The sequence below is a fragment of the Methylobacterium sp. WL119 genome, assembly GCF_008039875.1.
Lineage (GTDB): Bacteria > Pseudomonadota > Alphaproteobacteria > Rhizobiales > Beijerinckiaceae > Methylobacterium.
In genome coordinates, this window is the sequence record NZ_VRUU01000001.1 from 1 (window position 1) to 226,063 (window position 226,063).

Consider the following 226,063-nt stretch of genomic DNA (forward strand, 5'->3'; position numbering starts at 1 on the left):
CCATCGCCGCTGCTGTGGAGGAACAGTCCGCCGTGACCCGGGAGATGTCGGGAAGCATGCATACGGCCGCCCACGGGGTGACGACGATCGCCGGAAGCATGGAGGACATCGCCCGGGCAAGCGAGCAAGTCGATCAAGCCACCCGAAAGGTTCGTCAGGCATCACGAGCGGCTGTCTAGAGACGTCGTCCCAGGCGCGGACGAGATGAGCGCTGAGTTCGCTTCTCTTGTCCGATGGTCCAAGCCGACGCGGTCGGTCGTCGGCTCAAGCGCACGTGATACGATCGTGGATGCCGATCAGGAAAACGGATCCACCAACGCAGTGCCGGTTCGCTTGCTGCACAAGGCCTACGCGCTCGACGGGAGATATTACGATCGGGCATCGAAAGATTTTGGACGTCTTCGTTGCAGATGCACGCGAGCTTTGGTCCCTCCACCGACGACCTGAAAGACATCTCCGTGCGAGCCCTAGCGGAAGTCGAGCTCCTGATCCCACACGGCAAAACTCTGCTCGGTCCACACCCAAAGGCGCAACCATAAAAAGGCGCGAGTAAAGCCACCGCAGCCAGGTGCGATGGCCACCTCTGATCACCGGACACTTCCGACTCTGATATCACCAGTGAAGTCGACATGCATTCGATTGTGACTTGCGTTCGAGACTTCCACGACGAGCAGCTGTTGCTGTTGGCCGCAGTCGTATGCAGCGTCGGCATCTACGCCTCATCCGCCATCGCCGCTCATGCGGCGCGTTCGGAAGGCGTAGCTCGGCGCAAATGGGGCATCGTCAGTATCGTCGCCGCCGGCTGTACCGCGTGGGCGACCCACATGATCGCCCTGCTGGCCTATCGACCCGGCATGGCAGCCGGCTTTGAACCGATCCTGACGGCAGTTTCGCTGTTCCTCGTGATCGGGGGGATCGGCACCGGCGTCGGCCTCTCCATCGGCCAGCGCGCGCGTGCGCCCCGCTTCGTGGCAGGCGTCATTTTAGGTTCGGGCGTCACAGCCCTTCACTACGTCGGACAGGCGTCATATCGTGTGACGGGGCACGTCACCTGGGACTGGGGCTTCATCGCTCCATCTGTGCTCCTGAGCCTCGGTCTTTCCGGCCTCGCCCTGATCATGGCGGGTGAGCGCGATCGCTCCCGCCGACGTTTCGCCGGCCCCCTGCTGTTCGGTTCGATCGTGGTCCTGCATCTCGCCGGTATGACCGCGGTCACCATCGCCTACGACCCTCAGGTGGCATTGCCCGCCTCCGCCATCGCCCCGGAGATGATCGCCCCGATCATCGCGCTCGTCTCGTTCGGCCTGCTCAGCCTCGCCTTCTTCGGCTTGCGGTCCGCCTTGAATGCCCGGGCGCAGCTGCGCAGGGACAGCGCGCGTCTGCGGGAGCTGGCAAGCCTTTCGCTCGAAGGCCTCGCCGTATGCGACGGCGAAGTCGTGACGACGGCCAATCGTAGCCTTGAAGAGATGTCCGGCCTGACTCAGGCACAGTTGGTCGGGTGCAACGTGAAACGCCTGCTCCCCGGACTGGTGCTGGGCGACCTCCCGGAACACGAGGAACGCGAAGTCGAGCTCGTCGACGCCGCGGGTGGGCATGTCCCGGTCCGCGTCGTACGGAAAGACATCTCACTCGGCCACAAGCGCCAGACCGTGATCGCCTTCCGGGACCAACGGGAGCGCCTGCAATCGGAAGCACGGCTCCGGACGCTCGCCTTCACGGACACCGTGACTGGGTTGCCCAACCGGGCTCGCTTCGGCGACCTGCTGACCCACCATTCCGCGACCTTGCGGAACGGGGAAGGCGGCTTCGCCGTGCTGATGCTCGATCTCGATCGGTTCAAGTTTGTCAACGATACGCTCGGTCACGGTATGGGCGACGACCTCCTGCGCAAGGTCGCCGCACGGCTGCAAGCCGTCGTCGGCGAAACCAACATCGTGGCACGTCTCGGCGGGGACGAGTTCGCCATCCTGCTTCTGGGCTCCGTCGGCGTCGCGTCTGCGGAATCTCTGGCGGTTGCCCTCGTGGAGGCGATCGATCGACCCTTCCTGCTCGACGGGCAGCTAGTTCATGTCGGCGTCAGCATCGGTATCGCGATGGCTCCGCTGAACGGCAGCCAACCCGAGGAACTGCTCCGCAATGCCGATTTCGCCCTCTACAAGGTCAAGGGTGAGGGCAAGGGGTCTTTTTGCCTGTTCGAGCCGGCGCTTGCCGAACGCATGCAGGCGCGCATCCGTTTGGAAGCCGACATGCGCCGCGCCCTCGAGGTCGGCGAGTTCGAGGTCCACTACCAGCCGCTCGTCGATGCCGAGACGGGGGTAGTGACCGCAGCGGAAGCCCTGGTCCGCTGGCGTCACCCTGTACGCGGCCTCATTCCGCCGATCGAGTTCATCCCCCTGGCCGAGGAGACCGGCCTCATCCTGCACCTGGGTGCCTGGGTGCTGCGAACGGCTTGTACGCAGGCGTCGACGTGGTCCAGCTCGATCAAGGTGGCGGTCAATCTCTCGCCCGTTCAGTTCCGCGACGACCGTCTCGCGGAAACGGTCGCTGCGACCCTCGAGGCGACCGGGCTTGAGGCGGGCCGTCTCGAACTCGAAATCACGGAAGGCGTCATGCTCGACGACGAGGAACGGACCCTTTCGATGCTCACGAAGCTCAAGGCGCTTGGTGTCAGCCTCGCGATGGACGACTTCGGGACCGGGTATTCCTCATTCAGCTATCTGCGCCGCTTCCCGTTCTCGAAGATCAAGATCGATCGTTCCTTCGTTCGTCTCCTGCCTGAGGATACGGAGAGTGCGGCGATCGTCCGGGCCATCATCACCATGGGCGCGTGCCTGGGTATGACGACCACCGTCGAAGGTGTGGAGACGGCGGAACAGTACGCGTTCGTCGCCGAGGCCCAATGCAGCCAGGTTCAAGGCTATCACGTCAGCCGTCCGCTGCCCCATCTCGAGTTCCTGAGTTTCCTGACGGGCATGAAGGCCGCGGCTTGAGCAATCGCTGACGTTCGTCGCGCTGCTTACAGGATGAACCCGACATTTGCTTTTCATCGCGCATGACGTGTCCAACGCGGTGCAGACGACGCTGAACGCCCACAATCCGCGTGTCACGCCCGCACGCGTGGTGACGGGGCCGATCCTGCTCACCGGACTTGCGACGCGCACGACGTGCGGCGGCGCGATGAGGCTGCGGACCGGAACCTCGAAGTCGAAGAAAGGGCACACCTACTGCAGCTGCTCGACGCAGGTGCGTTAAGGTGCGACGGGCTGCCCCGGCCGCTCGATCCGAATGGTGACGTTCGACTCGCTCGTCACCGACCGCCTCGTAGCCGAACTGCTGCAGCCCAAGCGACTGGGGGCTACTTTGGCTTGTCTCTAGGCGCTCAGAGCTGAGCGTGCGGCGGATGTCGACGGCCGCGTGGCTGCGAAGCGAGCTCGCGATAGCGGAGAAGAAGCTGCGGCGGCTCTACCGGCTGGTTTAGATCGGTGAGGACGAGCCGGACGACCTCCTGAAGGAGCGGCTTTCGGCTGTGTGGGCGGAGCAGGAACTGACAAAAGCCGCGCTCGGCCGGATCCGTGATGCCGTTCCGGGTCCAGCAGATATCAGCCCCGAAGCGATCGAGCGCCTGATGCGCGAGCACGTGACGTCGGGCGAGATCCCGTTTCGAAAGGCGTGGATTCAGGCGATCGTCGACCGGGTGGAGGTCGGAGCGGACGTGATCCGCATCGTCGGCGACAAGGAAAGCCTAAAAACTGCCGTGACAGGAGCCGGTGGCACAGCCGTACCTGATGTTCGCAGTCCTATACGGAAGTGGCGCGCCCACGGGGAATCGAACCCCGGTCTGATCCGTGAGAGGGACCTGTCCTAACCGCTAGACGATGGGCGCGGTCGCTGCGGCTGATGAAGCTATCGGCCGGCGAGGCGTTCGTATAGCGACGGTACGGCGATGGAGCAAGACCCGGGCGGAGCCTTTTTCGCCGGGTCGTGAGGAGTGGCGTGTTGCAGGGTTTCGAGATCGAAGGCGAGCGGCAGGCGGTGATCGGGCCGGAGGCGGAGCGGGTGCGCCTCGACAGGGCGTTGGCGATCGCCTTTCCCGACGTGTCGCGGGCGCGGTTGCAGGATCTGGTCAAGGCGGGCCATGTCCGCCGCGACGGGGTGACGATCCTGGATTCGGCGGTGAAGGTCGGGCCGGGCACGGTGCTCGCGGTGGTGCTGCCCGAGGCGGTGTCGGCCGAGCCGCAGGCGGAGGCGGTCGACCTCATCATCGCCTACGAGGACGCCGACCTCATCGTGATCGACAAGCCAGCGGGATTGGTGGTCCATCCGGCGCCCGGGCACGCGGCCGGCACCCTCGTCAACGCGCTGATCGGCCATTGCGGGGCGAGCCTGTCGGGGATCGGCGGCGTGCGCCGGCCCGGCATCGTCCACCGGCTCGACAAGGGCACGAGCGGGCTGATCGTCGTCGCCAAGAACGACGCCGCCCACAAGGGCCTCACCGCGCAGTTCGCCGACCACGGCCGCAACGGGCCGCTGGAGCGGGCCTACCTCGCCCTGGTCTGGGGCCTGCCCGAGCCGCGGGTCGGCACCATCGACGCCAACCTCGACCGCAGCCGCAAGAACCGCGAGAAGATCGCGGTGGTGCGCCCGGAGGAGGGCCGGCACGCGGTGACGCACTACGCGGTCGAGGCGGCCTACCCCGAGGCCGCCCTGGTCCGCTGCCGGCTCGAGACCGGGCGCACGCACCAGATTCGCGTGCACATGACCCATCGCGGGCATCCGCTCCTGGGGGACGCGGTCTACGGCGGCGCCTTCATCACCAAGGCGGCGCGGCTGTCGGAGACCGCGCAGGCCGCGCTGAAGGCCCTCGGGCGGCAGGCGCTGCACGCGGCGCTGCTCGGCTTCGCCCATCCGCGCACCGGCGAGCACCTCCGCTTCGAGAGCCCGCTCCCGCCGGAGATGACGCGGCTGGTGGCGGCGCTGGCGGAGCGCTGAGCCGCGTGGCCGCCGGGCCACGGTCAAGGACCAGCGTGTGAAACCGCACCGAGGCCCGCGACCGATCGTGACAGGTTCGACCTTCCGGAGGCGTGATGCGTTGAGGTCTATGTTCGCGTCGCGGACCCGCTACCGGCTCGGAGTTTTCCCCTCTACCATGGGGATTCGGAGAGCCGGCTTGAGAAGCGGTGCTCCGCACCAGAGTGTCCGCCCGCCAGGGGGACCATCGTCAAGGAGAATGCCATGGCCGGCGCATTGCCCGTGCTCGCCAACGAAGGTGGCCTGTCGCGCTACCTCGACGAGATCCGCAAGTTCCCGATGCTGGAGCCGACGGAAGAGTTCACGCTGGCCAAGAACTGGCGCGACGGCGGCGACCGCGAGGCGGCGCACCGCCTCGTCACCTCGCACCTGCGCCTCGTCGCCAAGATTGCCATGGGCTATCGCGGCTACGGCCTGCCGATCGGCGAGGTCGTGTCCGAGGGCAATGTCGGCCTGATGCAGGCGGTCAAGCGCTTCGATCCCGACAAGGGCTTCCGCCTCGCGACCTACGCGATGTGGTGGATCAAGGCGGCGATCCAGGAATACATCCTGCGCTCGTGGTCGCTCGTGAAGATGGGCACCACCGCCAACCAGAAGAAGCTGTTCTTCAACCTGCGCAAGGCCAAGGGCAAGATCTCGGCGCTCGAGGAGGGCGACCTCAAGCCGGATCAGGTGGCGCAGATCGCGACCCGGCTCGGCGTGCCGGAGCAGGACGTGATCGACATGAACCGCCGCCTGTCCGGCGACACCTCCCTCAATGCGCCCCTGCGCGAGGAGGGCGAGGGCGAGTGGCAGGATTGGCTCGTCGACAACGCGCCGAGCCAGGAGACGGTGCTGGCCGGCGAGCAGGAAGGCCAGAACCGGCTTTCGGCGCTGCGCGACGCGCTCTCGGTGCTCAACGCCCGCGAGCGTCGCATCTTCGAGGCGCGGCGCCTCGCCGACGATCCGATCACCCTGGAGGACCTCTCGGGCGAGTTCGGCGTCTCGCGCGAGCGCGTCCGCCAGATCGAGGTGCGGGCGTTCGAGAAGGTCCAGGAAGCGGTCAAACGCAACCTCGCGACGCGGGAATTGCCGCGCATGGGTGCGTGACGCCGAGACCAGCGTCGGCGACGACATCCGGGCATGTCCCCTCCCCTCGATACGGGGAGGGCGGCACGGCCTTCCGTCGAAGCGATCAGCTCACTTCCACTGGTCGAACGCCTCCTGCACCACCTGCGTGCCGGCGCTGCCCTTCTCGAAATTGAGCACGGCGCGCTGCCCGCTGGCGTAGCGGATCGCGATGTCGAACCAGGGCTTGTGCAGCAGCAGGTCGGTATTGCGGTCGACGTCGCCGCGCAGCGACGACAGCCCGATCAGGAACAGGTTCTCCCGCACGCGGACCGGCAGGCCCGAGACCGGCGAACCGCGGGCGGCCTCGTCGTCCTTGGCCTGAAGCAGGCCGATATCCTGCACCGAGCGCTTCTCGCCGTCCGCGCCGGTGCCGGTGAAGACGAGATTGATGGTGTGCGAGGCCGGCAGGGTCTGGTCGAGGTTGCGCTGGATCGTCATCACCAGCGTCAGGCCGGCCTCCGGCACCGTCACCGTGGCGACGATCGCCGTCTCCAGGGGCTGGCCCTGCTCGCCGGGAACGGAATCGAGGCGCCAGACCACGCGGCCGGTCGTCGAGGTCGGCGCCGCGTTCTGGCCCGCGGTGTTCTCCTCGATCAGGACGGCGCGCTGCGCCACCGCGATCCCGGGTTGGCTCGGCGGGCTCGCGGGATTGCGCGACCCGGCCTGATCCGTCGCGACGGCCGGCGGCGACGCCTTCGGGGCGGGGTCGCCGCCGATCCGGTCCGAGAACTTCGTCTCGGCGCCCTCCGGCTGGGTTTCCGCCGTCTCGGCACCGCCGGAGGGCAGGTTCGCCGGCTTGTCGCGCAGCAGGAACGCCGCGACCGCGATCAGCCCGATCACCACCGTCAGGACGATGCCGACGAAGGCGTTGCGCAGCATCCGCGAGCGCCCGCCGCGCGGCGCCACCACGTCGATGCGCGGGCGCTGCCGCCCGTTCGCCGCATCGTTGGCGGCGATCGGATCGTCGACGGCCTCAGCCGGCTGGACCGCGGCAGGCTCCGGCTCGGGGATCGGATCCGCGCCCTTGGGCTTGCGCGCGGTGATCGGCACGGCGGCCTCGCGCGGCTCCTCCGGCGGCTTCGGCAGGAAGGACGGGGCCGGAGCCGGCGGGAGGAACGGCGTGGCTTCGGGCTGCGGCTCGGGCTCGAGCACGGGGGCCGGCAGCGGCGCCGGGGTCGGTTCGGGGATCGGCGGTTGCGGCGGCGGAGGCGGCACGATCGCCGGCGCGGGCGGCGGGGCGACCTCCGGTGCCGGCGCAGGTGCGCCGTAATCGACCTCCAGGCGCGCGATGGCGTTGTCGAGCGCCTGCCGCTCGAGATCGATGTCCGCCTCGGGCAGCGGCGGGTCGAGGGAGCGGAGCTGGCCGATCAGGGCGTTGCGCGCGCGCTCGTAGACCGCCTTGCGCATGGCCGGCGTCCGGTCGGGCAGGGCGTCGAGCGCCCGCGCCAGCAACGGGTAGTAATCGGCCATGTCCTCAGGGATCCGCGGGTTCGCGGTCCGCGCGTCGCGCGGACCGGACGATCAATCCTCGAAGGGATTGTGCATCAGGATGGTGTCGTCGCGCTCCGGCGACGTCGAGAGGAGCGCCACCGGGCAGCCGATCAGCTCCTCGATGCGCCGGACGTACTTGATCGCCTGCGCCGGCAGCTCGGCCCAGGAGCGGGCGCCGGCGGTCGTCTCCGACCATCCGGGGATCGTCTCGTAGATCGGCTCGACCCGGGCCTGCGCGGCCTGGCTCGCCGGCAGGTGGTCGATGACCGCGCCGTCGAGGCGGTAGCCGGTGCAGACCTCGATCGTCTCGAACCCGTCGAGGATGTCGAGCTTGGTCAGGGCGATGCCGTCGATGCCCGAGGTCCGCACGGTCTGGCGCACCAGCACCGCGTCGAACCAGCCGCAGCGCCGCTTGCGCCCGGTGTTGACGCCGAACTCGCGGCCCTTCCGGCCGATGGTCTCGCCGATCTCGTCGAACAGCTCGGTCGGGAACGGGCCCTCGCCGACGCGGGTGGTGTAGGCCTTGGCGATGCCGAGCACGTAGCCGATCACGCCCGGGCCGAGGCCCGAGCCGGTCGCCGCCTGCGCCGCGACGATGTTCGACGAGGTGACGAACGGATAGGTGCCGTGGTCGACGTCGAGCAGCGCGCCCTGCGCGCCCTCGAACAGGATGCGCTTGCCGGCGCGGCGTTCCTCGTCGAGCAGCGCCCAGACCGGGCAGGCATAGGGCAGGATCGTCGGCGCGATCGCCTTCAATTCGGACAGCAGGGCGCCCGCGTCGACCTCGGCGATGCCGAGGCCGCGGCGCAGGGCGTTGTGGTGGGTCAGCACCCGCTCGATTTTGGCCGGCAGGGTGTCGGCATCGGCGAGATCGACCACGCGGATCGCGCGGCGGCCGACCTTGTCCTCGTAGGCCGGGCCGATGCCGCGCTTGGTCGTGCCGATCTTCAGCCCGGCGTTGGCGGTCTCGCGGAAATGGTCGAGCTCGCGGTGCAGCGGCAGGATCAGCGTCGCGTTGTCGGCGATGCGGAGGGATCGCGGCGAGACCTCGACGCCCTGCGCCTGGATGCGGGCGATCTCGTCGACGAGGTGCCATGGGTCGACGACGACGCCGTTGCCGATCACCGAGAGCTTGCCGCCGCGCACCACGCCCGAGGGCAGCAGCGCCAGCTTGTAGGTCACGCCGTCGATGACGAGCGTATGCCCGGCATTGTGGCCGCCCTGGAAGCGGACCACGATGTCGGCCTGCTCGGAGAGCCAGTCGACGATCTTGCCCTTGCCCTCATCGCCCCATTGGGCGCCTACGACGACGACGTTCGCCATGCGTGCCTTCAGACCCGTGGCCCGTTCGCGGGCGCCCGGCGTTGCGCCGCGCGAGAGAAAACCCGTTGCCGTGAGGGTGTTTCCGCGATCCGGTCCGGGAAATCAAGCAAACCGCCCCCGCCGTGTCGAACCGGCAGGGGACGAGCTTCGGCGCGGAGCCTATTTGGCTTCGGTTCCGGGCTTCTGCCCCGGCAGCTCGCCCGGCTTGATCACCGGCATGGAGCCGGCGTTCGGGTTCGGCGGCTCGACCACCATGCCGGGGGCCGCGTTGCCCGGCGGCTTGATGACGCCGTCGCTCTGCCGCAGCTTGTCGCTGAGCGTGGAATCGGCCGGCGGCGCGTCGGCATTCGGGCGCACGCGATCGGGCGGCGTCTGATTCTGGGGCGGCAGCACCGGATCGCTGTCGCGACCCTTCAGCGGCGCATCGGGATTCTGGGCGAGCGCGGCCGTGGCGACCAGCGCGAAGACCAAGGCGGCGAGCCCCGTCAGGACCTTTGACAACGAAGACCTCCCTCTCGTTCGCGATCGGGAAGCAAACACCGAGGCCGGGGAACCGTTCCTATCGCGATCTTTTGGGACCGGATGTCCTGATCGAATGAGGCGCCACTTCCCTCCCCCCTCCGCGGGGGAGGGTGGGCCTCGCATGAGCGAGGGTCGGGAGAGGGGAGCGACCTTTCCGGACAGCGCGCTCCCCTCTCCCGACCCGCTTCGCGGGCCACCCTCCCCCGCGGAGGGGGGAGGGAAGACGAGTCGAGGACATTCCGTCGAATGGAATGACGAGGGATGCGCCTCAGCTCCCCCGCGCCATCGCGATGTAGAGCTCGCGCAGGCGGCGGGCGATCGGGCCGGGGACGCCCTCGCCGATCGTGCGGTCGTCGATGGCGACGACCGGCATCACGAAGGCCGAGGCGCTGGTGTAGAACGCCTCTGCCGCCGCGTAGGCCTCCTCGACGGAGAACAGGCGCTCCTCCACCGTCAGGCCGGTCTCGGCGGCGAGCCGCATCACCGCGGCGCGGGTGATGCCGGGCAGGAGCGCGGTCGAGAGCGGGCGGGTGACGAGGCGGCCGTCCCTGGTCGCGATGAAGGCGGTGGAGGACGAGCCCTCCGTGACCGCGCCGTCCTCGACCATCCAGGCTTCGGCGACGCCGGCCTCCGCGGCGGCCTGCTTGGCCAGCACCTGTGCGAGCAGGGCGACCGACTTGATGTCGCGCCGCTTCCAGCGCAGGTCCTCGACCGTGACCACCTTAGCGCCGGTCTCGGCCAGCGTGTTGGCGAGCACGGTCTTGGCTTGCGTGAACATCATCACGGTCGGCGGCGTGCCGGCGGGCGGGAAGGCGAAGTCGCGCTCGTGCACGCCGCGCGTGACCTGCATGTAGACCAGCCCCTCGACGACCCCGTTCCGGGCGACGAGCTGGGTCTGCAGGCGCTCCCAGGCGGCCGCGTCGTGCGGGTTGCGGATGCCGATCTCGCCGAGCGACCGGTCGAGGCGGGCAAGATGCGCCGCGTTGTCGACGAGGCGCCCGTCGATGATCGCCGAGACCTCATAGATCCCGTCCGCGAACAGGAACCCGCGATCCATCACCGGCACGCGGGCCTGGTCGAAGGGCAGGAATTCGCCGTTGAGGTAGACGATGCGGGGTGACGCCACGGCGGATGCCCTTTGCGATGACCGGTCGATATCGTTCCAAGCAGGATTCGTGCGGGGTTCAGCCGTCCCCGAAGACCCGCGAGAAGATCGTGTCCACGTGCTTGAAGTGGTAGCCGAGATCGAAGCATTCCTCGATCTGCTCGGGCGACAGGGCCGCCGTGACCTCGGCATCGCCCTTCAGCAGGGCGAGGAAGTCGCCCTCCCCGCGCCAGACCGGCATCGCGTTGCGCTGGACGAGGCGATACGCGTCCTCGCGACTGACGCCCGCCTGCGTCAGGGCCAACAGCACGCGCTGCGAGTGGACGAGGCCGCCGAGCCGGTCGAGATTCTTCTGCATCTGGGCCGGGTAGATCAGCAGCTTGTCGATCACCCCCGTCATGCGGGCGAGCGCGAAGTCGAGGGTGACGGTAGAATCCGGCCCGATCATCCGCTCGACGGAGGAGTGCGAGATGTCGCGCTCGTGCCAGAGCGCCACGTTCTCCATCGCCGGCAGCGCGTAGGCGCGCACCATGCGGGTGAGCCCGGTGACGTTCTCGGTCAGCACCGGATTGCGCTTGTGCGGCATCGCCGACGAGCCCTTCTGGCCTTCCGAGAAGAACTCCTCGGCCTCCAGCACCTCGGTGCGCTGCAGGTGACGCACCTCGATCGCGAGCCGCTCGAGCGACGAGGCGACGACGCCGAGCGTCGCGAAGAACATCGCGTGCCGGTCGCGCGGGATGACCTGGGTAGAGACCGGCTCGACCGTCAGCCCCATCTTCTCGGCGACGTAGGCCTCGACCCGCGGGTCGATGTTGGCGAAGGTCCCGACCGCGCCCGAGATCGCGCAGGTGGCGATCTCCTCCCGCGCCAGCACCAGCCGGGTGCGGTTGCGCGCGAACTCGGCGTAGGCCTGGGCGAGCTTGAGGCCGAAGGTAACGGGCTCGGCGTGGATGCCGTGCGAGCGGCCGATGGTCGGGGTGAGCTTGTGCTCGAGCGCGCGGCGCTTCAGGGCGGCGAGCAGCGCATCGACGTCGGCGATCAGGATGTCGGCGGCGCGGACGAGCTGGACGTTGAGGCAGGTGTCGAGCACGTCCGACGAGGTCATGCCTTGGTGGACGAAGCGCGCCTCCGGCCCGACGATCTCCGACAGATGCGTGAGGAAGGCGATGACGTCGTGCTTGGTCACCGCCTCGATCGCGTCGATGCGGGCCACGTCGAACACCGCGTCGCGGCCCTTCTCCCAGACCTTGTCCGCGGCCTCCTTCGGCACGACGCCGATCTCGCTGAGCGCCGTGGTGGCGTGCGCCTCGATCTCGAACCAGATCCGGAAGCGGGATTCGGGCGACCAGATCGCCGTCATCGCGGGGCGGCTGTAGCGGGGGATCATCGGCGTCTCGGATCTCGCGGGCGTATCGTGCCGCGCGCCTAGCACGGCTGAGCCGGGAGGTGAACGCACCGCAGGGCCGGCCGGCCCTGCTGACCGCGCTGGCGTTACGCCTTCGGCTCGACCCGCACCCAACCCTGCGGCTGCAACCGCTCCTGCGGCAGGAAGCGGGCCTTGTAGTCCATCTTGCGCGAGCCCTCGACCCAGTAACCGAGGTAGAGGTACGGCAGGCCCATCTCGTGGGCGCGCCGGATATGATCGAGGATCATGTAGGTCCCAAGCGACCGGTGGGCCTCCGCCGGGTCGTAGAACGAGTACACCATCGACAGGCCATCGGAGAGCACGTCGGTGAGGCAGAGCGCCACCAGGCCGCCGACGCCGCGGCCATGGATCGCGGTGTCGGGCCCGCGCCGGCGATAGGCGACGAGGTGCGTGTCGACGTGGCTGTCCTCGATCATCATCGCGTAGTCGAGCACCGTCATGTCGACCATGCCGCCGTCGCCGTGGCGGGCGTCGAGGTAGCGGCGAAACAGGGCGTACTGCTCGGAGGCCGGGCGGTTCGGCTCGGGCGTGCCGACGAGGTCGGCGCTGCGCGACAGGATCCGGCGTTGGCTGCCGCTGGCGACGAAGTCGGACACCACCACGCGCACCGAAATGCAGGCGCGGCAGGTCTCGCAGGCCGGGCGGTAGGCGATGGTCTGCGAGCGGCGGAAGCCGCCCTGCGTCAGGATCTCGTTGAGATCGCGGGCGCGACGGCCGACGAGGTGCGTGAACACCTTCCGCTCCTCCTGCCCCGGCAGGTAGGGGCAGTTCGACGGCGCCGTCAGGTAGAATTGCGGTGTGTCGCGCGGGTGGCTCGTCACGCTTCGCGCTGCCCTCTCGCCACGGGTTCCTGCGCCGGGCCGCCGCTGCAGTGTAACGCGGCCGTGGCCGCGCTCAATGGGTTGCCGGCCAAGGCGAGGCGACAATTTCGCCGCGCCGGTGCGCGCGGCCGAAACCGTTTGCCCGCGCGGTCGCGACGTCAGCCGGCGCGCACGACGGCGAGGCCGAGGAGCACGTCGTGGCCGAGGCGGCGATCGCTGCGGACCAGGCCGAAGGCGAGATCGACGAACCACAGCAGGAAGGTCGAGATCGCGACGTAGAACAGCAGCGCGTGGACCGCGGCGGTGATCAGGTCGACCGGCCGCCCGGTCTCCGGCGCGACGACGCGCAGGCCCATCATCCGCATCCCGAGCGTGCTCTGGCGCGAGCCGCCGACGGTGATCGCACTGTAGATCACGCCGCTCGCCGGCAGGACCGCGAACAGCGCCCAGCCGAGGCCGAAGGTGACCACGCCGAGGAAGGCGATCGCGACCCAGAGCAGGGCGCTGAAGCCGAGGATGAACAGGATGTCGAGCAGGTAGGCGACCGTGCGGCCGCCGAGGCTGGCGCGGACCGCCGGCATCGTCACGGGGGGCAGGTAGCTCGGCGCTTCGAACGGGCGGGCGTAATCGGAGCGGGGGTTCAGCATGGCCGTGATCTCGCGTGACATCGCTGGACCGTCACATGGGAATCGCCCCGATCTCCCTCAAGGCCCGCCCCCTCGGCTCAGCCGGCCGCCTGCTCGATGACGCCGCGCCAGCCGAGGCCGGCATAGGTCTCGTAGCCGGGCGTGGCGTGGTACGCGACCAGGCGCCCCTGGGGATCGCGGTAATGCCCGCTGGCGGCGGCGTCGACCTGCAGCGGGTAGCGCTCGGTGAGGATGCCGCGGCCCAGCGAGCAGGCGATGACGCGATGGCGCGCGTCGAGCAGCATCACGCGGCTCGATGCGCGCTCGTCGGGCGCGAGGCGGACGCCCTCGACGATCGCGCGGGCCTGCGGCTCCCAATCGAAATGGATCGCGAGGTAGCCCAGGGGCTTGCCGTGCGCCTCGCCGTCCGCGCGGACCGAGGCGACGTAGGTCGCGACCTGCGCACCGCCGAGCCCGGCGCAGCGCGCGATGTCGGCGACCGTGAAGTCGTCGCCCGAGGTCAGGGCGCGCGCCTTGGCGAACCACGCCTCGTTGCGGACGTCGCGGCCCTGGACGGCGAAGCGGTCCGGGCGCCCGCCGGCGATCACGCGCCCGTGCAGGTCGCACAGCCAGAGGTCGAGATAGACCGTGTAGGACGACAGGATGACGCCGAGGCGCCGGCTCGCATGGGCGGCGGCCGCCTCGGTCGGATCGGAGGCGGCGTCGACGATCGCGGCATCCGTCGCCCACCAGCGCACTTCGCAGGTGCGCTCGTAGAGATTGCGGTCGATCACCTCGACGGCGTTGAGGGCGAGATCGACGCAACGCGTGGCGCGGGCGTGGTCGGCGAGCTGGCCGACGGCGCGGGTCAGCGTGTCGACGCCGTCGCCGAGCTTCGTGCCCAGCGCCGAGGCGAGGCCGTCGATCGCGCCGGCGACTTGGCGCACCTCCTGCGCCACCACCGAGAAGCCCGCGCCCTGCGCGCCGGCATGCGCCGCCTCGATCATCGCGTTCATCGCCAGCAGATGCATGCGGCGGGTGATGGTGTTGATCGCGCCGATGCTGGCGCGGGTCGAGGTCTTCAGCTGGCCGGTGGAGCGGTCGACCAGTTCCGCGAGGCCGACATCTTCGGAGATGCGCTGGGGGACCATGGAATCTCCTGGGCGCGCCGACGCGGGCACGCCGACGCGTACCTGTGGGGGAGAAGGTTGTATGAATCCGTAGTGATATAGACTTAGGACTGTAATATTTTCGCAAATCTTAAAAGCGCGAGGCATGGGCTGCTGTTAATTTTTGCTGGCTTGAGCTGTAATTGCTGCTCTTGCAAGCAAGTCACCGTCCGTCTGCCTCAAAACACGTCACCGTATAGACTACGTGACGCTAACCTCCTTCGAGCGCCGAGCGCTCAAGGTATCTTCTGCTTGGGCTCGTCGGCGTCCGGCGTGTCGAGATAGTAGCGCTTGAGCAGGTAGAGGGAGGCCTCCGACAGCGTCGTGCGGTCGGTGGAGATGCCGTCGAGCACGGCCCCGGCGTTGAAGCGGCACAACGCATAGTGGGGATGATGACCGAGCACGTAGTCGACGCGGATGCTGTCGGGGGCCGCGCCGGTGCCGGCGCGCAGGATCCGCACCGCCGTCTCGTCCGGCACGAGCGCGGGCACCGCCTTCCGGCAGATGGACAGGCGCTGGCGCTGCACCGCGCTCTCGCAGGCGCTGAGACCGCCGAGAAATCCGAGCACGATCCCGAGGGCGACGACCCCCCTGCCCCGCCGGCGCCTCACGCCCCGGTGCGCAGCCGCTCGGCGACGCGGGGGGCGTAGTAGGTCAGCACGCCGTCGGCGCCGGCGCGCTTGAAGGCGAGCAGGCTCTCGACCATGGCGCGCTCGCCGTCGAGCCAGCCGTTGCGGCTGGCGGCCTCGATCATCGCGTACTCGCCCGACACCTGGTAGGCGAAGGTCGGCACGCCGAATTCGTCCTTCACCCGGCGGATGATGTCGAGATAGGGCAGACCGGGCTTCACCATCACCGAATCGGCGCCCTCCTCCAGGTCGAGGGCGACCTCGCGCAACGCCTCCAGGCCGTTGCCGGGGTCCATCTGGTAGGTGCGCTTGTCGCCGACGAGCGCCGCCTGCGTGCCGATCGCGTCGCGGAACGGGCCGTAGAACGCGCTGGCGTACTTCGCCGCGTAGGCCATGATCTGCACGTCGAGAAAGCCGGCCTTGTCGAGCCCGGCGCGGATCGCGCCGACGCGCCCGTCCATCATGTCGGAGGGCGCGATGATGTCGGTGCCGGCCTCGGCCTGGATCAGGCTCTGCTCGACCAGCAGCGCGACGGTCTCGTCGTTGAGGATCGCGCCGTCCGAGAGCAGGCCGTCATGGCCGTGCGAGGTGTAGGGGTCGAGGGCGACGTCGGTCATGATGCCGATCTGCGGCACCGCTTTCTTCACCGCGCGCACCGCCCGGCAGACGAGGTTGTCCGGGTTCAGGGCCTCGGAGCCTGTGGGGTCGCGCAAGCTCACTTCCGTATAGGGAAAGAACGAGATCGCCGGGATGCCGAGGCGAGCGGCGCGCTCGGCGTCGCGCACGATCTCGTCGACGCTGAGGCGCTCGACGCCGGGCATGGAGGCGATCGGCTCGCGCCGGCCCGTCCCCTCGATCACGAACATCGGCCAGATCAGGTCGTCGACCGTCAGCGTGTTCTCGCGCACCAGCCGCCGCGACCAGTCGGCCTTGCGGTTGCGGCGCGGACGCTGGGTGATCTTCAGGCCCTTGGCGCGGGTCCCCTCCCGCGCGGTCTCCACGGCGAGCGGGCGCGGCCGGGGCGTGTCGTCGGAAGCGTGTTCGAAGGGCATGGGATCGCGTTCGCTGTGATCGGTTCGCGGGTGGCGCGGCGTAGCATAAGTGGCGGGGCGGGCGAAGCCGGCGAAGCGCCGCGACGTCACGAGCCGCCGGAGGCGCCCCGCCCGCAGCGCGGCACCGTCGCCGAACGGTTCACGCCTGCGTGACGCCGTCGCCTCGGCACGTGACATCCCGCAGCGGATCGGAATTCTTTCACATCGCTCCGGCCTTCGATTCGGCGGTCGAGGTGTTGGTCGGGGGGCTCATGACGGCATCGTTCACGCTCGAGGGGATCATTCCGGCCGCGTACGGACGGAGCTATCGCGCGATGCGCGCGCTCGGGCCGGCGACGGCGATCGCGTTCGTGATCCTGCTCGCGGGCGACGGCGCGGAGGCCCTGATGCGCCACGAGAACGACGTGCCCGCCGTGACCGGATGGTGGCTGCTGCTCCATGCGGCCGTCTTCGTCCTCGTCGCGCCCTACAGGGTCCGGCTGTACGAGGTCATGTGGGACGTCGGGCCGCCGTCGATCCCGAAACCCGGCGCGCGGCGCCGCGCCATCCTCAACGTCGTCGCCCTCGATCTCCTGCTCTTCCTCGGCGGAGCGGCCTGGCTCTGGAACCTCCATGATCGGCTCGGGATCCCCGTCCTCCTTCTTCTGGGACTGCTCGTGCCGAGCTGGTGGATCTGCATCCGGCTCACGCTGGCCGGCCCCGCGCTCGCCCTCGGCGCCCTCGGCGTCTTCCCGCTCAGCCTGTCGGGCGCGGTCTCGGCGACGAAGGGACGGGTCTGGGACATCACGTTCGCCGGGCTTCTCGTCGGCGCCGTGCTCCTGCCGGTCCTCCTGGCGATCATCGCGGCGACGCTTTGGCTCCAAGCGGCCGTCGTGAAGTCGGCTCTGGTGAAGCCGGCCCTGATGAGCCCGGTGAATATCCTGTCCCTTGTCACCAGCATCGCGGTCCAGGCCGAACTCTACCGCCGCATGGGTCTGCCCTCCGCATCGCACGCGGACCGAGCGCCGGCCTGACACCCGCGCCGGTGCCCGGCGTTGACGCCCGGGCCGGTACGGCCTCTAACCCCCGCTGAGCGGACACGCGGCGAGAGGATCGAGAGACGTGAGCGGAGCCGAAGCGGCCAACGACGAGATCCGGTTCGAGCGGCGGGGCGCGCTCGGCCTCGTCACCCTCGACCGGCCGAAGGCCCTGAACGCGCTCTCCCTCGGGATGATCGGCGCGCTGCACGCGCAGCTCGACGCCTGGGCGTTAGATGCCGGCATCACCCGCGTGGCGATCCGCGGCGCCGGGGGGCGCGCCTTCTGCGCCGGCGGCGACATCCGCCACATCCACGCCTGCGGCCAGGCGGGACGCTTCGACGAGGTGTTCGCGTTCTGGCAGGCCGAGTACCGCCTCGTCGCCCGGATGCAGCGCTACGAGAAGCCGATCGTCGCGCTGATCGAGGGCGTGGTGATGGGCGGCGGCGTCGGCATCTCGCTCCACGGGGCCCACCGCGTCGCCTCGGAGACGTACGTCTTCGCCATGCCCGAGGTCGGGATCGGCCTGTTTCCCGATGTCGGGATGACCTACGCCCTGCCGCGCCTGCCCGGCCGCGTCGGCACCTATCTCGCGCTCACCGGCAGCCGGGTCGGCCCGGGCGACGCGCTCGCCCTCGGCCTGGCCACCGCCTACGCGCCCGCCCGGGATTTCGCCGCGATCCTCGACCGGCTCGCCCAGGGCGGCCCGATCGCGGCCGCGCTCGAGACCGGCGCCGCGCGCCCGCCGACCGGGCCGCTCGTCGCCGAGCGCGGCCTGATCAACGACGTGTTCGCCGCCGACGACGTCGCGGACATCCTGCGACGGCTGGACGGCGCGGCCGCATCGGGCTCGACCTTCGCCGCGGAGACCGCGGCCGTGATGCGCACCCGCTGCCCGACAAGCCTGTGCATCGCCCGCGAGCAGATGCGGCGCGGGCTGGATCTCGATTTCGCCGACGCGGTGCTGACCGAATACCGCCTCGTCACCCGCCTGATGCGCGGGCATGACTTCTTCGAGGGCGTCCGCGCCGTGCTGATCGACAAGGACGGCCGGCCGGACTGGCGGCCGGCGACGCTCGAGGCCGTCGACCACGCCGCGGTCGCCGCTGCCTTCGGGCCGTCCGAGGCGCCGGAGCCTCGGTTCGCCTGATGCGCAAGGTCGGACGCATCACCCGCGGCAGCGCAGTCGGCGAGGCCCCGAGCGACCGCATCGAGCGGCGCTCGGCCGCGCCCAAGAGCACCTGGGACACGGTGCTGGTCTGGTTCATGCGGCTGACGGCCTTGGCGTGGCTCGCCAAGAGCGTGCTCTCCTTCGCGACGATCCTCGATGTGGTGCCGGGGCACCGCCCGTTCGCACTGGAGCCGTTCGGGCGCCAGGCGGCGCTGATCTACTTCGCGGTGATTGACGCCAACGCGGCGATCGGCCTGTGGCTCACCAGCGCCTGGGGCGGCGTGGTCTGGCTGCTGGCGGTGACCTCGATGCTGACGCTCGCCGTCCTGACGCCGCAACTGTTGCAGACGCCGCTGATTCTGGTCTTGGTCGAGTCCAGTATCGTGATCTTCTACTTCGTTTTTTCTTGGCTCGCGGCACAGGAAGCGCGGTAAACGAGTAGTTATACGAATCACTTCACTTTGCATTTACCGACAGAAGTAAATCGCGAATTCATCCTGTCTCTTAGAGCGGTTTTCATCTCCGCCGCCTAGTTTCACCCCATGAGCGGTGCCGGACGGCAGAAGGCTCCGGCAGAACAATTCGGGCGAGGCACAAGATGAAGTCCCAGGCCGTCAAGATCTCGGATACCAACACCGCTCCCGAGACCGGAGCCGTCGCCGGCTCGTATCTCGAAGCCCTGCACCTCGTCGAGCGCTTGCACCGCCGCCTGCTTGACGTGATCAAGGACGAGTTCGAGCGTCGCGGCCGCGAGGACGTCAACAGCGTTCAGGCGCTGCTGCTCTACAACATCGGCGACAAGGAACTCACCGCCAGCGAGCTGCGGACCAAGGGCTACTACCTCGGCTCCAACGTCTCCTACAACGTCAAGAAGCTGGTCGAGGCCGGCTACCTGCACCACGCCCGCTCGAAGACCGACCGCCGCTCGGTGCGCATCAGCCTCACCGACAAGGGCCGGATGGTCCACGACATCATCCAGGGCCTCTACGACAAGCACGCCCGCACCATCCAGCCGATCGGCGGCATCTCCGACGACGATTTCGGCCGGCTCAACACCGCCCTCAGCCGCCTGGAGCGGTTCTGGACCGACCAGATCCGCTACCGTCTCTGAGACCTCGGTCACGCCGAACACAACGACGCCGGCCGCCCGCGAGGGACGGCCGGCTTCGTTGTTTCACGCCCGGCACCAACGCAAAACGCCGCCCCCGAGGGAGCGGCGCTCACGAGACCGGCCGCATCGGCGGCCGATCGAAAGCTCAGTTGAAGGTGTCGATCTCGGCCGACTCGTAGCTGGTGACTTCCATGCCGACACAGATCTCGGAAACGACGGGGGCGGACCAAGCCATGTGAATTCTCCTGAATGGGATGCGGGCGAAAGGGACGTCTAGCCGGCTCGCTCGCGAGCCGGTCATCGGCTCAGTTGAAGGTGTCGATCTCGGCGGACTCGTAGCTCGTCACTTCCATGCCGACGCAGACTTCCTGAACGATGGGGGCGGACCAGGCCATGGCGTTTCTCCTCGTGAACTTCGATGACCGGAAGATAGGCGATACCTTGGGCGCAATACAAGCGGGCGCTACACTTATATTTCTCATAGGATCCCCGAGAGAGCGCTCGGTCGCCCCGGCATTCATCTCCAAAACGCCGAATTCGGCTTTTAGATCAGGTAGATGGTGGCGGTGGCGCCAAATCGCCAACCCCATTCCGCCCCCTGCCGCCACGCCCTTTCCGAGGGACGCGCTTTCGGCTTGACGCGTCGCACCGCCGGGCGCACAGGCTGCCGCGCGCGGATACGGCCGTCGGCATCCGCGCACGCCATTCCCACGAAGATTCGATGCCCAGCGACACGCCAGACCGATCGTCCGAGCCGTGGCCGGCCGCACGCCGCGATCCCGCCTGAGCCCCTGAAGGGCTCGCGCCGGGCTCCGCCGCGCAGCCGGTCGCGGCCGGTGCCGTACGGCGCGCCGCCGGGCCCGCGAGGCGAGGCCCATGGTTGAACAGGTCCCCCCCCTGCCGGTCCTCGACGCGGTCGTGCCGATCGATCCGCGCGTCGACCCCTCCGTCCTGGCTGCGCGCCTCTCCGACGAGCGTGCGCCCGACATCGTCGAGGCGCTGAACGCCGAGGCGCCGGAGGTCGCCGCCGCGATCCTGCTCGGCCTGCCGCACGATCGCGCGATCGAGGTGCTCGACCAGCCCGAGCTCGACGACGCCGCCGACATCATCGAGATGCTGCCGCGCGACCGCGTCGCCACCTACCTGTCGGGCATGTCGGCCGACCGCGTCACCGACGTGTTCCGCGAGATTGAGGAGCCCGGCCGCTCGGACCTGCGCGCCCGCCTCGACGCCGAGACCCGCGGCGCGGTCGACCGCCTCAGCGCCTACGGCGAGGAGACCGTCGGCTCGCTGATGACCACCGAGTTCGTCACCGTGCCCGGCACCTGGACCGTGGCGCAGACCCTCGACCACATCCGCCGCGTCGAGAAGACCCGCGAGACGATCTATGCGATCTTCGTGCTCGACCCGCGCACCCGCGCGCTGACCAAGGCGGTGCCGCTGCGCCGGCTGATCTCGGGCAACCCCGAGGACAACGTGCTCTCGGTCGCCGCCGGCCGCCGCCCGCTCGCGGTGTCGCCGACGGCGAGCCGCGAGGAGGCCGCCCGGCTGATCTCGAAATACGACCTGCTCGCCCTGCCGGTGGTCGACGCGGTCGGCCACCTGATCGGCATCGTCACCGTCGACGACATGATCGACGCGATGGTCGAGAAGCAGACCCAGGACGTGCAGCGCTTCGGCGGCATGGAGGCGCTGCCCGAGCCCTACATGGACATCGGCTTCATGACGATGATCCGGAAGCGCGCCGGCTGGCTCTGCGCGCTGTTCCTCTCCGAGATGCTGACCGCCTCGGCGATGCAGGGATTTGAGGGCGAGCTCGAGAAGGCGATCGTCCTGACGCTGTTCATCCCGCTGATCATGAGCTCGGGCGGCAATTCCGGCAGCCAGGCGACCTCGCTGCTGATCCGCGCGCTGGCGCTGCACCAGATCCGCCTGCGCGACTGGTGGCGGGTGGCCCTGCGCGAGCTGCCCACCGGCCTCGTGCTCGGCGGCATCCTCGGGGTGATCGCCGTGGTGCGGATCGCGATCTGGCAGAAGACCGGCCTGTACGATTACGGCGAGCACTGGCCGCTGGTGGCGGCGACCGTCGGCGGCGCGCTCGTCGGCATCGTCACCTTCGGGTCGCTGTCGGGCTCGATGCTGCCGTTCCTGCTGCAACGGCTCGGCTTCGACCCGGCGACCGCCTCGGCGCCCTTCGTGGCGACGCTCGTCGACGTGACCGGCCTCGTCATCTACTTCTCGGTGGCGTTGCTGATCCTGCGCGGCACGCTGCTCTAGCGCCGCGTCCGCTGCCGTTGCCGACCGGTCAGCAACGGAAACTTCGCAGTCCGGGCCGACGTAGGGCGGACGATGCAGGCGTCGTCCACGAAGGCGCCGCCGGCAAGACGTGACTTCGGAGCGCGACCGTGACCCTGCCCCTGCTGAGCCGCCCGGTCCTCGACGACCTCGGCGGCGTGATCGGCGCCGAGAAGCTCCGGCGCCTGATCGTCCGGTTCACGGACAGCCTGCGCACCGCGTTCCCGGCCGGAAGCCGCCCGCCGGGCGAGATCGCGCGGGAGGCGCACACCCTGATCTCGATGTCGGGCATGCTCGGCTGCGAGCGGCTGTCCACGGCCTGCCGGGCTCTCGAAGCGGAGGCGAAGGACGGCGCCGACCTGGCGCCCGCGCTCGCCGAGATCCGCGACCTGCGCGACGAGACCGTGCGCGCGCTGGAAGACGTCGCGCAAACGTCCTGACGCTGCGCCGCGTATTCAGTTTCGTGACGATCGGCATGCCACGGTCGCGCGGAACGGGTTCTGGGTGAGCGGGATGATGGTGGCGACGACGCAGATGCCGGAACGACGGAGGGTCGGCCTCGTGCCGAATCGCCTCGCCGGCCGGCTGCCGCAAGCGCTCGTGGCGACGGGGGGCCTCGTCTTCCTCGCGCTCGTTTGGCTCGGCCTGCTGTTCCATCTTGAGCAGCGCCGCGAGGGCGAAATGCTGCAGGCGCGGCGCGACGTGCTGAACCTGTCGATCGCGCTGGCCGAGCAGGTCTCGCGCCTGATCGAGGGCGTCGACCAGGTGATGCGCCTGATCGAGGCCGACTACGCCGACGATCCCGAGACCTTCGATTTCGCCCGCTGGTCGAAGCGCGCCACGATGCTGGCCGAGAGCGCGCGCCAGATCGCGATCTTCGACGCGAACGGCGACCTCGTCGCCACGCGCGACGCCGTGCCCTCCGCCCTCAGCAGGACCAACGTCGCGGACAGGCCCTACTTCCGGTCGCTGGCCGACAATCCCGAAGCCGGCCTCTATATCGGGCGCACCATCCGCGGCCGCCTGATGGATACCTTCACCTTCAACCTCGCGCGCCGGCTGACGCGCCCGGACGGCAGCTTCGGCGGCGTCCTCATGGTGGCCGTCGACCCGGACTACCTCGCCCGGCGCTTCAAGGCGCTCGACGTCGGCGCCGACGCGGTCGTCGGGCTGTTCGGCCGCGACGGCTACGTCCGTATCCGCGAGCCGGCGATGCCGGGCATGTACGAGCGCGACCTGTCCCGGCGGCTCGACGGTCAGGGCCTGTTCGCGCGCCTGTCCGAGGCGCCGGCGGGAACCTACGCGGTCGAGAGCGGCCTCGACGGGCGCGCGCGCATCTTCGGATATCGCGCCACGGAGAACCTTCCGCTCGTCGTCACGGTCGGCAAGTCGGTGGAGGTCGTGCTCGCGCCGCTCGTCGCGGAGCGGCGCAACGCGCTGGCGGTCGGCGCGGTCGCGAGCGCGGTCATCCTGCTCGGATGCCTGGTGCTGCTGCGCGAGCTCGAGCGCCGGCGGCGGCGCGAGGCGCTGCTGGTCGAGACCCACCGTGCCCTCGGCGAGGCCGAGACGCTGTTCCGCGGCGTGTTCGAAAACGCCACCGACCACCTCTTCGTCCACGCCGTCGCGGCCGATGGCAGCTTCGCCCTCGAGACCCTGAACCCGAGCGCCGCCGCGCTGATCGGGCACTCGCAGCAGGCCGTCCGCGGCAAGACCCCGGAAGAGGTGATGCCGCCCGACATGGCCGCGATCGTGCGGGCCGACATCGAGGGTGTGATCCGCTCCGGCGAGCCAGCGCGGCGCCAGGAGGAGCGGGTCGGCGGCGACGGGACCCACCGCTTCGAGGTGATCTTGGTGCCCCTGCGCGAGGCCGGCGGCCGCCGCGTGGCGCGCGTCTTCATCAGCGTGCGCGACATCACCCATCTGCGCCGGGCCGAGGAGGCGATCGCGCTGAGCGAGGCGCGCTACCGCCTGCTCGCCGACAACGCCAGCGACATGATCGTCCAGGTCGGCCTCGACGGCCGGCGGATCTACGCGTCGCCGGCCTCGCACGCGCTGCTGGGCCTGGCGCCGCAGGACCTCGTCGGGACGCGGCCGGAGGACGAGGCCCATCCCGACGACGCAGGCGCGCTCTCGGCGATGATCGCCCGCCTCTCGGGAGGCGAGGCCGAGACCGCGGTGGCGACCTATCGCCTGCGCCGGGGCGACCGCTCCTACATCTGGGTCGAGGGCTCGTGGCGCCTGGTGCGGGACGCCGCCGGCCGACCCGCCGGCTTCGTCGCCTCGGTCCGCGACGTCGATGCGCGCCATCAGGCGGAGGACGCCTTGCGGTCGAGCGAGGCGCGCTACCGGGCGCTCGCCGACACGCTGCCGCAGCTCGTCTGGATCGTGCGGGCCGAGGATGGCCTCGCCGCCTACGTCAACCAGCGCTTCGAGGCCTATTACGGGCCGATCGGGACCGGCCTTGCCGAAAGGCTCGCGGCCAACCACCCGGACGATGCCGGGCGCATGGAGGCGGCCCGGGCGGCGGCCGTTCGCGACGGGCGCGGGCACGAGATCGAAGGCCGGCTGCGCCGGCACGACGGCACCTATCGCTGGCACAAGATCGTGATGATGCCGATCCGCGAGGCGGGCACCATCGTCGGCTGGCTCGGCACCGCCCTCGACATCGACGACATCATCACCGCGCGCCGGGCCCTGGAGGAGACCAGCGACCTGCTGCGCCTTGCCCAGGACGCGGCCGAGGCGGGCTCCTGGGACCTCGACCTCGTCGCCGGTTCCGTCCTGCTCTCGCCCGAGAGCGCGCGGCTGCACGGGCTGTCGAGCACCGAACCCCTGCGCATGCCGATCGAGGCTTGGAAGGCCCTGGTGATGCCCGAGGACCGGGAGCGCGCCCTGGCGGACGCCGCCGAGGCGATCGCCTCGCGCCGCAGCTTCGTGATGGAGTTCAGGATCACGGGCGGCGACGGCGTCGAGCGCTGGCTGCAGAGCATCGGCCGCGCCTACTACGATCCCGCCGGGCGGCCCGTGCGGGTGATCGGCCTGAACCTCGACGCGACCGATCGCAAGCAGGCCGAGCTCGCGCTGCAGGCGGCCAAGACCGCCGCGGAGGCCGCGCGCCTGGAAGCCGAGCGCGCGAGCCTCGCCAAGACCGACTTCCTCGCCGCGATGTCCCACGAGATCCGCACCCCGCTGAACGCGGTGATCGGCTTCACCGACCTGCTGGCGCGCTCCGAGCGGCTGGCGCCCGACCAGCAGCGCCACGCCGAGCTGGCGCGCTCGTCGGGCTCCGCCCTGCTCACCGTGGTCAACGACATCCTCGACTTCTCGAAGGTCGAGGCCGGCGCGATCGATCTCGAGCAGCGCGCCTTCGCGCCGGCGGCGCTGGCCGACAACGGCCTGTCGATCGTGCGCGGGCTCGCCTCCGCGAAGGGTCTCACCGTGATCGGCCGGATCGACCCGGACCTGCCGCCCAGCCTCGTCGGCGACGAGGCCCGGCTGCGCCAGATCCTGCTCAACCTCCTGAACAACGCGGTGAAGTTCACCCGGCGCGGCAGCGTCACCCTCGCGGTGCGCCATGCCGGCACCACGCCCGCCGGCGAGACCATCCGTTTCAGCGTCAGCGATACCGGCATCGGCATCCCGCAGGCCAAGCAGCACCGGCTGTTCGAGCGCTTCTCGCAGGTCGACAATTCGGTGAGCCGCGATTTCGGCGGGACCGGCCTCGGCCTCGCGATCTGCCGGCGCCTCGTCGAGCTGATGGGCGGGACGATCGGCGTCGCCTCCGACGACGGCGAGGGCTCGACCTTCTGGTTCACGGTGACGCTGCCGCGCGGCGTCGACGTCGACGCACCCACCGCCGTGCCGGCCGTCGTCGCGTCGCACGCCACCGGGCACATCCTCCTGGTCGAGGACGTCGAGATCAACCAAGAGCTGGCGCGACTGGTGCTGGAGGCCGCCGGCCACACCGTCGACGTGGTCGCCGACGGCGCCGCCGCCGTGATGGCGGTGGAGGACGGCGCGTTCGACCTCGTGCTGATGGATGTGCAGATGCCGGGCATGGACGGCATCACCGCGACGCGGATGATCCGCCGCCTGAAAGGCCCGGCGGCGAACGTGCCGGTGATCGCGATGACCGCCAACGTGCTGCCGGCCGAGGTGCGCCAGTTCCGCGAGGCCGGCATGGACGACCACGTCGGCAAGCCGTTCGACCGCGCGGTCCTCTACGCCGCCATCGCACGCTGGCTTCCGGGCCGCGACGCCGCGCCGGTGCGGCGGGCGGTGAACGGCTGACCCGGATCGCGGCTGCGGTGCCTGCGTCGATCGCCCTGCCCTGCCGCCCGCCCTACGACTGGCCGGCGATGCGCGACTTCCTCGCCGGCCGGGCGATCCCCGGGATCGAGGCGGTGGGCCCGGATCGTTACGCGCGCACCATCGCCGTCGCAGGGCGAACCGGATCGATCGCGATCACGCCCGGCGGCGATGGGCTCGTCGCGATCGTGACGGGCGTGGCGGAGGCCGAGCTTCCCGGAATCGCGGCCCGGCTCCGGCGCCTGTTCGATTGCGACGCCGACCCGGCGGCGATCGGCGCGCATCTCGCGACCGATCCTCGTCTCGGGCCCCTCGTCGCCGCGCGGCCCGGCTTGCGGGTGCCGGGGGCCTGGGACGGGTTCGAGCTCGGCGTCCGCGCGATCCTCGGGCAGCAGGTCTCTGTGGCGGCCGCGACCCAGCTCGCCGGGCGGCTCGTCGCCGAGCTCGGAACGCCCCTCCCGGCCCTCGCCGAACCCGGCCTGACCCATGTCTTCCCGACCGCCGAGCGGGTGGCCGCGGCGGACGTCGCGCAGATCCTGACGATGCCGCGTGCGCGCGGCGCCGCGATCCGGGCGCTCGCGGCGGCGAGCCTCGCCGAGCCCGATCCGTTCGCGCTCGACCAGGACCTCGCCACCGCCGTGGCCCGCCTGACCGCGATCCGCGGGATCGGGCCTTGGACAGCGCAGTACATCGCGATGCGGGCGTTGCGCGCGCCGGACGCGTTTCCGCCCGGGGACGTCGGCCTGCTGCAGGCCCTCGATGGCGGCGCCGGGCGCCCGAGCCCGGCGGAGCTGCTGCTGCGCGCCGAAGGCTGGCGCCCGTACCGCGCCTACGCGGCGTTGCACCTCTGGGCGGTCGATGCGGCGCGGCCAGCGGATTGAGGAGGACGCCGTGCGCGCCCAGGATGCCCGCCGGATTCGAGAGCAAGGGACGGGATGCGGCCCGTGAGCGAGCAGCGCATGACGGGGAGACCGCGCGGGCCGCATCCGGCCCCGATCATCGATGAGGCTGCGATGCCGACGACCGAGGCCACCCGTCCCGATCTCTCAGCGGATGCCATGCGGCGCGAAGCCGTGTCGGCGCGAGACGCGGCGTACGATGGCCGCTTCGTCTACTCGGTCCGCAGCACCGGCGTGTATTGCCGACCGAGCTGCCCGTCGCGCGCGGCGCGTCCCGAGAACGTCGCGTTCCACGCCACCTGCGCCGAGGCCGAGGATGCGGGCTTCCGTCCGTGCAGGCGCTGCCGGCCGAACGAGGCGTCGCCCGATGCGAGGCGTGCCGCGGCGATCGCCGGCGCCTGCCGCCTGATCGACGAGGCCGAATCGCTGCCCGCGCTCGCTGTTCTCGCCCGCGCGGCCGGGATGAGCCCGTTCCACTTCCATCGGGTGTTCAAAGCGACGACCGGCGTGACGCCGAAGGCCTACGGCGAGGCCCGCCGGGCCGAACGGATGGCGAAGACCCTGCCGAGCGCCGGCAGCGTCACGCACGCGGTCTACGAGGCGGGCTACGGGGCGGCGAGCCGCTTCTACGCCGGGGCCGGCGAGCGGCTCGGCATGGCGCCCGCCGCCTACCGCAAGGGTGGGACCGGCGAGACCATCCGCTTCGCGGTCGGCCCGTGCAGCCTCGGCGCGATCCTCGTCGCGGCTACCGCCCGCGGCGTCTGCGCGATCCTGCTCGGCGACGATCCGGACGCGCTGCTGCGCGACCTGGAGGACCGCTTTCCGAACGCGACGCTCGCCGGCGGCGACGCCGCATTCGAGGCGCTGGTCGCGCAGGTCGTCGGCCTGGTCGAAGCGCCGGGGCGCCCGGCGGACCTCCCCCTCGACATCGGCGGCACGGCCTTCCAGCAGCGCGTCTGGGACGCCCTGCGCAGGATCCCGGCGGGGACGACCGCGAGCTACGCCGAGATCGCCCGGAGCCTCGGCACGCCGGCGGCGGTGCGGGCCGTCGCCCGCGCTTGCGGCGCCAACGCCCTCGCCGTCGCGATCCCCTGCCACCGGGTGGTGCGGACGGACGGAGCCCTGTCCGGCTACCGTTGGGGCATCGAGCGCAAGCGGGCACTGCTGAAGCGCGAGGGGGTGGTACGGTGAGCGGATAAGCCTCGCAATCGCGTTCGAGCTCTTCCCTCCCCCTTTCGAGGGAAGGGGTGGCCCGCGAAGCAAGTCGGGAGAGGGAGCGCCGGATTCGGAGAAGCCGCTCCCCCTCTTCCGGCGATCCAGAACCAAGCCCTCTCTACCGACCGAACCGCTCGAACTTCGGGAAGCTCCGGGTCATCAGCGTGCCCGCATCGGTGCGGTGGCCCATCCACTTCTCCAGCACGCCGGCGTTGGCGAGGCGCGGCTGGGGGGAGCCGTCGCGCCAGGGCAGGCCCTCGGCCAGGGCGAAGACGCAGGCGTCGACGAGGGTCGATTGCCGGCAGCGCTGGAGGCGCACGCCCTTGCCGCGCACGAGCTCGGTCAGCTCGGTGATCGGGAAGACCAGCAGCAGCTTGTCGGAACTCGTCACCGCGACGTGGTCGCCCTCAGCCGGCACCAGCAGCACCGCCTTGGCGTCCCCGTCGAGGCCCAGGATGCCCTTGCCCTTGCGGGTGTTGGCAACCAGCCCGTCGGACGGCGCGAGGAAGCCGCGCCCGTCAGAGCCGGCGATCAGCAGGCGGGTCTCGGGGCGATAGGGCAGCGCCGCGACGATCTCGGTGCCGTCGTCGAGGTCGACCATCAGCCGGATCGGATCGCCGAAGCCGCGGCCGCCCGGCAGCTTCGAGGCGTCGAGCGTGAACACCTTGCCGTTCGAGGCCAGCACCAGGATCTTGGCGGTGGTCTCGCTCGGGAAGGCGATCTTGATCTGGTCGTCGCCCTTGAAGGCGACGCCCGACAGGTCGGCGACGTGGCCCTTCAGCGCGCGGATCCAGCCCTTCTCCGAGACGATGACGGTGATCGGCTCGCGCTCGACCATCGCGGCCGTGAAGTCGATGCCCGCAGTGTCGGGCGGGTTCTGCAGCGTCGTGCGGCGGGCGCCGAGCTTGGTGTCGGGCCCGAACGCCTTCTTCACCTGGCGGACCTGCTGGGTGATCGCCTTCCACTGCGCGGCATCCGAGCCGAGCAGCGCCTCGAGCCCGTCCTTCTCGCGCGTCAGGGTCTCCAGCTCGCGCTTCAGCTCCATCTCCTCGAGCTTGCGCAGGGAGCGCAGCCGCGTGTCGAGGATCGCGTTGGCCTGGACCTCGGTCAGCCCGAAATGCGCCATCAGCGCCGGCTTTGGCTCGTCCTCCTCGCGGATGATGCGGATCACCGCGTCGAGGTCGAGGTAGACGATGAGCAGGCCGTTCAAGATCTCGAGCCGGCGCTCGATCTGCCCGAGCCGGTTGCGCGAGCGCCGCTGCAGCACGACGCGGCGATGGTCGAGCCATTCGCGCAAAGCCTCGGCGAGCCCGATGACGCGGGGCACGAGGCCGCCGACCAGCACGTTCATGTTGAGCGGGATCCGGGCTTCCAGCTCGGTCAGCCGGAACAGCGATTCCATCAGGATCACCGGGTCGACGCTGCGCGAGCGCGGCTCCAGCACGACGCGCACGTCCTCGGCCGATTCGTCGCGCACGTCGGCGAGCAGCGGCAGCTTCCTCTCCTGCAGCAGCTCGGCGAGCTTCTCGATCAGCCGCGCCTTCGGGATGCCGTAGGGGATCTCGGTGACCACGATGTTCCAGGTGCCGCGGCCGAGGTCCTCCTTGGTCCAGCGGGCGCGCACGCGAAAGGCGCCGCGGCCGGTGCGGTAGGCTTCGGCGATCGATTCGGCCGAGTCGATCAGGATGCCGCCGGTGGGGAAGTCCGGCCCCTGCACGAAGCTGACGAGCTGCGCCGAGGTCGCCTGCGGGTTGGCGATCAGGTAGAGCGCCGCGTCGCAGAGCTCGGCCGCGTTGTGCGGCGGGATCGAGGTCGCCATGCCGACCGCGATGCCCTGGCTGCCGTTGGCGAGGAGGTTCGGAAACGCCGCCGGCAGGACGGAGGGCTCGTCCTTCTCGCCGTTGTAGGACGGGCGGAAATCGACCGTGTCCTCGTCGAACCCGTCGAGGATCAGCCGCGCGACCTCGGTGAGCCGCGCCTCGGTGTAGCGGTAGGCGGCCGGGCCGTCGCCATCGATGTTGCCGAAGTTGCCCTGGCCGTCGACCAGCGGATAGCGCTGCGCGAAGTCCTGGCTCAGCCGAACCAGCGCGTCGTAGATCGCCTGATCGCCGTGCGGGTGGAAGTCGCCCATCACGTCGCCGACGATCTTGGCGCACTTCTTGTGCGCGGTGTTCGGATCGAGCCGAAGCAGCCGCATGCCGTAGAGGATGCGGCGGTGCACCGGCTTGAGCCCGTCGCGGGCATCGGGCAGCGCCCGGTGCATGATCGTGGAAAGCGCATAGGCGAGGTAGCGCTCTTCCAGCGCGGACTTCAGCTCGACGCTCTCGATGCCGTCCCCGGTCGGCGGCTCGAAGGGCTGGCCCATCACGGCTCCGTTCTCAGATGTTTCATGTGGAACATAACACGAACATCACGGCGCGGCATCCAGGCCGGCCGCGACGAATCGTGAGCGTTCCTCGGGGACGGGCAGCGCCCGCGGACCCCAGATGTGCTGGGTGAGGAAGTAGCCGGTCAAGGTAAACCCATTCCGCACGTCGTCCGGGCCCTCCAACCGCCCGCCGTCGCGCAGGAAGGCCGGCAGCGCCAGCAGGCGGTCGCGGTAGGGCTCCCCGGCCGAGGCGCTGACGGCGCGCCCGCTCTTCGGCGAGACGTAGATCAGGGCGTCGTTCCCGCCTGTGGCGGCGCAGGCGCCGAGATCGAGGCCGAAGCCGAGCTCGGCCAGGATCGCCAGCTCGAACCGCACCATCAGCACCGGGGCGATCGTGCGGTCGTCCAGGTGGCCGATCAGGACCCGGGCCGCCTCGAACATCTCGGGATGCGGATCGCGCTCGGGCAGCAGGCGCAGGAGGGCGGCGAGGTGGCCGACGCCGTAGAGCGCCAGGCCGGAGCCGATCAGCCGCGACAGGGCCGATTCGAGCGGCTCGACCGCGAAGGCGCCGAGGCCGTCGTCGAGCCGCGCGCGCCAGGTCGCGCGGACCAGGTTCCCGGGCTGCAGCACCGGCTGCAACCGGCGCGAACGCCCGCCATGGACGAGGCCGAGATGACGCCCGTGCGCGCGGGTCATCGCCTCGAGGACGACGCCGGTCTCGCCCTGCCTGCGCACGCCGAGCACGAGCGCGTCATCCGTCCACTGCATCCGCCGTACATAGGCGTTCTTGGTGTGCGGCGTGAGGGTGCGTGTTTCCTAGGACTGAAAGCCGCGGTAGCTTCGGGCATTGGGAGAGGTTGCGGGGATTGGATGCTGGTGCGGAATTCGATCTCGGGACCCGCTGCGCGTCCCACTCGGCGGGCATTTCGACGGTCCGCGCCCATCCTCGCCATCACCGTGATCCTCACCGGTTGCATAGGGCGCGGCGAGGCGCCCTCCCCCGCCGCCCAGGCGTCGTCAAAACCCGTCCGCGAGCGCATCGCCGCCCTCGCCCTGCGGCAGGTCGCGTTCGGGTCGGTCTCGCTGCTGCCGGTGCGGTTCGAATCGAGCCGGATCGCCGGGCCGTTCGAGGATGGCGGGCGCACGCTCTACTGCGTCTCGAGCCACATGAAGGGTCGCACCTTCGGCAAGGGCGAGCGACCCAAGGTCGTGATCCGCGAGGACAAGGCGGCGAACGCGCTCACGGCGATCGACGACGACGAGGTCTGCCAGGGCCACCGCACAGAGCCGTTCCCGGAGCTGGAGACCGTGGGCAACGCGAAGGCCGGCACCATCGGGGGCTGATCCGGGTTGTTCCGGCTCCGTCCTTGCTCCCCCGGACCGATGCGAAGCACGCCGCTCGCCCTCTCCCTCGACCTGATCGCCCGCGCCCACGCCGTTCCCGTCGCCGACGACGAGAGCGCGCTGCAGGTGATGACCGACGAGGAGCTGAAGCCCGGCCTCGACGCGATCATCGAGCAGCGCGGCGGCGCCGGCGACCTCTGGGTGTTCGCCTACGGCTCGCTGATGTGGCGGCCGGAATTCGCCTTCGCCGAGAGCCGGATCGGCACGGTGCGCGGCTTCCACCGGCGCTTCTGCCTGCTGCAACGGCGCTTTCGCGGCACGCCGGAGCGGCCCGGCTTCGTGCTCGCGCTGGACCGCGGCGGCTCGTGCCGGGGCGTCGCGTTCCGCTTGGCCGGAACCAACCTGCGCGAGACGCTGATGCCAGTCTGGCGCCGCGAGATGCGCGGGCGCGGCTACGTCGCGCGCTGGCTGCCGGTCGCGACGGAGGCCGGAACGGTCTCGGCGCTGACCTTTCTCGTGAACCGCGCGAGCGACCGCTATTCCGGTCGCCTGACGGAGGCCGAGATCGCTGACCGGATCGCGGTCGCGTCCGGGCATCTCGGGCCGAGCGCCGAGTACCTGTTTCGCACGGTCGAGGCCTGCGAGGCGCTCGGCATCCGCGACCGGCACCTCTGGAACCTGCAGGCCCTGGTCGCCGCCCGCCTGGATCTCGGCCATCCAATCTCGGGCGGCGCACCGGGATAGGCTCGCGGCGGCGAGAGCGGACGCCTCCATCGATGCGGCCTCAGACCCAGGCGCGCTTCAGCGCCGTCACGACGCGGCCGCCGCCATGCTCCGCATCCGGGTTGCGCAACTCGCGCAAGCCCGGCGCCCGGCCCGTCGTCAGGTAGACGACCACCGTCAGCGCCAGCACCACCTTCGTCCGCATCGACCCCGTCCCGCTTGGTTAAGCAAGGCTGTGTAGGATCGGTCGGTTTTGAGGAGGTTGCGCCGGCGCACATCGACCGGACCGAATGCCTGTTTCCCCTTGGCATGGTAAAGAGGACGTTACGAGGTCCCTATCGAATCATCTTCGTGCAGTTGTATTGCGATCACGTTGCTACAATGGCAGGTATACTGTTTATAAATTTAAATCAGGATTTATATTCAGTCGCATGAGATGAAGGTCTTTCATGGAGTGATCCAGTCGATGCTTACGAGATCGATCCGGTCGGCCTTGGTCGTGTTGCTCACGTCCGTTGCAAGCGCTTCGGCGTGCGATGTCCCGATACCGACGCGCGGTTCTTTCGTTGAATGGCCGACCCGATTTCTCGTTGGCAAGGTGGAGGTACTTCAGGTCCGGACGATATCCATGATGGAACGGTATGCGCGAGTTCGTCTCATCGAACCGGTCAGAGGCGAACTCCCGCGCGAATTCGGCGTTCTTTATGATGTTACGAGTTGCGGTGGGTATTTCGCAAAAGGTAAAATCAAAATCGCTGGCTTCATCCTTCTTCCACCGGAGGAGCAGACGAAACACTATCGCTACATGACGAATTCGCTAGTCGGGAGCTGGACGCAAGCGATATTCATCGACCGCGGAGCTCATCTAATTGAATAAACCATTTCTTGTTTGCTCAAAGATGCAAAGTGATCGTCTCAAGGCTCTCCTTGCGAGGTCCTGATACGAATTTTCTGGGATCCAGATTCTATAGGTGCTCGCCACACTGGGCCGGTGGCGGGCTCAGGCTCCTCACGATCAGTTCACCTCCACCTGGATCACGCCCGGCACGGCGCGCAGCATCCCGGCGATCTGCGGGGTGGCTTGGTACTTGTCGCGCAGCTTGATCTCGACCTCGCGCTCGCCGCCGTCCAGCAGCAGGATCAACGAGACCTCGCCCTCGCCGCGCATGGCGAGGCGCTGCTGCACGGCGCCGATCGGGCCCTCGTCGCGCAGGTAGATCCGCATGCCCTTCTGGTAACGCGCCACCGCCGCGTCGAGCGGCTCGGCGGCGAGGATCCGGGCGCGCACGTCCTCGCCCTCGAGGTTGGCCTGGAGCTGGAGAACCAGCGGCTGGCCGGGTTCCAGGATCTCGCGGTAATGCCCGAGGCCTTCGGAGAAGATGATCGCCTCGAAATGCCCGGTCTGGTCCGAGAGCGTGACGATGCCGAGCTTGTTGCCGGTCTTGGTGCGGCGCTCGGAACGGTCGAGCACCGAGGCCGCGACCTTGCCGACGCTCGAGGTGCCGGCGCGAACCGAGCGGCAGAACTCGGCCCAGCTCTGCACCCGGAGCTTGCCCAGCAGATCCTGATACTCGTCGAGCGGGTGCCCCGAGACGAAGAAGCCGATCGCGTCGTACTCGCGCTTGAGCTTCTCGGCCATCGGCCAGCCCTCGTAGGCCGGGATGCGCAAGCTCACGTCGGTGGAGGTGACGCCGCCGAACATGTCGGCGATGCCGGCGCTCTCGGCTTCGGCCGCGCCCTGCGCCAGCTTCATCATCGGCTCGACCGCGGCGCAGGCCTTGGCGCGGTCCGGCTCGATGTCGTCCATCGCGCCGGCGGCGACCAGGCTCTCGAGCGTGCGCTTGTTGACGTGGCGCGGGTTGAGCCGGCGGGCGAGGCAGGCGAGATCCTTGAACGGGCGCTCGCCGCGCGCCTCGACGATCGACTTCACCGCCTCGCGACCGACGCCCTTGATCGCGGCGAGCGCGTAGCGGATGCGCCCGACGCCATTATCGTCGACATGGACCTCGAAGGTGACGCCGGAGGTGTTGATCGAGGGCGGTTCGACGACGATCTTGAGCCGCTGCGCGTCCTGCCGGAATTCGGCGAGCTTGTCGGTGTTGTCCATGTCGAGGTTCATCGCGGCGGCGAGGAACTCGACCGGATGGTTCGCCTTCAGGTAGGCGGTCTGGTAGGTCAGCAGGGCGTAGGCCGCCGCGTGGCTCTTGTTGAAGCCGTAATCAGCGAACTTGGCCAACAGGTCGAAGATCTCGTTGGCCTTCGGCTTGGTCAGCCCGCGCTCGACGCAGCCCTTCACGAAGCGGTCGCGCTGGGCGTCCATCTCGGCGCGGATCTTCTTGCCCATGGCGCGCCGGAGCATGTCGGCCTCGCCGAGCGAGTAGCCGGCCAGGAGCTTGGCGATCTCCATCACCTGCTCCTGGTAGACGATGATGCCGAAGGTCTCCTTCAGCGCCGGCTCCAGCTTGGGATGCGGGTACCACGCCGCCTCGTTGCCGGCGTCGCGACCGAGCTTGCGCTCGCAATAGACCGGGATGTTGGCCATCGGGCCCGGCCGGTAGAGGGCGACGAGCGCGATGATGTCCTCGAAGCGGTCGGCCTGCATCTCGCAGAGCGCCTTGCGCATGCCGGCCGATTCCACCTGGAACACTCCGACCGTCTCGCCCCGGCCCATCGGCTGGTAGGTCTCGGGCTGATCGAGCGGCAGCGCCGCGAGGTCGATCTCGATGCCGCGTTGCTTGAGCAGGTCCGTGCAGCACCTGAGCATCGTCAGCGTCTTGAGGCCGAGGAAGTCGAACTTCACCAGGCCCGCGGCCTCGACCCACTTCATGTTGAACTGGGTCACCCGCATCCCGGTCTTCGGGTCGCGGTAGAGCGGCACCAGCTGCTCCAGCGGCCGGTCGCCGATGACCACGCCGGCCGCGTGGGTCGAGGCGTGGCGGTGCAGGCCCTCGAGCTTCTTGGCGATCTCCATGAGGCGAGCCACGATCGGCTCCTCCTCGATCGCCTGCTGCAGCTTCGGCTCGCCCTCGATCGCCTGGACCAGGGTCACGGGATTGGCCGGGTTCTGCGGCACCAGCTTGGTCAGCTTGTCGACCTGCCCGTAGGGCATCTCGAGCACGCGGCCGACGTCGCGCAGCACCCCGCGCGCCTGCAGCGTGCCGAAGGTGATGATCTGCGCCACCTGCTCTTGGCCGTAGCGCTCCTGCACGTACTGGATCACGCGCTCGCGCCCCTCGACGCAGAAGTCGATGTCGAAGTCCGGCATCGAGACGCGCTCGGGGTTGAGGAAGCGCTCGAACAGCAGGCCGAAGCGCAGCGGGTCGAGGTCGGTGATCAGCAGCGCGTAGGCGACGAGCGAGCCCGCACCCGAGCCGCGGCCCGGGCCGACGGGGATGTCGTGGTCCTTGGCCCACTTGATGAAGTCGGAGACGATCAGGAAGTAGCCCGGGAACTTCATCCCGACGATCACGTCGAGCTCGAAGGCCAGGCGGTCGCGGTAGGCCTGCTCGGTAAAGCCCTCGCACGGCCCGTGCTGCCTCAGGCGCAGGGCGAGGCCGGCCTCGGCCTGGCGGCGCAGCTCGGTCGGCTCGTCGGCGGCGACCTCCACCGGCACCGAGGGCGCTGCCTCGGCGAGCGCGTCCTGCATCGGCGCGGTCCCGCCCGCCGCCACCCGCGAAAAGTTCGGCAGAATCGGCTTGCGGGTGCGGACGCGGACCGCGCAGCGCATCGCGATCTCGACCGTCGCCTGCAGGGCGTCCGGCAGGTCGGCGAACAGCTCGGCCATCTCGGCCCGGGTCTTGAAGCCGTGGCGCGCGGTGAGCTTGCGGCGGCGGTCGTCGGAGACGACGCGCCCGTCGGCGATCGCGAGCAGCGCGTCGTGGGCGTCGTAATCGCCCGCCTTGCCGAAGAACGGCTCGTTGGCGGCGGCGATCGACAGGCCGTCGCGGTCGGCCATGCGCAGCAGCTCGGCCTCGATCCGACCCTCGTCGTCGAGGCCGTGGCGCTGGAGCTCGACGTAGAGCCGGCTCTCGCCGAAGGTGGTGCGCAGGGCGGCGAGCCGCGCCTCGGCGAGGTCTGGGCGGCCGGCGCGCAGCGCCGCGTCGAGCGGGCCGGTGAAGCCGCCGGTGAGCGCGATCAGGCCCGCCGACGATTCGGCGAGCGCCGCGGCGCTCACGCAGGGCGCCTCGCCGAGCCCGGTGTCGAAGTAGGCGCGGCTCGCCAGCCGCAGCAGGTTGCCGTAGCCGGTCTCGTTCTGCGCCAGCACGACGAGGCTGCCGGCGGGCCGCGCCACCCGTGCCATCGGGTCGACGGCCTCGAACGCCACCGAGAGCTGCATCCCGGCGATCGGCTGGATGCCGCTGCCGGCGGCCTTCTCGGAAAACTCGAGCGCGCCGAACAGATTGTTGGTGTCGGTCAGCGCCAGCGCCGGCTGGTGGTCGGCCAGAGCCGACTTGACGATGTCGCCCACCTTGAGGGCGCCCTCGAGCAGGGAATAGGACGAGTGGACGTGGAGGTGGACGAATCCGACCTCCTTGAGCTGGCGCGCCATGACGGTCCTTGTGCGGGTGCCCCAGAGATCCGTCCTTCGGCCGCAGGAGTCGATGGCCGGCAGGCCGCGATTGCCGATATCCACCGCCGATGTGGCGTTTCGGACGCGCGGCCTGCGACCGATTATCCTGTGCACGGGCAGTCCGGCCGCCCGCGCCGAAGGCATCCCTCAACGGATCGGGGCCAAGGCTACCGCCCAACCCGCCACCGCGACCGCGAGCAGCCCGAAGGCCATGAACTCCGCGACGCCGACCAGAACCATCCGCTTGAGCATGTCGGGCACTCCGTTTCGATGACCCTACTTTGTTCCTGTTTTGTTCCATGTAAAGCGCGAGCGTCGGCGACCTGGCGATAGGGTTGACGAAACGTGAAGCCCGAAGCGCTTCCTCGCGGCCGGACCCCTCGGGCGGGATCGCCGACCTCGGGCATGGTCCTGCGAACGCCGGGCGGGGGATGGCGTCCGTCGCCCCGCTCCGCCCGCGGCGCCCTACAGGTAAAGGAGGCAGGCGAGCAGGAAGACGCTCTCGACGAGGAGCACCAGGAAGATGATCGTCGTCACGGCGGGATCCCGACCGACGAGGGAGCGCGCTGTGATCGGCTCGGACACGACGGGCACTCCGCTTTCTGGGGGCGCGGCGGCTCCTCGCGGCATGGAAGCCTGACGCGCGGCCGCGACGAAAAGCACCTTCGCCGGGAGGTCGGGGGACGTTGACCGGCGAAGGTGCCGCCGGAGGAGAAACGCTGTCCCGGCCCGCCGTGAATGCCATCGATCGGACGGGCGAGCCTTCACGCACGTTAAGACTTCTATAGATTTTCCAAACGTCAATCTGCAACAGTTCCGGCGCCACAGCGAGCGAATGCTTGCCTCTGTACCAAGCGGAGCCTTCGTTCGACGGCACGGAGCGGCCGCGCCGTCGAAGCGCCGATCGCCGTGGGAACGTCGGTTCAAGGTTTCGGTACGCCGGGCGTTCAGAGACGGGGGCGCCGATCTGTCAGGGCCGGCCGGGTTGGGGCTTGTGGCCCGATTCGAAGCGGGAGTACGCTCGGACCGCCCAGCCACGCGACGACGTCGGCGGGCTTAGGGAGTGGAACATTGGATTTTTCCCCGTCCTCGACGCAGGAGCTCTGGCTCAAGCGCGTGCGCGACTTCATGGCCGCCGAGGTCTATCCGGCGCTCGACGCCGTGAAGGCCGAGACGGCACAGTCCGTGCCCGACCGCTGGGCGCCCTCCGCGGCGATCGAGGGCCTGAAGGCGAAGGCGCGCGCGGCGGGCCTGTGGAACCTGTTCCTGCCGCCCTCGCCCGAGCACGACACCGATGCGTTCCACGGCGCCGGGCTGACGAATCTCGACTACGCGCGCTGCGCCGAGGAGATGGGCCGGGTGGCCTGGGCCTCGGAAGTGTTCAACTGCTCGGCCCCCGACACCGGCAACATGGAGGTGCTGCACCGCTACGGCAGCCCGATGCACAAGGAGCGCTGGCTCAAGCCGCTGATGGCGGGCGAAATCCGCTCCGCCTTCCTGATGACCGAGCCCGAGGTCGCCTCGTCGGACGCGACCAACATCGCGACCTCGATCCGCCGCGACGGCGACCATTACGTGATCAACGGCCGCAAGTGGTGGTCGACCGGCGTCGGCGACCGGCGCTGCAAGGTCGCGATCGTGATGGGCAAGACCGACCCCGACGCCCCGCGCCACCAACAGCAATCGCAGATCTTCGTGCCCCTCGACGCGCCCGGCGTCGAGATCAAGCGCCTGCTCTCGGTGTTCGGTTACGACGAGGCCCCGCACGGCCACGCCGAGGTCACCTTACGCGACGTGCGCGTGCCGGCCGAGAACCTGATCCTCGGCGAGGGCCGCGGCTTCGAGATCGCGCAGGGGCGCCTCGGCCCGGGCCGAATCCACCACTGCATGCGCACTATCGGCGCGGCCGAGGCCGCCCTCGAGGCGATGGTGCGGCGCCTGCTCGCGCGCACCGCCTTCGGCAAGCGGCTGGCCGACCAGTCGGTGTGGGAGCAGCGCGTCGCCGAGGCCCGCATCGACATCGAGATGACGCGCCTGCTCTGCCTGAAGGCGGCGGACATGATGGACAAGGTCGGAGCCAAGGCGGCCAAGCTCGAGATCGCGATGATCAAGGTCGCCGCCCCGCGCATCGCGCTGAAGGTGCTCGACGACGCGATCCAGGCCCATGGCGGCGCCGGCGTCTCCGACGACTTCGACCTCGCCCGCACCTACGCCCACATCCGCACCCTGCGGCTCGCCGACGGGCCGGACGAGGTCCACAACCGCTCGATCGCCCGCCTCGAATTCGCCCGCCACAGCAACGCGGGTCCCGCCGCGTGAGCGGGACGGGGGATTCTGCCTTCGCCGGCACCAAGGCGGTCGACCCACGCCACCGGATCGACGAGGGCGCCCTGGCGGCCTGGATGGCGGAGCACGTCGCCGGGTTCGACGGCCCGCTGACGCTGCGCCAGTTCAAGGGCGGCCAGTCGAACCCGACCTACCGGGTCGAGACCCCGGGGGGCGCCTACGTGCTGCGGCGCAAGCCCTTCGGCCCGCTGCTGCCCTCGGCCCACGCGGTCGAGCGCGAGTACCGCCTGATCCGGGCGCTGCACGGCACCGGCTTCCCGGTGCCGCGGGCGGACGCCCTGTGCGAGGATGCCGGCATGATCGGTGCGGCCTTCTACGTGATGGAGGCGGTCGAGGGCACGGTGCACTGGAATGCGGCCCTGCCCGAGCTGCCGCCGGCCGAGCGGCGCGACGTCTACGCGGGCATGATCACGACCCTCGCCCGCCTGCACCGGGCCGACCCCACCGCGATCGGGCTCGGCGATTACGGCCGGCCGGGCAACTACTTCGGCCGCCAGGTCGACCGCTGGACCAAGCAGTACCGCGCCGCCGAAGGCGACCGGCTCGAGGCGGCCGAGCGGCTGATCGCCTGGCTGCCGCGGACCGTGCCGGAGCAGGACCGGGTCTCGATCGTCCACGGCGACTTCCGCCTCGACAACATGATCTTCGCCCATGGCCGGGTCGCCGCGGTGCTGGACTGGGAGCTGTCGACGCTGGGCGATCCGCTCGCCGACTTCAGCTACCTTCTGATGCACTGGGTGCTGCCGGCGGACGGCCGCAGCGCGCTCGGCGGGCTCGATCTCCACGCACTCGGCATCCCGACGCAGGACGAGGCGGTGGCGCTCTACTGCCGCGAGACCGGTCGCGACGGCCTGCCCGACCTGAACTGGTACTTCGCCTACAACCTGTTCCGCCTCGTCGGCATCCTCCAGGGCATCGCCGGGCGGATGAAGGCCGGCACCGCCGCGAGCGAGCACGCCGCCGACATGGCCGCCCGCGTGCCGAAGCTCGCCGACGCGGCCTGGTCGTTCGCCGTGAAAGCCGGGGCCTGACCGCGATGGCGCGCGTCGTCGTGGTGACGGGCGCAGCCCAGGGCATCGGCCGGGCGCTGTGCGAGCGCTTCGCCGCCGACGGCGCCACGGTGATCGCCGCCGACGTCGACGCGGCCGGCGCCGCCGAGACCGCGGCGCGCATCGGCGGCGTCGCCGCGACCTGCGACGTCGGCGTGGCCGAGAGCGTCGCCGACCTCGTCGCGCGGACGATCCGGGAGCACGGGCCGGTCGAGGTCTATTGCTCGAATGCCGGCATCCTGCTGCGCGACCCCGATCCCGAGAATGCGGCCTCCGCGCCCGATGCCGACTGGGCGCGCGCCTGGGCGGTCAACGTGATGGCCCACGTCCACGCGGCATGCGCGCTGCTGCCGGATTGGATCGCCGGACGCGCGGGGACCTTCCTCGCCACGGTCTCGGCGGCCGGCCTGCTCAGCCAGATCGGCAGCGCGACCTATTCCACCACCAAGCACGCCGCCCTCGGCTTCTGCGAGCACCTCGCGATCACCCATCGCGACCATGGCATCCGCGTCGCCGCGCTCTGCCCGCAGGGGGTCGACACCGCGATGGTGCGCGGCGCCTCGGCGCGCGAGCCGGCGCTCCTCGACGGGCTGCTCAGCCCCGAAGCGGTGGCGGAGGCGGCGTTCGCCGGCCTCGCCGAGGGCCGCTTCCTGATCCTGCCGCACCCGCAGATCGCCGGTTACGTGCGCCGCAAGGCCGACGACCACGACCGCTGGATCGGCGGCATGGCCAAGCTCAGACGCGCGAGAGGATGATCCGATGTCGCTGTTCGATCTCACCGGCAAGGTCGCCGTCATCACCGGCTCGTCCCGCGGGATCGGGCGCGCCATCGCGCTCCGCATGGCCGAGCAGGGCGCGCGGGTGGTGGTGTCGTCGCGCAAGCGCGAGGCCTGCGACGCGGTCGTCGCCGAGATCGAGGCGGCGCACGGCGCCGGCCGCGCCATCGCGGTGCCGGCCAGCATCTCGGTGAAGGAGGACCTCGTCCGTTTGATCGGCGAGACCAACGACCGTTTCGGCGCGGTCGACACGCTGGTCTGCAACGCCGCGAGCAACCCGTATTACGGGCCGCTGGCCGACATCAAGGACGAGCAGTTCACCAAGATCCTGTCGAACAACATCGTCTCGAACCACTGGCTGATCCAGCTGGTGGCGCCGGCGATGATCGCCCGGCGCGACGGCGCGATCGTCATCGTCTCCTCGATCGGCGGCCTCAAGGGCTCGCCGGTGATCGGCGCCTACAACGTCTCGAAGGCGGCCGACATGCAGCTCGCGCGGAACTACGCGGTCGAGTACGGCCCGCACAACGTCCGGGTGAACTGCATCTGCCCCGGCCTCGTCCGCACCGACTTCGCCCGCGCCCTGTGGGAGGATCCGAAGGTCCTGGAATCCGCGACCTCGCTCGCGCCTTTGCGCCGCATCGGCGAGCCCGACGAGATCGCCGGTGCGGCGATCTTCCTCGCCTCCGCCGCGGGGCGGTTCACGACGGGCCAGGCCATCGTGGTGGACGGCGGCGTGACGATCGCCAGCGGGGCGATCGGGTAGACGCCGCGCATTGCCCTCCCCCCTCGGCGGGGGAGGGAGACGCGGGTTCTACGCCGCCGTCCGTGCCGCTCTATCGTACCCGGCGAAGCTCCCGCCCTCGGCGACCAGCTTCTCCAGCAGGGAAGAGGGCGCGAATTCCGGCCCGTGTTCCGCCTCGAAGGCCTTCATCCGGTCGAGGATCTTGCCGAGGCCGATGCCGTCGGCCCAGTGCATCGGGCCGCCGGTGTAGACCGGCCAGCCGTAGCCGTTGATCCAGACCGTATCGATGTCGGAGGCGCGCAAAGCCTTGCCCTCCTCGAGGATCTTCGCGCCCTCGTTCACCATCGGATAGAGGCAGCGCTCCAGGATCTCCTGGTCGGTGACGGTGCGGCGGGCGATGCCCTTGCGCTCGGAGACGTCGCGGATCACCGCCTCGACCGCATCCGAGGGCGAGCGCTTCCGGTTCTCGTCGTAATCGTAGAAGCCGCGGCCGGTCTTCTGCCCCCGGCGGTCCTGCTCGCACAGGATGTCGCGCACGCTCTCGCCCTTCGAGGTTTCCGCCGACCAGCCGATGTCGAGGCCGGCCAGATCGCTCATCGCGAACGGTCCCATCGGCAGGCCGACGCCCTCCACCACCCGGTCGACGTCCTGCGGCAGGGCGCCTTCGAGGATCAGCTTGTTCGCCTCGCGCTGGCGCTGCTCCAGCATGCGGTTGCCGACGAAGCCGTGGCAGACGCCGACCAGCACCGCGACCTTGCCGATGCGGCGCCCGAGCGCCATCGCGGTGGCGATCACGTCGGGCGCGGTCTCGGCGCCGCGCACCACCTCGAGCAGGCGCATGACGTTGGCCGGCGAGAAGAAGTGCATCCCGATCACGTCCTGCGGGCGCCGGGTCATGCCGGCGATCACGTCGATGTCGAGGTAGGAGGTGTTGGAGGCGAGGATCGCGCCGGGCTTGGCGATGGCATCGAGCGTCCGGAAGATCGTGCGCTTGAGATCCATGTCCTCGAACGCCGCCTCGATGATCAGGTCGCAGCCGGCTAGGTCCGCGAAGTCGAGGCTGTCGGTGAGCAGCGCCATGCGGGTCTCGACGTCGGCGGCGGTGATGCGGCCTTTCTTCGCCGAGCCGTCGTAGTTCCGGCGGATCGTCTTCAGCCCGCGCTCCAACGCCTCGGCCTTGGCCTCGACGATCGTCACCGGGATGCCGGCGTTGAGGAAGTTCATGCTGATGCCGCCGCCCATGGTCCCGGCGCCGATGATGCCGACGCGGGCGACCGGGCGGGTCGGGACGTCCTTGCCGAGGCCCGGGATCTTGGCGGCCTGGCGCTCGGCGAAGAAGACGTGGCGCTGGGCGATCGACTGCGCGCCGTGCATCAGCCGCTCGAAGGTCTCGCGCTCGAAGACGATGCCCTCCGCGAACGGCCTGTTGCAGGCCGCCTCGACGCAGCGGATGCAGGCCTCGGGCGCCTCGAAGCCGCGGAACTTCTTGGCGTTCGCCTTGCGGAAGGCGTCGAACAGGGCGGGGTCGTCGCGCCCTTCCGCGATGCGGTCGTCGCGGTCGCGGATGCGGGGCGAGGCCTGTCCCTCGGCGAGGATGCGCTCGGCGAAGGCGGTCGCGTCGGCGACCAGCGTGTCCGCGCCGGTCAGCGCATCGAGCAAGCCCATCGCGTGCGCGGCCTTCGCGCCGACGGGCTGGCCCGAGGTGATGATCTCCAGGGCCTTCTGCGGGCCGACCACGCGGGGCAGGCGCTGCGTGCCGCCGGCGCCGGGGAGGAGGCCGAGCTTCACCTCCGGCAGGCCGAGCTTCGCCGAGGGCGTCGCCACGCGGTGGTGGCAGGCCAGCGCCAGCTCGAGCCCGCCGCCGAGCGCCTGCCCGTGGATCGCCGCGACCACCGGCTTGAATGAGGTCTCGACGATGTCGAGCAGCTCGCCGAGCCCCATGCCGCGGGGCGGCTTGCCGAACTCGGTGATGTCGGCGCCGCCGGAGAACAGCTTGCCCGAGCCGGTGAGCACGATCGCCCCGACCTCCGCATCCGCCCCGGCTTCCGCGATCCGGTCGCGCAGGCCCTCGCGGACGGCCGCGCCGAGCGCGTTCACCGGCGGCGAGGCGAGCGTGATGACGGCGACGCGGCCGTCGCGGCGGAGGGTGGTCGGGGTGTCGGTCATGCTGGCTTCCTCATCGTGCGCCGCGTCCGGCCGGGTCCGGGCGTCGGCGGTTTTCGAGATCGGGGTTCGGTCGCACGGGCCGGCGTCAGCCCGCGACGATGCCGCGCGTCCGCAGGTCGGCGATATGCTCCGAATCGAGGCCGAGTTCCGCGAGCAGCGCGCGCGTGTGCTCGCCGAGGCCCGGCGGCGGCCGGCGCACCGGGGGACGGGCTCCGTCGAGGCGGTAGGGCGGCGCGAGGACGGGCGATCGTCCCGCATGCAGCATGTGCGCTTCGGCCGTCCGATCGGAACGGAACGCCTCGTGCAGGCCGGCGACCTCGCCGCAGGGAATGCCCGCGTCCCGGAGCGCTGCGATCAGCGTCGCCCGCGGGATGCGCGCGAGCTCGCGGTCGATCTCGGGCGCGAGCCGGTCGCGGTGGCGCGAGCGGCCGAGGTTGGTCGCGTAGTCCGGATCGGCCGCGAGGTCCTCCCGGCCGATCACCGTGCAGAAGCGGCGGTACTGTCCGTTGTTGCCGACGGTGATGACCAGGGGGCCGTCGGCCGCCTCGAACACGCCGTAGGGCACGATCGCCGGGTGCGCGTTGCCGACCCGCTCGGGATCGCGCCCGAGCGCGAGCGCCGCGAGGCCGACATAGGAGGTCAGGCTGAGACCGGAATCGTAGAGCGCCATCTCGACGTGGCGGCCGCGCCCGGTGCGGTGGCGCTGAAGGAGCGCCGCGAGCACCGCCTGGGCCGCATACTGGCCGGTGAACAGATCGACGGCCGCGACGCCGAACTTCAGCGGAGGCTCGTCCGGGCGGCCGTTCAGCGCCATAAGGCCCGCCTCGCCCTGCACCACGAGGTCGTAGCCCGGGCGTTCCGCCTCCGGCCCGTCGCCGACGTAGCCGGCGACCGAGCAGTAGATCAGCCCCGGGTTCTCCGCCGACAGGCGGTCGTAGCCGAGCCCGAGCCTGTCGGCGCCGCCCCGCTTGAAGTTCTGGATCAGCACGTCGCAGCCGGCCGCGATCCTTCGTGCCAGCGCCGCACCCTCCTCGGACGCCAGGTCGAGGCCGAGCGAGCGCTTGTTGCGGTTCACGCTGTCGAAATACGTCGTGTTGCCGGGGCTCGTGGCGACGCCCCAGTCGCGGGTGTCGTCGCCGCGGGTCGGATGCTCGACCTTGATCACGTCGGCGCCGAGATCGCCCAGCACCTGCCCGCACCAGGGCCCGGCGAGCACCCGCGACAGGTCGAGGACGCGGATGCCCGCCAGCGGCAGGTCCGGTTCCGTCGTCCGCTCCATCGGCTCCTCCTGGCCCCGTGTCCGGCAAGTCTGCGGCGCCGCTCGACAGCGGCCCGCCCGTTCAAGTTTCGAAAAACCGGTATGTTCGGTTGACAGCGCCCGGCATCGGCATAGATCGAATTTCGCAATCATGGAACAGCGGCCCGCACGAGGCCGCGTCTGGGAGGTTGGCGTGTCGCATCAGGCGATCCGGGAGACCGAGCCGACGGCGGAGCCGCGGGCACAGGCCTGGGCGCGCCATTTCCCGAATGCCTGCGACTGGGACGGCCCGGTCGAGATCGGCACCATCCCGGACCTGCTGGCGGCGGGCGTCGCCGCGGCGAAGGGCCCGGCCTTCGATTTCCGCGGACGCGCGATCGGCTTTCCCGAATTCGCCGACCACGTCGAGGCGGTCGCCGCCGGCCTGATTGATCGCGGGCTGACGCCCGACGCCACGATCGGCCTCCACCTGCCGAACACCCCGTTCCACCCGGTCGCCTTCCTCGCGGCGGCTCGGGCCGGCCTGCGGGTGGTGCACCTGTCCGGTCTCGATGCGCCGCGCGAGCTCGCGCACAAGCTCGGCACCACCCGCGCGCGCGTCCTCGTCACCACCAACCTCCCGGGCTTCCTGCCGGTGGCGCTGAAGCTCCTCGACGAGGGCGCCGTCGACACCCTGCTCGTCGGCGACGACGCGGAATGGGGCGCCTCGACGGTGTCCGAGCCGCTGCCGATCCCCGAGCGCCCGGGCGTCGTGACCCTGTCGGCCCTGCGCCGGGCTCCGCGTCCGGCGGCCTGGCCGCAGCGCAAGCCCTCCGACGTGATGCTGCTGCAGTTCACCGGCGGCACCACCGGGCTGCCGAAGGCGGCGATGCTGACCCACGGCAACCTGACGGCTTCCGTCTCGATGTACCGGCTCTGGACCGACGACGGGGACGAGGGCGAGGCCTCGGCCCGCACCGTCTGCGTGCTGCCGCTCTTCCACATCTACGCGCTGACGACGGTGCTGCTGCGCGGCATCCGCGGCGGCACCCAGATCCTGCTGCGCCAGCGCTTCGACCTGGACGAGATCATCGCCGACATCGAGGTCCGCCGCGCCACGGCGCTGCCGGGCGTGCCGACGATGTGGTTCGCGCTGCTGAACCGCCCCGGCATCGAGGCGGTGGACTTCTCGTCGCTGCGCTCGTGCATGAGTGGCGGCGCGCCCCTGCCCTTCGACGTGATGAGCCGCCTCAGCCGGCTGATGGGCGTGAACCTCGCCGTCGGCTGGGGCATGACCGAGACCGCGCCGGCGGGCACCCGCCTGCCGCGGGCGGGGGAGCGCCGCCCCGGCGTGATCGGCATTCCGCTGAAGGGCGTCGAGATGCGCGTCGTCTCCCTCGACGACCCGTCGGTGGAGGTGCCGACGGGCGAGACCGGCGAGATCGCGATCCGCGGGCCGAACGTCTTCGTCGGCTACTTCGAGCAACCCGACGCCACCGCGGACGCGTTCCGCGACGGCTGGTTCCTCACCGGGGACATCGGGCGGGTGGACGAGAACGGCCTGTTCGACCTGGTCGACCGGCGCAAGAACATGATCATCTCCGGCGGCTACAACGTCTATCCGGTGCAGATCGAGAGCGCGATCTACGAGCACCCGGCCGTCGCCGAGACGATCGTCATCGGCGTGCCCTGCGCGTACCGCGGGCAGGCGGCCAAGGCCTTCGTCACCCTGAAGCCCGGCGCCGAGCGCTTTAGCCTCGACGCGCTCAACGACTTCCTCGGCAGCCGCATCGGCCGCCACGAGATCCCCCGGGCGCTCGAGTTCCGGGACGCCCTGCCCCGCAGCCCGGCGGGCAAGCTGCTCGCCAGCGTGCTCGTCGCCGAAGAGCGCGCGAAGACCGGAGTCGACCCCGCATGACCGACGCCGTCATCGTCTCGACCGCCCGCACGCCGATCGGCAAGGCGTTCCGCGGCGCGCTGAACCTCACCGACGGCGCCGATCTCGGCGCGCACGCGATCCGCGCCGCCGTCGAGCGCGCGCGCGTCGAGCCGGGCGAGGTCGAGGAGGTGGTCCTCGGCTGCGGCTACCCGGAGAACGCCACGGGCGGCAACGTCGCGCGGCACGCGAGCCTCGTCGCTGGCATCCCGGTTTGGTCGGCCGGCATGACCGTGTCGCGGTTCTGCGCCTCGGGCCTGGAGGCGATCGCCAGCGCCGCCCGCCGCGTCATCCTCGACGGCGTCCCTGTGGCGGTGGCCGGGGGCCTCGAATCGATCAGCCTCGTGCAGCCGAAGGTGCAGAAGGAGCTGACCCGGAACGATTGGCTGCTGGCGCACCTACCGGCGATCTACATGCCGATGATCGAGACCGCCGACATCGTCGCTGGGCGCTACGGCATCTCGCGCGAGGCGCAGGATGCGTTCGCGCTCGAAAGCCAGCGCCGCACCGCGGCGGCGCAGGAGCGCGGCCTGTTCGACGACGAGATCGTGCCGATCTCCGCGATGATGTCGGTCACCGACAAGGCCACGGGCGAGACCCGCACCGTCGAGACCCGGCTCGCCAAGGACGAGGGCAACCGCCCCGACACGACGCTGGAAGGCTTGGCCAAGCTCAAGCCCGTGCGCGGCGAGCACGCGTTCGTCACCGCCGGCAACGCCAGCCAGCTCTCGGACGGCGCGTCCGCCTGTGTGGTGATGTCGGGGGCGGAGGCGGCGCGGCGCGGTTTGGCCCCGCTCGGCAGCTTCCGCGGGTTCGCCTCGGCCGGCTGCGGCCCCGACGAGATGGGCATCGGTCCGGTCTTCGCCGTCCCGCGCCTGCTCGAACGCCACGGGCTCAAGGTCGCCGACATCGACCTGTGGGAGCTGAACGAGGCCTTCGCCAGCCAGTCGCTCTATTGCCGCGACACGCTCGGGATCGATCCCGAGCGGGTCAACGTCAACGGCGGCGCGATCAGCGTCGGCCACCCCTTCGGCATGAGCGGCGCCCGCCTCGTCGGCCACGCCCTGCTCGAGGGCCGGCGGCGCAAGGCGCGCTACGCCGTCGTCACCATGTGCGTGGCCGGCGGCATGGGCTGCGCCGGCCTTTTCGAGATCGCCGCCTAGCGATCCGCGACGATCAGGAGACACCGATGGATCTGCGCTACACCGCCGACGAGATCGCGTTCCGCGACGAGGTCCGCAGCTTCTGCCGCGAGAAGATCCCGGCCGAGATCCGGCGCAAGGTCTCGGAAGGCCGCGGCCTCGGCAAGGACGACGTCGTCACGTCCCAGCGCATCCTGAACGCGCGCGGCTGGGCCGTGCCGCACTGGCCCAAGGAATGGGGCGGCCAGGATTGGACGCCGATCCAGCGCTACATCTACACCGAGGAGCTGCTGCAGGCGGCGGTGCCGCTGCCGCAGCAGTTCAACTGCTACATGTTCGGCCCGGTGCTCGCGACCTTCGGCAACCAGGAGCAGAAGCAGCGCTTCCTCGCGCGGGCGGCCAATCTCGACGATTGGTGGTGCCAGGGCTTCTCCGAGCCCGGCGCCGGCTCCGACCTCGCCTCGCTCAAGACCAAGGCGGTGCGGGACGGCGACCACTACGTCGTCGACGGCCAGAAGACCTGGACGACGCTGGGCCAGCATGCCGACTGGATCTTCTGCCTCGTGCGCACCGACATGGAGGCGAAGAAACAGCGCGGCATCTCCTTCCTCGTGATGGACATGACGTCGCCCGGCATCACCGTGCGCCCGATCATCACCCTGGAGGGGCGCCACGAGGTCAACGAGGTGTTCTTCGATTCCGTGCGCGTGCCGGTCGAGAACCTGATCGGCGAAGAGAACAGGGGCTGGGACTACGCGAAATTCCTGCTTGCCAACGAGCGCACCGGCATCGCCCGCATCGGCCTGACCAAGGAGCGCATCCAGCGCATCAAGCGCCTCGCCAAGGAGATGCCCTCCGGCGCCGGCTCGATGTGGGACGACGGCGATTTCCGCGGACGGGTCGCCGAGGTCGAGATCGAGCTGAAGGCGCTCGAGATCACGCAGATGCGGGTCGCGGCCAAGCAGGGCCGCGCCGATTCGGTGCAGCCCGACCCGGCCTCCTCGCTCCTGAAGATCCGCGGCTCGCAGCTGCAGCAGGCGGCGACCGAGCTGCTGGTGGAGCTCGCAGGACCGTTCTCGCTCGCCGCGCCCCAGCGCGGCGCCGGCGCCAACAACCCGCCCGGCGGCTTCGACTGGGTCGACGCGGCCGCGCCGAGCTACTTCAACAACCGCAAGGTCTCGATCTACGGCGGCTCGAACGAGATCCAGCACAACGTCATCGCCAAGGGCATCTTGGGCTTGTGAGACCTCCCGCAGGACGCACTGCGCCGCCCTCTCCCGTTCGGGAGAGGGTTGGGGAGAGGGATGCGACGTCGCAGGAAAGACCTGGAGCCCTCACCCTGTCCCTCTCCCGCACGGGAGAGGGGACCCGCGTTTCTCTCGGAAGCCTCTTCGCGGCTTCGAACGGATGACACCATGGACTTCGATTTCAGCGGCGAGCAGAACCTGTTGCGCGACAGCGTCGAGCGCTTCTGCGCCGACGGCTACCCGTCGCTGGAGGCGCGCCAGGCCCGGGCCCGCGAGCCTCTGGGGTTCTCCGAGCCGAGCTGGGGCAAGCTCGCCGAACTCGGCGTCTGCGGCCTGCTCTTCTCCGAGGAGGATGGCGGGTTCGGCGGCGGCGCCGTCGAGACGATGATCGTGATGGAGGCGATCGGCCGGAACCTCGCGGTCGAGCCGTTCTTCGCCAGCGGCGTGCTCGGCTCCACCGCGATCCGGCTCGGCGCCGATTCGGCCCAGAAGGCGCGCTGGCTCCCCGGGATCGTGGAGGGTTCGACCCGCCTCGCCCTCGCCCAGACCGAGCGGCAGTCCCGCTACGACCTTCACGATGTCGCGACCAGGGCCCGCCGCGACGGCTCGGGCTTCGTGCTCGACGGGCAGAAGAGCGTCGTGCTGAACGCCGATTCCGCCGGCTTGATCGTCGTCAGCGCCCGAGTCTCGGGCGAGCGCCGCGACCCGCACGGGATCGGCCTGTTCGTGGTGCCGGCCGATGCGCCGGGCGTCACCATCGAGCCCTATCCGACCCAGGATGGCGGCCGGGCCGCGGAGGTGACCTTCGCCGGCGTGGCCGTCGATGGCGGCGACGTGCTCGGCGATTCCGAGGGCGGCCTGCCGCTGCTGGTGCGCGTCGCCGAGCATGGGATCGCGGCGCTGGCGGCCGAGGCCCTCGGCTCGATGTCGGCGCTGCATGCGCTGACCGTCGATTACCTCAAGACGCGCAAGCAGTTCGGCGTCACGGTCGGCAGCTTTCAGGCGCTGCAGCACCGGGCGGTCGACATGCTGATCGCCCTCGAGCAAGCGCGCTCCATGGCGATCTACGGGGCGATGATGGTCGAGGCCGGCGATGCCGCCGAGCGTGCCGCCGCCCTGTCGGCGGTGAAGGTGCAGGTCAACAAGGCGTGCCGCTTCCTCGGCCAGGAAGCGGTCCAGCTCCACGGCGGCATCGGCATGACCATGGAGTACATCGGCGCGCACCACTTCAAGCGCCTGGCGATGATCGAGTACCAGCTCGGCGACACGCCCTACCACCTGCGCCGCGTCGCCGACGACGGCGGCCTGATCGCGGCCTGACGCGATCCGAGAACCCCGGGGACGCGTTAGTCGGCGGCCGCGTGGATCCCCATGAACAGCGGGCGCACGAAGATCTCGGCCGCATCGGCGCCGGCGACGTCGCACCAGCGGTCGAGGTCGGAGGCGGCGTCGATCATGCTGCTCACCACCTGCGCGGCGATCGACGGGTCGACGGCGCGGATCGAGCCGTCGGCGATGCCGTCGCCGATCGGGAAGGCCAGGCGCTCCCACAGGCGGCGCATGGTCAGCGGGATCTCGGCGCGCAGGGTGTCCGGCAGGGCGCCGACGGCGGTGCAGCGCAGGAGCGGGCCGCCCTCGGAGACCTGATGGCGCATCAGCGCACGGGCGCAGGCGGTGATCCGCGTCCAGCCGGTGCCGCCGGCCGCCTCGGCCGCCTCCTGCTCCCGGCGCAGGATGGCGAAGGTGCGCGCGAAGCACTGGGCGATCAGGTCGTCCTTGTTGTCGTTGTGATGGTAGAACGAGCCCTTGGTGACGCTGAGCCGCGCCGAGATCTTCTCAACCGAGGCGCCGCGATAGCCTTCCTCGTTGATCAGCGCCGTCGCCGCCCGCAGGAACGGCTCGGTCGGGTCGCCCTGGGCCGTGATCGGGTCCGGTGCGTCGCCGCTCCAGCGGCTCTCCGGGCTCGCCAAGCCGTGCAGCAGGAGATCGGCGATCCGCGCCCCGACGCGGGGGTAATCCGCCGCCTCGTAGCGGTCGATCCAGGCGCGGACCGTGTGCACCACCGAAACGACGAGGTGCGTCCGTGCCCGCAACGCGTCGCGGTCGAGGCCGGGGAAGGCGGCCTCGGGGAAGAACGCGGCGCGCGCCTGCCGGAAGAAGGCGTTGTAGGCGGCGTAGACCGCCGCGCTCTGCGGCTCGGGCAGCGCGCGCATGTCGGTCAGCCGGACCTGAGGCGCCCGCGCCCCGGTCTCGATCGCCGCGAGGTCGCGGAAGTAGGCGGCCAGGAATGCGGAGAGGCGCTCTGCCGGGTCGGCGAGCGCCGCCGTCTCGGCGAGCAGCGCCTCGTGCCACGCGATCGTGCTGACGTAGCAGGCGGCCGCGAGGTCCTCCTTGCGGCGGTAATAGTAGGTGATGCTGTTGGGCATCAGCCCGACGCTGCCGCCGACGTCGTTCAGCGCCGTGCCGCGGATGCCGCGGGCATTGAAGTGCCGTGCCGCCGCATCGAGGATCGCCCCACGCTTGAGGGCATAGCGTTTGGTCTGCCCGGCCGCGGGCCTGCCTCCGTCGATCATCCCAGCGGTTGAGCATGGCGGCGCACGAACTGACAAGCGCCGCGCCGTCAAACGTGGTACTGCGAAGACACAGGCCGACGGCTTCGTACTTTTAGACGGTTGCGGTGGGTGCGCGGCCGTCTGATCCTCACCGCATGATGATGCAGCACGAAGCGGCGTATCAGCCCCATCCCGAAGCCGCGACCGCCCGCCTGTCGGGCCGGTCGCGCACGAGTGCCCGCCCCATGCTGTACGACGCGTTCGAGATGCAGTGCGACCTGGCCCAGCAGACGCGGGCCTGGGGGCGCGTGCTGCACGATGCCGTCTCGCCCTGGACCGCCTTCGGCGATCCGGTGAACTGGATGTCGGCCGGCGCCCGCATGATGATGCGCGCCGGACTGACCTTCGCGCGCCCGTCCTTCGGCATCGAGGCGGTGACGGTCGGCAACCGCGAGGTTTCGGTGGTCGAGGAGCCGGTCCTCGTCACGCCGTTCGGCACCCTGCTGCGCTTTCGCAAGGACATCGATTCCGAGCAGCCGAAGGTGCTGGTCGTGGCCCCGCTCTCGGGCCACTTCGCGACGCTGCTGCGCAGCACGGTGAAGACCCTGCTGCCCGACCACGACGTCTACATCACCGATTGGCACAACGCCCGCGACGTGCCGCTCTCCGACGGCGCGTTCGGGTTCGACGACTATGTCGGGCACCTCGTGCAGTTCCTCGGGGCGATGGACGGCCCCGCGCACGTGCTTGCGGTCTGCCAGCCGACCGTCCAGGCGCTCGCCGCCGCCGCCGTGATGGCGGAATCGAAGGATGCGGCCACGCCCCGCAGCATGACGCTGATGGCCGGCCCGGTGGATTGCCGCATCAGCCCGACCTCGGTGAACGCGCTCGCCACCTCGAAGCCGATCGAGTGGTTCGAGAAGAACCTGATCGCCACCGTGCCGCGGCGCCACAAGGGCGCCGGCCGCCGGGTCTATCCCGGCTTCGTCCAGGTCTCGGCCTTCGTCTCGATGAACACCAAGCGCCACGTCCAGGGCCATGCGGACCTGTTCTGGCACATGGCCAACGGCGAGGTCGAGAAGGCCGACGCGATCGCCGGGTTCTACGACGAGTACTTCGCCGTGCTCGACCTCGCGGCGGAGTTCTACATCGAGACCGTCAAGACGGTGTTCCAGGATTACACCCTGGCCAAGAACGAGCTGACCTATCGCGGCAACCGGATCGACATGCGCGCGATCCGCAAGACCGCGCTGATGACGGTCGAGGGCGAGCGCGACGACATCTGCGCCGTCGGCCAGACCATGGCGGCGCACGACCTCTGTACCGGCCTGCTGCCGCACATGCGCAGCCACCACCTCCAGGCCGGCGTCGGCCATTACGGGGTGTTCTCGGGCCGCAAGTGGGAGGGGCAGACCTACCCGCTGGTGCGCAACTTCATCCAGTCGCACAACTGAGGACGGCCGCCCCGCCCTGAGCGGATTTGACCCGCACGTGCACGATGCGCACCATGCTAGCTTGCCTGCACGAACGTGCTGGTTCGAGGGCGGCGAGGCGATTGCGGGCGTGAGCAGTAACGATCCGAAGCGATCCGGCAACGCCGCACGGCTCGACCGGCTGGTGGCGCGCTCCAACGCCGCCGGCCTGTGGGAGCGGGCCTGGCCGGTGCTGTGGCGCGGCCTCGGCGTCGTGCTGGCATTCCTCGCCGTCTCCTGGCTCGGCCTCTGGCTCGATCTCTCCGCCACCTGGCGCATCGTCGGCCTCGTCGCCTTCGGTGCCGCGCTGGTCGCCGTGCTCGCCCCGCTCGCTCGGCTGCGCCGGACGGACCGGCGCGCCGCGCTCGCCCGCATCGACCGCGAGGCGGCGGCGCGCGACGCGACGCTGGTTCACGCCCCGGCCTCGACGATCGAGGACACGCTCGCCGTTGGCACCACCGATCCCGACACGCGGGCGCTCTGGGCCTTGCATCAGGCGCGGGCGGCACGCGCCGTCGCAACGCTGCGCGTCGGCCGGCCGCGGCCCGGCATGCCGCGCCACGACCCGTTCGCGCTGCGCGCCGGCCTCGTGGTCGCGGCGGTGGCGAGCCTGTTCGTCGCTGGCCCGGAATGGCGCGAGCGCCTCGGCAGCGCCTTCGACTGGCGCGAAGCCGCTTCGGCCGGCCCGAACTACCGCATCGACGGCTGGATCGACCCGCCGCTCTACACCCGGCTTCCGCCGCTCGCGGTCGCGATGTCTGGCGGCGAGCAGCGCCTGCGCGTGCCGGTGAATTCGCAGCTGATCGTGCGCATCGCCGGCGAGAGCCCGGCGCAGACCGTGCTGACGCCGAATGCCGGGCTCAAGGCCGTGCCCGGCAAGGAGCCGCGACCCGACCTGCGCGAGGACCGGTTCCAGATCGTCGGGCCGACGGCCGAGCTCACCATCGCCGCGCCCGGGCAGACCCAGCGCCTGATCGTCGAGGCGATCCCCGACACCCCGCCCGAGATCCACGCGGTCGGCGGCCCGGAGGTGAACGGGCGTGGCACCTTCAACCTGAGCTACCGCGCCAAGGACGATTACGGCATCGCCTCGGCCGAGGGGATCGTCGAGCCGCTGGAGGGGACGCGCTCGCTTGTGCCGCCGCCGCGCATCGCCCTGGCGCTGCCGGGCGAGGCGAGCGGCGAGACCGACACCAAGACGCTCGTGGACCTGACCGACAACCCCTGGTCGGGCGCGAAGGTGCGCTTCACCTATCTCGTCAAGGACGAGGCCGGCCAGGAGGGCCGCACGCCGACGATCGAGATGGTGCTGCCCGCCCGCCCCTTCCGCGATCCGCTGGCGCGGGCGCTGGCCGAGGAGCGCCGTCGCCTCGTGGTGACGCCGGACGAGGGTCGCGCCCGCGTGCAGATGGCGCTCGACGGACTGCTCGTCGCGCCCGAGATGTTCACGCCGCAGCCGGGGGTGTTCCTCGGCCTGAAGACCGCGGCGCGGCGCCTGCGGGCGGCCGGCAACGATGCCGCGCTCACCGAGGTCGCGGACCTGCTCTGGGAGATGGCCCTCAAGATCGAGGACGGCGACCTTTCCGACGCCGAGAAGAAGCTCCGGCAGGCGCAGGACCGGCTCAAGGAGGCGATCGAGAAGAACGCGCCCGACGACGAGATCCAGCGCCTGACCCAGGATCTCAAGCAGGCCCTCGACAAGTTCATGAAGCAGCTGGCCGAGAAGCAGAGCAAGCAGCCGCGCGAGCAGGGCTCGCGCGACAAGCAGGGCCAGCCATCGAAGAGCGTGACGCCGGACGACCTCGACAAGATGCTCAAGGACATGGCCGAGGCAATGAAGCGCGGCGACACGGCCGAGGCGCAGCGCCTGATGGAGCAGCTGCGCAACATCCTGGAGAACCTGCAGAGCGCCGAGCAGGGCGGCAAGTCCGACCCGACCGCCCGCGAGATGCAGAAGCAGATGAAGGAGCTCGACCAGATGGCCCGCGAGCAGCAGGGCCTGCGCGACGAGACCTTCAAGGAAGGCCAGGAGAAGCCCGGCGGCGAGCAGGGCCAGCGTCCGCCGAGCCGCGGTCAGCCGGGGCAGAAACCCGGGCAGAAGGGGCAGCAGAGCCCCGGCCAGCAGGGCCAGGGCCAGCAAGGTCAAGGCGAGCAGGGGCAGCAGGGCCAGGGCCAGCAAGGCAAGGGGCAGCCGGGCCAGCAGGGCGGGGTCGGCGAGCGCCAGCAGGCCCTGCGACAGCGCCTGCAGGACCTGCAGAACCGCATGAAGGAGAACGGCATGAAGGGCGAGGAGGGCCTTTCGGATGCCGAGGATGCGATGCGCGAGGCCGAGAACGCGCTGAAGGACGGCCAGGACGGCGACGCGGTCGACGCGCAGGGCCGCGCCCTCGACGGGCTCAAGCGCGGTGCCGACGGCATGCAGCAGCAGATGCAGGAATCGGCCGAAGCCGAGGGCGAGGGCCAGGGCGACAAGCCCGACGGCGAGCAGCCCGGCCAGCAGGGACAGGCCGGTGCCAAGGACGACGACCCGCTCGGCCGCTCGACCCGCGGGCGCGACATGAGCGACGGCCGCGTGCGCGTGCCGACCGCCGACGAATCGGCGGTGCAACGGGCGCGCCGGATCATGGAGGAGCTGCGGCGCAAGCTCGGCGACCCGACCCGCTCGCAGGAGGAGCTCGACTACTTCGAGCGCCTGCTGCGCCGGAACTGAGCCGGGGCACGGCCCGCGTCGCATCGCCCCTGCCGTTCGTCCGGCGAAGCGCCTACAAGGGCGGAATCGCTCGCAGTCGAGATCGTCCGTCCATGTCCGGCAACTCCGTCGTCCTCGTCGCCTGCCTCGCGGTCGCGGTCATCCTCCTCCTCGGCCTCGCCAACATGATGCGCGGGGGCGACGCCAACCTGTCCCAGCGCCTGATGCGCCTGCGCGTGCTGCTGCAGTTCGTGGCGATCCTGGTGATCATGGGCGTGGCCTGGTGGCGCTCGGCCTGATGGATCGGGGCCGCCCGGGACTGTGACCGCCGGGCCGCACCGGGGCGCATTCGAGCGCGGGCCGGATGAAACGGCGCCCCCGGCGGGTCGGCCCATGCTAGGAATTCCGGGTTCAACCGGATCCGCCCCGCATGAAGTCCTCCTCGCATCGTCTCGTCGCCGGCGCTCTTGCCCTCGCGATCGCCTCGCCCGTCGCGGCAGCCGATCTCGGGTACGCGCCGCGGCCCGCGGCCTACGCGCCGCCGGTGCAGCCCCTCAGCATCGTCTCCGAAGTCCGGATCGGCGGCGCCGTGCAGGATCCCGGCAGCGCCGAGGGCAAGCTCCCGGGCTTCGAGAAGCAGAACGTCAACGGCGAGATCCTGTTCTCGAAGCCGCTGGTGAGCGCCGATCCGTTCTGGCAGGCCTTCGTGCCGCGCCCGACGGTGGGCGGCAGCTACAACACCGGCGGCCGGACCAGCTACGCCTATCTCGGCGCGACCTGGTCGGTCGACCTCTTCCCCGAGACCTTCGACCGCCGCGTCTTCATCGACGGCTTCTTCGGTGGCGCCGCGCATAACGGCTATACCGGCCCGAAGGCGCTCGCCCCGTACGGCTTCAACTCGCTCGGCTGCTCGCCGCTGTTCCGCGAGGCCGCGGCGCTCGGCTTCCGCATCACCGAGCATTGGAGCATCATGGCGACCGTCGAGCACATGTCGAATGCAGGCCTGTGCGGCGAGAACCGCGGCCTGACCAACTTCGGCGGCAAGCTCGGCTACACCTTCTGATCTGCAAGCTCGGCTACATCTTCTGATCTGAAAGCGTCGGCGCACCCGTGGTCACCCTCAACCGCATCTACACCCGCACCGGCGACAAGGGCACCACCGCCCTGGCCGACGGCCAGCGCCGGTCGAAGGCGGACCTGCGGGTCGAGACCTACGGCACCGTCGACGAGACCAACGCCTGCGTCGGCCTCGCCCGCCAGCACGCCGAGCCGCGCATCGACGCGATGCTCGGCGCGATCCAGAACGACCTGTTCGATCTCGGGGCCGACCTCGCGACGCCCCCGAGCGACGCGCCGCCGGCCTACGAGCCCCTGCGGATCGTCGCCTCGCAGGTGGCGCGGCTCGAAGCCGACATCGACGCGCTCAATGCCAACATCGCGCCGCTGAAGTCCTTCGTGCTGCCCGGCGGCTCGCCGGCCGCCGCTGCGCTTCACCTCGCCCGCACCGTCAGCCGCCGGGCCGAGCGGCTCGCCGTCGCGCTTGCGGCGACCGAGGGCGAGATCGTCTCGCCCGAGGCGCTGAAGTACCTCAACCGCCTGTCGGACTTCCTGTTCGTGGCGAGCCGCGCGGCCAACGCCGACGGCGCCGACGACGTGCTCTGGGTGCCCGGCAAGAACCGCTAGGGCGGGCCCGGGCCGATCCGCGCCCGCCGCCGTACCGCAGATCCGAATTCCCTTCGCCGACCGTCCGCGGCTTTTCGAAAGCGCGTGCGCGCGCCGCGTTGACAAGGCGGAAATGTGGCCGTTACGGTCCGCGCCCTGTGCGAGCCGCCTGCGAAGGCGCTCCGAAATTCGCCGATCACAACAATCCGGCCGCGGAGGAAGTAGACCGCCATGAAGGTTCTGGTGCCCGTCAAGCGGGTCGTCGATTACAACGTTAAGATCCGCGTCAAGGCCGACGGCTCCGGGGTCGAGCTCGCCAACGTCAAGATGTCGATGAACCCCTTCGACGAGATCGCCGTCGAGGAGGCGATCCGCCTGAAGGAGAAGGGCAAGGTCACCGAGATCGTGGCGGTGTCGATCGGCCCGCAGCAGGCCCAGGAGACGCTCCGCACCGCGCTCGCCATGGGCGCCGACCGCGCGATCCTGGTGAAGACCGACACGGTCTGCGAGCCGCTGGCGGTGGCCAAGATCCTGAAGGCGGTCGTCGAGAAGGAGAACCCGGAGCTGGTGATCCTCGGCAAGCAAGCGATCGACGATGATTCGAACCAGACCGGCCAAATGCTCGCGGCGCTGCTCGGCTGGCCGCAGGGCACCTTCGCCTTCAAGATCGAGGCCGGCGAGGGCAGCCTCGACGTGACCCGCGAGGTCGACGGCGGCCTGCAGACGGTGTCGCTCAAGCTCCCGGCGATCGTCACGACCGACCTGCGCCTCAACGAGCCGCGCTACGCCTCGCTGCCCAACATCATGAAGGCGAAGAAGAAGCCGCTCGAGGAGATGGCGCCCGACGCCCTGGGCGTCGACGTCACCCCGAAGCTCAAGGTCCTCAAGACCGCCGAGCCGCCGGGCCGCTCGGCCGGCATCAAGGTCGGCTCGGCCGCCGAGCTCGTGCAGAAGCTGAAGACCGAGGCCAACGTCATCTAGTCCCGCAGCGCGCGCTCCCGCATCCGGTCGAGCGCGCGCCTCATCCGAGATCCGAGGTTTGAACCGATGACCACCCTCCTCCTCGTCGAGCACGGCCAGTCCGAGATCAAGGACGGCACCCTGAAGGCGCTCACCGCCGCCAAGCAGCTCGGCGCCCCCATCCACGCCCTCGTGGTCGGCGCCGGCAGCCGGGCCGCCGCCGACGCGGCGGCCAAGCTCGACGGCGTCGACAAGGTGCTGCTGGCCGAGGACGCGGCCTACGACCACGACCTCGCCGAGCCGGTCGCCGCGCTGATCGTCGCGATCGCGGAGCCCTACGACGCGATCGTGTGCTCGGCGACCACCACCGGCAAGAACATCCTGCCGCGCGTCGCCGCCCTGCTCGACGTCGCGCAGATCTCCGACATCATGGCGGTCGTGTCGCCCGACACGTTCGAGCGCCCGATCTATGCCGGAAACGCGATTCAGACCGTGCAGGCCGGCGCCGGCAAGAAGGTGATCACCGTCCGCACCGCCGCCTTCAAGGCCACCGGCGAGGGCGGAGCGGCGGCCCCCGTCGAGGCGGTGACGGCGGCGGCGCCCCCTGCCGGCGGCTCGACCTTCAAGGGCGAGGAGATCGCCAAGTCCGACCGGCCGGAGCTGGCGGCGGCCAAGAGCATCGTCTCCGGCGGTCGCTCGCTCGGCTCGGCCGACAAGTTCAAGGAGCTGATCGAGCCGCTGGCCGACTCGCTCGGCGCCGCCGTCGGCGCCTCCCGCGCCGCGGTCGATGCCGGCTACGCCCCCAACGACTGGCAGGTCGGCCAGACCGGCAAGGTGGTCGCGCCCGACCTCTACGTCGCCGTCGGCATCTCCGGCGCGATCCAGCACCTGGCCGGCATGAAGGATTCGAAGGTCATCGTCGCGATCAACAAGGACGAGGACGCGCCGATCTTCCAGGTGGCGGATTACGGGCTCGTCGGCGACCTGTTCCAGATCGTGCCGGAACTGCAGGCCGAGATCGGCAAGGCCAAGGGCAACTGAAGTCGTTCGTCGCGATCCGAAGGTCGTCGGATCGGGTCACCCGGTCGAACCCGTCGCGCGATCGCGTGCTCGACGGGTTCCACTTGGGCCGACGAAGGGTCTAAAAGAAACGCCGCACAGCCCTTCCAGCTTTCGCGTCGGATGGTGGGCCGTGCGGCGTAGGGCAGCTCGACAACCGCTTCGGTCGTCGGCGTCGGGGGCATGGATCGACAGATGGGCATCGATATCAAGCGGGTCGGCATCATCGGTGCCGGGCAGATGGGGAGCGGCATCGCTCACGTCTGCGCAGCGGCCGGCCTCGACGTTCTGCTGAACGACCGCGATCCCGACCGCCTGAACGCCGGCCTCGCCAACATCGACGGCAACCTCGCCCGCCAGGTCTCGAAGGGCACGATGGACGAGGGACAGCGCCGCGACGTCCGCGAGCGCATCGTCGCCGCCCGCAGCTACGACGACCTCGGCCCCTGCGACCTCGTCATCGAGGCCGCGACCGAGAACGAGGCGACCAAGCGGCAGATCTTCTCGACGCTGTGCACGTCGCTGCGGCCCGATGCGCTGATCGCCACCAACACGTCCTCGATCTCGATCACCCGGCTCGCCGCCTCGACCGACCGGCCGGAGCGCTTCATCGGCATCCACTTCATGAACCCGGTGCCGGTGATGCAGCTCGTCGAGCTGATCCGCGGCATCGCCACGGAGGACCCGACCTACGAGTCGGCCAAGGCGTTCATCGCAAAGCTCGGCAAGACCTCGACGATGTCGGAGGATTTTCCGGCCTTCATCGTCAACCGCATCCTGCTGCCGATGATCAACGAGGCGATCTACACGCTCTACGAGGGCGTCGGCTCGGTCGAATCGATCGACACCGCGATGCGGCTCGGCGCGAACCACCCGATGGGCCCGCTGCAGCTCGCCGACTTCATCGGCCTCGATACCTGCCTGTCGGTAATGCAGGTGCTCTACGAGGGTCTGGCGGATTCGAAGTACCGGCCGTGCCCGCTGCTGGTGAAGTACGTCGAGGCCGGCTGGCTCGGCCGCAAGGTCAAGCGCGGCTTCTACGATTATCGCGGCGAGACGCCGGTCCCGACCCGCTGAGCGCGGGCCGGGTCGCTTTCATCGCCTACTTGGGCTGATTGCCGTTGGCGTTCGGCTGGGCCGGCTGCAGGTAGGTCGGGTTGCCGGCCGGAACGGCACCGCTGTTGCTCGACGCCGGCGCATTGCTCGAGCCCGTCACCGACCCGGTGATCTCCTTGCGCGACGCGTCCTGGCTCTGGCTGGCATAGTCCTTCGGCGCGTTGGCTCCGTTCCACGTGAGCAGGCCGATCGTGGCGACCGCGAGCAGCACGAGGCTGCCGACCAGCACCCACAGCACCGACTTGCCGCGCTCGCCCTGGCGCGCGTTCTGATTGGGAAGCTTCTCGACCATTCCAAGGACCTCACCGATACGCCGTCAGGGCGTCGCCGCGTGCCGAAGGGCGGCACGCGTTCTCGACCCGGCAAACGCCGGTCCGTCGCCGGGGGTTCCTCCCGATACGGCCGCGCTCGGCCTCAGCGGCCGGTGACGAGCAGGATCTTGCCGAGGTGGGCGCTCGACTCCATCAGAGCATGCGCCTTCTGCGCCTCTTCCAGGGGGAAGGTCGCGTGGATCACCGGGCGGATGCGGCCGGCATCGAGCTCCGGCCACACGTCGCGGCGGAGCCCGTCGGCGATTTCCGCCTTCTCGGCGTTCGGACGCGGCCGCAGCGTGGCGCCGGTGAAGGTGAGCCGCTTGATCATGATCGGCGTGATGTTGAGCGCCTCGACCTTGTTGCCGCCCATCAGGGCGATCAGCACGAGGCGACCCTCGATCGCGAGCGAGGCGAGGTTCTTGGCGAGGTAGCTCGCACCGATCATGTCGAGGATGACGTCGACGCCCTTGCCGTCGGTCAGCCGCTGGACCTCCTCGGCGAAGTCGGCCTCGCGGTAGTTGATCGCGGCGTCCGCGCCGAGCGACTCGCAGAACGCGCACTTCTCGGCCGAGCCGGCCGTCGTCAGCACGCGGGCGCCGAGGTGTTTGGCGATCTGGATCGCCGTGGAGCCGATGCCGCTCGATCCGCCATGGACGAGGAAGGTCTCGCCCGCGGCGAGCCGCCCGCGCTGCACCACGTTGGAATAGACCGTGAAGAACGTCTCGGGGATGCCGCCGGCATCGACGAGCGACAGCACCTCGGGCTTCGGCAGGCAATGCCCGGCCTCCGCCACCGCGAACTCGGCGTAGCCGCCGCTGATCACCAGCGCGCAGACCTCGTCGCCGAGGGACAGGCCGGATACACCCTCGCCGAGCGCCGCGATGCGGCCCGCGACCTCGAGGCCCGGCACCGCGGTGGCGCCCTTCGGCGGCGGATACTTGCCGCCGCGCTGCATCACGTCCGGACGGTTGACGCCGGCCGACACCACCTCGATCAGCACCTGGCCCGGCCCGGCCTTCGGCAGCGGCACCGTCTCGATGCCGATCACCTCGGGGCCGCCGGCTCCGTTGAAGCAGACCTGGCGCATGGTCTCGGGCAGCGTCGTCGTCATCGGGCGGTCTCCTCGCGAGGGTTCGCCCCTAGTTGCTGCCGGACGCTCCGTTGGCAAGCCCGGGTCCAAGGCCCGCGCGTCTCAGCGGGTGCCGTACATCCGGTCGCCGGCATCGCCCAGGCCCGGCACGATGTAGCTGTGGTCGTTGAGGTGGCTGTCGATCGCCGCGGTCCAGATCGGCACGTCGGGGTGAGCGGCCTGAAGCCGGGCGACGCCCTCCGGCGCGGCGAGCAGGCAAACGAAGCGCAGGTCCTGCGCGCCGCGAGCCTTCAGCCGCGTCAGCGCGGCGATGGCGGAATTCGCGGTGGCGAGCATCGGGTCGAGCACCAGCACCGTGCGATCGGCGAGGTCCGACGGCGCCTTGAAGTAGTACTCGACCGCCTCGAGCGTCTCCGGGTCGCGGTAGAGCCCGACATGCGCGACGCGAGCCGAGGGCAGCAGCGACAGCATCCCATCGAGGAAGCCGACGCCAGCCCGCAGGATCGGGGCGAGGACCAGCTTCTTGCCCTGGATCTGGCGCCCCTCCATCGTCTGGATCGGCGTCTCGATCGTCACCGGCTCCAGCGGCAGGTCGCGCGTCACTTCATAAGCGAGCAGCATCCCGATCTCGTTGAGCAGGTTGCGGAAACCCTGCGTCGAGCGGTTCTTATCGCGCAGGAGCGTCAACTTGTGCTGGACGAGGGGGTGGTCGACCACCGTGACCGTTGCCTGGCTCATCCTGTCCTCCCGACGCGTGCCCTTCCGCTTTGCCGAACGGCGATCCCGGGCGCAACGCGAACCCCACGAAAAAGGGCCTTCCGCTCGCACGGAAGGCCCTCGATCTCGTCGGTCGCGCGTCGGGATCAGGCGGTGAAGGACTTGTCGGTCCCGTCGGCGCGGCGCTTGGCCATGAAGGCGTCGAACTGGTCGCGATCCTTGGCGCGCTTCAGCTCCTCGACGAACTCGGCGAAGGCGCGGCTTTCCTCCTGCAGGGCGCGGCGCTGGGCGTCGAGCCGGTCGAGCTCGGCCTTGCGATACTCCTCGAAGGCCCAGTTGCCGGTGGTTCCGCGGCGGTTCGAGGCCTCGAATGCGCGGGCGAAGCGCGAGGCTCGGGCGGTGCCGCCCTCCCAGCCCGCGGCGCCGCGCTTGGCGTAGTCGCGCAGTTCCCCGAGGGCCGGATACCCGGCGATCTTCCACGCCACCAGGGCGAGGCCGACGGGCCACCAGTAGATGAAGGTCACTACGATCGCGCCGATCTCGATCGAGCGGCGCGGAAACGGGCCGCAGCGGCTGACCTTGCCGCTCGCCCAGGGGGAGGAAGTGGAAGTGCTCACGGTAAGGCTCCGCTGTTCATGTGAACAGCGTTAACATGCGGGCGGCCCGCAGGCCTTTCAAGGGGTGCGACGCGCGATGCGCATCACCCCGGCTTGCCCGCCCCGGCGCCGTGGACGAGGGCGAGCACGCCGGCGCGCAGAAGCTCGTACTTGTCGGGAATGCCCGGCCCCTTCGGTAGGTGTCCCGCCGCCGCGAGGGTCGCCAGCCCGTGCGAGAGCGCCCAGACCTCCAGCGCGATGAAGCGCGGGGCGACGCCGCCGAACCCGTCGGGGAAGGTCGCCTGCAACGCCTCGACCAGGAGGTCGAACGGGCTCGGGCGCGGCCCGGCCTCGTTCGGGGCGTGGACGCCGCGGGTCTCGAAGATTGCCGCGTAGTAGCCCGGCTCCTCCTCCGCGAAGGCGAGGTAGGCCTCCCCCATCCGGGTGAAGCGCTCCAGCGGGGTGCCGCGGGCGGTGAGCGCGCGCGCCAGCCGCTCGGCCAGATCCGCGAAGCCGCGCCCGGCGAGTTCCTCGAGCAACGCCTCGCGGCCGCGGAAATGCCGGTAGAGCGCGGCCGGGGTGACGCCGACGAGGCGGGCGGCGTCGACCAGGGTGAAGCCGCCGATGCCGCGCTCGGCGATGAAGCGGCGCGCGGCCTCGATCAGCGCCTCCTTCAGGTTGCCGTGGTGGTAGCCACGTCGATCAGCGGGTCCGTCTCGCCAGGGTCGCACCGGGTACTCCTCACCTGCACCCCGGACGCGGGCGCGCGACGTTTACGAGCGAGCGTCGCGTTTGTTTCGGCGATCGTGCGAGCTTACCAGAAATCCGGCTTTCCCCGACATCGTTGCGTCTACCAGTCGACGATGGACGCGGGCGTGAGGCTTGACAGCCACGCCCGATGCAACAGTGTTTCATCCGGTGATCGGCAGGGCCTAGGATGCCGTGCGGCCCCCTTCGGCGCGGAACGGAGAATCGAGAGCATGGCCTTCGTCAGCCTGATGGCGTGGCGGGCGCGCTCGGCCGAGCAGGCTCAGCGCGCCAAGCTTTTGAAAGTCGCATGCTCGGATGCCCTCGGGCTCGGCTCGGAGGATGCGATCACCGTCAACGAGATCGCCTGTGCCGACCCCGGCTGCCCGGACATCGAGACCGTGGTGCTGGTGATGCGCGCCGGCGAGCCGACGCGGGCGATCCGCATCCCCGCGCCGATGGATGCGGTCGGCGAGGCCGAGCTCGAGCGGCTCGTCGCGGACGAGCGGGTGCTCCGCAAGCCGAACGCATCTTAGACGCAACCGTGCCGGCGGCTCGGCACGACGCGCGGCGCACTATGTTTTGACCGAGGAAATTCGGCAATCTCCTCTATTAAGTCTATCGTGACGGCGGTGCCATCAAGAGCACCGATGCAACGAACGAAGAGATTACGAGGAAACGCCATGCGCCACATCATCCGAAAGACCGTCGTCGGCCTCGCCGTCGCGTTGCCCGTGCTGGCCTCGGCCGGCGTCGCCTTCGCGGCGGCCGGCGACGGCGACGCCGAGCGCGCGGCACGCTGGCAGGAGCTGCAGAAGCAGGTGTTCGGCGACCGAAAGGTCGAGCCCGGCAAGCTTGTATCGATCGACATGCCGGTGCGCGCCGAGGACGCCGCCCTGGTCCCGGTGACGCTCACCGTCGCCGACAAGGACGAGGTGAAGGGGCTGTACCTCATCATCGACGACAACCCGGCACCGCTCGCCGCCCATGTCGACTTCGGGCCGGCCGGCGACCCGGCGCAGCTGAAGATGCGGGTGCGGGTCAACACCTATTCCAACGTCCACGCCGTGGCCGAGACCAAGGACGGGCGTCTCGTCGCGTCCGAGATCTTCGTGAAGGCATCGGGCGGCTGCTCGGCGCCGATGGGGATGACCGACGCGGACGCGATGAAGGGCATGGGCGACATGCGGATGAAGTTCTCTGACCTCACCGCCGACAAGGCGATGCCGGCGACGCTGATGATCCGCCACCCGAACTTTTCCGGCATGCAGATGAACCAGGTTTCGCGCGAGTACACGCCCGCCCGCTACCTCGACCGGATCAGCGTCAGCCAGGGCGCGCGCAACGTCTTCACGCTGGAAGGCGACATCTCGATCTCGTCGAACCCGGTGATCGGCTTCGAGATGCGCCCCGAGGGCAGCGCGCCGATCACGGTCGCGGCCACCGACAGCCAGGGCGGCACGTTCGACCACACCTTCCCGGTGCCGGCCGTCAGCAACTGAACGACGACGACGCGCCCGGCCCGAGCGGGCCGGGCTTTCGCCAACCGGGGATCCGACGCTCATGACACGCCGCCGTACGCTCATCGCCCTCCTCGCCCTCGCGCCGCTGGCCTTCGCCCAGGCGCAGGCCGGGGAGATGAAGCCCTATTCGCAGGAGGCGTTCGACGCCGCGCAGAAGGCCGGCAAGCCGATCCTCGTCGAGGTCAGCGCGCCGTGGTGCCCGATCTGCAAGACGCAGAAGCCGATCCTGGCCAAGCTCAGCGCCGACCCGCGCTTCAAGGACCTGCAGATCTTCGACATCGACTTCGACAGCCAGAAGGACCTGCTGCGCAAGCTCGACGTCCGCATGCAGAGTACGCTGATCGCCTACAAGGGCGCCGTCGAGACCGGCCGCTCGGTCGGCGAGACGCAGCCCGAATGGATCGAGGGGCTGGTCGAGAAGACCCTCTAGGCCGAACGCGATGCTCGTCAGCCTCGGCCTCGCGCTGCTCGCCGGACTGCTCTCGACGCTCTCGCCCTGCGTGCTGCCGCTGCTGCCGCTGGTGCTCGGGGCGGCGGCGTCCGAGCATCGCTACGGGCCGGCGGCGCTGGCGGGCGGGCTGGCCCTGTCGTTCGTGGCGATCGGCCTCTTCGTCGCCACGATCGGCTTCGGCCTCGGGCTCGACGGCGACGTGTTCCGCCGCGTCGCCGCGATCCTGCTGATCCTCGTCGGGATCGTCCTGCTGATGCCGTCGGCGCAGACGCGCCTCGCGGTCGCCGCCGGGCCGGTCGCGAACTGGACCGAGGCGCGCTTCGGCGGGTTCTCCGCCACCGGCCTGTGGGGCCAGCTCGGCGTCGGGCTGCTGCTCGGCGCCGTCTGGAGCCCCTGCGTCGGCCCGACGCTCGGCGCCGCCTCGATCCTGGCCGCGCAGGGACGCGACCTTGGGGCGGTGGGCTTGACGATGCTGGTCTTCGGCCTCGGCGCGGCCCTGCCGCTCCTGATCCTCGGCGCCCTCTCGCGATCCGTCCTGATGCGCTGGCGCGACCGGCTGATGCGGGCCGGCAAGGGAATGAAGGCGGCGCTTGGGCTCATCCTCGTCGCCACCGGGCTGGTGATCGTGCTCGGCGCCGACAAGCGGATCGAGGCGGTGCTGGTCGACGCCTCGCCGGATTGGCTGAACGCGCTGGCGACGCGCTACTGAACGCGCCGCCTCAGCGCTTGAAGAACGCGTCCGCGGCGCCGAGCGCCACCTGCTTGGCCGTCCGGGCTGCCTCGAGCCGCCGGATCTCGTCCTGCAGCAACGCGATCCGGTGATTGATCTCGTCCACCGACAGGGTGTCGAGCCCCTGCCCGATCTCGTGGTGCACCGGGCGCTTCACCCGCTCGTCGTCGTCCCGCATCGCAAAACTCCTCACAAGGCCGGCGTCCCGGCGCCGGGCGGCAGGCCGAGATGGCGGGCGACGGTGGCGCCGATGTCGGAGAACGTCGCGCGCCGCCCGAGCGGGCCCGGCGCGATCCCCGGCCCGAAGGCCAGGGCCGGCACCTGCTCGCGGGTGTGCTCGGTGCCGTGCCAGGTCGGGTCGTTGCCGTGGTCGGCGGTGACGAGGCAGAGGTCGCCCGGGCGAAGCGTCGCCAGGATGTCGGGAACGCGGGCGTCGAACGCTTCCAGCTCGGCGGCGTAGCCCGGCACGTCGCGGCGGTGGCCGTGCTCGCTGTCGAAGTCGACGAGGTTGGCGAAGACCAGTCCGCCATCGGCGAGGCTTCCGAGCGCATCGAGCGCGGCGTCGAGGCACGCCATGTTGGCGCCCGGCTTGATCTCACGGCCGGTGGCCCGGTGGGCGAAGATGTCGCCGATCTTGCCGACGCTGACCAGGTCGCGGCCCGCGGCCTGGAGGCGGTCGAGCAGGGTGTCGGCCGGCGGCGCGACGGAGAAGTCGCGGCGGTGGCTCGTCCGCCGAAAGCCTGCCTCGGCCGTCCCGGCGAAGGGCCGGGCGATCACCCGGCCGATCCAGTAGGCGTCGCAGAGCTCGCGCGCGATCCGGCACAGGTCGTAGAGGCGCTCCAGGCCGAAGGCGTCCTCGTGGGCCGCGATCTGGAAAACGCTGTCGGCGGACGTGTAGCAGATCGGCCTGCCGGTCCGGACGTGCTCGGCGCCGAGCGCATCGATGATCGCGATGCCGGAGGCGTGGCGGTCGCCGAGGATGCCCGGCAGGTCCCCCAGCCGGATCAGGTCGCGCGTCAGCGCCTCGGGAAAGGCCGGCCGCGTATCCGGGAAGTATCCCCACGGTTCGCGCATGGCGAGGCCGGCGATCTCCCAATGCCCGGACGGCGTGTCCTTGCCGGCCGCGGTCTCGACGGCGTGGCCCCAGGCGCCCGCGAGCGCGCCGGGCGGCGCGAGCCCCGGCGGCATCCGCCCCGTCGCGGCCTCGCAGGCGAGGCCGAGGCCGAGGGCGGCCAGATGCGGCAGGCGCAACGGGCCGGAACGTAGGCCGGTGCGGTCGCCCCGCCCCGCGGCGCAGGCCTCGGCGATGTGGCCGACCGTGTCGGAGCCGGCGTCGCCGTAGCGTTCGGCGTCCGGCGCGCCGCCGATGCCGACGGAATCGAGGACGATGAGCAGTGCCCGCGCCATCGTCCTAGACCGGCTCGACGTCGGCGACGGTGTCGCTCTTCAGCGCGAAGGCCGCCGAGAACAGGGTGCGGGTGTACGCGGTCTTCGGCCGGGAGAAGATCTCGTCGGCCGGTCCCTCTTCCACTACCACGCCGTTCTGCATCACCAGCACGTAGTTCGCGAGCGCGCGCACCACCTTGAGGTCGTGGCTGATGAAGAGGTAGGCGAGGCCGCGGGTGCGCTGCAGGTCGCGCAGCAAGGTCACGATCTGCGACTGCACCGAGCGGTCGAGCGCGGAGGTCGGCTCGTCGAGGACGACGAAGCGGGGGTCGAGCACCATCGCCCGGGCGATGGCGATGCGCTGGCGCTGGCCGCCGGAGAACTCGTGCGGGTAGCGGTCCATCGCCGCCGGATCGAGCCCGACATCGGTGAGCGCCTGCGCGACGATGGCGCGATGCTCGCGCTTCGGCACGCCCTGCACCACCAGCCCCTCGGCGACGATGTCGGCCACCGACATCCGCGGCGAGAGCGAGCCGTAGGGGTCCTGGAAGACCACCTGCATGTCCTTGCGCAGGGGCCGCATCGCCGCGATGCCGTAGGTCTCGATGTCGCGGCCGAGGAAGACGATCGGCCCCTCCGACGCCGTCAGCCGCAGCAGCGCGAGGCCCAACGTGGTCTTGCCCGAGCCGGATTCGCCGACGACGCCGACGGTCTCGCCGGCACGGACCCGCAGGGCGACGCCGTCGACCGCCTTGACGTAGCCGGCGGTGCGCCGGAGCCAGCCCTCCTTGAGCGGAAACCACACCTTCAGCGGGCCGGCCTCGACCAGCGCCTCGGCATCCGCCGCGACCGGGTTGCCCCGGCCCTTCGGCTCGGAGGCGATCAGGCGCTGCGTGTACGCGTGCTGCGGGTCGGCGAACACCGCGGCGACCGGGCCGGCCTCGACGATCCGACCGTTCAGCATCACGCAGACCCGCGCGGCGATGCGCTCGACGATGCCGAGGTCGTGGGTGATGAACAGCATCGCCATGCCGAGCCGCTTCTGCAGGTCGGCCAGCAGCGAGAGGATCTGCGCCTGCACCGTCACGTCGAGCGCCGTGGTCGGCTCGTCGGCGACGAGCAGATCCGGCTCGCAGGCGAGCGCCATCGCGATCATCACCCGCTGGCGCTGGCCGCCGGACAATTCGTGCGGATAGGCGCCCATGCGGCGCGCGGCATCGCGCAGGCCGACCAGCTCCAGCAATTCGAGGATGCGCGCCCGCGCCGCCTTGCCGGACAGGCCGCGGTGCAATCCCAGAACCTCGCCGATCTGCCGCTCGATGGTGTGGAGCGGGTTCAGCGAGGTCATCGGCTCCTGGAACACCATGGTGATGTCGGCGCCGCGGACCTTGCGCATCGCGCGCTCCGGCAGGGCGAGCAGGTCGCGCCCCTTGAACACGATCCGCCCGCCCGGATGGTGGGCGGCGCCGTCGAGGAGCCGCAGGATCGAGAGCGCGGTGACCGACTTGCCCGATCCCGACTCGCCGACCAGCGCCACGGTCTCGCCCGGCAGGATCGTGAACGACACGCCATCGACGGCGCGGCTCTCGCCTTCTTGCGATCGGAAGGCGACCGAGAGATCCTCGACGGAAAGCAGCGGCTCGGGCATCAATCGCGTTCGTTCCGGGGCAGGTGCGGTCTCTATAGCGCGGCGGCGGCCCGACGGCGAACCACCCGGGGGCCAACAGGGGGGCGGCATGTCGGCAGAGACCTTCGCGGCGACGATCCGTGCGGCGCTGGGCAGCGCGCCGGGCACCGGGGCGTTGACGATCACCGGGACGGGGACCCTGCCTTCGGCCTTTCCGGTCACCGACCTCGCCGCCGGCTCCGTCGCCGCGGCGGGGCTGGCGATCGCCGACCTCGTCGGCACCGTCGGCGCGACGCCGGCCGTCTCGGTCGACCGCCGCCTCGCCTCGCTGTGGTTCCGCACCTCGCTCCGCCCGATCGGACGGGCGCTGCCGGACCTGTGGGGCCCGGTGGCGGGCGACTACCGCACCCGCGACGGCTGGATCCGGCTTCACACCAACGCGCCGCATCACCGCGCTGCGGCCGAGCGCGTGCTCGGCGCGCAAGCCGACCGCGCGGGCATGGCGGCCGCCGTCGCCGGCTGGGACAAATCCGATCTGGAGGCGGCGATCGTGGCGGAGGGCGGCTGCGCGGCCGAGATGCGCTCGGTCGAGGTTTGGGCCGCGCATCCGCAGGGGGCGGCGGTCGCGGCCGAGCCGCTCGTCGCCTTCGATCCCGGCGCGGCCGCCCGCTCCGATTGGAAGCCCGAACCCGCGCGGCCGCTCGCGGGCCTGCGCTTCCTCGATCTGACGCGGGTGCTCGCCGGGCCGGTGGCGACCCGGTTCCTGGCCGGCTTCGGCGCCGAGGTCCTGCGCATCGACCCGCCGGGCTGGAACGAGCCCGGCGTCGAGGCGGACGTGACGCTGGGCAAGCGACGCGCCCGGCTCGACCTTCGCCGCGAGGCCGACCGCAACCGGTTCGAGGCGCTGCTCACCGGCGCCGACATCCTCGTGCACGGCTACCGGCCCGAAGCGCTCGACCGCCTCGGCTACGGCGCCGCGGCACGGCGTGCCCTCTCGCCCGGGCTGATCGACGTCAGCCTCGACGCCTACGGCTGGACCGGCCCCTGGGCCGGACGCCGCGGCTTCGACAGCCTGGTGCAGATGAGCTGCGGCATCGCGGAGGCCGGGCAGGCGTGGCGGAACGCCGACCGGCCGGTGCCGCTGCCCGTCCAGGCCCTCGGCCACGCCACCGGCTACCTTCTGGCCGCCGCCGCGAGCCGCCTCCTTGAGCGACGTTTGCGCGACGGGCGTGCCGGCGCGGCGCGCCTTTCGCTGGCCCGGACGGCACGGCTGCTCCTCGACGCCGAGCGGACGGGCTCGATGGAGGCGTTCGCGCCGGAAGCCGACGACGACTTCGATGCCGGCGTCGAGGCGACGCCGTGGGGCCCGGCCCATCGCCTGCGCCCGCCCCTGGCGGTCGCCGGCGCGCCGGTCCGATGGTCCCTGCCCGCGCGCCGCCTCGGCACCGACCGCCCCGCCTGGACGTGACGCGGCGGATTGATCGCCGGTTGCAGGGCGCTAGATCGGTGCACGTGGGATGGATCGGTCTTGCGGCGCACGGCGCCCGCGACCGCAAGGGGCACGATCGCGAGGCATGACCGTTCCCATTCGTGGCGTCAGGTGTTTTCAGATAGCCCCTCGTTCAGCACCCTTCCCTCCCCCGCAGAGTGGGGAGGGAAACGCGCGTGTTCGGAGCGGTATCACACCAGCATTCTTGACTATGCCTGGCGCAACGCATTGGCTCGCATCGCCGGAGGGCTGCTCAAATCCCCTCGGCATCGCGCCGCCTTCGCCCTCCTGGCGACCACCCTCCTCCTCGCCACGCCCGCACACGCCGTCCCCTCCGACGGCGCCACCGAGACCGTCGAGCAGGCGTTGTGCCGACTGATCGAGGGATCGGCGCGGGCGCGCGGGCTGCCGGTGCCGTTCCTGACGCGATTGATCTGGCGCGAGAGCGCGTTCCGCGTCGGCGTGGTCAGCCCGGTCGGGGCGCAGGGCGTCGCCCAGTTCATGCCCGGCACGGCGCGCGAGCGCGGGCTGGCCGATCCGTTCGACCCCGAGCAGGCGATCCCGCATGCCGCCCACCTGCTGGCCGACCTGAAGCGGCAGTTCGGCAATCTCGGTCTGGCCGCGGCCGCCTACAACGGCGGCCCGGGCCGGGTGACGAGCTGGCTTTCCGGCAGCGGCGGCCTGCCCGCCGAAACCCGCGCCTACGTGCTCGCGATCACCGGCGCGCCCGCCGAGGACTGGCGCGGCGGCGCATCCTGGATCGAGATGGGGCCGCCGGAAGGGGGCGGGGCCAAGAGCACTGACGCCAAGAGCGCTGACACCAAGAGCGCTGAGGCCAAGAGCGCTGAGGCCAAGAGCGCCGAGACCAAGCCGGGCGAGGCCAAACCCGGCGGGACGAAGCCCGCGGACGCCCGGGTGCCCGCGTCGGCGAAGGCCGAGACCGCACCCGAGCCGGCGCAGACCTGCCTTCAGGTCACGGCCGCCTTGCGCATCCCGTCGCGCGGCGACCGCTTCGCCATCGGCCCCAACGAAGGGCCGGCCGCGCCGTGGGGCATCCAGCTCGCCGGCAACTTCTCGAAATCGCTGGCGCTGGCGACCTTCTCCCGGGCGCGCGCCACGTACGCCAAGGTGGTCGGCGAGGTCCGCCCGATGATCATCGGCACGCGCCTGCGCAATCGCGGCACCCGCGCGTTCTACCGCATCCGCATCCCGGCCGAGAGCCGGCAGGCGGCCGACGGGCTGTGCGGCCGGATCCGCAGCGTCGGCGGCGCCTGCATCGTGCTGCGCACCTGACGCGTCGACGGAGTTCGGCGCGATCCGGTCATGAATCCGCCCCGAGCCGCATGCATCTGGCCTTTGCGGCCCAATCGGACATCGAATGACACGAATCCTCACGGCTCTCGCCAGCCTGGCATGCCTCGCGCTCGCCGCAATCGGCATCGCCGCCTGCTCGCCGCTCGCCCTGTTCGATGCGATCGGCCCGCGGGATTCCGGCGGCCGGCAGGTGCTGCGGGACGAGCCGTTCGGCGAGGGCCCGCGGCGTCGCCTCGACGTCTACGCGCCCGTGAACGCGCCCGAGAACGCGCCGGTGCTGGTGTTCTTCTACGGCGGCTCCTGGCAGAACGGCTCGAAGGCGGATTACGCCTTCGTCGGACAGGCGCTCGCCGCGCAGGGCTTCGTCACCGTGCTGCCGGACTACCGGCTCTATCCCGAGGCGCCCTTCCCCGGCTTCCTCGAGGACGGCGCAGCCGCCGTCGCCTGGGTCCGCGACAACATCGCAACCTATGGCGGCGACCCGCGCCGCATCGTGCTCGCCGGGCACTCGGCCGGTGCCTACAACGCGGTGATGCTCGGCCTCGACACCCGCTACCTCAAGGCGGCCGGGGTCGACCCGAAGGTGATCCGTGCGGTCGCCGGCCTGTCCGGCCCCTACGACTTCCTGCCCTTCGACCAGGACACCTCGCGCAAGGTATTCGGCCAGGCGCCGGACCCGCGCGCGACCCAGCCGGTGACCTTCGCCGGCCCGAGCGCGCCGCCCGCCTTCCTCGCGACCGGCGCCGACGACACGATCGTCCGCCCGCGCAACACCCAGAGCCTCGCCGAGGCGCTGCGCAACGCCCGCGTGCCGGTGCAGGAGCGGATCTATCCCGGGCTCGACCACGCCGACACCCTGCTCGCGCTCTCCGTCACCTTCCGGTCGAAGGCGCCGGAGCTCGCCGAGATGGCGGCCTTCCTCCGGACGCAGGCGGCGAGCCGGCAATCGATGACGATCGGGCGGCGCTGATCGCTCCGTCAAGGTTACCCGCAATCGGACGAGACCGCGGGCAGGTTCGGGGCGACGGCGTGCTCCGTCCGGACTATGATGGTGCGCGGTTCCAGACCGCGGATGGCCGGTGAGGGCGGGTTCGTGTCAGCGGCGCACGGCATCAGGGCTGAAGCGGCCGTCAGGCGATCGCGATCGCTGCCGGGACGCGACATCCCGGACGCCGTCCGCCTGCCGTTCGTCACCGTCGTGCTGGTCCTGCTCACGAACCATCTCTGGTTCAGCGACCTCGCCAACCGCAGCCTCCTGAGCGACCCGGAAACCGGCAGCCTCTTCACCCAGGCGCTGTTCGTCATCCTCGGCACGGCGATGCTGATGGTGCTCGGGCGGCTCGGCTTCGCCAGGCTGCGCCCCCTCGCCTCCTGGCCGCTGCTGCTGCTCGGCGGCTGGCTCGGCATCACCACCCTCCTCTCCACCGACCCGATGCTGTCGATCCGCCGGATCGTGCTGTTCGGCATCGTCGCGCTGCTCGCCGCGGGCGTTCTCGTGGTCGCGCGCAACGGGCGCCAATTCGCCACAGCGCTGGCGCTCGCCGCCGGCATCGTGCTGGCCGCGAGCTATCTCGGCGTCGCGCTCGTCCCCAACCTCACCATCCACTCGGCCTTCGACGTCACCGGGGAATACAACCACATCGGCCTGTGGCGCGGGATCTTCACCCACAAGAACGAGGCCGGCTCGGCGATGTCGATGATCGCGGTCTGCGGCCTCTACGTCGCCGCCGTGATGCACCGGGGCCTGGGCTGGACCATCACGGCGGGGGCGCTGGTCTTCATGGTCTTCGCCGGCTCGAAGACGCCGCTGGCCGTGCTGCCCCTCGTCCTGCTGGTCTCGGTCCTGTGCAGCCGTCTGCGCGGGGGGACGATGCGCGGGCTGCTGCTCGTCGGCCCCGTGGCGCTGCTCATCGTCGCGACCATCGGTTCGGTGCTGCTGCCGCCGATCCGAACGGTGCTGGACGCGATCATTCCCGATGCGACCTTCACCGCGCGCAACGAGATCTGGGCCTTCGCGATCGAGCACGTCGTCGTGCACCCGATCCGCGGCTGGGGCTACGGCGCCTTCTGGTTGACCGACCGCACCGTCTACGGCGGCGGCGCCGACCCGGGCTCGGACTGGGTGCAGACCGCGACGCAGGCGCACAACTCCTTCCTCGACGCCGCACTGATCATGGGCTTGCCCGGCGCGCTGCTGCTCCTGAACGCTCTCGTCGTGGCCCCGATCCGCGACCTGCAGCGGGCCAGCGCCGGGCGGCCGCTCGACGCTCAGACGCTGTTCTTCCTGCGCATCTGGATGCTGGCGGTGATCTCGGCCTCGTTCGAGAACGTGCTGCTGAACGCCAACACCGTCCTGTGCGGCATGACCATGCTCGCGGTGTTCGGCCTGCGCCTGCGCACCGCCTACCGCCCGGTCGCCTGACCCGAACGCGACGGCGGCGGTTGCGGCCCGGGACAGGCGGGGCGCGACGCCCTATGTCGATGGGATGATCGATTTCCAGACCGTCGGCGACCTCTGCAACGCCCACCACATCGCCGAGGAGGAGGTCGACGCCGCGGTGGCCGCCTACCTCGCCGACCCGCTGCCGCCGATCTTCGTGTTCCGGCAGGGCTATCGGCTGAACCTGATGAAGGCGGTGCGCAACCATCAGGGCGCACGGGTCTTCATGGAGCGCGAGGATGTCGGCATCGCGCTGAAGCGCCCGTTCGTCCGCGCGGCGATCCTGCAGGCGCGGCCGAAGGGCTGAGCGATCACGCTCAGTCCGGCAGCGCGAACACCACCAGCGCGTCGCCGGTGCCGAAGCCGGACGCCTTGGTGAAGGACGAGCCGCCGGCCGCCACCGCGACGTACTGCTTCCCGTCGAGGCTGTAGGTGATCGCCGGGCCGCTGATGCCGGCGCCGCACTGGAACCGCCACAGGATCTCGCCGGTGCCGGCATCGTGCGCGTCGAGATGGCCGTCCTCCTCGCCGGAGAAGACCAGGCCGCCCGCCGTCGCCAGCGTGCCGCCGGCAAGCCGGCTCTCGGACCTCACCGACCAGGCGATGGTGCCGCCCTGGGCGAGGTCGACCGCCGTGAGCGTGCTGAAGCTCGGCTCGCCCTTCGCCTCGCCGGTCTCGGTGTAGCGGATCTCCGGCCGTCCGGGGCCGCCGGGCACGGTCTTGACGGTGTAGGTGGTCGCCCCGTGCCGGACCTGTGCGAAGGCGAGGCCGCTTGCGGCATCGTAGGCCGTCGGCGGCCAGGACACGGCGCCGAGGGGTCCCGGCGCGACCACGGTGCCTTCCGCGGTCGGGGGAGCGAACAAGTTCTTATGCGCGATCAGCGGGGCCGAGCGCTCGAGCAGCCGGCCCGTGGCGCGGTCGTGGACGTAGATCCAGCCGGTCTTGCTGGCGGAGGCGACCGCCTTCACCGGGCCGTCCTTTCCGTTCAGGTCGAGCAGGAACGGCGGGCTCGCCACATCGTAGCCCCACTCGTCGTGCGGCACCTGCTGATAGTACCACCGCAGCGCGCCGGTCTTCGCGTCGAGCGCCACGAGGCTCATCGTGTAGAGGTTGTCGCCCGGCCGCGAGAGCCCGAAATTCTGCGGCGCCGGGTTGCCGGTGCCGAGATAGATCAGGCCGAGATCCGGGTCGAAGGCCGGGGTCATCCAGAGCGATCCGCCGCCGACCCGCCATGCCTCTCGGTTGGCCGGCGCTGCCGCCTTCTCGGCGGCGACGTCGCGATGCAGCGGGACGCCGTCGGCGGTTGTCTCGACGTATCCGCCCTCCCAGCCGTCGGCCTTGGTGACGTACCAGCGCCAGCGTTCTTCGCCGGTCTTCGCGTCGTAGGCGGCGAGCCACCCGCGGCGCCCGTAGCCGCCCTCGATCCCGACGACCGAGCCGCCGTCGAGGCCGCCCTTCTCGTCCTCGACATGGAGCCCGTAGCCGGCGCCGCTCACCCCGACGATGACGAGACCGTCGGCGACGAGCGGCGGCATCTTGAAGCCGAGGCGGCTCGAGCCCTGCACCGGCTTGCCGCCGAGCTGCGCCGTCAGCCCCGATGCGGTCTCGGACTCGCCTTCCTCCGGGCGCACGGCCTCGTGGTCCCACACGACCTTTCCGGACTTGGCGTCGAGCGCGATCACCCGCCCGTCCATCGTCGCCTGGAACACGAGGCCGTCGGAGACGGCGACGCCGCGGTTCGAGGGCGGCCCGAAGATCTTCTCGGTGCGCGGCTTGTGGGTGTAGGTCCACAGCACCCGGCCGGACTTCGCGTCGAGCGCCGCGACGTTGTTCTGCGTGGTCGAGAGGTAGAGCGCGCCGTCGACCATCACCGGCTGGGCCTGGAAGTAGCCGGTCACCCCGGTCTGGAACATCCAGGCCGGCCGGAGCCGCCCGACGTTGCTCCGGTCGATCGCCGAGAGATCGGAGAAATTCCGGTTGGAATGGTCGTGCCCGAAGGTCGGCCACTCGCCGGCGGGCTCGGCGGCCCGCGCCGGCAGGGCGAGCGCAAGGAGCGCCACGGCGGCAACGGTCGATGTCGTCCTGGATGAACGCGGCACGCCGGCTTCCTCCCGCTCGGCGCGCAGGGCCGAGATGATTTCTTCTGGTTGCAGCCGGTAAGCGTTATCCCGCGAACTGTCGAACCGGACGAACGTCGCCGGCGCATCGATCCGCGGCCGCACCGGATATCAAAGGGCGTTCGCTCAATGCCCCGCCGGCGCGTCGCCGCCGCGCTCGACCCGCTTGAGGATCATCGCCAGCGGCACCGCCGAGGCCGAGACGAGGCAGAGCGCCCAGAACACGTCGATGTAGGCGAAGAACGCCGTCTGCGTCGCGAGCTGCTGCCCGATCCAGGCGGTGGCCTGCCCCTGCGCGTCGACGCCGGGAGTGCCGTGCACCGTGAAGTACTGCGTCGCCTGCCGCATGGTCTCCTGGTAGGCCGGGCTCGTGGTGGTGACGCTCTCCGACAGCCGGCTCTGATGGAACTGGCTGCGATAGGCCAGGATGTTTTGCGCCAGCGACACGCCCATCGACCCGCCGACGTTGCGGGCGACGTTGATCAAGGCCGAGGCCTGGTCGGTCTGCGACTTCTCGATGCCCTCGTACGAGGCGGCGGTGATCGAGATGAAGATCATCGGTAGGCCGATGCCGATGTAGATCCGCGACCAGGCGAAGAACCAGAACGTGGAATCGCCGTAGATTCGGGTCAGGTCGTACATCGCCAGCGCCACGATCGTCGCGCCGGTGGCGATCAGCCATTTCGGCTGGAAGTAGCCGGACACCTGCCCGATCACCAGCATCATCGCCACGGTGACGAGGCCGCCTGGCGCCAGCACGAGCCCCGAGATGGTGGCGGTGTAGCCGTAATAGTCCTGCGTGATCTGCGGGATGAACTGCGTCGTCGCGATCAGGATCGCGCCGGTGGCGAGCATGACCAGGAAGCAGGAGCCGAACTGGCGCTTGCCGAGCAGGCGCAGGTCGACGGCCGGGTTCTTCGCCCTCAGAAGCCACGGGATCATCGCGACGAACGACACCACGGCGAGAACACCGAAGACCTGGATCAGCGGCGAGCCGAACCAGTCCTTGCGCTGGCCCTCGTCGAGGCAGACCTCGAGCGAGCCGAGGAAGGTCGCCACCAGGAGGAAGCCGACGATGTCGAACCGGATGCCCTTCTTCCGCAGCGCCTTGCGCTCCTTCACCGCGGCTTCGGAATCTTCCAGAAGCCACCACATCAGCGCCAGCGCGATCACGCCCACGGGGCCGTTGATCAGGAAGCACCAGTGCCAGGAGACGTTGTCGGACAGCCAGCCGCCGAGCGTCGGGCCGACGACCGGCGCGACGACGATCGCGAGCCCGTAGAGCGCGAAGGCTTGGCCCCGCTTGGCGGGGGGGAACGAGTCGGCGAGGATCGACTGCGCCAGGGGCGCCATGCCGCCGCCGCCGAGCCCCTGGATCACGCGGAACACGAGCAGCGAGTTCAGGTCCCAGGCGAAGCCGCAGGCGATCGAGGCGACGGTGAACAGCGCGACGCTGGCGATGAAGAACGCCTTGCGGCCGTAGCGCTTGGCCAGGAAGCTCGATGCGGTGAGCGCGATCGCGTTGGCGACGAGGTAGCTCGTGACCACCCACGCCGCCTCGTCCGGCCCGACCGCGAGCCCGCCCGAGATATAGCGGAGCGCGACGTTAGCGATGGTGGTGTCGAGCACCTCCATGAAGGTCGCGAGCGCGACGACGAGCGCCACCGCCCACGGGCTGTGGCCGCCCGCGGTGCGCGGCAGGCCGCCGGACGTCGCCTTTGCCTTTCCCGCATCCTTGCCGCCGGCCTTGCGCGAACCGCCGCCCGCCGCGGCGGCCCCGGCGCTCATCGCACCCGCACCGTCGGCACGATCGACATGCCGGGGCCGATCGACACGTCCTGCGGCCATTCGTCGACGACGATCTTCACCGGGACGCGCTGCACCACCTTCACGTAGTTGCCGGTGGCGTTCTGCGCCGGCAGCAGGCTGAAGGCGGTGCCCGAGCCGGGCTGAACCGAGGCGACCTTCCCGTTGATCTTGCGGTCGGGATAGGCGTCGATCTCGATCCTCACCGACTGGCCCGGGCGCATATCGGTGATCTGCGTCTCCTTGTAGTTGGCGACGACCCACTTCTCGTCGGGCACGAACATCGCCAGCGATTGGCCGGCCTGAGCGTACTGCCCGACCGCGCCGGTGAGCTGCACGACCCGGCCCGGCTGCGCCGCCGTCACCGTCGTGTAGCCGAGGTTGAGCACGGCCTGCGCCGCCTGCGCATCGGCGTTGGCGAGGCTGGCCTCGGCCGATGCCCGCTGCGCCTGGAGGGAGCCGATCTGCTTCTGCGCCTGCACCACGCTGGCGTTCGCGCTCGTCAGCGCGGCCTGGCGCTGCTCGAGGGTCGAGGTCGAGGACTGCGATTGCTGCACGGTGCCGGCGCCGCGGCTGGCGAGATCCTTGTAGCGGGCGGCATCCGCCTTCGCGAAGTCGAGCGCCGCCTGGTTCTGCGTCACCTGCGCCTTGGCGACGTCGATCTGCGCCTTCTGCGCCTCGACCTGCGCGTCGACGTTCTGGATCGACGCCTTGGCCGAGGCGATCTGCGCTTGGGCCTGCTCGAGGGCGACCTGATAATCGCGCCGGTCGATCTGGAACAGGGTCGCGCCGGTGTCGACGTGCTGGTTGTCGGTGACCGAGAGCGCGACGACGTAGCCGGACACCTTCGGCGCGATCGAGAACTGGCGCGCGTCGACGAAGGCGTCGTCGGTGGATTCGTAAGGGTGCAGGTAGATCTGCCAGTAGAAGAACCCGGCGATCCCAAGGAGCACGATCGCGATCCCGCCGAGGACGAACCACCACGGATGGCGCTTGAGGATACCCGGCCGGTTCTCGTCGTCCTCGCCCTCGGACGACGCGTCCTGATCGGGCTCGGCCTTGCTCTCGTCGGCCTCGTCGCCCGCAGGAGGATCCTTCTCCTGCGGCTTGAGATCGATGATGTCGCGTCGGTCGGGCGCCTCCCGGTCGTCGGGGCGCGTCTGCGGGTCCAGGGCCGTCGCCTGGCGCTGATCGTCTAGCATCGAAAAGAAACCGCCTGCGCCCGCGCCGAACACTGCCGAAGCGGCCGGAGCGAACGAATAACCCGCCTCACCGACTAAAAAGGCGATGCGACGGCAAAGTTCCGCTGCGCTTCGCCGCGCCGTTCGCCCCCGCGGAACAGGGCCGAGGGGAACGGGTGTTGCGGTGCGGCGTTTTCGCGCCGGAGTACCGTACCGATCACCAGCGAGCCGATGCGATGGCCCTCTTCTCCCGAACCCATCCGACCGGCGTCCCGCTCGTTGGGACCGCGCGCCTCGACGCGATGAGCCGGACGCTGGCGCGCAACTGGTGGCTCGTCGCCCTGCGCGGCGTCGTCGCCATCCTGTTCGGCGTGATGGCCTTCGTGGCGCCGGCCGCCTTCGTCCTGTCGCTGGTGTGGTTCTTCGCCGCGTACATGGTCGTCGACGGCGTGTTCGCGATCGTCGCCTCGGTCCGGGCGGCACAAGCCCACGAGCGCTGGGGCTTCCTGCTGATCGAGGGCCTGCTCGACATCCTGGTCGGCGTCGCGGCCTTCTTCGTGCCCGGCGCCGCCGTCTGGGCCTTCGTCCTGCTCGTCGCGATCTGGGCGATCGTCACGGGCGCGCTCATGATCGCGGCCGCCTTCCGCCTGCATCTGCATTTCGGACGCTGGTGGCTCGGCCTCGGCGGACTGGTCTCGATCCTGTTCGGTGCGGTGCTGCTCGTCGAGCCGGGCATGTCGGCGCTGGTGCTCACTTGGTGGCTCGGCGCCTACGCCGTCGCCTTCGGCGTCCTGCTGGTCGTCCTCGGCTTCCGCCTGCGCGACCGCCACGAGGCGGCCGGCTCGCCGATGCCCTTCCGCCACGGCGTCTGAGAGACCGGACGTCCCGGCGGACGCCACACGGCATAGCTTCGCTCCGCCCGATCGTTCTAGAACGGCAGCGCCGGCGGAGCTGTGGCGTCGCACGGGCCGCCGTTCAGGAACACGATGCCTCCACCCGATTCGGATCGACGCCCCCCCGACGACGCCTCGCCCGATGCCGGTGCCGCGGCGCGGGAGGCGGCTGCCGCCGCCAAGGTGCTGGCGCGCCAGCTCGGCATCCTCGCAGCCGGTGCCGCGCGCGGCGCCGGGCGCAGGGGCCGGGAGGCGGCGCGAGCCACCGGATCGCTCGTCGGGGGCCTCGCGGCACGCCGCCGATCCAAAGCTCCGGCCGAGGCTGACGCCCCCATCGCGGGTCCGGCGACCGCCGGGTCCGCGCCGTCGCGCTTCGCCATCCGCGGGCGTTCGCTGCGCCCCGCCCTCCTGGTCGCCGGCGCCGTCGTCGCGTTGCCGCTCGTTGCGCTGGCCGGCTACGTCCTGTTCGCGTTCCTGACGCTGCCGCCGCTCGGCGGCGTGGTGATCGACCAGGGCCAGCGCGCGCTCACCGTCGAGGCCGACGACGGCCGGGTCTTCGCCACCCGCGGCACGTTCCGCGGGCAGCCGATCACCAAGGCGGAGCTTCCGCCGCATCTCGCCCAGGCGATCGTCGCCATCGAGGATCGGCGCTTCTACAGCCATTGGGGCATCGACCTGCGCGGGCTGGTGCGCGCGGCCTGGCGCAACGCCGTCGGCGGCGGGGTGCGCGAGGGCGGCTCGTCGATCACGCAGCAATATGTCCGGCTGACCTCGCTCAACCAGGAGAAGACCCTGCGCCGCAAGATCCAGGAGGCCTTCCTGGCGTTGCGGGTCGAGTCCGAGATGAGCAAGGACGACATCCTGCTCGGCTACCTCAACACCGCCTATTTCGGGGCCGGCGCCTACGGTGCCGATGCGGCGGCGCGGCGCTACTTCGGCAAGGGTGCGAAGGCGCTGACCCTGCCGGAAGCGGCGATGCTCGCCGGGCTGGTGCGGGCGCCCTCGCAGCTCGCCCCGACGCGCAACTTCGGCGGCGCCAAGGAGCGCGCCGACGTGGTGCTGCAGACCATGGTCGAGACCGGCGCGATCACCGCGGAGGCCGCCGACGCGGCGCGGGCCAAGACCGTGACGCTGCGCACGCCGCCGGAGACGCCGCCGGGCAGCAACTACTTTCTCGACCTCCTCGCCGCCGACGCCAAGAAGCTCACAGACGCGCCGGGCGACCTCACCGTGCGCTCGACCCTCAACCTCGACCTCCAGAGCCTCGCCGAGGGAATCGTCGCACGCCGCCTCGACGCCGAGGGCGGCAAGAAGAAGATCGGCCAAGGCGCGCTCGTCGCGATGTCGAAGGACGGCGCGATCCTCGCGATGGTGGGCGGGCGCGACTACGAGGACAGCCAGTTCAACCGCGCGACCCAGGCCAAGCGCCAGGCCGGCTCGCTGTTCAAGCTGTTCGTCTACCTCACCGCCTACGAGAACGGGCTGACCCCGGAGACCGTGCTGGTCGACCGCCCGGTGCAGATCGGCGACTGGGAGCCGCAGAACGCCAACAACCGGTTCCGCGGCGCCGTGCCGCTGCGGACCGCCTTCGCGCTCTCGATCAACACGGTGGCGGCCCAGCTCGGCGAGGAGCTCGGCATCCCGGCCGTGATCGCGACGGCGAAATCCCTCGGGGTGCAGTCCGAGCTGCCGAACGTGCCGAGCCTCGCGCTCGGCTCGGCCGAGGTCACGCTGCTGGAGATGACACGCGCCTATGCCGGCGTTCTGGCCAACCGCACGCCGGTGGAGAGCTTCGACATCCACGCGATCCGCGGCGGAGCGCCGGCCCCGCTATATCTGCGCCCCGACGCCAAGCCCGCCGCCGGCCTGCCGGGCGACAGCCGCACGATGATGCTCGATTCGCTGCAGGCGGTGGTCGACGGCGGAACCGGCAAGGGCGCGCGCGTGTCCGGCTTGGCCGTCGGCGGCAAGACCGGGACGACGCAGGATTACCGCGACGCCTGGTTCATCGGGATGACGCCCGACATGGTCGTCGGCGTCTGGGTCGGCAACGACGACAATTCCGCGATGAACCGCGTCGGCGGAGGCGACGTCCCGGCCTCGATCTTCCGCGATTTCGTGCAGCGGGCCTCGGCGCAGATGGCCAAGGGCCGCAAGCGCCCCTCCGCGGTCAAGGCCGAGCCGCAGCCGGCCGAAGCGGCGCCGCCCGCGCCCGCAGCCGCCGCGCCGGCCGCCGGCCCCGAGGCGCGCGGCGTGCCCGAGGTGATCGACACCGGGACCCTGTCGTTCCGCGGCCGCACCGTGCGGCTCGCCGGCGTCGACGGCCAGGGCGGCCACCTCGCCCGCCAGCTCGCGCGCTACCTGCGCCGCCGCGAGGTGGTGTGCGCGCCCGATGCCGGCGGAACCCAAGGCTCCCGCTGCCGCATCGACGGCGACGACCTCGCCGCGCTGATCCTCTCGGCCGGCGGCGCCCGCGCCAGCGAGGACGCGCCGCCCGACTTGCTCGCGGCGGAGGAGCAGGCGCGGTCGGAACGCACCGGGATGTGGGGCGGGCGCCGCTGAGGAAACGTGCCGGCTTACCCGGGGCCTTGCATGCGATCCGGGCCCGCGGCGATCGACGAAGCGCTCCGGTTGGAGGCGGCCGTTCATAACGCGTTGTAGAACCCGATCGCCTCCTCGAGCTCGCGCTCCTCGTAGCCGAAATGCGAGATCACGATCTGCTCGAAGGTCTCGTAGATCCTGCCCAGGGCGAGGGCGTAGTCCCGGCGCGGATCCACGGCGATGGCGCGCGCGATCTGCAGGATGCGTTCGAGCAGGGCGTGAACGGTCCGGTGCTCCGCGCCGAGGCGGTCGAGGACCGGGCTCATGCTTGCGTCCTGCCTGATGGCCGGAAAGACGCTGCCTTCCTCGATGTCGTGATGCATCTGGAGCATCTGGCATTGTTGCCCGCACAGGTTGCCGAACGCGCGGAAGTTCGCGACCATCGACAGGGACGCGACGCCCTCGGACACGGCCTCGACGGTGCCGGTCCCCGACCGGAACCGGTCGAGCGCAGCGCGGACGGCGGCAAGCTCGGCGAGGTGGTGCCGGTGATACAGGCCCAGGCGCCGCCCTCGGGCGCGTTGCATCGGGGTGACGCCGGGGATGGCCGGTGCCCTGGGCCGGGTCGCGTCGTCCAGGAAGGGGATCCCTTCCAGGGTCAGGATGGGTTCGACCGTCATGGCGGGCAGGCTTTCGCTTCGGAACTCGTGGGAAGGGCGAGGGACCGGGTTCGCGCCTCCGCGTCAGCCCGCCGGTTGGCGCCTCTTCAGCTCCATGTTCTCGCGGTAGAGCAATTGGAGGCTCTTGAAGACGCCGGCGAGATACGACGCGTAGGTCGGCAGGGTGTCTGCGGCGACGCCCGCGCGTGTCGCGAAATGCGCGACGATGGCATCGGACTCGGCGGTGAGGACGCCGGGCGTCAGCTCGGCCGTCGGATAGGCGACCCGGGTTCCGGTTCGTGCGAGAAGGCTGCCGATCGCCTTCTGCTCCTTCGTGCCTTGGACGAACTCCCGCAAGGTCACGTGGTCGAGCTGCCCGGTTTCCAGGAGGAACAGGCGGACCTTGAAGCAGAACGGGCAGCCGGCCATCAGGTAGATGACGGGCTTGAACGGGGTATCGGTCATCGTCGGGTTTCCTGTTCGATGCGGGCTCGAAAGGTCGATGCGGCCGGAGCAAACGACTTCAGCCGCTATCCTGAGAGGCATCAGCACAGCCGGGCGACGGCGAGGCTCGCGACCAGCAGCAGGATCGCCGGCGCGGGCGAGGACGGCAGCACCGGGAGGTGGGCGAGGATCGCGCCTGTCATGTTCGCCGCGAGCCAGACGGCACCGAAGAACCCGTAGCCCGGCACCAGGAGGGTCGCGGCTCCGACGACTTCGATCACGCCCGTGACGATCCTGAGCCATTGCCCGAGGCCGATCTGATCGAAGAACTGGATCATGATCGGAACGCCGCCGCGCCTGGCACCGCCGGTTTCCAGGAAGGCGACGACGAGCAACGCCGTCAGGATCGGGACGGTGATGTCGCGAGCGCGCGCGGGCGCAGCTGCAGGAGCGACGAGGGTCTGCGACATGCGCGATCTCCTTGCTGGACGGTGAAGCCGGAGCGATCGCCGGTCGCGCGCGCCGATGCATGGGGTTCCGTCTCGTGCCTCGGTTTCGCTTAGTGACCGGGTCATGATATGAATTCGCGGAGCCGTCGCAAGACGGCACAAACCGGATACCGAGGTTACATGGATGTGACCGCGTCCCAGCCGAAGCACTCGCCCGAGTGCCTGCGCGTCTCGCAACTGCTGTCGCGCATCGGCGACAAGTGGACCGTGCTCGTGATCATGCTGTTGCGTGAGCGCGCGTGCCGTTTCAGCGAACTCAAGCGCGGCGTCGACGGGATTTCGCAGCGAATGCTGACCCTCACGCTGCGCCATCTTGAGCGGGACGGTCTGGTGACCCGGACGGTGACGCCGACCATCCCGCCGCGCGTCGACTACGAACTCACGGAGATCGGGCATTCCCTCGCGGAGCCGATCCAGGCGCTCGGGCGATGGGCGTTCGACAACCTCGCCCGGATCGACGCCGCACAGGCATCGTACGATGCGCGCGCGGAGGCGGCCTGACGCCACCCCATCGCACCCGTGGATTCACTGGCGTCGGTGACGGGCTCCGTCAGCGCTCGACGGCGTCCCCTGCGGCATGATCGGACGGCGCCGGGACATGCGGCGCGTGCTGTGGCGGTCACCGCGCAGGATGTCGAGGAAGCCCGATGCGAGCGGAAACGGAAGGCCCCCCGCTGCCGCATCGGCGGCGGCGACCCCGCCGCGTTGATCCTCTCTGCCGGTGGCGCCCGTGCCTTCGAGGGTCGGGTTCGGCGACAGACGGCCGTCGCCCTATCGGTCCGCGAGCCAAACGGCCTGACGCGGTCGCCGGCGGCTGCTAGCGTCCGATCCGACGCGAACAAGAACGTCTGCGGGAGGTCACGATGCGGAAACCCGTCCTGGGTCTCGCCTGGGCGCTGCTGAGCTTCGGGTCACCGGCTCTGGCCGAGCCTGCGCCCGACCATCCGGCGACCTTCAAGCCGGCGCAGCGCGAGGGCTACTTCTTCGTCGGCGGCGCCTACGAGACGGTCGCGGGCAAGGGTGCCGCCGTCGGGCAGATGTTCGTGCAGTATCACGCGCCGGTCGAGGTGGCGCAGCCCTATCCCGTGGTGATGGTGCACGGCACGGCGCAGACCGGCGTGAACTTCCTCGGCACGCCGGACGGGCGTCCCGGCTGGGTCGATCGGTTCGTCGAGAAGGGGTTTGCCGTCTACGTCGTCGATCAGGTCGGCCGCGGCCGGTCCGGCGACGATCCGGACGCCTACGGCCCCTATGCGCGGCTCGCGCCGAACGACCTGGAGACGATCTTCACCGGGCAGGAGCGCTTCGACCTGTTTCCGCAGGCCAAGCTTCACACCCGCTGGCCGGGCGGGGCCGGCGTGAGGGGCAACGCGGCGTTCGACCAGTTCTACTTCTCGCAGGTGCCGTTCATCGCCAGCGCCCTGCGCAGCGAGGAGCTCGTCGACCCCGCGCTGATCGCGCTGCTCGAGAAGATCGGGCCGTCCGTCCTGCTGACGCATTCGCAGGCCGGCGTGTTCGGATGGGCGGTGTCGGACCGGCGCCCCGACCTGGTGAAGGCGCATGTCGCGGTCGAGCCGAACGGGCCGACCTTCTACGACATCCGCTTCAAGGGGGGAGCGGACTGGTACGAGAAGGTCGGCGAGGCGCGCGCCCGGCCCTACGGCATCACCCGCGTGCCGCTGACCTTCGATCCGCCGGTCTCGACCCCGACCGACCTCGTCGTGGCGCAGTCCGAGGCGCCGCTCCGTCCCGGCCAGATCCGCTGCTGGCTCCAGGCCGAGCCGGCACGCAAGCTGCCGAATCTCGCCCGCGTACCGGCCGTGATCGTGACGGCCGAGGCCTCGTTCCGCGCGACGATGGACGACTGCACCGGTGCCTTCCTCGAGCAGGCGGGCGCCAAGCCCGACCGCTTGGCGCTGGCCGAGCACGGCATCCACGGCAACGGCCACATGATGATGCTGGAGACCAACAACGGCGGGGTCGCCGACGCGATCATCGGATGGATCGCCGGCAGGCTGAAGTAGCGGCGCGGCCTACCGGAACGGCGGCTCGTCGAAGCTGCGCAGCTTGCGCGAGTGCAGGCCGTGGCGGTCGCCGCGCAGGATGTCGAGGGCGGCGAGCCCGATCAGCAAGTGCTCGGCCACCGCTCGCTCGTAGAAGGCGTTGGCCGCGCCCGGCAGCTTGATCTCGCCGTGCAGCGGCTTGTCGGAGACGCAGAGCAGCGTGCCGTAGGGCACCCGCAGGCGGTAGCCCTGCGCGGCGATCGTCCCGCTCTCCATGTCGACGCCGATGGCGCGGCTGAGGTTGATCCGGCGGCGTTCCTGGCTGAAGCGCAGCTCCCAGTTGCGGTCGTCGTAGGTGACGACCGTGCCGGTGCGCAGGCGCCGCTTCAGCGCGTCGGCCTTCTCGCCCGTGACCTGCGCGGCCGCGGCCTGGAGCGCGAGCTGCACCTCGGCGAGCGCCGGCACCGGAACGTCCGGCGGCACCAGCTCGTCGAGGATGCGGTCGCGGCGCATGTAGCCGTGGGCGAGCACGTAGTCGCCGATGGTCTGCGATTGCCGCAGGCCGCCGCAATGCCCGACCATCAGCCAGCAATGCGGGCGCAGCACCGCGAGGTGATCGGTGATCGTCTTCGCGTTCGAGGGGCCGACGCCGATATTGACCAGCGTCGTGCCCTGCGCGGTGCCGTCGGCACCTTCGGACGCGAGATGGTAGGCCGGCATCTGGAAGCGGTGCCAGGGCGAGGCGGCCATCAGCGCCGCCGGGTCGGCGGAGGCGGCCTCGCCGCGCGTCACGGTGATGCCCCCCGGCATGACCAGCTTGGTGAAGCCCTCCGCGCCTGAGGCGAGGCGCTCCAGCCCGTGGCGGACGAACTGGTCGACGTAGCGGTGGTAGTTGGTCAGCAGGATCCAGGGCTGGACCTCGCGCCAGTCGCAGCCGGTGTAGTGCACGAGGCGACGGAGCGAGTAATCGACCCGCACGGCGTCGAACAGGGCGAGCGGGCGCGGCTCGTCGGCCATCGGCTGCCAGGTCCCGTCGGCGATCTCGTCGCCGACGAGCGAGAGCAGCGGCACCGGGAACCAGGTCGCGAGCTCGGCCGGGCTGACGCGTCCCGCGCCGAGGTCGGTGCCGGGCTCGAGCACGTAGGAATACGGGATCTCCTGCGCGCTCAGGCCGACCTCGAGCCCGACCCCGTAATCGGCCACCAGCGGCTCGAGCTGCGCCGTCAGGTAGGCGCGAAAGTCGGCGGGGCTGGTGACGGTGGTGCTGTAGGTGCCCGGCGCCTGCATCTTGGCGGTCGCGCGGCTGATGCGCGGGACCGGGCCGGCGGGCCGGTAGGTCACGCGAAGCTCCGGGTAGCGGAACTGCAGCCGCTCGGCGGCGTCCGGCGGCTTGCCGCCGTCCAGCGTGCGGGTCAGCGCGGTGCGCAGGGCCTGGGTCGCGCCGGCATGCAGCTCGACCAGCCGGTCGACGGCGGTCGCGACGTCGGCCACCGCCTCCATCGGGCGCAGTTCGTTCTCGATCACGCGCGTTCCCCGTTCAGATCCTGCCTGGCCCGTCCCGCCCGGCTCTACACCCCGGCGCCCGTGCGCGCGAGACGGGGCTTGCGGTCGGCGTCGCGTTGCCCGAAAGCCGGCGGATGACCGATCGGCATGCCAAGAACGCGACCAGCATGGACGCCGCCGGCGACGCGTTCGCGCGCCGCGCGGGCGAGGAGGCCGTCGCCCTCCCCGATCGCGCCGATGCCGGGCTCCACTTCATCGGCCGCATCCACACGCCGTGGACGGTTCGCGGAGACTGCCCGAAGAACGGGTTGCAGACCGACGCGGCCTGCACCGTCGCGGTCGATCCGCGCTACGCGCCGGGCCTGCAGAACGTCGAGGGCGCGAGCCACCTGATCCTGCTGTACTGGATGGACCGGGCCGAGCGCGGCCTGCTGGTGCAGCGCCCGCGCCACGCCGACGGCAGCCGCGGCACGTTCTCGCTGCGCTCGCCGGCGCGGCCGAACCCGATCGCGCTCTCGGTGGTGGAGCTGCTCGGACGCGACGGCGCGACCCTGACGGTGCGCGGTCTCGACTGCCTCGACGGCACCCCGCTCCTCGACATCAAGCCCTACTACGCGACGACCGATTCCCGGCCCGACGCGACGGTGGACCGGGCCGGAACCGCCCGCGCATGAGGCGCCGCGTCGTCGCCGGCCTGGCCGCCCTCGCCCTCGTCGGCACCGGCATCCTGATCGGGCGGATGCTCGCGGTCGCGCCGGTCAACGTCCGCGCCTACGCGCAGGGCCGCCTCACCGCGGTGCAGGTCCATCTCGACGAGGCGCCCGCCGACTACGTCTTCCTGGCCGGCGATTCCCACGCCGAGTTGGAAACGCCGGCACAGCGGCCCTGCGGCCTGGAACTCGTGAACGGCGGGGTCAGCGGCGCCAGCGCGCCGGTCTACGCCGACCTCGTCGCGACCCTGCGGTTTCCGGTCCGGCCGCGGGCGGCGGTGCTGACGATCGGCACCAACGACATCCTGGCCAAGAACCACCCGCGCGAGGCCGCGGCGGCGGCGCGCTACGAGGCGGCGGCGACGCGGATCATCCAACAGCTGACGGCGAACACGGATCGCCTCGTCGTCACGGCGCTGCCGCCGATCGGTCGCGCGCTCGACGGGCGCCTCGACCCGCTCGCGGTCGCGGATTACTCGGATCGGCTCAAATTTCTGTGCGCGCGGCTCGGCTGCCGCTTCGCCGATCCCTTCGCCGCGATCCGCGACGGGGCGACGGGCTTCGCCAAGCCCGGCACGATGCGTGACGGGCTCCACCTTGCGGCCTACCGGCCCGTGCTCGGCGCGCTCGCGCCGGCCCTGTGCGACCCAACGCCGCCCTGATCGGATCCGCGCACGGCCAAAAAGGTTGTGTCGGCGGAGACAAGTTTCCAGCCGGCAGGTGCGCAACGGGTGCGATCGGGTCTAAGTATTCCGGATAACGGGACGATCCGGCAACGCGCGAGCGGATGCAGGGCGGAACACGTCTCGGCGGGGCATGGTCAATGGGTGGATCGATCGCCGGCGTACAGGAATCCCCCGCGGTGAGCCGGGACGAGCCCGCCATCGTCGATCCCGACGTCTACGTGCCGGCACTGCTGACGCACCTGTCGAACACGCTGACCAACAACGCCTCGATCTTCTACCGGCAGCATTTCGGGGTCGGCCTGACCGACTGGCGGATCATGTACCGGCTCGCCTCCGAGCCGTGGATCACCGCACACCGGATCTGCGAGCTGTCGGCCCTCGACAAGGCCGTGGTGAGCCGCAGCATCGCCTGGATGGAGAGCCGCGGCCTGGTGCTGATCCAGGGCGACGCGAAGGACGCCCGCCGCCGCCTGCTGGCGCTGTCACCCGCCGGCCTCGACCTGCACAACCGCATCACCGTCGTGGCGCTGGAGCGCGAGCGCAACTTCCTCGCCGCGCTCAGCGCGGACGAGGTCGCCGAGACGATCCGCCTGCTGACGAAGCTGGTCGACAACCTCGGTGCGTTCTCGAAGCCGGTGGCGATCCCGCCCGAGGCGGTCGCCCCCGACGAGACCGCGCCGCCGACCTCGCCGCGCCGGCCGATCAAGCCGCGGTAGCGGCCGGGCGGCTCGGAGCCGGCGGCCGGATCCGGTACCAGCCGACGTAGAGCGCCGGCAGGAAGAACAGCGTCAGGAAGGTCGCCGCGATGATGCCGCCGATCATCGCGTAGGCCATCGGCCCCCAGAACACCTCGCGGGCGATCGGGACCATGCCGAGGCTCGCCGCCGCGGCCGTCAGCAGGATCGGGCGCATGCGGTGGCGGGTCGCCTCCACCACCGCGTCCCAGGGCCCGAGGCCGTCGGCCTCGCATTCCTCGATCTGGCTCACCAGGATCACCGCGTTGCGGATGATGATGCCGATCAGCGCCAGGATGCCGAGGATCGCGACGAAGCCCATCGGCTTGCCCGAGGGCAGCAGAGCCGCGACGACGCCGATGAGCCCGAGCGGGGCCACGCTCGACACTAGGAACAGCTTCTGCACGCTCTGCAGCTGGATCATCAGGAACACCGCCATTGTCAGCAGCATCACCGGCACCACCGCGGCGATCGGGCCCTGGCCCTTGGCCGCCTCCTCGACCGCGCCGCCGGTGGCGAGCGTGTAACCCTCCGGCAGGGCCGCGGCGAACGCGTCGATGTCGGCGGCGAGCGCCGCCACGATGGTCGGCGGCTGCGTCGCGTCGATGATCGGGGCGCGCACCGTCAGCGTCGCGACCCGGTCGCGGCGCCAGACGATCGGCTGCTCCAGGTCGTAGGCGATCCGCGCGAAGGCGAGCAGCGGCACCACCGAGCCGTTGGCGAGCGTCACCTGCAGGCTCTGCAGGGTGTCGAGCGAGGTCCGTTCCGCCGCCTGCGCCCGCCCGATCACGCTGACGAGGTAGATCGAGTCGCGCACCTGCGTGATCGCCGTGCCGCCGACGACGCCGTTGAGGATGCCGGCGATGTCCTGGCTGGTGACGCCGAGCTGGCGTGCCTTGTCCTGCAGGATCTCGACCCGCAGCACCTTGCCGGGCTCGTTCCAGTCGAAGGTCGGCACGCCGACATGCGGGCTCTTGGCAACGATGTCGGCGAGCGCGAGCGCCTTCGCGCGGACCACCTGGAGGTCGGACCCGCTCAAGCGGTACTGGATCGGCCGGCCGACCGGGGGGCCGAGCGAGAGCGGGTTCACGAACACGTCGGTGCCGACGAAGTCGCGCTTCGCCCGCTCCTCGAGCTTGGGGAACAGGCGGTCGCGCGCCTCCAGCGACTTCGTCACCACGACGACCTGCCCGAAGAAGCTGTTGGCGAGTTGCTGGTCGAGGGGCAGGTAGAAGCGCACCGCCCCCTGGCCGACATAGGACGACCAGCGCTCGACGTCGGGGTCGCCCGTCAGGGTCGCCTCGAACCGGTCCATCTGGGCCTGCGTCTCGGTGACCGTCGCGTTCTGCGGCAGGGTGAAGTCCACCAGGATCTCGGTGCGGTCGGAGGCCGGGAAGAACTGCTGCTGCACGAAGGTCATGCCGTACATCGACAGGCCGAGCAGCGCGACGCAGCCCGCGACGGTGAGCCAGCGGAAGCGCATCGCGGCGACGAGCGCGCGCAGGAACAGCCGCCCCATCCGGCCGGGCTCGTGGCTGTGCTTCTTCATGGTCTTCGGCAGCAGCGTCACGCCGATCAGCGGCGCGAACAGCACGGCCACCACCCACGAGACCAGGAGCGAGGCGGCGATCACCACGAACAGCGAGTAGGTGTACTCGCCGGCCGACGAGCCGTTGAAGCCGATCGGCAGGAAGCCGGCCACCGTCACCAGGGTGCCGGTCAGCATTGGGAAGGCGGTCGAGGTGTAGGCGAAGGTCGCGGCCTTCTTCAGCGAATCGCCGAGCTCGAGCCGCGCGACCATCATCTCGACGGTGATCATCGCGTCGTCGACGAGCAGGCCCAGCGCGATGATCAGCGCACCGAGCGAGATGCGCTGCAGGGTGACGCCCATGATCTGCATCACGACGAAGACGATGGCGAGCACCAGCGGGATCGAGATCGAGACCACGAGGCCGGCGCGGATGCCGAGGCTGAGGAAGCTCACCGCAAGCACGATCACCACCGCCTCGAGAAGCGCCTGGGTGAAGCCGCCGACCGCCTCCTCGACGATCCGCGGCTGGTCCGAGACGAGGTGGATGCCGACGCCGATCGGCAGCTTCGCCTCGATCAGGCGCATGCGCGCCTTCAGGTCCTCGCCGAAATGCAGCAGGTTGGCGTTCGGCCGCATGGCGATCGCCAGCCCGATCGCCGGCTTGCCGTCGACGCGGAACAGGGCGGCCGGCGGGTCCTCGTAGCCGCGGCTGATCTCGGCGACGTCCGACAGGCGGAAGAAGCGGTCGTTGACCCGCAGGTTGATGGTCTCCAGCGAGGTCTCGGACGAGAACTGCCCGCTCACCCGCACCGAGACCCGCTCCGGCCCGGCCTGGACGACGCCCGAGGGCGAGATCGCGTTCTGGCTCTGCAGCGTCTTGATCAGCGACTGGATGTCGATGCCGTAGCCGGCGAGCTTGCGCGTCGAGAAGTCGAGGAAGATCGTCTCCTTCTGCGTGCCGAGCAGCAGCGTCTTGCCGATGTTGGGCACCTTCAGGATCTCGGTGCGCACGCCCTCGACGTAGTCGCGCAGCTGGCGGTGGCTCAGGCCGTCGGCGGTGAAGCCGTAGACGTTGCCGTAGACGTCGCCGAACTCGTCGTTGAAGAACGGCCCCTGCATCCCCTGCGGGAAGGTGCCCTGGATGTCGCCGAGGCGCTTGCGGACCTGGTAGAACGACGGCTGGATCTCGGACGCCTTCGTGGTGTCGCGCAGCTGCACGAACACCGTCGCGTTGCCCGGCGTGGTGTAGCTGCGGACGTAGTCCAGGGTCGCGACCTGCTGCAGCTCCTTCTCGATCCGGTCGGTGACCTGCTCGAGCGTGTCGCCGATGGTAGCGCCCGGCCATACCGCCTGAACCACCATCGTCTTGATCGCGAAGGGCGGGTCCTCCTCGCGGCCGAGCCCGCGATAGGCGAGCGTGCCGGCCACGAGGCAGATCGCCATGAGGAACCACACGAAGGAGCGGTGCGAGAGCGCCCATTCCGATGCGTTGAAGCTACCCACGATCAGAAGTCCTGCGTGCCGGGAACGACGATGGGCGCATCCGCGAGGCGGATCGTCTGGCCGTCGGCGAGGGAGTGGACGCCGGCGACGACGACGCGGTCGCCCGCCACCAGCCCGCTCGCGACGCCGACATAGTCGCCCTTCCGGTCCGAGACCGTGACCGGGGACCGCTTCGCCGCGTCGCCGGCGGCGTTGACGATCCACACGGAATCGCGCCCGTCGGCGCCGAGGATGGCGGTGGCGGGCAGCACGAAGCGCGGCGCGATCCTGCGCACCAGCGACACGGTGATCGTCGCCCCGAGCCGGAACGCGCGCGGCGGGTTGTCGAGCGACATCCGGATACGCCGAGTGCGGGTGCTCGCATCGGCGAAGGGCGCGGTCTCGCGGACGGTGCCGACGGCGGTGATCTCGGGGGCGCTCTGCAGCGCCACGGTGAAGCGGCCGTCCTTCGGCATGGCCGCGACGAGGTCGTCGGGGATGTCGACCACCGCCTCGCGCACCTCGGGCCGCGCCACGGTCACCACCGTCTGCCCGGCGGTGAGGTCCTGCCCGATCTCGGCGTTGCGCTGCGTGACGACGCCGTCGAAGTCGGCATGGAGCTCGGTGTAGCCCATCTGGTCGCGGGCCTTTTCCAGGCTCGCCTGCGCCTGGGTCAGCCGCGCCTGCGCGGTGTCGCGGTTGGCGACGGTGCTGTCGAGCTGCGCCTGGGTGACGTTGCCGCCTTCCATCAGGCGCCGGGTCCGCGCCTCGGTGGCGGCGGCGTTCTCGGATTGCGCCTTGGCATCCGCCACGTCGGCCTCGGCACGGGTCATCGCGAAGCGCGGCACCACGGTGTCGAGGGCGGCGAGCCGCTGCCCCTTCTTCAGGAGGTCGCCGACGGTGACGTCGCGCGCGACCACCCGGCCGGCGATCTGGAACCCGAGCTGCGACTGGTAGCGCGGCTCGACCGTGCCGGCGAACGGCCCGAACCGCACCGACGCGATCGGCTTGGCGACGGCGTACAGGACCGGCCGCACCGGCGGCGCCTTCGCCTCCTCGGCGGGCTTGCAGGCGGCGAGCGCGAGCAGCGACGTTCCGACGAGGATGGAAGGGGCCCGAAACCGCCCCCCTCCCCCCCCTGCGCGGGAGGAGGAAGGAAAGGCGGCGGCAAAGAAACGCTCGAACACCATCACTTCGCCGCTCCCGTCGCGACCTGCTCGGCCACCGTCACGGCCTGGCCGGGCCGAAGGAACTGGATGCCGGCGATGACGACCTCCTCGCCCGACGCGACCCCGCTCGACAGCGCGATGCTGTCGGGGCCGTAGCGGTCGATCGTCACGATGCGGGGCGCCACCGTGCCGCCGGCGGGATCGCGTACCCAGACCGCGGGCTTGTCCTCCCAGCGGTAGAGCGCCGACCATGGCAGCACGATCGCCGCGTGGCTCTGGAACCGGCCACGGCCGATCACCACCGCGCCGAGGGTCATCGCGGGCGGCGTCTGCTTGAGGCCGACCTTGACGCGGACGGTGCCGGAGGCCGGATCGACGCTGGGCGAAATCTCGCGGACGCTGCCGACGGCGGTCACCGACGGGTCGCCCTGGAGCGTCACGTCGACGGTGCCGGATTGCGGAGGGGACGCCAGCAAGGCCTCGTAGACGTTGAAGACCGCATCGCGCGGCCCGTCCTGCGCCAGCGTCAGCACCGACTGACCGGCCTGCACCACCTGCCCGGTCTCCAGGGAGCGGTTGAGCACGATGCCGGCCACGCCCGACCTCAGCTCGGTGTAGGACAGCTGCTCCTGCGCCGTGCCGAGGGCCGCCTTGGCCGAATCGACCGCGGCCTGGGTCGTGCGCAGCTGCTGCTCGGCGTTGTCGTAGGAGGGCCGCGTGGTGTAGCCGCTCGCCATCAGCGCTTCCTGGCGCTTGAACCCGAGCTTGGCCTGGGTCGACAGCGCCTCGGCCGAGGCGAGCGCCGCCTGCGCGTTGGCGAGGTTCGAGCGTTGCTCGCGCGGGTCGAGCCGGGCCAGGACCTGATCGGCCGCGACATGGTCGCCGACCTCGACGAGGCGAGTCTCGATCTTGCCGGCGGTGCGGAACGAGACGCTGGTCTGCCCCTGCGCCTGGACGTCGCCGGTGAAGACGACGTCGCCGGCGATCGGGCTTTCCGCCGCGATCACCGTGCGCACCAGGGTCTGCGCCATCAGCGGCACCGGATCGGCACGGACGGCGGTCGCCGCCAGCATCGTCGACGCGAGGACGATGGAAAAACCTCGGTTCACGGCGTGCATGGTCTCGACTCGATCTATCGCGGCCGGAACTTATCCGCTATCCTACCGACCGTCCAGACGGTTTTTACGGGTGGTGTCGATGGACGACGGGACGGCGAAGACGCGTAGCCGGCGACAGGATCGGGCCGAGGTGATCCTCGACGCGGCCGAAGCCCTGCTGCGGCGCTCCGGCAGCCGCACGCTGACGATCGACGCCGTCGCGGTGGAAGCCGGGCTGAGCAAGGGCGGCGTGCTGCACCACTACGCCTCGAAGGATGCGCTCGTGACCGCGCTGGCGGTCCGCAAGGTCGGCCGGCTTCGCGCCGGCATCGCCGCCTGCCTCGCCGCCGGCCCGCGAGGGCCCGCCGCGCTGCCGCTGGCGGTGATCGCCCATGCCCGCGAGATGTACGCCGAGGAATGCGGGTTTCCGGATGCCCTGCTGATCGCGTCGGCCGACAACCCCGAGGCCGTGGCGGCCTTCTCCGACTTCCTGGCCGAGCAGCTCGCGGCGATGGGCGCGATCGGGGGGCGCGCGGGCCAGGGTGCGGCGCTGACCTTCTCGATCCTCGGCCTGATGCTGAGCCGCTCGCTCGACTTCCACCGCCTCGACGGCGCGGCGCTGAATTGCCTGTTCGACGCCCTCGAGACCCAGGCGCGGGCGCTGCCCGCGGATCAGTAGAGGGCGTTGGCCGCCAGCGCCTGGAACACCAGGGCGTGGCGGCCCGCGAGCGCGTCGACATCGTGCGTGTAGCCGCCGCCGATCACCGCGACGAGCGGGATGCCGCGGGCGCGCGCCTGCCCGACGACGAAGCGGTCGCGGGCAAGCAGCCCGTCGTCGCTGAGCGCGAGCCGGCCGAGGCGGTCGTCGCGATGCGGGTCGACGCCGGCATTGTAGAACACGAGGTCGGGCGCCAGCGCGTCGAGGAGGGGCGGAAGCCGCGCATCGAGCACGGCGAGGTAGCCGGCATCGTCGAGCCCGTCGGGCAGGCCGATGTCGAGGTCGCCGGCGATCTTGGCGGTCGGGTAGTTCTTCTCGCAGTGGATCGAGAGGGTGAAGAGGTCCGGCGAGCGCGCGAGGCAGTCGGCGGTGCCGTCGCCCTGGTGCACGTCGCAATCGACCACGAGCGCCCGCCGGATCGCACCCTCGGCCTGCAGGGCGCGGGCGACGACCGCGACGTCGTTGAAGACGCAGAACCCCGCCCCCTGCTCGCGCCGGGCATGATGGCTCCCGCCTGCGGCGCTTCCGGCGAGACCCTGCGCGAGGGCGAGGCGCGCCGCGAGCAGCGTGCCGCCGACCGAAGCGCGCGAGCGGCGGACAACGCTCGCGTCCACCGGCAGGCCGATCGCCCGCTCGATCGCCCGCGGGACCGAAAGAGCGAGGACGGCCTCGACGTAAGCCGCATCGTGGGCGAACCGCAGCAGCTCGGGCGAGGCCGGCTCCGGCGTCACGAACCCGCGCGGCGCCAGCCCGCGCTCCGTCAGGACTTCGGCGAGCCGTCCGTACTTGCGCATCGGGAACCGGTGCCCGGCCGGCAGGCTCGCCTCGTAGGCCGGGTGGAACACGATCGGCGGGATCACCGCGCGCCCTTCAGGTCCGCGACGATGCGCTCGCCCAGCGCCCGGCCGCTGTCGAAGGCCGCCTCGATCCGCGGGCCGAGGCACCAATCGCCGGCCGCGCCCAGCCGCTGCGCCGGATCATAGAGGCAGGGCTCGCCGAGCGCCGTCTCGACCATGGCGTAGCGCCAGCGATGGACGGCGGCGTAGGCCGGGCGGACCGCCCGGCCAAGACGGGCTTCGAGCGCGCCGATCAGCGCGGCCCGGACCGCCTCGCGCGGATCCTCCAGATGCGTGCGGGACCAGTCCGGCGCGGCATGCGCCACCAGGGCGTGACCGGCCGCGCGTCCGGGCTTGGTCTCCTCGCGCACGATCAGCGCGATCGGACCGTCCGCGAACGCCAGATGCGCCTTCGAGAAGCCGGGGTGCTCGTCGAGGTCGAGGAGCAGCGACCAGCACGGCGCGTAGGTCGCCCGCTCCGGCCCGGGCAGGACGAGACCGCTCGCCGCAATCAACGCCACGACCTGCGGCGCCGGAAAGGTCAGGCCGACGGCGGCGAACGGACCGCTGGCGACGCCGTCCGCATCCGTCAGCATCCAGCCGGCCTCCGAGCGCGCGATGCGGATGATCGTGGTCTCGAGCGAGACCGGAAAGCCGTCGAGCAGGGCCCGGACCGGCGCCGGCATGCCGGGCAGGCCGACGGTGCGGCCGTCCTCGCCCCAGGGCGCAGCAACGCCGGACGCGATCCAGGTTGCGCACTGCGCGCGGAACGCGTCGCCCTTGGCGCGGAAGAACTGCGCGCCGTGGTCGAAGCGCTGGCCCGTCCCGGTGCGCCGCGTCGCCATGCGCCCGCCGATGCCGCGGCCCTTGTCGAAGATGCGGACGGCGATGCCGGCTTGGGCGAGGCGTTGGGCGGCGGCGCCGCCCGCCATGCCGGCTCCGAGGATCGCGACGGTTCCGCCTTCGGCCAAAGCTTCGCTCCCCTGGGTGCGCCCGAGGCTGTCATACGGCTGAAATGCGCACCCTGTTAGGGGCAGTCCGCCGGCGCGGCCGCACGCCGCGGGACAGGCCGGTTCGGAGATGCGTGCCGCATGGGTCTCGCCAGCACCTTACCGGCCCTCGACGGCACCGCGCTCGCCCTCGCGCCGTGCGCGCTCCTGACGATCGTCCACCTCGCGAGCCTGATCGTGGCGGGTCGGCGGATCGGCCGTTCGCCCGGCGAGACCACGTTCCCCGCCGGCGCACCGATCTCCCTGGTGCGCCCGGTCTGCGGCCTCGAGACCTTCAGCGAAGAGACCCTCGCCCGCGGCTTCGCGCTCGACCACCCGGCCTACGAGATCCTGTTCTGCGTCGCCGATGCCGCCGATCCGGTGCTGCCGCTGGTCCGCCGCCTGGTCGCGGCACATCCGCAGGTTCCGGCCCGCATCCTGATCGGCGACGAGCGCATCAGCGACAACCCGAAGCTCAACAACTGCGTGCGGGGCTGGGAGGCGGCGCGACACGATTGGATCGTCATCGCCGACTCGAACGTGCTGATGCCGGCGGACTACCTGCAGCGGATGCAGGCGGCGTGGCGCGCCGACACCGGCCTCGTCTGCTCGACGCCGATCGGCGCGCGGCCGGACGGGATCTGGGCCGCGGTCGAGTGCGCCTTCCTCAACACCCTTCAGGCGCGCTGGCAATATGCCGGCGAGGCGGTGGGGCTCGGCTTCGCGCAGGGCAAGAGCATGCTCTGGCATCGCCCGTTCCTCGAGGCGCAGGGCGGCATCCGGGCGCTGGCCGCCGAGATCGCCGAGGACGCGGCGGCGACGAAGCTGGTGCGCGCGGCCGGCCGCCGCGTCCACCTCGTCGCAGCGCCGTTCGAGCAGCCGCTGGGGCGCCGCAGGGCGTCCGAGGTCTGGTCCCGCCAGATCCGCTGGGCGCGCCTGCGCCGGGTGACGTTCCCGCTGTTCTTCGCGCCCGAGATCGCCAGCGGCACGCTGCTGCCGTTCCTGCTCGCAGGGCTCCTGGCCGGAACCTGGACGGCGGCGGCCGGCCTCGCCGCTCTCGCAGCTCTGGGCTACGCCGCCGAGCTCCGGCTGGCGACGCGCGCCGGCTGGTTCCACGCCCCCCGCCTGCTCCTCGCCTTCGTTCTGCGCGACGCGCTGATCCCGCTGGTCTGGTGCGCGGCCTGGACCCATCGCGCGATCGTCTGGCGCGGCAACGCCATGGACATCCGCCTCAAGCCCGTCGTCCGGCCGCGACGGGTCGGGCGGACGGCGCGCCCCGCCTGAGCCGGTTGCATCGCGGCGCGAACGGCGCGATGCCGGTCGCGGATCATCAGCAGCGGTCGGTCACGTGCGCATCGCCATCCTCGAAGCCGGATCGCCTCCGGCGCGGCTCGACCGCTTTCCCTCCTACGGCGCGATGACGGCCCGGATGATCGGGCCGGCGCACGACAGCACGATCTTCGATGTCCGCGCAGGACGGATGCCCACCGATTGGCAGGCGTTCGACGGCTACGCCGTCACCGGCTCGGCGGCCGGCGTCTACGATCCGCTGCCGTGGATCGCGCCGCTGATCGCGGCCCTGCGCGCGCTCCCGCCGGAGAAGCGCCTCGTCGGCATCTGCTTCGGGCATCAGGTGATGGCGGAGGCCTATGGCGGCCGCGCGATCCGCTCGGAGAAGGGGCGCGCCCTCGGCCTGCACGGCTACGCGGTGACGGAGCGGGCGCCGTTCATGGACGACGCGACGCGGATCGCGGTGGCGGCGTTCCATCAGGATCAGGTCGTCGTGGCCCCGCCCGCGACCCGCGTGCTCGCGGCGAGCGCCTTCACGCCCTACGCGATGCTGGAATATTGGGACCGCGCCGCGCTGTCGGTGCAGTTCCACCCGGAATTCGAGCCCGACTACACCCGCGCCCTGATCGCCGGCCATGCCGATGCGCAGGACGATCCGGAGCGGGCGCAAGCGGCGCTCGCCTCGCTCGACGCACCGGACGACCGGCACCGGGTGGCGGGCTGGATCCGACGATTCCTGGAGCAGGAATGAGAAGGTTGGTGCGGGTAGAGGGAATCGAACCCCCACGCCTTGCGGCTGGCGATTTTGAGTCGCCCGCGTCTACCAGTTCCACCATACCCGCGACGGGGAGCCTTTTCGCACAGGTCCCGTGGCCGGGCCAAGCCCTTTCCCGGGGTCGCGCACGGCGTGCGGCGGATCGCCGGCACGCTGGTGCGGTCGGGCCGGCTGTGCTCAAAGGGCGCCCTGCCCCGAGGAACCCGATGCACAGACAGGCCCGATGATCCGCCGCCTCTACGAGTGGATACTCGCACTTTCGGGCAAGCCCTCCGCGCCCTACGTCCTGGGCGCCGTGGCGTTCGCCGAGAGCTCCTTCTTCCCGGTCCCGCCCGATGCGATGCTGGTGCCGATGGCGGTGAGCCGGCCCGACCGGGTGTGGTTCTACGCGCTGATCGCCACGGTCGGCTCGGTGCTCGGCGGCCTCGTCGGCTACGCCATCGGCGCGCTGCTGTTCGATTCGCTCGGAACCTGGCTGATCCGGCTCTACGGCCTGCAGGACAAGGCGGCGACCTTCCAGCAATCCTATGCCGAGTACGGGCACTGGGTGATCCTGCTCAAGGGGCTGACGCCGATCCCCTACAAGCTCGTGACCATCACCTCGGGCTTCGCCCATTACAGCCTGTTCTGGTTCACGCTGCTGTCGATCGTCACCCGCGGCGCGCGTTTCTTCATCCTCGCCGGGCTGCTCGGGCGCTACGGCGTCCAGATCCGCGGCGTGCTCGACCGCCATCTCAACGCGGTCGTCGCGATCTCGGTCGCGGTGATCGTCCTCGGCTTCGTCCTGTTCAAGGTGATCCTCTAGATGAGCTACGCCGCCCTGCTGCGCCTGCGCCGCGCCGCGCTCGCCGTCCTGATCGGCTCGATCCTCACGGTCGGCGCCGCCCTGGTGCTGCAGTTCGGCTACGGCTACGCACCGTGCAAGCTCTGCCTGACCGAGCGCCTGCCCTACTACGCGGCGGTACCGCTCGCCGTCCTCGCGCTGTTCCTGTCCGAGCGGCTCTCGCGCCTCGCCCTCGGGCTGGCCGCGGCCGGCCTGCTCTACGGCGCCGGGCTCGGCGCCTACCACGCCGGCGCGGAGTGGGGTTTCTGGCCGGGCCCGACCGATTGCGGCGGCGGCACGGGCGCGAACCCGGCGGCCGTCGGCGATTTTCTGAACGCGTTGCAGACGACGAAGGTCGTCGACTGCTCGACCGCGGCGATGCGGGTGCTCGGCGTCTCGCTCGCCGGTTGGAACGCGGTCATCGCCTTCGTGCTCGCCGGCATCGCCGGCACGGCCGCAGCGAAGCCCTGAGCGATCCGACGCGATCGCTTCCGAACGCCCGGCCGCTTCGACCGCGCGATCGATCAGTTGCGATCGTCGGGCATCGGCGGCAGGGGTGCGACGTCGATGCCCTCGTCGATCAGGGCGCGGGCCTCGTCCGGGCTGGCCTGCCCGTAGATCGCGCGCTCCCGCGTCTCGCCGTAATGGATCTTGCGCGCTTCCTCCGGGAACCGCGTCCCGACATGCTCGGCCGATGCGACGACGTGCTCGCGCAGGCTCCGCAGCATCTCGCGGATGCGCCGCTCCGGCTCGGCGATCATCGGCACCGGGGCGGGCGCGACGGGCACGGGCAGATCCGCGTCGCCCACCGGGCGCCCGCGGTCGGTGCGGGCGAGGCTCGGCGCCATCAGGCCCTTCACCACCCGCGACGTGTCGCAGACCGGGCAGGTCACGAGGCCGCGCGCCGCCTGATCGTCGAAGGACTCGGACGAGGGAAACCAGCTCTCGAAGCCGTGCCCGGCCTCGCAGACGAGACTGTACCGGATCATGCCGTCACGACGGGGCGGTTCCTAGGGAGCCGACCCGCTCGACCGTGAACGGGCGCCCATGTTGCAGCGAAGGGATTCGCGCGCGCGCATCCGCGACCGCGGAAAGGTCGATCTCGGCCAGGATCACGCCGGGTTCGGCGCCGCCGGCATCGGCCAGCACCCGGCCCCACGGATCGACGATGAGCGAGTGCCCGTAGGTCTCGCGACCGTCCTCGTGCGTCCCGCCCTGGGCGGCCGAGATCATGAACGACCCGGTCTCGATCGCGCGCGCCCGGTGCAGCACGTGCCAATGCGCCTCGCCGGTCTGCCGGGTGAAGCACGCCGGCGCCGTCAGCACCGAGGCGCCGGCCTCGGCGAGCGCCCGGTAGAGGGCGGGGAAGCGGATGTCGTAGCAGATGCCGAGCCCGATCTCGGCCCACGGCGTCGGCGCGACGACGGCGCAGGCGCCGCCGGTATAGGTCGAGGATTCCCGCCAGCGCTCGCCGCTCGGCAGGTCGACGTCGAACAGGTGCAGCTTGTCGTAGGCCGCGACGATCGCGCCGTCCGCACCGATCAGGAAGGCGCGGTTGGCGATCTTCTCGCCGGCGCGGATCGCGAGGGAGCCGATCTGCACCACCGTCCCGGTCTCGCGTGCCGCGTCGCGGAGCGCGGCCAGCGTCTCGTCCTCGTCCTGGCCGCGCACCACCGCGAAGAGCCGTGCACGGTCGCGCTCGACCAGCGAGGTCATCTCCGGGGTCTGGACGAACTGCGCGCCGCGCGATGCCGCATCCCGCACGCCGGCCACCGCCGCGTCGCGGTTCGCGCCCGGGTCGCGACCCGAGCGCATCTGCACGCAGGCGGCGACGAAGCGGGTCTCAGGCATTCGCCGAGGCCTTCAGCAGCGCATCGAGCTTGCCGGCCTTGTCGAGGGCGTAGAGGTCGTCGCAGCCGCCGACATGGGTCTCGCCGATGAAGATCTGCGGCACGCTGGTGTGTCCGCCCGCGCGCGCCATCATGGTGGCGCGCTCGGGGGGCGTCTTCTCGACGTCGATTTCACGGAATGCGACGCCCTTCTCCTTGAGCAGGCTCTTGGCCGCCGAGCAGTAGGGGCACCACGCCGTCGTGTAGATCGTAACCGGATTCATGGGCGTGTTCGCGTCCCGCGGATGACACGACCATATAGGGGTCGGCGGTCCCGATCGCCTATGGCCGGAACGTCACGCCGGCCGCCTCAAGCGGCGAGCAGCTTCTCGACCTCGTTGACCAGATCGCGCAGGTGGAACGGCTTCGACAGGACCTTCGCGTCCTTGGGAGCCTTCGAATCCGGGTTGAGCGCCACGGCGGCGAAGCCCGTGATGAACATCACCTTGATGTCCGGGTCGAGCTCGGTCGCCCGGCGGGCGAGCTCGATCCCGTCCATCTCCGGCATCACGATGTCGGTCAGCAGCAGCTCGAACGGCTCTTCGCGCAGGCGATTGTAGGCCGACAGGCCGTTGTCGAACGACAGCACGTCGAAGCCGGCATTCTGCAACGCCTTGGCCAGGAACCGGCGCATGTCGTTGTCGTCTTCCGCCAAGAGAATTTTCATCGGACGGTTCCGGACCCTCGAATCGCAACGTTCTTTTCATAAAGGGAGCCAACGGTAAACAAGACGTTAGGATTTGCCGCCCCTGCGAGGTGACAGGCCGCACCGCGCGGCCATGCCGGAGCCCGCCGGCACGGTGGACAGGCCGCCGCCGCCGCCCCACAGTGCGGCCTTGACGTTGGCCGTTCCCATTCCCGACGGTGCGCCTCCCCGCCGATGACGCTCCCCTTTCCGCATCAGACAGACGCCTTCGGCTTCTCGCCCGCCTTCGCCGTGGACGAGCCGACGCGGCACACGCTGCCGTTCGTGTTCAACACCGGCCATTCCGGGTCGGTCTACCCGGACAGCTTCCTGAAGGCCTCGCGGCTCGACGCGCTGTCGCTGCGCCGGTCGGAGGACGCGCATGTCGACCGGCTGTTCGCCCAGGTGGTCGAGCTCGGCGCGCCGCTGCTGCGCTGCAATTTCCCGCGCGCCTATCTCGACGTGAACCGCGAGCCCTACGAGCTCGACCCGCGGATGTTCGAGGGCCGCCTGCCGCCCTTCGCCAACACGCGCTCGATGCGCGTCGCCGGCGGCCTCGGCACGGTGCCGCGCGTCGTCTCGGACGGGCAGGAGATCTATGCCGCGCGCATGCCGGTGGACGAGGCGGTGGCGCGCATCGACGGGCTGTACAAGCCGTATCATCGGGCTTTGCGCGGCTTGATCCTGCGCACGGTGCGGGAATTCGGGCGCTGCATGCTGATCGACTGCCACTCGATGCCGTCGTCGAGCCTCGGACGCGATCAAGATGCGCGGGCGGACTTCGTGCTCGGCGACCGCTTCGGCACCGCCTGCGACCCGGCGCTGATCGACGCCTTCGAGGCGGCCTTCCGCGCCCGCGGCTACAAGGTGGTACGCAACAAGCCCTATGCCGGGGGCTTCATCACCGAGCATTACGGCGAGCCGAACATCGGCCGGCACGCGCTGCAGATCGAGATCAACCGCGCCCTCTACATGAACGAGGCGAGCCTCGCGATCACGCCCGGCTTCTTCGACTTGGCCAAGGCGCTCGGCGAGGCGATCGTCGAGGTCGCCGACGACCTCGGCTCGGAGACGCCGATCGGCATCGCCGCCGAATAGGTCGATAACGGCCGCTCGTTGGATCGGGCGCAGGGCGCCGCAGGTCCTTCCGAGGTTGCCGGTCGTTCTCCGGCAATCCTCGCCCGCGAGCGGGCATGGCCGATCACCCCGTCCCCGTCATCCCGGGGCCGCGCAGCGGAACCCGGAATCCAGAGCCGACGACGGCAGGATCGAGAACGGCCTGCGGTTCCGGGTCCCGGGTTCGCCTTCGGCGCCCCGGGATGCCGGGGAGCGTGCAGAACCGTGGTTGCGTGAAACCGATGACCCCGGGCCCGACCAGACACGTCGGGCAGTCCTGCGACCAAGAAAAAAGGCCACCCCCGAAGGAGCGGCCCGAAGTCTAGGGAGGAAACGCCCAAGAAGGGCTGCCGGACCGCGACGCCATCGCGATCCCGCAATGCACAAAGTAAATTGCGGCGCACAAAACGCAAGCGGAATACCCCTACCGGTTGCGCATACCCCGCCCGCTCCGGCTGCACGTCCGCAGCCGCCTAACCGTCCGCCAGAAGCTTCGCGATCTCGGCCTTGAGTGGGCCAGCCAGGTCCTTCCGGTCGAGCGCGTAGGCGATGTTGGCGGTGAGGAAGCCGAGCTTGGAGCCGGTGTCGTAGGTGCGGCCTTCGTAGTGCATGCCGAAGAAGTCCTGCTCGGCCATCAGCTTGATCATCGCGTCGGTGAGCTGGATCTCGCCGCCCGCGCCCTTCTCGCCATGCTCGAGGATGCCGAAGATCTCCGGCTGGAGGATGTAGCGGCCCGAGATGATGAAGTTCGAAGGCGCGGTGCCCTGCTTCGGCTTCTCGACCATGCCGGTGACCTCAAAGGTCTGGCCGAAGGTCTCGCCGACGCTGACGATGCCGTACTGATGCGTCTCCTCCGGCGCGACCTCCTCGACGGCGACGACGTTGCCGCCGTGGCGCTCGTAGGCAGCGAGCATCTGGCCCATGCAGCCGCGGCTGAGCATGTCCGGCAGCAGCACGGCGAAGGGCTCGTCGCCGACGATCTCGCGGGCGCACCACACCGCGTGGCCGAGGCCGAGCGGCGCCTGCTGACGGGTGAAGCTGGTCTGGCCGGCGGCCGGCAGGTCGCGCTTCAGCTCCTCGTAGGCCGCGGACTTGCCGCGCTCCTGCAGCATCCGGTCGAGCTCGAACGCGATGTCGAAATGGTCCTCGATCACCGCCTTGCCGCGGCCGGTGACGAAGATGAAGTGCTCGATGCCGGCTTCCCGCGCCTCGTCGACCACGTGCTGGACGACCGGCCGGTCGACCACCGTCAGCATCTCTTTCGGGACGGCCTTGGTGGCCGGCAGGAAGCGGGTGCCGAGGCCCGCGACGGGGAGGACGGCCTTTCGGATCGGTTTCATCGAGCAAAAACCCAAACGTGGGAGTTGGACGGGCCGGGCGTTCCGGGCAACACTAGCACGGCAAGCGGACGGCTTCGCGCCGTTGCGCGGCACGATTGAGCATTATCGGTTAAAAGCAAGCTTCCGCTTGCTGGTTGGCGCGGTTTCTTTCAGGGGCAACGATGGCGGTTCTGGTCACGGGTGGTGCCGGTTATATCGGCAGTCACATGGTTCTCGCCCTGCAGGATGCCGGGCGGGAGGAGACGGTCGTCCTCGACGACCTCTCCACCGGGTTCGACTGGGCCCTGCCGCCGGAGGTGAAGCTCGTGCGCGGCGACGTCGGCGACCCCGGCCTCGTCACCGAGACGATTCTGCAGAACCGCGTCGACGCGATCGCCCATTTCGCCGCCCGCATCGTCGTGCCGGACTCGGTCGCCGACCCGCTGCACTACTATCTCGCCAACACGGTGAAGACGCGCGCGCTGATCGAGACCGCGGTGCGCACCGGCGTGAAGCACATCATCTTCTCCTCGACCGCCGCGGTCTACGGCGAGCCGGAGACCGTGCCGGTGCCGGAGGACCTCGCGACCAACCCGATCAACCCCTACGGCCGCTCGAAGCTGATGAGCGAGTGGATGATCCGCGACGCAGCGGCCGCGCACGGCTTCAGCTACGTCATCCTGCGCTACTTCAACGTCGCTGGTGCCGACCCGCGCGGGCGCACCGGGCAGTCCACGCCGAACGCCACCCACCTGATCAAGGTCGCGACGCAGGCGGCCCTCGGCCAGCGCCCGCATCTCGAGGTGTTCGGCACCGACTACCCGACGCCGGACGGATCGTGCCTGCGCGACTACATCCAGGTCTCCGATCTCGCCGAGGCGCACCGGGTCGCCCTCGACTACCTGCGCGCCGGCGGCGAGAGCCTGACGCTGAATTGCGGCTACGGCACCGGCTATTCGGTGCTCGAGGTGATCGACACGGTGAAGCGCGTCTCCGGTCGCGACTTCCCGGTGCGCCTCTCGCCCCGCCGCCCCGGCGATCCGGCGCGGATCGTCGCCGAGGCGTCGCGGATCCGCGAGCAGCTTGGCTGGCGCCCGAAGCACGATGACCTCGACGCGATCGTGCGCCAAGCGCTCGACTGGGAAGACGCCCTGCCCAAGCGCAACAGGCACTGAGGCCGTGCGCCCGATCCGCGCCGCGCTCCTCGCCCTCTGCTTTTCTGCCGCTCCGGGCGGCTCCCTCGCCGAGCCTGCCGCCGTCGGGCAAGCCGGCCGGGCGGGCGCGTTCCCCAGCTTCGTCGCGGCTCTCCGCGCGGATGCGCTCGCTAAGGGGATCGCGCCGGCGACCTTCGATGCGGCGTTCCGCGGCGTCGTGCCCGACCCCACGGTGCTCGCCCGCATCAAGGGGCAGAGCGAGTTCGGGCGGCCGGTGTGGGACTATCTCGTCGGGGCGGTCTCGCCGGCGCGGATCGCCCGCGGCCGGGCCCGTGGAGCAGCGCTCGGGCCGACCCTCCCGGCGATCGAGGCGCGCTACGGCGTTCCGGCCTCGGTGCTCCTCGCGATCTGGGGCATCGAGTCGGATTTCGGCGCGAGCGGCGGTTCGGTGCCGACGATCCGCGCGCTGGCGACGCTCGCCGCCGCCCGGCACCGCGGCACGCTGTTTCGCGACGAGTTGCTCGCCGCCCTCGCGATTCAGCAGCGCGGCGACGTCGCGCCGGACCGGATGCTCGGCAGCTGGGCCGGCGCGATGGGACAGGTGCAGTTCCTGCCCTCGACGTTCCTGACGCACGCGGTCGACTTCGACGGGGACGGCCGCAGCGACATCTGGGCGAGCGACGCCGATTCCCTCGCCTCGATCGCCGCCTACCTCAAAGACCTCGGCTGGAATCCCGCGATCGCGTGGGGCTACGCCGTCCGCCTGCCCGAGGGCTTCGACCTGACACGCTACGCCGCGGACCTGCCTGAATTCTCGCGCCGCGGCGTCAGCCGGATCGATGGCGGCCCATTGCCGGACAAGGGCGGAGCGTCCGTGTTCCTGCCCGGCGGCGCCGGCGGGCCGGCCTTCCTGATCACCGACAACTTCGAGGTGATCCGCGGCTACAACACCTCGGATTCCTACGCGCTGGCGGTCGGCCATCTCGCCGACCGCCTGGCCGGCGGGCCGCCCCTCGTCGCACCCTGGCCGAGCGCGGCGTCCCGCCTCGACAAGGCCGGCCTCCAGGCCTTGCAGACGGGCCTCGCCGCGCAGGGCCTCTATGCCGGCGAGGCCGACGGCCGCGCCGGGCCGAAGCTGCGCGAGGCGATCCGGCGCTACCAGATCCGCGAAGGCCTGACCGCCGACGGCTACGCCACGCCCGCCCTGCGCGACCGTCTCGCGGGCCGGACCGACGCCAGGCCTCGCTGAGGCCAACCCGTCGAGGCCCGGACCTCGCGCCGCACGGCGGCGTTCCGCCGGGCCTCTGGGATCCCGGTCTATGCGATCCGGCATGACAGCCGTCCCGAAATGTCCGTCGCGCCGTTCTGGACACAGGAGGAGGCTCCGATGATCGGGCGTTTTATGAGGGACGCCCGCGTGTTGCATAGTCGACCGCGCTTCGCGCGAGCCGGCATCCACCGCGCCTGAAGGCGCTCTCAAGACACGTCCGATCCGAGTGGGCATGACGTCGAACCGTCCGGCGATGCCGGCCGCCAAGGGCGCGGCATCATCGATCGCCGGCCCCGACGGCGCGTCGGCTCGAGATCCAAACGATCAGGCGCCACGCCGATCCCTGGTCAAGATCACCCCCGTCATGCCGTCGAGGGTCCCGATGAAATCGATGCCGGCGCCTTCCAGGGCTCGACGCATCGCCAAGCGGGTTCGCGGCTGCACCGTCCCGACCTCCTCCTCCAGGCGCCGGATGCTCGAGACAGAGACGCCGGCGGCCCGAGCCAGATCCACGACGGACCAGCGCAGCATTGCGCGGGCTCCGCGCACGAGCGTCCCGGTGATCTCAGGCGACGAGAATCGACCGCTGGGCGGTATCTTCTGCATGATCCCGATCCACTCGCGCACCGAACCATCGGCATCGTGGAGGGGTATGGTGTGGTTGCTGTACCAATGGACCGTCCCGTCCGCGCGGAGAACACGGTGATCCGCCTCGTAAGGCGTGCCGTGCTCCATCGCCGTTCGCCATGCCGACTCGATCCGTGCCCGATCCTCCGGGTGGATCGCGGCGAGCCAACCGTCGCCCTGCATCTCCGGGCCCGTCTGCCCGGTCAGGACCTGCCATGTCGGGCTTGGCCGCGCCTTCCCATCCGGAGCCGTCGTCCAGACCACGGCCGCGATGGCATGAACGAGGCCGCGATAGCGTGCGGTGCTCTGCTCGGCGAGCAGACGCGCCTCGTGCGGGCCGGTCACGTCGAAGGCGATGCCCTCGGCACGCATTGGCCGATGGGCGTCGTCGAGAACGATCTGGGCCTTGACCGAAACCCAGCGCACGGTGTGGTCGGGACGCACAAGCCGGACCGTGCGGTCGATCGCCCGGCCGCTGTAGAGCATGTCGAACAGCTCGCCGAGGGCTTCGCGATCGTCCGGGTGGAGAAGTCGGTCGAGCAGGCCGAGGAGGCTCTCGTCCGAAGGCAGGCCGGTGATGTGGGCGAGACCCAGCGAGCCGCTCATTTCGCCGGTCCGCAGGTTGAGGGACCAGACGCCGACCTGGCCGGTCGCCTCGAGAAGGTTGAGCAACTGGTAGGAGGATGCATGGCGTCGGGCGGGCATCGCCCGACTTGGCCAGACGCTCCGTCGGAACGCAACGTCGAGCCGGGGCGAAAGAGTGCATATCGCTCTTTTATTCATCGCTCGGAGTCGAACCGAGCGGTTTGCGCTCTCGGACGGTGTCGTTCGCAAGCCGGAAACGCGCATTGTGAGACGTGCGGTCAATCATGCATCCATGAAAATCTTCTATCTTCCGAGACGTCCGTGATGGTCGTCGCGATGTCGCGTCGCAGGTCTGTCGTCCGGATTGTTGATGTTCTCAAGAATTCGGGGGATTTATCATCATGCGTTGGACGATCGGAAAGAAACTTGGTGCTTCGGGCGTGATCGGAGTCCTGCTCGCCACGGCCCTCGTCATGAACCAGTGGATCAGCGCCCAGCATATCATCGACGCGAACGCCGCGGCCGGACGCGAGCAGATCATCCTTGCAGGCATCCAGCAGACCCGCCTCTCGCACGCGGAGCTTCAAGCGGCAGTCGGCGACATCCGCACCGCGGAAACCACCGAGCAGGTCGCCCGCGTCGCCGAGCGCATCCGCGCCGGCAAGGCAACCGGCGCAGCGGCGCTCGACGAGCCGATCCGGATCGCGCTCATCCCGGGCGTTCTTCAGGACCTTCGGACGAATCTCGTCACCTACGCCGACCTCGCGGCATCGCTGGCCGACATCATCCGCTTCGAAAATGGCGCGCGGTCCGTCGACGGGAACAGGCTGTCGCGGATCGTCGCCGAGCAGCAGCGCGTGAACACGCTGTTGAACGAGGCGGGAACGGAATCGGTCGCCAATGCCCAGCGCTTCGCGGACGAGGCGCGGCGGAACACGGTCGCGACCGCCGAGTCCGCCAACCGGATCGGGCTCGCCATCGGCGGCACCGTCATCCTCGTCCTGATCGGCTCGGCCGTGTTCTCGGCCCTCTCGATCGGCCGCCCGATCCGCCAGCTCGCCGCCTGCGTGAGCGCCATCGCGCGGGGCGCCACGGCGGCCGAGGTGCCCGCGACCCGGCGCGGCGACGAGCTGGGGGCGATGGCCGTCTCGGTGCAGGTGTTCAAGGAGAACCTGATCCGCACGCAGGCCTTGGAGGAGGAGATGTCCCAGGGGCGGTTGGCGGCGGAGCGGCAGCGCCAGGCCGGGATGCGGCAGATGGCCGACGCCTTCGAAGCGGCCGTCGGCGGCATCGTCGGGCAGGTCTCGTCGGCGGCCACCGAGTTGCAGGCGACGGCCCAGCAGATGACCGCGACCGCCGGCGACACGGCGGCGCAGTCGGGCACCGTGGCAGCGGCGGCCACGCAGGCAGCGGACAACGTGAGCACGGTGGCCATCGCCGCCGAGCAACTCGGATCCTCGGTGCAGGAGATCGGACGGCAGATGTCCAGCTCGTCCGAGCTGGCGCGAGCCGCCGTGGTGGACGCCGATCAGACGGCGCGGCTGGTGCAGGAGCTCAGCCACGCCGCCGAGCAGATCGGGGCCATGGTCGGGATGATCTCCAACATCGCCTCGCAGACCAACCTGCTCGCCCTGAACGCCACGATCGAGGCCGCGCGTGCCGGTGAGGCTGGCCGCGGCTTCGCGGTCGTCGCGACGGAGGTGAAGGAGTTGGCCGGCCAGACGGCCAAGGCCACCGAGGAGATCAGCCAACGCATCGGGCACGTGCAACACGTGACCGATCAGGCCGTGAGCGCGATCGGCGGCATCACGACCCGGATCCGCGAGATCAATGCGGTGGCCGCGACGATCGCGGCGGCCGTCGAGGAGCAGGGAGCGGCGACCCAGGAGATCGTGCGCAACGTCGCACAGGCCTCGGCCGGTGCGAGCGAGGTCACGGCCCACATCGCGGGCGTGGCGCGCGCGTCGGAGGACACGGGCGCTGCCGCGACCCAAGTCCTGGCGTCGAGTTCCGAGCTGTCGCGCCAATCCGAACGCCTCGGCGCGGAGGTCGCGCACTTCCTAGCCACCGTCCGCGCCGCCTGAAACCCCGTCGACGCGTTCGTCGGCCCGTTTCCCTCATCCTCGCGGTGCCGCTTCGGCGTCTGCGAAGGATGAGGGGGCCGAACGATCGGGTCTCGTCGGAAGACCGACGCTCTCAGGGTCGAATGGCCGCCCGTCATCGGTCACGGAACCGCCGTCGCGCCATCGTGGGCACAGGAGACCGCCGGCGCTCGGGAGGTTTCGCGGGAGACTCTTAGACGCGGCGCGGCCGCTCCGCTATGGTCGCCCGCGGGTCGAGACCCGCGGCACCGGAGGGCGCATGAGACGCGACGCGACAAACCGAGCCGACGCGGCAGCCGCCAAGGCGCGCCGCCTCGTTCTGGCGCTCGGGGCCGGCCTCGCGCTTCCGCTCGTCCTCCTGCCGCCGTCGCCGGCCGAGGCGCAGTGGGGCGACAGCTACGACCAGCCGCGCCGACGCGGCCGCGACGCCTATTACCGCGAGGACGACGGCTATGCCCGCGCGCCGCGCCGCGCCGCGCCGGAGCCCGAGCAGCGCCAGTTCTACTGGCCGTGGGAAGACCGGCCGAGCCCGCCGGAGCCGCGGCAGGCGGCCCCGACCTATCGGCCGCCGCGCGTGCGACCGCCCGCCAGCGCGGAGACCGGCCGCCAGCTTCGGCGTCCGCAGACCCGGCCGGCGCCCACGGTCGCGGCGTCGGCGCCGGCCGTGAAGAAGACGGAGGCGAAGGTCCAGATCGCGGTGTTCGGCGATTCGCTGGCCGACCATCTCAGCCGCGGGTTGGACGACGTGTTCGAGGACACCGCCGACGTCGCGGTGATCGACCGCGCCAAGGCCGACAGCGGCCTCGTGCGCAGGGACGTCGTCGATTGGCCGAAGGCCGCAGAGGACTACCTGAAGGCGAACCCGAAGGTCGGCTATGCCGTGGTCATGCTCGGCGCCAACGATCGCCAGCCGATGCGCGACGGGGACCAGACCCTCGATCCGCTCTCTGACCGCTGGCGCGAGGTCTACCGAACCCGCGTGGACGCACTGGTGAAGGTCTTCACCGACCGGAAGATTCCGCTCGTCTGGGTCGGCGCCCCGCCGATGCGCAGCGAGAGCCTGACGCGCGACCTCGGCAGCCTCAACGAGATCGTCCGGGATGCCGTGACCAAGGCGGGGGGCACCTACGTCGATGTCGGGCCGGGCTTCTCCGACGACCGCAACCACTACACCGCCACGGGACCGGACCTCGACGGGCAGAGCGCCAAGCTCCGCACCGCCGACGGCGTGCACTTCACCCATGCCGGCGCCCGCAAGCTCGCGCATTTCGCCGACGTGGAGCTGAAGCGCCTGATGGGTGCGACGGCGCCCACCGCGCCCGAGCAGCCGGCCGCCGCCGTCTCGGCCCTGCCCGCGACGCCGCTCGACGGGGCACCGGCGACGACCTTCGACGACGTCACCGCGATTGACAGGCAGATCACGGCGATGTTGCCGAGCCTGCCCGAGCCGCCCGGCGTCCCGGCCCTCCCCGTCAAGCCGGCGGCGGGGCCGGTCGTCCCGCTCGGCCGGATCGAGCTGTCGCCCGGCGGCGTCCTGGTCAGCGGTCGACCGCGCGACGGCGACGCCACCGGCACGGTCGAGCGCGCGCTCCAGCGCGGGGCGGCACCGCTGCCGCAGCCCGGCCGCGCCGACGATTTCCGCTGGCCGCCGGGCTGAACGCCCGGCGAAAACCTCAGCGCGGGAGGATCGAGGCACCCATCAGCGTCTCGTCGATCGAGCGGGCGGCCTGACGGCCCTCGCGGATCGCCCAGACGACGAGGGACTGGCCGCGCCGCATGTCGCCGGCCGCCCAGATCTTCGGGTCGGAGGTGCGGTAATCCTCCTCGTTGGCGGTGACGTTGCCGCGCTTGTCGACCGTGATGCCGGACTGCTCGAGCAGACCCTTCTGGATCGAGCCGGCGAAGCCGATCGCCATGAAGACGAGGTCGGCCGGCAGCACGAACTCGCTGCCCTCGATCGGCTGGCGCTTGGCGTCGACGCGCGCGCAGACGACGCCGGTGAGCCGGCCCTTCTTGTTGCCTTCGAGCCGGAGCGTCGCCGCCTGGAACTCGCGCTCGGCGCCCTCGGCCTGGCTCGACGAGGTCCGCATCTTGGTCGGCCAGTACGGCCAGACCGAGAGCTTGTCCTCGCGCTCGGGGGGGCGCGGCCGGATGTCGAGCTGCGTCACCGACAGGGCGCCCTGCCGGAAGGCGGTTCCGACGCAATCGGACGCGGTGTCGCCGCCGCCGATCACCACCACGTTCTTGCCCGATGCCAGGATCGGCGCCTCGCCGTTGCCGCGCATCGGCTCGGCGCCGACGCGGCGGTTCGACTGGATCAGGTAGGGCATCGCGTAGTGCACGCCCTCCATCTCCTGCCCCGGCAGCTGCGGGTTGCGCGGGTCCTCGGCGCCGCCGGAGAACAGCACCGCGTCGAACTCCGCGGTCAGCTCCTCGACCGGCTTCGTCACGCCGACGTTCTGGTTGTAGTGGAAGACCACGCCCTCGGCTTCCATCTGCTTCACGCGTCGGTCGATGTGGCGCTTCTCCATCTTGAAGTCGGGGATGCCGTAGCGGAGCAGGCCGCCGGCCTTCGGCTCGCGCTCGTAGACGTGCACCGCGTGCCCGACCCGGGCGAGCTGCTGCGCCGCCGCGAGGCCGGCCGGGCCCGACCCGATCACCGCGACCTTCTTGCCGGTGCGGATCGACGACGGCTCGGGCTTGACCCAGCCCATGTTCCAGGCGCGGTCGGCGATGGCCTGCTCGATCGTCTTGATCGCGACGGGCTGGTACTCGAGGTTCAGCGTGCAGGCTTCCTCGCACGGCGCCGGGCAGATGCGGCCGGTAAATTCCGGGAAGTTGTTGGTGGAGTGCAGGTTGCGCGCGGCTTCTTCCCAATCCGACTGGAACACGAGGTCGTTCCAGTCCGGGATCTGGTTGTGCACCGGGCAGCCGGTCGGCCCGTGGCAGAACGGGATGCCGCAATCCATGCAGCGGGCGGCCTGCTTCTTCAGGTCGTGCTCGTCGAGCGGCAGGGTGAACTCGCGGAAGTGCCGCACGCGGTCGGCCGCGAGCTGGTACTTCTGGTCCTGCCGGTCGAATTCGAGGAAGCCGGTGATCTTGCCCATCGGGATGCTCAGCGTCGGTAGCGAAAAATCGGTGGTGCCGCGATCGGGTCAGCGACCGGCGGCGGTGGCGATAGCGTCGGGTTCGATCCGGAACGCGACCTTGCATCGGTCGAGCCAATCCCGGATCGCGGGCCTCGCGGCCAGATCGAATCCACCCTCGTCGGCCCACTGGGTGTAGGCGAACAGGGCGACGTCGGCGATGGTCGCGTCGTCGCCCACGAACCAGCCCGTTCCGGCGAGATGCCGCTCCATCAGGTCGAGCGCCGCCTCGCCGCGCGCGACCCTGGCCGGATCGCGGGCCTCGCGCCGCACGCCGCGGAACTTCATCTCCGCCCGGCAGACCGCGACCGCCGGCTCGTGGCTGTACTGCTCCCAGAACAGCCACTGATCGACCGTCGCCGCCGCGAAGGCATCGTCCGGCAGCAACGCGCTGCCGCGGGCGAGGTAGCGGATGATCGCGTTCGACTGCGCGAGCCGACGCCCGTCCGCGAACGCCACGCCCGGGATCTGGCCTGCCGGAAACAGAGCGAGGTAGGCGGGCGTCCGGCTCTCGCCCTTCAGCGCGTCGACCTGAACCCATTCGTAGGCGAGGCCGAGCCGATCGGCGACGATCTTGATCTTCAGGCAATTGCCCGAGGTGAGATCGCCGTAGATCCGCATGGCGGCAGGTGGGATCGTCGCAAGCGTCGCCGTCATGTCGTCCCCCCTCGCGATGTCCGCCATCGCTCGCGTGTTTCGTTGGGCCGTCCGTCGGCCGGCTCAGAGCCGGTCGGAATGCTCGCGCAACCATTCCTTGAGCGCGGTCTCGATCCGTATCTGCCAGCCTGGCCCTCCGGCTCGGAACCGCTCGACGAGATCGGTGGGAAGCACCAACCGTTCAGTCTCGCCGGGACGGTGCCCGCGCTCGATCAGGCGGCCGCCGACGAAACGATCGGCCTTCTCGAACCAAGCCTCGTCCAGTTCCGGCGCGTCGTCCGGATCCCAGCCGATCTCGTCGGGGTTCAGCGGTCGGTCAGCCGCGTTCGCGATAGCGCGCTTGCTCTCGGTCATTGGCCTTCCTCATGCTGATGATCCGGCGAGTATGATCCCGTTCGGTCCAAACGACGACCACCATCCGTCCGTCGAGCATTCCCACCGTGATCGATCGCGCCTCGCGGTAGTCCATCCGCTCGTCCCTGAAGGTCGTCACCGCGGCGGCGAAGACTTCAGGGGTGCGTGCGAAATCGAGGCCCCTCTCGCGCAACGTCACCAGACGCTTCGCGGGATCGAACGTGATCTCCATCGACCGGCACGAGGCCGGCGCGCGCCTACTCGGCCGCCACCGGCATCCGTGCCATCTCCATCTCGCGCAACGCCCGGCGGTACTCCACCGGCATCACCTTGACGAACTTGGTGCGGTAGCCCGCCCAGTCGTCGAGGATCGCCTTGGCACGCGGGCTGCCCGTGTACTTCAGGTGATTGGTGATGAGCTGCGACAGGCGCTCCTCGTCGTGGCCGGACATGTCGGCGAGGATGTCGACGCGGCCCTTGGTCTCCAGGTCGCCGTCCTGGTGGAAGCGGCGCATCAGGTCGTCCTCCTCCTCGACCGGCTCGAGATCGACCATCGAGAGGTTGCAGCGGGCCGAGAACGAGCCGTCCTCGTCGAGCACGTAGGCGATGCCGCCGGACATGCCGGCGGCGAAGTTGCGGCCGGTCTCGCCGATCGACACGACCACGCCGCCGGTCATGTACTCGCAGCCATGGTCGCCCATGCCCTCGACGACGGTGATCGCACCGGAGTTGCGCACGGCGAAGCGCTCGCCGGCCGAGCCGCGGACGTAGCACTCGCCGGCGATGGCGCCGTAGAGCACGGTGTTGCCGACCATGATGGTCCTGTCGGCGGGCGCCTTAAGCGCGTCGCTCGGCCGGATGATCAGCTTGCCGCCCGACAGGCCCTTGCCGACGTAGTCGTTGCCGTGGCCGGTGAGCTCGATCGTCACGCCGGCTGCGACCCAGGCGCCGAAGCTCTGGCCGGCCGTGCCGGAGAGCTTCACCACGATGGTGTCGTCGGGCAGGCCCTCGTGGCCGTGCGCCTTGGCGACGGCGCCCGAGAGCATCGCGCCCGCGGTGCGGTCGGAGTTGCGGATCACGTCGTGGAGCACCACCGGCTCGCCGGTGTCGATCGCGTTCTGCGCGCCGGCGATCAGGCGCCGGTCGAGGACGTGGTCGATCGGGTGCTTCTGCGTCTCGACCCAGCGGATGGCGACCTCCGGCCCGACGTCGGGACGGTGGAACAGCTTCGAGAAGTCGAGCCCGCGCGCCTTCCAGTGCTGGATCGCCTCGACCTTGTCGAGGAAGTCGGAACGCCCGACGAGGTCCTCGAGCTTGGTGAAGCCCATCGCCGCGATCAGCTCGCGCAGCTCCTCGGCGACGTAGAAGAAGTAGTTCACCACGTGCTCGGGGGTGCCCTTGAAGCGCTTGCGCAGCACCGGGTCCTGGGTCGCGACGCCGACCGGGCAGGTGTTGAGGTGGCACTTGCGCATCATGATGCAGCCGGCCGCGATCAGCGGCGCGGTCGAGAAGCCGAACTGGTCGGCGCCGAGCAGGGCCGCGATCAGCACGTCGCGGCCCGTGCGGATGCCGCCGTCGGCCTGCAGCGCGACGCGGCCGCGCAGGTGGTTCATCACCAGCGTCTGCTGCGTCTCGGCGAGGCCGGTCTCCCACGGGCCGCCGGCATGCTTGAGCGAGGTCAGCGGCGCCGCTCCGGTGCCGCCGTCGAAGCCCGAGATGGTGATGTGGTCGGCCCGCGCCTTGGCGACGCCGGTCGCGACCGTGCCGACGCCGACCTCGGAGACGAGCTTGACCGAGACGTCGGCCGCCGGGTTCACGTTCTTCAGGTCGAAGATCAGCTGTGCCAGATCCTCGATCGAGTAGATGTCGTGGTGCGGCGGCGGCGAGATCAGGCCGACGCCGGGCGTGGCATAGCGGACCTTGGCGATCTTGGCGTCGACCTTGTGGCCGGGCAGCTGTCCGCCCTCGCCGGGCTTGGCGCCCTGCGCGACCTTGATCTGCATCATGTCGGCGTTGACGAGGTACTCGGTCGTGACGCCGAAGCGGCCGGAGGCGACCTGCTTGATCGATGAGCGGCGCGAGCGACCGTCCGGCAGCGGCTTGAAGCGCTCGACCTCCTCGCCGCCCTCGCCCGAGTTCGAGCGGCCGCCGAAGGAGTTCAGGGCGATCGCCAGGGTCTCGTGCGCCTCCTTCGAGATCGAGCCGTAGGACATCGCGCCGGTGGCGAAGCGCTTGACGATGTCGGCGGCCGGCTCGACGCTCTCCACGGGCACCGGCTCGCGTCCGATCTCGCCGGCGAGCTTGATCCGGAACAGGCCGCGCAGGGTCTTGAGCTGCTGCTCCTGGTCGTTCACCAGCTTGGCGTATTCGCGGTAGCGCTCGGGCACGCCGAGGCGCACCGCATGCTGCAGCGTCGCAACGGAGTCCGGGGTCCAGGTATGGGCCTCGCCGCGCAGCCGGTAGGCGTACTCGCCGCCGACATCGAGGGCGTTGCGATAGATCGGCGCGTCGCCGAACGCGTCGGCGTGGCGGCGCACGGTCTCCTCGGCGATCTCGGCCATGCCGACGCCCTCGACCATCGTCGCGGTGCCGAAGAAGTCGCGCGCGACGAAGGCCGAGTTCAGCCCGATCGCGTCGAAGATCTGCGCGCCGCAATAGGACTGGTAGGTCGAGATGCCCATCTTCGACATGACCTTCAGCAGGCCCTTATCGATCGACTTGATGTAGCGGTAGATGATCTCCTCGTCGACGAGGTCCGGCGGGAATTCGTGCTTCATCGCCACCAGCGTCTCGAAGGCGAGATACGGGTTGATCGCCTCGGCGCCGTAGCCGGCCAGGCACGCGAAGTGATGGATCTCGCGCGGCTCGCCCGATTCGACCACGAGCCCGACCGAGGTGCGCAGCCCCTTGCGGATCAGGTAGTTGTGCACGGCCGCCGTCGCCAGCAGCGCCGGGATCGGGATGCGGTCGGGGCCGACCGCGCGGTCGGACAGGACAATGATGTTGTAGCCGCCGCGCACCGCGACTTCCGCGCGGTCGCAGAGCCGGTCGAGCGCGCCGTTCATCGCCGCCGCGCCGGTCTCGGCCGGGTAGGTGATGTCCAGCGTCTTGGTGTCGAAGCGGTCCTCGAAATGGCCGATCGAGCGGATCTTCTCGAGATCCGTGTTGGTCAGGATCGGCTGGCGGACTTCCAGGCGCTTGCGGCGCGAGGCGCCTTCCATGTCGAGCAGGTTCGGGCGCGGGCCGATGAACGAGACGAGGCTCATCACGGCCTCCTCGCGGATCGGGTCGATCGGCGGGTTGGTGACCTGCGCGAAGTTCTGCTTGAAGTAGGTGTAGAGCGACTTCGACTTGTCGGACAGAGCGGAGAGCGGCGTGTCGGTGCCCATCGAGCCGACCGCCTCCTGGCCGGTCACGGCCATCGGCGCCATGAGCAGCTTGAGGTCTTCCTGGCTGTAGCCGAAGGCCTGCTGGCGATCGAGCAGCGACACGTCGGTGCGGCTCTCGCGGGCGGTGACCGGCTTGAGGTCCTCGAGCACGATCTGGGTGTTCTTCACCCACTCCGCGTAGGGGTGCGCGGCGGCGAGCTCGCCCTTGATCTCCTCGTCGTCGACGATGCGGCCCTTCTCGAGGTCGATCAGCAGCATCCGGCCCGGCTGCAGGCGCCAGGACTGGACGATCTTCTCGTCCGGGATCGGCAGAACGCCCATCTCGGAGGCGAGCACGACGAGGCCATCGTCGGTGACGATGTAGCGGGCGGGGCGGAGGCCGTTGCGGTCGAGGGTCGCGCCGATCTGGCGGCCGTCGGTGAAGGCGACGGCGGCGGGCCCGTCCCACGGCTCCATCAGCGCGGCGTGGTACTCGTAGAACGAGCGCCGATCCTCGCCCATCAGCGGGTTGCCGGCCCAGGCCTCGGGGATGAGCATCATCATCGCGTGGGCCAGCGGGTAGCCGCCCATCACGAGGAACTCGAGTGCGTTGTCGAAGCACGCGGTGTCGGACTGGCCCTCGTAGGAGATCGGCCAGATCTTCGAGATGTCGTTGCCGAACAGCTCCGAATCGACGCTCGCCTGGCGGGCCGACATCCAGTTCACGTTGCCGCGCAGCGTGTTGATCTCGCCGTTATGCGCCACCATCCGGTAGGGGTGCGACAGGCGCCAGGTCGGGAAGGTGTTGGTGGCGAAGCGCTGGTGCACCAGCGCGATCGCCGAGACGAAGCGCTGGTCCTTCAGGTCGAGAAAGTAGTTCCCGAGCTGGTTCACCAGGACCATGCCCTTGTAGACGATGGTCCGGCTCGACACGGAGACGGGGTAGAACTCCATCACCCGCGGGTCCTTCAGGCCGTAGACGCGGCCGGAGATCACCTTGCGGGCGACGTAGATGCGCCGCTCGAACGCGTCGCCATCGGCCGCCGAGGCCGGGCGCCCGATGAAGAGCTGGCGGTGATGCGGCTCGGTCGCCTTCACGGCGATGCCGAGATCCTCGGGGTCGACCGGCACGTCGCGCCAGCCGAGCAGGGGCAGCCCTTCCGACGCGAGCGCTTCCTCGACGATGGCCTCGATGATCGCGCGCGGCTCGTCGGCCTTCGGCATGAACAGCTGCGCGATGGCGTAGTCGCCGGCCGGGGGCAGCTCGAAGCCGAGGCGCGAGCATTCCTCGGCGAAGAAGGCGTGCGGGATCTGCGTGAGGATGCCGCAGCCGTCGCCCATCTTCGGGTCGGCTCCGACCGCGCCGCGATGGTCGAGGTTCTCCAGGATCTTCAGGCCCTGCTCGACGATGGCGTGGGTGCGCCGGTCGTGCATGTCGGCGACGAAGCCGACGCCGCAGCCGTCCCGCTCGTTGCGGGGATCATAGGCGCCCTGCGCCACCGGCATCGCCGGATCGCGCACCACCAGCGGCGCGACGCCGTCGCGGGCCGCCGGCGCCGTGTCGGCGTTGAGGTTCCCGCTCACGGCCATGTCCGCATTCCCGAAAGCCGCCATGCCCACCATCCCCGAAAGATCGACCAGACCCGTTCGAACGCCCATGCCCGCCAGGCGAGCATGTTTCATGCCCGGCGCTCAAGCGAGGCCGGGCCAGTCATCTTGTCTCGTCGGGTCTCGGGAGGGTCCTCGGTGGAGGAAGCGCCCGCTACCCGCGGGCTCGCACCGGCCCGATGTCAGCCGGCGTGGGCCCGGATCGCCTCTGCGGCGACCGGCTCGCGATCTCGTTTCGACGTCACGATGGTCACGTCCCGAAACCCTCTGCCCAGGCCTGAACGGCCCCACCGCGCGGCATCGTTCGCACGCGCGCACTAGAAATGGGACAGTCATACTGTCCTAACGCTGCAAACTGGCAGATTTCAAAAATTCCAGCAAGGGCCCCGCGGGACCAAAAGCGGCGTTTTGATGCCGCATCCCATGCCGGATCCCATGTCCGGTCCCATGTCCGCCCCCATACCGGATCGGCAGGCGACCCAATTCCCCGTCGTGCGAGGGGCCATGCGAACGGGTGGATCGTGGTCGAGATCGGCCCTTCGCCGCCCGCTTTCTCCCGCAATTGCGCCCAAATCCTCCGCTCAAAGGCGAGCGCCGAGCACAAGCGGCATGCGGGGCAACGACCCTGCCGGAATGGCCGAAGGACACGCGGGACGCGGTCCTTCGGCGCGGGGCCCGGGCCGGATCGTCGGCAGGTCCCGATCGGGACTCCCCGGCGCGGGGCGAGCGCCTGCGGAGATTTCGGGCGATCTTGAGAATGCGACCGGGAGGTCAGCCGTGAACCGATCCTATCGTCGTCTCCGTGCGGGCCTCGCCGCCTGCGCCCTGCTAATCGGTGCCGCCGACGCGGCGCGGGCGCAATACGCGTACGACGAGGCGATCATGCCGCCGCGCGCCGTCGCATGGCGCCTGAGCGAGCGCGGCTTCAGCGGCATGAGCCGCCCGCGCTTCGACGGACGCGCCTACATCGTCGAGGCCTTCAACCCGATGGGTGCCCGCGTGCGCCTGTTCGTCGATGCCCGGGACGGCGCGATCCTCGGCCGCCAGCGCCTCGACGACGGCCCGATCGCCCTTACCCGCCCGGCGCCCGGCTACGGCTGGACCGAAGAGGACGAGATGCCGCGCCAGCCGATGCGGCAGGCAGAGCGCCTGCTCCCGCCGTCCGACATCCCGTTGCCCGAGGCACGCGGAATGCCCCTGCGCCGTGCGCCGGCCGAGGCCGATTATGCCCGACCCGACGGATCGAACGGCATGCCGGGGCGCACGCTCGCGGACCCGAACCCGCAAGGCATCAACCCCGATCGGCGCGGCCCCGCCGAATCGCCGCGCAAGCTCGCCCGCGTCGCCAACCCGCCACGGTTGTCCGACACCAAAGCGCTCGACGAGAAGGCGCGCGATGGCAAGGCGATCGAAGGAAAAGCGCAGGCGCGCACCGTTCCCGAGGCGCCCAAGCTCCGCCCGGTGGACGCCGCCAAGCCCGAGGCGAAGCCGGAGGCTCCCGTCGCCGCCGTGGATCAGCCGAAGGCCGCGCCGGTTCCCGGCGTCACGCCGACTCCGGCAGCGGTCCAGCCGCCCGCCGACGGGACCTTGGCCAAGTCGGTCGAATCGAAGCCGGGCGAATCGAAGCCGGTGGACGTGAAGACCTCGGAGGTCAAACCCGCCGACCAGAGCTGGAAGAATCCGCCCGAGGCCAAGCGCAACGTCCGCGTCATCGGTGGCGCGACCCTCGTGCCGGGCGCGCCGGACAAGGACGCGCCGACACCCTGATCGGCCGCTACCCTGCGCGGCCGACCACGCGCTCGTCCCCGCAGAACAGCGTGAACGAATCGGCCCGGGCGATGGCGCAGAGCGTCATGTCGTGCAGGCGCGCCCGCTCGATCGCGAGCGAGGTCGGGGCCGAGATCGCGACCAGGACCGACGCGCCGAAATGCGCAGCCTTCTCGACCATCTCGAACGAGCACCGGCTGGTGATCACGAGGAAGCCCGCGGCCGGGTCGGTTCTCGTCCGGATCAGCGCCCCGATCAGCTTGTCCAGCGCGTTGTGCCGGCCGACATCCTCGCGGACCGCCACGAGGCTCCCGTCGAAGCGCGCCCAGGCGGCGGCGTGCACGGCCCGCGTCTCGCGCCCGAGCACCTGGGAATCGCCGAGATCCGACAAGGCCCGCGCGATCGCCTCCGTCCCGACGCGCACGCGGCCCGACGCGGCCCGGGTCTCGGCCCGCGGCAGGGCGGCGAGATCCTCGATCCCGCAGACGCCGCAGCCGGTGCGCCCGCTGATCGCGCGCTTGCGGGCGAGATGCTCGCGCAGGCGCCCGGGCGCCAAATCCACCAGCAGGCGCAGCCCGCCGTCGCCCGGCTCGACCGCGGCGCCGCGAATCTCGTCGGCCGCCGCGACGATGCCTTCGGTCAAGCTGAAGCCGTAGGCGAAATCCTCCAGGTCGGCCGGCGTCGCCATCATCACCGCATAGGGCACGCTGCCGTAGACGAGGTTCACCGGCATCTCGACGGCGAGCGCGCGGTGATCGTCGCGCGGCTCCGGCGCGGCGTAGGCGACGACGCGGGTCGCCACCTGCAAGGCCGTATCACGCAGGCCCGTCTCCGAAGTGGCCTGAACCGGCCGCCGTCCGTCCGTCATGGGCTGTTCCCGCCGCTCGACCCGAGCACGCCCTATAGCAGGCCGCGGGCCGAGCCGCCCCTGCGGCGATCGCCCGGGTGACGGAGCGGAGCGTCCGGAAAGCGTGCGATGCGACGCTTGTGCGGTTGCGCCTTTCACGACCTTGTGGTCTGACACCGCGATCGGATACCCGGGCCACGCGCCTTCGGGGCGTCCATTCCGTCGAGCGACACCGCAAACCTCGTTCAAGCAAGATGCGGGCGGTCGACGGAGCGTAACGTGACCAAGGGGAGCCACGAGAGGCACATGCGGACGGCGCAGACGAAACACCGCTCCATGAGGGGGCTCGCCGCGTTCGGCGCGCTGCTCCTGACGTCGTCGCAGGCCCTGGCCGCCGGCATCGGCCAGCCCGAGCCCTGGCAGATGGACCGCCAGGTCCCCGTGACCGAGAACGCCCGCGACATCCTCCAGTTCGAGTCGTGGGTGCACTGGCTGTCGCTGGCCATCTGCGTGTTCGTGCTCGGCCTGATCCTGTGGTGCATCTACCGCTTCAGCGAGAAGCGGAACCCGACGCCCTCGAAGACCACCCACAACACCCTGATCGAGGTGGCCTGGACCATCGTCCCGGTGCTCATCCTCGTCGCCGTCGCGATCCCGTCGTTCCGCCTGCTGCGCGTGCAGCTGTCGGATCCGAAGTCCGACGTGATGATCAAGGTCACCGGCCACGCCTGGTACTGGTCCTACGAGTACCCCGCCGACCAGGGCGGCGGCTTCTCGTTCGACGCCAACATCGACGAGGACAAGCAGCCGCGGCTGTTGCAGACCGACAACGAGATGGTCGTTCCGGTGAACAAGATCGTCAAGATCCAGGTCACCGCCGCCGACGTCATGCATTCCTGGGCGATGCCGTCCTTCGGCTTCAAGATCGACGCCGTCCCCGGCCGCCTCAACCAGTTCTGGTTCAAGGCCGACCGCGAGGGCACCTATCACGGCCAGTGCTCCGAGCTCTGCGGCCAGCGCCACGCCTACATGCCGATCGTCGTCCGCGTCGTGAACGACGAGGCCTACGCAGCCTGGCTCGGCGAGGCCAAGACCAAGTACGCCCGCATCGACGACGGGTCCAAGCTCGCCGACGCCCGGTAGCGGGCGCGCCTCGGGCCGGCGCCGCGACGGTGCCGGCCCGACCCACCGAGATCTCGAGAGACACGCACAAGGCTCAGCTCAGATGGCAACCGCCGCAGCGCATGCAGGGGCCCACGAGGCCCACGACCACAAACCCTCGTTCTTCGCCCGCTGGTTCCTGTCGACGAACCACAAGGACATCGGCACGCTCTACCTGCTGTTCGCGTTCTGCGCGGGCATGATCGGCGCGTTCCTGTCCTTCGGCATCCGGATGGAGATGGAGGCGCCCGGCCTCCAGTACTTCTCCAATCCGCAGACCTACAACGTCTTCGTCACCGGCCACGGCCTCATCATGGTGTTCTTCATGGTGATGCCCGCGCTGATCGGCGGGTTCGGCAACTGGTTCGTGCCGCTGATGATCGGCGCGCCGGACATGGCCTTCCCGCGCATGAACAACATCTCGTTCTGGCTGACGGTGGCGGGCTTCTGCAGCCTGATCTGCTCGCTGTTCGTCGAGGGCGCGCCCGGCGCGTCCGGCGCCGGCACCGGCTGGACCGTCTACCCGCCGCTCTCCACCGCCGGCCATCCCGGCCCGGCCGTCGACTTCGCGATCTTCGCGCTGCACCTCTCCGGCGCCGGCTCGATCCTCGGGGCGATCAACTTCATCACGACCATCCTCAACATGCGCGCCCCCGGCATGACGCTGCACAAGATGCCGCTCTTCGCCTGGGCCGAGCTCGTCACCGCCTTCCTGCTGCTGCTGTCGCTCCCGGTCCTCGCCGGCGCGATCACCATGCTGCTCACCGACCGCAACTTCGGCACCACCTTCTTCGACCCGGCCGGCGGCGGCGATCCGATCCTGTACCAGCACCTGTTCTGGTTCTTCGGTCACCCCGAAGTGTACATCATGATCCTGCCGGCCTTCGGCATCGTCTCGCACATCATCGCCACGTTCTCGCGCAAGCCGGTCTTCGGCTACCTCGCGATGGCCTACGCGATGGTCGCGATCGGCGTCGTCGGCTTCGTCGTGTGGGCGCACCACATGTACACCGTCGGCCTGTCGCTGCAGACGCAGTCCTACTTCGTGTTCGCCACCATGGTGATCGCGGTGCCGACCGGCGTGAAGATCTTCTCCTGGATCGCGACGATGTGGGGCGGCTCGATCCGCTTCACCGCGGCGATGCATTGGGCGGTGGGCTTCATCTTCCTGTTCACGGTCGGCGGCGTCACCGGCGTCGTGCTCGCGAACTCGGCGGTCGATAAGTACCTGCACGATACCTACTACGTCGTCGCGCACTTCCACTACGTGCTTTCGCTCGGCGCCGTGTTCATCATCTTCGCCGGCATCTACTACTGGTTCCCGAAGATGACCGGCCACATCATCCCCGAATGGGCCGGCAAGCTGCACTTCTGGCTGGCCTTCATCGGCGCGAACATCCTGTTCTTCCCGATGCACTTCCTCGGGCTCGCCGGCATGCCGCGTCGCTACGCCGACTACCCGGAGGCGTTCGCGGGCTGGCACAAGGTCTCGACCTACGGCGGCCACATCTTCGGCCTCGGCATGATGGTGTTCGTGATCGGCGTCATCCTCGCCTTCCGCTCGAAGGAGCGGGCCGCGGACAACCCCTGGGGTCCCGGCGCGACCACCCTGGAGTGGACGCTGTCGTCGCCGCCGCCCTTCCACCAGTTCGAGACGCTGCCCCGCATCGTCGACGAGCCGGGTCACCACTAATCACTTCGCGGGGGCCGCATCGCGCGGCCCCCGCCCTTCCCCGGATCCTTCCCGCGAAGGGTCCCGGCAAGGGCGGTGCGACGGTCCGGTCTGAGCGGCGCTCGGCAGGACCCCCCCTTTTTCCGGCGTACGACGCCCGGACGTTTGGAACTGTTCCGGTTCGCGACTTCCCGTGCCGGATCGAGCGCTCCCGCCGCGCGGGCCCGAGCGCGAAAAGCAGAATGGTTACGGTGTCCATGACCACCCTGTCGAACAGCCTGCCCGCCGGCGCGACGCCGGTCTCGGTCGTCGGCGGAGACGTGCCCGACTACTTCGCCCTGCTGAAGCCGCGGGTGATGGTGCTGGTGATCTTCACCGCCCTCGTCGGCATGGTGGTGTCGCACGGCCACGTGCCGCCGGCCGTCGCGGTGATCTCGCTGCTGATGATCGCCATCGGGGCCGGCGCCTCGGGCTGCCTCAACATGTGGTGGGACGCCGACATCGACGCGATCATGACGCGCACCGCCAAGCGCCCGATCCCCGACGGCCGCATCCAGCCGAACGAGGCCCTGGCCTTCGGCCTCGTGCTCTCGGTCGGCTCGGTGATGGTGCTCGGGCTCGCGGCGAACTGGCTCTCGGCCGGGCTGCTCGCCTTCACCATCGTGTTCTACGCGGTGATCTACTCGATGTGGCTCAAGCGGGCGACCGCGCAGAACATCGTCATCGGCGGCGCCGCCGGCGCCCTCCCCCCGGTGATCGGCCAGGCGGTGGTGACCGGCTCGGTCGGCGTCGAATCGCTGGTTCTGTTCGCGATCATCTTCATCTGGACGCCGCCGCACTTCTGGGCGCTGGCCCTGGTGAAGGCCGGCGAGTACGCCAAGGCCGGCATCCCGATGATGCCGAACACCGCCGGCCCGACCTCGACCCGCCGCCAGATCATCTACTACACGCTGCTGCTCGCGCCGCTCGGCCTCTTGCCGGTCTGGCTCGGCTTCGCCGGCCTTCTCTACGCGGTGGTCGGCGTGCTGGGCGGCCTCGGCATGCTGGCCTTCAGCGTGCAGGTCTATCGCAACCGCGAGGGCGAGGCCGAGAAGAAGGCCGCCATGGGGATGTTCGGCTTCTCGATCCTCTACCTATTCGTTCTGTTCTCGGCGCTGCTCGCCGAGCAGAGCCTCGGCCTGTTCCGCCCGGTCTTCGCCTGATGGAATACGATCCGCACGGCTTTCCCAAGATCGAGATGCGCCCCCTCACCCCCGAGGAGGAGGCGCGCCGGCGCAAGCGCTCGATCGCGATCGCCCTGGCGCTCGGCGCCATGGTGCTGCTGTTCTTCGTCCTGACGATCGCCAAGCTCGGGCCGCAAATCCTGAACCGGCCGCTCTGATGAGCACACCGAACACCGACAGGACGATGCTGCGCACCGCCTTCGCCTGCGGCGGCATGGCCGTGGGCATGATCGGCCTCGCCTTCGCGTCGGTGCCGCTCTACGACGCGTTCTGCAAGGCGACCGGCTACGACGGCACGCCGCGCCAGGGCCCGGCGCTCACCGCCGGCGTCGCCACCGACGACAGCATGGTCGTCCACTTCGACACCAACGTGTCTTCCTCGCTGCCGTGGCGGTTCAAGGCCGAGTCGCGCCGGGTCGAGGCGCATCTCGGCGAGACGAAGACCGTGTTTTTCCAGGTCAAGAACACCGGCACGACGCCGTCCACCGGCGTGGCGACCTTCAACGTGCAGCCCGGGCTGATGGGCAGCTACTTCGTCAAGATCGAGTGCTTCTGCTTCAAGGAGCAGACGCTCCAGCCGGGCGAGACGCTCGACGTGCCGGTGGTGTTCTACATCGATCCCGAGGTGCGGAAGGATTCGAACACCGCGCATCTCTCCGAGATGACGCTGTCCTACACCTACTTCGCCTCGAAGAACGGCGAGCCGGTCACCGCTGCGGTCGCCAACACGAGCACACCCGGAAACAAGCGGGATTTCTGACCGCGCCGGGATTTCCCGGTGCGCGAAGCGTGACAACACGCGCCCGCCTCCGCTAAGGGTGCGGGTAGACCGGACGGGCCGGACGGCCCGAATTCGGCGTTCAGGGTAAGCGGACCGCGAGCCGGCGACGGCGCAGGACCGACGGGGTCGAGGAGAGACGGGTAAGATGGCCGAGGCGCACGCCAAGAATCACGACTTCCACATCCTCGCACCGAGCCCTTGGCCGCTCATCGGCGCCTTCTCTGGCTTCGTGATGGCCTTCGGCGCCGTGTTCTGGATGAAGAGCCTGCAGATCGGCACGCTCACCCCCGGCCCCTACATCTTCGGCGCCGGCTCGCTCGGCGTGCTCTACACCATGTTCTCGTGGTGGAAGGACGTGGTCCACGAGGCCAACCAAGGCGACCACACCCGCGTGGTGCAGCTTCATCACCGCTACGGCATGATGATGTTCATTGCCTCCGAGGTGATGTTCTTCGTCGCGTGGTTCTGGGCCTATTTCGAGGCGGCGCTCTACACCGCCGACCCGATCCAGGCCTCGCGCGTCGGCTTCACCGGCGGCGTCTGGCCGCCGAAGGGGATCGAGGCGTTCGACCCCTGGCACCTGCCGCTGCTGAACACCCTAATCCTGTTGACCTCCGGCACCACCGTGACCTGGGCCCACCACGCCCTGCTCCACGACGACCGCAAGGGCCTGAAGTACGGCCTGTGGCTGACCGTGATCCTCGGCGTGCTGTTCACCGCCTGCCAAGCCTACGAGTACGGCCACGCGCATTTCGGCTTCGCCGGCAGCATCTACTCGTCGACCTTCTTCATGGCGACGGGCTTCCACGGCGCGCACGTCCTCATCGGCACGATCTTCCTCGGGATCTGCCTGTACCGCGCTTATCTCGGGCAGTTTACGGTCAAGCAGCATCTCGGGTTCGAGTTCGCCGCCTGGTACTGGCACTTCGTCGACGTGGTGTGGCTGTTCCTGTTCGCGGCGATCTACGTCTGGGGTTCGGGCGCCGGGCACGCGGCGCACTGAGCGCGATCGGGCAGGATCCCCTGTGACGCAGGGGGGACATGCATCGAAGGGCGGCTCCGGCCGCCCTTTTTCGTGTCCGGGGACCCATATCCTCGGTGAGGCCGACACGTGGTGCATCGCTGCGGGGCTTCACGTCATGCAAGGAACCTGAGCTTGGCCCGGACCTACACGCCACAAGCACCGATCTCGACCGGCCTGCGCGGCCGCTGCCCGCGCTGCGGCGAAGGCCACATGTTCAAGGGGTTCCTCACCATCGCCCCCGCCTGCGAGGTCTGCGACCTCGACTACGGCGCGTTCGATTCGGGCGACGGGCCGGCCTTCTTCGTGATGTCGATCGTCGGCATCCTCGTGGTCGGCCTCGCCCTGTGGATGGAGATCACCTACCAGCCGCCGATGTGGGTCCACGCGCTGGTGGCCGGATCGCTCTCGATCGGCCTCAGCCTCATCCTGGTCCGCCCGCTGAAGGGCATGCTTCTGGCCCTGCAATACACCAACAAGGCCGAGCAGGGACGCTTCGAGCCGTGACCGCGGCCGAGACCGCCTCGCGGACGCGCCCCGGCGCGATCCGCGACCTGATCCCGCCGGCGCTCGCGACGCTGATGGCACTCGCGATCCTCCTCGGCCTCGGGGTGTGGCAGCTCGAGCGCAAGGGCGAGAAGGAGGCGCTGATCGCCCGCATCGTCTCGCGCTCGCAGGCCGAGCCGGTGCCGCCGCCCGCCGACTGGAACCCGGCGCGCGACGAGTTCGAGCATGTCCGCGTCGGCGGCCGCTTCCTCAACGATCGCGAGACGCTGGTCCACGGGCTCGCGGCCGGCGAGACGCCGGGCCGCGCGCTGCAGGGCTACTACGTGATCACGCCGTTCCGGCGCGACGACGGCTCGATGGTGCTGGTCAACCGCGGCTTCGTGCCGACCGAGCTGAAGAACCAGGCCGATCGCCGCGACGGGCTGGTCGAGGGCGACACCACGATCGTCGGCCTGATGCGCGGCAGCGAGCCACGGACGATGTTCGTGCCGGCGCCCGATCCGGTGCGCAACGAGTGGTTCAACCGCGACGTGCCGGGCATCGCCGCGGCGCGCGGCTTCCCGGAGGCCGCCCCCTACCTGATCGAGGCGGATGCCGTGCCCGGTAGCCGGACCTGGCCGCGCGGCGGGCAGCTCCGGGTCGACCTGCCCAACAACCATCTGCAATACGCCTTCACCTGGTTCGGCATCGCCGCCTGCCTGCTCGGCGTCTTTTCCGTGTTTGCCTGGAAGCGCCTGCACGAGCCGGACGCGCCTTCCGGCGCCTGAGGTCGGGCTTGCGGCGGCGGCGACGCCGGCTACACTCGCTGCGTCCTATGGCGGAGTGATCCGATGCGCAGCTGGCTCGCCCTGTTCCTCGCCCTCGCGTTGACGTCGGCGCACGCTGCCGACGACGGCGCCCGCGAGGCGGCCCGCGCGGCGATCACCCGGCAGGCCGAGGCGCTGGTGCGCGACGACGCCGCCACCGCCTACGCCCAGGCAGCCCCGGCGATCCAGGGCATGTTCCCGACCGCCGACGTGTTCCTCGGCATGGTGCGCAACAACTACCGGCCGGTCTATCGGCACCGCACCTTCGTGTTCAGGCAGATGCAGGACCTCGGCGACGGGGCGCTCTCGCAGGACGTGGCGATCCAGGACGAGGACGGCGTCGACTGGACCGCCGTCTACAGCCTCGAGCGCGGCGCCGACGGAGCGTGGCGCATCAGCGGCTGCCGGCTGGTCAAGGCCGAGGGCACGAACGCCTGAACCCGCCTCGGCGGTCTTCGACACGCCCGACCGCATCGTGTAGAGGGGGCGCCTTCCCCGGAGGCCCCCGTGCTGCACGTCTCGACCCGCGGATCCGCCGCGCCGCTCTCGTTCTCCGATGCCCTGCTCGCCGGGCTCGCCCGCGACGGCGGCCTCTACGTGCCGGAGGCGTGGCCGACCTTGTCCGCGAGCGAGATCGCGGGGCTGGCCGGCAAGCGCTACGCCGACGCCGCCAAGCTGGTGCTGCGCCCCCTGATCGACGGCGAGATCGCGGATGCCGACCTCGACCGGATGATCGAGGAGGCCTACGCCACCTTCCGCCACCCGGCGATCTGCCCGCTGACCCAGCTCGACGACAACCTGTTCCTGCTCGAGCTCTTCCACGGCCCGACGCTCGCGTTCAAGGACGTGGCGATGCAGCTGCTCGGGCGGCTGATGGACCACGTGCTCCGCGCCCGCGGCAGCCGCGCCACCATCGTCGGCGCGACCTCGGGCGACACCGGCAGCGCCGCGGTCGAGGCCTTCGGCGGGCTGGACCAAGTCGACATCTTCATCCTGTTCCCGCACGGCCGCGTGTCGGAGGTGCAGCGCCGGCAGATGACCTCGGTCGACGCGCCGAACGTCCACGCGCTCGCGGTCGACGGCAACTTCGACGACTGCCAGAACATGGTGAAGGCCATGTTCCAGCACGCCGACTTCGCCGACGCGGTGAAGCTCTCGGGCGTCAACTCGATCAACTGGGCCCGCGTCGCGGCGCAGGCCGTGTACTACTTCACCAGCGCGGTCGCGCTCGGCGCGCCGCACCGCAAGGTGTCGTTCGCGGTGCCGACCGGCAACTTCGGCGACGTGCTGGCCGGCTGGGTCGCCAAGCGCATGGGGCTGCCGATCGAGCGCCTGATGATCGGCACCAACGCCAACGACATCCTGGCGCGCACGCTCGAGCACGGCGCCTACGAGCTGCGCGGCGTCCAGGCCACGACCTCGCCCTCGATGGACATCCAGATCTCGTCGAACTTCGAGCGGCTGCTGTTCGAGGCGCTCGATCGCGACGCCGCCTCGCTCGGCCGCCTCATGTCCGGGCTCAAGCAGTCCGGCGGCTTCAGCCTCGACGAGGGGGTGCTCGCCAAGGTGCGTGCCGAGTTCGACGCCACCGCCGTGTCGGAGCCCGACGTGATGGACGAGATCGCCCAGACCCACGCCGCCACCGGGCACGTGCTCGATCCCCACAGCGCCATCGGCGTTCGGGCCGCCCGCCGCCTGCTGCGGCAGGACCCGGCGACCCCGGTGGTGGCGTTGGCGACCGCGCACGCCGCCAAGTTCCCCGATGCGGTGAGCCGCGCCACCGGCGGCCTTCGCCCCGCCCTCCCCCCGCATCTCGCCGACCTGATGGACCGGCCCGAGCGCATGACGCGGGTCGGCAACGACCAGGCCGCGGTCGAGGCCCTGATCCGCAACCGCGCGCGCATCACGAGGGGCGCATGAACCAGCACTTCGCCACCCACGCCGCCTCCCCGGGCCTGCGCATCACCACCCTCGACAACGGCGTCACCGTCGCGACCGAAGCGATGCCGGGCGTGGCCACTGCGACGCTCGGCGTCTGGGTCGGGGCGGGATCGCGCCACGAGCGCCCGGACGAGAACGGCCTGAGCCACCTCATCGAGCACATGGCGTTCAAGGGCACGCGCACGCGCTCGGCCCGGGCCATCGCCGAGGACATCGAGAACCTCGGCGGCGAGATCAACGCCGCGACCTCGGCCGAGGGCACGAGCTACACCGCGCGGGTGCTCGGCGAGGATGTCGGCACCGCGCTCGACGTGCTCGGCGACATCCTGACCGATTCCGTGTTCGACGCGGGCGAGCTCGCCCGCGAGAAGGGCGTGATCCTGCAGGAACATGCCGGGATCGAGGACACGCCGGACGACGTGGTCTACGACGCCTTCACCGAGGCCGCCTTCCCCGGGCAGCCGATCGGGCGCCCGATCATCGGCCGGCCGGAGACCATCCGGAGCTTCGACGAGGCCGGCATCCGCGCCTACCTCGCCCGCGAATACACCCCCGACCGCTTCGTGGTCGCCGCCGCCGGCGCCGTCGAGCACGAGGCCTTCGTCGCGTCGGCCGAGCGCCATTTCGGCGCCATGCCGAGGTCGAGCGCGCCCGAGGCGATCCCCGGGAACTATGCCGGCGGCGAGCGCCGCATGCCGAAGAAGCTCGAGCAGGCCAACGTGGTGATCGGCCTGCCCGGCCTGTCGTTCCGCGACGACGCCTACTACGCGCTGCACATGTTCTCGCAGGTGCTCGGCGGCGGGCTGACCTCGCGGCTCTGGCAGGAGGTGCGCGAGACCCGTGGCCTCGCCTACGAGATCCAGGCGTTTCACTGGCCGTTCTCCGATTGCGGGCTGTTTGGCATCGGCGCGGCGACCTCCGGCGCGGACCTGCCTGAGCTTGTCGAGGTGACGCTGTCAGCGACCGCGCGCGCGGCACGCGACCTCGACACCGTCGAGATCGCCCGCGCCAAGGCCCAGCTGAAGGTCTCGCTGCTCTCCGCGCTGGAGACGCCCGGCGGCCGGATCGAGCGCAACGCGCGCCAGATCCTCGCCTGGGGCCGCGTGATCCCGGCCGAGGAGGTGATCGCCAAGGTCGACGCCGTCACGGTGGACCACGTGCGCGCGGCCGGCCTCGCGGTCCTCGCCGGGGCGCCGACGCTCGCCGCCATCGGCCCGATCAAGAAGCTCCCGTCCCTCGACCGGATCACGGCGGTGCTGCGCGCCGCCTGAGCGAGACCGGGGACGGCACGCCCGCGCTGCGACCGAAAACTTGTTTTGGCCGCAAAAGCGGGCGATCCCCGGCCCGGACGATCGCGTATGCCAGCGGTGGGTGACGCCGGCCGCCGGGCCTCTGCCGCCTTGCTCCAGGTTAATCCCGCCTTTACCACTGCGCGGAACCTGAGCCGTACTCGCCGCCGTACCCGGCCGGAACACTCGCCCGTTGCGCATCCTCGCCCTTTATCTCGCACTCTTCTGCGGCCTTCTGCTCAGCGGTTCCGCTCGGGCCGTGGAGGCGGTGCGGGTCACCCTCGACGCGCCGGTGATCGACCTGACGACGGCGATCGAGCGCTACCGCTCGGACGGCGACCTGATCCAGATCTCGACGGCACCGGGCAAGGACGGCATCGTCCGCCGCATCGTCGTGAAGGCGCGCGATGCCGGCGCGCGGCCCGACTGGATGGTGTTCGCGCTCACCAACGACACCGACGAGCAGATCGAGCGCATCCTCGTCGCGCCGCATTTCCGGCTGGTCGATTCCGGCGTGGTCTGGCCCGATCTCGGCGGCTCGCGCATCGCGGCGATCACCGCGAGCCAGGGCATCAGGCCCGAGCGCAACGAGAACCCGGAAGCCGACGAGTTCGTCATCACCCTCGATCCCGGCACGACGATCACCTACGTCGCCGAGCTGCGCGGCCCGAACATCCCGCAGGTGCACCTCTGGGACCAGGACGCCTACCGCAAGAAGGCCGCCGGCCTGACGCTCTACAAGGGCATCATCATCGGCATCAGCGGCCTGCTGGCGCTGTTCCTCACCATCGTCTTCGTGGTCAAGGGCGCGATCATCTTCCCCGCGGCGGCCGCGCTCGCCTGGTCGGTCCTGGCCTATGCCTGCATCGATTTCGGTTTCCTGCAGCGGGTCTTCCCGGTCACCGAGCTGGCGGAGCGGGTCTACCGCGCCTCGGCGGAGGCGGTGCTGGCCGCGACGCTGCTGGTGTTCCTGTTCGCCTACCTCAACCTCTCGCGCTGGCACGTGCGCTACAGCCACGTCGCGTTCTTCTGGCTGACCTTCCTGGCAGGGCTCGTCGGCCTCGCCCTGTTCGATCCGCCGGTGGCGGCGGGCGTCGCGCGCATCTCGATCGCCGCGGTCGCCGGGGTCGGGCTGCTGCTGATCGCCTACCTCGCCGCCCATAACGGCTACGACCGCGCCATCCTACTCGTGCCGACCTGGACGCTGCTCGTCGTCTGGGTCACGGCCGCCGGCTTCGCGGTGACCGGCCAGATCGGCAGCGAGCTGACCCAGCCGGCGCTGATCGGCGGCCTCGTGCTGATCGTCATGCTGATCGGCTTCACGGTGATGCAGCACGCCTTCGCCGGCGGCGGCCTCACCCACGCCCTCGTCTCCGACACCGAGCGGCGAGCGCTGGCGCTCACCGGCGCTGGCGACGTGGTGTTCGACTGGGACGTGCCGGGCGACCGGGTCTTCGCCGGCCAGGAGATCGAGGTCCAGCTCGGCCTCAAGCGCGGCGCATTGGAGGGGCCGGCCGCGAACTGGCTCGGGCTGCTGCACCCGTTCGACATCGAGCGCTACTCGGCCACCCTCGACACCATGATCGAGGAGCGGCGCGGCCGCATCGTGCACGATTTCCGCCTGCGCACCTCGGGCGGGGCCTATTACTGGTACCGCCTCAAGGCCCGCCCAGTGATCGGCAACGACGGCGAGGTGATCCGCATCGTCGGCACCATCGCCGACGTCACCGAGATCAAGACCGCCGAGGAGCGCCTCCTGCACGACGCCGTGCACGACAGCCTCACCGGCCTGCCGAACCGCGAGCTGTTCGGCGACCGTCTCGATGCCGCGATCGCCTTCGCGAGCCAGGACCCGCGGCTGAAGCCGACGGTGATCGTCCTCGACATCGACCGGTTCAAGGGCATCAACGACGCGATCGGCCTCTCGGCCGGCGACTCGATCCTGCTCACCCTGTCGCGCCGCCTCGGCCGCCTGCTGCGGCCGCAGGACACGCTGGCGCGCGTGGCCGGCGACGAGTTCGCGGTCATCCTGCTGTCGGAACGCGATTCGGACCGCATCCTGGCCTTCGCGGAGATGATCCGCCGCGCCATCGCGACGCCGATCACCTATGCCGACCGCGAGATCTTCCTCACCGTCTCGATCGGCCTGGCGCTGCACGAGACCGGCGCCAGCCTCAAGCGCGACGAGGTGTTCAAGAACGCCGAGACCGCGATGGTCCAGGCCAAGCGCGGCGGCGGCGACCGCATCGAGGTGTTCCGCGCCGATATGCGCGCCGAGCGCTCGGACCGGCTGATGCTGGAGAGCGACCTCCGCCGCTCGCTCGAGCGCAACGAGATGAAGGTGCTGTTCCAGCCGGTCGTCCGCCTAGAGGACCGCACGGTGGCCGGCTTCGAGGCGATCCTGCGCTGGGATCACCCCAAGCTCGGGCGCATCCCGCCGGCCACCTTCATGCCGGTCGCGGAAGAGAGCGGGTTCGTCGTCAACCTCGGGATCTTCGCCCTCGAACGGACCGCGCTGGAGCTCGCCGCATGGCAACGCTCGCTCGAGGTCGACCCGCCGATCTTCGCCTCGGTCAACGTCTCGTCGCGCCAGCTGCTGCGGCACGACCTGCTGCACGACGTGAAGACGGTGCTCGCCCGCTCCGGCGTGATCCCGGGCTCGCTCAAGCTCGAGCTCACCGAGAGCCTGGTGATGGAGAACCCCGAATACGCCGCGCAGATGCTGACCCGCATCCACGATCTCGGCGCCGGGCTCTCGCTCGACGATTTCGGCACCGGCTACTCGGCGCTGTCCTACCTGCAGCGCTTCCCCTTCGACACGATCAAGATCGACCAGTCCTTCGTCCGCCAGATGGCCTCGGGCAAGACGGCGATCCTGCGCTCGATCGTGCGGATGGCCAACGAGCTCAACCTCGCCATCGTCGCCGAGGGTGCGGAGTCCGAGGCCGACGCCCAGGCCTTGGCCGAGCTCGGCTGCGACTACGCGCAGGGCTACGCCTTCGGCGAGCCGATGACGATGCTGCAGGCCCGCCAGCTCGTGGGGGCGGCACCGGAAGCCGCGTGATCGGGGTTTCATCCCCAGGTCGATTGCTCCGGCGTCCCGAACTCTTGCACCCCCGTCCCGCGGTCGCCCTTCGCGTTGAAGCCAAGCTTTCGGCACCCTACGGCTCGATCGCCGGCCGATCCCGCAGAACCATGCGCGGACGGAGGGCCGATGGGGCTGTCGACATCATGAAAAAACTTCTCTTCTCCGCCGAAGGCCGGATCGGGCGCGCGACCTTCTGGAAGGGCATCCTCGGCTCGGTGTTCGGCGCCATCATCGTCGCGTCCGCGCTGAACTACGTGCTGGCCCAGATGATCCCGAACGAGGCCGCCGCAGGGGAAGGCTTCAAGGTCGATGGGCCGGCAGCGATCCCGTTCGTAATCCTGAACCTCCTCACCACGGTCTTCATCGTCTGGTCGTCGGTCTGCCTCGGGATCAAGCGCTACCACGACCGCGACAAGCCCGGCGTCTGGGTGCTGCTCTCGCTCATTCCGCTCGGCAACCTCTGGTACTTTATCGAGACCGGGTTCCTGCGGGGCACGGTCGGCCCGAACACGTTCGGCCCCGACCCGCGCGGCCGTGGCCTCGCGACGTCCGCGGGCCTGTCTCCGGCGATCTGACGCCGCGCGATCGACGCTGTGACGATCCCGAATCGGTGACGTCGCAGCGTTTCCGCGCGCGATGCGCACCCATTTCGGTCGGCGACGGGTGCGCAGCCGAATTTCCTGAGGCGGACGGGCGCCATGCTCGCCCGTCGCCGACCGGAGGAATCGGCGCGTGACAACCGCGATTTAAGCCTCCCTTAACCATGCCGACGGAAGGTTGTGTGGAGAAATGGCAGGGCGCACGACGCCCCTGCCGCGTGCTGGAGAACGGTGATGGCCGAAGCGGCAAGGCGGTTTCGCGAGACGAGCGGATCCGATGTGGTACGCCGGCTGATCGCGCGCCCGATCCGCCTCGACCCGCCGCGCAGCGCCGCGCCGACCGCATACGCGATGCCGGCTTATGAGCCGGCCGACGCCCAGCTCGAGGCCGCGTTCGCCACCTCGGAGCACGAGATGGCGGCCCTCGAAGACCTTGAATTCCAGGACGAGACCTTCGACGGCGAGCCCGAGGAGGACGTCGTCGAGCGGCTTCAGGCCGAGGTGGCGGTGATGAAAGCCATCCTGATGGCCGAGCGGGCCGAGGCGGCTTCCCTACGCGCCCGGATGGCGCTGCACGTCGAGCCGGAGCCGATCGGCGCGGAGGCGCGTGCCACCCGCGAGCGCTGGGCCGGCATGGTCGATCGCCTGCTGATGTCCCCGCGCTGATCGCCGCCATCCTCATGACATTCGGGAGACGACCATGAGCGCGCGCTGCTCGCTCGTCGTCAACGGCAAGTCCGTCCGCATCGCCACCGGCGACACCCCGCTCGATGCGGCGGTCGCCGACGGCATGATCGCGACCGCCCAGGCGACCCACGGCGCCGCCGTTCCGGGACAGGGAGCGACTCCCGGAGCGCGCCGCGTCCCGGGCCGCCGCGAGCGGGTCGACCCGATCAAGCTGGCGCTTCCGGCCGGCCCGTCGATCCACGCGCATGCGGAGGAGCCGGCCCCGGCGGTCGCGATGCGCACCGGCACCGTCACCGAGGTCCGCGCGCTCACGGCGCATGTGATCGAGCTCGTCGTCACGGTGAGCAAGGACCTGCCGCTCGGACCCGGCGCCCAGGTCGCGCTCGCGCTCGACGGCGTCGGCCTGCGCACCCTGTGCCCGACGCTGCGCGTCGACGGCTCGGCGGAACTCAACGAGCTGGTGTTCCACCTCGCACGGGACGAGGACGGCTGGTCGCTCGCCGATTCGCTGCCGCTGCATTCCGAGGTGAAGATTCGCGGCCCGGTCGGACGCGCGCAGTACCGCCCCGGCGGCGGGCGCCTCGTGCTGGTCTCGGCCGGCTGCGGCTTCGGGCAGATCTGGTCGATCGCCCGCGCCGCCCGCTACATCGAGCCGACTCGCGACCTCTGCGTCGTCGTCGGCGCGCGCGATCCGCTGGATCTCTACATGCGCGAGAGCCTGGAATGGCTGCGGGCGACGGGTGTCGGGCGCATCGTGCTCAGCGCCGACCGCAGCCGCCAGCGGCCGCCGGACGTGCGGCCCGGACCGCTCACCGCTCACCTGCCGGCTTTGCGCGCCACGGACGTGGTGCACGTGGCCGGCGACAGCTCGACGGTGGGCGCGGTGCAGGTTCTCGCGGCTGCCGTCGGCGCACGATGCTATCCGGTCCTGGTCGACGCGTAGATCGCCCAGGCGCCCGCCTCGTTCTCGCTTTGCGACACGAGCCACCCTGAGCCTGAGCGGCTGGCCTGTGCAGCGATTCTCTTGAAGGCGCCCGCCCTTCCCTCCCCCGCAGGGGGGAGGGAAAACCGCGGCGAGAGGCGTCCCCCTAGACCTGCACCCGCCAGATCTCCTGCGCGTATTCCCGCATCGACCGGTCCGACGAGAACCAGGCCATCCGCGCCGTGTTGCGGATCGCCTTGGCCCACCAGCCGGCCTGGTCCTTCCAGGCGGCGTCGATCTCGCGCTGGACCCGCCAGTAATCGTCGAAGTCGACGGTGAGCAGGTACTGGTCGCGGTGGCGCAGGTCGTCGGTCAGCGGCCGGAAGCGGTTCGGCTCGTCCGGCGAGAACCGGCCCGAGGCGATCATGTCGAGGGCGGCGGCCAGGCGCGGCGAGGCCTGGATCGCGTCGCGCGCGTAGTTGGTCTCGGCGATGCGGGCCTGAACGCCGGCGGCGTCGAGCCCGAAGATGAAGATGTTGTCCGCACCAACATGGTCGCGGATCTCGATGTTGGCGCCGTCGAGCGTGCCGACCGTGAGCGCGCCGTTGAGCGCCAGCTTCATGTTGCCGGTGCCCGACGCCTCCATGCCCGCGGTCGAGATCTGCTCGGAGAGGTCGGCGGCCGGAATGATCGCCTCGGCGAGGCTCACCGAATAGTTCGGCAGGAACACAACCTTCAGGCGGTCGGCGACCTCGGGGTCGTCGTTGACGGCCTTGGCCACGTCCAGCGCCAGCTTGATGATCAGCTTGGCCTGGCTGTAGCTCGGGGCCGCCTTGCCGCCGAAGATCTTGACGCGGGGCGTCCAGTCCTTGTGGGGCTCGGCCTTGATCGCCTGGTAGAGCGCCACCGTCTCGATGACGTTGAGAAGCTGGCGCTTGTATTCGTGGATGCGCTTGATCTGCACATCGAACAGCGCCGAGGGGTCGACGTCGATCCCGGTGCGCTCGGCGATGATCCCGGCCAGCGCCTGCTTGCGGCTGAAGCGGGCCGCCGCGTAGCGCTTCACGAAGGCCGGATCCTCGGCGAAGGCGTCGAGCCCGCGCAGCAGGCCGGGATCGTCGAGGACGCCGGGCCCGACCGCTTCCACCGCGAGGCGGGTCAGGCCGGGATTGGCGTTGTGCAGCCAGCGGCGGAAGGTGATGCCGTTGGTCTTGTTGACGATCTTGTCGCCGTCGAGCGCGTGCAGGTCGCGGAACACCGTCGAGCGCATCAGATCGGTGTGAAGCGCCGAGACGCCGTTCACCCGACGCGCGCCGTGGAAGGCCAGGTGCCCCATCCGCACCCGGCGCCCCTGCGATTCGTCGATCAGCGAGACCGAGGCGAGGTGGGCGGCGTCGTGGCGGCCGTGGCGGCCCTGCTCCTCAAGGTGCATCCAGTTGATCAGGTAGATGATCTGCATGTGGCGCGGCAGCAGCCGCTCCATCAGCTCCACCGGCCAGGTCTCGAGCGCCTCCGGCAGCAGGGTGTGGTTGGTGTAGTTCAGCGTGTTGGTCGTGACGTGCCAGGCATCGTCCCACTGCAGCCCGTGATCCTCCAGCAGGATGCGCATCAGCTCGGGCACGGCGATGGCCGGGTGCGTGTCGTTGAGCTGGATCGCGGCGTGGTCGTGCAGCGAGCGGACGTCGCCGCGCTCGGCCACGTGCCGCCGGACGAGGTCCTGCAGCGAGGCTGAGGTGAAGAAGTATTCCTGGCGCAGGCGCAGCTCCTGGCCGGCGGTTGACGAGTCGCTCGGGTACAGCACCCGCGAGATCGCCTCGGCGCGCATCCGGCTGCAGACCGCGCCGACATGGTCGCCGCCGTTGAACTGCGCCAGATCGACCGGCGCCTCACTCTCGGCCTTCCACAGGCGGAGCGTGTTCACGGTCTTTCCCCGCCAGCCGACCACGGGCACGTCGTGCGCCACCGCGAGCACCGTCTCGGCCGGATGCCAGTGCCGGCGGATCACGCCGTGCGAGACCGCCGCCATGGTGACGTGGCCGCCGAAGCCGATCGCGTAGGTCGCGTCCGGACGCACGAACTCCCAGGGGTTGCCCTCCGCGAGCCAGGTCTCGGGTGCCTCGCGCTGCCAGCCGTCCTCGAAGGTCTGGCGGAACAGGCCGTGGTCGTAGCGGATGCCGTAGCCGATCGCCGGGATGCCGATGCTCGCCATGCTCTCCATGAAGCAGGCGGCGAGGCGGCCGAGGCCGCCATTGCCCAGAGCCGCGTCGGGCTCGGCGCCCTCGACGGTGCCGAGGTCGACGCCCAGGCTCTGCAGGGCGGCACGCGTGGTCTCGACCAGGCCGAGATTGTTCATCGCGTCCGACAGGAGCCGGCCGATCAGGAATTCGAGGGAAAGATAGTAGACCCGCTTGTTCGGTACCGACGGGTCTGCGGCCTGGCAGGCGTCGACGATCCGGTCGCGCAGCGCGAGGGCGGTGGCCGCGAACCAGTCGCGCTCCCGTGCCGTCTCGGGAGACTTGCCGATCGCGTAGGCGAGCTTGGCGCGGATCGCTTCGCGGAGGTCGGCGACGGCATCGCCCGAGGCGGGCTGCGCCGGCTTGTCCCACACCTGCGGTTCACGGAACGGCACGGTGCTCGTCCGATCCGGCGCGTCGGATCGCTCGTCGCCGGGTACGGGTGCCAAGATAGCGTCTTTCAGCACGTGCAATCCCCCATCGTCGGCCCCGGCGCGTCTTCGCGTCTCGGGAGCGCCGCTTGCGTTCGTCGGCGGCGATCGACCCCTGTCCCGGATCGACGATCCTGCGGTCGCTCACCGGTCTTGTCGAGGCGTCGCTGGGGCTCGATCCCGTCGATGGCGGCGATCTGATTCGCCTTTGTGTCCTTTCAGACACAAGCACCGTCGCACCGAAACCCGACAGGACTTTGTCACGCCGGTGTTGAACTCCGGGTGAACCGTACCCCCGTCGCCTCCCGCCGGCGAAAACGCTAAAGCCGAGCCTGTCAACTTCGGGGATATCGCTCATGGCCGGCACGGTCTGGTGGAAGCGCGGCACGGTCTACCAAGTCTATCCGCGCTCCTTCCAGGACACGGACGCCGACGGGATCGGCGACCTGCCCGGCATCACCGCCCGGCTCGAGCATCTCGCCTGGCTCGGGGTCGACGCGGTTTGGATCTCGCCCATCTACCCGTCGCCGATGGCCGACTACGGCTACGATGTGTCCGACTATTGCGGGATCGATCCGCTGTTCGGCACGCTGGCCGACTTCGACGCCCTGGTCGCGGAAGCGCATCGGCGGCGGCTGAAGGTGATTCTCGACTTCGTGCCGAACCACAGCGCGATCACGCATCCCTGGTTCGCGGAAAGCCGCGCGTCGCGCACGAACCCGCGGCGCGACTGGTACATCTGGCGCGATCCGGCCCCGGATGGTGGGCCGCCGAACAACTGGCTCAGCAACTTCGGCGGACCGGCCTGGACCCTCGATCCGGCCACCGGGCAATACTACTATCACGCCTTCCTAAAGGAGCAGCCCGACCTGAACTGGCGCAACCCGGCGGTGCGGACGGCGATGCACGACGCCCTCCGGTTCTGGCTCGAGCGCGGCGTCGACGGGTTCCGCGTCGACGTGATCTGGCACCTGATGAAGGATGCCGGATTCCAAGACAATCCGGCCAATCCCGACTTCTCGCCCGAGCAGCCGGAGATCAACCGCTTCGCCCAGGTCTACTCCGCCGACCGCCCCGAGGTGCTCGACGTCATCGCCGAGATGCGCGCGGTGCTGCGCCCCTACGGCGAGCGGGTGCTGATCGGCGAAATCTACCTGCCGATGGAGCGGCTGATGGCCTATTACGGCCCGGACCTCTCCGGCGCCGACATGCCGTTCAACTTCCAGCTGATCCAGACGCCGTGGAGCGCGGAGGCGGTGTCCGACCTCGTCGAGAACTACGAAGCCGCGCTGCCAGACGGCGGCTGGCCGAACTGGGTGCTCGGCAACCACGACCAGCCGCGCATCGCGGCCCGCGTCGGGGCGAACCAAGCGCGGATCGCGGCGATGCTGCTGCTGACGCTGCGCGGCACGCCGACGCTGTATTACGGCGACGAGATCGGCCTGGCCCACGTGCCGATCCCGGCCGACCGCGTCCGCGATCCGTGGGAGCGGAACGAGCCCGGACACGGCCGCGATCCCGAGCGGACGCCGATGCAGTGGGACGGCGAGGTCCATGCCGGCTTCTCGACGGTGGAACCGTGGCTGCCGCTCTCCGACGATGCGGCGGCCCGGAACGTCGACGCGCTCCGCGACGATCCGACCTCGATCCTCACCCTGTACCGGCGCCTCCTCGCGCTGCGGCGCGAGCACGCGGCGCTTTCGGTGGGCGCGTATCGCGGCATCGCGACCGAAGCCGCCGACGTGTTCGCCTATGAGCGGTTCGGCGATGACGGCGCGTTCCGCATCCTGCTGAATTTCGGCGGCGCCTCGCACACGCTGGCCCTGCCCGCCGACGAGACCTGGACGGTGCTTCTCTCGACCCGCGGGCATCGTGGCGGCGATGGCGCGGTCGCTTCCATCGCGCTCGGGCCGGACGAGGGGCTGATCCTGCAGAAGTGCTGAAACCGCGAACCTAAATGCCGCAGTGCAATGCGATGAACCGCGCATTAACGATCTGCCTGGCCTAGATTGTGCGTCGCAGCGGAAACCCGGCGGAGCACGAGGGCGTTGGCAATGTCGAGATCGGCTGCGGATGGAACGGTGCGCCAGGACCGATCCGCACGGCGCGGAAACCCATCGATGGTCGAGCCCCACGCGTACCACCCGGCCGCCGCGAACCTCGATCGGCCGATCCTGACGCCGTCGCACGCCCTGCCCGACCTTCGCACCGCACTCCAGCCCCGCATCCTCTACGCGACGCCGGAGATGGCCGATTTCGTGAAGACCGGCGGTCTCGGGGAGGTCGCCGGCGCGCTGCCGCGGGCGCTGCGCAAGCACTACGACGTCCGCGTCCTGATCCCCGGCTACCGGCAGGTGGTCGACGCGTTTCCAAACATGCCCGTCGTGGCGCGGCTCGACGGCTTCGCCGGCGTCCCGCCCTGCGACCTCGGCCTTGTCGAGACCGGCGACGGACTTCGCATCTACGTCCTACTCAGCCCCGGCCTCTACGAGCGCGACGGAACTCCCTACGGCAACGCCGACGGCGACTTCCCCGACAACGACCTGCGCTTCGCCCGGCTGAGCCTCGCCGCCGCCGAGATCGCGCAGGGCGCCGACCCGGCCTGGGCGGCCGATCTCCTCCACCTCAACGATTGGCAGTCGGCCCTCGCCCCGGCCTATCTCGCCTGGCGCCGGATCCGCGTGCCGAGCGTGCTGACGATCCACAACCTCGCCTACCAGGGCCTGTTCCCGCGCGAGACGATGGCGCGCCTCGGCATGCCTGAGGACGCCTTCGACATGAACGGCGTCGAGTTCTACGGGCAGCTCTCGTTCCTCAAGGCCGGCCTGTACTACGCCACCCACGTCACCACCGTGAGCGAGACCTACGCTCGCGAGATCCTGACGCCGGACTCGGGCTGCGGCCTCGACGGGCTGCTGCGCACGCGCGCCGCGCAGGGGCGGCTCGCCGGCATCCTCAACGGCATCGACGAGAGCTGGGACCCGCGCACCGATCCGCACCTCGCGACGCGGTTCGAGGCCGACGACTGGAAGGGCAAGCGCGCCAACGCGGAATCGGTGCGGCGCCAGTTCGGGCTCGCGGTCTCGCGCGGGCCGCTCTTCGCCATCGTCTCGCGGCTCGTGCACCAGAAGGGCATCGACCTCTCGATCCAGGCGGCCGAGACCATCGTCGCGGAGGGCGGACAGCTCGTGGCCATCGGCCAGGGCGAGGCGCGGTTCGAGGATGCGCTGCGCGGCCTCGCCCGGCGGCACCCCGATTCGGTCGGCGTCCATGTCGGGTTCGAGGAGCGCGACGCGCGGCGTATGTTCGCCGGAAGCGACTTCCTGCTGATGCCGTCGCGTTTCGAGCCGTGCGGCCTCGCGCAGATGTACGCCCAGCGCTTCGGCTCGCTGCCGATCGTGCGCCGCACGGGCGGCCTCGCCGACACGGTCGAGGACGGCGTCACCGGCTTCACCTTCGCCGACACCTCGTCGAAGGGCTTCACCGGTGCCGTCCGCCGGGCGCTCGACACCTTCGGCCAGAAGAAGCGCCTGAACGCCATGCGCCGCACGGCGATGTCGCGCACCTTCGGCTGGGACGATGCCGCGGCCAATTACGGCACCCTCTACGGCCGCGCCTTCGGCAACGGCGCCGCCCTGCGCTGGCGCGCGGCCTGACTGGAGCCGCCGCTCACAAGGCTACGATCGGGACCACGACGAGGCCGAGGGCCGCGACGGCGACCGCCGCGTAGCGGACGAGGCGTCGGGGGGGCGCGGCTCCCGCCTCGGCATCCGGCCTCAGGACCAGCGCGAAGATCGGCAGGATCGGCAGCAGGTAGCGTCCCTGGGGCCCGTCGATGCGCGGATCGCCGACATTGGTCCAGCTGAGATACTGCGAGATCAGGACGAGCCATAGGGCGAGCGCGGCGGCGAGCACCAGCAGCGCGAGGGTGGCGCCGCTTCCGGGGGCTCGCCCGGTGCCGGCCAGGGCCGCCGCGAGGGCGAGGATCCACAGCGCGTGCAGCGCTGCCGGAAGGTGGCGGTCGTGCCAGCGCAGGATGCCGACGACGCCCTCGGTCATCGTCGCGGCGTGCTTCACCGTCAGCAGGAAGCGCGCCGGCACGGTCAGGAAGCGCATCGGCTCCGCGATCAGCACTCGAAGCTGCGCCGCCGGGTCGGTGCCGTGGAAGGTGGCCGGACGGTCGCCGGGCCAGAGCGGGCCGGCCTCGTAGGGCGGCCGTGGAACCTGGGTCGCGATCGTCGCGGTGGCATATGCGGTCCAGAGCACGGCCGGCAGGACGACCGCCACGACCGCAGCCGGGCGCGAAAGCAGGCCGGCGCCGATCCGGCGCCCGGTTCCGCCCGGGAGCGGCAGGAGCAGGATCAGCGCGATCGGAGCGTAGGGCGGCTTCGCCAGGAGGATCAGCGCGATCAGGATGGCGGCGCCGGCGAAGCGTCGCCGCGCCCGCGGGTCGTCCGGCTCATGGGTGAGCAGCGCGACGGCGAGGATCGCGACGGCGACGATCAGCCCGTCCTGGTTGAACGAGGCGGCGAGCGACAGGGTCATCGGCAACGCGAGGAGGGCGAACAGCCAGGCCCGGCCGCGGCGTGCCACCGCGAGGGCGCAGAGGCCGATCAGCGCATAGGCCGCCACGTCGAACAGGCGTCCGAGCCGGGCGGAGGCCCGCGCCGACAGGTCGAGGGCATGACCGATCCCGAGGCCGGCGGCCGACGGCAGGTAGAAGACGGGGAAATAGGTGGCGATCGTGTAGAGCGGCGCGAAGGCGCCGGTCCGGCGCCAAGGGCCGGTGCCGACGGCCGGATCGACGGGCGGCGCCGCGATCTTGGCGTTGTCCGGCATGCGGGTGCGCGCCAGCTCTTCCCAGACGGGATCGACCCGGACGCCCGCCGCCATCGCGGATCGCCCGTCGGGGCCGACGATGGTCTCGCGATGCCCGACGATCTGCCCGTCGACGAGGCTCGCCGCGCGCATGAGGTGGGCGGGCTCGTCCGCCACCTCGCCGAGGGGGATCGCCAGCGCCAGCACCAGGCTGAGCGGCATCGCCAGGAGCAGGAACGCATCGAGCCAGAGACGGAGGTCGTCGGCTGCGCGGCCGGAAACCGAGCCGAGGGTCATCGCTCGGCGCCCTCGAACGGCCCGAGCGCGCTGCGCAGCCTCATCGTCAGGCCGAGGGTCGCCGCGATCCCGATCCCGAGGAGGATCGGCGAGAGCCATGCCGTTCCGCCGGTCGCGGCCAGGACGCCGCTGCGCCCGGCCGCGCCCGTGAGGACGCAGACGAAGAGGCCGGGCAAGGCTGCGAGCGTGCCGATGGCGTAGGCGCCCGCGTGCACGGTGGTGAGGCTCAGGGCGAAGCTCGTCGGCGCGAACGGCAGGATCGGCGACAGGCGGATCAGGCCGACTGCCTTCCAACCGTCGGCAACGATCATCCGGTCGATGGCAGCCAGCCGGCGGCCGCCCGAAACCCAGCCCGCGAGGTGCGGGCGGAGCCACGACCGGCCGATGGCGAAGCTCGCGCCCGCGCCGAGCAGCGTCCCCGCCGTCGCGAGGGCGAAACCGAGGCCGGGCCCGTAGAAAGCGCCCGCCGCCACGCCGATGAGGGAGGCCGGCAGGATCCCGACGGTGGCGACGAGGGTCTGCGCGAGGACGAGGCAGGCCCATCCGGCCACGCCGAAGGCCGCACCGGCGCTCATCGCTGCGTTGAGCAGGTCGAGGATCATTCCGGGGAAGACCGCTCCGAGCACGATCGGGACCGCGATCGCAGCCAGCAGCACCCCGCCCGCCAGGACGAGGTGGGTACGTGCGGCGTTCATCGCCGCGGCGTCCCGGTGGGGGCGAAGAGCGGTTCCCGGCGGATCCCGAGGCGGTGCAGGCGGTAGGCGAAGGCCGTCCGCAGCACGCCGAAGCCGTAGACGACGCTGCGGCGGAAATTGATCGACGAGGCTTCGGGGAAGTACCGCGTCGGGCAGGAGATCTCGCCGATCCGGAACTCGGCCTGCATCGCCAGGGCGAGCATCTGGTTGTCGAACACGAAGTCCTCCGAGCAGCGGTCGAGGGGGATCGTCTCGATCACCGTGCGGCTCCAGGCGCGGTAGCCGGAGTGATATTCCGAGAGCTTCTGGCCCATGAGGAGGTTCTGCAGCAGCGTCAGCACGCGGTTGGCGACGTACTTGTACCGCGGCATGCCCCCGACGAGGGCGCCCTTGCCGAGGATGCGGGAGGCGAGGACCGCATCGTACTCGCCCGAGACGATCATCGAGGCCATCGCGGTGACCAGGCGCGGCGCGTACTGGTAGTCGGGGTGGAGCATGACGACGATGTCGGCGCCCCGCGCCAGCGCCGCCTCGTAGCAGGTCTTCTGGTTGCCGCCGTAGCCGCGGTTGCGCTCGTGCCGGATGGTGTGGATGCCGAGGCCCTCGGCGATGAGGGCGGTCCGGTCGCGGCTCGCGTCGTCGATCAGGATGATGTCGTCGACGATGTCCTTGGGGATGTCGTCGAACGTCTTCTGAAGGGTCGCGGCAGCGTTGTAGGCCGGGAGGACGACGGCGATCTTCTGTCCGTGAAGCATGGATCCTGCTGACGTCGGCGCGCTTCGGGACGGTCCGTCGCGCTTGTGTTCGGGTCAATCGGCGCGGCGCAGCCGCGCGAGAAGGGCGGGAACGGCGCCGCCGAGCAGCGCCGCCGCGTGGACGACCTGCCCGGCCTCGCGCAGGGACCGGCGACGCAGCGCCAGGGCGAGGCGCAACGGGATCTGGACCGCGAAGGTCGCCGCCAGCAGCGCGAGGGCGGTCGCCGCACCCTGGTGCTTGGCCGCATAGAGGATGCGGCTGCGCTGGATGTAGAACAGGCGCCGCGCCCTCACCTGCCGGGTCGTCCCCTGGCCGTCGTGCCGGACCGTCGCCTCGGCGACGTGGCGCACCGTGAAGCCCGCATCCCAGGCGCGGGCGCAGAGATCGACATCCTCGTAATAGACGTGGAAGCGCTCGTCGAAGCCGCCGAGCCGTTCGAACAGCGACCGGCGGATCAGCAGGAAGGCGCCCATCACTTGGTCGACCGGACCGGACGCGGCATGGTCCCACTCCGTCATGAAATGCGTCGGCACCCGGCTTGGCATCACCCGGTCGAGATGAAGCTCCTGGCCGATCAGGCTGCCCGCGGTCGGGCGCCTTGCGCACATCCGCTGCACACGGCCGGCTTCGTTGACCAGCTGTGCGCCGACGACGCCGACCGTCGGATCGGCGTCGAGCGCCGCCAGCGCCAGACGCAGCGCATCCGGCCCAACCTCGGTGTCGGGGTTGAGGAACAGGATCGCCGGCGCCCGGCCGACCGCCGCGCCCTGGTTGCAGGCGCGCCCGAACCCGGCATTGTCGGCGTTCCCGATCACGGTGAGGCGCAGGTCCGGCCGCTCCAGGCCGTCGGCGGAGCCGTCGGTCGAGGCGTTGTCGACCACGACCACGTCCGTGGCGGGATCGTCGCCGGCGGCGGCCAGGCTGGCGAGGCAGGCGCGCACCAGGGCGCCGCCGTTCCAGTTGACGATCACGACGTCGATCGCGGGCGGTCGATCCGTGCGGGGCGTCGTCATGGCGCGTCGAAGGGGCGGCCGAGGCGACCGCGGAAGCCGTCGAGCACCGCCCCGGCCAGCCGCCGCAGCACCGCCGGGCGGTAGCCGCTGTCGCGCCAGTACAGGAGCGTCTGCACCGGGAGGTAGGCGACTTGGCGCAGCTTCCACGGCAGCGGGATGTGCCGCAGGCGCCAGCCGTAGACGGAGTTGCGCAGGTAGGTCGCCATGCGGAACAGCGGCTGGCGCGGCGTCTCGATGCCGAGCGCGCGGATCGTGCCGCCGCCGACGCGGTGGCCGATCGCGGCGTCCTGCGCCATCCAGCAGCCGTAGCCCACATCCCAGGCGCGAAAGCACCATTCGAGCTCGACGCCGTCGATGAAGTAGTCCGCCCGGAACGGCCCCACGGCGCGGAACGCCGCGACGTCGACGAGCGAGCCCGAGGTCGCGAGGAATTCCACCGGCACCAGCGTGCCGACGGCCGCCTGCCGGGGCCGGCGCCGAAACCGCGGCGGCTTGGCCTCGGCGTTTGCACGGCCCGGCACCGGTCCGATCACCGCGCAGGGCCGATTCTCCGCACGGAGCCGCGTGCGGGCATCGGCGAGCGCGCCGATCATCTCCGGCCCGACCTGCGCATCCTGGTCGAGCAGGAGGACGCCGTCCGCGCCGACCCGCGTCGCGGCCTCGACGACGCCGTTGAGGGCGGCGGCGATGCCGACGTTGCTCCCGGCCGACAGCAAGCGCACGCCGGCCGCCTCGAGCTTCATCCGATCCACGGGGCCGAGGCCGCCGTTGTCGAAGGCGAGGACCGGATGCCGGCTGCCGGCATAGCGTCGGACGATGTCGTCGACCTGGTCTCGGCTCGGGTGGAACAGGGTCAGGCCGATGGCCAGCATCACGCACATCCAGGACAGGCCGCGGCCGGCCTGCGGCCCGAGCCGATAACGGAAACGCACGCCCGAGGCGAGGCCCGGGCCGAGGCTCGGGCCCAGGCCCAGGTATAGGTGCGATCAACGCTGGCCGAAGGTCGGATCCTTGAACAGGTCCTTGTGCTCGCGGGGCTGCGAGCGCCAGTACTGCTTGGGCGCGCGCACCGTCTCGCCGAGCGCGGCCGCCGCGTGCCAGGGCCAGCGCGGATCGTAGAGCAGGGCGCGCGCGAGCGAGATCGCGTCCGCCCGGCCCTCGGCGAGGATCGCCTCGGCCTGGTCCGCTTCGGTGATCAGCCCGACGGCGATGGTGGCGAGCCCGGTCTCGGCCTTGATCCGCTCGGCATAGGGCACCTGGTAGCCAGGCCCGAGCTTGATCGCCTGCTTCGGCGAGACGCCGCCGGTCGAGACGTGGATCGCGGGGGCGCCGGCGCGCTTCAGGCGCTGGCCGAGCTCCACGGTCTCCTCGAGGTCCCAGCCGTCCTCGACCCAGTCGGTCGCCGAGACCCGCATCCACACCGGATGGCCTGCGGGCACCACCGCCCGCACCGCCTCGAACAGCTCGAGCGGGAACCGCATCCGGTTCTCGAGGCTGCCGCCGTAGGCGTCGGTGCGCTGGTTGGCCAACGGCGAGAGGAACTGGTGCAGCAGGTAGCCGTGGGCGCCGTGCAGCTCGAACGCCTCGATCCCGAGGCGCACCGCGCGCTTGGCGGTCGCGACGAAGTCGTCGCGGATGCGCTTGAGGTCCGCGCCGTCGAGGGCGTGCGGGGCCACCTCGCCGTCGCCGTGTGCCAGGGCGGACGGGGCTTCGGTGCGCCAGCCGTAGGGATGATCCGGCGCGATCTGCTGGCCGCCGTCCCAGGGCGCTCGGCTCGACGCCTTGCGGCCGGCATGGGCGATCTGGATGCAGACCGGGATCGGCGCGTACTCGCGGATCGCCGCCAGAACCCGACCGAGCGCGCGCTCGCAGCCGTCGGAGTACAGCCCGAGGTCCCACGCGGTGATCCGCGCCTCGGGCGACACCGCCGTCGCCTCCAGCGTCAGCAGCCCGGCGCCCGACATCGCGAGCTGGCCGAGATGCATCATGTGCCAGTCGGTCGCCTCGCCGTCGCGGGCCGAGTACTGGCACATCGGCGCGATCAGGATGCGGTTCTCCAGCGTCAGGTCGTCGAGCGTCAGCGGTTCGAACAGGCGGGCGGTCATCGGCAACTCCGGGTTGCGGGGGCATCGGCTGTGTGCCGCACTCTCGGGACGGACGCCAGCTCGCCGCCTCATGCCGGCCCTTCGCGCCGTAGCAGGGGGCGGCTCACCCCTCCCCGATCCCGCGGGCCTTCAGGCTCTCGCCGATCTCGTCGAGCACGCCGGCATCGTCGATGGTCGCCGGCATGGTCCAGGGCTCGTGGTCGGCGATGCGCTTCATCGTGGCGCGCAGGATCTTGCCCGAGCGCGTCTTCGGCAGCCGCTGGACCGTCAGCGCCAGCTTGAACGCGGCCACGGGCCCGATCTCGTCGCGGACCTTGGCGACGAGCTCACGCTCGATCTCCGCCGGATCGCGCGCGACCTGGGCCTTGAGCACGACGAAGCCGCAGGGCGCCTCGCCCTTGAGCGCGTCGCGGATGCCGATGACGGCGCATTCGGCGACGTCGGGGTGGGCGGAGAGCACCGCCTCCATCCCGCCGGTGGAGAGGCGGTGGCCGGCGACGTTGATGATGTCGTCGGTCCGCCCGAGCACGGTGATGTAGCCGTCGGCGTCGATCACGCCCGCGTCCGAGGTGTCGTACCAGCCCGGGAAGGTCTCAAGGTAGCTCGTGCGCATCCGGGCGTCGGAGCCCCACAGGGTCGGCAGGCAGCCCGGCGGCAGCGGCAGGCGAATCGCGATGGTGCCCATCGTGCCGGCGGGCACCGGCTTGCCGCCCTCGTCGAGCACCTGCACGTCGTAGCCCGGCATCGGCACGCAGGTGCTGCCGTGCTTGACCGGCAGCATCCCGAGGCCGACCGGGTTGCCGGCGATCGGCCAGCCGGTCTCGGTCTGCCACCAATGGTCGATGACGGGCCGGTCGAGCACCCGCTCGGCCCAGGCGACCGAATCCGGGTCGGCGCGCTCGCCGGCCAGGAACAGGGTGCGGAAGCGAGAGAGGTCGTGGCCGGCGACGTGGGTGCCCTTCGGGTCTTCCTTCTTGATCGCCCGCAGCGCGGTCGGCGCGGTGAACAGGCAGACGGTCCCGGTCTCGGCGACGACCCGCCAGAACGCGCCGGGATCGGGGGTACCGACCGGCTTGCCTTCGTAGAGCACCGTGGTGCAGCCGTGCAGGAGCGGCGCGTAGACGATGTAGGAATGCCCGACCACCCAGCCGATGTCGGAGGCGCAGAAGTAGGTCTCGCCGGGCTGGACGCCGTAGAGGTTCGGCATCGACCAGGCCAGCGCCACGAGGTATCCGCCGGTGTCGCGCACCACGCCCTTGGGCTTGCCCGTCGTGCCGGAGGTGTAGAGCACGTAGAGCGGGTCGGTCGCCGCCATCGCGACGCAGTCCGTCGACCGTCCCGAGGCCGCGGCGACCGCCTCGGCCCAGTCGCGGTCGCGCCCCTCGACGAGGCTCGCGGCCGCTTGCGGACGCTGGAGGATCAGGCAGGCGGCGGGCTTGTGCTTGGCCGCGGCGAGCGCCGCGTCGAGCAGCGGCTTGTAGGCGACCACCCGGCTCGGCTCGATGCCGCAGGAGGCGGCGAGCACCACCTTCGGCGCCGCGTCCTCGATCCGGACGGCGAGCTCGTTGGCGGCGAACCCGCCGAACACCACCGAATGCACCGCGCCGATCCGGGCGCAGGCCAGCATGCCGAACAGGGCTTCGGGCACCATCGGCATGTAGAGGATCACCCGGTCGCCGCGCACCACTCCGAGGTCGCCGAGCACCGCCGCCAGGGCGGAGACCTCGCGGAGCAGCTCCACGTAGGTGATCGCGCGCTTGGTCCCGGTCACCGGCGAATCGTACCGGATCGCGACCTGGTCGGCCCGGCCGGCCGCGACGTGGCGGTCGACCGCGTTCCAGCAGGCGTTCAGCGATCCGTCCGGGAACCAGCGGCCGTAGGGGCCGGAGGCGGTGTCGAAGGCCCGCGTCGGCCGGGTCGCCCAATCGATCGCCCGCGCCGCGTCGAGCCAGAACCCCTCGGGATCGCGCATCGCGGCGGCGTGCACGTCGGCATAGCGCGACGGCGCATCGGCGGAGGGGTCGGTCGGCATGGCGGCTCCTCGGGGCGACCTCTTCACGGGGCGCCTTACGGGGCGAGCCTAGCAGACTCGCGCTCGCCGCAGGATCGGCGGACAGCACAAAAAAGCCGCGCCGTCAGGGACGGCGCGGCGGACCTCGGTGCCGTGCTGGGGATCAGGCGCGTCAGTGCAGCGTGTCGACGTCGGCCTGCAACCGGTTGATCTCGTCCTTCAGGAGAAGCTTTCGCCGCTTCAGCTCCGCGATGCGAAGGTCGTCCTCGGACGGCCTCAGCGTCGCCTGGTGGATTTCCCGTTCGAGGGCTTCGTGCTTCCGGGTGAGCTGGCTCAGATGCGTCTGCAGCGACATGAGTCGTGTCTCCTGTCATCGTTCCGACCGGTCGAATCTCGCACATGTCGAGCCGGCTGTCGAAGGCAATCCTCAGCCTATGCCTCACGAATGCTTGCCGCTCGGGCGTGCCTGACGCATGCTCGCTCCAGGCACGCGGCGGGTTTCGAAGGCGACGATGACGGTTGAGTTGGTCCCGGATGAGCAGTCCGAACTGGACGTCGAGCTGGCGCGGCTGAGGCAGGAGCACCGCGACCTCGACGACGCGATCGACGCCCTCGAGCGCAACGTCGCCGGCGATCAGCTGCAGATCCAGCGGCTGAAGAAGCGCAAGCTCACGCTGCGCGACCGGATCGCCTTCGTCGAGGACCAGATCACCCCCGACATCATCGCCTGATGCCGGTGGATGCCGCCGCGCCTCGCCTTGCCGCGTCGGGCCCACGCCTGTAAGCGGCGAGCTTGCCAGCGGCGGATTCGGGCTCACGGGCTTCCTTCGCGCAGAGAATGGGTTTGACACGGATGGTGCCGGCGCCTGCGGTCGCGATCATCATGGGCAGCCAGTCCGACTGGGCGACCATGCGGCACGCCGCCGAGACGCTCGACGCGCTCGGCGTCGCCCATGACGCGCGCATCGTCTCGGCGCATCGCACGCCGGACCGTCTGGTGGCCTTCGCCAAGGGCGCGAGGGCAGCCGGCTTCCAGGTGGTGATCGCGGGCGCCGGCGGTGCCGCGCATCTGCCCGGCATGGCCGCCGCGATGACGAGCCTTCCGGTCTTCGGCGTGCCGGTCGAATCCAAGGCGCTGTCAGGACAGGACAGCCTGCTCTCGATCGTGCAGATGCCGGCCGGCATTCCGGTGGGGACGCTGGCGATCGGCCGGGCCGGCGCGGTCAACGCCGCGCTCCTGGCGGCCGCCGTGCTCGCGCTGTCCGATGCCGACCTCGCCGCCCGCCTCGATGCGTGGCGCGCGGCCCAGACTGCATCCGTCGCCGAACGGCCGGAGACCGAGACCCCGTGACCACGAAGACCATCGCGCCCGGCAGCACCCTCGGCATCGTCGGGGGCGGCCAACTCGGCCGCATGATCGCGCTCGCGGCGGCGAATCTCGGCCTTAAGGTCCACGTCTACTGCCCCGACGCCGACAGCCCGGCCTTCGACGTCGCGGCCGCGAACACCTGCGCGGCCTACGACGACTCCGAGGCGCTGGCGCGCTTCGCGCGGAGCGTCGACGTGGTCACCTACGAGTTCGAGAACATCCCGCGCGAGACCGCCGACCTGCTGGCGGCGCATGCGCCGCTCCACCCGAGCGCCTCGGCGCTGGCGACGACGCAGGACCGGCTGTCGGAGAAGGACTTCATCAACCGCCTCGGCATCCCGACGGCGCCGTTCCGCGCCGTCGACACGCCGGACGACTTCGCCCGCGCGCTCGACGCCATCGGCCGCCCGGCGGTGCTGAAGACCCGCCGCTTCGGCTACGACGGCAAGGGCCAGCGCATCATCCGGACGGAGGCCGAATCGGATCGCAACGCGATCTTCGCCGAGTTCGGCGGCGCGGCGCTGATCCTCGAAGGCTTCGTCGCGTTCGAGCGCGAGGTCTCGGTGGTGGCCGCGCGCTCGGCCGACGGCAGCTTCGCCGCCTTCGACCTGTGCGAGAACGAGCACCGCAACCACATCCTGGCCGTTACCCGCGCGCCGGCGCCGAGGATCGCGCCGGAGACGGCGCAGGCCGCCTTCGCCATCGCCAGGACGATCGCCGACGCCCTCGACTATGTCGGGGTGCTCGCCGTCGAGATGTTCCTGGTGCGCGAGGCCGACAGCGGCGAGCGGCTCGTCGTCAACGAGATCGCGCCGCGGGTGCACAATTCCGGGCACTGGACGATCGAGGGCGCCGCGACCTCGCAGTTCGCCCAGCACGTGCGCGCGGTCTGCGGCTGGCCGCTCGGCGATCCGTCCCGGCCCGGCGGACTGCGTGCCGAGATGCGCAACCTCATCGGCGACGAGGTTTCGGGCTGGCGGTCGCTGCTGGCCGAGCCCGGCGCGCATCTGCACCTCTACGGCAAGGGCGAGGCCCGGCCCGGCCGCAAGATGGGCCACGTCACCCGCCTCGAGCCCTGAAATCCGATGCATCCGCACAACAGCGGATGCTTCGCGTGCGCTCTGCTCCCAAGATCGCAAGGTCTTTTCCAGTCGAGCCATATGTTCGCCACATCGGCCCGCATCAACGGGTCCGTCGCCCGTGCTTAATCGGGCGTTCACCGCGATGCGCGAACGTGCCGGAGCCTACGCGACCGGATCGGACCGGTTCCGTGTCGGCCGCGCCGCTCGGGGTGCGTGGATCAAGGTTCGGGCGTGCTGCAGACTTGAGCACCGTGCCGAGGGGAATGGGGCGATGACGTCAGACAGCGTGCGGTTTCAACGGTCGGCCCTGCTCGGCCTCGCTGCGCTCGCGAGCGTGGCGCTCGCCGGCTGCGAGACCGTGGGGAGCGCTGCCGGCCCGCGGCAATTCGCGGTGCTCGAGGCGGACACCACGGGCGCGACCAACGTCAACATCGCCTCGCTGACCGAGGTGGTGCAGCGCAACCCGAACGACGCCGCCGCCTACAACACCCGCGGCGCGGCCTATGCCCGCGCGGGCCAGTTCAACGACGCGATCGGCGACTTCACCAAGGCGGTGCAGATCGACCCGAATTCCGGCTCGGCCTACAACAACCGCGCGCTGGCCTATCGTCAGACCGGCCGCAACGACGCGGCGCTGCAGGACTTCACCAAGGCGATCGCCTCCGACCCGAATTACGGCCCCGCCTATATCGGCCGCGCCAACGTGCTGCGGGCGCAGGGCGACCTCGACGGCGCGATGAGCGACCTCAACGTGGCGATCCGCCTGATGCCCGAATCGGCCGAGGCGTATCATGCCCGCGGCCTGGTCCGGCAGAAGCAGGGCCAGAACACCGCCGCCATTGGCGACTTCGACGCCGCGATCGACCGCAATCCCTTCGTCAGCGCGCCCTACGCCGCCCGCGGCCAGAGCCTGATCGCCACGAACCAGTACGACAAGGCGATCGAGGACTACAACGCGGCCCTCAACGTGAACAACAAGGACGCGACCTCCTGGGCCTATCGCGGCCTCGCCTACGAGAAGTCGAACCGCAAGAAGGAAGCGATGGAGAACTACCAGCGCGCCTCCACCATCGACCCGAGCAACCCGATCGCCCGCCAGGGCCTCGGCCGGGTGCAGGGCGGCGTCGGCTCGTTGTTCAACTGAAGCCCGGGGTTTGCTCGAACGAAGAACGCCGCGCGAGAGCGCGGCGTTCTTCGTTTCGGATCGCGATGACCACCACCGCGCGAACAGCCGAGATAACCAAGACCGTAGGGTGAAAGCGACAGGAAACTGACGACCTTTGCCGCCATCGGGCCGAGGAACACCCATGGCGCCGGCGCTCGAAACCTGTCACACTTCGTCGGATGCCGTATTTCTACTGTCATCTACGTGGCCCGAGCGGTTATGAACGCGACGAGATCGGGCTGGAATTCGCCGACCTCGATGCGGCGTATCTCGAGGTCTGCCGCGCCATCCTCGACATGGCGGCGGAGCTGGCACGGTCCGGCCACGACCCGATGCCCTACGCCTTCGAGATCACGGATGCCGACGGCCTCCTGCTCATGGACGTCCCGTTCCGCGAGATGCTGAGCAAGGGTCTCCGAAGCAGGCGTCGGCTTCTTCCCGTCTCGTCGGCCATGCAGCGCCGCGAGATGGTGCGGGCGGTGCATCTGCGCGCAGCCGTCTCCGACTCGATCGATCGCCTGAGCCAGACGATCCGCATGTCCCAGCTGATCGTCGCCCGGTCGCGCGCGAGCGGCGCGGCCGATCCATGGGGCGCCTCGCCGCGATCGGGTGCCGTCGCCTCTTAGGTCAAGTCACGCCGAGCGCAAGGCGGCGATGCCGTCGGCCAGCGCGTCCACCTGCGCCGCGTCGTGCGCCGCCGAGAACGCCACCCGCAGCCGCGCGGTGCCGGCCGGGACGGTCGGCGGCCGGATCGCCACCACGAGGAAGCCCTGCGCTTCGAGGGCGGCCGAGCGCGCGAGCGCGGCCTGCGCCTCGCCGACCATCACCGGCACCACGGCGCTTTCGGCCTCCGGCAATCCGAGCCGCGCGGTGAAGCGGCGGGCGAGCGCCAGGGGCTTGGCACCCCGCTCCGGCTCCGCCTCCAGGATCGCCAGGGCTTCGAGGGCGGCGGCCGCAGAGGCCGGCGGCAGCCCGGTGGTGTAGACGAAGCTGCGGGCGCGGCTGGTGAGCAGGTCGATCACCGCCTGCGACGCGCAGAGATAACCGCCGTAGGAGCCGAGCGACTTCGACAGGGTGCCCATCTCCAGCGGCGCCCGCGGGCCGCCTTCGACGACGCCAAGCCCGTGCGCGTCGTCCACCAGCGTCCAGGCGTCGTGGTCGTCGCCGAGCCCGAGGATGTCGCCGAGCGGCGCGCGGTCGCCGTCCATGCTGAACACCCGCTCGGTCAGGATCATCGCCCGGCGATGCTGCGCGCGATGCGCCGAAAGCAGGCGGCCGAGGTCGGCGAGGTCGTTGTGCCGGAACGTCAGGATCGTCGCGCCCGAGATCCGCGCACCGCCCCACATGCAGGCATGGGCGAGTTCGTCGACGAGGATGAGGTCGCCCGCACCGACCAGCGCCGGGGTGATCCCGAGGTTGGCGAGGTAGCCGCTGCCGAACACCAGCGCCGCCTCGGTGCCCTTGTGCGCGGCGAGCCGCGCTTCGAGCGCGGTCAGCAGCGGATGGTTGCCGGTCACCAGCCGCGACCCGCCGGAGCCGGCGCCGTAGGCGGCGACGGCAGCTTGCGCGGCCGCGATCACCCGCGGGTCGTGGCTCAGGCCAAGATAATCGTTGCAGGAGAACGAGACGAGCCGGCGCGCGCCGCGCTCGGCCATCGCGTCGGCGGCGCGGATCGTCGGCACCAGGCGGCGGCGGAGGGCGGCGGCATCCAGGCCGGAAAGCTTGTCGCGGGCGAAGGATTCGAGGCTCGACATCGGGCCTCAAAGCCCCGCGGCGCCGGCCGGAGTCAAGTCCGGCGTCGCGCCCGGTTGACCGTCGCGCGGCATGCCCGCATCGATCTGCGGATGCCGACCGACGATCCGAGCGCCGCGCCCCTGTGGCGCCCCTACACGCAGATGAAGCATGCGGCGCCGCCGCTGGAAGCGGTGCGCACGCACGGCTCGCGCATCGTGCTCGCCGACGGGCGGGCGCTGGTCGACGGCATCGCCTCGTGGTGGACGGCGGTGCACGGCTACAACCATCCCCACATCGCCGCGGCCGTCTCCAAGCAGCTCGGCACCATGCCCCACGTGATGTTCGGCGGGCTGACGCACGCCCCGGCCGAGCGTCTGGCGCGCCGGCTCGTCGGCTTGCTGCCCGGCGACCTGAACCACGTGTTCTTCGCCGATTCCGGCTCGGTCGCCGTCGAGGTCGCCCTGAAGATGGCGGTGCAGCTCTGGCTGAACCGCGGCGAGGCCGGCCGCACCCGCATCCTCGCGTTCCGCGGCGGCTACCACGGCGACACGGTCGGGGCGATGTCGGTCTGCGACCCCGAGGAGGGCATGCATCGCCGCTTCGGTGCCTTCCTGCCGACCCAGCTCTTCTCCGACCTGCCGCGGACCGAGGCGGAGGCGGCCGCCCTCGACGGCATCCTCGCGCGCCACCGCACCGAGCTCGCCGCGGTGATCGTCGAGCCGCTGGTGCAGGGTGCGGGCGGCATGCGGATGCATCCGCCCGAGGTCTTGGCGACGATCGCGCGCCTCGCCCGCCGCCACGGCCTGCCGCTGATCGTCGACGAGATCTTCACCGGCTTCGGCCGCACCGGCACGCTGTTCGCCTGCGAGCAGGCCGGCATCGTGCCCGACATCCTGTGCCTGTCGAAGGCGCTGACCGGCGGCACGATGGCGCTCGCGGCCACGATCGCCACCAGCGAGGTGTTCTCCGCGTTCTGGTCGGACGATCCCGGCGCCGCGCTGATGCACGGCCCGACCTTCATGGCGAACCCGCTCGCCTGCGCGGCGGCCGATGCCAGCCTCGACCTGTTCGCGCGCGAGCCGCGGCTCGAGCAGGCCCACGCGATCGGCACGCGCCTCGCGGAGGGGTTCGAACCGCTCCGTGGGCGGCCGGGCATCGCCGACATCCGCACGCTCGGCGCGATCGGCGTGGTGCAGTTCGCCGAGCCGCCCGACCTCGCGACGCTCAAGGCGCGGCTCGTGGAGCGCGGCGTCTGGGTGCGCCCGTTCGGCGACGTCGTCTACCTGACGCCGGCGCTGACCATCGGCCGGGACGACCTCGACCACCTGATCGAATCCGTCGTCTCGGTATCCACGGGGGTCGCGTCGCACAGGGCGATTTGACGGGCACCATGACGCGGGCTGCGGTGAGGAGGGCGGTGCTTCGCGAAGGAATGGGATCCCACCCACTCAAGGCCGCGCCGGATGTCGCATCTCGCCGGCACGCACGGGGGGCGGTACAGCGCTGACCGTCACGATCTCAGGATCCAGTACAGCGTGCCGCTCCAGACAACGCAAACGGCCGATCCGATCGCGACTCCACCATCAAGCGCAGCGACGAGGTCGTAGAGCGGCCGCGCGGCGATCGCCGTACGAAGGAGCGTCCAACCCGCTGCGATGATGATAGGCCTCTTCCTGATCGCCCGTCCGTCATCGAATGCCGATGGCATTCGCCGGGTTTCCAGCCACCATTTCATCAGAGGCGAACAAGCGGCGCTCGCGGCGGTCGCCAGCGCTCCAGGCCGCGAGTCGAGTCGTACGGCCAGCACTGTGGAAATGCTGAGAATGGCGAGGGGGAGAAGTTGCTCGAGGTCACGCCGTCGCATGGCATCCTCCGATCCGTCGTCGCGGTCGGGGGCCGGAACCGCGCCGAGATCGACGATCCGGAGGCGCTCTATTATCACGGAATGATTACCTAGCGATAGAGATCGCAGCCGCCCGTGTCGCCGAACGCCGCGCTGCGGGTCGCCGGCACGAAGCGGGGACATCGCCGGATCGGCGGCGGATCGTTGCAGGGCGGAGCGACGACCTTCGGCCGTCATCCACGGGAAAGACTTTCCGACCCGATGTCGGTGGCATTCGACCTGCCACGGACGCTTCGAGGACCGGCCAGCGTCGCTGCAACCGGAACGCCCCTCTGCCGTTGGACATCCAGGATGAGGGTGCGGCGGGGGGCGTGTCCCGGCGACGCTCCCGGACCAAAACGCTGGAGATGCATATCGTGACGAGCGAGCAGACGAGTCCCCAGGAAGACCGGCCCGTGATCCTCCTCGTCGAGGACGAGGCGCTGACAATCATGGATCTCGGCGACGTTCTCGAGGGTGGCGGCTACGAGACGGTGCAATGCGCATCGGCCGAGCGGGCGATGAGCATCCTTCAGGCGCGGCCGGACATCTGCGGCCTCGTCACCGACGTGGAGCTTTCGGGCAAGGCCAACGGCTTCGACCTCGCCAGCTCCGTCGCCGAGGCGCGGCCGAAGCTGCCGATCCTGATCGTCTCCGGCCGCGCCGCGCCCGACCCGGCCCGGATGCCGGCCGGCGCGCACTTCATCGCCCGCCCGTGCAGCGGCGAGGACATCCTCGACCAGCTCCGCCGCCTCATGCCCTGCTGAGGCCTCATGCGCTGCTGAGCAGGGGATCGCCGCCCCGACCGTCATCCCAGCTTCACACGCCCGAGGCACAGCCGGCCGCGAACGAGGCCGGTCCCGTTTCCGGGGCCGGATTTTCGGCGTGTTCGGTCGTGCAGCGCGGGGTATGGGATGTCAGCGGCGGACGAGATCCCGGCAGCCGCGCCGGTCATCGAGAACCCGGGGCTGCCCGTGAACGGCAAGGCGAAGAACCGGAAGGACGGGCGGCCCTCTCCCGACGCGGCGCGGATCAAGCGGAAGGGCCGCGACGCCTCGGCTGAGCGCCCCGGTGAGGTCCCGGCTCCGAGCCCCGAAACGGCGGCCGCGAAGCGGCCCGGATCGAAGCCGCCGGGCGCCAAGAGCGTCGGCTGGGCGCTGGTCCAGGCGGCGCGCCTGCATCGCGCCCGCATCGGCGACCGGCTGGCGACGCTCGACCTGTTCGCCGGCCAGGAGCAGGTCGTGCAGGTGCTCGCGGCCTCCGGCACGATGACGATGGGCGACCTCGCCGCGACCTTGCGCGTGCGCCCGCCGACCGCATCGAAGACGATCTCGCGGCTCGCCGCCCTCGGCTTCGTCGAGCGGCGCGCGGAGGCCGGTGACGGCCGCATCGTGCGCGTGCGCCTCACCGAGGCGGGGCTCGCCAAGGCGGAGGCGATCGAGGGCATCTGGGACGCGGTCGAAGCGGAGCTGCTCGCCGGCCTCGACAACAAGGAGCGGCGACGCCTGCGCAAGCTCCTGCGCAAGGCCGCCAAGGGACTCGCCGAGGCCGGCGGGCTGACCGGGCACGAGACCGAGGCCGATGCGGAGATCGAGGCCGACGACGACGAAGCCGACGCGCTCGCCCCGATCCCGGCGCACTGACACGGCCGTTCGGAGCCGCTGCACACGATGGCCGCGGGCGATACGCTGCGGGCACGCCCACTCCCCTCGCCGTCGCCGTCGTGATCGCCGCACGCCTTGCCGGACCCACCGTCGCCGGCGATGCGATGCCGAGGCGGGTCGGGGCCTGCGCGACGACGGTGATTCCCGCGATCGGGAGGCGCTTCGGCGCTCCGCGGGAGCGACCGAAGACCAGGAACACCGACGACGGCCCCGGCGTCGAGCTTGGAAACGGCGTCGAAGCGTGTCCTACGTCTTCGTCTCGGCGGTCGCGGACGCGAAGGTCGGCGATCCTGTGAAGACCTGCCCGGTCTCGATCCCGAAGGGCGACGACCGCGGCAAGGTCTTCACGACGACCAACCTGCGCACGCAGGATTTCCGGACGCTCGGCGATTCCCGGCACCTGTGCGGCGGCGCCGGGCCGGACCGCCGCGAGGGCAGGTCCGGCCCGGCGAGCTAGGTCCGCGCCGGCGACGGCGGGTCGCCTATCGGCCGAGCGGCTGGATGCTGTTGGCGATCGCCTTGAGCTGCGCCGCGTACTTCGTCTCGCCGGCGGGCGAGCCCCAGTAGGACAGCATGCCGACCTTGGTCTCCGACAGCACGATGATCGACAGGCTCACCTTGGTCGGGCCGTCCTTGTCGACGCCGTCCCAGCCGAGATCGACCACGTCGAAGCCGTTGATCTTGGCTTCGGACTTCTTCTGCGACTTCGGATCGATCTTCACACCGCTCTCGGCGAAGAACTTCACGCCTTCGACGATGGCGTTCTCGAGATTCTTAAGGTTCTGCACCTCGAAAGCGACGTAGATCGACGTATCCGGGGACGTCGCCTGGGCACCCTTCTCGATTTCCTCGGGCGACCACGCGTTCGGGAGGTCGATCGTCACGATCGGCTTGGTGTCGGGCAGCTCGAACGGCTTCGCCGACGCGGTGGATGCTGGGTTTGCGAAAAGGAATCCAAGAACCGCCGTCGTCGCAATGATGTTTCTCAAGACAACCTCCCCCGTCGCCGATCGCGGCGCGCGCGAAGAGCCGTGGACGACGGTGCATCGAGAGTCGAGGGGCCTCGGAAAGGTCATACACCGCCGAGATCGATCCGGCGCGGTCGGCGATCCGCAACCGCTGGCACGAGTCCCGCATGGTGCATGGCGATCCATGCGTGCGCGCCCTCGCGGCGGGCGCCGAAACGACGGATCATCCCGAATGATATGACGGGCGGTTGACCCGGTGCCGTTTTCTTAGGCATCCAAGGGTCGTCGATCCCGCCGAGACCGGTCGCTTCAGGGAGTTGCGTTTGTCGATGTCACGGATCCGGACGTTCGCGGCCGCCGCCGGCCTTGCCCTGGCCTTCGGGATGGCGCCGGCCCAGGCGGCCAACGTCTTCCGCTTCGCCTTCCAGGGCGACATCAAGTCCCTCGATCCGTATTCGCTGAAGGAAAGCTTCACGATCGGCATGCACGCCGCGGTCTATGAGGCGCTGATCACCCGCGACAAGGATCTCAACCTCGCGCCCGGCCTCGCCGAATCGTGGGAGACGCCGGAGCCGACGCGCTGGCGCTTCCACCTGCGCAAGAACGTCAGCTTCCACGACGGCTCGCCCTTCACCGCCGACGACGTGCTGTTCTCCGCCGACCGGGTCCGGGCCGCCGGATCGAGCTTCACCACCAACATCCCGTCCGACGCCAAGTTCGTGAAGGTCGACGACCACACCGTCGACATGGTGCTGTCGAAGCCCAACCCGATCGCGGTCTACCAGTTCTCGACCTGGTACATCATGTCGAAGGCCTGGGCGGAGAAGAACAACGCCGTCGCGCCCTCGCCCGTGAGCGCGGCGTCGCCGAGCTACGCCACCCTGCACGAGAACGGCACCGGCCCGTTCGTCATCACCGAGCACCAGCCCGGCGTCCGCACCATCTTCAAGAAGTTCCCCGGCTACTGGGGCAAGGTCGAGTCGAACCTCGACGAGGCGGTGTTCACCACGATCTCGAACGACGCCACCCGCGTCGCGGCCCTGCTCGGCGGCGAGGTCGACTGGATCGACCCGGTGCCGCTGCAGGATCAGCAGCGCGTCAACGCCAGCGGCAACGCCACGGTGATGACCGGGCCGGAGCTGCGCACGATCTTCCTCGGAATGGATCAGGTCCGCGACGAGCTCAAGGATTCGAGCGTCAAGGGCAAGAACCCGTTCAAGGACGTGCGCGTGCGCGAGGCGATGTACCTCGCCATCGACGAGGACACGATCGCCAAGCGCGTCATGCGCGGGCAGGCGACGCCGACCGCCCTGATGATCGCGCCCTCGCTCTACGCGCGCTCGGCCGAGTTCAAGCGCCCGACGACGGACGCGAAGCGGGCCAAGGCGCTGCTCGCCGAGGCCGGCTACCCGGACGGCTTCACCGTCCCGATGGATTGCCCGAACGATCGCTACGTCAACGACGAGGCGATCTGCCAGGCAGTCGTGTCGATGCTGGCCCGCGTCGGCGTGAAGGTGAACCTCAACGCCCAGCCGAAGGCCAAGTACTTCGCCAAGGTGCTGGCGCCGAACTACGACACCGCGTTCTACCTGCTGGGCTGGACGCCGTCGTCGCAGGACAGCCACAACATCCTCTACGAGATGGTCGGCTGCCGGACCGATCCGAAGTCGAGCCGCGGCGGCTGGAACCTCGGCGGCTATTGCAACACCAAGCTCGACGCCATCGCCGACCAGGTCGAGGGCGAGACCGATCAGGCCAAGCGCGACGCCGAGATCAAGGAGGGCTTCGAGATCCTGCAGAAGGACTGGGCCGTCATCCCGCTGCACCAGCAGGCGCTGGCCTGGGGCGTCTCGAAGACGGTGACGCTGACGCAGCGGCCCGACAACCTCCTGCTGCTCTACTGGGTGTCGAAGAAGCCTTGAGGCGCGGCATGAACGGTTGACCCGATGCTCGCCTTCATCCTCCGCCGCCTGCTGCAATCGGTCGTGGTCCTGGCCGTCGTCGGGGTGATCGCGTTCTCGATGTTCCGCTTCGCCGGCGACCCGGTGAACCAGATCGTCGGCGTCGACACCCCGGTCTCGGAGCGGGCCGAGATCCGCAGGAACCTCGGGCTCGACGACTCCGTCGCGGTGCAGGCGGCGCGCTACGCCGCCAACGTGCTGCGAGGCGATTTCGGGATCTCGTACCAGTTCCGCCAGCCGGTCTCGCACCTGCTGGCGGAGCGGATGCCCGCGACCCTCGAGCTGGCGCTGTGCGCCACGATCTTCGCCCTCGTCGTCGGGATCCTGATGGGGGTCTACTGCGCGCTGCACCGCGAGACGGCGCTGGCCAAGCTCTTCCTGGCGATCTCGCTCGCCGGCGTCAGCCTGCCGACCTTCCTGATCGGCATCCTGCTGATCTTCCTGTTCTCGGTGACGCTCGGCTGGCTGCCGTCGTTCGGCCGCGGCGACACCGTGCGCCTCGGCTGGTGGACCACCGGCTTCCTCACGGTCTCGGGGCTCCGTGCCCTGATCCTGCCCTCGATCACCCTGGGGCTGTTCCAGATGACGCTGATCATGCGGCTCGTCCGCGCCGAGATGCTGGAGGTGCTGCGCGCCGACTACATCCGCTTCGCCCGGGCGCGCGGCCTCACCACCCGCTCGATCCATGTCGGGCATGCGCTGAAGAACACCCTCGTCCCGGTCATCACCATCGCCGGGCTTCAGCTCGGCTCGGTGATCGCCTTCTCGATCATCACCGAGACGGTGTTCCAGTGGCCGGGCATGGGCCTGCTCTTCGTGCAGGCGGTGCAGAACGTCGACATCCCGATCATGGCCGCCTACCTGCTGCTGGTCGCGGCGATCTTCGTGGCGATCAACCTCGCGGTCGACGTGCTCTACACGATCGTCGACCCGCGCCTGCGGCTGGCGGGGCGCACCGCATGAGCGCCCTCGCCGCGACGCCCTCGCGCTGGGCGCGGTTCCTCGATTCCGACGTCTTCGCGAGCTTCCGCCGCTCGAAGCTGGCGATGGCGGCGCTCGCCGTCACGGTGCTGTTCTTCGCGCTCGCCATCGCCGCGCCGTGGATCTCGCCGCAGAATCCCTACGATCCGGCCGAGCTCGACCTGATCAACTCGAACCTGCCGCCGATCTGGTCAGCGGAGGGGCAGGCGCCGTTCCTGATCGGCACCGACGACCAGGGCCGCGACGTGCTCTCGGCCGTCTTCTACGGCCTGCGCCTCTCGCTCGTCGTCGGCCTTCTCGGCGTGCTCGTCTCGGGCGGCCTCGGCCTCGCGCTCGGGCTGATCGCCGGCTACTTCGGCGGCCTCGTCGACACGGTCATCATGCGCGTCGCCGACGTGCAACTGACCTTCCCGGCGATCCTGATCGCGCTGGTCGTCGACGGCGTGGCGAAGGCTGCGGCCGGCGGCGGCCTCGACACCAACGCGACCATCGGGCTGATCGTCGTCTCGATCGGGCTGTCGTTCTGGGTGCAGTACGCCCGCACCGTCCGTTCCTCGGTGATGGTCGAGAAGAACAAGGACTACGTCCAGGCCGGGCGCCTGATCGGGCTGTCGTCGCCCGTGATCATGGTCCGCCATGTCCTGCCGAACGTGCTGGGACCGGTCTTCGTCATCGCGACGATCAACCTCGCGCTGGCGATCATCACCGAGGCGACGCTGTCGTTCCTCGGGACCGGCCTGCCCGAGACCATGCCGTCGCTGGGCACTTTGATCCGCACCGGCAACCGCTTCCTGTTCTCCGGCGAGTGGTGGATCGTCGCCTTCCCCGGCCTGGCGCTCGCCGGGCTGGTGCTGGCGATCAACCTGCTCGGCGACTGGCTGCGCGACGCGCTGAACCCGAAGCTGCAATGACAGAACCCGTCCTCTCCGTCCGCGACCTGCGCGTCGAGTTCGCGACGCGGCGCGGCATCCTGAAGGCGATCGACGGCGTGTCCTTCGACATCGCCCGCGGCGAGATCCTCGGCGTCGTCGGCGAATCCGGCGCCGGGAAATCGGTGACCGGCGCGGCGGTGATCGGCCTGATCGACCCGCCCGGCCGGATCAGCGGCGGCGAGATCCGGCTCGGCGGCGAACGCATCGACGACCTGCCGCCCGAGCGGCTGCGCCGCATCCGGGGCCGGCGCATCGGCATGATCTTCCAGGACCCGCTGACCAGCCTCAACCCGCTCTACCGCATCGGACGGCAGATCATCGAAACCGTGCAGACGCATACCGACCTCTCGGCCAGGGCCGCGCGGACGCGGGCGATCGACCTGCTCGCCGAGGTCGGCATCCCGGCGCCCGAGCGGCGGATCGACGGCTATCCGCACGAGTTCTCCGGCGGCATGCGCCAGCGCGTGGTGATCGCCCTCGCCCTGGCGGCCGAGCCTGAGCTGATCATCGCCGACGAGCCGACGACGGCGCTCGACGTCTCGGTGCAGGCGCAGATCATCACCCTGCTCAAGCGCCTCGGGCGCGATCACGGCACCGCCGTGATGCTGATCACCCACGACATGGGCGTGATCGCCGAGGCGGCCGACCGGGTCGCGGTGATGTATTCCGGCCGCATCGCCGAGATCGGCCCGGTCCGCGCCGTGGTCGGCGACCCTCTGCATCCCTACGCCAAGGGCCTGATGGGCGCGATCCCGACGCTGACGCAGGAGACCGGGCGGCTGGCGCAGATCCCCGGTGCGATGCCGCGCCTGACCGCGATTCCCGCCGGCTGCGCCTTCAACCCGCGCTGCCCGAAGGTGTTCGACCGCTGCCGCGTCGAGCGGCCCGACCCGATCCCGGTGGGCGGGCACCGCGTCGCCTGCCACCTCTACGATCGCGCCGAGGTGGCGGCATGAGCGCGCCCGCGCCGTACGTCGAGGTCGAGGGCCTGCGACGGCTGTTCGACGTGTCGAAGCCGTGGCTCAACCGGATGATCGAGCGGCAGCCGAAGCAGTGGCTGAAGGCGGTCGACGGCGTCGCCTTCACGATCGAGCGCGGCGAGACCTTCGCCCTGGTCGGCGAATCCGGCTCCGGCAAGTCGACGGTCGCGCGCATGGTGGTCGGCCTCCTTCCGCCGAGCGCGGGCGACGTCCGCATCACCGGCGTCTCGATGACCGATCCGGCGCAGAATGCAGCCCGCCGCCGGCTGCGGCGACGCATCCAGATGGTGTTCCAGGATCCCTACGCGTCGATGAACCCGCGCTGGCGTGTCGGAGAGATCGTCGCCGAGCCGATCCGGGCCTTCGACCTGATCCGGGGCGAGGCGGCGATCGCCGACCGCGTCGGGGAGCTGCTCACGCTGGTCGGCCTGCATCCCGACGACCGGGTGAAGTACCCGCACGCCTTCTCCGGCGGGCAGCGCCAGCGCATCGCCATCGCCCGCGCGCTCGCCTCGGAAGCGGAGTTCCTGGTCGGCGACGAGCCGACCTCGGCGCTCGACGTGTCGGTGCAGGCACAGATCCTCAACCTGATGCGCGACCTGCAGGACCGGCTCGGGCTGACCTACCTGTTCATCAGCCACAACCTCGCCGTGGTGCGCCACATGGCGACGCGGATCGGCGTGATGTATCTCGGCCGCGTCGTCGAGATCGGCGGCGGGCGCGAGCTGTTCACGCATCCGAAGCATCCCTACACCCGGATGCTGCTCGACGCGGTGCCCGACATCGGCCTGACCGGGCGGCAGCGCACGCCGGTCTCCGGCGAGATCCCCAACCCGATCGACCCGCCGCCGGGCTGCAGCTTCAACCCGCGCTGCCCCTTCGCCGACGACCGCTGCCGGGCCGAGGTGCCGGCGCTGATCGATGGCGTCGCCTGCCACGCCTATCAGGAAGGGCGGCTGACCTGACCGCCTGCCCGATGGAGTTCCGATGACATCCAGCGCGCCGTCCGACATCCTCGAAATGAGCGCGGTCGCGCTGTCCGCCGCGATCCACCGGAAGGCGGTGTCCTGCGTCGAGGTGATGCAAGCCGCGCTCGCGCGGATCGCGCGGTTGAACCCGGCGGTGAACGCGATCGTCGCGCTGCAGGATCCGGACCGCCTGATCGCGGAAGCCGCGGAACGCGACGCCCGCCTCGCCCGCGGCGAGAGTGCCGGCCCGCTTCACGGGTTTCCCCTGGCGGTGAAGGACTTCGATGCGGTCCGCGGCCTGCCGTTCACGCAAGGCTCGCCGATCTTCCGCGACCGGATTGCGCCGGCCGACTCGATCATGGCGGGACGGCTTCGCCGCGGCGGAGCGGTCTTCACCGGCAAGACCAACGTCCCGGAATTCGGCCTCGGCTCGCACACCTTCAACCCGGTCTACGGCGCCACCGCCAACGCCTACGACCAGAGCAGGTCCGCGGGCGGCTCGAGCGGCGGCGCCGCGGTATCGGTGGCGTTGCGCATGCAGCCGGTGGCCGACGGCAGCGACCATGCCGGCAGCCTTCGCAACCCGCCGGCCTTCAACAACCTGTTCGGCCTGCGCACCAGCTACGGCAGGATCCCGATCGCCGCACCGGACGTGTTCACGCCGGGCTTCGGCGTCTCCGGCGCGATCGGCCGCTCGCCGGCCGATATCGGCCTGATGCTGTCGGTTCAGGCCGGCGCCGACACGCGCGTGCCGTTCTCGATCCCGCAGGATCCGGCGATCTTCGCCGAGGATCTGAAGCGCGATTTTTCCGGCACGCGGATCGCGTGGCTCGGCGACCTCGACGGGCAGCTGCCCTTCGATCCCGGGGTGCTGGAATGCGGGGTCGAGGCGCTATCGGCCTTCGAGGCGGTCGGCTGCCGCGTCGAGCACGCCCGGCCCGCCTTCGACATGGAGCGGCTGTGGCAGGACTACGTCCTGCTGCGCGCCTGGATGAATGCGTCGAGCCTCCGCCCGCTCTACGACGACCCGGCGCACCGCGCCCTGCTCAAGCCCGAGGCGATCTGGGAGGTCGAGCGGGGATTGGCCCTCACCGCCGACCAGATCAGGTCGGCGCAGGAGGGCCGCACCGCCTGGTACGAGGCCGTGCGGACCTTCATGGCGCGCTTCGACTTCCTGGTGATGCCGAGCGCGCAGGTGTTCCCGTTCGCGATCGGCCTCGATTGGCCGAAAGAGGTCGGCGGCCGCACGATGGATACCTATCACCGCTGGATGCAGGTGGTGATCCCGGCGACCATGAGCGGCCTGCCGTCCCTGAACGTTCCGGCCGGGTTCGGCCCCGGCGGGCTGCCGACCGGCATCCAGATCGTCGGCCCCAACCAGGGCGAGCTGGCTTGCCTGCAGCTCGGCGCCGCCTACGACGCGGCGGCCGGCTGGGTCTCGCGCCGGCCGCCGCCGCTGCTCGGGGCATGATCCCGACCCTTCGACCCGAAGCCCTGCAATCCTGAGACGCACCGGACGCGATCACCCGTTCGGCCGGTTGCAAGCGTTCGTTGCGGCGCGGACACAATCGGGGTTTTTGCGGCCCCAACGGGATGAAACGCGGGCGGAGCGCGGTTCGGCGTGTCTATAAGATCGGCCATGAGCAATGCGGTTCGCCCCTCCTCGAAGCCGCGTGCGGCTTATCTCGCCCTCCCCCTCGCGATCGGCCTCGGCGGATCGGCCCTCGCCGCCGACCTCGGCGCGATCATGCCGCGGGCGGTGCCGACCTTCGCGCAGGTCGATCCCGACACCTGGATCGTGACCCTGACCGGCAACCTCCAGTTCACGCCGCGCTATCCCGGCTCGGAGGACTACACGGTGATCGGCTACCCGGCGATCGACGTGCGCCGCGCCGGCGAGCCGCGCCGCTTCTCCGCGCCCGACGACGGGTTCAGCTTCTCGCTCTACGACAACGCGGTGTTCCGCATCGGCCCGACCGCGCGTTTCGTGCCGGGCCGCTACTACGGCGACGACCGCCGGCACCTGTTCGGCTTCCGCGATGCGCGCTTCGCCGTCGAGCCGGGCCTGTTCATCGAGTTCTACCCGATCCCGTCGATCCGCACGCGGGTGGAAGTCCGGCAGGGCGTGTACGGGCACCACGGCACCGTCGGCTCGGTCGGGGCGGACTACATCCTGCCGGTCGACCGCTTCCAGTTCTCGATCGGACCGCGCCTGAACATCGGCGACGCCTCCTACGCGCGGAAGTACTTCGGCGTCACCGCCGACGAGGCCGCCGTGAACGGTCGCGTCGCCGCCTACGACCCCGGCAGCTTCTTCTCCGCGGGCGTGCTCGGCGCGGTCACCTACACCCAGGACGCGACCTGGGCCTATACCGGCTACGCCGGCTACTCGCGCATCCTCGGCTCCTCCGGCGACAGCCCGCTGGTGCGGCGCCCGTTCGGCAACCCGGACCAGTTCCTGTTCGGCCTGAAGGTCGACTACTCCTTCGCCACGCGGTCCTGGTTCTGAGCGCGCGCCGACCGTCGGCGCGTCCGGCAGACGGCCCCTCCTGCCGCACCGACGTCCGAGGCGGCTCGCCGGCGACCGTGGGCGTCGGCCGGAGCGTCGGGCGCCTGCATCGAGAATAGTGAGGCTCGGCAGCCATGGAGGCCGATCGCCCACGGGCGGTGACTTGATTTCGCGTCCGCACGCCAAGCTCGTCGATCGCCTGCATTGACCCGCAGGCCGGTCTCGGGCGACACGACCCGATGCAATCCTTCTTCCGCGTCACGGCCTGGCTCGTGGTGGCCGCGCTCGTCTTCGTCACCCTGTCGCCGATCGACCTGCGGCCGTCCGTGGCGCCCGCGAACGTCGAGCGCGCGCTCGCCTACGGCACGCTCGGAATGCTGTTCGCCCTCGCCTATCCGTGCCGATGGCTCGTCGTCCTCGTCGGCGTCGTCGCCCTCGCGGCCATCCTGGAGCTCGGGCAGGGTCTCACCCTGACCCGGCACGGCCGCCTCGCCGATTTCGTCGTCAAGGGCGGCGCGGCGATGCTCGGGACCGGCCTCGCCATCGCCACCACCACGCTCGTGTCGCGCCGCGCACGCTCCTAGAGCGCAGCGGTCAAGCCGCTTGCACCCGGGCGACGCGGCGGGTACAGCACGCCACCCGGTCGAACCGTTCGCCGCCCGCGCGATGCGCGGCGCCGACGCTTGCCGGGCACGGAGGGGTGGCCGAGTGGTTGAAGGCGCACGCCTGGAAAGTGTGTATACCGGAAACGGTATCGCGGGTTCGAATCCCGCTCCCTCCGCCACGGACCGCTGACTTTCGGTTTTTCGCCGTCTCCCGGGGCACGGCGCCCTCGGTCTCGAGCGTCGCTCGACCGTGGCGTTTGTCTCGCATCATACCGGCAATCCACAACGTCTCGGCGGGGCGGGCAGCAACAGCGACTCCGACGACTGGCCGAGCCGTCGCGATGGCATCCTGCCGATGCGCCGGCCCGACGAGGGCTCGTCGGGCCGCGCCGACGCATTCGGCACGAAATTTCCGGCTTCGGAGGGCCGAGGTGCGCTGGAGCACCCCGAAGCGGCTGCGTCGGGCGCAGGAAACATTCGTGCAACCCGCGGCGCCTACCGTGGGTGCGTTCGATGACCCGACGACGGCGAGGCAGCACAGATGACCATCGCGACCCGGCTCCTGCGTCTTCCCGTCGTCCTCGTGGCCCTGGCCTTCGCCGTCACGCCGCTCGCCAACCCGCTCCTCCTGGCATTGGCCGCCCTCGCGACCGGCCTGCTGCTGGCCTATCGCTGCCTCGCCGACCTGCTGTCGGCGGAGCACGAGTCGACGGTCGGCCAGACGGTGTTCCGCCACTATCTCTGAGCCGGCCCGGTTGCCGCGCGCGGTGGGGATTTCCGAGCGCTACGAGACCGCGGTCAGCTTGTCGGCCATCGATTGCGCCTTGTCCCGGCGCGACGAGAACGCCATCGTGTAGAACACGCGCTGCACGCCGATCTGGCTCAGCCGCTCCTCGCACAGCTCGATCAGCCGGCAGATGTCGGCGAGCTCGCCCTCGATGTTGGTGCCGTTGGCATGCATCTCGGCGTCGAGCCCGCTCGTCTCCAGGATCGTCTTGATCTCGCGAACGTAGGGCGAGACCGAGGGGCCGACGCCCATCGGCACGATGCACAGATCTGCAACAACCTTCATGAACTTGTCCTCGGTGGCGGGCGCGGGGTTATGTCCGGCTGCAACGCCCGCTACATAGCGAGCCAGACCGCAGGAAACCGGCACCGCGCCGTTCTGGCCGAACCGTGCCGCGTTTCCCAGCCCGACCCAACCCCCAACCCAACCGACTGTCGATGGAGATCTCCGTGACCGACCCCAAGCGCCGCGCCTCCCTGGCGGCCGTTGCCGCGGTGGCGCTCGCCTGTTTCGCCGGCGGCGCCGAGGCGGCCCAGTGCGGCAACTCGGCGAGCGGCTTCGAGGCCTGGAAGACCCAGTTCGCCGAGGAAGCCCGCGGCCGGGCGAGTGCCGCGAGCCTCGCCGCCCTGCAGGAGACCTCCTACTCGACGCCGACCATCTCGGCCGACCGCGGCCAGAAGAGCTTTAAGCTCTCGCTCGACCAGTTCCTGGCCAAGCGCGGCGCCACCACCATCGTGTCGCGCGGGCGGGCGCTCAAGCGCCAGAACGCGGCGCTGTTCGCGCAGATCGAGCAGCGCTACGGCGTTCCCCCCGGCCCGCTGCTGGCGATCTGGGGCATGGAGACCGGGTTCGGCGCGGTGCGCGGCAACGTCAACACGCTGTCCGCGGTGGCGACGCTGGCCTACGATTGCCGCCGCTCGGCCTACTTCACCGACCAGCTCTATGCGGCCCTCACCCTGGTCGACCGCGGCCTGATCACGTCCGCCACGCGCGGCGCGGCCCACGGCGAGGTCGGGCATACCCAGTTCCTGCCCAAGAACGTGCTGACCTACGGCACCGGCGACCTCAACAACGTCGGCGCGGCGCTCAGCTCGACGGCGAACTTCCTGAAGGGTCACGGCTGGCAGGCCGGCGCCGGATACCAGCCCGGCGAGCCCAACTTCGCCGCGCTCCAGGGCTGGAACGCCGCCTCAGTGTACCAGCGCGCCATCGCCCTGATGGGCCGGCAGATCGACGGGGACTGACCTCGGCGATCGGACAGGCCGCCACGGCGACGAACCCTGGCCGAGAACGGCCACGATTCGTCGCCGGTTAACCATAAAGCCGCCCCACAAAAACCGGGCGGGCTGAGCCATCTCACCGCTCGGCCGATCGGGCCGGGAGGGTGCGGATCGGCCCGCTTGCACGGATACGTCCGGCAGTCGCGGGATCGGATCGACGGCATCCGTTTGGAAACAGGCGGTGCCCGCATGGTCGAAGATCCTTCCTCCGGCCCACAGGTGCAACGGTTTCGGTCGAGCGCGAGCCTGCGCCGCGTAGCGCTGAGGGCGGCCTCGGTCGCAGCCGTCGCCGCCCTCGTCTCGGGAAGCGTCGTCCTCGGCGGCCTGCGCACCGCACCGACATCGGACCCCCTCGTCGCCTCGGCCGGCGCCGTGCCCGGCGCGATCGCTCAGGACCCGGCGCCGACGCTCGGAGCGGAAGCCCGCGCGCGGTGGCGGGAAGCCCTGCTCGAAGCGTTCCCCGACTGGTCCGCCGAGCGCCCGCAGGCGCCGCCGGAGCCGGCGACCCCGTTCGCGCAGCAGGAGCCGGTCTCGCAGGACGCGCCGCCTCCGGGCGCGCCGCCTGCTGCCGAGCCCAACCTGCTGGCGCAGACCGTGCCGCTGCCGGTGCCGCGGCCGCCGGAGTTCCGGCGCCCGATCGGTCCCGAGACGACCCGCCGCGCCGACCGGCAGGCGTCCCGCCGCAGCCGGACGGCGCAGATCCCGGCGCCCGCCCCCGACGATCGCAATTTCCTGGAGAAGTTCTTCGGCATCGAGCGCACCGCGACGCCGGCGTTGGCCTATGCCGCACTGGAGACGCCCTCCCCCGCGAAGCTGCCGCGCCAGCGGATCGTGCCCCCGGCCAACCCCGACCCGGCGGCGGTCGCGATCTACGACATCAGCGCGCGGATCGTGACGCTGCCCAACGGCACCAAGCTCGACGCGCATTCCGGCCTCGGCGAGATGATGGACGACCCGCGCAACGTCCACGTGCGGATGCGGGGGGCGACGCCGCCCGGCACCTACGACCTCACCGAGCGCGAGGACCTGTTCCACGGCGTCCGCGCGATCCGGCTCACGCCGGTCGGCGGCACCGCCGCCGTCTACGGCCGGGTCGGGCTCCTCGCTCACACCTACATGCTGGGGCCGACAGGGGCCTCGAACGGCTGCGTGTCGTTCAAGGACTACCAGGCCTTCCTGCAGGCCTACCTGCGCGGCGAGGTCCAGCGCCTCGTCGTCGTGCCCGGCCGCGGCCAGGACGCACCGCCGAGCGTCGCCCAGCAGAGCCCCCCGGCTCCGGCCCCGACGCCGGGCCGTTCGGCCCGGCTCGGCAACGACGTGTAGGGGTGCCGCTTCAGAGCGGCACCACGGGGCCCTTCTTCGCCGACAGCCCGTCGATCAGCTTCGGATCGAGCTTGGTGTGGGCCTGGACGAGCGCGTGCGGCGTCAGCGCCATCCACTGGCGCAGGGACAGGTCGGCGTAGCGCGGGCTCTTGAACATCTCAAGGAAGGTCAGCGGCGTGTCGCCGGTGTTCTCGATGTAGTGGCCCATGGCGAACGGCACGTAGCCGACGTCGCCGCCCTGGTAGTCGAAGGTCCGCGCCTTCGACTCCGAGCCGAACACCGTCATCCGCCCCTTGCCCGAGAGGTAGTACTGCCACTCGTCGCCGTTCGGGTGCCAGTGCAATTCCCGCATCGCGCCGGGTTCGAGCTCGACCAGCGCCGCGGCGATCCTCTCCGAGGCCGGGAAGTTGGTTGAATCGGTGATCCGCACCGTTCCGCCCTTCGTGCGGATCGGCTCCTGCGCCAGCATCCGGTGGCTGAACGACTTCGGGATCGGCCCGGCGCCCCCCATCCGGTCGCCCGCCAGCGGGCCGGGCTTCGGGCCGGGGAAGATGTAGAGCTCGCGCTCGGGGATGTTCGCGAAGGCGCTTTCCGGCAGGCCGAAGTTCTTGGCAAGCACCTCCTTCGGGGTGTGCGCCAGCCAGTCGGTGATCAGGAAGGTCGAGTCTTCCGAGAAGCCGCCATCGTCGAACACCAGCAGGAACTCGCAGCCGTCGACGTCGGATTCCAGCGCCTGGATCGAGTGCGGGATGCCGGAGGGGAAGTACCACAGGTCGCCCTCGCCGACGTCGTCCGCGAAGGTCCGCCCGTCCGGATCGATGGCGGTGATCCGGGCACGGCCCTTGATCATGTAGGACCACTCGGCCTCCTTGTGCCAATGCATCTCACGCACCGCGTTGGCCTTCAGGCGCATGTTCACGCCCGCCATCGCCTTCGAGATCGGCAGCTCGCGCACCGTGGTCTGCCGGGCCCAGCCGCCCTCCTCCAGGCGCATGTGGCTGTCGGCGAACGACCATTTCAGGTTCGGCATCGTGCCGTGGTCGGTGGCGGGCGGCGCGACGGTATAGGGATCCTCGGCCTCGCGGGCGGGGTTGCGCGGCCCGAGGATGTCCGCCCCCTTGCCGGCGCGCTCGGGCATCGGCCCTTCGGCGGCGCGGGCACCGCCGGCGGCGAGCGCGGTGCCGGCGGCGATCAGGGTACGGCGTGAGATGTCGTTCATGCGGCCTGTCCGTGGATGCGATGGGTCGTGCGCCGTCGCCCGGCCCGGGTCCGTCGGTGGATCGTCGGCGTGGCGACGGCGTGCGCGGCAGGACAAGCCGCATGGTTGCGATCCGATCCCGCCATTCCCGGCATGGCTGCAACGCGTGGCGGGCGAACCTGTCCGAACGGTCATCTTCCCGCGATCTCCCGGTCATCCGGGCGGGTGCAGGATGCGGACGACCGAATGATCGAGGGCAGCCCGACCGTGACCGTCCAAGCCCATTCCGCCCCGTCCCGGTCCGCGCTATGGACCGAACCCATGCGGCTCCTGATCATCGAGGACGATCGCGAGGCGGTCTCCTACCTCGTCAAGGCGTTCCGGGAGGCCGGGCACCTCGCCGACCACGCGACCGACGGCCTCGACGGCTACGGCCTCGCCTGCGACGGCGCCTACGACGTGCTGATCGTCGACCGGATGCTGCCGAAGCTCGACGGGCTTTCGCTGATCCGCTCCCTGCGCGAGCAGAGGGTGACGACGCCGGTGCTGATCCTGTCGGCGCTGGGGCAGGTGGACGACCGGGTGAAGGGCCTGCGCGCCGGCGGCGACGACTACCTGCCGAAGCCCTACGCCTTCTCGGAGCTGCTCGCCCGCGTCGAGGTGTTGGCCCGGCGCGGCGGCTCGTCCGTCGCGAGCGCCGAGGCGACCGCCTACCGCGTCGGCGACCTCGAGCTCGACCGGCTCTCCCACCGGGTGACGCGGGCGGGCCAGGACGTCGCCCTGCAGCCGCGCGAGTTCCGGCTGCTGGAGTACCTGATGCGCCATGCCGGCCAGGTCGTGACCCGGACCATGCTCCTGGAGCACGTCTGGGACTATCACTTCGACCCGCAGACCAACGTCATCGACGTGCACGTCTCGCGCCTCAGGGCCAAGCTCGACAAGGGTTTCGGCACGCCGATGATCCACACGATCCGCGGCGCCGGCTACATCCTGCGCGCCGACGAGGCGCGGCCGCCATCATGATGCCCGCGAGGACGGATCGAGCCCGCGCGATCGCCGGCATCCTCGTCCCGTGACGCCGCACGTCCCGACCCCGGACAGCGCCTTCGTCCGCATCCAGAAGCTGTTCCGGACGACGGCGTTCAAGCTGTCGATCGCGTACCTCGTCGTGTTCGCGGCCTGCGCCGGGGTGGCGCTCGGCACCATCGCCTGGAGCGCCCGTCGCGTCCTCGACGACCAGATCGTCTCGACGATCGACGCCGAGATCAACGGGCTCGCCGAGCAGTACAACGGCGGCGGCCTGCGCCGGCTGATCTCCGCGGTCGAGCGAAGGGCGGCCGAGCCCGGCGCCTCGCTCTACCTCGTGACCACGGCCAACGGCGACCACGTGGTCGGCAACGTCGGCGACCTGCCCGCGAGCGTGCTGGCGACGCCGGGACAGGCGGAAACCGTCTACGGCCGCAGCCGCGAGACGCAAGAGCGCGAGACCCATCGCGCGATCGTGCGCATCTTCACTTTGCCCGGCGGCTTCCGGCTGCTCGTCGGCCGCGACGTCGAGGAGCGCGACCGCCTGCGCGGGGTGATCGCCAGCACCTTCGGCACCTCGCTCGCGGTCGTGGTGCTGCTCGGCGTCATCGGCGGCTGGGTGGTCGCCGGCCGGGTCCTCAAGCGGGTCGACGCGATGACCGAGACCGCCGGCACCATCATGGCGGGCGATCTCGGCCGCCGCCTGCCGGTCGCGGGCAACGGCGACGAGCTCGATCGCCTCGCCCAGAATCTGAACCTGATGCTGGAGCGGATCGGCGAGCTGATGCGCGGCCTGCGCGAGGTCTCCGACAACATCGCCCACGACTTGAAGACGCCGCTGACGCGCCTGCGCAACCGCGCCGACGAGGCGCTTCGCGGCGAGCGCTCGCCGGACGCCCTGCGCGCGGCGCTGGACGGGGTGATCGAGGACAGCGACGGCCTGATCCGGGTGTTCAACGCGCTCCTGATGATCGCGCGGCTCGAGGCGGGCAACGCTCGCGAGATGATGGCGCCGTTCGATCTCGGACCGTCCGTGCGGGCGATCGGCGAGCTCTACGAGGCACTGGCCGAGGAGCGCGGCCAGCGCCTCGACGTGTCGGCGCCGGACGGCCTGATCGTCGACGGCAACCGCGAGCTGGCGGGGCAGGCGCTCGCCAACCTCCTGGACAACGCAATCAAGTACGGCGCCGAGGCCCGCGGCGGGTCGCCGGGCGGGATCGTGATGGCGGCGTCGCGGATCGGTGCGGAGATCGTCGTCACGGTGGCCGATCGCGGCCCGGGCATCCCGGAAGCCGAGCGCGGGCGCGTCCTCGACCGCTTCGTGCGCCTGGAGGACGCCCGATCGGCACCGGGCTTCGGCCTGGGCCTGAGCCTCGTCGCCGCCGTCGTGCGCCTGCACCAGGGGCGCCTGACGCTGGAGGACAACGCGCCCGGCCTGCGCGTGGCGATCGCCCTGCCGGCGGCGGGCGCCGCGAACCGGCAGAGCCCGGACGCTCCGTCGGAGGGCGGGGCCTGATCGCGACGGCGACCTTCGCCGGCTGGGACAGGGCGGCCTGCGCGACGAAGCGCGGACCAACCGGCCCGCGATCGTCACCCGCCGGTGCGTCGGCCGGCGACCGGCACCATGCTGGGATGCGCGCCCTCAGCTCTCGGCGGTCGCTTCGTCGGTCTCCGAAGCCGCCTCGTCCTCGGACGCGTCCTCGTTCTCGAGTTCCGCATCGGCCTCCGCATCCGCGTCGGCGGACGTCGCCTTGGCGATGCTGATGAAGTCGCCCCGGCGGATCGCCTCGCCGCCCGAGGCCATGGTGCTGAGGTAAGCGTTCAGCGTGGCCGGCGCGACGTCGGGCAGGCGCTGCGCGATCTGGGCGGTGGACAGGCCCTGCGGGCCGGCGCTTTCCAGGAGGGCGCGGAGCCGGCCCTTCGCCGAGTTCGCCCGGGGCCCGCGCGGGCCGCGCGTCGAGGTCTGGCCGGGCGTCGCGACGCGCTCGGCGCTCCTTCGCGCCGGGCCGTCGCCGAGCGACACGGCGGCATCGAGCGGCGTGTTGTCGACGATCGACCGCAGCGCCCCTTCGGCCATCTGCAGCTTTGCCAGCTCGGTCCCGATCCGCTCGTACTCGGCCTGAAGGAGATCACGGCGCTGGCTGATTTCCGCAAGTGCCTTCGTGATGGTGTGATCTTCTGCCATGGCCGCCTCTACTCTCGAATGGGGGCCATAACTCATAGGCGCCAAGACGGGTCAAGACCGGCAAGGGCATTGCCATCTGTACGTCAGGAAAACCGCCCTGCGGATGCCGACGCCCTGGCCTGAGGCCGCGGACCGGGTAAGACACGATCGCCGGGCCGCTGCGACGAGCCCGGCGCTGGAACGCATGCGATGACCGAAGACCCAGCCGCCGGCCCCCACGTCTCGATCGACGCGATCGCCGCGCGCTTCGAGCGCTGCGCCGCCACCATCGGGGTCGTCGGGCTCGGCTATGTCGGCCTGCCGCTCTGCCTCGCGGCGACGGAGGCCGGCTTCGCCGTCGTCGGCTTCGACATCGACGCCGACAAGCCGGCGATGCTGATGCGCGGCGAGACCTATCTTGAGCACATTCCGGCGCCGGCGGTGGCGGCGATGGCGGGAAGCGGCCGCTTCCGCGCCACGACCGATTTCGACGGTCTGGCGCAGGTCGACGCGATCCTGATCTGCGTTCCGACGCCGCTCACCCGGCAGCGCGAGCCCGACCTGTCGTTTGTGCGCACGACCACGCAGGAGATCGCGAAGCGCTTGCGGCCGGGGCAGCTGGTCGTGCTCGAATCCACCACCTGGCCGGGAACGACCGATCAGGTCGTGCGACCGCTGCTCGAGGCGCTCACCGGCTATCGCAGCGGATCGGACTTCTTCCTCGCCTTCTCGCCCGAGCGCGAGGATCCCGGCAACCGCGCCTTCAGCACCGCGACGATCCCGAAGATCGTCGGCGGCGACGGCCCCGCGGCGGCGCGGCTCGCCGAGGCGCTCTATGCGCCGTTCGTCGCCCGCACGGTGATGGTGTCGTCCACCGCGACGGCGGAGGCGACGAAGCTCACCGAGAACATCTTCCGCGCCGTCAACATCGCCCTGGTCAACGAGCTGAAGGTGATCTTCGACGCGATGGGGATCGACGTCTGGGAGGTCATCGAGGCGGCCAAGACCAAGCCGTTCGGCTTCACCCCGTTTTATCCGGGCCCCGGCCTCGGCGGGCACTGCATCCCGATCGATCCGTTCTACCTGACGTGGAAGGCGCGCGAGTTCGGGATCGCGACGAAGTTCATCGAGCTCGCCGGCGAGATCAACCAGCAGATGCCGGGCTTCGTGCTCGACAAGCTGATCCGCGCCCTCGACACCCACGCCGGACGCGGCCTGTCGGGCAGCCGGATCCTCATCGTCGGCCTGGCCTACAAGAAGAACATCTCCGACATCCGCGAGAGCCCGGCGCTCAGGCTCTGGTCGATGCTGGAGGCGCGCGGCGCGCGGGTCGCCTACCACGATCCGTTCGTGCCCGCGGTTCCCGCGACGCGGGAATACAGGACGCTACAGGGCGCGAGATCGGTCGCGCTGACGGACGGGACGCTGGCGTCGTTCGACGCCGTGCTGATCGTGACCGACCACGACGCGGTCGATTACCCCGCGATCTGCGGGAGCGCCTGGATCGTCGTCGATTGCCGCAACGCGCTTCGCAGCCGCGGGCTGACCGCGAAGATCGTGATCTCGGCGTGATGGCGGCGCGGTCTTCCCTCCCTCCTTTGCGGGAGGGGAAACGCACCCGACCTTCCGGTGCGATCCGACCTCCTAAGTCAGATACGCCTTCAGGTTCTGGCGGATGCGGTCGAGCGGGACCTCGGCCGGGTCCGGCAGGGTGAACGTGGCGCCGGTGATCGTCTCGTAGGCGTTGATGTAGACGGCCGCCGTCTCCAGCACGATCTCGGCCGGGATTTCCGGGATCGGGTCGTTGTAGGGGTCGCAGCGCGCCACCACCCAGTTGCGGACGAAATCCTTGTCGAAGCTCTCCGGGGCCGCGCCGGCGGCGAAGCGCTCGGGATAGGTCTTCGCGAACCAGTAGCGGCTGCTGTCGGGAGTGTGGATCTCGTCGGCGAGCACGATGCGGCCGTCGGCGTCGGTGCCGAACTCGTACTTGGTGTCGGCGAGGATCAGCCCGCGCCGCGCCGCGAGGTCCTGGCCACGGGCGAACAGCGCGAGCGCCGTCTCCGACACGGTCCGCCACTGCGCCGGCGTGAGCAGGCCCTGGTCGAGGATCGCGTCGGCGGTCAGCGGCGCGTCGTGGGCGCCGTCGGCGGCCTTGGTGGTCGGGGTGATGATCGCCTGCGGCAGCCGCTCGTTCGGGCGCATCCCGTCCGGCAGGGTATGGCCGTACATCGTGCGCGCGCCGGCCTTGTACTGCGTCAGGATCGAGGTCGCGGTGCTGCCGGCGAGGTAGCCCCGCACCACGATCTCCACCGGCAGGATGTCGAGGCGTTGCCCGACGAGCACGTTCGGGTCGGGATAGGCGAGGACGTGGTTCGGGCAGAGGTCGGCGGTCGCCTCGAACCAGTAGCGGGCGGTCTGCGTCAGCACCTGGCCCTTGAAGGGGATCGCGGCGAGCGCCCGATCGAAGGCGCTGATCCGGTCGCTGCTGATCAGGATGCGGCGCCCGTCCGGCAGGTCGTAGTTGTCGCGCACCTTGCCGCGATAATGGTTCGGCCATTCCGGCAGCGTCGCGTCCTCGAGGACTTGGTGGGCGTGCGGGGCGAGGGATACCGTGTCCAAACCGGGTTGCTCCATCAGGCTGCGCGGATGACCGGACGCGGTGTGAACCAGCGCACGCGGCGTGACCAGCCCCCGCGTCCGATGCGGGGCGCGAGCCTTGCAGGACGGCGCCGCTCATGAAACCGCTCCGACCTGCGCGCGGTCCGCAGGCCCGGCTCGATCCGACGAACGTGAAGCGAGGGATTCTCGACGTGTCCCACACCCATCGACCGCCGCGCATCTTCGAGACCGTCGAGGGAGGGCGCCTCGCCGAGACCCGGACCGACCCCGCCTGGCGCCTGTGGGGGCCGTATCTCAGCGATCGGCAATGGGGCACGGTGCGGGAGGATTACAGCGCCGACGGAGAGGCCTGGGACTACCTGCCCCACGACCATGCCCGCTCGCGCGCCTATCGCTGGGGCGAGGACGGCATCGGCGGCTTCGCCGACAAGGACCTGAACTGGTGCCTGTCGCTCGCCCTATGGAACGGCTGCGACCCGATCCTCAAGGAACGCCTGTTCGGCCTGACCAATGCCGAGGGCAATCACGGCGAAGACGTCAAGGAGCTGTACTACTACCTCGACGGCGTCCCGACCCACGCTTACATGCGGATGCTGTACAAGTACCCGCACGACGCGTTTCCGTATTCTCGCCTGACCGAGGAGAACGCGCGCTGCGGCCTTGACGACCGCGAGTTCGAGCTGATCGATACCGGCCTGTTCGACGCGGGCCGCTACTGCGACGTCACCATCGAGTACGCCAAGGCGGGGCCCGACGACGTGCTGATGCGGGTGACCGCAATCAACCGCGGCCCGGATGAAGCGACGCTGGCGCTGCTGCCGCAGCTGTTCTCGCGCAACACGTGGTCGTGGGCGAACGGCCCGCGCCCCGACCTGCGGCTCGCCGCCGACGGCACCGTGCTCGCCGTCCACCATGCCATGCCGGCGATGCGGCTCCATGCCGACGGGGCACCGGAATGGCTGTTCTGCGAGAACGAGACCAACGCCCACCGCCTGTTCGGCGCGCCGCAATCCGGATACCCGAAGGACGGGATCGGCCGTCGCGTGGTCGACGGGGAGATGGACGCGGTCAATCCTGACCGGTCCGGCACCAAATGCGCCGGCGTGCACCGGCTGACCATCGCGCCGGGCGGCGAGCAAAGCGTGCGCCTGCGCTTCCGCATCGCGGAGGCGTCCGGCGACGCCTTCGCCGACTTCGACGCGGTGTTTTCCGCCCGCATCGCCGAGGCCGACGCATTCTACGCCGCGTTGCAGGCCGACATCGCGGATGCCGACCGCCGGGCGGTCCAGCGCCAGGCCCTGGCCGGGATGCTGTGGTCGAAGCAGCTCTACCATTACGACGTGCGCGAGTGGCTCGACGGCGACCCGGCCCAGCCGGCCCCGCCCGAGGCGCGCAAGGCCGGCCGCAACGCCGATTGGCGCCACGTGCGGGCGCACGACATCATCTCGATGCCGGATGCCTGGGAATACCCGTGGTTCGCCTCCTGGGACCTCGCGCTCCAGAGCCTCGTCTTCGCGACGATCGACCCCGATTTCGCCAAGGGGCAGATCCTGCTGCTGCTCGACGACGCCTACGGCCACCCCAATGCCGAGGTGCCGGCCTACGAGTGGAACTTCTCCGATGCCAATCCGCCGCTGCACGCCTTCGCCGCGTGGCGGGTGTTCTCCCTCGACCAGGCGCTGACCGGGCGGCCGGACCACGACTTCCTTCTCCGGGTGTTCAACAAGCTGACGATGAACTTCACCTGGTGGGTGAACCGCAAGGACGCATCCGGGCGCAACCTGTTCCAGGGTGGCTTCCTCGGGCTCGACAACATCGGCCTGTTCGACCGCTCGAAGCCGATCGCGGGCGGGGCGCTGACGCAGTCGGACGCGACCGCCTGGATGGCGATGAACGCGCTCGAGCTGATGCGGATCGCGGTGGAGCTTGCGCTGCGCGATCCCGCCTACGAGGACATGGCGGAAAAGTTCTTCGAGCATTTCCTGCTGATCGCCGATGCCGCCGCGCGCAGGGGCGGCCTCTGGGATGAAACCGACCAGTTCTTCTACGACGTGATCGAGACGCCGGGCGGCGAGCGCATCCCGATCCGCGCCCGCACCCTCGTCGGGTTGATCCCGATCTGCGCGGTCGCCGTACTGCGCGAGACCGACCTCGTGAAGCTGCCCGGGCTGCAGAAGCGGCTGCGCTTCTTCCTGGAGAACCGGCCCGACCTCGCATCCCTGGTCTCGCGCTGGCAGGAGCCGGGCGAAGGCGGCACGGCCCTGCTGTCGCTGCTGCGCGGCCATCGCCTCAAGGCGCTGCTGCGGCGGATGCTCGACGAGGGCGAGTTCCTGTCGCCGCACGGCATCCGCGGGGTGTCTAAGGTCTACGAGCGCACGCCGTTCCACTTCGCCTGGGACGGGGCCGACCTGACCCTGCCCTACGAGCCGGCCGAGTCGCGGACGCGGCTGTTCGGCGGGAACTCGAACTGGCGCGGGCCGATCTGGCTGCCGATCAACTACCTGCTGATCGACAGCCTGCGCCGGTTCCACCGCTATTACGGGCCCGACTTCCGGGTTGAGGCCCCGACCGGCTCAGGGACCTTCCTGTCGCTTCAGGAGATCGCCGACGAGCTGGCGAACCGCATGATCGCGCTCTCGACCCGCGGGCCGGACGGGACGCGCCCGTTCCAGGCGACGAGCAGGCTGGAGCAGGAGGACCCGCATTTCCGCGACCACGTGCTCTGCTACGAGTACTACCACGGCGATACGGGCCGGGGCCTCGGCGCCTCGCATCAAACCGGCTGGTCGGGCCTGGTCGCGCTGCTGATCCAGCAATGCGCGCTCGGTCCGATCCACGCGCTGTCGCCCTCGGGCGCCTTGTGACTACTGGGTGAGCCGCAGCGTGCCGATGCTGGCCGCGATCTGGTTGAAGGCCGAGATGAGGCTGTTCGAATCGTTGGCGACGAACGATTGGGACGCCGTCGTCGCGCAGTTGCTCAGGAGGTTCAGGCCGGCACTGTCGATCGGGTCCGAGGGCACGCTGAAGCCGATCGTGTAGATCGAGATGCCGGCGCTCTTGGCGTTGCTGCAGGCCAGGGCCGTCAGCGCGTCGAGGGCGGCGCGTGCGTTGCTCGCGTTCGTGACGTTCTGGTTGCCGGGCGGGAGCCGCGGATTCGGCGTCGAACCGTCGACGTTCTGGAAGTAGCCGGCGGCGAAATACATCGACTGATTGAACGGCGAGTAGCCGTTCGTCGCCCAGCTGTTGGCGCCGTCGGTCATCAGGATGATGATCTTGTTGACCGTGCTCGACGCGTAGGGCGCACCGTCGGCGAAGACGCTGCTCGGCGACAGCGTCCGCCAGCCCCACATCAGGCCCTCGTGGATGTTGGTCGATCCGAGCGGCGCCATCGCGTTGATCAGCGACTTCAGCGTCGCCGTGCTGCTGGTCAGCCGTTGGAGCGGGCGGGTGGTGCAGCCGAAATTCGGGCCGTTCGGGATGCCGGTATAGCTGTTCGACGCGGTCGGCGATGCGTCGCGGGCGTTGACGTACTTGCAGGCGCGGCCCTCGGCGGCGGCGAAGGTGGTGCTCGACTGCGACTGGCTCGCACAGCTGTTGGCGTTGGTGTAGTCGTCGATGTAGCTGTTGAAGCTGAACGCGGAATTGTTGTTGTAGCCGGCAAAGGTCGTGCTGCCATCGCCCGGCTCGTCGGGCGCGAACATCGGCACGTAGTACGAGCTTGGGTTCGAGCTCGTCGGCGCGCCGTCCTGGACGTTGAGCGGATAGGGCAGCGTTTCCAGGCACCCGGCCCAGCCCCAGCCCGAGTAGGCGCTCTGCAGCGCCGTGAAGAGGCCGAAGCGGTTGGTGAAGCCGGCGGAGGCCGGTGCGATCACGTTGGTCCAGTGATAGGCCGACTTGCCGTTCTGGTCGATCCAGGTGGCATAGCGGTAGGCGGCCGGATCGACCGCGACCGCGGCGGCGAACGGCACGATCGAGATCTTGGTGCCGGTGGCGAAGGCGGCGTTGGTGTACACGTAGTCGACGAAGTTCGTCGCCGCCGTCTGCACCGCCTGGAGCTTGCTCTGGCCGCCGCTCGATTCCGCCATCGAGCCGGTGTTGTCGAGCACCAGGGCGATCTCGAAGGTCTTGGGCACCGGGGTGGCGCAGCGCGCCGACCCGCCCGGGCGCGGGGCCGTCACGCCCGTGATGCGGCTGTAGAAGACCGGCGAGACCATGTGCGTGGTCAGGGTGATCTGGCGCGGGTTCGCCGTCACCGCCAGCGGGTCGACCGTGAGGCCGGTCGCGCCCATGTAGCCCGTCATCATCGCGACGGCCTGGGCCTGGAGAGCCGGGTTCGTCGTCGCCATCGGCGTCTGGCACAGAGCGAGGGCGGTGGCGTCGGTCGCGGCCTGGAGCTTGGTCTCCATATAGGTGGCGAAGCCGTAATCGATCGCGGCGCCGGTGAAGCCGAGGAGCGGCAGCGCGAGCAGCCCGAACAGCAGGACGACGTTGCCGTCGCGCTGCCGCGCGAAGCGGCCGAGATGTCGGCGCATCGAGATCCTTCGAGGTGTCGAGCGGGCCGGGGTCACGGGCATGCTGCACCTCCCGGCATCCAGACTTCGGTGTAGGTGGATTTGGCGGGCTGCCCGCCGCGCGCCGGCCAGGGCATGCTGGATTTGAGCGTGATCGTGCTCGTGGCGCCGTTGACGAGCTTGACTAGCGCCGAGCCGAGCATCGGCGTGTAGGGCATGCTCACCTCGGTGAGGACGTAGCGGACCCCGTTGGTGCGGAATCCGGTCGGCACGGTGAGGTCGAAGGCGGCGCCCGTGGCGCGGGGCGACGCGTTGGCGTTGGCGGTGCTGGAACAGACCCGCGGGATCAGGTTGAGGTTCGTGAGGTCGACCGCCATCGCGCTCACCACGATCTTCACGCCGCTGGCGTCGAACGGCTTCAGCACCAGGGTCGAGGTGGCGAGGATGTCGCGCATCAGCGACGCGTCGATCGGGTTCTGGGCGTCGCCCTGCGCAGTCAGGTCGGACACCGTCCGGGCGAGCTGCGTGACCTTCCGCCAGTTGTCGACCGCGTGGGCGTACTCCGAAAGGCCCACGAAGATCGCGAGCAGCACGGGCAGGATCAACGCGAACTCGATCGCGGAGACGCCGCCGGACGCGCGTGCGAACCGAGCGAAGGCCCGCTCGGACGCGCCTGAGCTATGAAGAGGGGAACACCGCACCATCCCGGCCCTCAGCATCCGGTCGAGGCGGTGGTCTGGTACGGCTCGGTGCGGAACACGGCCGTGAACTGCAGCAGATGCGTCCCATCGGCGAAGCTCATCTGGGCGAGGTCGAGCAGGCTGAAGAACACCGGCACCTTGACGGCAGCGGTGACGACGACGATCGATCCCGGCTTCGCGCAGGCGTAGCTCGTCCCAAAGCCGTTGTTCCAGGTCCTCGTGGTGGCGTTCATCGGCGTCGCGCTCGACCCGGCCGCGAACGAGCTCGCCAGCGACACGTCGATCTTCACGCTCGAGCAGTCGAACAACGTGAAGGCCCGGTTGGCGCCGGTTCCGCACATTGCGTCGTTGAGCTTCTGCAGCAGGACCGCCGCGCTGGTCGTCCCACTGTTGGCGATCTGGAACTGGCCGGTGAACAGGCCGCGCACCGCGTTCTGGACGGTACGGTCGAAGTTCTGGCCGGCCCAGATCACGAACGCGATCTGGATGATCGCGCCGACCAGCGCCAGGAAGGGCAACGACACGAGCGCGAACTCGACCGCGGCGGCCCCCTCGGCGGCGGCGGCGAACGTGCGGATCGGTGACGGACGAAATGCGCGAACGAGGCGGCGAGGCATGACACCTGAGGCGGATGAGATACGTTATTCAGACGCTATCCACCCGAAGATCTAAACCAAAGTTGAATCGCCCTACCAACCCTAGATGACATCCTGCGGCGTCACCGCGACATGAGCACAACCCTCGGTCGCACGGAACGCCCCCTCATCTAGGACAATAAGGCGATCGTCCGGGATAAAGACTTGCGGAGAGCCGCGCATCATGTCGGCCGGGAAAAAATGACTTTCCGCCGTTCGCGATCTGCTCGAACCGTGAGCGACGATGCTTTGGAACCCGGAACGAAAAAGGCCCCGGATGCGTGATCCGGGGCCTTCACAATATCAGGAGCAAGGTGCCGACGGCGCCCGGCGGGCGGGTGCTGCCTAGAACGGGATGTCGTCGTCGAGGTCGTAGTTGCCGCGCGAACCGCCGCCACCGCCCGCGGGCGCCGGGGGCTGACGCCGTTCGCTGCCGCCCTGGGAACGGCCACCGCCATACTCGCCGCCGCCGCCGCCGCCGCGGCTGACCTGGCCGCTGCCCTCGTCGTCGGCCGCCATCTCGCCACCGCCGCCGCGCCCGTCGAGAATCGTCATCTCGCCGCGGAAGCGCTGGAGCACCACCTCGGTGGTGTACTTCTCGACGCCGGAATTGTCGGTCCACTTCCGGGTCTGGAGCTGGCCCTCGATGTAGACCTTCGAGCCCTTGCGCAGGTACTGCTCGGCCACGCGGGCGAGGTTCTCGTTGTAGATCACGACCGAGTGCCACTCGGTCTTCTCCTTGCGCTCGCCCGACGCCTTGTCCTTCCACGACTCGGAGGTCGCGAGGCGCAGGTTGACCACCGGATCGCCGGAGCCAAGGCGGCGCGTCTCGGGATCGCGCCCGAGATTGCCCACCAGAATGACCTTGTTGACGCTGCCCGCCATCGCTCTCTCCTTCGCCGTCGGATCTCACAGGGCTCGGTCCGGCCGAACCCGCGGGTGCTCTTCATGAGCCTCGGGACGAGCCCGGGCAACCGGCGCAGCGGCGCTTGTCCCCATCACCCACACGCGGCGCCGGCCTCCTGTGTTCTATCTTTGTTCCTATTACGCGGCAAGCCGGTGCCGCATCGCGCGGCGCCGGCTGCGAAGTCCCGCTCAGGCGACGTGGACGATGAGCTTGCCGAAGTTGCGGCCCTTCAGCAGGCCGATGAAGGCCTCGGGCGCGTTCTCCAGGCCCTCGACCACGTCCTCGCGGTACTTCACCGATCCATCCGCGATCCAGCCGCCGACCTCCCGCTCGAAGGCGTCGATCTGGCTCGCGAAATCCCAGACGATGAAGCCCTGGATCCGCAGGCGCTTGGTCAGCACCGCGCGCATCAGCAGCGGCGACCGGTCGGGGCCGGGCGGCAGCTCGGTGGCGTTGTAGCCGGCGATCAGGCCGCAGACCGGCATGCGCGCGAAGTCGTTCAGCAGCGGCAGCACCGCCTCGAAGACCGCGCCGCCGACGTTCTCGAAGTAGACGTCGATGCCCTTCGGGCAGGCGGCGGCCAGCGCGCCGGGCAGGTCGTCGGAGCGATGGTCGACCGCGGCGTCGAAGCCGAGCTCGCGCGTGAGGTAGGCGCACTTCTCGGGGCCGCCCGCGATGCCGACGGCGCGCGCACCCTTGAGCTTGACGATCTGCCCGACGAGCGACCCCACCGGCCCGGCGGCGGCGGCCACCACCACGGTCTCGCCGGGCTTCGGCTCGCCGATGTTGAGGAGCCCGGTATAGGCGGTCATGCCGGGCATGCCGAGGACGCCGAGCGCCGTCGTCGGCGGTGCGACCGCGGGATCGACCTTTCGCAGGCCGTTGCCGTCGGACACCGAGAACTCCTGCCATCCGCCGAAGGCCTGAACCAGGGTGCCGACGGGGAAGTCCGGGTGCTCGGAGCGCATCACCTCGCTCACCGTCCCGCCGGTCATCGGCTCGCCGATGCCGACCGGCTGCGCGTAGGATTTCGCCGCGCTCATCCGGCCGCGCATGTAGGGGTCGAGCGAGAGCCAGCGTGTGCGCAGCAGGATTTCGCCGGCGCGCGGCGTCGGGACGACGGCCTCCTCGAGGCGGAAGTTCTGCAAGGTCGGCTCGCCGTGCGGACGCGCGGCGAGGACGATGCGGCGGTTCTTGGCGGCCATGCCGGGTCTCCGTGAGGGTCGAGGATCGATCGGCTTATCATGTCGCAGCGGCGAGGCCCGATGTCACCGTCGCGCGCGTTCCGCGTTGCCCGATCGAACCGATCCCCAAACACGAGAGCAACCGCATGCGCGTCGGATCCGGCCTCACCCTCGCCATCGCGTCGATCGCCCTCACCGGCCAGGCCGCCGCGGCGCAGGACCCGCTGGCGCGCTATCGCCAGGCGTCGCGCGTGCTCGTCCTGTCCGCCCCGGATGCCGACGATCGCCGGCTCGCCGAGCAGCGCGCCGCCGTCGAGGCGGCGCGTGCCGGGTTCGGCGAGCGGGATCTCGTGGTGGTCGAGGCGGTGGGCGAAGGGGAAAGCGCCGCGGCGATCCGGCGGCAGCTGCGTCTTCCGGCCGACGCGTTCCACGCGGTGCTCGTCGGCAAGGACGGCGGCGTCAAGATCACGGCGTCGGACCCGATCCCGGTACTGCGGCTGTTCTCGACGATCGACGCGATGCCGATGCGCCGGGACGAGATGCGCCGCCAGCGCTGAGCCGAAACAAAAAAGGGCCGCCCGCGGGCAGCCCTCTTTCTCGTTTTCGTCGTCGATCCGCTCAGTAGCAGCGCTCGACCAGCACGCGGCGATAGCCGTACGGCGTCCAGCGGACCCGGGGAACGGTCACGCACTCGCCACCGTAACCGTAACCATAGCCGCCGTAGGCGGCCGGGGCGTAGCCATAGCCGTATCCGTAACCCGGGTAGCCGTAGCCGCCGTATCCCCCGTAGAGGCCGCCGGCGGCGAGGCCGAGGCCGACACCGAGACCCAGGCCGCCGAGGCCGTACCCGTAGCCGCGGCCGTAACCGTAGCCCCGATATCCGCCGAAGCCGCCGCGATAGCCGCCGAAACCGCCCCGGAAGCCGGCGCCACGGAACCCGCCGAAGCCACCGCCACGAAACCCTCCGAAGCCGCCGCCGTGAAACCCACCGCCATGGAAGCCACCGCCGAAGCCGCGCGCCTCGGCCGACGCCGGCAGGTAAGCGAGCGCTCCGACCATCAACGTCGAAGCAAGAAGAAGACGCTTCATCAAACCATCTCCAGAAGAGTCGTGACCGTAACCCCCATCGTCCGAGAAACGCGCAGGCGCCGATTTCGGTTCAGGCTGCGACATTCGAAACCGCCTCCTCGCTGCGGCCATCGCGGCTGCTTGAAAAGCGTCGCATTCTAAGGTGAGGAGACGCGCCGCAGGCGTGCGAATGGCTCGGCTGCTTCGAGGCCTCACGATGATGTTACGTCCGACCCTGGCGGCGGCTCTCGCCTTCCTGGCCGTCTCGAGCGGCGGCGCGCGCGCGGAAACGGCCGTCCCCGAGGCCTGCCGGCCCGTCCAGGCGCAGGGCGACAGCTTCACCGTGTGCACCGTCGATCTCCGCCGCCAGCGCGTGCGGCTGTTCTGGCTCGGTGCCGACGGGCAGCCCTATTCGTCGCTCTCGGCGCTCGCCGAGAAGCAGGGCCCGCGCCTGAGCTTCGCGATGAACGCCGGCATGTACGACAAGGGCCAGGCCCCGGTCGGCCTCTACGTCGAGGACGGCCGCGAGATGAAGGGCGTCTCGACCGCCAACGGGCCGGGCAACTTCCACCTCAAGCCGAACGGCGTGTTCTACGTGAAGGGCGAGCGCGCCGGCGTGCTCGACACCGGGCACTACCTCAAGGCACGCCTGAGGCCCGACTTCGCGACGCAGTCCGGCCCGATGCTGGTGATCGACGGGCAGATCCACCCCAAGATCTCCGCCGACGGGCCGAGCCAGAAGATCCGCAACGGCGTCGGCGTCCGCGACGACGGGCGGGTGGCGGTGTTCGCGATCTCGGAGCATCCTGTCACCTTCGGCGCCTTCGCGCGCCTGTTCCGGGACGACCTCGGCTGCCGCAACGCGCTGTTCCTCGACGGCAGCGTGTCGAGCCTCTACGCGCCGGCGCTCAAGCGCAGCGACATCAGCCGCCCGCTCGGGCCGATGGTCGGGGCGGTCGCACGATAGGGACGGCCCGCCTCAGCGGCGCGTCGCATCCATGCGCAGGCCGTGCTCGGGCCGCAAGGTCACCCGGTGCAGCGGCGTCATCGGCGGATGGTCGGCTGGCATCCGGAACCGCACGGCGCGGACGATGTGGGCCAGCACGATCACCGCCTCCTGCAGCGAGAAGCTCTGACCGATGCAGACGCGCGGGCCCGCCCCGAACGGCAGGTAGGCGAAGCGCGGGATCGCGTCGCGGTTCGTACCGAGGAACCGCTCCGGCACGAAGGCGTCCGGATCGTCCCATAGGGTGCGGTGCCGGTGCAGCACGTAGGGCGCGACCAGCACCATCGACCCGCGCGGCACCTTGATGCGGCCGAGGCGATCGTCGCGGATCGCCTGGCGGCTGAGGAACGGCACCGGCGGAAACAGGCGCATCGCCTCCTCCATCACCGCCTTGGCGAAGGGCAGCGCCTCGATCGCGACGTCGCCGTCGCCCGCCGCGTTGACCTCGGCCTCGAGGCGCTCGCGGGCGGCGTCGTCCTTCGCCAAGCAGTACAGCGCCCAGGTCAGGGCATTCGCCGTGGTCTCGTGCCCGGCGGCGATGAAGGTGACGATGTTGGCCTGAACCTCGAGGTCGGTGAGGCCCTTGCCGGTCTCGGGGTCCTGCGCCGCCAGCAACAGCGTCATCAGGTCCTGCGGCGCGTCGCCGGCCGCCAACAGCGCCTTGCGGCGGGCGATCAGCTCCTCGACCACCTCGGCGAAGTAGCGCCCCGCCGGCCGCGCCCGCAGGCGTCCGAGCCGGGGCACGAAATCGGGCACGCCGAACACGTCGAGCGGGTCGATCGGCCCGACAGCCTCGAGGAAGCGGGTGATCGCCCGCCCGAGCGCATCGGGATCGCCGGGCAGGCCCTGGGTGAAGATCGTCCGCTCCAGCACGTCCAGCGTCACGCGGGTCATCTCCAGCGCGACGTCGACCTGCGTGCCGTCGCGCCGGACCAGGCGGCGGGCGAGCTTGGCGCCGGACGCGTTCATCGCATCGGAAAAACCCCGCACGGTGCGCGCCGAGAAGATCGGCGCCAGCGTCCGCCGCTGCAGCTTCCAGGCGTCGCCCTCGGCGCTGAGCAGGCCGTTGCCGAGCCCGGGCGCCAGGACGCGGCGCTGGAGGTCGTCCTTGCGGTAGTTGCCGACGTTCTCGACGAGGAGGTAGCGAATCAGTGCCGGGTCGCTGACCACGGTGATGCGGCCCATGGCGCCGTCGCCGGCCACCACGGGGGCGGTGAAGTGATCCTCCATCCAGGTGGTGATCGGGTTCTTGCGCGCCGCCTTGAGGAACTCGAACAGGCCCATCGCCGTGCGGCGCGGCGCCGGCACCGGCGGCCGGAAGCGGGACGCCACCGGCGCATCCGTGTCGATCGCGATCGTCGCCGTCATTCGGGCGCCATCCTTGCTTGGCGCGACGGGGAACAGGCCGCCGCGTTTGTCGGGACACGGCCGGAAAAGCGCCTTCGCGATTTGCCGCCGCCTGTCGTAGGTAGGCACCGCACCGCACCGAACGTAGAGGCCACGATGTCGCCGCAGCCCGAGACCGCCACCCGCACGGAATCCGACACTTTCGGGCCGATCGAGGTTCCGGCGAACCGGTATTGGGGGGCGCAGACCCAGCGCTCGATCCAGAACTTCAAGATCGGCACCGAGCACATGCCGGCGCCGCTCGTCCACGCGCTGGGCCTCGTCAAGCAGTCGGCCGCCCTGGTGAACCAGGATCTCGGCGGCCTCGACCCGAAGGTGGCCGAGGCGATCGCGGCGTCGGCGGCCGAGGTGGTCGAGGGCCGCCACGACGACGAGTTCCCGCTGGTGGTGTGGCAGACCGGATCGGGCACCCAGTCCAACATGAACGCCAACGAGGTGATCGCCAGCCTCGCCAACGAGCGGCTCGGGGGCAAGCGCGGCGGCAAGTCGCCGGTCCACCCCAACGACCATTGCAACCGCGGCCAGTCCTCGAACGACGTCTTCCCGACGGCGATGCACATCGCGGTCTCGCGCGAGATCACCGAGCGCCTGATGCCGGCGCTGACGCACCTGCACACCGCGCTCGACGCGAAGGCGAAGGCCTTCGAATCGATCGTCAAGATCGGCCGCACCCACCTGCAGGACGCGACCCCGGTCTCGCTCGGCCAGGAATTCTCGGGCTACGCCGCGCAGGTCGCGCTCGGCGGCTCGCGCATCGCGGCGACGCTGCCCGGCGTGCTGGCGCTGGCGCAGGGCGGCACCGCCGTCGGCACCGGGCTGAACGCGCATCCGGAATTCGCCGAGCGCTTCGCCGCCAAGGTCGCGGAGCTGACCGGCCTGCCCTTCACCTCGGCCGCCAACAAGTTCGAGGCGCTGGCGACCCACGACGCGCTGGTGTTCACGCAGGGCGCGCTCTCGGCGCTCGCCGCCGGCCTGTTCAAGATCGCGCAGGACATCCGCCTGCTGGCATCCGGCCCGCGCTCCGGGTTGGGCGAGCTGTCGCTGCCGGAGAACGAGCCGGGCTCCTCGATCATGCCGGGCAAAATCAACCCGACCCAGTGCGAGGCGCTGACGATGGTCTGCGCGCAGGTGATCGGCAACGGCACCACGGTGAGCTTCGCCGGCAGCCAGGGCAACTTCGAGCTCAACGTGTTCAAGCCGGTGATCGCCAACGCGGTGCTGCAGTCGATCCGCCTGCTCGCCGACGCGGCGGTGAGCTTCACCGACAACTGCGTCGTCGGGATCAAGGCCAACGAGGACAAGATCGCCGACCTGATGAGCCGCTCGCTGATGCTGGTGACCGCGCTCGCGCCCTCGATCGGCTACGACAAGGCCGCCGAGATCGCCAAGACGGCGCACAAGAACGGCACCACCCTGAAGCAAGAGGCCCTGCGCCTCGGCTACGTGACGGAGGCCGAGTTCGAGCGCGTGGTGCGGCCCGAGACCATGCTGGCCCCGAGCGCCGAGTAGGCCGAAGCCGAGACCCGGGAGATCGACGCGATGGCCGAGATCATCAACCTGCGCCAAGCCCGCAAGGCACGCCTGCGGGTCGAGAAGGACGAGAAGGCGGCCGACAACCGCATCGCCTTCGGCCGCCCGAAGAAGGCCCGGACCCTGCAGGAGCGCAAGACGGCGATCGAGGTCGCCCGCCACGAGGGCCACAAGCTGGTCGGGCCGGATCCGGAGACCTGAGCGAGGGTGCGCCGCCGCGCGACGTCCGTTTCCCTGGAGGGAGCCACGGCGTTCACCGATCTCGTCCGATCCAAGTAAATTGCTTCTGATACCGCTTCACTCTGTCATCCCGCGGCTGCGCAGCAGAGGCCGGGATCCAGAGCCGCCGACGGCGCCATCCGAGGCACGACCTGCGGTTCTGGATCCCGGGCTCGCCTTCGGCGCCCCGGGATGACGGGGAAGGTTGGGAAGGGAGGGAAGAGCCCACGATGAGCATCACCAAGCGCTCGGTGATGATCGCCGGCCACCGCACCAGCGTGTCGCTGGAGGATCCGTTCTGGACCGCTCTGGGCGAGATCGCCGCAGCACGCGGCCAATCGGTGCAGGCGCTGATCGGGGCGATCGATGCCGGCCGCGACGGCCAGAACCTGTCCTCGGCGATCCGGGTCTTCGTGCTGGCGGCGTTTCGCGAGCGGGCGCCCTGACCGGTCGTCAGCGCCGGATGTCGCGAAGGCTGAGCGAGGCGGCCGGCACCGCGCCGGAGGCGGTCGACCTCGTCGTGCTCACCATGCGCTCGCGGCCTACGGGCATACGCCCGGCCACCTCGCCTTCCACGTCGAGAGCGAAGGGCGGCGGATGCTGATCTGGGGCGATTGCGCCCACCACGAGGTCGCCTCGCTCGCCGAGCCCGGCTGGCACGCCCTGTTCGACATGGACAAGGCCGCGGGCGCCGCGACGCGCCGGCGGATCTACGACATGGCAGCCACCGACGACCTCGTCGTCGCCGGCTACCACACCTCGTTCCCCTCGCTCGGCTACGTCGGGCGCAGCGGCACCGGCTATCGCTGGATCCCGGTCACCCATCAGCTCGAACGCTGAGGTTCGTCACTCCGCCGCCTGCAGCGCCGGCTCGGCCGATCGCCCGATCGCGGCCGGCCGTGGCCCGCCGGTCGCCCAATCCAGCAACTCCACCGTGTGGACGATCGGGATCGCGGTGCCCTTCCCGATCTGGGTGGCGCAGCCGATGTTGCCGGTGGCGATCACGTCGGGGCGCATGCGCTCGATGTTGGCGACCTTGCGCGCCCTGAGCTTGCCTGCCAGCTCCGGCTGCAGGATGTTGTAGGTGCCGGCCGAGCCGCAGCAGATGTGCCCCTCGGGCACGTCCTTCACGGTGAAGCCCGCCTGCTTCAGCAAGGCCTTCGGCTCGGTGCGGATACCCTGGCCGTGCTGCATCGAGCAGGCGGAATGGTAGGCGACGACGAGGTCGCTCTCGATCACCGGCGCGATGCCGAGCGTCGCGACGAACTCGGTCACATCCTTGGCCAGCGCCGAGACCCGCGCCGCCTTGTCGGCATAGGCCGGGTCGTCGCGGAACATGAATCCGTAATCCTTGATCGTCGTGCCGCAGCCGGACGCCGTGACGAGGATCGCGTCGAGCCCCGCGCCGTCGGCCTCCCCGATCCAGGCGTCGATGGTGCGCTTGGCCTGGGTGTGCGAATCGTCCGTCCTGCCCATGTGGTGGGTGAGCGCGCCGCAGCAGCCCTCCCCGTCCGCATGCACCACCTCGACGCCGTGCCGGGTCAGCAGGCGGATCGCCGCCGCGTTGAAATCGGGGCGGAGCACGCTCTGGGCGCAGCCGCGCAGCAGCGCGACGCGCTTCCTCTCGGCCCGGGCGCCGACGGCCGGGAAGGTCGCGGGCCGGTTCGTCGGCTCGCGGCCCGGCAGCGCGGCGGGCGCGAGGTCGAGCATCGCGGCGAGGCGGTTGCCGACCCGCGGCAGGCGCGCGACCAGCGGCTTGAACGGCGCGCCGAGCTTGGCCGCCCACAGGGCCAGCCGGAACCGGCCGGGATGGGGCAGAACGAAGGCCAGGATAGCCCGGAGCGCGCGGTCGTCGAGCCGCCGGGAGAACGTCTCCTCGATATGGCTGCGGGCGTGGTCGACGAGGTGCATGTAGTGCACGCCCGATGGGCAGGTCGTCATGCAGGACAGGCACGACAGGCAGCGGTCGACGTGCTTGACCACCTCGGCGCTCGCCGCCTTGCCGCCCTCGAGCATGTCCTTGATCAGGTAGATCCGCCCGCGCGGGGAATCCAGCTCGTCGCCGAGCAGCAGGTAGGTCGGGCAGGTCGCCGTGCAGAACCCGCAATGCACGCAGGTGCGCAGGATCTTCTCGGAGGTCGCCATCGCCGGGTCGGCGAGCTGAGCGAGGGAGAAATTGGTTTGCATGGCGCGTTCTGGATGCGTCCTGTCTCAGGCCGATCGCGTCGGCCCCGTCGTTCGATCGTCTGTGCCACCGTTTCGCGCCGGGCACGATGCGGCGGACGGCCCGCGCGAGGTCGGGCCCCCGCGCGGAAGCGCTAAACCCCCGCGTACATCCGCCCGGGGTTGAAAATTCCCGCAGGATCGTGCGCCGCCTTGATCCCCTGCGTCACCCGCATCAGCGGCTCGGACAGCGGCTGGAACACCGGCACCGCGGCGCGCACCGCGTCGGGCGCGCGGATCAGCGTGGCGTGGCCGCGGTGCTCGGCGAGCGCGCCGCGGATCGCCGCGGCCCCGGCATCGCCCGCGCTCGGCACGGCGAGCCAGACCAGGCCGCCGCCCCAGTCGTAGAACCAGCGGGCCGGCATCGTGCGGCCGATCGCGGCGGCGAGCGCCGGCCCGCGCGTCGGCGCGGTCGAGAGGCGCCACACGGCGTCCGCCGAGCCGGCGAACGGCGTCGCGTCGCGGATCGCCGTCCACAGAGCGGCGCCGGGCTCGCCATCCAGGATTTCGGCGGCGCCGAAGCGCTTCAGGAGCTTGCGCAGCTCGCCGATGCGGTAGTCGAGGGAGTCGGAGAAGCCTTCGAGGCGCATCAGCGTGCGGGGGTCCTCGCCGTCGATCCCCGCGGGGAGGTGCGCCGCGCCGGTGAGCTCGAACGGCGAGCCCAGCGCGGCGGCGAGCGCGGCGACGGCGCGGGCGTCGTCGAGCCCCGAGAAGACCAGCGTCGCGACGCGTTCCTGCACCGGCAGCACCTTGAAGGTGACCTCGGTCAGCAGCCCGAGGGTGCCCCAGGAGCCGGCCATCAGCTTCACGAGGTCGAGGCCGGTGACGTTCTTCATCACCCGGCCGCCGGACTTGATCGCCTGCCCGCGGCCGTTGACGAAGCGCACGCCGATCAGGCTGTCGCGGGCGGCCCCGGCGTTGATGCGGCGCGGCCCGGAATTGTTGGCCGCCGCGACCGCGCCGAAGCTCGGCGCGCCGGCGCTGCCCATCAGGGCCCGGGCGTCCATCGGCTCGAACGGCAGCATCTGGCCGCGCGCGGCGAGCAGCGCCTGGACCTCCGAGAGCGGCGTGCCGGCGCGTGCCGCGATCACCATCTCGGCCGGCTCGTACAGGGTGATCCCGGAGAGCGCCCGCGCCGACAGGGTCGCCTCGTCCTGCGCCGGCCGGCCGATCCCGGCCATGGTGTCACCGCCCACGAGGCGCAGAGGCTCGGACCGGCCGGCGGCCGCACCGACGATCTCGGCCGCCTCGCCCTCGTCGCGGGGCTCGTAGAATGGCATCGTTTCCTGCCCGGTCGCGTGTTTTCGGCGGATGCCTTCTGCGCGGCATCCTTGTGGCCGCGATCATGCGGGATCGCGGCCACCTTGCAAAGTGGAACCGCTCTACTCTGCGGCCAGGGGATGGGCGGAACGGACGCGCCCGGCCACCTGGCTGCGCAGGCCGGCGATGTCGAAGATCCACACCACGGCCGCGTAGAGGCCGGCGCCGAGCGGCACGGCGAGACCGAGCGCGAGCGGCGGATCGAGATGGCGCAACGGCGCGAGCGCCAGGGCCATGGCGCCGCAGGCGGCGCTCGCAGACAGGATCTCGCTCCAGGGGAGCACGAGCCGGTCGCGTCCGGTCAGGGCCCGCACGGCCAGCCAGGCGAAGGCCGCGCCGAGCGCCAGCGTCTGGGCCAGCGCCACGCCGGCGCCGCCGAGCAGCGGCGGCAGGACGAGCAGGCCGAGCCCGTTGACGGCGAGCCCGGCCGCTGCGGCCGCGATCACCGGCAGGGTGCGGCGACGGATCTGGAACACCGGGTTGATCGCGAAGAACATCATCGCGAGGCAGAACAGGCCCGGGATCAGCAGCAGCGCGTAGAGGGCGAACGGCCCGCGATAGGCCTCCGGCACCACGAGCGCCTCGAGCGCCGGCAGCACCGCCCAGAACCCGACGGCGCAGGGCAGCAGCAGCGCGAAGACCGTGGCGGCGTTGGCGGCGACCTGACGTTCGGCCGCCGCACGTCCGTGCAGCTCCTCGACGCGGACCGCGAGCTGGAACAGCAGCAGGTCGAGCGCCGTGCCGAGCATGGTCAGGCTGCGTGCGGTCACGTCGGCGGCGAGGGCGAAGTAGCCGGCCTCGGCGAATCCCGCCTGCGCCGCGATGGTGCCGCGGTTGAGGAACGGCAGGAGCTGGTAGACGGCGTTGGCCGCGATCAGCGGCAGTCCGTAGCGCAGGAACAGCGTCCAGGTCTCGCGCCGGCGATGATGCTCCACCGTCGTCACCGGGTCGCGCAGCGGGTGGCGCAGGATCAGCACCGCGAGGAGCTGGCTCAGCCCGGCGGCGGCCAGCACCCAGGCCGGCTGGCGCAGATACCAGGCGGCCGCCGCCATCATCGCGAAGGCCAGCACGTTCTTCACCGCGACGAGGCCGAAGTAGAGCTTGCCGTCGAAGCGGGCGCGGGCGAGCGCGGCGTGGTAGTCGAACACGCCGATGCCGAGCGCCGCCAGCATCGCGCCGGACAGGATCGCGGCGTGGCCGTCGGGACCGTCGCCGAGACTGAGGCCCCCGGCGATGGCCGCGGCGGACAACAGCAGCGCCGCGAGGATGGCGTAGGCCCGGTCGAGGCCGTGGCGGATCCACGGCTCGTCGAGGCGCACGCGCACGGAATAGAACCGCGTCGCCGACAGGCGCAGCCATTCGAACAGCACGGTGGTGATCACCAGGGTGCCGGCGGTGGCCAGTGCGAACCGTCCGAAGTCGGCCGGCCCGAGCAGCTTGGCGATGAGCAGGCCGAGGACGAAGTTCAGCCCGGCATTCAGGACGAAAGCGGCGATCACGGCCATGGACGAGCCTTCGGGGACGAACGAGCCTTCGGGGACGAACCGGCACGGGCGAGCGCGGCCTGCGGCCTCGATCTAGCGCCGCGCCGGTAAGATTCCCTGAATCCGGCACGACGAGGGCGCGCCGGAACGGTTTGGCGCCGAAGGCCGTTTCCGCGTCCGGTCCAAACCTTCCCCGGAGTCCCCGTCAGATGCGCATCCTCGTTCCCGCCGCCGCAATCCTCGCCCTCGCGGGCGTTCAGGCCGCCACCGCCCAGACCACCGTGATCGAGCGCGGCGCGCCGGACACCGTCGTCGTCGACCGGCCGGCGACCGAGAGCAAGACGGTCGAGACCCGCGAGAGCAGCGACGGCTGCTCCACGAAGACGGTCACGTCGACCAACGACGAGGGCGACCGCAAGACGGTGCGCAAGGAGCGCTGCGACTGATCTTTCGGCCTCAGCCGCTCCGGCGCTGCCGGGGCGGCACCTGCGCCGTGCCCGGCGCGTCGTCGACGAGCGGGCGCTCGTAGCGCCACGCCTCCATCCCATCCTCGTAATAATCCTCGCGCACGTCGAAGCGGGTGTAGCCGCGCCGCTCGTACAAGCGCAGGCCGGCGCCGTTGTCGGCGCGGACCTCGAGGCGCAGGCGGGTGCAGCCGTGGCGGCGGGCCTCGTCCTCCACCGCCTGCATCAGCCGCCCGCCGAGGCCGAGACCCGAACGGGACGACGACACCGCGATCGACGAGAGCCGCGCGTTGCGGCTGTTGCGGCGGCGCTCGAGCGTCGCCGCGCCGATGAGGACGTTGGTCCCGTCCTCCTCCTCCAGCAAGGCGACCAGCACGCTCATCGAGGGCGAGCGGATCGCGTGGCGGATCGCACGCCGCTCGGCGCGGTCGGTCGAGAAGGTCGCGTTCTCCAGGGCGACCAGGGCATCGAGATCGTCGAGGCGCGCGAGGCGGATCTTCAGCTCGCCGTCGGCTTGCGGGCTCACGCGGTCCCCCGGGGCCGAATCGTCCGCCGTCTCACCCCGACCATGATGACCGCCGCTCACCGCCCGCCGCACGCGCAGCACGACGCCCGGCTGCCGCGGACCGGCAGGGCGTCGCCACCGTCGACCGGCGTCAGATGCCCCCTCTTCGCGCGCTTGGGAAGCCCGGCCACGGCCGAGCGCTGCGTTTTGGCAACAGCTGCCCGCTCTGCACAGGGAATCCCACCGCATGGCGGCGATTTCTCCTTGTGATGGCGCGGCGGCGTCCGTATATCCGCCCTGCCCAATTTCGCACGTGCCTGTGGCCGCGTGTCGGTTGGTGGGCATCCGGCCAACTGCCGGACAGCCGCCAGGGGTCTTAAAGGATCGATGGTCGACAGGGTGGATCCCCTCCGGCCGGCATCCAGGTGGCGACACCGGACCCCGACAACAACCGGCAGCCGGAGGCGAAACCGGCGAACCCCGCTCTCCACGGGGGACGCAGCTTAAAGCAACGACGAACGGGCTTTTTTGGTCTCGTCGGCCCTCCAAAGGCCGGCACCGAAGAGGCTTGTTTCTCCTTGCCCGGCGTGCGGATGGGAAAACCCCGTCCAATCCACGGCAGCCTCCGGGTGCTTTTCGCGCCCGCACGGATCGTCGCGTCTCCACAGCGCGCGGGTCCGCGCGACGCATCGGCCCCAGACGCCGGCGGTCCGCCTGGACCGTCACATCTTCGACGGCGCGCTCCCCCGTGGGCGGCCTAGCGAACCTGTGGGTTGGAACCGACATGACCGATCGCATCCGCGACTTCCTGCGCGTCCGCCGCGACCTCGGCCGCGACGAGGGCCCCGTGATGGTGCTCGACCTCGACGTGGTCCGGGACAACTACACCGCGTTCGCCCGCGCGCTGCCCGACACCCGCGTGTTCTACGCGGTGAAGGCCAACCCGGCCCCCGAGGTGCTGCGCCTCTTGGCCGACATGGGCTCGTGCTTCGACACCGCGTCGGTCGCCGAGATCGAGATGGCGCTCGCGTCCGGCGCCACCGCCGAGCGGATCTCCTTCGGCAACACCATCAAGAAGGAGCGCTGCATCGGCCGTGCGCTCCGTCTCGGCATCCGCCTGTTCGCGGTCGATTGCGAGGCCGAGGTCGAGAAGATCGTCCGCGCCGCCGCCGCCGCCGGGGTCGAGGCCCGGGCGGTGCAGGTGTTCTGCCGCATCCTGTGCGACGGAGCCGGCGCCGACTGGCCGCTGTCGCGCAAGTTCGGCTGCGAGCCGGTGATGGCGGTCGACGTGCTGGATCACGCCCATCGTCAGGGCCTCTCGGCCTACGGCGTCTCGTTCCACGTCGGCTCGCAGCAGGGCAACACCGAGGCCTGGGACGGAGCGCTCGCCTCCGCCTCGACCATCTTCCGCGAGTGCGCGCTCCGCGGCATCGGCCTGTCGATGGTCAACCTCGGCGGCGGCTTCCCCACGAAGTACCTCAAGCAGGTGCCGGGCGTGGAATCCTACGGCGACGCGATCTTCCGCGCGCTCACCAAGCACTTCGGCAACCGGCTGCCCGAGACGATCATCGAGCCGGGCCGCGGCATGGTCGGCAACGCCGGCCTGATCGAGGCCGAGGTCGTGCTGATCTCGAAGAAGTCGGCCGCGGAGGACGAGGTGCGCTGGGTCTACCTCGACATCGGCAAGTTCGGGGGGCTGGCCGAGACCATGGACGAGTCAATCCGCTATCCCGTCCGCACTGCGCATGACGGCGACCGGATGGCGCCGTGCGTGCTGGCCGGCCCGACCTGCGACTCGATGGACGTGCTCTACGAGCGCGATCACTACCCGCTGCCGGTCTCCCTCTCCATCGGCGACAAGGTGCTGATCGAGGGCACCGGCGCCTACACCACGACCTACGCCGCGGTCGCCTTCAACGGTTTCCCGCCGCTGCAACAGATCGTGATCTGACCCGATCCGCACCTTCGGCGGCCGCGGGTCGTTAGGGCATCTGAACCCAGACCGCGCATCCCGATCGGCCGGCTCTCATCCGGTCGCCGGCGGGGATGCGCGGATCCTCGAGCGTCACGCCATGACGGGGCGGTTACGGTCATGATCCAGATCCGGGCGGAGCATCATCTCGACGTCGCGGCGCGCGAGCGCCTGCTCGACGCCTGCTTCGGCGCGAACCGCCGCGCGAAGACTTCGGAGCGCCTGCGGGAAGGCCGCCTGCCCGCCCGCGGCCTCGCCTTCTCGGCGACCCGCCACGGGCGCCTGATCGGGACGCTGCGGCTCTGGACCGTCGAGGCCGGCGCCCGGCCGGCCCTGCTTCTCGGGCCGCTCGCCGTCGACCCGGCGCTGCAGCGCCAGGGCCTCGGCCGGGTCATGATGCATGCCGCCCTCGGCCGGGCCGAATCCCTCGGGCACGGCGCCGTGCTGCTTGTGGGCGATGCGCCCTACTACGACCGCTTCGGCTTCTCGGGGGCGCTGGCGGCCGGCCTCACGCTGCCCGGCCCGTTCGCGCGCGAACGCTTCCTCGGCCTCGAATTGCGGGCGGGCGCGCTCACCGGCGCCGAAGGATTGGTGCGGGCGTCGGGCGTCCTCGATGCCCCGGCGGATCTCGGCACGGCGGGCGCGGCGGACGGCCGACGACGCGCCGCCTGAGCGCGACCGAGCCGGCCGGGGCGGCACGGCCGCGTACCCGGGTGGCGCGACGGAAGCGTAGCCGGGCGGCTCAGCGGCTGCCCGGCTCGATCGCCGGCAGCTCGTTCGGGCCGAGGCTTCCGCCGGCCGCGGCCTGCGGGCCGGCGACGCCGCGGGCGCGATTGGCCAGGGCCACGGTGAGCTTCTCGGCGGCATCCGGCTGCATCACGGCCAGCACCTCCGCCATCTTGCGCGGATTCATCGCCAGCACCAGCGATACCAGGACGTCCTGGCCGAGACGGTCGAAGACCCGGGCGGCCTCCTTCGGCTTCATCGTCTCGTACATCGTCACGAGGTTCTTCAGGCCGGCCTTCTCGGCCTCGGCCTTGGCCTTGCCGGATGTGTCGACCTTGTCCTCGGCCTGCTTGAGGTCGCCGAGCCCGGTCTCGAGCTTGCGCTCGGCCTCGCCGAGCATCTTCTCGCGCAGCTCCAGCTCGTCGCTCTTCTGCTTGAGCGCGTCGCGCCGGGCGCCGAGCTTCTCCAGCAGGGCGCGCTCGCTCAGCGAGACTGGCTCGGGCATCGGCGGCTGAGCCTGGGGCGGCGGCTCGGGCTTCTTGGCATCCGCCTTCGTCTCGTCCTTGGGCGTCACCGATCCGGTGGTGGCGGGGTCGGCCAGCTCGTAGCCGGCGCGGGCCTTGGCGAGCACCTGGGCGAGGGCCGGCAATTCGGTGCCGACCTGCGGCGTCTCGACCGACATCGCGATGAGCTTCAGCACCAGCAGCCCGGCGGCGGCGAGCGTGACCGCATCGATCATCCTCAGGCGCAAAGGACGGATCGCGCGCATGCGCGCGCGCGCCAGGGCGGTCAGGGCCTTCGCGTTGTTGGCGCCCCGGACGACCTTGGCCGCGCGCGCGCCCTCGGCGGCCGCGAGCGCGGTTCGGGCGGGGTCGGTCCGGGCGGGAGGCCCAGCACTCATGCGGCGCGGCTCCGCACCCTGTGGAGGGCGCGCTCGGTCATCGCGAGGGCGGCGGCGGCGGCGGCGCCGAGGCGCTCGCCGTTCGGGCCGTCGGAGGCCGGAGTCTCGCTCGCGACGCGCATCGTCGGGCGCTGCACGGCCGGCTCGGGCGCGACGGGCCGAGGCGCGGCGCCGCGCATCTGCGTGACGATCGCCCCGATGCGCGCGATCACGCCCTCGCCGGCCTCGACCTGCGCGGCGATGTCGGCGGCGTAGCGCTCGGCGGTGCCGAGGCGTTCCGCCAGCGTGCGGTCGCACTCGTCCAGCGTGCTGCGCAGGCCGGCGATGGCGCGCTCGGCGGTCGAGGTGGCGACCATCAGGTCGCCGATGGTCTGGCGCAGGGCGGCCTCGTCGCCCTTCAGCTGCGCGATGCGGCGCGACAGCTTGATCGACGACACGATGGTGGCGACGAGCAAGACGGCGACGAGGCCGTCTGCGGCGAGCGTGACGAGGAGGCTCATGACCGAAAATCCATCGCTCAGGTGTCGCTTCGGTTGTTCATCGAGGCCTCGTAGGCCTGGAGCGTGGTGCGCGAGCGCCGCAGCGGCCGCGTCACCTGCACGGCGATGCTGTCGTCGACGCGCCCGATCCGCCCCTGCGTCAGCGCCCACTCGCCGCAGCGGACCGTGATGAGGTCGCTCGGCTTGGCGTCGAACATCAGCGTGTCGCCGACCTTCAGCGCCATGACGCGCTTCAGCGGCAGCGTCATCTCGTGGAGCACCGCCTCCATCGTCATGTCCGCCTGCCAGATCTCGGTGGCGAGGTGCCCTTCCCAGACGTGGTCGCGGCCGAGCTTCTCGCCCATGAAGCTCTGCATGAGCAGTTCACGGATCGGCTCGATGGTGGCGTAGGGGAACAGGATCTGCAGCAGGCCGCCGCGCCCGTCCATGTCGAGGCGGAGCGAGATCAGGATCGCCGCGTTGGCCGGCCGGGTGATGGTGGCGAAGCGCGGGTTGGTCTCGATCCGGTCGATCGCGAACCGCACCGGCGACAGCGGCTGGAACGACAGCTCGAGGTCGCCGAGGATGATCTCGACCAGGCGCCGGACCAGCTGCATCTCGATGGTGGTGAAGGGACGCCCGTCGAGGCGGCTCGACGAGCCGCCGCGCTTGCCCCCGAGCAGCAGGTCGAGCGTCGAGTAGGCGAGGTTCGACTCGACCGTGACCAGCCCGGAATTCTCCCAGGCGTCGGCCTTGAACACCCCGAGCAGGGTCGGCAGCGGGATGGCGTTGAGGTAGTCGCCGAAGCGGACCGAGGTGATGTTGTCGAGGGTGACCTCGACGTTGTCCTGGAAGAAGTTGCGCAGCGAGGTCGACAGCAACCGGATCATCCGGTCGAAGACGATCTCCAGCATCGGCAGGCGTTCGTACTGGACGACGCCCGAATCGACGATGGCGCGGACGCCGCCGGCGCCCGAGGCCGACAGCTCGCGCAGCGAGAAGCCGACGACGTCGTCGATCTCGTCCTGGCTGAGGATGCGGTCGTTGCCGGCGAGCTCGGGAAGGTTGTCGCTCTCCCCGTCCTCGATCATCGTCGCCCACTCGGCGGCGACGTCGCTGGCGTTGCGGGTGGTGCCCTGCTCCGCGAGCGCGGCGCCCCATTCGTCGGCGAGCGACGCGTCCCCGCCTTCGGCGCCCTGCTCGATCAGGGCTGCCGACCAGTCGTCCTCCACGTTCGGGTCGTCGGGTTCCATGAGGGGCTCGGTTGCAGAGGGGCGCGGTCGGGCTCGGGTTTGCGGCCGGTCGCTACTGGACGATCACGTCCTTGAAGAGCACCGCCTCGACGCGGGCGGGATAGACCGCGACGTTGACCCGCTTCAGCAGCTCCTCGCGGAGGCGATACAGGCCGAGCGATCCGGAGAGGTCGCTGCCGCGCAGGTCGCGCATGTAGATCTGCAGCGCGTCCTCGACCCGCGGCATCAGCGGCTTCACCTCGCTCTCGACCTTCGCGTCCTTGAGCTCGAGGGCGATGCGGACCTTGGCGAACTTGGCCTTTTCGACGCCGGCCTCAGGGCTGAGGTTCATCACCATCTCTCGGACGTCGAGGAAGATGGACGGCTTCTTCACCTCCGCGACCTCGGCGGCGTGCTCGGCCTCGGCCTCGGCGGCGGCACGCTTCTTCAGCATGAACGCGCCCCCTCCCCCGCCGAGGAGGAGCACGGCGGCCGCGACGATGATGATGAGCTTCTTCTTGCTCTTCGGGGCTGCGGCCTCGCCGCCGGCACCCTCGGCGGCATCCGCTTTCTTGGGCTTCTTGGCCATGAGCGGTGGTCCGCGATCCGTCGGGTGAGCATCCGGGCCCACGCCTATCGGGTGCGGGCCCCTTCGAGGCTCCGGTATCGGCCGGCAGGGTTAACGCGCCGTTAAGCCGGCACAATCTGCCGGGTCGGCTTTGCCGCCGGACCGATCCCGTCGTTTCGGCCGACTTGCGATCACCCCGCCAAGCCGTTGACTTGAAACACGAAAAGCGTTTTTCGCACTCTGGCACGAGGGATGCGGATATCCCCTCGCCGCCACCGCGGCACGACGGATCGAGTCCACGATGCAGAATGCCCTCCTCGTCGGCGTGTCGAGCCAAATGGCGCTTCAGCGCGAGCTCGACGTCATCGCCAACAACATGGCCAACGTCTCAACCACAGGCTTCAAGGGCCGTTCGACGCGCTTCCAGGAATACCTGATGCCGACGGCGAGCGCGGACACCTTCGCCGGCTCGGATCGCCGCCTCTCCTACGTGATCGACCAGGGCACCGCGCTCGACCTCGGGCAGGGCGCGATCGAGCCCGACGGCAACCCGACCCACGTGGCGATCCAGGGCGAGGCGTTCTTCTCGGTGCAGACGCCGCAGGGCGTGCGCTTCACCCGCAACGGCGCCTTCGAGGTGAACGCGCAGGGCACCCTCGTCACCAGCGACGGCTACGCGGTGCAGGGCGAGGGCGGCCCGATCACCGTCAACCCGCAGGAGACCGGGCTCTCGATCGGCCCCGACGGCACGGTCTCCACCAATCTCGGCGTGCGCGGGAAGGTGCGGCTCGTGACCTTCGCCAACCCGCAGACCCTGACCAATGCCGGCGCCAACCTCTACGAATCGAGCGCGCAGCCGCAGCCCGCGGGGATCAGGGGGCGCCTCGAATCGGGTGCGCTGGAGAAGTCCAACGTGCGCCCGGTGCTCGAGATGACCCGGCTGATGGACGTGAACCGGACCTACGCCATGGTCTCCAGCGTGATCACGCGGCTCGACGATCTGCGGGGCACGGCGATCCGCCGCCTCGCCGACGTCGCCTGAGCGGGAGCTAGACGATGCGCGCGCTCTACGCCGCCGCCACCGGCATGGCGGCCCAGGAACTCAACGTCCAGGTCATCTCGAACAACATCGCCAACCTTCGCACCACCGGCTACAAGCGCCAGCAGCCGCATTTCCAGGATCTGCTCTACCAGAACCTGCGCCGCGCCGGCGCCTCGACCTCGGACCAGAACACGCAGCTTCCGGCCGGCCTCGCCATCGGATCGGGCGTGAAGACCGTCTCGACCGCCCGCATCATGTCGCAGGGCACGCTGACCTCGACGGAGAAGGATTACGACGTCGCGATCCGCGGCGAGGGCTTCTTCCGCGTGACGATGCCGGACGGGCGCACCGCCTACAGCCGCGACGGCTCCTTCGACCTGTCGGCGCAGGGGCAGCTCGTCACCCGGGACGGCTACCTCGTCGATCCCGGCATCACCGTGCCGAACACCGCCACCGCCGTCACCATCAGCGCCACCGGCGCGGTGCAGGCGACGCTGCCCGGGCAGACCGCACCGCAATCGCTCGGCCAGTTCCAGCTTGCCCGCTTCGTCAACAAGACCGGCCTCGAATCGATCGGCGACAACCTGTTTATCGAGACCGCGGCCTCGGGTCCGGCGGTCAGCGGGCTGCCCGGCGGCGAGGGCTTCGGCAACCTCCAGCAATCGTACCTGGAAGAGGCGAACGTGAACGCCGTCACCGAGATCTCGTCGCTGATCGCCGCGCAGCGCGCCTACGAGATGAACTCGAAGGTCGTCACCGCCGCCGACCAGATGCTCTCCACCACCTCGCAGATGTTCCGCAGCTAGCGCCGCCCGGAGCCCGACGGTCATGTTCCATTCCCCCGCCTACGACGAACCGCGCCAGGAGGCCGAGCTGCGGCCGATCACGCGTTCCGCCGGCCTGCGCACCGCCCCGCTCGGCGTCGCGGTGCTGCTGCGCGCGGCTTTCGCTTTCCTCGCGCTGGCCGTTCTCGGCGCCTACACGCTGCCGGCGTTCGCCGACGAGGCGATGCGCCTGCGCGGCGACGTCACCGCGCGCGGCGACGTGCTCACCCTCGAGGATCTCGTCGAAGGCGCACCGAGCTCGGCGGCCAAGCGCCCGCTGTTCCGGGCGCCCGCGCTCGGCGCCACCGGCACGATTCAGGCCCGCCGCATCCTCGAGGCGGTCGCGGCCCTCAACCTCGGCGCCGTCGAGACGGGCGGCCGGCTCCAGGTCGCGGTGCAGCGTGCCGCGCGCCGGGTCGGAGCCCAGGAGATCGAGGCGGCGCTGCGCCGTGCGCTCGAGACCGCTTACGGGGTCGACGCGAAATCGGTGAGCGTGCGCCTCGACGGGGACGGGCCGATGCTGCTGGCGCCGGTCGATCTCGACGGCCAGGTCGTCGCCCTCGATCTCAACTACGATCCGCGCTCGCGCCGCGTCGGCGGGTTGATGACGCTCGGCGAGCGCCAGGCCTCGCTGCGGGTCTCCGGCGTGGTGATCGAGATGCGCGACGTCGCCATCGTCAACCGCACCCTCAACCGCGGCGAGCCGGTCACCGCCGCCGACCTGACGATCGAGCGCCGCCCGCGGGAGGGCTCGCCGCCGAACGCGCTGGCCTCGGGCGCGACGCTGGTCGGCGAGGTCGCGCAGCGCACGCTGAGCCAGGGCGCGATCCTCCGCACCGGCGATACCGCCCCGCCGGAACTCGTCGCCCGCGGCGAGGCGGTGACCATCGTCTACGAATCCCCCGGCATCAGCTTGGCGATGCGCGGCCAGGCCACCGATGCCGGACGGCTGGGCGCGACGGTCAACGTCGTCAACATCGCCTCGAAGAAGGTTCTCCAGGCGATCGTGATCGGCCCGGGCCGCGTCTCGGTCGGCCCGGCCCCGCCGCAGCGGCAGGCGAGCGCCGAGCCGCCAACCACGCTTCGCTGACCGCACCCATCAAGATCAGGCAGAGACGATCCGATGCGTCATCCTTCGCGCTCCCCGCGCCGCGCCATGCCCCTCGCCGCGGCGCTGGTCGCCTGCGCCGGGCTCGGCGCCTGCAACACCATGGACCGCCTGTCCCAGGTCGGCGCGCAGCCCAACCTGTCGGCGATCGAGGATCCGACGGCGCAGGCCGGCTACAAGCCGGTCCGCCTGCCGATGCCCGACGTGCAGCCGGTCTCGTATGCGCCGAACTCGCTCTGGCGCACCGGCTCGCGCGCCTTCTTCAAGGACCAGCGCGCCGCGCGGATCGGCGACCTCGTCACGGTGAAGGTCAACGTCACGGATCAGGCCAACATCTCGAACGAGACCAAGCGCTCGCGCAGCAACACCGAGAATTTCGGCTTGCCGAATGCCGGCGGCCTGGAGAAGAACGCCGCCGTGCTCGCCGCCGGCGTGTCGCCCGACAAGCTGCTCGCCGCCACGTCGAGCTCCTCGAACGACGGCGTCGGCTCGGTCCAGCGCAACGAGACCGTGTCGACCAACGTCGCCGCGATCGTGACGCAGGTCCTGCCCAACGGGAACCTGGTGGTCGAGGGCAAGCAGGAGATCCGGATCAACTTCGAGGTGCGCGAGCTGATCGTGGCCGGCGTGGTCCGCCCGGAGGACATCGAGTCGGACAACACCATCGAATCGACCAAGATCGCCCAGGCGCGCATCGCCTATGGCGGACGCGGCCAGATCACCGACGTGCAGCAGCCGCGTTACGGCCAGCAGATCGTCGACATCCTGCTGCCGTTCTGACCAGGGCCGAACGCTCCGATCAGGTGTGCTCGGTGCCGGGCCGGTTGGGGCGCGGCGCCTCGCCGTGCCCCGAGATCACCGCCGAGCGGGTGGGATCGTGCTTGATCTTCGCGACGCGCGTCCGCTGCCAGACCGCGATCACCGTCGCGACCACGATCGTTCCGATGGCGAGGACCGGAATCAGAACATCGTTGTCCATGGACGTGCCTCCGATGATGTGATCGGGTAAAGCACGGTCAAGCCCGGGGGTTCCCGCGGCTCAGCTTGCGATTTTCCGGGCTACGGCACAGTCGAGACCGTCCGGTTACTGAAAAACCGCATGCTGCACCGCGAGAGAATTCAGTCGTCGCGGTAGACGCGCTCGCGGCGCTCGTGGCGCTCCTGCGCCTCCAGCGACAGGGTCGCGATCGGCCGGGCATCGAGCCGGCGCAGCGAGATCGGCTCGCCGGTCTCCTCGCAATAGCCGTAGGAGCGGTCCTCGATCCGCGCCAAGGCCGCATCGATCTTGCCGGTGAGCTTGCGCTGCCGGTCGCGGGCCCGCAGCTCGATCGCCCGGTCGGTCTCCGACGAGGCGCGGTCGGCGAGGTCGGGGTGGTTCTCGTTCTCGCTCTGCAGCGCAACCAGGGTGTCCTGCGCCTCGCGCAGGATGTCGCTCTTCCAGCCGAGCAGCTTGCGCCGAAAATACTCGCGCTGACGCTCGTTCATGAAGGGCTCGTCGTCGGACGGAACGTAGCCGTCCTCCAGCGTCACCTTCGCCATTCGTCGCCCTTCCATAGTCCCGTACGGCCGGTCCGCGGCGATAATTGCCTGCCGTATAGTCGAGGTGGATTGCTGCTACAACGCACCCGCGTTCAAGCTGCGGTGCTTGCACACGCTGCGCCAATTGATGCGGCAAAGGTGCCACGGTCGCGCGCGTGCGACGGAGATTGGTTTGCTCAATCGTGGATTGCCGACGGACCGCGGAGGCGGACGATCGCGGCGGCGACGGCATCGGTGAGCGCCCGGGCGATCGGGTGCCGGTAATGGCTCTGGTCGAAGAACTGCGCGTCGTCGTGCGCTTCGGGCGTGTCGCGGCGCTCGTCGAGCACGCTGCCGAGCGGATGGGTCGCGACCGCCGCCGCGATGGCGGCCTTGCAGGCCTGCTCGGCCGCCGCGCGGGCGGTCCCCGGGCGCGGCAGGGCCGAGGCATGGATCGGCGGAAACACCAGCACGACGGGGGTCGCGGGTGGGACGCGGGCGAGCATCGCGGTCAGGCGCGCGGCCGCGGGGAACGGGCCGGCCTTGTGCGGATCGGGGGTGTCCGGCACGGGCGGCCCCGCGCTCGGCGCGCGCCGGTCGCCGCCGCCGAACCCGAGCTTGAGATAATCCGGCTCGTAATCCCACCACCCGTCGGCGCGGGCCATCGGCCGCTTCCTGTGCAGCAGCCACCCGATCCGGCCGACGACCTCCTGGGCCACGTTGAAGCGCAGCAGGCCGAAGGCGTAGGCGACGGGGTCGCGTTCCAGGAGCCAGAAGGGGAACGGTTTGCCGGGCGGCAGCGCCGGATCGTCGGTGCACCAGAAGTCGTCGGCCGCCATCACCAAGGCGGCGGGTTTCGGATGATGGCGCAGGTACCAGTCGAGGACCAGCAGCTGCTCGCCCGGGCCCGTCGCCGGCACGGAGAGTTGCACGAACGGAATGCCGGTGGCGGCCGAGAGGCGAGCCGGCTCGACGAGCTGGATGTGCGAATTGCCGATGACGGCCCCCGTGAAGGCCGGGTCGCGCCCGCGGACCGCGAGCGCGGTGCGCGGCCCCTGGGGCCGGACGCCGCCGACGGAGAACAGCGTGGAGCGCCCGCTGTCGTAGGGATCGATCGCGATCGCGAGGGCGAGGTAGCCGTACAGGAGCCCGATCGCCGTCAGCACGGCGGTACGGGCGAAATCGTGCCAGGCCGTGTCGGGCGACGGGGTCCGCATCGGCTCAGAACTGGAAATAGATGAAGTCGTAATTGCCGTCGTCGCCGATCTTCAGGAGCACGACGACGAACAGCAGCGCGAAGGCGGCGGCGATGAGCCGGCTCGGCGGCATGCGGTGGACCGCGGCCCAGGCGCTCGGTCCGGCCGTCGCCACGGCCGCGGCGACGGCGATGGTCCGCCACTTGAAGCCGGTGCCGGACGGACCGAAGCCGGCCAGCCCCTTGAACACGATCAGCGCCGCCTCGAAGCTGGTGGCGCGGAACAGCACCCAGGTCAGCACCACGAACAGGAACGTCAGCGCCCAGCCGAGGACCATCGGCATCCGAAGGTTCGCCCGGCGGAACAGGATGCCCGCCCCGAGGCCGGCCCCGTGCAGCGCTCCCCAGGCGACGAAGGTCAGCCCGGCCCCGTGCCAGAGGCCGCCGAGCGTCATCGTCGCGAACAGGGCCGCGACCTGGATGGCGAGGCCGCGGCGGTTGCCGCCGAACGGAATGTAGAGGTAGTCGCGCAGGAACCGCGACAGCGTCATGTGCCAGCGCCGCCAGAAGTCGCGCAGCGACGCCGACCGGTACGGCACGTCGAAGTTCTGCGGCAGCACGAGCCCGAACAGCAGCGCGATGCCCAGCGCCATGTCGGTGTAGCCCGAGAAGTCGAAGTAGATCTGGAAGGTAAACCCGAGGGTGGCCTGCCACGCCTCGGCGGTCGTCACCGCCTTGCTGGCGGCGGCGGCCTGGAACACCGGGTTGACGTAGCCCGCCAGCGGATCGCCGAAGAAGACCTTCTTCGACAGACCGACGGTGAGCAGCATCAGCCCGCGGCCGATCCGCTCCGCCGCATCCGGGCGCGCATAGGGGCGCTCGTCGAACTGGTGCATGATCTCGCTCCAGCGCACGAGCGGGCCGGCGAGAACCTGCGGGAAGAAGGCGATGTAGAGCGCGTACTTGGTCAGCCCGAAGGCCGGCGCGCGGCCGGCCCGAAGGTCGGTCAGGTACATGATGTGGTGAAAGGTGAAGAACGAGATCCCGAGCGGCAGCACCCAGCCGAGCCGCGGCGCCTCGATCCCCGGGATCAGGCCGGCGAGGTCGGCGAAGAAATCGAGGTACTTGAACAGCGCCAGGACGACGAGGTTCGCCGCGATCGCACCCGGGATCAGCCAGCGGGTCGGCGCCCTGACGAAGGCGCGGGCGACCAGCCAGTTCGCCAGGATCGAGCCGAGCAGCAGGGGCACGAACCGCACGTCCCACCAGCCGTAGAACACGAACGACAGCAGGACGAGCAGCGGCAGCCGCAGGCCCGGCCGATGGCGCTCGACGAGGGCGTGCAGCGCGAGCGCCGCGGGCAGGAACGCGAAGAGGAAGACGAAGGAGTTGAACAGCATCGGCCGGGGCGGCGCGGCGGGGGGATGCCGCGCCGCTCGGACCGAGCGTCGGGCGGCCGCCTTGTCGGGGATCGACCGGGATGCGTCAATCGACGGCGTCGCGCCTCACGCGTGGGGCCGGGTCGCGAGGTCCAGCATCGTGGCGGTTCCGACCAGTACCGCGCGGATCCGGCTGTCCAGGCTGTCGGTGAGGTCGTCGACCCGCAGGTGCACCGTGCTCCCGCAATCGGTGCCGGTGACCCAGAGGTCGTAATTTAAGCCCTCGCTGCGGAGGTGGCTAAGCAGCCGCTCCGATCCGATGCGGACCGCCTCGTTGTTCAGGGTGATGCAGCGCGCGTCCATGCCGTCTCCGAATGATCGGGAGGGTAACGCACGACCACGCCCGATCGATCGTCCGGTATGCGCGACCGAGGGTTTTCGTCCCGAACAGGGTGAACCGGCCCTCAACGCGGCCCGTAGGTGTGATCCTCGGCGGGGAAGCGCCCGGACCGGACCTCGTCGGCGTAGGTGCGCACCGCCTCCTCGATGTGGGCGCGCAGCGAGCCGAAGCTCTTCACGAATTTCGGCGCCCGGTCGCTCAGGCCGAGCATGTCCTCGAGCACCAGGATCTGGCCGTCGCAGGCCGCCGAGGCGCCGATGCCGATCGTCGGCGCGGTCACGGCCGGCGACCGGGCGATGGCGTTGGCCACCGGCTCGACGATGCCTTCCAGCACGATCGCGAAGGCGCCGGCCTCGCTGATCGCGCGGGCATCCTCCATCAGGATGCGCTCGCCGTCCGGGCCGCGGCCCTGGACGCGAAAACCGCCCATGGTGTTCACGGATTGCGGCGTCAGGCCGATATGGCCCATCACCGGGATGCCGCGCTGGGTCAGGAACGCGACGGTGTCGGCGAAGCGGGCGCCGCCTTCCATCTTGATCGCGCCGGCCCCGGTCTCCTTCAGCACCCGCGCCGCGTTCATGAACGCCTGCTCGCGCGACGCCTCGTAGGACCCGAACGGCATGTCGACCACCACCAGCGCCCGCGAGGTGCCGCGGATCACCGCCTGGGCCTGGAGGATCATCATCTCCAGCGTGACCGGCAGGGTCGATTCGAGGCCGTGCATCACCATGCCGAGCGAGTCGCCGACGAGGATGAAGTCGCAATACGGATCGAGGATGCTGGCGGTGTGGGCGTGGTAGGCGGTCAGCGCGATGATCTTGGCGCCTTCGGCCTTCCGCTTGGCGAGATCCACCGCCATCACGCGCCGCGACTGCACGACCTGCGACATGGTCTTGGACTCCGTTCTCGTCACCTCGCCCGCGGCTGACGGGCCGGAGGCTCGCGGCCGATCAGGATCGCCCGCGCGCCTCCTCTACACCGTCCGGCGCCGAGAATCCCGCCCGCCGCTTTTCCTTTGCGGGAGGGTGTCAGGCTCGGCCGGGCGATACGCGTCCACGCGAGCCGGCATGCGGCGCGCTCGAGAAGGCGCTAGCGCTCGCCGGCGGAGACCGGCTTGCGCGCCCATTCGGGGTCCTCTCGGACCACAGCGGTCTCGTGCTTGTCCTGCCAGCCCTCGATCCCGTCGGGGAACCAGTGCACCGCGGTGTAGCCCTGCCGGACGAGACGCTTGCCGGCGTTCCAGCTGCCCCAGCAATCGGGATGGCAGAAGGTGACGATGGGCTTCGCCTTGTCGCCGCCGGTCAGCGCCTCGACCCGCTTCAGGAACAGGTCCTCCCGTACGGGATCGAGGGGCGCCGCGCCCGCATTCGGCATCCAGACGGCGCCGGGCACCGAGCGGTGGGCCGGAAGCCAGGGCCGGTCCGCCGGGAAGTTCGCGGGCTTCCGGTCGGCCAAAGCCACGTCGATGAGCAGCGGCTGCTTCGGCATCAGCGCGTCGAGGGCGGCGATGTCGACGACGACGGCGCCGCTCAGGGTCTTCGGCGTGTAGCCCTGCTGCACGCCCTCGTGCAGGCCCGCCGGCTCCGGCACGTTCACCGGTGAGTCCGCCGGCGCCGCGGCGAGGAGACCCGCGGCGGCCAGCGCCGTGCCGACGCGGATCAGGCGATGGGATCGGCGCGCGGGCATCAGTTGCTCGGGCTCGGCGCGTTGAAGCTGTGCTCCCACGAGCCGCCCTGGCTGTCGGTGGCGGCGACCTTGATCGGCTTGCCGGGCTCGGGGATGAGGCCGAAATTGATCACCGGGTTCGAGGCGATCGAGATGTCGCCGTCCATGGTGAACACGGTCTTGTCGCCGGCGGTGACGACGAGCTTGTTGATGTAGCGTGCCGGCGTGTAGTCGCGGGTCACCTGGTTCATCTGCATGCCCGAGAAGTTCGGGTGGCGGATCATCAGCGTCGCCTCGACGGGCTTGCCCGCTACGGCCTCGCCGGAAAACTTCATCCGCATGTCGCCCATGCCCTTCATCGCCTCCTCGTCGCTCATGCCCATGGGAGCCGAGCAGCCGCCCGACGCCTTCACGAACTTGACCGCCTCGTAGAGGCCGCCGTCCTTCGTCTCGGCGACGGCGTGGACGTTGGTGTAGTTGTTCACGCGCACCCGGAGCTTCAGTTCGCTCGGGTCGGCGGCCGGGCCGAAGGTGAAGTGCGCGGCGTAGGGCGACGGGTTGTCGTCGATGACGAAGTGCACCGCCTTGATCTTGTCCTTCTCCGGCATGGTCAGGGTGATCGGCACCAGCGCCGCATCCATCGCGCGGTTCGGCGCGTCGATCCGGATGAGGCTGTCGGTCGGCGCGATCTTGCGGTCGCCGAACACCAACTTGGCGATCTCCTGCCAGCGCGCGGCGCGCTCGGCGTCGGTGTCAGAGGCACCGGCCGCCAGGACGGGTCCGGACAGGACCGGGCCGGCGAGGATGGCGGCCGACAGGCTCGCGCTCAGGATCAACGAAAGGGCGGACTTCATGGCGTTCCTCCGATGGCGTGAAAGATAAGTCGTGCCGGGCCTCATTCCCACTCGAGCTCCTTGTAGGCTTCGGTGACGTTGCGGCCGTTGTAGCTGTCGAACAGGTCCCACTTGCCGCGCTCGGATTGCGCGACGGTCCCCACCGCCTTCTCGATCGACACGTCGGCGGCGATGGCCTTGCGGGTCTCGTCGCGCAGCGTGGTGAGATAGCCGGCGAGCGCATCGAGCCCCGGCGCCAGCGCGACGGACACCGGGCCGTGGCCGGGGACCGCCCGGGTCGCGCCCGAGCCCCGCAAGCCCTCGATCTCCTTCAGCCACCCGTTGAGGTTGCCGTCGAGCGAGGGGATGCGGCCGACCGAGAGCAGGTCGCCGGTGAACAGCAGGCCGCTGGCGCTGTCGATCATCGAGAGATCGCAGGAGGTGTGCGCGGTGGCGTGTGCGGCGAAGCGCAGGGTGCGATCGCCGAGGTCGACCTCGGCCCCGTCCTTCACCTCCTGCGTCGGGTAGACGACGCTGCCGGCCTTGTCGGCGCCGAGGATGTCGACGAGCCGCTGGCGGTAATAGTCGCCCCGCGCGTCGAGCGCCTCGCGCAGGCGGGCATGGCCGATGACGTTGGGCTTGTCGGCCAGGAAGGCCGCGGCGCCGAAGCAATGGTCCGGATGGACGTGGGTGATGACCACGTGCCGGATCGGCTTCGACGTGCGCTTCACGATCTCGGAGCGGAGCCATTGCCCGTCGGCGAGGCTGCCGCCCGACTCCGTGACCAGCACGGCCTCCTTGCCGACGATGAAGCCGATGTTGGCGATCGCGTCGTCGTTCTCGGGCGTCGCGTCGGCGTTCGGTCCGCGGCGCATGAAGATGCCGGGCCCGACCTCCTCCATCGCGAAGAACTCGGCCGAGAAGCCGGGCTTCGGAAGGCAGCACAGGCAGAACCCGCCGAAGAGCGCGGCGCGGCGCGTCAGCACGGCGCTCATCGCCGGGAATCCCTGCGGCGGGCATGGGCGTGGCGCTGAGCCGTTCCCGACATGCGGGACCTCCTGACTTATTGTTCCAACCATCTAGTAGGTAGATTTCTTCGGCGTCAAGTGCCACAAGAGGGAACGTGCTGCCCGGCGGCGCGCTGCGAACACGGTTTCCGACCCTGCGATGCGAGATACCCGCGCCGAGTTGCTGCTTCAGGCCGAGATGCTGGTGCGCGGGCGCGGCTGGTCCGGCTTCAGCTACGCCGACCTCGCCGAGGTGGTCGGCATCCGCAAGGCTAGCATCCACCATCACTTCCGGACCAAGGACGATCTCGGCGCGGCGCTGGTGGCGGCCTACGGCGAACGCTACGACGCGGCCCTCGCCGACATCTGCGCGTTGCACCCGGCCGGCATCGACCGGATCGCGGCTTACGGCCGGCTCTATCTCGGCGGTGTCGAGCAGGGGCTCGGCTGCCTGTGCGCCGCGCTCGCCACGGAGGGAGACGCGCTGCCCGAACGGCTGCGGGGCGACGTCGGCGCGTTCTTCGCCCATCACCTGACGTGGCTGGAGCAGGTGTTTCGCGACGGCGAGGCCGATGGGAGCATCCGGGCCGGGCTCGACCCCGCGCGCCATGCCCGCCTGGTGGTGGCGACGCTCGAAGGCGCCCTGCTGCTGGAGCGGCTGCTCGGCGGGCCCGAAGCCTTCGCCGGGACGCTGACCGCGCTCACCGACCGCCTGCGCTGACCCGGCTCGCGAACGATGGCCGCCCGAGACGGACGGGTTTCGCGCCGCGGACAGCGGCGGCCGGATTGAAAGCAGCGCCGCCCGGCTCTTCGGTCAGATTAAAGTCTTTTTTTTTACTCGGCGCGTCTAGGTATTAAGTCACGACCCGCGATCCGAACCCGAGCCGACCCGCATGCCCGTCTCCGCCTCGAAGATCGTCGGCCGAGCCGCGGACGCGGCGGTCGAGCCGGCGCCGACCTTGGCGACGATCTCGACCCTGACCGCCGGGGTCAGCCGGGTGGCACAGGAGAAGATCGGGCGCATCCACCAGATCACCGCGCAGGCGAAGATCCTTGCGCTCAACGCGCTGATCGAGGCGGCCCATTCCGGTGAGCAGGGCAAGGGTTTCTCCGTGGTGGCACAGGAGGTCCGCGGCATCGGCACCGAGATCGAGAGCCTCGCCCGCGAGCTCGAGACGCAGCTGTCCGGGCATATCGGCGAGCTCGGCCGCACCGTCGGCGCGATGGCCGTCCAGGCCCAGGGCGAGCGGATGATCGATCTCGCCCTCAATGCGATCGAGCTCGTCGACCGCAATCTCTACGAGCGGACCTGCGACGTGCGCTGGTGGGCGACGGATGCGGCCCTGGTCGCCTGCGTGACCGAGCCCGGCGAAGCGACCGCGGCCCATGCGAGCGCACGCCTCGGCGTGAGCCTGTCCGCCTACACGGTCTATCTCGACCTCTGGGTCTGCGACCGCGACGGACGCATCCTCGCCGTCGGCAGGCCGGATCGGTATCCCGGTGTGCGCGGCGACAGCGTCGCCGACGAGCCCTGGTTCCGAGAGGCCGCAGCCCTGCGCAGCGGCGACGACTACGTCTCCGGCAACGTGCGGCGCGAGGCGCGTCTCGGCGGGGCGCAGGTCGCGACGTACTGCGCGAGCATCCGCGAGGGCGGGCGAGCGGATGGGGTGCCGGCCGGCGTCCTGGCGATCCACTTCGACTGGGAACCGCAGGCGCGGGCGATCGTGGCGGGCGTGCGGGTCTCGCCGCAGGATCGTGCCCGCACGCGGGTGCTGCTCGTGGATGCGGACCGCCGCGTCCTCGCCGCCTCCGACGACCGGGGCGTGCTGAGCGAGACGCTGGCCTTCGATCCGAAGGGAAGCGCCAGCGGCGTGGTGCAGGGCGGGGCCGTCACCGCCTTCCACCGCACCCCCGGCTACGAGACCTATGCGGGCCTCGGCTGGTACGGGGTGATCGTCCAAACCCGCTGACGCGGGCGCCCTGTCAAGCGGCGGCGTTCTGGCCCGATTTCCCGGGTGCGTCGGCCACGAAGCGGGCGTAGCCGGAGGCCCGCAGGGCGCAGGCCGGGCAGATGCCGCAGCCGTAGCCCCAGGCGTGGCGCGCGCCGCGCTCGCCGAGGTAGCAGGTGTGGCTGTCCTCGACGATCAGATCGACCAGCGGCCGTCCGCCCAGGCGCTCGGCGAGGCGCCAGGTCTCGGCCTTGTCGAGCCACATGAGCGGGGTGTGCAGCACGAAGCGTCGCTCCATGCCGAGGTTGAGCGCGACCTGCAGCGCCTTGATCGTGTCGTCGCGGCAATCAGGGTAGCCGGAATAGTCGGTCTCGCACATGCCGCCGACGACGTGCCGCAGGCCCCTTCGATAGGCCAGAGCGGCGGCGAAGGTGAGGAAGACGAGGTTGCGGCCCGGCACGAAGGTGTTCGGCAGCCCGCCGGCCTCGAAGCCGATCGCCGTCTCGCGCGTCAGCGCCGTTTCCGAGACCTGCCCGAGCGCGTCGAGGGCCAGGGTATGGTCCGCGCCGAGCCGTTCCGCCCAGTCGGGGCGGATGCCGACGATCCCGTCGCGGAGCGCGTCGCGGCCGTCGAGCTCGATCCGGTGGCGCTGGCCGTAGTCGAAGCCCAGCGTCTCGACATGGGCGAACCGGTCGAGCGTCCAGGCGAGGCAGGTGGCGGAATCCTGGCCGCCCGAGAACAGGACCAGCGCGCGCTCGTCAGTCACCGTCGTACTCCGCCCAGGACATCGGCGTCTCGAACACCTTCACCGAGCTGAGGCCCGGCAGGCCGTCCTTCGTGCGATGCCAGATCCAGGCCGCGATGTTCTCGGCGGTCGGGTTCTCCAGACCCTCGACCTCGTTGAGGCAGTAATGATCGAGCCGGAGCAGCACCGGCGCGAAGATCGCCTCCATGTCGAAGAAGTCGACCACCCAGCCGGTCCGCGGGTCGACCGGGCCGGCGACCGTCAGCTCGACGCGGTAGGAATGCCCGTGCATCCGGTGGCAGCGGTGGGTCTCGGGCACGTTCGGCAGGCGGTGGGCCGCCTCGAAGGTGAAGGCCTGGGTGATCTTCATCCTGCTACTCCGCCTTGCCCGAGACGCCGGCCTTGCCCGAGACGCCGGCCTGCTCGAACGTCGCCATGTCGCGATGGCAGGCGAGCGCGCCCTTCAGCAGCCCCATCGCCATGCCGGCGCCCGAGCCCTCGCCGAGCCGCATGCCGAGGGCCAGCAGCGGCACCAGCCCGAGGCGTTCCAGCACCTCCGCATGGGCGCCCTCGGCCGAGACGTGGCCGGCGAGGCAATGGTCGAGCGCGCGCGGGTCGAGCGCGTGCAGCACCGCCGCGGCGGCGGTCGCGACGTAGCCGTCGAGCACCACCGGCACCCGCTGCAGCCGCGCGGCCAGGATCGCGCCGGCCATCGCCGCGACCTCGCGGCCGCCGAGGCGGCGCAGGACCTCGAGCGGATCGTCGAGATGGCCGGCATGGTGGGCGAGCGCGGCCTCCACCGCCGCGACCTTCCGCGCGATCCCGGCCTCGTCCAAGCCGGTGCCGTGCCCGACCCAGTGCGACGGCGCTCCCCCGAACACGGCGGCGTAGATCGCGGCGGCGATCGTGGTGTTGCCGATGCCCATCTCGCCGACGCCGACGCAATCCGTGCCGGCGGCCACCGCCTCCATGCCGAACGCCATGGTCGCGACGGTGGCCTTCTCGTCGAGGGCCGCGTCTTGCGTGATGTCGCCGGTCGGCAGGTCGATGGCGAGGTCGAACACCTTGAAGCCGAGGCCGTAGGCGGCGCAGATCTGGTTGATCGCTCCCCCGCCCGCGGCGAAGTTCTCGAGCATCTGGCGATTCACCGCATCGGGGAAGGCCGAGACGCCGCGCTTCGTCACGCCGTGGCTGCCGGCGAACACGCAGACCAGCGGCCGGTCCAGCGTCGGCATCGCCTTGCCTTGCCAGGCCCCGAGCCAGGCGACGAGCTGCTCCATCCGCCCGAGCGCGCCGGCGGGCTTCGTCAGCCGCGCCTCGCGCGCCGCGATCGCCGCGGTCGCATCGCGATCGGGGCCGGGCATCGTCTCGATCAGGCGGCGGATATCCGCGAACGGGGTCGGGTCGGTCATCGGGTCCGAAGGATTGTTGTGGGCGGGCTTGCGCCGGTGGACGGGCGCGCCGTTCCCGCGAGCTATAGTGGTGCGGGACGCGCGGGTGAAGGCTGCGTGCGGACGAAGGCCGATTGCGAGCGAAGGCGGCGTGATGGTGGGCGGACCGTTCCGCGGCGAGGCCGACTGGCCGGGCCGCGACCTGTTGCACGATCTGGCGGCGTGCCTGCGCTTCTACTCGCGCCTGCCGCTGCCGAGGTTTCCGGGCGAGCCCGATCCGCACGCCGTCCCCGACTTCCGGACGATCCCGCGTATGCTGCCGCTGGCCGGCCTGATCCTGGCGCTGCCGCCGGCCCTCGTGCTGCTCGCCGGATGGTGGATCGACCTCGGGCCCTTCGTCGCGGCGACGCTCGCCGTCGCCGTCGCGGTGATGCTCACCGGTGCGCTGCACGAGGACGGCCTCGCCGACGTCGCCGATGGGTTCGGCGGCGGCGCGACGCCGGAGCGCAGGCTCGAGATCATGAAGGACAGCCGCATCGGCGCCTATGGCGGCGTCGCGCTGATGCTGTCGCTGGCGCTCCGGATCGGCGCGCTCGCCACCCTCCTGGACCGGACCGGCACGGCCGCCGCCACCGGCCTCGCCCTCGCCGCGATCCTGTCGCGGGTCGCCGCGCTCGCGCCGATGGTGCTGCTCGCGCCGGCCCGGCCCGGGGGCTTGTCCGCCGCGGTCGGCCGCCCGAGCCGGGCGGCGACGGGCACGGCCATCGGCATCGGATTGGTGCTGGCATTGCTGGCGCGGCCGCTCGGCCTGCCGTTCTCCGGCATCCTCGCGATGGTGGTGCTGGCGCCGCTCGCCGCCCTCGCCATGACGCGCATCGCCCGGCGGAAGATCGGCGGGCAGACCGGCGACGTCGTCGGAGCCTGCCAGCAGGTCGCGGAGATCGGGGCCCTGCTCGCCTTGCTGGCCACGGCCTGAGCTTGATCGCGGGGCCACGAAGCGGGCATGGACGCGGCATGAACCCGCCCATCCCGACGTCGTCCGGCAAACCCTCGAGCCCGTGCACCAAGGTCTGCGTCCTCGACGGGCCGAGCGGCCTGTGCATCGGCTGCGGCCGGACGCGCGACGAGATCGGGCTGTGGGGCTCGCTCTCCGAGCTGCAGCGCCGCGCGATCATGGCAGGGCTCCCGGCCCGGTTGCGGGGGGCCGGTCTCGCGGTGGCCGGAACGCCGGCATGACGATCCTCGCGTTGATCGCGATCGGCCTGGTGGTGGCCGTGCTGGTCGCGACCGACGGCGGCCGGATCGCCGGGGCGATCGAGCCCGACCAGCTCGCCGGCCTCGCCTGGGGCGCCGGCATCCTCGCGCTGGTGGTCGCCGGGTTCTGGCGGCAATTCGCCGGCGCCCCCGGAAAGAACCTCCAGGCGCTGCTGCTCTGGTGCGGCCTCGGGCTCGCCTGCATCGTCGGCTACGTCTATCGCGAGCCGCTGCAGGAGGTCGGCGCGCGGGTGACCGGTGCGTTGCGCCCCGGCTCCCCGACGATCGGCCCCGGGGGCACGGTGACGATCACGCGCCGGTCGGACGGCGCATTCCTGGTCGAGGCGCAGGTCGATGGGCGGAGCCAGAGCTTCGCCTTCGACACCGGCGCCAGCGCGGTCGTCCTCACCGCGGAGAACGCCGCGGCGCTCGGCCTTCACCCGGAACCCGGCGCATTCACCGTCCGCGTCGCGACGGCGAACGGCATCGCCTACGCCGCGCCGACCACGCTCGACGCGCTCGCCATCGGCCCGATCACGGAACGGCGCGTCCCGGCGCTCGTTGCCA

General features: G+C 70.6%; 211 protein-coding genes, 3 tRNA genes and 2 pseudogenes (1 of these 216 cut by a window edge). 119 read left to right on the forward strand and 97 right to left on the reverse strand.

The genetic code is table 11. The annotated features are described in order from the left end of the window. From FV227_RS29580 to FV227_RS00015, 3 genes and pseudogenes are all read left to right on the forward strand, one after another. Window positions 1-179, forward strand: a pseudogene (locus FV227_RS29580) (chemotaxis protein); the annotation flags it as partial. Between the two features lie 450 nt (window positions 180-629). Continuing rightward, window positions 630-2,990, forward strand: a complete 2,361-nt coding sequence (locus tag FV227_RS00010; protein WP_147858058.1) for an EAL domain-containing protein — start codon at window positions 630-632, stop codon at window positions 2,988-2,990. 46 nt (window positions 2,991-3,036) lie between these two features. Beyond that, window positions 3,037-3,252, forward strand: coding sequence for a hypothetical protein (locus FV227_RS00015; RefSeq protein ID WP_147728068.1), 216 nt, complete (start codon window positions 3,037-3,039; stop codon window positions 3,250-3,252). A 127-nt stretch (window positions 3,253-3,379) separates the two neighbouring features. On the opposite strand, the gene FV227_RS00020 is transcribed toward FV227_RS00015, so the two are convergent. After that, complete coding sequence (locus tag FV227_RS00020) at window positions 3,380-3,637, reverse strand: hypothetical protein (protein ID WP_147728069.1); 258 nt, start codon at window positions 3,635-3,637, stop codon at window positions 3,380-3,382. 171 nt (window positions 3,638-3,808) lie between these two features. Then, window positions 3,809-3,883 (reverse strand) — tRNA-Glu (locus FV227_RS00025). A 128-nt stretch (window positions 3,884-4,011) separates the two neighbouring features. On the opposite strand from FV227_RS00025, the gene FV227_RS00030 reads away from it, so the two are divergent. Together FV227_RS00030 and rpoH are read left to right on the forward strand one after the other, a co-directional pair. Further along, window positions 4,012-4,989: an RluA family pseudouridine synthase gene (locus tag FV227_RS00030; protein WP_147858134.1), complete on the forward strand. Its 978-nt coding sequence runs from the start codon at window positions 4,012-4,014 to the stop codon at window positions 4,987-4,989. A 243-nt stretch (window positions 4,990-5,232) separates the two neighbouring features. Next, entirely contained in the window at window positions 5,233-6,117 is an 885-nt protein-coding gene (gene rpoH, locus FV227_RS00035; protein ID WP_147728070.1) for an RNA polymerase sigma factor RpoH, read from the forward strand. 90 nt (window positions 6,118-6,207) lie between these two features. Here rpoH and FV227_RS00040 read toward each other — a convergent pair whose 3' ends face one another. From FV227_RS00040 to hemB, 10 genes are all read right to left on the reverse strand, one after another. After that, complete coding sequence (locus tag FV227_RS00040) at window positions 6,208-7,608, reverse strand: histidine kinase (RefSeq protein ID WP_147858059.1); 1,401 nt, start codon at window positions 7,606-7,608, stop codon at window positions 6,208-6,210. Between the two features lie 51 nt (window positions 7,609-7,659). Continuing rightward, window positions 7,660-8,952: an adenylosuccinate synthase gene (locus tag FV227_RS00045; protein WP_147858060.1), complete on the reverse strand. Its 1,293-nt coding sequence runs from the start codon at window positions 8,950-8,952 to the stop codon at window positions 7,660-7,662. 159 nt (window positions 8,953-9,111) lie between these two features. Further along, entirely contained in the window at window positions 9,112-9,453 is a 342-nt protein-coding gene (locus FV227_RS00050) for a hypothetical protein (protein WP_147858061.1), read from the reverse strand. Between the two features lie 289 nt (window positions 9,454-9,742). After that, window positions 9,743-10,600 (reverse strand): D-amino-acid transaminase, encoded by an 858-nt coding sequence (locus FV227_RS00060; RefSeq protein ID WP_147727420.1) that lies wholly within the window; start codon window positions 10,598-10,600, stop codon window positions 9,743-9,745. A 58-nt stretch (window positions 10,601-10,658) separates the two neighbouring features. Continuing rightward, window positions 10,659-11,966, reverse strand: a complete 1,308-nt coding sequence (gene purB, locus FV227_RS00065) for an adenylosuccinate lyase (RefSeq protein WP_147727421.1) — start codon at window positions 11,964-11,966, stop codon at window positions 10,659-10,661. A 104-nt stretch (window positions 11,967-12,070) separates the two neighbouring features. After that, entirely contained in the window at window positions 12,071-12,826 is a 756-nt protein-coding gene (locus tag FV227_RS00070; RefSeq protein ID WP_147727422.1) for an arginyltransferase, read from the reverse strand. A gap of 158 nt (window positions 12,827-12,984) precedes the next feature. Continuing rightward, entirely contained in the window at window positions 12,985-13,473 is a 489-nt protein-coding gene (locus FV227_RS00075; protein WP_147727423.1) for an RDD family protein, read from the reverse strand. Window positions 13,474-13,550: 77 nt separating this feature from the next. Further along, window positions 13,551-14,603: a methyl-accepting chemotaxis protein gene (locus tag FV227_RS00080; protein WP_246686324.1), complete on the reverse strand. Its 1,053-nt coding sequence runs from the start codon at window positions 14,601-14,603 to the stop codon at window positions 13,551-13,553. Window positions 14,604-14,857: 254 nt separating this feature from the next. After that, on the reverse strand, window positions 14,858-15,190 hold the full coding sequence (locus FV227_RS00085; protein ID WP_246686325.1) for a hypothetical protein: 333 nt from the start codon (window positions 15,188-15,190) through the stop codon (window positions 14,858-14,860). 38 nt (window positions 15,191-15,228) lie between these two features. After that, a complete protein-coding gene (gene hemB, locus FV227_RS00090; RefSeq protein ID WP_147727425.1) occupies window positions 15,229-16,302 on the reverse strand; it encodes a porphobilinogen synthase in 1,074 nt (357 codons plus the stop codon). Between the two features lie 251 nt (window positions 16,303-16,553). Here hemB and FV227_RS00095 point away from each other — a divergent pair, with 251 nt between their 5' ends. From FV227_RS00095 to FV227_RS00110, 4 genes are all read left to right on the forward strand, one after another. Beyond that, window positions 16,554-17,315 carry a hypothetical protein gene (locus FV227_RS00095; protein ID WP_147729795.1) on the forward strand — a complete coding sequence of 254 codons (762 nt, stop codon included), beginning with the start codon at window positions 16,554-16,556 and terminating at the stop codon, window positions 17,313-17,315. An 88-nt stretch (window positions 17,316-17,403) separates the two neighbouring features. Beyond that, a complete protein-coding gene (locus FV227_RS00100) occupies window positions 17,404-18,468 on the forward strand; it encodes an enoyl-CoA hydratase/isomerase family protein (protein ID WP_147858063.1) in 1,065 nt (354 codons plus the stop codon). Next, window positions 18,468-18,923 carry a DUF6163 family protein gene (locus tag FV227_RS00105; RefSeq protein WP_147727218.1) on the forward strand — a complete coding sequence of 152 codons (456 nt, stop codon included), beginning with the start codon at window positions 18,468-18,470 and terminating at the stop codon, window positions 18,921-18,923. Before FV227_RS00100 ends, FV227_RS00105 begins: the two co-directional genes overlap by 1 nt. 164 nt (window positions 18,924-19,087) lie before the next feature. Then, window positions 19,088-19,600 carry a winged helix DNA-binding protein gene (locus FV227_RS00110; protein WP_147727217.1) on the forward strand — a complete coding sequence of 171 codons (513 nt, stop codon included), beginning with the start codon at window positions 19,088-19,090 and terminating at the stop codon, window positions 19,598-19,600. 145 nt (window positions 19,601-19,745) lie between these two features. On the opposite strand, the gene pqqA (FV227_RS00115) is transcribed toward FV227_RS00110, so the two are convergent. Next, window positions 19,746-19,835 carry a pyrroloquinoline quinone precursor peptide PqqA gene (pqqA, locus tag FV227_RS00115; protein WP_007559225.1) on the reverse strand — a complete coding sequence of 30 codons (90 nt, stop codon included), beginning with the start codon at window positions 19,833-19,835 and terminating at the stop codon, window positions 19,746-19,748. Between the two features lie 70 nt (window positions 19,836-19,905). Beyond that, the gene (pqqA, locus tag FV227_RS00120) at window positions 19,906-19,995 is read right to left on the reverse strand and encodes a pyrroloquinoline quinone precursor peptide PqqA (RefSeq protein WP_147727216.1); all 90 of its coding nucleotides are present in this window, start codon (window positions 19,993-19,995) and stop codon (window positions 19,906-19,908) included. 481 nt (window positions 19,996-20,476) lie between these two features. Here pqqA (FV227_RS00120) and mgtE point away from each other — a divergent pair, with 481 nt between their 5' ends. From mgtE to ada, 5 genes are all read left to right on the forward strand, one after another. Continuing rightward, a complete protein-coding gene (gene mgtE / locus FV227_RS00125) occupies window positions 20,477-21,877 on the forward strand; it encodes a magnesium transporter (RefSeq protein WP_147727215.1) in 1,401 nt (466 codons plus the stop codon). Window positions 21,878-22,005: 128 nt separating this feature from the next. Further along, window positions 22,006-22,335 (forward strand): Hpt domain-containing protein, encoded by a 330-nt coding sequence (locus FV227_RS00130; protein ID WP_147727214.1) that lies wholly within the window; start codon window positions 22,006-22,008, stop codon window positions 22,333-22,335. Between the two features lie 73 nt (window positions 22,336-22,408). Beyond that, entirely contained in the window at window positions 22,409-26,185 is a 3,777-nt protein-coding gene (locus FV227_RS00135) for a PAS domain S-box protein (protein ID WP_246686336.1), read from the forward strand. Between the two features lie 17 nt (window positions 26,186-26,202). Then, window positions 26,203-27,084: an AlkA N-terminal domain-containing protein gene (locus FV227_RS00140; RefSeq protein WP_147727212.1), complete on the forward strand. Its 882-nt coding sequence runs from the start codon at window positions 26,203-26,205 to the stop codon at window positions 27,082-27,084. A 132-nt stretch (window positions 27,085-27,216) separates the two neighbouring features. After that, on the forward strand, window positions 27,217-28,293 hold the full coding sequence (gene ada, locus FV227_RS00145; protein WP_147858065.1) for a bifunctional DNA-binding transcriptional regulator/O6-methylguanine-DNA methyltransferase Ada: 1,077 nt from the start codon (window positions 27,217-27,219) through the stop codon (window positions 28,291-28,293). A 142-nt stretch (window positions 28,294-28,435) separates the two neighbouring features. Here ada and parC read toward each other — a convergent pair whose 3' ends face one another. Both parC and recO read right to left on the reverse strand, forming a co-directional pair. After that, the gene (gene parC, locus FV227_RS00150; RefSeq protein ID WP_147727509.1) at window positions 28,436-30,682 is read right to left on the reverse strand and encodes a DNA topoisomerase IV subunit A; all 2,247 of its coding nucleotides are present in this window, start codon (window positions 30,680-30,682) and stop codon (window positions 28,436-28,438) included. A gap of 45 nt (window positions 30,683-30,727) precedes the next feature. Continuing rightward, a complete protein-coding gene (gene recO, locus FV227_RS00155) occupies window positions 30,728-31,453 on the reverse strand; it encodes a DNA repair protein RecO (RefSeq protein ID WP_147727508.1) in 726 nt (241 codons plus the stop codon). A 189-nt stretch (window positions 31,454-31,642) separates the two neighbouring features. Between recO and FV227_RS00160 the strand changes: the two genes are divergently transcribed. Further along, entirely contained in the window at window positions 31,643-32,029 is a 387-nt protein-coding gene (locus FV227_RS00160) for a hypothetical protein (RefSeq protein ID WP_243949633.1), read from the forward strand. A 39-nt stretch (window positions 32,030-32,068) separates the two neighbouring features. Next, window positions 32,069-32,773 carry a gamma-glutamylcyclotransferase gene (locus tag FV227_RS00165; protein ID WP_147858066.1) on the forward strand — a complete coding sequence of 235 codons (705 nt, stop codon included), beginning with the start codon at window positions 32,069-32,071 and terminating at the stop codon, window positions 32,771-32,773. Window positions 32,774-32,813: 40 nt separating this feature from the next. Here FV227_RS00165 and FV227_RS28755 read toward each other — a convergent pair whose 3' ends face one another. Next, entirely contained in the window at window positions 32,814-32,957 is a 144-nt protein-coding gene (locus FV227_RS28755; protein WP_187274632.1) for a hypothetical protein, read from the reverse strand. 810 nt (window positions 32,958-33,767) lie between these two features. Beyond that, window positions 33,768-37,301, reverse strand: a complete 3,534-nt coding sequence (gene dnaE / locus FV227_RS00170; RefSeq protein WP_147858067.1) for a DNA polymerase III subunit alpha — start codon at window positions 37,299-37,301, stop codon at window positions 33,768-33,770. 1,092 nt (window positions 37,302-38,393) lie between these two features. Between dnaE and FV227_RS00175 the strand changes: the two genes are divergently transcribed. The 4 genes from FV227_RS00175 to FV227_RS00190 are packed head-to-tail and all read left to right on the forward strand — an operon-like array spanning window position 38,394 to window position 42,259. Then, window positions 38,394-39,641 (forward strand): acyl-CoA dehydrogenase family protein, encoded by a 1,248-nt coding sequence (locus FV227_RS00175; RefSeq protein ID WP_147729011.1) that lies wholly within the window; start codon window positions 38,394-38,396, stop codon window positions 39,639-39,641. Continuing rightward, a complete protein-coding gene (locus FV227_RS00180; RefSeq protein ID WP_246686326.1) occupies window positions 39,638-40,699 on the forward strand; it encodes a phosphotransferase family protein in 1,062 nt (353 codons plus the stop codon). The genes FV227_RS00175 and FV227_RS00180 overlap by 4 nt, the downstream gene beginning before the upstream one ends. 5 nt (window positions 40,700-40,704) lie before the next feature. Beyond that, window positions 40,705-41,472, forward strand: coding sequence for an SDR family NAD(P)-dependent oxidoreductase (locus tag FV227_RS00185; RefSeq protein WP_147858068.1), 768 nt, complete (start codon window positions 40,705-40,707; stop codon window positions 41,470-41,472). A gap of 4 nt (window positions 41,473-41,476) precedes the next feature. Next, window positions 41,477-42,259, forward strand: a complete 783-nt coding sequence (locus FV227_RS00190; RefSeq protein ID WP_147726374.1) for an SDR family oxidoreductase — start codon at window positions 41,477-41,479, stop codon at window positions 42,257-42,259. Window positions 42,260-42,307: 48 nt separating this feature from the next. Here the strand turns inward: FV227_RS00190 and FV227_RS00195 are convergent, their stop codons facing one another. Together FV227_RS00195 and FV227_RS00200 are read right to left on the reverse strand one after the other, a co-directional pair. After that, on the reverse strand, window positions 42,308-44,404 hold the full coding sequence (locus FV227_RS00195) for a 3-hydroxyacyl-CoA dehydrogenase NAD-binding domain-containing protein (protein ID WP_147726373.1): 2,097 nt from the start codon (window positions 44,402-44,404) through the stop codon (window positions 42,308-42,310). Window positions 44,405-44,489: 85 nt separating this feature from the next. After that, on the reverse strand, window positions 44,490-45,683 hold the full coding sequence (locus FV227_RS00200) for a CaiB/BaiF CoA-transferase family protein (RefSeq protein ID WP_147726372.1): 1,194 nt from the start codon (window positions 45,681-45,683) through the stop codon (window positions 44,490-44,492). A 172-nt stretch (window positions 45,684-45,855) separates the two neighbouring features. Between FV227_RS00200 and FV227_RS00205 the strand changes: the two genes are divergently transcribed. The 4 genes from FV227_RS00205 to FV227_RS00220 all read left to right on the forward strand — a co-directional run bounded on the left by FV227_RS00205 (window position 45,856) and on the right by FV227_RS00220 (window position 51,286). Beyond that, on the forward strand, window positions 45,856-47,559 hold the full coding sequence (locus tag FV227_RS00205; RefSeq protein ID WP_246686327.1) for an AMP-binding protein: 1,704 nt from the start codon (window positions 45,856-45,858) through the stop codon (window positions 47,557-47,559). After that, window positions 47,556-48,740, forward strand: coding sequence for an acetyl-CoA C-acyltransferase (locus tag FV227_RS00210; protein ID WP_147726370.1), 1,185 nt, complete (start codon window positions 47,556-47,558; stop codon window positions 48,738-48,740). The genes FV227_RS00205 and FV227_RS00210 overlap by 4 nt, the downstream gene beginning before the upstream one ends. Before the next feature lie 26 nt (window positions 48,741-48,766). Further along, complete coding sequence (locus FV227_RS00215) at window positions 48,767-49,963, forward strand: acyl-CoA dehydrogenase family protein (protein ID WP_147726369.1); 1,197 nt, start codon at window positions 48,767-48,769, stop codon at window positions 49,961-49,963. Between the two features lie 171 nt (window positions 49,964-50,134). Continuing rightward, window positions 50,135-51,286: an acyl-CoA dehydrogenase gene (locus tag FV227_RS00220; protein WP_147726368.1), complete on the forward strand. Its 1,152-nt coding sequence runs from the start codon at window positions 50,135-50,137 to the stop codon at window positions 51,284-51,286. 26 nt (window positions 51,287-51,312) lie between these two features. On the opposite strand, the gene FV227_RS00225 is transcribed toward FV227_RS00220, so the two are convergent. Further along, on the reverse strand, window positions 51,313-52,539 hold the full coding sequence (locus FV227_RS00225) for a TetR/AcrR family transcriptional regulator (RefSeq protein ID WP_147726367.1): 1,227 nt from the start codon (window positions 52,537-52,539) through the stop codon (window positions 51,313-51,315). 224 nt (window positions 52,540-52,763) lie between these two features. Between FV227_RS00225 and phaZ the strand changes: the two genes are divergently transcribed. The 8 genes from phaZ to FV227_RS00265 all read left to right on the forward strand — a co-directional run bounded on the left by phaZ (window position 52,764) and on the right by FV227_RS00265 (window position 61,437). Beyond that, window positions 52,764-53,972, forward strand: coding sequence for a polyhydroxyalkanoate depolymerase (phaZ, locus tag FV227_RS00230; protein WP_147726376.1), 1,209 nt, complete (start codon window positions 52,764-52,766; stop codon window positions 53,970-53,972). A 109-nt stretch (window positions 53,973-54,081) separates the two neighbouring features. Continuing rightward, entirely contained in the window at window positions 54,082-56,700 is a 2,619-nt protein-coding gene (locus tag FV227_RS00235; protein WP_246686328.1) for a TIGR02302 family protein, read from the forward strand. 92 nt (window positions 56,701-56,792) lie between these two features. After that, a complete protein-coding gene (locus FV227_RS00240; RefSeq protein ID WP_147728507.1) occupies window positions 56,793-56,978 on the forward strand; it encodes a twin transmembrane helix small protein in 186 nt (61 codons plus the stop codon). Between the two features lie 131 nt (window positions 56,979-57,109). Beyond that, window positions 57,110-57,742, forward strand: coding sequence for an acyloxyacyl hydrolase (locus tag FV227_RS00245; RefSeq protein WP_147728508.1), 633 nt, complete (start codon window positions 57,110-57,112; stop codon window positions 57,740-57,742). Window positions 57,743-57,789: 47 nt separating this feature from the next. Next, window positions 57,790-58,362, forward strand: a complete 573-nt coding sequence (locus FV227_RS00250; protein ID WP_147728509.1) for a cob(I)yrinic acid a,c-diamide adenosyltransferase — start codon at window positions 57,790-57,792, stop codon at window positions 58,360-58,362. 210 nt (window positions 58,363-58,572) lie between these two features. Further along, on the forward strand, window positions 58,573-59,322 hold the full coding sequence (locus tag FV227_RS00255; RefSeq protein WP_147728510.1) for an electron transfer flavoprotein subunit beta/FixA family protein: 750 nt from the start codon (window positions 58,573-58,575) through the stop codon (window positions 59,320-59,322). Window positions 59,323-59,388: 66 nt separating this feature from the next. Further along, complete coding sequence (locus FV227_RS00260; protein WP_147858070.1) at window positions 59,389-60,342, forward strand: FAD-binding protein; 954 nt, start codon at window positions 59,389-59,391, stop codon at window positions 60,340-60,342. 213 nt (window positions 60,343-60,555) lie between these two features. Then, the gene (locus FV227_RS00265) at window positions 60,556-61,437 is read left to right on the forward strand and encodes a 3-hydroxybutyryl-CoA dehydrogenase (protein ID WP_147727480.1); all 882 of its coding nucleotides are present in this window, start codon (window positions 60,556-60,558) and stop codon (window positions 61,435-61,437) included. A 25-nt stretch (window positions 61,438-61,462) separates the two neighbouring features. Here the strand turns inward: FV227_RS00265 and FV227_RS00270 are convergent, their stop codons facing one another. The 5 genes from FV227_RS00270 to FV227_RS00290 all read right to left on the reverse strand — a co-directional run bounded on the left by FV227_RS00270 (window position 61,463) and on the right by FV227_RS00290 (window position 64,924). Continuing rightward, entirely contained in the window at window positions 61,463-61,768 is a 306-nt protein-coding gene (locus tag FV227_RS00270; protein WP_147858071.1) for a hypothetical protein, read from the reverse strand. Window positions 61,769-61,890: 122 nt separating this feature from the next. Beyond that, on the reverse strand, window positions 61,891-62,901 hold the full coding sequence (locus tag FV227_RS00275; RefSeq protein WP_147858072.1) for an NAD(P)H-quinone oxidoreductase: 1,011 nt from the start codon (window positions 62,899-62,901) through the stop codon (window positions 61,891-61,893). Between the two features lie 81 nt (window positions 62,902-62,982). Continuing rightward, window positions 62,983-63,618 carry a uracil phosphoribosyltransferase gene (upp, locus tag FV227_RS00280; RefSeq protein WP_147727477.1) on the reverse strand — a complete coding sequence of 212 codons (636 nt, stop codon included), beginning with the start codon at window positions 63,616-63,618 and terminating at the stop codon, window positions 62,983-62,985. A 125-nt stretch (window positions 63,619-63,743) separates the two neighbouring features. Further along, complete coding sequence (locus tag FV227_RS00285) at window positions 63,744-64,214, reverse strand: DUF2852 domain-containing protein (protein WP_147727476.1); 471 nt, start codon at window positions 64,212-64,214, stop codon at window positions 63,744-63,746. 83 nt (window positions 64,215-64,297) lie between these two features. Further along, complete coding sequence (locus tag FV227_RS00290) at window positions 64,298-64,924, reverse strand: TetR/AcrR family transcriptional regulator (protein ID WP_147727475.1); 627 nt, start codon at window positions 64,922-64,924, stop codon at window positions 64,298-64,300. 249 nt (window positions 64,925-65,173) lie between these two features. Between FV227_RS00290 and FV227_RS00295 the strand changes: the two genes are divergently transcribed. The 4 genes from FV227_RS00295 to FV227_RS00310 all read left to right on the forward strand — a co-directional run bounded on the left by FV227_RS00295 (window position 65,174) and on the right by FV227_RS00310 (window position 67,623). Further along, window positions 65,174-65,476 carry a hypothetical protein gene (locus FV227_RS00295; RefSeq protein ID WP_147727474.1) on the forward strand — a complete coding sequence of 101 codons (303 nt, stop codon included), beginning with the start codon at window positions 65,174-65,176 and terminating at the stop codon, window positions 65,474-65,476. A gap of 147 nt (window positions 65,477-65,623) precedes the next feature. After that, the gene (locus FV227_RS00300) at window positions 65,624-66,442 is read left to right on the forward strand and encodes a quinoprotein dehydrogenase-associated SoxYZ-like carrier (protein ID WP_147727473.1); all 819 of its coding nucleotides are present in this window, start codon (window positions 65,624-65,626) and stop codon (window positions 66,440-66,442) included. Between the two features lie 61 nt (window positions 66,443-66,503). After that, entirely contained in the window at window positions 66,504-66,893 is a 390-nt protein-coding gene (locus tag FV227_RS00305) for a thioredoxin family protein (protein WP_147727472.1), read from the forward strand. 10 nt (window positions 66,894-66,903) lie between these two features. Then, on the forward strand, window positions 66,904-67,623 hold the full coding sequence (locus FV227_RS00310; protein WP_147858073.1) for a cytochrome c biogenesis protein CcdA: 720 nt from the start codon (window positions 66,904-66,906) through the stop codon (window positions 67,621-67,623). Between the two features lie 10 nt (window positions 67,624-67,633). Here the strand turns inward: FV227_RS00310 and FV227_RS00315 are convergent, their stop codons facing one another. Genes FV227_RS00315 through FV227_RS00325 form a run of 3 tightly spaced genes read right to left on the reverse strand, consistent with a single transcriptional unit; the run spans window position 67,634 to window position 70,678 of the window. Further along, complete coding sequence (locus tag FV227_RS00315) at window positions 67,634-67,822, reverse strand: DUF1192 domain-containing protein (protein WP_147727470.1); 189 nt, start codon at window positions 67,820-67,822, stop codon at window positions 67,634-67,636. A gap of 11 nt (window positions 67,823-67,833) precedes the next feature. After that, window positions 67,834-69,051 (reverse strand): phosphopentomutase, encoded by a 1,218-nt coding sequence (locus FV227_RS00320; protein WP_147858074.1) that lies wholly within the window; start codon window positions 69,049-69,051, stop codon window positions 67,834-67,836. 4 nt (window positions 69,052-69,055) lie between these two features. After that, window positions 69,056-70,678, reverse strand: coding sequence for an ABC transporter ATP-binding protein (locus FV227_RS00325; RefSeq protein ID WP_147858075.1), 1,623 nt, complete (start codon window positions 70,676-70,678; stop codon window positions 69,056-69,058). Window positions 70,679-70,766: 88 nt separating this feature from the next. Between FV227_RS00325 and FV227_RS00330 the strand changes: the two genes are divergently transcribed. From FV227_RS00330 to FV227_RS00350, 5 genes are all read left to right on the forward strand, one after another. Beyond that, the gene (locus tag FV227_RS00330) at window positions 70,767-72,125 is read left to right on the forward strand and encodes a CoA transferase (RefSeq protein ID WP_147858076.1); all 1,359 of its coding nucleotides are present in this window, start codon (window positions 70,767-70,769) and stop codon (window positions 72,123-72,125) included. 309 nt (window positions 72,126-72,434) lie between these two features. Further along, the gene (locus FV227_RS00335) at window positions 72,435-73,439 is read left to right on the forward strand and encodes a lytic transglycosylase domain-containing protein (RefSeq protein WP_147858136.1); all 1,005 of its coding nucleotides are present in this window, start codon (window positions 72,435-72,437) and stop codon (window positions 73,437-73,439) included. 85 nt (window positions 73,440-73,524) lie between these two features. Next, window positions 73,525-74,430 carry an alpha/beta hydrolase gene (locus tag FV227_RS00340; RefSeq protein WP_147858077.1) on the forward strand — a complete coding sequence of 302 codons (906 nt, stop codon included), beginning with the start codon at window positions 73,525-73,527 and terminating at the stop codon, window positions 74,428-74,430. Window positions 74,431-74,553: 123 nt separating this feature from the next. Continuing rightward, window positions 74,554-75,882, forward strand: coding sequence for an O-antigen ligase family protein (locus tag FV227_RS00345; RefSeq protein WP_246686329.1), 1,329 nt, complete (start codon window positions 74,554-74,556; stop codon window positions 75,880-75,882). Window positions 75,883-75,946: 64 nt separating this feature from the next. Continuing rightward, window positions 75,947-76,207 (forward strand): hypothetical protein, encoded by a 261-nt coding sequence (locus tag FV227_RS00350; RefSeq protein WP_147727069.1) that lies wholly within the window; start codon window positions 75,947-75,949, stop codon window positions 76,205-76,207. 10 nt (window positions 76,208-76,217) lie between these two features. Here FV227_RS00350 and FV227_RS00355 read toward each other — a convergent pair whose 3' ends face one another. The 3 genes from FV227_RS00355 to FV227_RS00365 all read right to left on the reverse strand — a co-directional run bounded on the left by FV227_RS00355 (window position 76,218) and on the right by FV227_RS00365 (window position 81,025). Then, the gene (locus FV227_RS00355; RefSeq protein ID WP_246686330.1) at window positions 76,218-77,960 is read right to left on the reverse strand and encodes a PQQ-binding-like beta-propeller repeat protein; all 1,743 of its coding nucleotides are present in this window, start codon (window positions 77,958-77,960) and stop codon (window positions 76,218-76,220) included. 183 nt (window positions 77,961-78,143) lie between these two features. Next, window positions 78,144-79,805, reverse strand: a complete 1,662-nt coding sequence (locus FV227_RS00360; RefSeq protein WP_147727068.1) for a DHA2 family efflux MFS transporter permease subunit — start codon at window positions 79,803-79,805, stop codon at window positions 78,144-78,146. After that, a complete protein-coding gene (locus FV227_RS00365) occupies window positions 79,802-81,025 on the reverse strand; it encodes an HlyD family secretion protein (protein WP_147858079.1) in 1,224 nt (407 codons plus the stop codon). The genes FV227_RS00360 and FV227_RS00365 overlap by 4 nt, the downstream gene beginning before the upstream one ends. 215 nt (window positions 81,026-81,240) lie before the next feature. On the opposite strand from FV227_RS00365, the gene FV227_RS00370 reads away from it, so the two are divergent. Together FV227_RS00370 and FV227_RS00375 are read left to right on the forward strand one after the other, a co-directional pair. Next, on the forward strand, window positions 81,241-81,876 hold the full coding sequence (locus FV227_RS00370) for an HdeD family acid-resistance protein (protein WP_147727066.1): 636 nt from the start codon (window positions 81,241-81,243) through the stop codon (window positions 81,874-81,876). Window positions 81,877-81,990: 114 nt separating this feature from the next. Beyond that, window positions 81,991-84,459 (forward strand): PBP1A family penicillin-binding protein, encoded by a 2,469-nt coding sequence (locus FV227_RS00375; RefSeq protein WP_147858080.1) that lies wholly within the window; start codon window positions 81,991-81,993, stop codon window positions 84,457-84,459. Between the two features lie 83 nt (window positions 84,460-84,542). Here FV227_RS00375 and FV227_RS00380 read toward each other — a convergent pair whose 3' ends face one another. The 3 genes from FV227_RS00380 to FV227_RS00390 form a co-directional block, all read right to left on the reverse strand. After that, a complete protein-coding gene (locus FV227_RS00380) occupies window positions 84,543-85,118 on the reverse strand; it encodes a hemerythrin domain-containing protein (RefSeq protein ID WP_147728280.1) in 576 nt (191 codons plus the stop codon). A gap of 63 nt (window positions 85,119-85,181) precedes the next feature. Continuing rightward, complete coding sequence (locus tag FV227_RS00385) at window positions 85,182-85,562, reverse strand: glutathione S-transferase N-terminal domain-containing protein (protein WP_147728279.1); 381 nt, start codon at window positions 85,560-85,562, stop codon at window positions 85,182-85,184. 80 nt (window positions 85,563-85,642) lie between these two features. Further along, the gene (locus FV227_RS00390) at window positions 85,643-86,011 is read right to left on the reverse strand and encodes a DoxX family protein (RefSeq protein ID WP_147728278.1); all 369 of its coding nucleotides are present in this window, start codon (window positions 86,009-86,011) and stop codon (window positions 85,643-85,645) included. A 159-nt stretch (window positions 86,012-86,170) separates the two neighbouring features. On the opposite strand from FV227_RS00390, the gene FV227_RS00395 reads away from it, so the two are divergent. Both FV227_RS00395 and FV227_RS00400 read left to right on the forward strand, forming a co-directional pair. Beyond that, window positions 86,171-86,551, forward strand: coding sequence for a helix-turn-helix domain-containing protein (locus FV227_RS00395; RefSeq protein ID WP_147858081.1), 381 nt, complete (start codon window positions 86,171-86,173; stop codon window positions 86,549-86,551). A 362-nt stretch (window positions 86,552-86,913) separates the two neighbouring features. Beyond that, a complete protein-coding gene (locus FV227_RS00400) occupies window positions 86,914-88,074 on the forward strand; it encodes an alpha/beta hydrolase (protein ID WP_147858082.1) in 1,161 nt (386 codons plus the stop codon). Between the two features lie 9 nt (window positions 88,075-88,083). Here the strand turns inward: FV227_RS00400 and FV227_RS00405 are convergent, their stop codons facing one another. Further along, a complete protein-coding gene (locus tag FV227_RS00405) occupies window positions 88,084-89,553 on the reverse strand; it encodes an AMP nucleosidase (RefSeq protein WP_210246687.1) in 1,470 nt (489 codons plus the stop codon). A 170-nt stretch (window positions 89,554-89,723) separates the two neighbouring features. On the opposite strand from FV227_RS00405, the gene tsaA reads away from it, so the two are divergent. From tsaA to FV227_RS00420, 3 genes are all read left to right on the forward strand, one after another. After that, window positions 89,724-90,230 (forward strand): tRNA (N6-threonylcarbamoyladenosine(37)-N6)-methyltransferase TrmO, encoded by a 507-nt coding sequence (gene tsaA / locus FV227_RS00410; protein WP_147728281.1) that lies wholly within the window; start codon window positions 89,724-89,726, stop codon window positions 90,228-90,230. Further along, complete coding sequence (locus FV227_RS00415; RefSeq protein WP_147858083.1) at window positions 90,227-90,928, forward strand: SGNH/GDSL hydrolase family protein; 702 nt, start codon at window positions 90,227-90,229, stop codon at window positions 90,926-90,928. The genes tsaA and FV227_RS00415 overlap by 4 nt, the downstream gene beginning before the upstream one ends. Before the next feature lie 200 nt (window positions 90,929-91,128). Next, a complete protein-coding gene (locus tag FV227_RS00420; RefSeq protein WP_210246686.1) occupies window positions 91,129-91,668 on the forward strand; it encodes a MarR family winged helix-turn-helix transcriptional regulator in 540 nt (179 codons plus the stop codon). On the opposite strand, the gene FV227_RS00425 is transcribed toward FV227_RS00420, so the two are convergent. Genes FV227_RS00425 through FV227_RS00435 form a run of 3 tightly spaced genes read right to left on the reverse strand, consistent with a single transcriptional unit; the run spans window position 91,655 to window position 96,941 of the window. Then, window positions 91,655-94,720: an efflux RND transporter permease subunit gene (locus FV227_RS00425; protein WP_147858085.1), complete on the reverse strand. Its 3,066-nt coding sequence runs from the start codon at window positions 94,718-94,720 to the stop codon at window positions 91,655-91,657. The genes FV227_RS00420 and FV227_RS00425 overlap by 14 nt on opposite strands. Window positions 94,721-94,722: 2 nt before the next feature. Continuing rightward, entirely contained in the window at window positions 94,723-95,889 is a 1,167-nt protein-coding gene (locus FV227_RS00430; protein WP_147726495.1) for an efflux RND transporter periplasmic adaptor subunit, read from the reverse strand. Further along, window positions 95,889-96,941, reverse strand: a complete 1,053-nt coding sequence (locus tag FV227_RS00435) for an efflux RND transporter periplasmic adaptor subunit (RefSeq protein ID WP_246686338.1) — start codon at window positions 96,939-96,941, stop codon at window positions 95,889-95,891. Before FV227_RS00435 ends, FV227_RS00430 begins: the two co-directional genes overlap by 1 nt. Window positions 96,942-97,065: 124 nt before the next feature. Here FV227_RS00435 and FV227_RS00440 point away from each other — a divergent pair, with 124 nt between their 5' ends. Further along, window positions 97,066-97,644 (forward strand): TetR/AcrR family transcriptional regulator, encoded by a 579-nt coding sequence (locus FV227_RS00440; RefSeq protein ID WP_147858086.1) that lies wholly within the window; start codon window positions 97,066-97,068, stop codon window positions 97,642-97,644. On the opposite strand, the gene FV227_RS00445 is transcribed toward FV227_RS00440, so the two are convergent. Together FV227_RS00445 and FV227_RS00450 are read right to left on the reverse strand one after the other, a co-directional pair. Then, window positions 97,638-98,540, reverse strand: a complete 903-nt coding sequence (locus FV227_RS00445; protein WP_147726504.1) for a histone deacetylase — start codon at window positions 98,538-98,540, stop codon at window positions 97,638-97,640. The genes FV227_RS00440 and FV227_RS00445 overlap by 7 nt on opposite strands. After that, entirely contained in the window at window positions 98,540-99,490 is a 951-nt protein-coding gene (locus FV227_RS00450) for an NAD(P)-binding protein (protein ID WP_246686331.1), read from the reverse strand. The genes FV227_RS00445 and FV227_RS00450 overlap by 1 nt, the downstream gene beginning before the upstream one ends. Window positions 99,491-99,610: 120 nt before the next feature. On the opposite strand from FV227_RS00450, the gene FV227_RS00455 reads away from it, so the two are divergent. Beyond that, complete coding sequence (locus FV227_RS00455) at window positions 99,611-100,792, forward strand: ceramide glucosyltransferase (RefSeq protein ID WP_147858087.1); 1,182 nt, start codon at window positions 99,611-99,613, stop codon at window positions 100,790-100,792. Window positions 100,793-100,856: 64 nt separating this feature from the next. Further along, the gene (locus FV227_RS00460) at window positions 100,857-101,549 is read left to right on the forward strand and encodes a type 1 glutamine amidotransferase (RefSeq protein ID WP_147727380.1); all 693 of its coding nucleotides are present in this window, start codon (window positions 100,857-100,859) and stop codon (window positions 101,547-101,549) included. A 6-nt stretch (window positions 101,550-101,555) separates the two neighbouring features. Here FV227_RS00460 and FV227_RS00465 read toward each other — a convergent pair. Further along, window positions 101,556-101,640: transfer RNA gene (locus FV227_RS00465), tRNA-Leu, on the reverse strand. 156 nt (window positions 101,641-101,796) lie between these two features. On the opposite strand from FV227_RS00465, the gene FV227_RS00470 reads away from it, so the two are divergent. Then, complete coding sequence (locus tag FV227_RS00470) at window positions 101,797-102,378, forward strand: YqaA family protein (protein WP_147727379.1); 582 nt, start codon at window positions 101,797-101,799, stop codon at window positions 102,376-102,378. Then, window positions 102,379-102,867, forward strand: a complete 489-nt coding sequence (locus tag FV227_RS00475) for a disulfide bond formation protein B (RefSeq protein WP_147727378.1) — start codon at window positions 102,379-102,381, stop codon at window positions 102,865-102,867. Between the two features lie 53 nt (window positions 102,868-102,920). Here the strand turns inward: FV227_RS00475 and FV227_RS00480 are convergent, their stop codons facing one another. From FV227_RS00480 to FV227_RS00495, 4 genes are all read right to left on the reverse strand, one after another. Then, window positions 102,921-103,385 (reverse strand): DUF1178 family protein, encoded by a 465-nt coding sequence (locus FV227_RS00480; RefSeq protein WP_147858088.1) that lies wholly within the window; start codon window positions 103,383-103,385, stop codon window positions 102,921-102,923. A gap of 4 nt (window positions 103,386-103,389) precedes the next feature. Next, window positions 103,390-104,247 (reverse strand): carbon-nitrogen hydrolase family protein, encoded by an 858-nt coding sequence (locus FV227_RS00485; RefSeq protein WP_147727376.1) that lies wholly within the window; start codon window positions 104,245-104,247, stop codon window positions 103,390-103,392. Continuing rightward, window positions 104,240-104,509 carry a glutaredoxin 3 gene (gene grxC, locus FV227_RS00490; RefSeq protein WP_147858089.1) on the reverse strand — a complete coding sequence of 90 codons (270 nt, stop codon included), beginning with the start codon at window positions 104,507-104,509 and terminating at the stop codon, window positions 104,240-104,242. The genes FV227_RS00485 and grxC overlap by 8 nt, the downstream gene beginning before the upstream one ends. An 86-nt stretch (window positions 104,510-104,595) precedes the next feature. Next, window positions 104,596-104,952, reverse strand: a complete 357-nt coding sequence (locus FV227_RS00495) for a response regulator (RefSeq protein WP_147727374.1) — start codon at window positions 104,950-104,952, stop codon at window positions 104,596-104,598. Between the two features lie 213 nt (window positions 104,953-105,165). Here FV227_RS00495 and FV227_RS00500 point away from each other — a divergent pair, with 213 nt between their 5' ends. Further along, window positions 105,166-106,068 (forward strand): N-formylglutamate amidohydrolase, encoded by a 903-nt coding sequence (locus FV227_RS00500; protein ID WP_147727373.1) that lies wholly within the window; start codon window positions 105,166-105,168, stop codon window positions 106,066-106,068. A 491-nt stretch (window positions 106,069-106,559) separates the two neighbouring features. Here the strand turns inward: FV227_RS00500 and FV227_RS00505 are convergent, their stop codons facing one another. Next, window positions 106,560-107,426 (reverse strand): UTP--glucose-1-phosphate uridylyltransferase, encoded by an 867-nt coding sequence (locus FV227_RS00505; RefSeq protein ID WP_147727372.1) that lies wholly within the window; start codon window positions 107,424-107,426, stop codon window positions 106,560-106,562. A 161-nt stretch (window positions 107,427-107,587) separates the two neighbouring features. Here FV227_RS00505 and galE point away from each other — a divergent pair, with 161 nt between their 5' ends. Both galE and FV227_RS00515 read left to right on the forward strand, forming a co-directional pair. After that, window positions 107,588-108,580 (forward strand): UDP-glucose 4-epimerase GalE, encoded by a 993-nt coding sequence (galE, locus tag FV227_RS00510; protein WP_147858090.1) that lies wholly within the window; start codon window positions 107,588-107,590, stop codon window positions 108,578-108,580. A 4-nt stretch (window positions 108,581-108,584) separates the two neighbouring features. Next, on the forward strand, window positions 108,585-109,808 hold the full coding sequence (locus FV227_RS00515; protein WP_246686332.1) for a lytic murein transglycosylase: 1,224 nt from the start codon (window positions 108,585-108,587) through the stop codon (window positions 109,806-109,808). A 345-nt stretch (window positions 109,809-110,153) separates the two neighbouring features. On the opposite strand, the gene FV227_RS00520 is transcribed toward FV227_RS00515, so the two are convergent. Next, window positions 110,154-111,323, reverse strand: coding sequence for a PAS domain-containing protein (locus FV227_RS00520; RefSeq protein WP_147858092.1), 1,170 nt, complete (start codon window positions 111,321-111,323; stop codon window positions 110,154-110,156). Window positions 111,324-111,442: 119 nt separating this feature from the next. Here FV227_RS00520 and FV227_RS00525 point away from each other — a divergent pair, with 119 nt between their 5' ends. Further along, window positions 111,443-113,125, forward strand: a complete 1,683-nt coding sequence (locus tag FV227_RS00525) for a methyl-accepting chemotaxis protein (protein WP_147858093.1) — start codon at window positions 111,443-111,445, stop codon at window positions 113,123-113,125. Window positions 113,126-113,402: 277 nt separating this feature from the next. Further along, window positions 113,403-114,800 carry a DUF459 domain-containing protein gene (locus FV227_RS00530; RefSeq protein ID WP_147858094.1) on the forward strand — a complete coding sequence of 466 codons (1,398 nt, stop codon included), beginning with the start codon at window positions 113,403-113,405 and terminating at the stop codon, window positions 114,798-114,800. A gap of 16 nt (window positions 114,801-114,816) precedes the next feature. Here FV227_RS00530 and FV227_RS00535 read toward each other — a convergent pair whose 3' ends face one another. The 5 genes from FV227_RS00535 to gltB form a co-directional block, all read right to left on the reverse strand. Then, the gene (locus FV227_RS00535; protein ID WP_147858095.1) at window positions 114,817-116,250 is read right to left on the reverse strand and encodes a glutamate synthase subunit beta; all 1,434 of its coding nucleotides are present in this window, start codon (window positions 116,248-116,250) and stop codon (window positions 114,817-114,819) included. 48 nt (window positions 116,251-116,298) lie between these two features. Beyond that, complete coding sequence (locus tag FV227_RS00540) at window positions 116,299-116,910, reverse strand: glutathione S-transferase family protein (RefSeq protein ID WP_147858138.1); 612 nt, start codon at window positions 116,908-116,910, stop codon at window positions 116,299-116,301. A gap of 99 nt (window positions 116,911-117,009) precedes the next feature. Then, window positions 117,010-117,300: a BrnA antitoxin family protein gene (locus tag FV227_RS00545; protein WP_147725183.1), complete on the reverse strand. Its 291-nt coding sequence runs from the start codon at window positions 117,298-117,300 to the stop codon at window positions 117,010-117,012. Next, entirely contained in the window at window positions 117,263-117,532 is a 270-nt protein-coding gene (locus FV227_RS00550; RefSeq protein WP_147725184.1) for a BrnT family toxin, read from the reverse strand. Before FV227_RS00550 ends, FV227_RS00545 begins: the two co-directional genes overlap by 38 nt. 25 nt (window positions 117,533-117,557) lie before the next feature. Then, a complete protein-coding gene (gltB, locus tag FV227_RS00555; RefSeq protein ID WP_147858096.1) occupies window positions 117,558-122,258 on the reverse strand; it encodes a glutamate synthase large subunit in 4,701 nt (1,566 codons plus the stop codon). A gap of 795 nt (window positions 122,259-123,053) precedes the next feature. On the opposite strand from gltB, the gene FV227_RS00560 reads away from it, so the two are divergent. After that, window positions 123,054-124,043 carry a hypothetical protein gene (locus FV227_RS00560; protein ID WP_147725188.1) on the forward strand — a complete coding sequence of 330 codons (990 nt, stop codon included), beginning with the start codon at window positions 123,054-123,056 and terminating at the stop codon, window positions 124,041-124,043. Window positions 124,044-124,050: 7 nt separating this feature from the next. Here FV227_RS00560 and fdhD read toward each other — a convergent pair whose 3' ends face one another. After that, on the reverse strand, window positions 124,051-124,911 hold the full coding sequence (gene fdhD, locus FV227_RS00565) for a formate dehydrogenase accessory sulfurtransferase FdhD (protein ID WP_147725190.1): 861 nt from the start codon (window positions 124,909-124,911) through the stop codon (window positions 124,051-124,053). 285 nt (window positions 124,912-125,196) lie between these two features. Here fdhD and coxB point away from each other — a divergent pair, with 285 nt between their 5' ends. The 15 genes from coxB to FV227_RS00640 all read left to right on the forward strand — a co-directional run bounded on the left by coxB (window position 125,197) and on the right by FV227_RS00640 (window position 140,608). Continuing rightward, entirely contained in the window at window positions 125,197-126,033 is an 837-nt protein-coding gene (coxB, locus tag FV227_RS00570) for a cytochrome c oxidase subunit II (protein ID WP_147725192.1), read from the forward strand. An 82-nt stretch (window positions 126,034-126,115) separates the two neighbouring features. Then, entirely contained in the window at window positions 126,116-127,744 is a 1,629-nt protein-coding gene (gene ctaD / locus FV227_RS00575) for a cytochrome c oxidase subunit I (RefSeq protein ID WP_147725193.1), read from the forward strand. Window positions 127,745-127,980: 236 nt separating this feature from the next. Continuing rightward, a complete protein-coding gene (locus tag FV227_RS00580; protein WP_147725226.1) occupies window positions 127,981-128,925 on the forward strand; it encodes a heme o synthase in 945 nt (314 codons plus the stop codon). Then, entirely contained in the window at window positions 128,925-129,104 is a 180-nt protein-coding gene (locus FV227_RS00585; RefSeq protein WP_147725195.1) for a hypothetical protein, read from the forward strand. Before FV227_RS00580 ends, FV227_RS00585 begins: the two co-directional genes overlap by 1 nt. Beyond that, a complete protein-coding gene (locus tag FV227_RS00590; protein WP_147858097.1) occupies window positions 129,104-129,706 on the forward strand; it encodes a cytochrome c oxidase assembly protein in 603 nt (200 codons plus the stop codon). Before FV227_RS00585 ends, FV227_RS00590 begins: the two co-directional genes overlap by 1 nt. A 166-nt stretch (window positions 129,707-129,872) precedes the next feature. Continuing rightward, the gene (locus tag FV227_RS00595; RefSeq protein WP_147725199.1) at window positions 129,873-130,730 is read left to right on the forward strand and encodes a cytochrome c oxidase subunit 3; all 858 of its coding nucleotides are present in this window, start codon (window positions 129,873-129,875) and stop codon (window positions 130,728-130,730) included. Between the two features lie 153 nt (window positions 130,731-130,883). Continuing rightward, complete coding sequence (locus tag FV227_RS00600; protein WP_246686333.1) at window positions 130,884-131,255, forward strand: DUF983 domain-containing protein; 372 nt, start codon at window positions 130,884-130,886, stop codon at window positions 131,253-131,255. A 74-nt stretch (window positions 131,256-131,329) separates the two neighbouring features. Beyond that, window positions 131,330-132,022: an SURF1 family protein gene (locus FV227_RS00605; RefSeq protein WP_147725228.1), complete on the forward strand. Its 693-nt coding sequence runs from the start codon at window positions 131,330-131,332 to the stop codon at window positions 132,020-132,022. 63 nt (window positions 132,023-132,085) lie between these two features. Further along, a complete protein-coding gene (locus FV227_RS00610; RefSeq protein WP_147725201.1) occupies window positions 132,086-132,499 on the forward strand; it encodes a DUF4864 domain-containing protein in 414 nt (137 codons plus the stop codon). A gap of 69 nt (window positions 132,500-132,568) precedes the next feature. Further along, window positions 132,569-133,981 carry a threonine synthase gene (thrC, locus tag FV227_RS00615; RefSeq protein ID WP_147725203.1) on the forward strand — a complete coding sequence of 471 codons (1,413 nt, stop codon included), beginning with the start codon at window positions 132,569-132,571 and terminating at the stop codon, window positions 133,979-133,981. After that, window positions 133,978-135,273: a pitrilysin family protein gene (locus FV227_RS00620; RefSeq protein WP_147725205.1), complete on the forward strand. Its 1,296-nt coding sequence runs from the start codon at window positions 133,978-133,980 to the stop codon at window positions 135,271-135,273. The genes thrC and FV227_RS00620 overlap by 4 nt, the downstream gene beginning before the upstream one ends. A 211-nt stretch (window positions 135,274-135,484) precedes the next feature. After that, complete coding sequence (locus FV227_RS00625) at window positions 135,485-138,355, forward strand: EAL domain-containing protein (protein WP_147725207.1); 2,871 nt, start codon at window positions 135,485-135,487, stop codon at window positions 138,353-138,355. A gap of 167 nt (window positions 138,356-138,522) precedes the next feature. Further along, a complete protein-coding gene (locus FV227_RS00630) occupies window positions 138,523-138,954 on the forward strand; it encodes a DUF805 domain-containing protein (RefSeq protein ID WP_187274633.1) in 432 nt (143 codons plus the stop codon). Window positions 138,955-139,257: 303 nt separating this feature from the next. Continuing rightward, a complete protein-coding gene (locus FV227_RS00635; RefSeq protein ID WP_147858098.1) occupies window positions 139,258-139,644 on the forward strand; it encodes a hypothetical protein in 387 nt (128 codons plus the stop codon). 34 nt (window positions 139,645-139,678) lie between these two features. After that, window positions 139,679-140,608 (forward strand): ferredoxin--NAD(+) reductase, encoded by a 930-nt coding sequence (locus FV227_RS00640; RefSeq protein WP_187274634.1) that lies wholly within the window; start codon window positions 139,679-139,681, stop codon window positions 140,606-140,608. A gap of 145 nt (window positions 140,609-140,753) precedes the next feature. On the opposite strand, the gene FV227_RS00645 is transcribed toward FV227_RS00640, so the two are convergent. Further along, entirely contained in the window at window positions 140,754-143,216 is a 2,463-nt protein-coding gene (locus FV227_RS00645) for a glycogen/starch/alpha-glucan phosphorylase (RefSeq protein WP_246686339.1), read from the reverse strand. Between the two features lie 392 nt (window positions 143,217-143,608). Here FV227_RS00645 and FV227_RS00650 point away from each other — a divergent pair, with 392 nt between their 5' ends. Beyond that, a complete protein-coding gene (locus tag FV227_RS00650) occupies window positions 143,609-145,195 on the forward strand; it encodes an alpha-amylase family glycosyl hydrolase (RefSeq protein ID WP_147858099.1) in 1,587 nt (528 codons plus the stop codon). A gap of 177 nt (window positions 145,196-145,372) precedes the next feature. Continuing rightward, complete coding sequence (gene glgA, locus FV227_RS00655; RefSeq protein ID WP_147725216.1) at window positions 145,373-146,908, forward strand: glycogen synthase GlgA; 1,536 nt, start codon at window positions 145,373-145,375, stop codon at window positions 146,906-146,908. A gap of 13 nt (window positions 146,909-146,921) precedes the next feature. Here the strand turns inward: glgA and FV227_RS00660 are convergent, their stop codons facing one another. The 8 genes from FV227_RS00660 to FV227_RS00695 form a co-directional block, all read right to left on the reverse strand. Further along, window positions 146,922-148,367: a DUF2142 domain-containing protein gene (locus FV227_RS00660; RefSeq protein WP_187274636.1), complete on the reverse strand. Its 1,446-nt coding sequence runs from the start codon at window positions 148,365-148,367 to the stop codon at window positions 146,922-146,924. Beyond that, window positions 148,364-149,062, reverse strand: coding sequence for a VTT domain-containing protein (locus tag FV227_RS00665; protein ID WP_147858101.1), 699 nt, complete (start codon window positions 149,060-149,062; stop codon window positions 148,364-148,366). The genes FV227_RS00660 and FV227_RS00665 overlap by 4 nt, the downstream gene beginning before the upstream one ends. Continuing rightward, on the reverse strand, window positions 149,059-149,817 hold the full coding sequence (locus FV227_RS00670; RefSeq protein ID WP_147858102.1) for a glycosyltransferase family 2 protein: 759 nt from the start codon (window positions 149,815-149,817) through the stop codon (window positions 149,059-149,061). The genes FV227_RS00665 and FV227_RS00670 overlap by 4 nt, the downstream gene beginning before the upstream one ends. Window positions 149,818-149,871: 54 nt before the next feature. Next, on the reverse strand, window positions 149,872-150,831 hold the full coding sequence (locus FV227_RS00675) for a glycosyltransferase family 2 protein (RefSeq protein WP_147725223.1): 960 nt from the start codon (window positions 150,829-150,831) through the stop codon (window positions 149,872-149,874). Then, a complete protein-coding gene (locus FV227_RS00680; protein WP_246686334.1) occupies window positions 150,828-151,763 on the reverse strand; it encodes a glycosyltransferase family 2 protein in 936 nt (311 codons plus the stop codon). The genes FV227_RS00675 and FV227_RS00680 overlap by 4 nt, the downstream gene beginning before the upstream one ends. 54 nt (window positions 151,764-151,817) lie before the next feature. Further along, entirely contained in the window at window positions 151,818-152,936 is a 1,119-nt protein-coding gene (locus tag FV227_RS00685) for an NADH:flavin oxidoreductase/NADH oxidase (protein WP_147725552.1), read from the reverse strand. A gap of 103 nt (window positions 152,937-153,039) precedes the next feature. After that, complete coding sequence (locus FV227_RS00690; RefSeq protein WP_147725553.1) at window positions 153,040-154,968, reverse strand: AMP-binding protein; 1,929 nt, start codon at window positions 154,966-154,968, stop codon at window positions 153,040-153,042. A gap of 151 nt (window positions 154,969-155,119) precedes the next feature. Next, window positions 155,120-155,302, reverse strand: a complete 183-nt coding sequence (locus tag FV227_RS00695; protein WP_147725554.1) for a DUF465 domain-containing protein — start codon at window positions 155,300-155,302, stop codon at window positions 155,120-155,122. Between the two features lie 157 nt (window positions 155,303-155,459). Here FV227_RS00695 and FV227_RS00700 point away from each other — a divergent pair, with 157 nt between their 5' ends. The 5 genes from FV227_RS00700 to FV227_RS00720 all read left to right on the forward strand — a co-directional run bounded on the left by FV227_RS00700 (window position 155,460) and on the right by FV227_RS00720 (window position 159,189). Beyond that, window positions 155,460-155,678, forward strand: a complete 219-nt coding sequence (locus tag FV227_RS00700; protein ID WP_147725555.1) for a DUF465 domain-containing protein — start codon at window positions 155,460-155,462, stop codon at window positions 155,676-155,678. A gap of 122 nt (window positions 155,679-155,800) precedes the next feature. After that, window positions 155,801-156,298 (forward strand): 5-(carboxyamino)imidazole ribonucleotide mutase, encoded by a 498-nt coding sequence (gene purE, locus FV227_RS00705; RefSeq protein ID WP_147725556.1) that lies wholly within the window; start codon window positions 155,801-155,803, stop codon window positions 156,296-156,298. Continuing rightward, window positions 156,295-157,395, forward strand: a complete 1,101-nt coding sequence (locus FV227_RS00710) for a 5-(carboxyamino)imidazole ribonucleotide synthase (protein ID WP_147725557.1) — start codon at window positions 156,295-156,297, stop codon at window positions 157,393-157,395. Before purE ends, FV227_RS00710 begins: the two co-directional genes overlap by 4 nt. Window positions 157,396-157,669: 274 nt before the next feature. Next, on the forward strand, window positions 157,670-158,542 hold the full coding sequence (locus tag FV227_RS00715; protein WP_147725558.1) for a tetratricopeptide repeat protein: 873 nt from the start codon (window positions 157,670-157,672) through the stop codon (window positions 158,540-158,542). Window positions 158,543-158,742: 200 nt separating this feature from the next. Further along, entirely contained in the window at window positions 158,743-159,189 is a 447-nt protein-coding gene (locus FV227_RS00720) for a hypothetical protein (RefSeq protein WP_147725559.1), read from the forward strand. A 6-nt stretch (window positions 159,190-159,195) separates the two neighbouring features. Here the strand turns inward: FV227_RS00720 and FV227_RS00725 are convergent, their stop codons facing one another. After that, a complete protein-coding gene (locus tag FV227_RS00725; RefSeq protein WP_147725560.1) occupies window positions 159,196-160,317 on the reverse strand; it encodes an aminotransferase class I/II-fold pyridoxal phosphate-dependent enzyme in 1,122 nt (373 codons plus the stop codon). A 90-nt stretch (window positions 160,318-160,407) separates the two neighbouring features. On the opposite strand from FV227_RS00725, the gene FV227_RS00730 reads away from it, so the two are divergent. Next, window positions 160,408-161,679, forward strand: a complete 1,272-nt coding sequence (locus FV227_RS00730; RefSeq protein WP_147725561.1) for an adenosylmethionine--8-amino-7-oxononanoate transaminase — start codon at window positions 160,408-160,410, stop codon at window positions 161,677-161,679. Window positions 161,680-161,807: 128 nt separating this feature from the next. Here the strand turns inward: FV227_RS00730 and FV227_RS00735 are convergent, their stop codons facing one another. Continuing rightward, complete coding sequence (locus FV227_RS00735) at window positions 161,808-162,377, reverse strand: hypothetical protein (RefSeq protein ID WP_147858103.1); 570 nt, start codon at window positions 162,375-162,377, stop codon at window positions 161,808-161,810. Window positions 162,378-162,547: 170 nt separating this feature from the next. Here FV227_RS00735 and FV227_RS00740 point away from each other — a divergent pair, with 170 nt between their 5' ends. The 3 genes from FV227_RS00740 to FV227_RS00750 all read left to right on the forward strand — a co-directional run bounded on the left by FV227_RS00740 (window position 162,548) and on the right by FV227_RS00750 (window position 164,300). Next, window positions 162,548-162,946: a response regulator gene (locus FV227_RS00740; RefSeq protein WP_147725563.1), complete on the forward strand. Its 399-nt coding sequence runs from the start codon at window positions 162,548-162,550 to the stop codon at window positions 162,944-162,946. A 147-nt stretch (window positions 162,947-163,093) separates the two neighbouring features. Then, window positions 163,094-163,822, forward strand: a complete 729-nt coding sequence (locus FV227_RS00745; RefSeq protein WP_246686335.1) for a MarR family winged helix-turn-helix transcriptional regulator — start codon at window positions 163,094-163,096, stop codon at window positions 163,820-163,822. Window positions 163,823-164,084: 262 nt separating this feature from the next. Then, window positions 164,085-164,300 (forward strand): hypothetical protein, encoded by a 216-nt coding sequence (locus FV227_RS00750; protein ID WP_147725564.1) that lies wholly within the window; start codon window positions 164,085-164,087, stop codon window positions 164,298-164,300. A gap of 25 nt (window positions 164,301-164,325) precedes the next feature. Here the strand turns inward: FV227_RS00750 and FV227_RS00755 are convergent, their stop codons facing one another. After that, window positions 164,326-164,832 carry a hypothetical protein gene (locus FV227_RS00755; RefSeq protein ID WP_147725565.1) on the reverse strand — a complete coding sequence of 169 codons (507 nt, stop codon included), beginning with the start codon at window positions 164,830-164,832 and terminating at the stop codon, window positions 164,326-164,328. A 308-nt stretch (window positions 164,833-165,140) separates the two neighbouring features. Here FV227_RS00755 and FV227_RS00760 point away from each other — a divergent pair, with 308 nt between their 5' ends. The 10 genes from FV227_RS00760 (at window position 165,141) to FV227_RS00805 (ending at window position 174,492) form a co-directional block, all read left to right on the forward strand. After that, the gene (locus FV227_RS00760; protein ID WP_147725566.1) at window positions 165,141-166,733 is read left to right on the forward strand and encodes an ABC transporter substrate-binding protein; all 1,593 of its coding nucleotides are present in this window, start codon (window positions 165,141-165,143) and stop codon (window positions 166,731-166,733) included. Window positions 166,734-166,757: 24 nt separating this feature from the next. Beyond that, window positions 166,758-167,735, forward strand: a complete 978-nt coding sequence (locus FV227_RS00765; RefSeq protein ID WP_147858104.1) for an ABC transporter permease — start codon at window positions 166,758-166,760, stop codon at window positions 167,733-167,735. Further along, window positions 167,732-168,664: an ABC transporter permease gene (locus FV227_RS00770; protein WP_147725568.1), complete on the forward strand. Its 933-nt coding sequence runs from the start codon at window positions 167,732-167,734 to the stop codon at window positions 168,662-168,664. Before FV227_RS00765 ends, FV227_RS00770 begins: the two co-directional genes overlap by 4 nt. Beyond that, window positions 168,661-169,641: an ABC transporter ATP-binding protein gene (locus FV227_RS00775; RefSeq protein ID WP_147858105.1), complete on the forward strand. Its 981-nt coding sequence runs from the start codon at window positions 168,661-168,663 to the stop codon at window positions 169,639-169,641. Before FV227_RS00770 ends, FV227_RS00775 begins: the two co-directional genes overlap by 4 nt. After that, window positions 169,638-170,630, forward strand: coding sequence for an oligopeptide/dipeptide ABC transporter ATP-binding protein (locus tag FV227_RS00780; RefSeq protein WP_147725570.1), 993 nt, complete (start codon window positions 169,638-169,640; stop codon window positions 170,628-170,630). Before FV227_RS00775 ends, FV227_RS00780 begins: the two co-directional genes overlap by 4 nt. A 22-nt stretch (window positions 170,631-170,652) precedes the next feature. After that, window positions 170,653-172,104 carry an amidase gene (locus FV227_RS00785; RefSeq protein ID WP_147725571.1) on the forward strand — a complete coding sequence of 484 codons (1,452 nt, stop codon included), beginning with the start codon at window positions 170,653-170,655 and terminating at the stop codon, window positions 172,102-172,104. 168 nt (window positions 172,105-172,272) lie between these two features. Then, entirely contained in the window at window positions 172,273-173,142 is an 870-nt protein-coding gene (locus FV227_RS00790) for a MipA/OmpV family protein (protein WP_147725572.1), read from the forward strand. A 239-nt stretch (window positions 173,143-173,381) separates the two neighbouring features. Further along, complete coding sequence (locus FV227_RS00795; protein ID WP_147725573.1) at window positions 173,382-173,726, forward strand: hypothetical protein; 345 nt, start codon at window positions 173,382-173,384, stop codon at window positions 173,724-173,726. A gap of 110 nt (window positions 173,727-173,836) precedes the next feature. After that, window positions 173,837-173,926, forward strand: a tRNA-Ser gene (locus FV227_RS00800). A gap of 362 nt (window positions 173,927-174,288) precedes the next feature. Further along, window positions 174,289-174,492 (forward strand): hypothetical protein, encoded by a 204-nt coding sequence (locus FV227_RS00805; RefSeq protein WP_147725574.1) that lies wholly within the window; start codon window positions 174,289-174,291, stop codon window positions 174,490-174,492. Window positions 174,493-174,531: 39 nt separating this feature from the next. Here the strand turns inward: FV227_RS00805 and FV227_RS00810 are convergent, their stop codons facing one another. Beyond that, window positions 174,532-174,819 carry an MTH1187 family thiamine-binding protein gene (locus FV227_RS00810; RefSeq protein WP_147725575.1) on the reverse strand — a complete coding sequence of 96 codons (288 nt, stop codon included), beginning with the start codon at window positions 174,817-174,819 and terminating at the stop codon, window positions 174,532-174,534. A gap of 191 nt (window positions 174,820-175,010) precedes the next feature. Between FV227_RS00810 and FV227_RS00815 the strand changes: the two genes are divergently transcribed. Both FV227_RS00815 and FV227_RS00820 read left to right on the forward strand, forming a co-directional pair. Beyond that, a complete protein-coding gene (locus tag FV227_RS00815; RefSeq protein ID WP_243935479.1) occupies window positions 175,011-175,778 on the forward strand; it encodes a lytic transglycosylase domain-containing protein in 768 nt (255 codons plus the stop codon). A 225-nt stretch (window positions 175,779-176,003) separates the two neighbouring features. Next, window positions 176,004-177,137: a DUF2778 domain-containing protein gene (locus tag FV227_RS00820; protein ID WP_147858106.1), complete on the forward strand. Its 1,134-nt coding sequence runs from the start codon at window positions 176,004-176,006 to the stop codon at window positions 177,135-177,137. A gap of 10 nt (window positions 177,138-177,147) precedes the next feature. On the opposite strand, the gene FV227_RS00825 is transcribed toward FV227_RS00820, so the two are convergent. Beyond that, window positions 177,148-178,356, reverse strand: coding sequence for an oxalate decarboxylase family bicupin (locus FV227_RS00825; protein WP_147858107.1), 1,209 nt, complete (start codon window positions 178,354-178,356; stop codon window positions 177,148-177,150). Window positions 178,357-178,656: 300 nt separating this feature from the next. Here FV227_RS00825 and FV227_RS00830 point away from each other — a divergent pair, with 300 nt between their 5' ends. Both FV227_RS00830 and FV227_RS00835 read left to right on the forward strand, forming a co-directional pair. Next, window positions 178,657-179,358 (forward strand): response regulator transcription factor, encoded by a 702-nt coding sequence (locus tag FV227_RS00830; protein WP_147728662.1) that lies wholly within the window; start codon window positions 178,657-178,659, stop codon window positions 179,356-179,358. Window positions 179,359-179,407: 49 nt separating this feature from the next. Continuing rightward, on the forward strand, window positions 179,408-180,877 hold the full coding sequence (locus FV227_RS00835) for a HAMP domain-containing sensor histidine kinase (RefSeq protein ID WP_147858108.1): 1,470 nt from the start codon (window positions 179,408-179,410) through the stop codon (window positions 180,875-180,877). A gap of 126 nt (window positions 180,878-181,003) precedes the next feature. Here the strand turns inward: FV227_RS00835 and FV227_RS00840 are convergent, their stop codons facing one another. Further along, on the reverse strand, window positions 181,004-181,546 hold the full coding sequence (locus FV227_RS00840) for a hypothetical protein (protein ID WP_147842204.1): 543 nt from the start codon (window positions 181,544-181,546) through the stop codon (window positions 181,004-181,006). Window positions 181,547-181,735: 189 nt separating this feature from the next. On the opposite strand from FV227_RS00840, the gene FV227_RS00845 reads away from it, so the two are divergent. Beyond that, complete coding sequence (locus FV227_RS00845) at window positions 181,736-183,097, forward strand: nucleotide sugar dehydrogenase (protein WP_147858109.1); 1,362 nt, start codon at window positions 181,736-181,738, stop codon at window positions 183,095-183,097. A gap of 72 nt (window positions 183,098-183,169) precedes the next feature. Here the strand turns inward: FV227_RS00845 and FV227_RS00850 are convergent, their stop codons facing one another. After that, complete coding sequence (locus tag FV227_RS00850; protein ID WP_187274639.1) at window positions 183,170-184,144, reverse strand: phosphoribosylaminoimidazolesuccinocarboxamide synthase; 975 nt, start codon at window positions 184,142-184,144, stop codon at window positions 183,170-183,172. Between the two features lie 191 nt (window positions 184,145-184,335). Here FV227_RS00850 and FV227_RS00855 point away from each other — a divergent pair, with 191 nt between their 5' ends. Continuing rightward, window positions 184,336-187,008 carry a glucosidase gene (locus FV227_RS00855; RefSeq protein WP_147858111.1) on the forward strand — a complete coding sequence of 891 codons (2,673 nt, stop codon included), beginning with the start codon at window positions 184,336-184,338 and terminating at the stop codon, window positions 187,006-187,008. Here FV227_RS00855 and FV227_RS00860 read toward each other — a convergent pair whose 3' ends face one another. The 5 genes from FV227_RS00860 to FV227_RS00880 form a co-directional block, all read right to left on the reverse strand. Next, entirely contained in the window at window positions 187,009-188,676 is a 1,668-nt protein-coding gene (locus FV227_RS00860) for a VWA domain-containing protein (protein WP_147727838.1), read from the reverse strand. Window positions 188,677-188,708: 32 nt separating this feature from the next. Further along, window positions 188,709-189,272 carry a TadE/TadG family type IV pilus assembly protein gene (locus FV227_RS00865; RefSeq protein ID WP_281406262.1) on the reverse strand — a complete coding sequence of 188 codons (564 nt, stop codon included), beginning with the start codon at window positions 189,270-189,272 and terminating at the stop codon, window positions 188,709-188,711. Window positions 189,273-189,367: 95 nt separating this feature from the next. Beyond that, a complete protein-coding gene (locus FV227_RS00870; RefSeq protein ID WP_281406263.1) occupies window positions 189,368-189,934 on the reverse strand; it encodes a TadE/TadG family type IV pilus assembly protein in 567 nt (188 codons plus the stop codon). Window positions 189,935-190,336: 402 nt separating this feature from the next. Then, the gene (gene ssb, locus FV227_RS00875) at window positions 190,337-190,876 is read right to left on the reverse strand and encodes a single-stranded DNA-binding protein (protein ID WP_147727331.1); all 540 of its coding nucleotides are present in this window, start codon (window positions 190,874-190,876) and stop codon (window positions 190,337-190,339) included. A 210-nt stretch (window positions 190,877-191,086) separates the two neighbouring features. Next, a complete protein-coding gene (locus FV227_RS00880; RefSeq protein ID WP_147858114.1) occupies window positions 191,087-192,103 on the reverse strand; it encodes an NADP-dependent oxidoreductase in 1,017 nt (338 codons plus the stop codon). Between the two features lie 125 nt (window positions 192,104-192,228). Here FV227_RS00880 and FV227_RS00885 point away from each other — a divergent pair, with 125 nt between their 5' ends. Then, a complete protein-coding gene (locus FV227_RS00885) occupies window positions 192,229-192,639 on the forward strand; it encodes a DUF4174 domain-containing protein (RefSeq protein ID WP_147727333.1) in 411 nt (136 codons plus the stop codon). Window positions 192,640-192,700: 61 nt separating this feature from the next. Here the strand turns inward: FV227_RS00885 and FV227_RS00890 are convergent, their stop codons facing one another. Beyond that, a complete protein-coding gene (locus tag FV227_RS00890; protein ID WP_147727334.1) occupies window positions 192,701-193,171 on the reverse strand; it encodes a hypothetical protein in 471 nt (156 codons plus the stop codon). Window positions 193,172-193,367: 196 nt separating this feature from the next. Here FV227_RS00890 and FV227_RS00895 point away from each other — a divergent pair, with 196 nt between their 5' ends. Then, the gene (locus FV227_RS00895; RefSeq protein ID WP_147727335.1) at window positions 193,368-194,117 is read left to right on the forward strand and encodes a phosphodiester glycosidase family protein; all 750 of its coding nucleotides are present in this window, start codon (window positions 193,368-193,370) and stop codon (window positions 194,115-194,117) included. A 12-nt stretch (window positions 194,118-194,129) separates the two neighbouring features. Here the strand turns inward: FV227_RS00895 and FV227_RS00900 are convergent, their stop codons facing one another. After that, window positions 194,130-195,524, reverse strand: a complete 1,395-nt coding sequence (locus tag FV227_RS00900; protein ID WP_147858115.1) for a cytochrome P450 — start codon at window positions 195,522-195,524, stop codon at window positions 194,130-194,132. A 135-nt stretch (window positions 195,525-195,659) separates the two neighbouring features. Between FV227_RS00900 and fumC the strand changes: the two genes are divergently transcribed. The 4 genes and pseudogenes from fumC to FV227_RS00920 all read left to right on the forward strand — a co-directional run. Beyond that, complete coding sequence (gene fumC, locus FV227_RS00905; RefSeq protein ID WP_147727337.1) at window positions 195,660-197,072, forward strand: class II fumarate hydratase; 1,413 nt, start codon at window positions 195,660-195,662, stop codon at window positions 197,070-197,072. 30 nt (window positions 197,073-197,102) lie between these two features. Then, window positions 197,103-197,294, forward strand: a complete 192-nt coding sequence (locus FV227_RS00910) for a DUF4169 family protein (RefSeq protein ID WP_147727338.1) — start codon at window positions 197,103-197,105, stop codon at window positions 197,292-197,294. 248 nt (window positions 197,295-197,542) lie between these two features. After that, window positions 197,543-197,758: a ribbon-helix-helix domain-containing protein gene (locus tag FV227_RS00915; protein WP_147727339.1), complete on the forward strand. Its 216-nt coding sequence runs from the start codon at window positions 197,543-197,545 to the stop codon at window positions 197,756-197,758. A gap of 85 nt (window positions 197,759-197,843) precedes the next feature. Then, window positions 197,844-198,152, forward strand: a pseudogene (locus tag FV227_RS00920) (MBL fold metallo-hydrolase); the annotation flags it as partial. 6 nt (window positions 198,153-198,158) lie between these two features. Here the strand turns inward: FV227_RS00920 and glcF are convergent. From glcF to FV227_RS00935, 3 genes are all read right to left on the reverse strand, one after another. Next, window positions 198,159-199,499 (reverse strand): glycolate oxidase subunit GlcF, encoded by a 1,341-nt coding sequence (gene glcF / locus FV227_RS00925; RefSeq protein WP_147858116.1) that lies wholly within the window; start codon window positions 199,497-199,499, stop codon window positions 198,159-198,161. Between the two features lie 131 nt (window positions 199,500-199,630). Next, on the reverse strand, window positions 199,631-200,815 hold the full coding sequence (locus tag FV227_RS00930; protein ID WP_147858117.1) for an FAD-binding protein: 1,185 nt from the start codon (window positions 200,813-200,815) through the stop codon (window positions 199,631-199,633). Window positions 200,816-200,917: 102 nt separating this feature from the next. Then, complete coding sequence (locus FV227_RS00935) at window positions 200,918-202,360, reverse strand: polysaccharide biosynthesis C-terminal domain-containing protein (protein WP_147858118.1); 1,443 nt, start codon at window positions 202,358-202,360, stop codon at window positions 200,918-200,920. A gap of 188 nt (window positions 202,361-202,548) precedes the next feature. Between FV227_RS00935 and FV227_RS00940 the strand changes: the two genes are divergently transcribed. After that, window positions 202,549-202,785: a hypothetical protein gene (locus FV227_RS00940; protein ID WP_147728402.1), complete on the forward strand. Its 237-nt coding sequence runs from the start codon at window positions 202,549-202,551 to the stop codon at window positions 202,783-202,785. A gap of 10 nt (window positions 202,786-202,795) precedes the next feature. Here FV227_RS00940 and FV227_RS00945 read toward each other — a convergent pair whose 3' ends face one another. Further along, complete coding sequence (locus FV227_RS00945; RefSeq protein ID WP_246686406.1) at window positions 202,796-203,329, reverse strand: GNAT family N-acetyltransferase; 534 nt, start codon at window positions 203,327-203,329, stop codon at window positions 202,796-202,798. Between the two features lie 763 nt (window positions 203,330-204,092). Between FV227_RS00945 and FV227_RS00950 the strand changes: the two genes are divergently transcribed. Both FV227_RS00950 and FV227_RS00955 read left to right on the forward strand, forming a co-directional pair. Continuing rightward, entirely contained in the window at window positions 204,093-205,259 is a 1,167-nt protein-coding gene (locus FV227_RS00950; protein WP_147858119.1) for a type III PLP-dependent enzyme, read from the forward strand. Between the two features lie 141 nt (window positions 205,260-205,400). Next, window positions 205,401-205,952 (forward strand): N-acetyltransferase, encoded by a 552-nt coding sequence (locus FV227_RS00955; protein WP_147858120.1) that lies wholly within the window; start codon window positions 205,401-205,403, stop codon window positions 205,950-205,952. Between the two features lie 70 nt (window positions 205,953-206,022). Here the strand turns inward: FV227_RS00955 and FV227_RS00960 are convergent, their stop codons facing one another. The 4 genes from FV227_RS00960 to fliL form a co-directional block, all read right to left on the reverse strand. Beyond that, window positions 206,023-206,775, reverse strand: coding sequence for a hypothetical protein (locus tag FV227_RS00960; RefSeq protein WP_147858141.1), 753 nt, complete (start codon window positions 206,773-206,775; stop codon window positions 206,023-206,025). Between the two features lie 128 nt (window positions 206,776-206,903). Next, the gene (locus FV227_RS00965; RefSeq protein ID WP_147858121.1) at window positions 206,904-207,407 is read right to left on the reverse strand and encodes a DUF6468 domain-containing protein; all 504 of its coding nucleotides are present in this window, start codon (window positions 207,405-207,407) and stop codon (window positions 206,904-206,906) included. A 17-nt stretch (window positions 207,408-207,424) separates the two neighbouring features. After that, on the reverse strand, window positions 207,425-208,639 hold the full coding sequence (gene fliM / locus FV227_RS00970; RefSeq protein WP_147728048.1) for a flagellar motor switch protein FliM: 1,215 nt from the start codon (window positions 208,637-208,639) through the stop codon (window positions 207,425-207,427). Between the two features lie 52 nt (window positions 208,640-208,691). Next, window positions 208,692-209,207, reverse strand: coding sequence for a flagellar basal body-associated protein FliL (gene fliL, locus FV227_RS00975; RefSeq protein ID WP_147728049.1), 516 nt, complete (start codon window positions 209,205-209,207; stop codon window positions 208,692-208,694). Between the two features lie 280 nt (window positions 209,208-209,487). Between fliL and flgF the strand changes: the two genes are divergently transcribed. The 4 genes from flgF to flgH all read left to right on the forward strand — a co-directional run bounded on the left by flgF (window position 209,488) and on the right by flgH (window position 212,940). Next, a complete protein-coding gene (flgF, locus tag FV227_RS00980) occupies window positions 209,488-210,228 on the forward strand; it encodes a flagellar basal-body rod protein FlgF (RefSeq protein WP_147841770.1) in 741 nt (246 codons plus the stop codon). Between the two features lie 14 nt (window positions 210,229-210,242). Continuing rightward, window positions 210,243-211,034, forward strand: coding sequence for a flagellar basal-body rod protein FlgG (gene flgG, locus FV227_RS00985; RefSeq protein ID WP_147728051.1), 792 nt, complete (start codon window positions 210,243-210,245; stop codon window positions 211,032-211,034). A gap of 22 nt (window positions 211,035-211,056) precedes the next feature. Further along, window positions 211,057-212,142 (forward strand): flagellar basal body P-ring formation chaperone FlgA, encoded by a 1,086-nt coding sequence (flgA, locus tag FV227_RS00990; protein ID WP_147728052.1) that lies wholly within the window; start codon window positions 211,057-211,059, stop codon window positions 212,140-212,142. A 66-nt stretch (window positions 212,143-212,208) separates the two neighbouring features. Beyond that, the gene (flgH, locus tag FV227_RS00995) at window positions 212,209-212,940 is read left to right on the forward strand and encodes a flagellar basal body L-ring protein FlgH (RefSeq protein ID WP_147728055.1); all 732 of its coding nucleotides are present in this window, start codon (window positions 212,209-212,211) and stop codon (window positions 212,938-212,940) included. 19 nt (window positions 212,941-212,959) lie between these two features. Here flgH and FV227_RS01000 read toward each other — a convergent pair whose 3' ends face one another. From FV227_RS01000 to FV227_RS01040, 9 genes are all read right to left on the reverse strand, one after another. After that, window positions 212,960-213,139 (reverse strand): hypothetical protein, encoded by a 180-nt coding sequence (locus FV227_RS01000; RefSeq protein WP_147728053.1) that lies wholly within the window; start codon window positions 213,137-213,139, stop codon window positions 212,960-212,962. A 140-nt stretch (window positions 213,140-213,279) separates the two neighbouring features. After that, entirely contained in the window at window positions 213,280-213,699 is a 420-nt protein-coding gene (gene dksA, locus FV227_RS01005) for an RNA polymerase-binding protein DksA (RefSeq protein ID WP_147728054.1), read from the reverse strand. A gap of 176 nt (window positions 213,700-213,875) precedes the next feature. Continuing rightward, entirely contained in the window at window positions 213,876-214,895 is a 1,020-nt protein-coding gene (locus tag FV227_RS01010; protein WP_147858122.1) for a hypothetical protein, read from the reverse strand. Between the two features lie 4 nt (window positions 214,896-214,899). After that, window positions 214,900-216,273 (reverse strand): MBOAT family O-acyltransferase, encoded by a 1,374-nt coding sequence (locus FV227_RS01015; protein WP_147858123.1) that lies wholly within the window; start codon window positions 216,271-216,273, stop codon window positions 214,900-214,902. Window positions 216,274-216,378: 105 nt separating this feature from the next. Then, complete coding sequence (locus FV227_RS01020; RefSeq protein ID WP_147727436.1) at window positions 216,379-216,615, reverse strand: hypothetical protein; 237 nt, start codon at window positions 216,613-216,615, stop codon at window positions 216,379-216,381. 101 nt (window positions 216,616-216,716) lie between these two features. Beyond that, window positions 216,717-217,541, reverse strand: a complete 825-nt coding sequence (panB, locus tag FV227_RS01025; protein ID WP_147727435.1) for a 3-methyl-2-oxobutanoate hydroxymethyltransferase — start codon at window positions 217,539-217,541, stop codon at window positions 216,717-216,719. Between the two features lie 200 nt (window positions 217,542-217,741). After that, complete coding sequence (locus FV227_RS01030) at window positions 217,742-218,338, reverse strand: rhodanese-like domain-containing protein (RefSeq protein WP_147727434.1); 597 nt, start codon at window positions 218,336-218,338, stop codon at window positions 217,742-217,744. Next, window positions 218,338-219,171: a quinoprotein dehydrogenase-associated SoxYZ-like carrier gene (locus tag FV227_RS01035; protein ID WP_147858124.1), complete on the reverse strand. Its 834-nt coding sequence runs from the start codon at window positions 219,169-219,171 to the stop codon at window positions 218,338-218,340. The genes FV227_RS01030 and FV227_RS01035 overlap by 1 nt, the downstream gene beginning before the upstream one ends. 41 nt (window positions 219,172-219,212) lie before the next feature. Next, complete coding sequence (locus FV227_RS01040) at window positions 219,213-220,145, reverse strand: quinoprotein relay system zinc metallohydrolase 2 (protein ID WP_147858125.1); 933 nt, start codon at window positions 220,143-220,145, stop codon at window positions 219,213-219,215. 172 nt (window positions 220,146-220,317) lie between these two features. On the opposite strand from FV227_RS01040, the gene FV227_RS01045 reads away from it, so the two are divergent. Together FV227_RS01045 and FV227_RS01050 are read left to right on the forward strand one after the other, a co-directional pair. Continuing rightward, window positions 220,318-220,878 (forward strand): TetR/AcrR family transcriptional regulator, encoded by a 561-nt coding sequence (locus FV227_RS01045; protein ID WP_147727431.1) that lies wholly within the window; start codon window positions 220,318-220,320, stop codon window positions 220,876-220,878. Between the two features lie 172 nt (window positions 220,879-221,050). Beyond that, window positions 221,051-222,127 (forward strand): methyl-accepting chemotaxis protein, encoded by a 1,077-nt coding sequence (locus FV227_RS01050; RefSeq protein ID WP_147858126.1) that lies wholly within the window; start codon window positions 221,051-221,053, stop codon window positions 222,125-222,127. A gap of 13 nt (window positions 222,128-222,140) precedes the next feature. Here FV227_RS01050 and queC read toward each other — a convergent pair whose 3' ends face one another. From queC to cobT, 3 genes are read right to left on the reverse strand one after another with little or no spacing between them, the layout of a single operon-like run. Beyond that, window positions 222,141-222,872 (reverse strand): 7-cyano-7-deazaguanine synthase QueC, encoded by a 732-nt coding sequence (gene queC, locus FV227_RS01055; RefSeq protein ID WP_147727428.1) that lies wholly within the window; start codon window positions 222,870-222,872, stop codon window positions 222,141-222,143. Next, the gene (queD, locus tag FV227_RS01060) at window positions 222,865-223,221 is read right to left on the reverse strand and encodes a 6-carboxytetrahydropterin synthase QueD (RefSeq protein ID WP_147841758.1); all 357 of its coding nucleotides are present in this window, start codon (window positions 223,219-223,221) and stop codon (window positions 222,865-222,867) included. The genes queC and queD overlap by 8 nt, the downstream gene beginning before the upstream one ends. Before the next feature lie 4 nt (window positions 223,222-223,225). Further along, a complete protein-coding gene (gene cobT / locus FV227_RS01065; RefSeq protein WP_147858127.1) occupies window positions 223,226-224,263 on the reverse strand; it encodes a nicotinate-nucleotide--dimethylbenzimidazole phosphoribosyltransferase in 1,038 nt (345 codons plus the stop codon). Between the two features lie 133 nt (window positions 224,264-224,396). On the opposite strand from cobT, the gene cobS reads away from it, so the two are divergent. The 3 genes in view from cobS to FV227_RS01080 are tightly spaced (at most 38 nt apart) and all read left to right on the forward strand, a layout consistent with a single transcriptional unit that may run on beyond the window. Further along, window positions 224,397-225,218 carry an adenosylcobinamide-GDP ribazoletransferase gene (cobS, locus tag FV227_RS01070; protein ID WP_147858128.1) on the forward strand — a complete coding sequence of 274 codons (822 nt, stop codon included), beginning with the start codon at window positions 224,397-224,399 and terminating at the stop codon, window positions 225,216-225,218. Window positions 225,219-225,256: 38 nt separating this feature from the next. Beyond that, entirely contained in the window at window positions 225,257-225,478 is a 222-nt protein-coding gene (locus FV227_RS01075; protein WP_147729463.1) for a DUF1289 domain-containing protein, read from the forward strand. After that, a protein-coding gene (locus FV227_RS01080; protein WP_147858129.1) for a TIGR02281 family clan AA aspartic protease crosses the window boundary here: on the forward strand, window positions 225,475-226,063 show its 5' portion. It continues 101 nt past the right edge of the window; only the first 589 of its 690 coding nucleotides appear in the window; its start codon is at window positions 225,475-225,477; its stop codon lies off the right edge, out of view. The genes FV227_RS01075 and FV227_RS01080 overlap by 4 nt, the downstream gene beginning before the upstream one ends.

Bases quoted from the DNA above. Each gene is read 5' to 3' on its own strand.
- ssb (WP_147727331.1), bottom strand. From the start codon at position 190,876: ATGGCGGGCAGCGTCAACAAGGTCATTCTGGTGGGCAATCTCGGGCGC.
- FV227_RS00390 (WP_147728278.1), bottom strand. From the start codon at position 86,011: ATGTCGCAGACCCTCGTCGCTCCTGCAGCTGCGCCCGCGCGCGCTCGC.
- FV227_RS00805 (WP_147725574.1), top strand. From the start codon at position 174,289: ATGACCATCGCGACCCGGCTCCTGCGTCTTCCCGTCGTCCTCGTGGCC.
- tsaA (WP_147728281.1), top strand. From the start codon at position 89,724: ATGGACGCCGCCGGCGACGCGTTCGCGCGCCGCGCGGGCGAGGAGGCC.
- FV227_RS00660 (WP_187274636.1), bottom strand. From the start codon at position 148,367: ATGACCCTCGGCTCGGTTTCCGGCCGCGCAGCCGACGACCTCCGTCTC.
- rpoH (WP_147728070.1), top strand. From the start codon at position 5,233: ATGGCCGGCGCATTGCCCGTGCTCGCCAACGAAGGTGGCCTGTCGCGC.
- FV227_RS00295 (WP_147727474.1), top strand. From the start codon at position 65,174: ATGGCCTTCGTCAGCCTGATGGCGTGGCGGGCGCGCTCGGCCGAGCAG.
- FV227_RS01050 (WP_147858126.1), top strand. From the start codon at position 221,051: ATGCCCGTCTCCGCCTCGAAGATCGTCGGCCGAGCCGCGGACGCGGCG.
- FV227_RS00610 (WP_147725201.1), top strand. From the start codon at position 132,086: ATGCGCAGCTGGCTCGCCCTGTTCCTCGCCCTCGCGTTGACGTCGGCG.
- hemB (WP_147727425.1), bottom strand. From the start codon at position 16,302: ATGCCCTTCGAACACGCTTCCGACGACACGCCCCGGCCGCGCCCGCTC.
- FV227_RS00840 (WP_147842204.1), bottom strand. From the start codon at position 181,546: ATGGCAGAAGATCACACCATCACGAAGGCACTTGCGGAAATCAGCCAG.
- FV227_RS28755 (WP_187274632.1), bottom strand. From the start codon at position 32,957: ATGCGGACGAAGGTGGTGCTGGCGCTGACGGTGGTCGTCTACCTGACG.
- glcF (WP_147858116.1), bottom strand. From the start codon at position 199,499: ATGCAAACCAATTTCTCCCTCGCTCAGCTCGCCGACCCGGCGATGGCG.
- FV227_RS00340 (WP_147858077.1), top strand. From the start codon at position 73,525: ATGACACGAATCCTCACGGCTCTCGCCAGCCTGGCATGCCTCGCGCTC.
- FV227_RS01000 (WP_147728053.1), bottom strand. From the start codon at position 213,139: ATGGACAACGATGTTCTGATTCCGGTCCTCGCCATCGGAACGATCGTG.
- FV227_RS00730 (WP_147725561.1), top strand. From the start codon at position 160,408: ATGCCGACCGACGATCCGAGCGCCGCGCCCCTGTGGCGCCCCTACACG.
- FV227_RS01045 (WP_147727431.1), top strand. From the start codon at position 220,318: ATGCGAGATACCCGCGCCGAGTTGCTGCTTCAGGCCGAGATGCTGGTG.
- FV227_RS00790 (WP_147725572.1), top strand. From the start codon at position 172,273: ATGAGCAATGCGGTTCGCCCCTCCTCGAAGCCGCGTGCGGCTTATCTC.
- FV227_RS00480 (WP_147858088.1), bottom strand. From the start codon at position 103,385: ATGATCCGGTACAGTCTCGTCTGCGAGGCCGGGCACGGCTTCGAGAGC.
- FV227_RS00830 (WP_147728662.1), top strand. From the start codon at position 178,657: ATGCGGCTCCTGATCATCGAGGACGATCGCGAGGCGGTCTCCTACCTC.
- parC (WP_147727509.1), bottom strand. From the start codon at position 30,682: ATGGGCCAGCCCTTCGAGCCGCCGACCGGGGACGGCATCGAGAGCGTC.
- FV227_RS00265 (WP_147727480.1), top strand. From the start codon at position 60,556: ATGGGCATCGATATCAAGCGGGTCGGCATCATCGGTGCCGGGCAGATG.
- FV227_RS00370 (WP_147727066.1), top strand. From the start codon at position 81,241: ATGGCCCTCTTCTCCCGAACCCATCCGACCGGCGTCCCGCTCGTTGGG.
- FV227_RS00605 (WP_147725228.1), top strand. From the start codon at position 131,330: ATGGCACTCGCGATCCTCCTCGGCCTCGGGGTGTGGCAGCTCGAGCGC.
- ctaD (WP_147725193.1), top strand. From the start codon at position 126,116: ATGGCAACCGCCGCAGCGCATGCAGGGGCCCACGAGGCCCACGACCAC.
- cobT (WP_147858127.1), bottom strand. From the start codon at position 224,263: ATGACCGACCCGACCCCGTTCGCGGATATCCGCCGCCTGATCGAGACG.
- FV227_RS00330 (WP_147858076.1), top strand. From the start codon at position 70,767: ATGTCGGCAGAGACCTTCGCGGCGACGATCCGTGCGGCGCTGGGCAGC.
- FV227_RS00375 (WP_147858080.1), top strand. From the start codon at position 81,991: ATGCCTCCACCCGATTCGGATCGACGCCCCCCCGACGACGCCTCGCCC.
- FV227_RS00360 (WP_147727068.1), bottom strand. From the start codon at position 79,805: ATGAGCGCCGGGGCCGCCGCGGCGGGCGGCGGTTCGCGCAAGGCCGGC.
- FV227_RS00685 (WP_147725552.1), bottom strand. From the start codon at position 152,936: ATGACCGCCCGCCTGTTCGAACCGCTGACGCTCGACGACCTGACGCTG.
- dksA (WP_147728054.1), bottom strand. From the start codon at position 213,699: ATGGCGAAGGTGACGCTGGAGGACGGCTACGTTCCGTCCGACGACGAG.
- FV227_RS00365 (WP_147858079.1), bottom strand. From the start codon at position 81,025: ATGCTAGACGATCAGCGCCAGGCGACGGCCCTGGACCCGCAGACGCGC.
- FV227_RS00270 (WP_147858071.1), bottom strand. From the start codon at position 61,768: ATGGTCGAGAAGCTTCCCAATCAGAACGCGCGCCAGGGCGAGCGCGGC.
- FV227_RS00540 (WP_147858138.1), bottom strand. From the start codon at position 116,910: ATGCGGATCTACGGCGATCTCACCTCGGGCAATTGCCTGAAGATCAAG.
- FV227_RS00590 (WP_147858097.1), top strand. From the start codon at position 129,104: ATGAGCACACCGAACACCGACAGGACGATGCTGCGCACCGCCTTCGCC.
- pqqA (WP_007559225.1), bottom strand. From the start codon at position 19,835: ATGGCTTGGTCCGCCCCCGTCGTTTCCGAGATCTGTGTCGGCATGGAA.
- FV227_RS00260 (WP_147858070.1), top strand. From the start codon at position 59,389: ATGACCACCCTCCTCCTCGTCGAGCACGGCCAGTCCGAGATCAAGGAC.
- FV227_RS00505 (WP_147727372.1), bottom strand. From the start codon at position 107,426: ATGAAACCGATCCGAAAGGCCGTCCTCCCCGTCGCGGGCCTCGGCACC.
- FV227_RS00825 (WP_147858107.1), bottom strand. From the start codon at position 178,356: ATGAACGACATCTCACGCCGTACCCTGATCGCCGCCGGCACCGCGCTC.
- FV227_RS00900 (WP_147858115.1), bottom strand. From the start codon at position 195,524: ATGACGGCGACGATCGCGATCGACACGGATGCGCCGGTGGCGTCCCGC.
- FV227_RS00740 (WP_147725563.1), top strand. From the start codon at position 162,548: ATGCATATCGTGACGAGCGAGCAGACGAGTCCCCAGGAAGACCGGCCC.
- queD (WP_147841758.1), bottom strand. From the start codon at position 223,221: ATGAAGATCACCCAGGCCTTCACCTTCGAGGCGGCCCACCGCCTGCCG.
- FV227_RS00530 (WP_147858094.1), top strand. From the start codon at position 113,403: ATGAGACGCGACGCGACAAACCGAGCCGACGCGGCAGCCGCCAAGGCG.
- FV227_RS00860 (WP_147727838.1), bottom strand. From the start codon at position 188,676: ATGCGCCGACATCTCGGCCGCTTCGCGCGGCAGCGCGACGGCAACGTC.
- FV227_RS00735 (WP_147858103.1), bottom strand. From the start codon at position 162,377: ATGACGGCCGAAGGTCGTCGCTCCGCCCTGCAACGATCCGCCGCCGAT.
- FV227_RS00525 (WP_147858093.1), top strand. From the start codon at position 111,443: ATGCGTTGGACGATCGGAAAGAAACTTGGTGCTTCGGGCGTGATCGGA.
- FV227_RS00430 (WP_147726495.1), bottom strand. From the start codon at position 95,889: ATGGTGTTCGAGCGTTTCTTTGCCGCCGCCTTTCCTTCCTCCTCCCGC.
- pqqA (WP_147727216.1), bottom strand. From the start codon at position 19,995: ATGGCCTGGTCCGCCCCCATCGTTCAGGAAGTCTGCGTCGGCATGGAA.
- FV227_RS00380 (WP_147728280.1), bottom strand. From the start codon at position 85,118: ATGACGGTCGAACCCATCCTGACCCTGGAAGGGATCCCCTTCCTGGAC.
- FV227_RS00300 (WP_147727473.1), top strand. From the start codon at position 65,624: ATGCGCCACATCATCCGAAAGACCGTCGTCGGCCTCGCCGTCGCGTTG.
- FV227_RS00495 (WP_147727374.1), bottom strand. From the start codon at position 104,952: ATGAAAATTCTCTTGGCGGAAGACGACAACGACATGCGCCGGTTCCTG.
- FV227_RS00110 (WP_147727217.1), top strand. From the start codon at position 19,088: ATGAAGTCCCAGGCCGTCAAGATCTCGGATACCAACACCGCTCCCGAG.
- FV227_RS00630 (WP_187274633.1), top strand. From the start codon at position 138,523: ATGAAAAAACTTCTCTTCTCCGCCGAAGGCCGGATCGGGCGCGCGACC.
- flgA (WP_147728052.1), top strand. From the start codon at position 211,057: ATGTTCCATTCCCCCGCCTACGACGAACCGCGCCAGGAGGCCGAGCTG.
- FV227_RS00550 (WP_147725184.1), bottom strand. From the start codon at position 117,532: ATGGAGATCACGTTCGATCCCGCGAAGCGTCTGGTGACGTTGCGCGAG.
- upp (WP_147727477.1), bottom strand. From the start codon at position 63,618: ATGAGCCAGGCAACGGTCACGGTGGTCGACCACCCCCTCGTCCAGCAC.
- FV227_RS00810 (WP_147725575.1), bottom strand. From the start codon at position 174,819: ATGAAGGTTGTTGCAGATCTGTGCATCGTGCCGATGGGCGTCGGCCCC.
- FV227_RS00715 (WP_147725558.1), top strand. From the start codon at position 157,670: ATGACGTCAGACAGCGTGCGGTTTCAACGGTCGGCCCTGCTCGGCCTC.
- FV227_RS00165 (WP_147858066.1), top strand. From the start codon at position 32,069: ATGCGAAGCACGCCGCTCGCCCTCTCCCTCGACCTGATCGCCCGCGCC.
- FV227_RS01035 (WP_147858124.1), bottom strand. From the start codon at position 219,171: ATGAAGTCCGCCCTTTCGTTGATCCTGAGCGCGAGCCTGTCGGCCGCC.
- FV227_RS00305 (WP_147727472.1), top strand. From the start codon at position 66,504: ATGACACGCCGCCGTACGCTCATCGCCCTCCTCGCCCTCGCGCCGCTG.
- FV227_RS00400 (WP_147858082.1), top strand. From the start codon at position 86,914: ATGCGGAAACCCGTCCTGGGTCTCGCCTGGGCGCTGCTGAGCTTCGGG.
- gltB (WP_147858096.1), bottom strand. From the start codon at position 122,258: ATGGCCGTGAGCGGGAACCTCAACGCCGACACGGCGCCGGCGGCCCGC.
- FV227_RS00670 (WP_147858102.1), bottom strand. From the start codon at position 149,817: ATGCTTCACGGACAGAAGATCGCCGTCGTCCTCCCGGCCTACAACGCT.
- FV227_RS00665 (WP_147858101.1), bottom strand. From the start codon at position 149,062: ATGAACGCCGCACGTACCCACCTCGTCCTGGCGGGCGGGGTGCTGCTG.
- FV227_RS00385 (WP_147728279.1), bottom strand. From the start codon at position 85,562: ATGACCGATACCCCGTTCAAGCCCGTCATCTACCTGATGGCCGGCTGC.
- FV227_RS00720 (WP_147725559.1), top strand. From the start codon at position 158,743: ATGCCGTATTTCTACTGTCATCTACGTGGCCCGAGCGGTTATGAACGC.
- FV227_RS01010 (WP_147858122.1), bottom strand. From the start codon at position 214,895: ATGCGGACCCCGTCGCCCGACACGGCCTGGCACGATTTCGCCCGTACC.
- FV227_RS00225 (WP_147726367.1), bottom strand. From the start codon at position 52,539: ATGATCGACGGAGGCAGGCCCGCGGCCGGGCAGACCAAACGCTATGCC.
- FV227_RS00080 (WP_246686324.1), bottom strand. From the start codon at position 14,603: ATGGTCCCCCAGCGCATCTCCGAAGATGTCGGCCTCGCGGAACTGGTC.
- FV227_RS00650 (WP_147858099.1), top strand. From the start codon at position 143,609: ATGGCCGGCACGGTCTGGTGGAAGCGCGGCACGGTCTACCAAGTCTAT.
- FV227_RS00310 (WP_147858073.1), top strand. From the start codon at position 66,904: ATGCTCGTCAGCCTCGGCCTCGCGCTGCTCGCCGGACTGCTCTCGACG.
- FV227_RS00765 (WP_147858104.1), top strand. From the start codon at position 166,758: ATGCTCGCCTTCATCCTCCGCCGCCTGCTGCAATCGGTCGTGGTCCTG.
- FV227_RS00915 (WP_147727339.1), top strand. From the start codon at position 197,543: ATGAGCATCACCAAGCGCTCGGTGATGATCGCCGGCCACCGCACCAGC.
- purE (WP_147725556.1), top strand. From the start codon at position 155,801: ATGGTGCCGGCGCCTGCGGTCGCGATCATCATGGGCAGCCAGTCCGAC.
- FV227_RS00955 (WP_147858120.1), top strand. From the start codon at position 205,401: ATGATCCAGATCCGGGCGGAGCATCATCTCGACGTCGCGGCGCGCGAG.
- FV227_RS00315 (WP_147727470.1), bottom strand. From the start codon at position 67,822: ATGCGGGACGACGACGAGCGGGTGAAGCGCCCGGTGCACCACGAGATC.
- FV227_RS01075 (WP_147729463.1), top strand. From the start codon at position 225,257: ATGAACCCGCCCATCCCGACGTCGTCCGGCAAACCCTCGAGCCCGTGC.
- purB (WP_147727421.1), bottom strand. From the start codon at position 11,966: ATGATCCCCCGCTACAGCCGCCCCGCGATGACGGCGATCTGGTCGCCC.
- FV227_RS00700 (WP_147725555.1), top strand. From the start codon at position 155,460: ATGACGGTTGAGTTGGTCCCGGATGAGCAGTCCGAACTGGACGTCGAG.
- FV227_RS01030 (WP_147727434.1), bottom strand. From the start codon at position 218,338: ATGCCCGCGCGCCGATCCCATCGCCTGATCCGCGTCGGCACGGCGCTG.
- flgG (WP_147728051.1), top strand. From the start codon at position 210,243: ATGCGCGCGCTCTACGCCGCCGCCACCGGCATGGCGGCCCAGGAACTC.
- FV227_RS00965 (WP_147858121.1), bottom strand. From the start codon at position 207,407: ATGAGCCTCCTCGTCACGCTCGCCGCAGACGGCCTCGTCGCCGTCTTG.
- FV227_RS00350 (WP_147727069.1), top strand. From the start codon at position 75,947: ATGATCGATTTCCAGACCGTCGGCGACCTCTGCAACGCCCACCACATC.
- FV227_RS01015 (WP_147858123.1), bottom strand. From the start codon at position 216,273: ATGCTGTTCAACTCCTTCGTCTTCCTCTTCGCGTTCCTGCCCGCGGCG.
- FV227_RS00910 (WP_147727338.1), top strand. From the start codon at position 197,103: ATGGCCGAGATCATCAACCTGCGCCAAGCCCGCAAGGCACGCCTGCGG.
- FV227_RS00190 (WP_147726374.1), top strand. From the start codon at position 41,477: ATGTCGCTGTTCGATCTCACCGGCAAGGTCGCCGTCATCACCGGCTCG.
- FV227_RS00320 (WP_147858074.1), bottom strand. From the start codon at position 69,051: ATGGCGCGGGCACTGCTCATCGTCCTCGATTCCGTCGGCATCGGCGGC.
- FV227_RS01020 (WP_147727436.1), bottom strand. From the start codon at position 216,615: ATGGACGCGCGCTGCATCACCCTGAACAACGAGGCGGTCCGCATCGGA.
- FV227_RS00690 (WP_147725553.1), bottom strand. From the start codon at position 154,968: ATGCCGACCGACCCCTCCGCCGATGCGCCGTCGCGCTATGCCGACGTG.
- FV227_RS00185 (WP_147858068.1), top strand. From the start codon at position 40,705: ATGGCGCGCGTCGTCGTGGTGACGGGCGCAGCCCAGGGCATCGGCCGG.
- FV227_RS00485 (WP_147727376.1), bottom strand. From the start codon at position 104,247: ATGCCTGAGACCCGCTTCGTCGCCGCCTGCGTGCAGATGCGCTCGGGT.
- FV227_RS00440 (WP_147858086.1), top strand. From the start codon at position 97,066: ATGGACGACGGGACGGCGAAGACGCGTAGCCGGCGACAGGATCGGGCC.
- dnaE (WP_147858067.1), bottom strand. From the start codon at position 37,301: ATGGCGCGCCAGCTCAAGGAGGTCGGATTCGTCCACCTCCACGTCCAC.
- FV227_RS00010 (WP_147858058.1), top strand. From the start codon at position 630: ATGCATTCGATTGTGACTTGCGTTCGAGACTTCCACGACGAGCAGCTG.
- coxB (WP_147725192.1), top strand. From the start codon at position 125,197: ATGCGGACGGCGCAGACGAAACACCGCTCCATGAGGGGGCTCGCCGCG.
- FV227_RS00695 (WP_147725554.1), bottom strand. From the start codon at position 155,302: ATGTCGCTGCAGACGCATCTGAGCCAGCTCACCCGGAAGCACGAAGCC.
- FV227_RS00675 (WP_147725223.1), bottom strand. From the start codon at position 150,831: ATGACGACGCCCCGCACGGATCGACCGCCCGCGATCGACGTCGTGATC.
- fumC (WP_147727337.1), top strand. From the start codon at position 195,660: ATGTCGCCGCAGCCCGAGACCGCCACCCGCACGGAATCCGACACTTTC.
- FV227_RS01040 (WP_147858125.1), bottom strand. From the start codon at position 220,145: ATGAGCGCCGTGCTGACGCGCCGCGCCGCGCTCTTCGGCGGGTTCTGC.
- FV227_RS00585 (WP_147725195.1), top strand. From the start codon at position 128,925: ATGGAATACGATCCGCACGGCTTTCCCAAGATCGAGATGCGCCCCCTC.
- recO (WP_147727508.1), bottom strand. From the start codon at position 31,453: ATGCAGTGGACGGATGACGCGCTCGTGCTCGGCGTGCGCAGGCAGGGC.
- FV227_RS00930 (WP_147858117.1), bottom strand. From the start codon at position 200,815: ATGCCATTCTACGAGCCCCGCGACGAGGGCGAGGCGGCCGAGATCGTC.
- FV227_RS00745 (WP_246686335.1), top strand. From the start codon at position 163,094: ATGTCAGCGGCGGACGAGATCCCGGCAGCCGCGCCGGTCATCGAGAAC.
- flgF (WP_147841770.1), top strand. From the start codon at position 209,488: ATGCAGAATGCCCTCCTCGTCGGCGTGTCGAGCCAAATGGCGCTTCAG.
- FV227_RS00595 (WP_147725199.1), top strand. From the start codon at position 129,873: ATGGCCGAGGCGCACGCCAAGAATCACGACTTCCACATCCTCGCACCG.
- FV227_RS00885 (WP_147727333.1), top strand. From the start codon at position 192,229: ATGCGCGTCGGATCCGGCCTCACCCTCGCCATCGCGTCGATCGCCCTC.
- FV227_RS00640 (WP_187274634.1), top strand. From the start codon at position 139,679: ATGAGCGCGCGCTGCTCGCTCGTCGTCAACGGCAAGTCCGTCCGCATC.
- FV227_RS00455 (WP_147858087.1), top strand. From the start codon at position 99,611: ATGGGTCTCGCCAGCACCTTACCGGCCCTCGACGGCACCGCGCTCGCC.
- FV227_RS00535 (WP_147858095.1), bottom strand. From the start codon at position 116,250: ATGGGCAAGATCACCGGCTTCCTCGAATTCGACCGGCAGGACCAGAAG.
- FV227_RS00500 (WP_147727373.1), top strand. From the start codon at position 105,166: ATGACGCTCCCCTTTCCGCATCAGACAGACGCCTTCGGCTTCTCGCCC.
- FV227_RS00095 (WP_147729795.1), top strand. From the start codon at position 16,554: ATGACGGCATCGTTCACGCTCGAGGGGATCATTCCGGCCGCGTACGGA.
- FV227_RS00780 (WP_147725570.1), top strand. From the start codon at position 169,638: ATGAGCGCGCCCGCGCCGTACGTCGAGGTCGAGGGCCTGCGACGGCTG.
- FV227_RS00475 (WP_147727378.1), top strand. From the start codon at position 102,379: ATGAGCTACGCCGCCCTGCTGCGCCTGCGCCGCGCCGCGCTCGCCGTC.
- FV227_RS00795 (WP_147725573.1), top strand. From the start codon at position 173,382: ATGCAATCCTTCTTCCGCGTCACGGCCTGGCTCGTGGTGGCCGCGCTC.
- FV227_RS00245 (WP_147728508.1), top strand. From the start codon at position 57,110: ATGAAGTCCTCCTCGCATCGTCTCGTCGCCGGCGCTCTTGCCCTCGCG.
- FV227_RS00880 (WP_147858114.1), bottom strand. From the start codon at position 192,103: ATGGCCGCCAAGAACCGCCGCATCGTCCTCGCCGCGCGTCCGCACGGC.
- FV227_RS00255 (WP_147728510.1), top strand. From the start codon at position 58,573: ATGAAGGTTCTGGTGCCCGTCAAGCGGGTCGTCGATTACAACGTTAAG.
- FV227_RS00395 (WP_147858081.1), top strand. From the start codon at position 86,171: ATGGATGTGACCGCGTCCCAGCCGAAGCACTCGCCCGAGTGCCTGCGC.
- FV227_RS00725 (WP_147725560.1), bottom strand. From the start codon at position 160,317: ATGTCGAGCCTCGAATCCTTCGCCCGCGACAAGCTTTCCGGCCTGGAT.
- FV227_RS00195 (WP_147726373.1), bottom strand. From the start codon at position 44,404: ATGACCGACACCCCGACCACCCTCCGCCGCGACGGCCGCGTCGCCGTC.
- FV227_RS00240 (WP_147728507.1), top strand. From the start codon at position 56,793: ATGTCCGGCAACTCCGTCGTCCTCGTCGCCTGCCTCGCGGTCGCGGTC.
- FV227_RS00770 (WP_147725568.1), top strand. From the start codon at position 167,732: ATGAGCGCCCTCGCCGCGACGCCCTCGCGCTGGGCGCGGTTCCTCGAT.
- FV227_RS00960 (WP_147858141.1), bottom strand. From the start codon at position 206,775: ATGCGCGCGATCCGTCCTTTGCGCCTGAGGATGATCGATGCGGTCACG.
- ada (WP_147858065.1), top strand. From the start codon at position 27,217: ATGCCGACGACCGAGGCCACCCGTCCCGATCTCTCAGCGGATGCCATG.
- fliL (WP_147728049.1), bottom strand. From the start codon at position 209,207: ATGGCCAAGAAGCCCAAGAAAGCGGATGCCGCCGAGGGTGCCGGCGGC.
- FV227_RS00775 (WP_147858105.1), top strand. From the start codon at position 168,661: ATGACAGAACCCGTCCTCTCCGTCCGCGACCTGCGCGTCGAGTTCGCG.
- FV227_RS00135 (WP_246686336.1), top strand. From the start codon at position 22,409: ATGATGGTGGCGACGACGCAGATGCCGGAACGACGGAGGGTCGGCCTC.
- panB (WP_147727435.1), bottom strand. From the start codon at position 217,541: ATGTCGCAGGTCGTGCAGTCGCGGCGCGTGATGGCGGTGGATCTCGCC.
- mgtE (WP_147727215.1), top strand. From the start codon at position 20,477: ATGGTTGAACAGGTCCCCCCCCTGCCGGTCCTCGACGCGGTCGTGCCG.
- flgH (WP_147728055.1), top strand. From the start codon at position 212,209: ATGCCCCTCGCCGCGGCGCTGGTCGCCTGCGCCGGGCTCGGCGCCTGC.
- FV227_RS00325 (WP_147858075.1), bottom strand. From the start codon at position 70,678: ATGCCCGAGCCGCTGCTTTCCGTCGAGGATCTCTCGGTCGCCTTCCGA.
- FV227_RS00895 (WP_147727335.1), top strand. From the start codon at position 193,368: ATGATGTTACGTCCGACCCTGGCGGCGGCTCTCGCCTTCCTGGCCGTC.
- fliM (WP_147728048.1), bottom strand. From the start codon at position 208,639: ATGGAACCCGACGACCCGAACGTGGAGGACGACTGGTCGGCAGCCCTG.
- cobS (WP_147858128.1), top strand. From the start codon at position 224,397: ATGGTGGGCGGACCGTTCCGCGGCGAGGCCGACTGGCCGGGCCGCGAC.
- FV227_RS00580 (WP_147725226.1), top strand. From the start codon at position 127,981: ATGACCACCCTGTCGAACAGCCTGCCCGCCGGCGCGACGCCGGTCTCG.
- FV227_RS00105 (WP_147727218.1), top strand. From the start codon at position 18,468: ATGCGCAAGGTCGGACGCATCACCCGCGGCAGCGCAGTCGGCGAGGCC.
- FV227_RS00275 (WP_147858072.1), bottom strand. From the start codon at position 62,901: ATGACGACGACGCTGCCCGAGACCATGCGCCAGGTCTGCTTCAACGGA.
- fdhD (WP_147725190.1), bottom strand. From the start codon at position 124,911: ATGACGGACGGACGGCGGCCGGTTCAGGCCACTTCGGAGACGGGCCTG.
- FV227_RS00220 (WP_147726368.1), top strand. From the start codon at position 50,135: ATGGACTTCGATTTCAGCGGCGAGCAGAACCTGTTGCGCGACAGCGTC.
- FV227_RS00470 (WP_147727379.1), top strand. From the start codon at position 101,797: ATGATCCGCCGCCTCTACGAGTGGATACTCGCACTTTCGGGCAAGCCC.
- grxC (WP_147858089.1), bottom strand. From the start codon at position 104,509: ATGAATCCGGTTACGATCTACACGACGGCGTGGTGCCCCTACTGCTCG.
- FV227_RS00785 (WP_147725571.1), top strand. From the start codon at position 170,653: ATGACATCCAGCGCGCCGTCCGACATCCTCGAAATGAGCGCGGTCGCG.
- FV227_RS00045 (WP_147858060.1), bottom strand. From the start codon at position 8,952: ATGGCGAACGTCGTCGTCGTAGGCGCCCAATGGGGCGATGAGGGCAAG.
- FV227_RS00210 (WP_147726370.1), top strand. From the start codon at position 47,556: ATGACCGACGCCGTCATCGTCTCGACCGCCCGCACGCCGATCGGCAAG.
- FV227_RS00200 (WP_147726372.1), bottom strand. From the start codon at position 45,683: ATGGAGCGGACGACGGAACCGGACCTGCCGCTGGCGGGCATCCGCGTC.
- FV227_RS00405 (WP_210246687.1), bottom strand. From the start codon at position 89,553: ATGGAGGCGGTGGCCGACGTCGCGACCGCCGTCGACCGGCTGGTCGAG.
- FV227_RS00040 (WP_147858059.1), bottom strand. From the start codon at position 7,608: ATGGCCGATTACTACCCGTTGCTGGCGCGGGCGCTCGACGCCCTGCCC.
- galE (WP_147858090.1), top strand. From the start codon at position 107,588: ATGGCGGTTCTGGTCACGGGTGGTGCCGGTTATATCGGCAGTCACATG.
- FV227_RS00215 (WP_147726369.1), top strand. From the start codon at position 48,767: ATGGATCTGCGCTACACCGCCGACGAGATCGCGTTCCGCGACGAGGTC.
- FV227_RS00620 (WP_147725205.1), top strand. From the start codon at position 133,978: ATGAACCAGCACTTCGCCACCCACGCCGCCTCCCCGGGCCTGCGCATC.
- FV227_RS00415 (WP_147858083.1), top strand. From the start codon at position 90,227: ATGAGGCGCCGCGTCGTCGCCGGCCTGGCCGCCCTCGCCCTCGTCGGC.
- FV227_RS00435 (WP_246686338.1), bottom strand. From the start codon at position 96,941: ATGCTGGCGGCGACCGCCGTCCGTGCCGATCCGGTGCCGCTGATGGCG.
- FV227_RS00545 (WP_147725183.1), bottom strand. From the start codon at position 117,300: ATGACCGAGAGCAAGCGCGCTATCGCGAACGCGGCTGACCGACCGCTG.
- FV227_RS00935 (WP_147858118.1), bottom strand. From the start codon at position 202,360: ATGGCCGTGATCGCCGCTTTCGTCCTGAATGCCGGGCTGAACTTCGTC.
- FV227_RS00820 (WP_147858106.1), top strand. From the start codon at position 176,004: ATGGTCGAAGATCCTTCCTCCGGCCCACAGGTGCAACGGTTTCGGTCG.
- FV227_RS00890 (WP_147727334.1), bottom strand. From the start codon at position 193,171: ATGAAGCGTCTTCTTCTTGCTTCGACGTTGATGGTCGGAGCGCTCGCT.
- FV227_RS00075 (WP_147727423.1), bottom strand. From the start codon at position 13,473: ATGCTGAACCCCCGCTCCGATTACGCCCGCCCGTTCGAAGCGCCGAGC.
- phaZ (WP_147726376.1), top strand. From the start codon at position 52,764: ATGCTGTACGACGCGTTCGAGATGCAGTGCGACCTGGCCCAGCAGACG.
- glgA (WP_147725216.1), top strand. From the start codon at position 145,373: ATGGTCGAGCCCCACGCGTACCACCCGGCCGCCGCGAACCTCGATCGG.
- FV227_RS00760 (WP_147725566.1), top strand. From the start codon at position 165,141: ATGTCACGGATCCGGACGTTCGCGGCCGCCGCCGGCCTTGCCCTGGCC.
- FV227_RS00940 (WP_147728402.1), top strand. From the start codon at position 202,549: ATGCGCATCCTCGTTCCCGCCGCCGCAATCCTCGCCCTCGCGGGCGTT.
- FV227_RS00950 (WP_147858119.1), top strand. From the start codon at position 204,093: ATGACCGATCGCATCCGCGACTTCCTGCGCGTCCGCCGCGACCTCGGC.
- FV227_RS00845 (WP_147858109.1), top strand. From the start codon at position 181,736: ATGACCGAAGACCCAGCCGCCGGCCCCCACGTCTCGATCGACGCGATC.